This window comes from Pseudomonas sp. FDAARGOS_380, assembly GCF_002591235.1.
Lineage (GTDB): Bacteria > Pseudomonadota > Gammaproteobacteria > Pseudomonadales > Pseudomonadaceae > Aquipseudomonas > Aquipseudomonas salmasensis.
In genome coordinates this window covers 2,057,433-2,282,761 of sequence record NZ_CP023969.1, presented here as the reverse complement: position 1 = coordinate 2,282,761, position 225,329 = coordinate 2,057,433, and the positions used below count along the sequence as shown (strand labels likewise).

Here is a 225,329-nt window from a genome sequence, read left to right as displayed (position 1 = left end):
CGTGGCTGGCGATCAATACGCTGGTGCCCAGGCGGTTGATGTCTTCGAATACCCCCATGATCTCGGCCGCCAGGCGCGGGTCGAGGTTACCGGTGGGTTCGTCGGCCAGCAGCAAAGCCGGGCGATGGACGATGGCGCGGGCGATACCGACGCGCTGTTGCTGGCCGGTGGACAGGTCGCCGGGGAAGAGGTCGGTCTTGTCCGACAAGGCCACGCGTTCCAGGGCCGAATCCACGCGTTTGACGATCTCGGCTTTGGACAGCCCGAGGATCTGCAACGGCAGGGCCACGTTGTTGAACACCGTGCGGTCGAACAGCAGCTGGTGGTTCTGGAATACCACGCCGATCTGGCGGCGCAGGAATGGAATTTGCGCATTGCTGATAGTGGCCAGGTCCTGGCCCGCCAGCAGCAACTTGCCGGTAGTCGGGCGTTCCATGGCCAGCAGCAGGCGCAACAGCGTACTTTTGCCCGCGCCCGAATGGCCGGTGACAAACAAGAATTCGCCGCGACGCACTCGAAAGCTCAGCTCATGCAAGCCCACATGCCCGTTGGCATAGCGTTTACCGACCTGTTCGAATCGAATCATGAACGCTCCCGCTCGGCAAACAGTGCCTGTACAAAGGGTTCGGCTTCAAAGGTGCGCAGGTCGTCGATGCCTTCACCGACGCCGATATAACGAATCGGCAACCCGAACTGTTTGGCCAGGGCGAAAATCACACCGCCCTTGGCCGTGCCGTCGAGCTTAGTCAATGCCAGGCCGGTCAGCTGCACCGTCTGGTTGAATTGCTTGGCCTGGCTGATGGCGTTCTGGCCGGTACCGGCGTCGAGCACCAGCAAGACTTCATGGGGTGCATCGGCGTCGAGCTTGCCGATCACGCGGCGCACCTTCTTCAGCTCTTCCATCAAGTTGTCTTTGGTATGCAGGCGGCCGGCTGTATCGGCGATCAGCACATCAATGTTGCGCGCCTTGGCGGCTTGCACGGCATCGAAGATCACCGACGCAGAGTCGGCACCGGTGTGCTGGGCGATCACCGGGATCTTGTTGCGCTCGCCCCACACCTGCAACTGCTCGACGGCCGCAGCACGGAACGTGTCACCGGCGGCGAGCATGACTTTCTTGCCCTCACCCTGCAGCTTCTTGGCCAGTTTGCCGATGGTGGTGGTCTTGCCAGCGCCGTTTACGCCTACCACGAGGATGACGAACGGCTTTTTCGGCGTGATCACCAGCGGCGCTTCAACCGGTTTGAGCATGGCGGCCAGCTCAGCCTGCAGGGATTTGTACAGCGCATCGGCGTCGGTCAACTGCTTGCGCGCGACCTTCTGCGTCAGGCTCTGGATAATCACGGCGGTGGCTTCGACGCCCACGTCGGCGGTAAGCAGGCGGGTCTCGATGTCTTCCAGCAGTTCGTCATCAATGACTTTCTTGCCCAGGAACAGGCTGGCCATGCCTTCGCCAATACTGGCGCTGGTCTTGCTCAGGCCCTGCTTGAGGCGGGCAAAGAATCCGGTTTTGCTGGTTTCGGTTGCGGCAACGGCGGGTTCTGGCTCGATAACGGCAGGTGCAGCGACAACCGGTGCAGGCACTTCAACGACGGGCGGTACTTCAGCCACAACCTCTACCGGCACCGGCTCGACCACTGCAGGAATCGGCGGCACGACGTGCTCGGCCTGAACATCCTCCACCAATGCCACGGGCTCTTCGGCCACGGGCAGCTCCAGCCAGGGCTTGTGCTCGGGCTCAGGTTCCGGCTCCGGCTCGGCCTCGACGACCGGCTGCAACACCGGCTCAGCCATCGGCAACACCACCGGAACTGGCGTCTCGGCAACCGGTTCGGCTTCTATTACGGGTTCAGGGGTCGGTTCAGCGTGAACCTGTGGCTGTTCGACGACGGTTTCCTGCGGCTTTTTGCGCAGCCATCCGAACAGGCCTTTCTTCTCGCCAGCCGCAGCTGGGGTCTTCTTGTCGTCGTTGGAACCAAACATGGAGACGGCTATCTCAAGGTAGCGACGCGCCACAGGGCGCGTCGGTAAATAAAATTCGATGCGTAACAGACTGTTTTTTAGCCAGCTCGTTCATGCGCAACATTTTGTAAGGCCTAAATCGGGCCTTAACAAGACAGCCACAGTGGCCGTCCCTAGGTCGGATCAGTATCCTAGCACCTCCTCGCCCGCCGACGCTAAGACCAAGCGGGCAGCCCAACAGGTTTAAAAACGAATGAATGCTCTAGCCCGCCGCGCCGCAGGCCTGCTGTTCAGCACAGTTTGTCTGCCTCTCTCAGCTTTGGCTGCCGATCCACAACCCACCCATGAATTCACCCTCGATAACGGCCTTAAAGTGGTCGTGCGCGAAGATCATCGCGCGCCAGTGGTGGTTTCCCAGGTCTGGTACAAGGTTGGCTCAAGCTACGAAACCCCGGGCCAGACCGGTTTGTCCCACGCCCTGGAACACATGATGTTCAAGGGCAGCGCCAAGGTTGGCCCCGGCGAAGCCTCGCTGATCCTGCGCGACCTGGGCGCCGAAGAAAACGCGTTCACCAGCGACGACTACACCGCGTACTACCAGGTATTGGCCCGTGACCGCCTGGGTGTGGCCTTTGAACTGGAAGCCGACCGCATGGCCAGCCTGCGCCTGCCGGCCGACGAGTTCAGCCGTGAAATCGAGGTAATCAAAGAAGAACGCCGCCTGCGCACCGACGATAACCCCATGTCCAAGGCGTTCGAGCGCTTCAAGGCCATGGCGTTCCCGGCCAGCGGCTACCACACGCCGACCATCGGCTGGATGGCCGACCTGGACCGCATGAAGGTCGAGGAACTGCGCCACTGGTACCAATCCTGGTACGTGCCGAACAACGCCACCCTGGTGGTGGTCGGCGACGTGACCCCGGACGAGGTGAAAAACCTTGCCCAACGTTACTTCGGCCCGATCCCCAAGCGTGACGTGCCACCGGCAAAAATCCCGATGGAACTGGCCGAGCCCGGCGAGCGCCTGCTGACCTTGCACGTGCAGACCCAACTGCCGAGCGTGTTCCTGGGCTTCAACGTGCCAGGCCTGGCCACCGCTGAAGACAAACGTTCGGTGCAGGCCCTGCGCCTGATCTCGGCCCTGCTCGACGGCGGCTACAGTGCACGGATCTCCGAGCAGCTGGAGCGCGGTGAGGAGCTGGTGTCCGCCGCTTCCACCAACTACGACGCCTATACCCGTGGCGACAGCCTGTTCACCCTCTCGGCCACGCCGAACCAGCAGAAGAAGAAAACCGTCGCCCAGGCCGAAGCCGGCCTGTGGCGCCTGCTCGATGAGTTGAAGGCCAAGCCACCGACCGCCGAAGAACTGGAGCGCATCCGCGCCCAAGTGATTGCCGGCCTGGTGTACCAGCGTGATTCCATCACCAGCCAGGCCACGGCCATTGGCTCCCTGGAAACGGTCGGCCTGTCCTGGAAACTCATGGACACCGAGCTCGCCGACCTGCAAAGCGTGACCCCGGAAGACATCCAGAAGGCCGCACGCACCTATTTCACCCGCGAACGTCTGAGCGTCGCCCATGTTTTGCCTGAGGAGACCGCTCATGAGTGATCGCAAAAACAGCCGCCTGATCCTGCCAGGCCTGATCGCCGTCACCCTGATGGCGGCCAGCGCCGTTTACTTCTTGCGCCCCAGCGAGTCGGTCGCCAGCCAGGCCCTGGACAAGGCCCAAACGGCCAGCACCCTGCAATCTCTGGCGGAACTGGATGGCAAGGCCCCGACCAACCGCAAGCTCGATGTACAAACCTGGACCACCGCCGAAGGCGCCAAGGTGCTGTTCGTCGAAGCCCACGAATTGCCGATGTTCGACATGCGCCTGCTGTTCGCCGCCGGCAGCAGCCAGGATGGCGACGTGCCAGGCCTGGCGCTGATGACCAACGCCATGCTCAACGAAGGCGTACCGGGCAAGGATGTCAGCCAGATCGCCAGCGGGTTCGAAGGCCTGGGGGCCGACTTTGGCAACGGCGCCTACCGCGACATGGCGCTGGTGACCCTGCGCAGCCTGAGCGACAGCGCCAAGCGCGACGCAGCCCTGTCACTGTTCAACCAGGTGATCGGCCAGCCGACGTTCCCGGCAGACTCCCTGGCACGCATCAAGAACCAGATCCTGGCCGGTTTCGAGTACCAGAAGCAGAACCCCGGCAAACTGGCGAGCATCGAGCTGTTCAAGCGTTTGTACGGCGACCACCCTTACGCGCACCCGAGCGAAGGCACCCCCGAGAGCGTGCCGAAGATTACCCTGGCGCAGTTGCAGGCGTTCCACGCCAAGGCCTATGCGGCGGGTAACGCGGTGATTGCAGTGGTGGGCGACCTGACCCGCGCCGAAGCTGAAGCCATGACGGCCAAGGTGTCCGCCTCGCTGCCCAAGGGCCCGGCCATGGCCAAGATTGCCCAGCCGACCGAGCCAAAAGCTGGCCTGAGCCGGATCGAGTTCCCCTCCAAGCAAACCCACCTGCTGTTTGCGCAGTTAGGCATCGACCGTGCCGACCCGGACTATGCAGCCTTGTCCCTGGGTAACCAGATCCTTGGCGGCGGCGGCTTCGGCACCCGTTTGATGAGCGAAGTGCGAGAGAAACGCGGCCTGACCTACGGCGTGTACTCCGGCTTCTCACCGATGCAGGTGCGCGGCCCGTTCATGATCAACCTGCAGACCCGCGCCGAAATGAGCGGTGGCACCTTGCGCCTGGTGGAGGACGTGCTGGCTGACTACCTCAAGACCGGCCCGACGCAAAAGGAACTGGATGACGCCAAGCGCGAGCTGGCCGGCAGCTTCCCGCTGTCCACCGCCAGCAATGCCGATATCGTCGGGCAGTTGGGCGCCATGGGTTTCTACAACCTGCCGCTGAGCTATCTGGAAGATTTCATGAAACAATCCCAGGCTCTGACCGTCGACCAGGTCAAGGCTGCAATGAACAAACACTTGAGCGCCGACAAGATGGTCATCGTGACCGCCGGCCCGACGATTGCGCAAAAGCCACTACCGCACCCCACTGATAAACCTGCCGAGCAGCCGCTCGGGGTTCCGGAGCATTAATGGCCAGTTCATCTCGCCCGAAAAAACCTGTCCACAACGTGCATAACGGTGTGGGCCAACTGCGCATCATTGGCGGTGAATGGGGCAGCCGCAAGCTGAGCTTCCCCGACGTCGTGGGCCTGCGCCCGACGCCAGACCGCGTGCGTGAAACCCTGTTCAACTGGCTCGCGCCGTACATTGGCGGGGCCAAGGTACTGGACCCGTTCGCCGGCAGCGGCGCGCTGTTCCTGGAGGCGCTGTCCCGTGGCGCGGCCCAGGGCCAGGCGCTGGACGCCAGCAATGTGGCGGTGTCCAGCCTCAAGGAGCACCTGGGCACGCTGCGTTGCACCACCGGCCAGGTGCAGACGGCCGACGCGCTGCGCTACCTGGAAACCCAGGCGGCGACTGAATACGACGTAGTGTTCCTCGACCCACCGTTCAACCAGAACCTGCTGCCGACCGTCTGCACCCTGCTGGAAGAACGCCAGTGGCTGGCACCGGATGCCTGGATCTACACTGAGAGCGAGACTGCGCCCTCCACGCTCGGCCTGCCCAGTGGCTGGCGCCTGCACCGGGAGCAGAAGTCCGGGCGGGTGTATTACGCGTTGTGGCATCGCGCCCTGTAGGAGCGAGCTTGCTCGCGAAGATCGAACAGGCGACACGGGCTGTCTGACAGCGCTGCGTTATCGTTAACGTTTTTCGCGAGCAAGCTCGCGCCTACACGGCAGCGGGTAATTCATGATTCCATCGACAGACCGCTTCAAACCCGCCTTCGGCCTCGGCAACCCCCACTTGCAGACACTGTGGGGGCCGCTGTGGCGTCCGACCACCCACATCGAACGCCAACGCGAGCGCCTGTGGCTGGAGGATGGCGACTTCCTAGATCTTGACTGGCATGGGCCCCATGACGTGCAAGCGCCTTTGGTGCTGGTGCTGCATGGGCTGACCGGCTCGTCCAATTCGCCCTACGTGGCGGGCCTGCAAAAAGTCCTGGCCGCCCAAGGCTGGGCCAGCGCTGCGCTGAACTGGCGTGGTTGCTCGGGCGAACCCAACCTATTGGCTCGCAGCTATCACTCCGGCGCCAGCGAAGACCTGGCAGCCGCGATTACTCATCTGCGCGCCAAGCGGCCGTTGGCGCCCTTGTATGCGGTGGGTTATTCCCTGGGTGGCAATGTGTTGCTCAAGCATTTAGGGGAAACCGGCCAGGCCTCGGGCTTGCAGGGCGCCGCGGCGGTGTCGGTGCCGTTTCGCCTGGATCAATGCGCCGATCGCATCGGCCTGGGGTTCTCGCGGGTGTATCAGAAGCACTTCATGCGCGAGATGCTGGCGTATATCCGCGTCAAGCAGCGCCAATTCCTGCAGGACGGTCGTGAGGATGGGCTCAAAACCCTGGAGGCCCTTGGCTCCCTGGAAAAGATGCGCACGTTCTGGGACTTCGACGGGCGGGTCACCGCGCCGCTGCACGGTTTCATCAGTGCCGAAGACTACTATCGCCGCGCCTCGAGCCGTTATTACCTGGGCGATATCCGCACACCCACGCTGATTATCCAGGCGGCCGACGACCCGTTTGTGTTTGCGCACAGCTTGCCTGATGCCAGTGAGCTATCGGCTTGCACTGAGTTTGAGCTGTTGGCAAAGGGTGGGCATGTGGGGTTTGTGGAGGGTTCGCTGAAGCGCCCTGGTTACTACCTGGAACGCCGGATCCCTGACTGGTTACTGACACAACGCGGTTAAAACTGTGGGAGCGGGCTTGCTCGCGAATGCGGTGTATCAGTCACACTTGTATCGACTGACACCCTGCATTCGCGAGCAAGCCCGCTCCCACATTTTGATTGGGTTTGCAGAGCTAGCCTTAGTCGCCAGTGGCAATTTCCCGGGCTGGGTCAGTAATCCATTCACTCCACGACCCCGCATACAACTTGCCCAACGGGTACCCCGCCAGGCTCAACGCAAACAGGTTATGGCACGCCGTCACCCCAGACCCGCAATACGCCACCAATTCCTGCGCCGGGCGCCCTTGCAACTGCGTGGCGAAGCGCTGCTTGAGCTGCTCGGCCGGCAGGAAGCGGCCGTCGCTGCCCAGGTTTTCACTGAACGCTGCGCACTGCGCGCCAGGGATATGCCCGGCAATCGGGTCGATGGGCTCCACTTCGCCACGAAAGCGCGGCTGGGCGCGGGCATCGATCAAGGTCAGGCCGGGTTGGCCCAGGCGTTTTTGCAGGTGTTCGGCATCCAGCAACAGGCGATGATCCGGCGTACCGGCGAAGGTACCCGGCTCAACCACAGGCGCGTCCAGGCTCAGGGGGAAACCGGCGGCATGCCAGGCCTTGAGGCCACCATCGAGAATAAACACGCCATCACGCTTGCCCAGCCAGGCCAGCAACCACCAGGCACGGGCGGCATAGGCACCGGGGCCGTCGTCATACAACACCACATCGGTGTCGGCACTGATGCCCCAGGCCCGCAGTTGCCTGGTGAGCGTGTCCGCCGCCGGCAAAGGATGACGACCGGTCACGCCCTTGGTCACCGGGCCGCTCAGGTGGCGCTCAAGGTCGGCGTATTGCGCGCCCTCGATATGCCCTTCGGCGTAACTGCACCGGCCGTAGTCCGGGTCTTCCAGGGCAAAGCGGCAATCCAGGATCACCCACCCGGTAGACTGCTGGCGCTCGGCCAATTGCTGGGGGCTGATCAGTTGGGCAAGCGGCATGACTGACTCCTGTGAATACAAAGGGGAAAGGTCTTACTTCACTTCTTCCAGTGCCTGATTCAACGGCACGTAAAACTCTTTGAACAAGGCGTCCACCGCCTCTTTGGCCTGCGGCGTGACAAACCCCGCCTCCAGCACCAGCACCTGATAGACCCCACGCTTGATCGCCTCGGCGCTCAGGTGGGTGGATTTTTCATTGGTGGTGCACAAAAAGCGCACCCACGAGGTGAGGATGATCCAGGCATTGAGGGTCAGGGCTTCGGTTTGCACCGGGTCCATATTGAGGATGCCGGCATCGACAAAGCCCTGGTAGATGGCGCCGCCCTGGATCAGGCAACGCTGGGAAAAACGCCGGTAACCGGTCGCCAGTTCCGGGTCGCTCTCCAGCAGGTGTTCGAGGTCGCGGTGCAGGAAGCGATAACGCCACATGCCGGCCAATACGGCTTGCAGGTAAAAACGCTTGTCTTCCACCAGCATCCCCCGCCCTTGAGGTGGGCGCAGGAAACTGTCTACCAAGGCTTCATATTCGCGGAACAGCACGGCGATGATCGCCTGCTTGTTAGGGAAGTGGTAGTACAGGTTGCCCGGAGAAATTTCCATGTGGGCGGCAATGTGGTTGGTACTGACACTGCGCTCGCCCTGCTGGTTAAAAAGCTCCAGGCTGGTTTGCACAATACGCTCGCTGGTCTTTACTCGTGGTGCCATAGGGGATCAGCTTCTATACACGGGATGGGGCATCTTACGGCCTAACCCGGCCAGGATAAATCTGGATGTTACTGCAATGTTATTTGACAATTTAGAGCAATGACTCTAAAAATCCAGGCAGACCAATAACAATCGGTGCCGCGCCATGTCTGCCAACGTTGCTTACCTGCAAGATTCCCAGGCGCTGGATCAACTCCAGGACCTGTTCGACGCCCAACGCCGCGCCTATGCCGCCAACCCGATGCCGCCGGCCGGGCAGCGCCAGCAATGGCTCAAGGCCCTGCGGGATCTGCTGAGCGACGAACGCCAGGCACTGATCACGGCGATCAGCCAGGACTTCAGCCATCGCAGCGCCGACGAAACCCTGTTCGCCGAATTGATGCCCAGCCTGCATGGCATTCACTACGCCAGCAAACACCTCAAGGGCTGGATGAAACCGTCCCGCCGCGCTGTAGGCATTGCCTTCCAGCCTGCGTCAGCCAAAGTCATTTACCAGCCGCTGGGCGTCGTCGGCGTCATCGTGCCGTGGAACTACCCGCTGTACCTGGCCATCGGCCCGCTGGTGGGGGCGTTGGCGGCCGGTAACCGGGTGATGCTCAAACTCAGCGAGTCCACACCGGCCACCGGTGAACTGCTCAAGGCGTTGCTGGCCAAGATTTTCCCCGAGGACCTGGTGTGCGTGGTGCTGGGCGAAGCTGACGTGGGCATGGCGTTTTCCAAGTTGCGCTTCGATCACCTGCTGTTCACCGGTGCTACCAGCATAGGCAAGCACGTGATGCGTGCGGCAGCCGAAAACCTCACGCCAGTGACCCTGGAGTTGGGCGGCAAATCGCCGGCGATCGTTTCGGCCGATGTGCCGCTCAAGGACGCCGCCGAACGCATCGCCTTCGGCAAAGCCTTGAACGCCGGGCAAACCTGCGTGGCACCGGATTATGTGCTGGTACCGGAAGATCGCGTAGAGGACTTTGTCGAGGCGTATTCCAAGGCCGTGCGTGGGTTTTATCCGACGCTGGCCGACAACCCCGACTACACCGCCATCATTAACGAACGCCAACTGGCCCGGCTCAATGCCTACGCCAAGGACGCCACCGACAAAGGCGCCACCCTGATCCCACTGTACGAGCAAGGCCAGGCGCGGCGAATGGCCCACAGCCTGCTGTTGAATGTCAGCGACGACATGACCGTGATGCAGGACGAAATCTTCGGCCCACTCCTGCCCATCGTGCCGTATCGCGGCCTTGACCAAGCCTTTGCCTACATCAACCAGCGCCCACGCCCACTGGCCTTGTATTACTTCGGCTACAACAAAGGCGAACAAGCGCGGGTGCTCCACGAAACCCATTCCGGTGGTGTGTGCCTGAACGACACCTTGCTGCACGTCGCCCAGGACGATATGCCGTTCGGTGGCATCGGCCCGTCGGGCATGGGCCATTACCACGGTCACGAAGGCTTCCTGACGTTCAGCAAGGCCAAGGGTGTGCTGGTCAAACAGCGCCTGAACGCGGCGAAGTTGATCTACCCGCCCTATGGCAAGTCGATCCAGAAGCTGATCCAGAAGCTGTTTATCCGCTGATAATCGCCACCTTCGGGACAATAAAAACAATGAACCCCAGCCTGACTGATTCACCCGCGCTGTCACGGCGCGGCGTCTTGAAAATCGGCCTGTGTGCCAGCGCCTTCCTCGCCACCGCCGGGCTGGGGGCCAGCCTCAGCGGCTGCTCCAGCAGTACGCCGGCCAGCGGCTTTGCGATGTTGCGCACCAGCGACTTGCCGTTCTTGCGGGCGGTGATCCCGGTGTTGCTGGAAGGCGCGGCCAGCACCGAGCAAGTGTTTGCCGGCATTGAGGACACCCTGAAAAAGCTCGACTACAGCCTGCAGCACTTGTCGCCCGAGATGTTCAAGCTCACCCAGCAATTATTCGACGTGCTGGGCATGGGCATCACTCGCGGCCCGCTGACCGGTATCTGGGGCAGTTGGGAAAACGCCAGCAGCGAGCAGATCCGCAATTTCCTGCACCGCTGGGAAAACAGCTACCTGAACCTTTTGCGCATGGGCCAGGGCTCGCTGCTCAAGCTGGTGATCATGGCCTGGTACTTCCGGCCCGAGTCCTGGGCCCATTGCGGCTACCCCGGCCCGCCGAAGATCTAGCCTGGGCAATCTTCCAAGATTGCATCTTCCTACAAGAATAAGAGTGCACACCTATGCCCGTACCCGATCTGTTCCGCGACGGCCTGGCCCGTGGCTGGAAAACCCACAATGGCGCCACCCTGGATAACGACCTCACCCTGGAAGCGGATGTCGCCATCATCGGCAGCGGCGCCGGGGGCGGTACCAGCGCCGAAATCCTCAGCGCCGCCGGCTACAAAGTGTTGCTGATCGAAGAAGGCCCGCTCAAGACCAGCAGCGACTTCAAGCTGCTGGAAGACGAAGCCTACGCCAGCCTTTACCAGGAAGGCATCGGGCGGATGAGCAAGGACGGCGCTATCACCATCCTGCAGGGCCGGGCCGTGGGCGGTACTACCTTGATCAACTGGACCTCCAGCTTTCGCACCCCTGACGCGACCCTCTCGCATTGGGCCAGCGAATATGCGGTCAAAGGCCACAGCAGCGCCGAAATGGCGCCCTGGTTCGAAAAAATGGAACAGCGCTTGGGCATCGCGCCCTGGGCGCTGCCGCCGAATGCCAATAACGATGTGATCCGCAAAGGCTGCGAAAAGCTCGGCTACAGCTGGCATGTGATCCCGCGCAATGTGCGCGGCTGCTTCAACCTGGGGTATTGCGGCATGGGCTGCCCGGTCAACGCCAAGCAGTCAATGCTGGTGACGACCATCCCGTCCACCCTGGAACAGGGCGGCGAACTGCTTTACCTGGCCCGCGCCGAGCGGCTCATCTACAGCGGCGACACCATCAGCAGCCTTGAATGCGTGGCCATGGACGAACGCTGTGTAGCGCCCACCGGGCGCAAGATCAGCGTGAAAGCCAAGCACTATGTGCTGGCGGGCGGCGGCATCAACAGCCCGGCCCTGCTGATGCGCTCGGACGCCCCCGACCCGCATTCGCGGTTGGGCAAGCGCACCTTCCTGCACCTGGTCAATTTCTCCGCCGGGCTGTTCGACGAGGTGATCAACCCCTTCTACGGTGCGCCGCAATCCATCTACTCCGACCATTTCCAGTGGCAGGACGGCACCACCGGCAAAATGTCCTACAAACTGGAAGCACCGCCCCTGCATCCAGGCCTGGCGAGCACCCTGTTCGGTGGCTACGGCAAGCAGAACGCCTTGGACATGAACCAATTGCCCAACACCCACGCCATGCTCGCTCTGCTACGCGACGGCTTTCACCCCGACAGCCCGGGCGGCACCGTGGAGTTACGCGGTGACGGCACGCCCGTGCTCGACTATCAGGTCTCGCCCTACGCCTGGGACGGCCTGCGCCGGGCCTTCCACAGCATGGCCGAGATTCAGTTCGCGGCGGGCGCCAAATCGGTCAAGCCCTTGCATCACGACGCGCGCTTTGTGAACAACCTGGCCGAAGCGCGCAGCGTGATCGACGGTCTGAACCTGGAACTGCATCGCACCACCCTGGGCAGCGCCCACGTGATGGGCGGTTGTGCCATGGGAGAAGACCCGAAAAATGCCGTGGCCGACAGCCTGGGTCGCCACCATCAGTTGCGTAACCTGTCGATCCACGATGGCTCGCTGTTCCCCACCAGCATTGGCGCCAACCCGCAATTGTCGGTGTACGGATTGACCGCGCAACTGGCGAGCGCATTGGCCGAACGTCTGAAAACGGCATGAAAAAACAGGGTATTCACGGCATCTATCTACATAAGTCGACTTGGCCCACCGGTAATGCTGCGATACCATCCGGTTCCCCAACGGACTCCGCCAGGACGACGCGATGAACCGAGTGTTGTACCCAGGTACCTTCGACCCGATTACCAAAGGCCATGGCGATCTGGTCGAACGCGCCTCTCGCCTGTTCGACCATGTGATCATCGCGGTCGCGGCCAGCCCCAAGAAAAACCCGCTGTTTCCCCTGGAACAACGTGTGGAGCTGGCGCAAGAGGTCACCAAGCACCTGCCGAATGTGGAAGTAGTGGGCTTTTCGACATTGCTGGCGCATTTCGCCAAGGAGCAGAACGCCAATGTGTTCCTGCGTGGCCTGCGCGCGGTGTCGGACTTCGAATACGAATTCCAGCTGGCCAACATGAACCGCCAATTGGCGCCGGACGTGGAAAGCCTGTTCCTCACGCCGTCGGAGCGCTATTCGTTCATTTCCTCGACGTTGGTTCGTGAAATCGCCGCTTTGGGCGGAGATATCACCAAGTTCGTGCACCCAGCCGTGGCCGATGCGCTGACGCTACGCTTCAAGAAGTAAGGTTGCCCGGTCGGTGCCTGCTCGCACTGCGGGCGCCAATGCGGCACAATTGCGCGCATTAGTTTTCAGATGCCTTGGCAGAGTGCCCTGGCAGGAGTTTCCATGTCCCTGATCATCACCGACGATTGCATCAACTGCGACGTCTGCGAACCCGAGTGCCCGAACGCCGCCATTTCCCAGGGCGAAGAGATCTATGTGATCGACCCTAACCTGTGCACCCAGTGCGTCGGTCACTACGACGAACCGCAGTGCCAGCAGGTTTGCCCGGTGGATTGCATTCCGCTGGATGAGGCACACCCTGAGACTGAAGAGCAGTTGATGGAGAAGTACCGCAAGATTACCGGTAAGGCTTAAGCCTCTTTAGCGCCTGTCAGGACCTCTTCGCGAGCAAGCCCGCTCCCACATTGACCGAGTTTCTTCAGGTTAAATGCAGTCAAATGTGGGAGCGGGCTTGCTCGCGAAGGCTGCATCAGCCATCCGCACCATTCAGCTCTGACACTTGGGGCAAAACACACTCGCCCGCTGACCCAGCACCACATTGCGCAGCTCAGTGCCGCAGACCTTGCACGCCTCGCCGCCCCGGCCATACACGAACAGTTCCTGCTGGAAATACCCCGGCTGCCCATCGCCGCCGATAAAGTCCCGCAACGTGGTGCCGCCCCGCTCGATAGCGGCGGCCAGCACCCGCTTGATCTCAATCGCCAGCTTCAAATAACGCCCGCGTGAAATCCCCCCAGCGGCGCGGCGCGGGTCAATCCCCGCGGCAAACAGCGCCTCTGTCGCATAGATATTGCCCACGCCCACCACCACCGCGTTGTCCATGATGAACGGCTTCACCGCCATCGACTTGCCGCGAGACAACTGGAACAAGCGCTCACCATCAAACAAGTCGGTCAACGGCTCCGGCCCCAGCCGCATCAGCAACTCATGGTTGTGCGGGTCGAGGCTCCAGAGCATCGCGCCGAAACGCCGCGGGTCGGTGTAGCGCAGTGCCATACCCGATTCCAGCTCGATATCCACATGTTCATGCTTGGCCGCCGGCATGCCGACTTCCACCAGGCGCAAGTTGCCCGACATGCCCAGGTGGCTGATCAAGGTGCCCACTTCGGCATTGATCAACAGGTACTTGGCCCGGCGCTCCACCAGCACGATGCGCTGCCCCGACAGGCGCACATCCAGGTCTTCCGGAATCGGCCAGCGCAGGCGCCGCTCACGCACCACCACGCGGCTGACGCGCTGGCCTTCCAGGTGTGGGGCGATCCCGCGACGGGTGGTTTCGACTTCTGGTAACTCGGGCATGTGTACCTCTTGAATAACGGGTCAGTGCGCGCCCAGTTCGCGGATCGACAACTTCAAGCTCTCGAAGTCGTAGTCCGACAGGCCCACGTAATCCAGCACCAGGTGGCCAATGGCATTCCACTCATGATCCACCGGCTGGTTGCCCAGTACGCGATAGGACGAACAGATATGCTCGGCCATCTTCAAAATGGCCAGCAGGTTCTTGAGCTGTGGGTTGCGCGACGACTCATCGCTGAAAATCGCCAGCGCGTTGTGGTGATTGGCGATGGCGTCGGTCACATGCTCCGGCAGGCGCCAGGACTTGGCGGTGTAGTAACCGACCACCGCATGGTTGGTGTGAAACGCGTTGTTTTCGGTGTCGACCACGCGGCAATCCGGGCCGGCATTGGCGTAGGCCTCTTCCAGTACCGCCATGTAATTGGGGAAGCGTTTGAGCATCAGCGGCACGCCACAATCATGGAACAGGCCCAAGGCATAGGCTTCGTCCACGGCCTGGGAACCGGTGCGCTTGGCCAGGGTGAGGCAGGTCATGGCCACATCCTGGGCGGTGTCCCAGAAGCGGTTGAGGGTGACGATGGTGTCGTCGCACATCTCGCCCTTGATCGACTGCGCGTTGATCAGATTAATGATCGAACGGCTGCCCAGCAGGTTCACCGCACGCTGGATCGAAGCGATCTTGTTGCTCAGGCCGTAATACGGCGAATTGACAATCTTGAGCAGCGCACCGGACAAGCCCGGGTCCTGGGAGATCAGCCGCGCAATCACTTCCAGGTCCGGGTCGGGCATGTACTGCTCCATCTGCAAATCCACCATGATTTGCGGTTGAGGCGGCACGCTGATGCCTTGCAGGGCCTGTTGGATCTGCTCGGGGGAAAGCTCTTGGGACATAAGTACACACTCTGGGCTAGGCGCGAATTCTACCCCTTATGCAGACGTGGCCGACACCCAAAAACCTCACTGTGAAATCGGATCAAATGTGGGAGCGGGCTTGCTCACGAATACGGTGGACCAGGCAATGAATGTGGCGACTGGCACTCCGCTTTCGCGAGCAAGCCCGCTCCCACATGTCCGGCGGTGCCGCCAAGTAATACACAACACGCTATACTCCCGCTCTTTTTTCCGGAGCGACGTCATGTCCCTGCCAAGCCTGCGTCTCAAAGCCAACGCCGATCGTCGTTTGCGCAACGGCCACCTGTGGGTCTACAGCAACGAAATCGACGTGGCCGCCACCCCACTCCACGGCTTCCAGGCAGGCGACCAGGCTATCCTGGAAGCAGCCGGCGGCAAGACCCTGGGCATCGTGGCCATGAGCCCGAACAACCTGATCTGCGCCCGCCTGCTGTCGCGCGACATCAAGTTGCCGCTGGACAAGTCGCTGCTGGTACACCGTCTCAACGTGGCCCTGTCCCTGCGTGATCGCCTGTTCGACAAGCCGTTCTACCGCCTGGTCTACGGTGACTCCGACCTGTTGCCGGGCCTGGTGGTCGACCGTTTCGGCGACATTCTGGTGGTACAGATCGCTTCGGCGACCATGGAAGCCCATAAAGAAGATGTGATCGCCGCGCTGACCCAAGTGCTCAAGCCCAGCGGCATCCTGTTCAAGAACGACTCCGCCGCGCGTGACGCCGAAGGCCTCAACCGCTACGTCGAAACCGTATTCGGCCTGGTACCGGAGTGGGTGGCGCTGGAAGAAAACGGCGTGAAATTCGAAGCCCCGGTGATCCAGGGCCAGAAAACCGGCTGGTTCTACGACCACCGCATGAACCGCGCCCGCCTGGCCCCGTATGCCAAGGGCAAGCGCGTACTGGACCTGTACAGCTACATCGGCGGCTGGGGCGTGCAAGCGGCGGCCTTTGGCGCCAGTGAAGTGTTCTGCGTCGACGCCTCCGCCTTCGCCCTCGACGGCGTAGAACGCAACGCCGCGCTGAACGGCTTTGCCGAGAAAATGACCTGCATCGAAGGCGACGTGTTCGAAGCGCTCAAAGAATTGAAAGCCAGCGAAGAACGCTTCGACGTGATCGTCGCCGACCCACCGGCCTTCATCAAACGCAAAAAAGACATGAAAAACGGCGAAGGCGCCTACCGCCGCCTCAACGAGCAAGCCATGCGCCTGCTCAGCAAAGACGGCATCCTCGTCAGCGCCTCGTGTTCCATGCACCTGCCGGAAGACGACCTGCAAAACATCCTGCTCACCAGCGCCCGCCACCTGGACCGCAACATCCAGATGCTCGAACGCGGCGGCCAAGGCCCGGACCACCCGGTGCACCCGGCGATTGTCGAGACGCGGTATATCAAGAGCATTACGTGCCGGTTGCTACCCAATAGCTGATTAAAACCAAACCCTCTGTAGGAGCGAGCTTGCTCGCGAAGAACGAATAGCCGCCACGGGCTACCTGATAGCGCTGCGTTATCGTTGACGATCTTCGCGAGCAAGCTCGCTCCTACAATGGACAGTGTCTTATAGCCAGATGGCGTCCCATAGGGGGTATTGGCCAATGTGCTCGACCAAGCCTGCGCGCAAGGGGTTGGCGACGATATAGCGAGCCATTGCCTTCAAGTCTTCTTCACGGCGCAACGCCCGGTCGAAATAGCCTTTTTGCCAAAGCACTCCAAAGGACTGTCTTGCCTTATTGACTGCACGGGCACTTCGCGATTTGGTTCGCTGCATGAGCCTGGGCAAATCGCCGCTGTGCAACTCCACCAGCCAGTGGAAATGGTCGGGCATGACCACCCAGGCGAGTGACGTTGCATCTTTGTCTTCCTGAGCCTTTCTGAATTCGCGGACCAGCAAGCGACCGATAAGCCAGTCTTGAAAAATGTGTTGCCGTTGATGGGTGACAGCCGTTAGCAAGTAGATACGGCCCGATTCTGAATAGCGCCCTTTACGCAGCCGATGCGCATTTTGCTGGTTGGACATTCCTTCGTCCTCTTCTGTGATTGGAAGAGAAACGGTAGGAGCTGCCGCGCCAACCAGCCTTTAAACAATAGTTCTGAATATGTCCCCCCTGTAGGAGCGAGCTTGCTCGCGAAAAACCCACAGACGACACGGGCTACCTGATAGCACATCGTCATCATTGACGATTTTCGCGAGCAAGCTCGCTCCTACAAGAAGTCGGTGTAGAATCGGCCCTATTCATCGCCAGTCATCCCCCGGCGGGTTTATGAGCTCGAGGCCCAAGCAAGCGGCGATCCCGCGACGCGAGTGGCAACTTCCGGACACTACGGCCATTTTTCGGGTGTTCCAGACGTCAATAGAAGCTCACTCCCCTTTAGTACCTGATTAGCCGCCCGGAGTGCTCCAATGCCTGATTACCGCTCGAAAACATCCACCCACGGCCGCAACATGGCCGGCGCGCGCGCGCTGTGGCGTGCCACGGGGATGAAAGATGACGACTTCAAAAAGCCGATCATCGCGATTGCCAACTCGTTCACCCAGTTCGTGCCCGGCCATGTCCACCTCAAGGACCTCGGCCAACTGGTCGCCCGCGAGATCGAACGCGCCGGTGGCGTGGCAAAAGAATTCAACACCATCGCCGTGGACGATGGCATCGCCATGGGCCATGACGGCATGCTGTACTCCCTGCCGAGCCGCGAGATCATCGCCGACTCCGTGGAGTACATGGTCAACGCCCACTGCGCCGACGCCATCGTGTGCATCTCCAACTGCGACAAGATCACCCCTGGCATGTTGATGGCTGCCTTGCGCCTGAACATCCCGGTGATCTTCGTTTCCGGCGGGCCGATGGAAGCCGGCAAGACCAAACTCGCCTCCCACGGCCTCGACCTGGTTGACGCCATGGTGATCGCCGCCGATTCCAGCGCTTCTGACGAGAAGGTCGCGGAATACGAGCGCAGCGCCTGCCCGACCTGCGGTTCGTGCTCCGGTATGTTCACCGCCAACTCGATGAACTGCCTGGTGGAAGCCTTGGGCCTGGCCTTGCCGGGCAACGGTTCCACACTGGCCACTCACAGCGATCGCGAGCAGTTGTTCCTGCAGGCCGGCCGCACCATCGTCGAGCTGTGCAAGCGCTACTACGGCGAGAACGATGAGTCGGTGTTGCCGCGCAATATCGCCAACTTCAAGGCGTTCGAAAACGCCATGACCCTGGACATCGCCATGGGCGGTTCCACCAACACCATCCTGCACCTGCTGGCCGCCGCCCAGGAAGCCGAGATCGATTTCGACCTGCGCGACATCGACCGCCTGTCCCGTCACGTGCCGCAACTGTGCAAGGTCGCACCGAACATCCAGAAGTACCACATGGAAGACGTGCACCGTGCCGGCGGGATCTTCTCGATCCTCGGCTCCCTGGCCCGTGGCGGCCTGCTGCACACCGACCTGCCGACCGTGCACAGCAAGTCCATCGCCGAAGGCATCGCCAAGTGGGACATCACCCAGACTGACGACGAAGCCGTGCACACCTTCTTCAAGGCCGGCCCTGCGGGCATTCCGACCCAGACCGCGTTCAGCCAGTCGACCCGTTGGGACACCCTGGACGACGACCGTGAAAACGGCTGCATCCGCAGTGTCGAGCACGCCTACTCGCAAGAAGGCGGCCTGGCCGTGCTGTACGGCAACATCGCCCTCGACGGCTGCGTGGTCAAAACGGCGGGTGTGGATGAGTCCATCCACGTCTTCGAAGGCCGCGCCAAGATCTACGAAAGCCAGGACAGTTCGGTACGCGGCATCCTCGCGGACGAAGTCAAGGAAGGCGATATCGTGATCATCCGCTACGAAGGCCCCAAAGGTGGCCCAGGTATGCAGGAGATGCTCTACCCCACGTCCTACCTGAAATCCAAAGGCCTGGGCAAAGCCTGCGCCCTGCTGACCGACGGCCGTTTCTCCGGCGGCACCTCGGGCTTGTCCATCGGCCACGCTTCGCCGGAAGCCGCTGCCGGTGGCGCGATTGGCCTGGTGCAGGATGGCGACAAGGTGTTGATCGACATTCCGAACCGCTCGATCAACCTGTTGATCAGCGATGAAGAACTGGCAGCACGCCGGGTTGAGCAGGACAAGAAGGGCTGGAAGCCGGTGGAGAAACGCCCGCGTAAGGTCACTACCGCGTTGAAGGCCTACGCATTGTTGGCCACCAGCGCCGACAAAGGTGCGGTACGCAACAAAGCCATGCTCGACGGCCTGTAAGCCCCGCGCATAAAAAAGCCCCGCCAAGTGCGGGGCTTTTTTTGCCTGGAGAAAATCCCCAAAACAGTGAAGATCAAATGTGGGAGCTGGCTTGCCTGCGATTGCATCACCTCGCAGTACATGAAATACCGAGGTGTCTGCATCGCAGGCAAGCCAGCTCCCACAGTGACTGCACTTCGACTTAAGGCTCTTTACTGGATTTCGTCAGGTTTCACGATCACCCAGTTCTTGTCCGCCGTCACCGGCAACCCTTCCTTGGCTTGCGCCGCCGCGTGCTTGGCGATCATGCCGTTGAGCTGGGTCATGTATTTGTCTTTGCGGTTGATCCACAGGTGGATGCCGCCCTTGGCCACGTCCACATCGTGGAACAGCATGTAGCCGTCGCTGGTGGGCGTGTCACCGCCGACGATCACCGGCTTTTTCCATTCGTCGATGTAGGTGAGGATCGCCGCGTGCTTGCCGGCCATCCAGGTCGCCGGAGTCCACAGGTAGGGGGTCAGCTCCAGGCCGAGGTTGGCGGCTTGGTCATACTTGCCGGCCGCGATCTGCTTGCGGGCGGTGGTCAGCTCGCCGGTCTTGCGGTCCTTGAGCAGGGTGGTCACGCCGATGACGTTTTCGGGTTTGACGTTGTAGCCGTACTTCGGATCGGCGGCGACCATGCGCACCAGCTCCTCGGAAGCGGCCGTCATCACATACACCTCGATGCCGTTTTCCATCAGTTTGTTGTACAGCTCGGCCTGGCCGGTGAAGACTTTGGGCGGCTGCACCTCGGATGTCTTCACCGCGTCGCCTTCAAAATAACTGACCGGCACCGGCTTGCCGGAGGCCATCAGCTCATCCACCTGAACCTTGAGTTCCTTGAGGGTAAAGCCAGAAAACACCTGGGCCACCCACGGGTAGCAGACCATGTCATCGACTTCGCACAGGCGATAGTAATAACTGAACAGGCTCTCTTTATGCTCGGCGGTGTCTTTGAACGGCATCAGTTTGAGCGACGGGTCAAGGCTGTCGCGGGTGATCAGGCCCTTGTTTTCCATAAACGGCAGCAAGGACTCTTCAAGGTCGTAGCGGTAGCTGGTGTTGTCCATGTCGAACACCGCGTAGTTAACCTTGTTGGCGTTGGCGGCGATCATTTCGTTGAGTTGTTTGGCGGCAGGTGCCGGCCAGTGTTTCAACTCGGTGGCGGCAAACGCCTGGCTGGCAAGCCCGAGGCAAAAGGCGGCGGATACCAATAGTTTCGGCGCGAGCTTCATAGGCGTTGTCTCCCTCAAGTGAAAGACATCGACGCTAACAAATCCGTATGACAGTTATCGCCCGAGCACGACCAAGGACGTCGTGATCACGCCAAGGGCATACGCCTGAGCGTCAAACGCTTATTCCAAAAACGACAGTCGCCATTCCATATCGGTATTAAATCAATATATTTCAAGCTGTTAGGCTTCCCGGTTCGCAATCGCAGGCTCACGCGATTGGCTGCCTTCTCAACGGAGCTTCAATGAATCTGCCCCTGATTCTCAATTTATTGGTGTTCGTGGCCCTGTTGCTGGGCCTGGCACAAACCCGCCGTACTAACTGGAGCCTGGCCAAGAAGGTGCTGTTCGCCCTGGTGCTGGGCGTGCTGTTCGGCGCGGCGTTGCACACGATCTATGGCGACGGTAACCCGGTACTCAAAGCCTCCATCGGCTGGTTTGACCTGGTCGGCAACGGCTATGTGCAACTGCTGCAAATGATCGTGATCCCGCTGGTGTTCGCCTCGATCCTCAGTGCCGTGGCGCGCCTGCACAACGCCTCGTCCCTGGGCAAGATCAGCTTCCTGACCATCGGCACGCTGCTGTTCACCACGGCCATCGCGGCGCTGATCGGCATCGGCCTGACCAACCTGTTCGGCCTCACCGCCGAAGGCCTGGTGGCCGGCACCCAGGAAATGGCGCGCCTGCAAGTGATCCAGAGTGATTACGCCGGCAAGGTCGCCGACCTGAATATCCCGCAGTTGCTGCTTTCGTTCGTACCGGCCAACCCGTTCGCCGACCTGGCCCGGGCCAAGCCGACGTCGATCATCAGCGTGGTGATTTTCGCCGCGTTCCTTGGGGTTGCCGCGCTGCAACTGCTCAAGGACGACGTGGAAAAAGGCCAGAAAGTCCTTAACGCCATCGACACCCTGCAAGCCTGGGTGATGCGCCTGGTGCGCCTGGTGATGAAGCTGACCCCTTATGGTGTGCTGGCGCTGATGACCAAAGTGGTCGCCGGCTCCAACCTGCAAGACATCATCAAGCTGGGCAGTTTCGTCGTGGTGTCGTACCTGGCCCTGGGCCTGATGTTCGTGGTGCACGGCCTGCTGCTGTCCCTGGCCGGGATCAACCCGCTGCGCTTCTTCCGCAAGGTGTGGCCGGTGCTGACCTTCGCCTTCACCAGCCGCTCCAGCGCTGCAAGCATCCCGCTGAGCATTGAAGCGCAGACCCGTCGCCTGGGCATCCCGCAATCCATCGCCGGTTTCGCTGCCTCGTTTGGCGCGACCATCGGCCAGAACGGTTGCGCCGGTCTTTACCCTGCGATGTTGGCGGTGATGGTCGCGCCGACCGTGGGCATCAACCCGCTGGACCCGCTGTGGATCGCGACCTTGGTGGCGATTGTGACCTTGAGTTCGGCGGGCGTTGCCGGCGTCGGCGGCGGTGCGACCTTTGCCGCGCTGATCGTGCTGCCGGCCATGGGCTTGCCGGTGTCACTGGTGGCGCTGTTGATTTCCGTGGAGCCGCTGATCGACATGGGCCGCACGGCGTTGAACGTGAATGGTTCGATGACGGCCGGGGCGATTACCAGCCAGATCATGGGGCAGACGGATAAAGCGTTGCTGGATGCCGATGAGCATGCCGAGTTAGCGCAGGCCTAAAGGCTTATAACCTGTAGGAGCGAGCTTGCTCGCGAAGAACCAGAGGGCGCCGCGTTCATTCAGAATGCCCGCGTCATCGTTGATGATCTTCGCGAGCAAGCTCGCTCCTACACTAGTTACGCTCCCACACTTCGAAGGTGTAGGCCGGCTTGTCACCTTCGGCTGGATTCTCTACATTCGACACCAGCTTCCACTGGTTCCTATCAAACTCTGGAAACCACGCATCCCCTTCCGGGCTCAGCGCCACGCGGGTCAGGTACAAGCGATCGGCCTGTTCCAGCCCCTGCGCATACAATTGTGCGCCGCCGATCAGCATCAGTTCGTCCACGCCTTGGGCCTTGGCCCACTCCTCAGCGCGCTCGACTGCCGCTTCAAGTGACGGAAACACTTGCGCACCTTCAAGCCGCAGATCGGTCTGACGGCTGACCACCAGGTTCAAGCGCCCCGGCAGCGGTCGGCCCAGGGAGTCCCAGGTCTTGCGCCCCATGATGATCGGCTTGCCGAGCGTGGTGGCCTTGAAATATTTGAAATCCCCCGGCAAATGCCAGGGCATGCTGTTGTCGACGCCGATCACACGGTTTTCACCGAGGGCTGCGATCAGGCTTAAAGGGAGAGTTTTTTTCATGGCGACGAGAATACCAGAGCGGCGAGCCAGCGGTTATGCTCCAACCTCATCAACACGACAGGACGGCGCGTGACTGCACTGAACCCGCTGCACAGACTTTGGCTGACAGAAACCGTGCGCCTGCGTGAAGAACACGCCGGCCCCCTGGAAGACCTGGAAGCCAACCGCCTGGCCCGCACCGCCGGGGGCGACCTGCCCTCGCGCATCCAGCAGCGTGCGCTGCACCTGGCCGAACGCGATGGTTTGGCCGCCGCGCTCAGCCGCTGGCTGCAAGGCGCACGCCTGGCGCTGGTGTTACTGGCGGTGGTCGCCGTCATCAGCGGCGCCGGTTTGGCGTTCGCCGCGCTGGGCAATGGCCTGGCCCCGGTGAATGTGTTCTGGGCCTTGGGCAGCCTGCTCGGCCTGAACCTGATCTTGCTGATAAGTTGGGCCCTGGGCCTGCTGTTTGCCGGTGAACACAGCGCCAGCCTTGGCCGGCTGTGGTTGTGGCTCAGCGAGAAACTGGCGCGTGACGCCAAGGCCGCGCAACTGGCGCCGGCGTTGTTGCTGTTGCTGCAACGGCAAAAACTCAATCGCTGGGCGGTGGGGGTGCTGGTCAACAGCTTGTGGTTGCTGGCCTTGCTCAGCGCCCTGGTGATCCTGCTGACCCTGCTCGCCACCCGCCGCTACGGGTTTGTGTGGGAAACCACCATTCTCGGCGCCGATACCTTTGTCGCCGTGACCCAGGCCCTCGGCACACTCCCGGCGCTGCTCGGTTTCAATGTGCCCACCGTTGAGATGATCCGCGCCAGCGGCGACTCCGCGCTGAATATCGAAAGCGCCCGCCAAGCCTGGGCCGCCTGGCTGGTGGGCGTGTTGCTGGTCTACGGCCTGCTGCCGCGGTTGATCCTCGCCCTGCTGTGCCTGTGGCGATGGAAACGCGGGCGCGCAGCGTTGCGCCTGGACCTCAACCTGCCCGGTTACGCCCAACTGCGCGAACGCCTGATGCCCAGCAGCGAGCGCCTTGGGGTCAACGATGTGGCGCCCGAGCACCTGCACCAGGTCAGCGGCGGCGTGAGCGAACTGGAGAGCGACGGTGCGTTACTGGTCGCCATCGAACTCGACGACCAACACCCGTGGCCGCCCAAACTGCCCGCCAACGTCAAGAATGCCGGCATCCTCGACAGCCGCGAATCACGCAACAAATTGCTGGAACAACTCAGCCGTTTCCCACCCGCGCGCCTGGCCATTGCCTGTGACCCGCGCCGCTCGCCCGACCGTGGCAGCCTGGCGCTGATCGCCGAGCTGGCACGCAGCGCCAGCGACACCCGCGTATGGCTGCTGCAGGCGCCACCGGGCCAGGCGCTGGACGCCGAGCGCCTGGGCGACTGGCATGCCGCGCTGCAACAACTTGAGGTGTCGTTTGCCGATTGCGCGCCGCTAAGCTGGCTGGAGACCGGTCATGACTAAACCGCTGAAACTCGCTGTGGTCGGCCACACCAACGTGGGCAAAACCTCACTGCTGCGCACCCTCACCCGCGATGTCGGCTTTGGCGAAGTGTCCCATCGCCCCAGCACCACGCGGCATGTGGAAGGTGCACGGTTGTCGGTGGATGGCGAAGCCTTGCTGGAGCTGTACGACACCCCCGGTCTGGAAGACGCCATCGCCCTGCTCGATTACCTGGAACGCCTCGACCGCCCCGGCGAACGCCTGGATGGCCCTGCGCGGCTGGCGCGTTTCCTGGAGGGCAGTGAAGCGCGCCAGCGTTTCGAACAGGAAGCCAAGGTGCTGCGCCAATTGCTCGCCTCGGATGCCGGCCTGTACGTAATCGACGCCCGGGAACCGGTGCTGGCCAAGTACCGCGACGAGCTGCAAGTGCTGGCCAGTTGTGGCAAGCCGTTGTTGCCGGTGCTCAACTTCGTCAGCAGCAGCGACCACCGCGAACCGGACTGGCGCGAAGCCCTGGCACGCCTCGGCCTGCATGCGCTGGTGCGTTTCGACAGCGTGGCACCGCCCGAAGACGGCGAACGCCGCCTGTATGAAAGCCTGGCCCTGCTGCTGGAAAACGCCCGCCCCCAGCTGGAACGCCTGATCCTCGATCAAGAAGCCCAGCGCCAGGCTCGCCAGCAAAGCGCGGCACGGCTGATCGCCGAGTTGCTGATCGACTGTGCCGCCTGCCGTCGCAGTGTGACCACCGAAGATGAGCCCCAGGCCATCAGTGATTTACGCAAGGCCGTGCGCCAGCGCGAGCAAAAGTGCGTCGAAGCCCTGCTCAAACTGTTCGGCTTCCGCCCACAGGACGCCGCCGCCAGCGACTTGCCACTGCTGGACGGGCGCTGGGGCGACGACCTGTTCAACCCTGAAACCCTCAAGCAACTGGGCGTGCGCGTGGGTGGCGGGATCGCCGCCGGTGCAGCGGCCGGTGCGGGCGTGGATCTGCTGGTCGGCGGCCTGACGCTGGGCGCTGCTGCCCTGGCAGGCGCGATTGCCGGCGGTGCGCTGCAAACCGCGCGCAGCTATGGCAGCCGCCTGATGGGCAAGATCAAGGGCCAACGCGAACTCACCGTCGATGACAGCGTGCTGCGCCTGCTCGCCCTGCGCCAACGCCAACTGCTCAAGGCCCTGAACCTGCGCGGGCATGCGGCGATGCACAGCATCAAGGTCGATACGCCCCAGGACAAAACCTGGCGCGAAGGCAAGCTGCCGGACGCCTTGCACAAGGCCCGCGCCTATCCGCAATGGTCGTCCCTCAACCCCCACGCCAAACTGAGCCAGGCCGAGCGTCAGGAGCAGGTCGAGGCATTGTCGGTGCAACTGAATGAACCGGGGCTCGTGCCTTGAGCGCTCAGTAAGCAGCGTCAAATAGGGTTGTCTTTTGCTTACTGATCAATGTGCCTTGATATCCACAACCTTGGCGTCGAAGGGCTCAGGTGTGTGCCAATTGAACTTCAAATAAAGCTCAGCCAATTGCTGGACCAAGTGCTTATCAACTTCATCGATGACGCCATCGCAGTTGATGTCGGCGTGAATGTTCCACTCAAGTTCACCGTTGTTATCAAAATCATAGGCGGCGCTCCAAGACACCTGAGCGTCCGAACTCAGCAGCCCTGGGCCTTTATGCAAGTGCAGGCGCACGGTGTCGGGGGTGCCGTCTTTATAGAAGTCTTCGGAAAATATCTTCATGTAAAGCCGGGTATTGGCGCCGCGATTCACCCAATTGATCTTCAAATAGGCATTGGCAAATTGATCCAACAACGCTCGATCAAGACTGTTTTCCTGACCGTCATTGGTAACGTCTCCTCTGCTGTAATCGACTTTTGCGTCTGAGGTGAAGTCATAGGCCACGGCCTCATTGAGCAACTCGTCCTGATTGCGTGGCGTACTTTGGTAGAACTGAAGCCGCACCGTATTCGCCCGGCCATCTCCCGTTTGATCCTGTGCAACAACCTTTAAATAGCGCATCTGCGTTGCTCCCTTGGCTAAGAAGCAAGCACCTTAGTGCGGCGGCTATCGAGGCTCCAGGCGGCGTATCTGCGATGTGTGTAAGGCCTGTCTACGCGGCCAGTAGTCGGGCGGCCATGGCTTTGAGCAGTTGCAGATCCAACACCGGCACCTGCGTTTGCTTGGCCTGCTCGTCCCAGTGGCGCATACGCAAACTCACGGCGTACAACGGGTCTTGCTCAAAGGCCCTGGCCTCTTCGGCGCTCATCACGCCGCCCTGGTAACCCAGGGTGCGACGGCTGGCTTGGCTCAAGCGGGCGAAATAGTCCGGCTGGCTGAAGGTCAGGTAACGCTTGGCCTGCACGTGGTATTCCACCAATTTGGCCAGGCGTTCGCTGAAGCCTGCGCGGCGCAGGTAATCGGCGCCCAGTCGCTCGTGGCTGACCACGCCATAACCGCCCATGTTCGCGCCGCCCTGGCTGCAAAGGTGGCCGATGTCGTGGAAGAACGCCGCCAGCACCACCTCGTCGTCAAACCCTTCGGCCATGGCCAATTGCGCGGCCTGGGACATGTGCTCGAGCTGCGACACTGGCTCGCCGATGTAGTCAGCCGTGCCATGCTGCTCGTACAAGCCAAACACCTGGGCAATCGCCTGTTCCGGGTTCATCGCGTCGCGCCCCACAACGTGTTGATATTACGCTCTGCCATCGCCGGCCCCACGCTCATCCCTACGCCGGTGTGCATCAAGGCAGCGCTGACGCCGGGTGCCACCTGCACAAACGAAAACGGCCCAGGCCCGCGCGAACCGTAGACGCCCTGCCAGCGCTCGACTACCTGGACCTTGCAACCCAGGGTCTGTTGCGCCAATTCGATCAGCCAGTCATCCACCTGCTCGGCGTTGAAGGGCGACGGATCGCTGTCGTAATGGTGGGAGTCACCGATGATCAACTCACCATGGGGCGTTGGGCTGATCAACAGGTGAATGCCGTGCTCGTGCAGGTACGGCGTTTCACGCAGGATCTGCGCCTGCACCGCGGCCGCTTCCGGCAGGTCGGCAAAGGCGCCGTAGTGCACGCAGCTTAAGCCGGTGAGCAAGGCATGTTGCAGGTTCAGATTGAGCACCGGCCGGGCGCGCAGCATTTGCAGGCGACAGGTTTGCGGGTTGAGCGCGGCGATGGCGTCGGCCAGCAGGGTCTGATAATCGTGGCCGGAGCAGACGATGATCTGCTCGCCGCGAAAGCTGCCCGCCGTGCTGTGCAACTGGCCCGGTTCCACCTCGCGCACCAGGGTGGAGAAATGAAACTCCACGTTCAGCGCCTGGCTCAGGTAATGGATCAGCGCCGGTATGGCTTCGCGGGAATACAGTTGCTGGTCGTCCTTGCCATGCAGCGCGGCGCGGTGATGGCGGAACTGGCCGGCGTACAGGTCGTTCATGGCAGCGCCTTGCAGCAGCTCGACGTTGTAGCCGTGCTCCCGCGCGCGCCCGGCGCAGAAGGCTTCGAGTAGATGTTCTTCGGCTTCGGTACGGGCGAACAGGTAGGCGCCATTGCGTTTGAGCGCAATACCCGCCGCTTGCGCCCACTGGCCCCAGATTTCGCGGCTTTCCCGCGCCAGGTCCAGCATGGGCCCTGGTGGTTGGCCGGTGACCAGGGCCTGGCCGAAGTTGCGCACTGAGGCGCCCAATGGCGTGGCGCTGCGCTCGAACACCTTGACCTTGAGGCCGCGTTTGGCGGCGGCATAGGCGTGGGAGAGGCCGAGGATTCCGGCGCCGACGACTAACAGATCACTACTCATACTGTCCTCTGGTTCCCGCGCTCCGCGTGGGAATTCATCCGGTGACGCTCCGCGTCACGACCTTCAAAAGCGGACGCGGAGCGTCCAGAGCGGCGTTACCACGCGGAGCGTGGGAACGATCGGTTACTGTTTTTCCGACTTGCCGTCATAACGCTTACGCCATTCGGCCAGGATGCTGTCACGGTTCTTGGAAGCCCAGACAAAGTCGTTCTTGATCAACCGCTGCTCATAGTCCGCCGGCAATTCGGTCTGTGGCTTGGCGATTCCCGGTTGGGCGAGCACGGCGAAGTTGTCCTTGTACAGGTCCATCGCCGCGCTGCTGGCGGAGAAGTCAGCGAGTTTTTTCGCCGCGTCGGCATGGGCCGTGCCTTTGATCACAGCGGTGGCTTCAATGTCCCAGCCCAGGCCTTCCTTGGGCAGGATGATGTCCAGCGGCGCGCCCTGGCGCTTGAGCTGAACCGCCGGGTATTCAAAGGAAATACCAATCGGGAACTCACCGGAGGCCGCCAACTTGCACGGCTTGGAGCCGGAGTGAACGTACTGGCCGATGTTCTGGTGCAAGTCGTCCATGTACTGCCAGCCTTGCTTCTCGCCGAAGGTCTGGAGCCAGGCGCTGACATCCAGGAAACCAGTGCCCGATGACGCCGGGTTGGGCATCACGATCTTGCCCTTGTATTCGGGCTTGGTCAGGTCCTGCCAGCTCACCGGTTTGGTGAGGCCCTGCTTCTCGGCTTCGACGGTGTTGAAGCAGATGGTGGCGGCCCACACGTCCATGCCGACCCAGGCCGGAGGGTTGGCGGCGTCGCGGTAGTTTTTGCCGATCTTGTCCAGGTCCTTGGGCGCGTAGTTGTCGAGCATGCCTTGCTGATCGAGGATCGCCAGGCTGGAGGCGGCCAGGCCCCATACCACGTCAGCCTGGGGGCGATCTTTCTCGGCCAGCAGTTTGGCGGTGATGATGCCGGTGGAGTCGCGCACCCACTTGATCTCGACGTCGGGGTTGGCCTGTTCGAAGGCTTTTTTGTAGGTCTTCAATTGCTCGGCTTCAAGGGCCGTGTACACCGTCAACTCGGTCTTGGCGAAGGCATTCAGGCTGAATGCCGTGAGAACTGCAGCGACCAGCGCCAGGGGCTTGAACATGGAGCACCTCCTTCAGGGATGTTTTATTGGCCGGGTGCGCGCTGGCGCCAGGCTTGGGAGCGGCGCAGCGCGCCACGTGAGGCCCACGCCAGCAGCAGCGAGACGCTGGCCGAGGTGAACAGGATCAGGGTCGACATGGCCGCCGCGCCGCCCACATTGCCGGCGTCGTCCATGTTCAGCACGGCGACGGCGGCGAGGATGGTGTCGGGGCTGTAGAGGAAGATCGCGGCGGACACGGTGGTCATCGCCGACACAAACAGGTAGCGCAGGATGTCCAGCAGCGCCGGCAGGCAGATCGGCACCGTGACGCGCAGATAGTGGCGGTACAGCGGCGCCTTGAGGGACAGCGCGGCGGCTTCGAACTCGGCGTCCAGTTGGCGCAACGCGGTGGTCGCGGTCATCTGCGCGGTGGTCAGGTAGTGGGCAATGGTGCACACCACCAGCAACGCCATGCTGCCGTACAACACATGCAGCGGGTTGCCGTTGAGGTTGAAGAAGAACACGTAGCCCAGCCCCAGGACCAGGCCCGGCACGGCCATCGGCACGAAGCTGAGCATGCGCAGTGCCAGGTTGAGGTTCTTCTGGCCCTTGGTCTTTTCCATCAGGTAAGCGCCAGTGAAGATCAGCACGCTGCCGATCAACGCCGTGCACAACGCCATGGTGAGGCTGTTGCGATAGGCCAGCCAGCCGCCGCCGGCGGTGTCTTCGAACTGGTAGTGGTTGAGCGACAGCGACAGGTTGTACGGCCAGAATTTCACCAGCGAGGAGTACACCGCCATGCCGAACACCAGCAGCAACGCCGCGCAGATCAGCAGCACGATGGCCAGGTAGCACCCGTCGCGCAGCCGCGATGGCGCTGGCTGGAACACCTGGGCGCGGCCGCTCATCGCGTCGCCATGCCGACGGCGCAACCAGGCATCTACGCCAAAGCTGAACAGCGCCGGCAGCAGCAACACCATGCCGATCAACGCGCCGCGACCGAACTGTTGCTGGCCCACCACGGCCTTGTAGGCCTCCAGCGCCAGCACCTGATAATCGCCGCCCACCACCACCGGCACCCCAAAGTCGGTGATGGTCAGGGTGAACACCAGGCAAAACGCAGCGAACACCGCCTGGCGCGTGGCCGGCCAGGTAATGCTGCGAAACGCCCGGGCCGGGCTGGCGCCCATGCTCGAAGCGGCGTCGAACAAGCGCGCATCCGCCAGGGACAACGCCGACAGCAAAATCATCAAGGCATGGGGAAAGGTGTAAATCACCTCACCGAGCACAATGCCCCAGAAACCGTAGATATTCTCCGAGAACAAGCCGCGCAGCAGGCCCTGGTTGCCGAACAGATAGACCAGGGCAATGCCCGGCAGCATCGACGGCGCCATCAATGGCAGCAATGACAGGCCGCGCCAGATGGACTTGCCTGGGATCAGCGTGCGTTGCAGGGCATAGGCAAACAAGTAGGCCAGCGGCACGACGATGGCCGCCACGCTGAGGGAAACTTTCAGGCTATTGCCCAGCAACCAGTGGAAGTTGGCGCTGCTCAACAGTTCGCGCGCGGCTACCAGGCCACCGCCCTGCCCGGCTTCGCTGCTGAAGCCGCGCCAGAAAATCGCCAACAGCGGCAACAGCACCGCCACCACCAACAGGCCCAGCCAGAGCCATTTGCCGCCGACCACAAAGAGGCGGTCGCCCCACTCGGCGCGGGACACCTGACGCGGTACCGGCAATGTCATCACCGCCCCCATCTCAGGCAAACACCTGCAGGCTGCGCGGCGGCAACGCCACCCAGATGTCCTGGGCGCCCAGGCGCGGCATGGCTTCCGGCGCCAGTTCCGCCAGCAACGGATGGCCTGGCAACTGCTCCAGCTCAAAGCTCATGCGACAGCGGTTGCCGAGGAAGGTGATCTCGCGAACCTTGGCCGGGAACAGGTTTTCTTCATGCACCGGCGGGTTGACGCAAATGGCTTCCGGGCGGCAGAACAAGCGGCCCGATTGGGCGACACCCGCGTCCTCAGCCAGGCGCATGTTCAACCCGCCCACCTGGGCATGGCTGGCGCTGTTACGGCTGAACGGCAACCAGTTGCCCTGGCCGACAAACTCCGCCACGAACGGCGTGGCCGGGCGGTCGTAGATTTCCTGGGGCGTGGCGTACTGCTCGACCTTGCCGTTGTTCATCACGGCGATACGGTCGGCCATCAACATGGCTTCGTCCTGGTTGTGGGTCACCATCAAGGTGGTGATGCCCAGGCGCCGCTGCAGTTGGCGCAGTTCAGTGCACAGGTGCTCGCGCACCCGGGCATCGAGGGCCGACATCGGCTCATCCAACAGCAATAACGACGGCGCCGGCGCCAGTGCGCGGGCCAGGGCGACGCGCTGTTGCTGGCCGCCGGAGAGTTGGCCGGGGTACTTCTTTTCGCTGCCCACCAGGCCGACCAGTTCGAGCATCTGCGCGACCCGCTTGCGCACTTCATCGCGGCCGCTGCCGGTGAGGCCGTAGCCGATGTTCGCTTCAACGCTGAGGTTGGGAAACAACGCGTAGGACTGGAACAGGATGCCGTAGTCCCGCGCCTGGGGTGGCAGCAGCGACACGTCCCGCTCGCCCAGGTAAAGCTCACCGCTGTCCTGGCGCTCCAGGCCGGCGATGCAGCGCAGCAGTGTGGTCTTGCCACAACCGGAAGGGCCCAGCAGGCACACCAGCTCGCCGGCGGCGACGTCCAGGGAGACGTTGTCCAGCGCGGTGAACGCGCCAAAGCGTTTCTGGATTGCGCGCACTTTCATCGGTGCGCCGGGTTGGGTCAGGGCTGTGTGCATGGTGGCACCTCATCGAACGGATGAAGGCCATGCTAGGGGAGCAATGCGTAGCTGGTGTGGCAGAAAGGCAAAAGGAGGTGATAGTGGTATTGGTGGATTTGTGTAGGACTCATGGTAATGAGTTGCCTGGTCTACCGCCTTCGCGAGCAAGCCCGCTCCCACAGGTTGACCGCATTCTCATGTGGGAACGCGATCAAATGTGGGAGCGGGCTTGCTCGCGAAGAGGCCCTCAAAGCCAGCGAAAAATTCAGAGGGGTGACATTTCCTGAGCCAAGCCAAGGAACGCCGCCGGCAACCGGGCGTTTTTTCTTTCCTTGAGGCAATACAGATACTCCGGAATCTGCGGCGCATTCTCGATGGTCAGCACGCGCAATTGCGGGTCATGGGGCACTTCCTGGCGGGCGATGATGCTGATGCCGATATTGCGCAGTACCGCCTCGCGAATCGACTCACGGCTGCCAATCTCCAGCAACGGCCCGTACCCCACGCCGGCGTTCTTCAACATCTCTTCCGTCAGCCGGCGGGTGGTGGAGCCCGCTTCACGCATCAGCAAGGTATGCCCGATAAGCGCGCTCAACGGTACATGATCAAGCTTGGCCAACGGGTGATTGCGGTGCACCGCCAGCACCAGCGGGTCCGTGCCCAGCACGCGGCGGATCAGCCGGGCATCTTCCAGCAATTGTGATGAGGCCGCGACATCGACGCGGTAATCGTCCAACGCCTCAAGCACCTGCTGGGAGTTGCCGATTTCCACCGACACGTCCACCTGGGGCAGGCGCTCGCGAAAGGCTTTGACCAGATCGAGGATGTAATACGGCGCCGTCGCGGCAATCCTCAACGCGCCCTGGACCTGGCCGTTGTTGCGCAGGAAAAACTCGATATCCGCTTCCTGCTGCAACAGCGCCTTGACCATCGGCAATAGCCGCGCGCCTTCGTCGCTGACGGTGAGACGGCGGCCGCCCCGGTAGAACAATTCGACGCCGTATTGGCTTTCCAGGTTGCGAATCTGGGTGGTCACCGTGGGCTGGCTCAGGCCGAGTTTCTTCGCCGCCTGGGTAATGCTGCCCAGGCGGGCGACCATGAAAAACGCCTTTAACTCAGCACTCAGCACACCACCCTCTCATCCGCTATTTGCGCACCAGGCGCAGGCCATTGAACACCACCAGCAGGCTCACGCCCATGTCGGCGAAGACCGCCATCCACATGGTCGCCATGCCCATGAACGTGACGGCCAGGAAGATCGCCTTGATCACCAGCGCCAGGGCGATGTTCTGCTTGAGGATACTCGACGTTTGCCGCGACAACCGAATGAAAGCCGGAATCTTGCGCAAATCATCGTCCATCAGCGCCACGTCGGCGGTCTCGATGGCGGTGTCGGTGCCCGCTGCGGCCATGGCAAAGCCGATCTCGGCACGGGCCAGGGCCGGGGCGTCGTTGATGCCGTCACCGACCATACCCACCCGATGGCCCTGGCCGTAGAGGGTTTCGATGGCTTGCAGTTTGTCGGTGGGCAACAGGTCGCCCTGAGCCTGGTCGATACCGACCTGGGCCGCAATGGCCTGGGCAGTGTGGGTGTTGTCGCCGGTGAGCATCAGGGTCTTGATGCCCAGGTCGTGCAATTGCTGGATGGCTTCGCGGCTGCTCTCCTTGACCGTGTCGGCCACGGCAAACAGCGCGAGCGGGCCGGACTTGTCCAGCAGCAACACCACGGACTTGCCTTGTTTTTCCAGGGCGAAGAGTTTTTCTTCAAGAGCCTCGGAACACAGGCCGAGGTCTTCCACCAGGCGGTGGTTACCCAGGTGATAGGTCTGGCCGTTGATATCACCCCGCACACCGCGCCCGGCCAGGGCTTCGAAGTTATCCACAGCGTGAGTCGACAGGTTTTTATCCACAGCCGCGTTGGCAATGGCCAGGGACACCGGGTGGTCAGAGCGCGATGCCAAGCTGGCAGCCAGGGCCGGCGCGCTGTCTTCGATATTCGGGAACAGCGGCAGATAGTCGGTTTGCACCGGTTTGCCATGGGTGATGGTGCCGGTTTTGTCGAGGGCCAGGTAATCGAGCTTGTAGCCGCCCTCCAGGTATACGCCGCCCTTGATCAGGATGCCTTTGCGCGCTGCCGCCGCCAGGCCGCTGACAATGGTCACCGGGGTGGAGATCACCAAGGCACAAGGGCAGGCCACTACCAGCAACACGAGGGCGCGGTAGATCCAGTCAAACCACACGCCCGCCATGAACAGCGGCGGAATCACCGCCACACCGAGGGCAAACAGGAAGACGGCCGGGGTGTAGACCTTGGAGAAGCTGTCGACAAACCGCTGGGTCGGTGCGCGTGCGCCTTGAGCCTGCTCCACGGCGTGGATGATTCGCGCCAGGGTCGAATTGTTCGCCGCTGCGGTGACCTTGTACTCCAGGGAACCGGCCTGGTTGATGGTGCCGGCAAAGACTTTATCGCCCACGGTTTTCTCAATCGGCAGGCTTTCCCCGGTGATCGGTGCCTGGTCGATGGTGGACTGGCCGGCCGTGACCTCACCGTCAAGGCCGATGCGCTCGCCGGGCTTTACCCGCACAATCGCGCCAAGATCAATGCTTTTGACCTCTTGTTCCAGCCAGGAACCGTCGGCCTGGCGCACCGTGGCCTGTTCGGGGGTCATCTGCATCAGGCCGCTGATGGCGTTGCGCGCCCGGTCCAGGGATTTGGCCTCGATCAACTCGGCCACGGTGAACAGGAACATCACCATTGCCGCTTCCGGCCACTGGCCAATCAGGATCGCGCCCGTCACCGCGATGCTCATCAAGGCGTTGATATTGAGGTTGAAGTTCTTCAGGGCAATCCAGCCCTTCTTGTAGGTGGTAAGGCCGCCGCTGAGGATCGACACCAATGCCACCAGCGCAATCACCCAGGTGGGTGCCACGCCGGTAAAGTGCAGCACTTCGGCCCCCAGGGCGCCCACGCCCGACACCGCCAACGGCCACCAATGCTTCTTGGCAGGCGGCGCGGCGGCGGGGCTGCCTTCTTCGATAGGGTCGGCCTGCATGCCGATGGACTTGATTGCCTCAATGATCGGCGCAGTGTTCGGCAGGTCATGGGTGACGCCGAGGATGCGGTTGATCAGGTTGAATTCCAGTTGCTGCACGCCGGCGAGCTTGCCCAGTTTGTTCTGGATCAGCGTCTGCTCGGTGGGGCAGTCCATGGCTTCGATGCGGAAGGTGCTCAGGCGCGAGCCGGCGGTGGGCGCCTCGCTCAGGGTCACGATGGCAGGCCCGGCAGCGCCAGAGCAGCAGGAGCCGGAATGGCCGTGGTTATCCACAGGCGTGAGTTTGGCGGGCCCATGGTCATGTTTATGATCATGGCCGTGGTCATGAGCGTGATCGTGATCGTGATCGTGATCGTGATCGTGATCATGCTTGTGGTCGTGCTTGTGCGGGGTATGAATGGAGTGGCTCATCAGGTCGCGTCCGTAAAGGTGCCTGTTGCCAAGTAAAGACCCTGTAGCCACTATAGGGTCAAGCACCCATTTGGAGATTGCTGCGATGAAGATCGGCGAACTGGCCAAACTCACCGATTGCCCGGTGGAAACCATCCGTTATTACGAGAAGGAAAACCTGCTGCCGCCCCCGGCCCGCACCGACGGCAACTATCGCGTGTACACCCAGGCGCACACCGAGCGGCTGACCTTTATCCGCAACTGCCGCAGCCTGGACATGACCCTCGAAGAGATCCGCAGCCTGCTGGGGCTGCGCGACAGCCCCCAGGACCAGTGCGAAAGCGTGAATGCGTTGATCGACGAGCATATCCACCATGTGAAAGCGCGGATCGACGGGTTGTTGGCCTTGCAGGAGCAACTGCTGGACCTGCGCCAACGTTGCGGCGGTGGGAACCAGTGCGGGATCTTGCAGCAGTTGGAAGTCAGCGGCGGGATTGCGGCCAGCGAGGCCGAGCCTTCGCATGTGGGCAGAAGCCACGGCCACTAACTCAAGCGAACACCGAACCCATGTGGGAGCTGGCTTGCCTGCGATAGCGGTGTGCCAGCAACATTGATGTCGCCTGACACTGCGCTATCGTAGGCAAGCCAGCTCCCACAGTTTCTGACCGCAACAGGCTTTAGATAGCCACGTCGGCCTTGATGCTTGGGTCGGCGTCGTAGCCCACGATTTCAAAGTCTTCGAACTTGTAGTCGTAGATCGACGCAGGCTTACGCTTGATCACCAGTTCCGGCAGTTTTTTCGGCGTACGCGCCAACTGGGTCTGGATCTGTTCCATGTGGTTGCTGTAGGCGTGGGTGTCGCCGGTGGTGACGATGATCTCGTGGGGGATCAGGTCGCATTGCTGGGCCAGCATGTGGGTCAGCAACGCCAGCGCGGCGGTGTTGTACGGCAGGCCCAGGAACACGTCGGAGCTGCGGATATACAACTGCATCGACAGATGGCCGTCATGCACGAACGCCTGGTACAGCAAATGGCACGGCGGCAGGGCTTGCTTGCCGTTACGCGCGTTTTCCTGCGGGCTCTGGGTTTCGTCCGGCAGGTACTCGACGTTCCAGCCATGGAACAGGATGCGCCGGCTGTTGGGGTTGGTCTTGAGCGTGTGCACCATGTAGTCGATCTGGTTGATCGTGCCGCCGTCCTTGGTCGGCCAGGCGGTCCACTGCTCGCCGTACACCGGGCCCAGGTCGCCGTCTTCGGTGGCCCATTCGTCCCAGATCTTCACGCCATTTTCGTTGAGCCACTTGATGTTGGTGTTGCCGCTCAACATCCAGATCAGTTCGTTGGCGATGCTTTTGAAGTGCAGCTTCTTGGTGGTCAGCAGCGGGAAGCCGTCGGCCAGGTTATGCCGATACTGACGCGCAAACACAGCCTTGGTGCCGGTGCCCGTGCGGTCGCCCTTGGTCAGGCCATTGGTCACGACGTCCTGCAGCAGTTCGAGATATTGCTTCATGTTTTTACCCGTATCGTTGAAGCCAAGACCTCCTGGTCTTGGCATTCGAATTTAAAGCGCGGCGTTCTTCAGCGGCTGCGGGCGATTGTACGCCCACCACAGCATGCCCAGGCCCGCCAGGATCATCGGCAGGCTAAGCACCTGACCCATGGTCAGCCAGCCCCACGCCAGGTAGCCCAACTGCGCATCCGGCACCCGTACGAATTCGACGATAAAGCGGAAAATCCCGTAGAACAGCGCGAACATGCCCGACACGGCCATGGTTGGGCGTGGCTTGCGCGAGAATATGTAGAGGATAAGGAACAGTGCCACACCTTCCAACGCGAACTGGTACAGCTGCGACGGGTGGCGCGGCAGTTGCGCCGGGTCGCTGAACGGCGGGAACACCATCGCCCACGGCACGTCGGTCGGCTTGCCCCACAGCTCGGCGTTGATAAAGTTACCAATGCGCCCGGCGCCCAGGCCGATCGGCACGAAGGGGGCGACGAAGTCCATCAGCTGGAAGAACGACTTGCCATTGCGCCGGCCAAACCACCAGGCGGCGATCATCACGCCGATAAACCCGCCGTGGAACGCCATGCCGCCCTTCCACACTTCAAAGATCAGGGTCGGGTTGGCGAGATACGCAGACAGGTCGTAGAACAGCACATACCCCAGGCGCCCGCCGACGATCACGCCCATCGACATCCAGAACACCATGTCGGAGAGCTTCTCCTTGGTCCAGGTCGGGTCGAAACGGTTCAGGCGCCGGGAAGCCAGCAGCCAGGCACCGCCGATGCCGATCAGGTACATCAACCCGTACCAATGGATTTTCAGCGGACCGATGGCCAGGGCCACCGGGTCGATCTGCGGGTAAGGCAGCATTGCGACTCCTCGTTAAAACATTTAGTCATGACGCACCGGACCATGCCGATGTGCGATTAAGCCTGCGTTACAGCTGCGAGATCAAATTAAGAAGTTCACATACACACCAAACAGCCCGGCATGTTAACGGATCAGAGGTGCGCGGCCCAACTTCGAGACGATGGAACACCTGCGCGTCTGTGGGTAGAGTGGCAAAAACACAAAAGGGGTCACCCGATGTGCCTGATTGTTTTCGCCTGGCGACCGGGCCATGCCCAGCCGTTGATCGTCGCGGCCAACCGCGATGAGTTCTACGCCCGCCCCAGCCTGCCCTTGGCCCAGTGGGCGGATGCGCCCCGGGTCTACGCCGGTCGCGATCAGGAGGCCGGGGGCACCTGGCTGGGGGTGAACGCGGATGGGCGCTTTGCCGCCTTGACCAACATCCGCGACCCGCACCAGCCACCGGCACGCAAGTCTCGCGGCGAACTGGTTGCGCGGTTTCTCAGTGGTTCGCTGCCAATTGACGATTATTTGGCCGATGTGAATGGACGCTCGATTGAATACGCCGGGTTCAACCTGCTGGTGGGCACGCGGGATGAGCTGTGGCACTACAACGCCAAGGACACCGAACCGACGCGGTTGAAGGCTGGGGTGTATGGGTTATCCAATGCCGGGCTGGATACGCCCTGGCCGAAGTTGCTAAAGGCCAAGGCGGCGTTCCGCGCAGTGCTGGAGAACCCAGAGCCTAAGGCCCTGCTGCGGATTCTGAGCGACCCGCAGATCGCGCCGTTTGCTGAGCTGCCGGACACCGGCGTAGGCCTGGCGACAGAAAGCCTGCTGTCGAGCGTGTTTATCGCCAGCCCCAGTTACGGGACACGGGCGAGCACGGCGTTGATTGTGAATGCCGATGGGACACGAAGGATGCTGGAGCGTAGCTTTGGCCCGCACGGTGGGCGGCTGGGTGAGGTCGAACTGGAAATCTGACGGCGCTTGGGCTGACGTCATCGCAGGCAAGCCAGCTCCCACATTTGGAATGCGGTTCCCTGTGGGAGCTGGCTTGCCTGCGATGAAGGCGCCTCGGTTTAGAGGGTTTTGGCCGAGGCCGGGTTGATCATCCGGGTCAACCCCAGGTTCTTCAACGCCAGTTGCAGCGAGCTGTGGATAACTTGCGGGTTGTCGATGGTCATCAACTCGGCGAGCAAATCCTTGGCCCTGCTCAACTCCACCTGGCGCAGCATCCACTTCACTTTCGGCAAGTTGGTGGCGTTCATCGACAGGCTGTCAAAACCCATCGCCATCAACAGCACCGCCGCCGCCGGGTCGCCGGCCATTTCGCCGCAGATACTCACCGGTTTGCCTTCGGCATGGGCGTCGCGCACCACGTGTTGCAGCGCTTGCAGCACCGCCGGGTGCAGGTAGTCGTAAAGGTCGGCCACCCGTGGGTTGTTACGGTCCACGGCCAGCAGGTACTGGGTCAGGTCGTTGGAGCCTACCGACAGGAAGTCCACCTGCCGCGCCAGTTCCTTGGCCTGGTACACCGCCGCCGGGATTTCGATCATCACGCCAATCGGCGGCATCGGCACATCGGCGCCTTCGTCGCGCACTTCGCCCCAGGCACGGTGGATCAGGTGCAGGGCTTCTTCCAGCTCATGGGTGCCGGAGATCATCGGCAGCAGGATGCGCAGGTTGTTCAAACCCTCGCTGGCCTTGAGCATGGCGCGGGTCTGGACGAGGAAGATTTCGGGATGGTCGAGGGTAACGCGAATACCGCGCCAGCCAAGGAAGGGGTTGTCTTCCTTGATGGGGAAATAGGACAGTGACTTATCGCCGCCAATATCCAGGCTGCGCATCGTCACCGGTAACGGGTGGAAGGCTTGCAGTTGCTCGCGATAAATCGCCAGCTGCTCCTTCTCGCTCGGGAAACGCTGGTTGATCATGAACGGCACTTCGGTGCGGTACAGCCCCACCCCTTCGGCGCCGCGCTGTTGCGCACGGGCTACATCCGCCAGCAGGCCGGTGTTGACCAGCAGCGGTACCCGGTGGCCATCGGGGGTGACACACGGCAGCTCGCGTAGCGAATCCAGGCCCTGGGCCAGTTGCTTCTCTTCTTCCACCACCTCGGCGTATTGCTTGCGCAGCACGTCGCTGGGGTTGGTGAACACTTCGCCGCGATGCCCGTCGACGATCATGTCGATGCCATCGACCTTGGAATACGGCAGGTCCACCAGGCCCATCACCGTCGGGATGCCCATGGCCCGGGCCAGGATCGCCACGTGGGAGTTACCCGAACCCAATACCGATACCAGGCCCACCAGCTTGCCTTCAGGCACTTCGCCAAGCTGGGTGGCGGTCAATTCTTCACTGACCAAGATGGTGTTATCGGGGAAGACCATGTTGGTGCTGCGGTCTTCCTGCAGGTACGCCAACAGGCGGCGACCCAGGTCGCGCACATCCGATGCCCGCTCGCGCAGGTAGGCGTCGTCCATCATTTCGAAACGGTTGACGTGATCGGTGACCACCTGGCGCAACGCGCCCTGGGCCCACTGGCCAGTCTTGATCACGGTCTTGACTTCGTTACCCAGGGACGCGTCGTCGAGCATCATCTGGTACACGTCGAACAGCGCACGCTCTTCGGGGCGCAACTGGGTGGCCAGCTTGGTCGACAGGTTGCGCATGTCGGCGCGCACGCCTTCCAGGGCGGTCTTGAACAGTTTGATCTCGGCGTCGATGTCACTGACGCTCTTGTCCGGCACCACATCGAGGTCGGCGGGCGGCAGCATGACCACCGCGGTACCCACCGCGGCGCCTGGCGAACCCGGTACGCCGACGAACTTGGCTTCCTGGATACCCTTGCCCTGGCGTCCCAGGCCGCGAATCGAGCCGGTCGCTTCGGCGTGGGCGATAACCCCGGCCAGTTGCGCGCTCATGGTCACCAGGAAGGCTTCTTCGCCTTCGTCGAACTGGCGACGCTCTTTTTGCTGGATGACCAACACGCCGACAACGCGGCGGTGGTGAATGATCGGTGCGCCAAGGAACGAGGCGTAGCGCTCTTCACCGGTTTCGGCAAAGTAGCGATAACGCGGGTGATCGGCCGCGTTCTCGAGGTTAAGGGGTTCTTCACGCGTCCCCACCAGGCCCACCAGACCTTCATTGGGCGCCATGCTGACCTTGCCGATGGAGCGCTTGTTCAAGCCCTCCGTGGCCATCAGCACAAAACGGTTGGTCTCGGGGTCCAGCAGGTAAACCGAGCAGACCTGGCTGCCCATGGCTTCCTTGACGCGCAACACAATAATCCCCAACGCCGCCTTGAGATCCTTGGCGGAGTTAACTTCCTGGACGATCTTGCGCAGCGTATTGAGCATGGCTCGGGGTCGAACTCCGTCGTCAGTCGCGCGCTAAAAGGCGCGGGGCAAGCTCTTTGAGAGCGCGACGATAAACCTCGCGCTTGAATGTCACCACCTGGCCCAACGGATACCAATAGCTGACCCAGCGCCAGCCATCGAACTCCGGTTTACCGGTCAAATCCATTCGCACCCGCTGCTCGTTGGAGATCAGGCGCAAAAGAAACCATTTCTGCTTCTGGCCGATGCACAGCGGTTGGCTGTGGGTACGCACCAGGCGTTGCGGCAAACGATAGCGCAACCAGCCACGGGTACAGGCCAGAATTTGTACATCTTCGCGCTCAAGGCCGACTTCTTCGTTCAACTCACGGTACAAGGCGTCTTCAGGGGTTTCGTCGGGGTTGATTCCACCTTGAGGAAACTGCCAGGCATCTTGGTTGATTCGGCGAGCCCATAGCACCTGTCCGGCATCATTCGTCAGAATAATGCCGACATTAGGACGGAAACCATCGGGGTCGATCACGGCAACAACCTCGCAAACGCATGTCGCCGCATTGTTCCACAAAGGTTGTTCCAGCGGCAACGAGGCTTCTTACCTTATGTGCACTCTTGTGAAAAGACCGTATTCTGGACGCCTTTTTACAGACTTTTCAGCGAGTAACTGCAATGCGCCTGGCTTTATTCGACTTGGACAATACCCTTCTGGGCGGTGACAGCGATCACGCCTGGGGCGATTACCTGTGTGAACGCGGTTTTCTCGACCCGGTGGCCTACAAGGCCCGCAACGATGAGTTCTACCAGGACTACCTGGCCGGCACGCTGGATAACGCCGCCTACTTGAACTTCTGCCTGGAAATCCTCGGCCGCACCGAGATGGCCCAGCTGGACGAGTGGCACAACGACTACATGCGCGACTGCATCGAGCCCATCCTGCTCCCCAAGGCCGTCGAGCTGCTGGCCAAGCACCGCGCCGCCGGCGACAAGCTGGTGATCATCACCGCCACCAACCGCTTCGTCACCGCGCCGATTGCCGAACGCCTGGGCGTCGAAACCCTGATCGCCACCGAGTGCGAAATGGTGGACGGCCGCTACACCGGGCGCAGCACCGACGTGCCGTGCTTTCGCGAGGGCAAGGTGACACGTTTGAACCGTTGGTTGGAAGAAACCGGGCATAGCCTGCAAGACAGCTACTTCTACAGCGACTCGATGAATGATTTGCCGTTGCTGGAGCAGGTGACGCACCCGGTGGCAGTGGATCCGGATCCGAATTTGCGCGCTGAGGCTGAAAAGCGTGACTGGCCGGTGATTACACTGCGCGGCTGACCGGCTTCACCTGTAGGAGCGAGCTTGCTCGCGAAAATCGCCAACGATGACGCGGGCATCCTGAATGAACGCGGCGCCCTTGAGTTTTTCGCGAGCAAGCTCGCTCCTACAGGGAATCAAACAGGCTTGGCACCCATAAGCCCTGCAATCGCCACAAACCCCACCAGGCTGACCACCGCCAGCACCAAGGTGAAATTCAGGCTCCCGCCCTCGCCCTTGCGCAGCCGATTGAGCCGTGCCACCAGCCAGAACCACGCCAGTGCCGCCACGGTGTAGAGGATGCTGGAGCCCAAGATCCAGGTTTGCCCCAATGGCCAGCCGAGCAGGTGCACCAGCCACCAGCCGGTGAACGGCATGCTGACCAGGCAAATGCCCATCAGCAGCCATACAAATGCCCAGGGGCGCTGCACGGTCGCGGCCGGGCCGGCGCTGCGTTTACGCCACGCCAATACCGCCAGGCCCAGGCCGCTGAGCAGCAGCAATACGGTGGCGGTGATGTGGATCACCTTGAGGGTGGTCAGCGTTTCCATGGTCTCTATTCCTTGTAGGCCGCTCAGTCAGCGTAGTCGCTCAACCGAGGAACAGCTGGTAAGCCGGGTTTTCGCTTTCATCCCAGTACGGGTAACCGATTTGCGCCAACGCGGCAGGCACCAGGTGGCGCTCGTCCGCCGGTACTTGCAGCCCGGCAACCACACGGCCGTCTGCCGCGCCGTGGTTGCGGTAGTGGAACATCGAGATGTTCCAGCGCCCGCCGAGCTTGTGGAGGAAGTTGAACAACGCCCCCGGCCGCTCCGGGAATTCGAAGCGAAACACCAGCTCGTCGCTGACTTTGGCCGCATGCCCGCCAACCATATGGCGAATGTGCAACTTGGCCAGTTCGTTCTCGGTAAGGTCCAGCACCGGGAAACCCTGGCTGGTCAGGCTGGCCACCAACGCGCTGCGCGGGTCGTTCTCAGGGTGGGTCTGCACGCCGACGAAGATGTGCGCTTCGCTGCCGGAGTGGTAGCGGTAATTGAATTCGGTGATCTGGCGCTTGCCCACCGCTTCGCAGAAGGCCTTGAAGCTGCCCGGCCGCTCGGGGATGGTCACCGCGATGATGGCTTCACGACCCTCACCCAGTTCGGCGCGCTCGGCCACGTGGCGCAAACGGTCGAAGTTGACGTTGGCGCCCGAGTCGATGGCGACAAAGGTCTGGCCGCTGACGCCACGGGTCTCGACGTACTTTTTGATCCCGGCCACGCCCAGCGCGCCGGCCGGCTCGGTGATGGAGCGGGTATCGTCGTAGATGTCCTTGATCGCCGCACAGATTTCATCGGTGCTGACGGTGATCACTTCATCCACGTAGTCTTTGCAAATGTCGAAGGTGTGCTGGCCGATCTGCGCCACCGCCACGCCGTCGGCGAAGATGCCAACGGTGGGCAATACCACGCGCTCGCCCGCCGCCATGGCAGCTTGCAGGCAGTTGGAGTCGTCCGGTTCCACGCCGATGATCTTGATCTCCGGGCGCAGGTATTTCACATACGCCGCAATCCCGGCGATCAGGCCGCCGCCGCCCACCGGTACGAAAATCGCGTCCAGCGGCCCTGGGTGCTGGCGCAGGATTTCCATCGCCACGGTGCCCTGCCCGGCAATGGTGTGCGGATCATCGTAGGGGTGGATGTAGACGTAGCCTTTTTCGTCGACCAGCTTGAGCGAGTAGGCCAGGGCTTCCGGGAAGGAGTCACCGTGCAGCACCACTTTGCCGCCACGGGAGCGCACGCCTTCGACCTTGATCTCTGGGGTGGTCTTGGGCATCACGATGGTGGCTTTCACCCCCAGCACCCTGGCCGCCAGGGCCAGGCCCTGGGCATGGTTGCCGGCCGACGCGGTGACGACACCGCGCGCACGTTCTTCGGCGCTGAGCTGGGTGAGCTTGTTGTAGGCGCCGCGAATCTTGAACGAGAACACCGGCTGCAAGTCTTCGCGCTTGAGCCAAATCTTGTTACCCAGCCGCTCGGAGAGCTGGCGGGCAGTCTGCAAGGGGGTTTCCACGGCGATGTCGTAAACGCGCGAGGTGAGGATTTTTTTGACGTAGTGTTCAAGCATCGGCAGGCATCTACTTCACGGGTTGGGCAGGGCCAAGGAGTCTAACCCAGCGTTTGGCCGGGCGACCACACGAATCCCGAGGTTTTGTTGGGTTATACTCGCCGCCCTCGTTAATTCCCCGCCCGTTCCGGAGCCCGCATGACCCAGGATCAACTCAAACAGGCAGTGGCCCAGGCCGCTGTCGATTTAATCCTTCCTAAACTCGACGACAAGAGCATCGTCGGTGTCGGCACCGGCTCCACCGCCAACTGCTTTATCGACGCACTGGCCCAGCACAAGGGCGCGTTCGACGGCGCCGTGGCCAGTTCCGAAGCCACCGCTGCCCGCCTCAAGGGCCATGGCATCCCGGTGTACGAGCTCAACACCGTAAGCGACCTGGAGTTCTACGTCGACGGCGCCGATGAAAGCGACGAGCACCTGAACCTGATCAAAGGCGGCGGCGCGGCCCTGACCCGCGAGAAGATTGTCGCGGCCGTGGCCAAGACCTTCATCTGCATCGCCGACGCGAGCAAGCTGGTCCCCGTGCTGGGCACGTTCCCACTGCCGGTGGAAGTCATCCCCATGGCCCGCAGCCACGTGGCCCGCGAGCTGGTGAAACTAGGCGGCGACCCGGTGTACCGCGAAGGCGTGTTGACCGACAACGGCAACATCATCCTCGACGTGTTCAATATGCAGATCACCAACCCGGTGGAGCTGGAGACGCAGATCAACGCCATCGTGGGCGTGGTCACCAACGGCCTGTTCGCCGCGCGCCCGGCGGATGTGTTGCTGCTGGGCACCCCGGAAGGCGTGAAAACCCTCAAGGCCTAAGAACAAACCGGGCTAAATGTGGGAGCGGGCTTGCTCGCGAATGCGGTGTGTCAGTCACTATTTTTGTTACTGACACACCGCATTCGCGAGCAAGCCCGCTCCCACATTTGTTAGGCGCTCGGCGCTAGAGCGATGTAACAAAAACGCTACTTTTCGCAGCACTCCTCGCCAAAACCGTGCGCTCTGTCACGGCATCCCCTGCCCCGCCTGGTATCCAATCGGATACAAATTACAGCCACGCGACCCACGCGTTTAACAATGCGCCAATTCGCAGCCGCCCATGGAATGAGGCGCGCATTGTGCAAAGGGTCTGGGCTTGAACGTCCCCCTCACCTCAAGGAAGACCTTGTGATAAAGCCTCTAGCCCTCGCCATCAGCGTTGCCGGTGCCCTGCTGCCCACCCATAGCCAAGCCTATGATTACGGCCAGCACGCCAACACCACCCTGGAAAAACTGATCAACGACTACCCTGGCCGTTATCGCGGCACGGCCAATTTTGCCGGGGCAGCCGACTGGATGCAGAGCCAGATGGGCAACACCTATAGCCTCAGCCGCCAGGACTTCACCTGGAACAACGGCAGCCGGGCTTCGCAAAACGTGGTGGCCTCTGCCGCTGGCACCAAGCCCCAGTACGTGGTGATTGGCGCGCATTTCGATACGTACTTCGGCCGCCCGACCCTGCAAGGCCTGGATGACAACGGTTCCGGCGCCAGCGTGTTGACTGAGGTGGCGAAGAACCTCGGCGGCCTGTCACTGGAAAATGGCCTGCAAATCGTCGGCTTCGGCGCCGAAGAAGAAGGCCTGCGCGGCTCGCGGGCCTTTGTCGACTCACTCAGCGCCAGCCAGCGCGCCAACATGCTCGCGATGATCAACCTCGACAGCCTGATCACCGGCGACATGATGTACGCCCACGCCGGCCAGAACAGCACCGCCAACCCGGCCTTGGCCTCCCTGCGCGAGCACACCTTCCAGATCGCCAAGGAGTTGAACATCCCCTTGTTCAGCAACCCCGGCCTCGACCCGCAGTACCCGAAGGGCACTGGCTGCTGCAGCGATGGTGAGGCGTTCGAACCGCTGAATATCCCGATCCTTTATATAGAGGCCACCAACTGGGAACTGGGCGACCTGGATGGCTACACCCAGACCGACAACCCGAAAATCCCCGGCGGCTCGACCTGGCACGACCCCACCGAAGACAACAAAGCCGTGCTGACCGATGCATTCGGCCAGGCACGCATCGACCAGCGCCTGCGTGACTATTCACGCCTGCTCAGCCGCCTGGTGCTGGAACTGACCAACGCCGACCTGATGGCCTCGACCGCCTCTGGCGGCGCCGTTGCGCGCAATATGCAAGACAACCTGCAGCGCCAGCATCAGGCCCTGGTGCGTCTGCATGATCGCCGCTGGCTGACCCTGCAAGCGGCCAGCCGCGACGTCGGCAGCTTTGATGGCGAGATCGGCGTGAATGGCGAATACAACCCGGACAGCGGCTTTGACAGCGCCCCCAACCCCGAAGCCCGGCGTCTGGGGCTGCATGCCCTCGGCGACTACCAACTGACTTCAAGCCTGAATATCGGCGCCAGCCTCAGCTACCTCAATGGGCGCGACAAACTGGAGCATCGCGGCAAGCTCGACAGCGACACCTGGCAGGCAGCTGTCTATGCGCTGCTCAACGATGGCGGGCCAAGCTGGCTGGCCGGTGACCTGAGCGTGGGCCACACGCGCTTCGATTCCAAGCGCAACCTGGTCATCCAGGCCAATGGCGGGCCGATCCTGCTCAACCAGCAACTGACGGGCGACACCGATGCTCTGGCGCTGGGCGCACGGGTGCTGGGTGGCTATGACTTTGACTTTGGCGCGATCAAGAGCGGGCCGTTCGCCGGCCTGGACTACAGCCATTACCGCATCGACAAGTTCCACGAAAAACAGAACCTGCGCACAGCCCTGGAATACGAAGAGCAGTCTTTCGACTCCCTGGAAGCCAGCCTCGGCTGGCGCGTGCGCGGCGCGGTTGCCCTGCCCTATGGTCTGAACCTGATGCCCTACGGCGACATCGCCTGGGTCAAGGAATTGGCCGATGGCCGCCTGGACGACCTGCAACTCACTGCACGCGCCGATGGCCAGGCCCGCACCGCCAGGCTGGGCTCAGTGGACAAGAGCTTTGCTCGTGCACAACTGGGCAGCCAACTGGCGATCACCCCACAGTTGGGCGTGTTTGCCGAGGTCAATGGTCGCCTGGGGCATGCTGAAGGCAGCCAGACCGGTTATTCGCTGGGCGTGCAATGGATGTTCTGATCAAGGCTTCTTGAACACGTAAAACAGGTTGGGCTCGCTGACCATGTACAGCGTGCCGTCGTCATCCATGGCGATCCCTTCGGCCTGGGGCACACGCTTGCTCAGGCCATGGCGCCCTTTAAGCAACGACAAACTGCTTAGAGGGCGACCATCGATATCCAGCTCCAAGACCAGAAAAGACTCATCCGACAGCGCCAACAGATGGCCGCTGCGCTCGTCGTATTGCAGGCTCGACAGGTCGCGCACAAACAGCCCGGCATCGCGCTTGGGGTTGTTGATTACGTGCACCGAGTAGGTTTTTTCCGGTTTGAAATGGGGAAACCCATGCACCTCGTAGATCAGCATGGGGTCGCGCTCCTTGGCCACGAACAGGCGCTTGCCCACCGAATCGTAGGCCAACCCTTCAAAGCCCTTGTTGCCGCCGACGTGCACGCCCAGGGTCATTTGCTCCGCATCGGCGGCATCGAGGAACGTGGTGTCGTCATCCACATGCACCTTGATCAAGCGCTGCTGGCGCTCATCGCTGATGACGTAGATGTTGTCGCTGATAAATTCAACCGCTTCGGCATCGCCAAAGCCCACCAGGGGAATACGCCGCAGGATCTTGCCCTCCAGCGACAACTCGACCAGTTCGGCGTTTTTATTGGTGACGGTAAACAGACTTTTGCGCACGGGGTCGTAGGTCAGAGCCGAGACATCATCGTCGAGCCCTTCGATCACCCGGCCTTCGAGGGTGACGCGGTAATCCGCCAAGCCAATGGCACGCTCATCAGCCGGCTGGTACCACACCCGCCAGTTGAACCAGGCGCGTTCGAACAGACGGAACTGCTGTGCAACCAGCCCGGCAGCAACCAAGGCGAGCAACAGCAGGATATAAACAGCAGGTTTGGGGCGGGCAAGTCGACGCATCGGGGCGGGCTCAGAGAAAAAACTGGCGAATAGATATCAAGGTCACCTGAATTTAAACTTAAACGCACCGGACTGTCTGGCGAATGCCGTTTATAAAGAAAAGTCTGACGTAATTCGTCAGTTATTTCTGCTTTTCAAAACGATAGAACAGGTTTGGCTCACTGACCATGTACAGATTGCCGCTCTCGTCCATGGTCACGCCTTCGGCACGCGGGATCGTGTCCTTGAGGCCGTTGAAACCGCCGAGCAAGGTCATGAAGCTGACCTGTTCGCCGGTTTCATCCAGCTCCAGCAGCAGGTGGGAATCGGCCGACATGACCAGCAGATGCCCGGTACGTGGGTCGATGGACAAAGCCGAGAGGTTGCGCACATCCAGTTCGGTGCTGGCCAGTTTTTGCTTGTCGCCAGTCAGCGTGTTGCCATCGCTTTTCCAGGTGAACAAGGCCGGCGGGCGCTCTTCGCCCAGCACCAGCTGCTGGTTGCGCTTGTCCCAGGTGACGGCTTCAAAGGCTTTGTTCTGGTCTTTGGACGGGCCCAGGTCATGGCTGGGAAAATCGGCCTTGTTCAGCGCGGTGGTGCTGGCGTCGACCTTGACCACGGTGAGGCTGTGATCGCGCTCATCGACCACGGCCATCAAGCCGTTTTCCATCACCGCCACGCCTTCCGGATTGTTCCAGCCGTTGAGCGGCATTTTGCGCAACACATCGCCTTGCAGGCTCAGCTCGACCAGGAAGGGGTTCTTGCCCATCACCGAAAACAGGGTTTTGGTCTGGGGGTTGTAAGACAGGTCTGATGCCTCGTCCTTCTCCATACCGGGCAGCAACTTGGCGTCGATCACCGCGTGATAGTCCGGTAGCCACACACTTTCGCGGCGCTCAGCCGAAGTCTCGAAACGCTCCAGCACCCACAGCACACCGCGATCGTCCCAGTGCATGGCCCAGGCGATGCCATACAAAATGGCACCAGCCAAAAATACCCAGGAATACCAGCGCATGGACAAGCGAGAGCGAAGCGAGGTTTTCGAAGTGGGCAGAGGCACGACCATTGAGCGCTTTTCCGGAAAGTCAGCTGTAGGGGATAGCACAGGATTCAAGGACCTGCGCGCAAGAGCGGGGAATTATCCGGGTGGCGTGTGAAAAAAATGCAAAAGCAAGGATTCAGGATGTAATGAAGAGCCAATGTGGGAGCGGGCTTGCTCGCGAATGCGGTGGTCCAGTCGTTGATGCATTGACTGACACCGCGCATTCGCGAGCAAGCCCGCTCCCACAGTTTGATCGCAGTTTGTCTGCTACTTAGCGCACGACACTTTCGAAGCGGTTCACACCCGCCAGCTCAAGCACCACTTCATCCCCCACATTCAACGGGCCTACACCCGCCGGGGTGCCGGTCAGGATCACGTCGCCCGCTTGCAGGGAGAAGCAACCCGCCATGTACTGGATCATCGGCACAATCGGGTTGAGCATCTGCGCGCTGTTGCCGTCCTGGCGCACTTGGCCGTTGATGCTCAGGCGAATGCCGATATCGGTCACGTCCGCAAAGGTACTGCTGACCACGAAGGGCGCAATCACCGCCGCGCCATCGAACGACTTGGCGATTTCCCACGGCAAGCCCTTGGCTTTGAGCTCGGCCTGCTTGTCGCGCAGGGTCAGGTCCAGGGCCGGGGCAAATCCGGAGATGGCGTCCAGCACTTCTTCCCGGCTCGGCTTGGCGGACAAAGGCTTGCCGATCAACACGGCGATTTCCGCTTCGTAGTGCACCGAACCGCGTTCGGTCGGTATGGCAAAGCCGCCTTCCAACGGCACCACGCAGCTGCCCGGCTTGATGAACAACAGCGGCTCGGTAGGCACCGGGTTGTCCAGTTCCTTGGCGTGTTCCGCGTAGTTGCGCCCGATGCACACCACTTTGCCCACCGGGAAGTGGATGTTGGTGCCGTCGACATACTTGTGCTGGTAGCTCATGGAACGACTCCTTCAGGTGCGATTAAACAGCGAAGATCTTGCCGGGGTTCATGATCCCGTTAGGGTCGAACACGGCTTTGACGGCTTTCATGTATTCGATTTCAACCGGTGAACGGCTGTAGGTCAGGTAATCGCGCTTGGTCATGCCCACGCCATGCTCGGCGGAGATCGAGCCGTTGTACTTGGCGACGGTCTCGAACACCCACTTGTTCACGGTGGCGCACTTGGCAAAGAACTCGTCTTTGCTCAGGTTTTCCGGCTTGAGGATGTTCAAGTGCAGGTTGCCGTCACCGATATGGCCGAACCAGACGATTTCGAAATCCGGGTAGTGTTCGCCGACGATCGCGTCAATTTCGCTCAGGAAGGCCGGCACTTTCGAAACGGTCACCGAGATATCGTTCTTGTACGGCGTCCAGTGGGAAATGGTTTCGGAGATGTACTCGCGCAGCTTCCACAGGTTGTGCAGTTGGGTTTCGCTCTGGCTCATCACGCCATCCAGCACCCAGCCCTGTTCCACGCAATGCTCGAAGGTTTCCAGGGCGTGGTTGGCGACTTCTTCGGTGGTGGCTTCGAATTCCAGCAGGGCGTAGAACGGGCACTCGGTTTCGAACGGTGCCGGCACGTCGCCACGGCCGAGGACTTTGGCCAGGGCCTTGTCGGAGAAGAACTCGAAGGCGGTCAGGTCCAGCTTGCTCTGGAAGGCATGCAGCACCGGCATGATCGAGTCGAAATCAGTCGTGCCGAGTACCATCGCCGTGAGGTTTTTCGGCGCACGGTCCAGGCGCATGGTGGCCTCGACCACAAAGCCCAAGGTGCCCTCGGCGCCGATAAACAGCTGGCGCATGTCGTAGCCGGTGGCGTTCTTGATCAGGTCGCGGTTCAGCTCCAGCACATCACCTTTGCCGGTGACGACCTTCATGCCGGCCACCCAGTTGCGGGTCATGCCGTAGCGAATTACTTTGATCCCGCCGGCATTGGTGCCGATATTGCCGCCAATCTGGCTGGAACCGGATGAGGCGAAATCCACCGGGTAATACAGGCCGTTTTCTTCTGCGACGTTCTGCAGTTGCTTGGTGACCACACCCGGCTGGCACACGGCGGTGCGGTCGGTGAGGTTCACGTCGAGGATCTGGTTCATATAGTCGAACGACACCACCACTTCGCCATTGGCGGCAACGGCAGCCGCCGACAAGCCCGTGCGCCCACCCGATGGCACCAGCGCCACCTTGTGTTCATTGGCCCAGCGTACGATGGCCTGCACCTGCTCGGTGGTCTTGGGGAACACGATGGCGGTGGGTGCGGGGGCGAAATGCTTGGTCCAATCCTTGCCGTAAGCCTCCAGGGAGTCGGCGTCGGTCAGCACTTTGCCGGGCTCAACCAGGGTCTTTAGCTCATCAATCAGGGCAGGATGGGTCATCGACAGAACTCTCGAACAATTCATGGTCATCCTGAGAACGCTTCACGTCGCAGGAATAGGTGTTTAGCGGGGTGCGTATGCTAGCATACCGCCCCCGCAGGACAGACCCAAAGGGCGTTTCTGCGGTGACGGCTTTCCTGCCGTCCGGGTCAGCTTGCGCTGCTCGACTCCCTGCCAATTTTCTCCGGGATACAGGTTTACGCAGATGAGCAAGACTTCTCTCGATAAGAGCAAGATCAAGTTCCTTCTTCTGGAAGGCGTCCACCCATCGGCTGTCGACGTTCTGAAAGCCGCCGGGTACACCAGCATTGAGTACATCACCAGTTCTCTGCCGGAAGCCCAGCTCAAGGAAAAGATCGCCGACGCGCACTTTATCGGCATTCGCTCCCGCACTCAGCTGACCGAAGAGATCTTCGACCACGCCAAGAAACTCGTGGCTGTCGGCTGTTTCTGCATCGGCACCAACCAGGTCGACCTCAATGCAGCGCGCGAGCGCGGCATCGCGGTGTTCAACGCACCGTACTCCAACACCCGTTCCGTTGCGGAGCTGGTGCTGGCCGAGGCCATCCTGCTGCTGCGCGGTATCCCTGAGAAGAACGCTTCCTGCCACCGTGGCGGCTGGATCAAGAGCGCGGCCAACTCCTTCGAAATCCGCGGCAAGAAGCTGGGTATCGTCGGCTACGGCTCGATCGGCACGCAATTGTCGGTGTTGGCTGAAGGCCTGGGCATGCAGGTGTTCTTCTACGACACCCTGACCAAGCTGCCATTGGGCAACGCCACCCAAGTGGCCAGCCTGACTGAGCTGCTGGGCATGTCCGACATCGTCACCCTGCACGTTCCGGAAACGGCCGAGACTCAGTGGATGATCGGCGAGAAGGAAATCCGCGCGATCAAGAAAGGCGGGATCCTGATCAACGCCGCACGCGGCACCGTGGTCGAGCTGGATGCCCTGGCTGACGCGATCAAGGACAAGCACCTGATCGGCGCTGCCATCGACGTGTTCCCGGTGGAGCCACGCTCCAACGATGACATCTTCGAAAGCCCGCTGCGTGGCCTGGACAACGTGATCCTGACCCCGCACATCGGCGGCTCCACCGCTGAAGCCCAAGCCAACATCGGCCTGGAAGTCTCGGAAAAACTGGTCAAGTACAGCGACAACGGTACCTCGGTATCGTCGGTCAACTTCCCGGAAGTAGCCCTGCCGGCTCACCCGGGCAAGCACCGTCTGCTGCACATCCACCAAAACATCCCTGGCGTGATGATGGAGATCAACAAGGTCTTCGCGGAAAACGGCATCAACATCTCCGGTCAGTTCCTGCAGACCAACGAGAAGGTCGGCTACGTGGTAATCGACGTCGACGCCGAGTACTCGGACCTGGCGCAAGAAAAGCTGCAGCACATCAACGGCACTATTCGTAGCCGCGTGCTGTTCTAAGGCTTCAACCTTGCACCACAAAAAAGGGAGCCCATGGGGCTCCCTTTTTCGTCTGAACAAATCTTACTTCACGTTAACCGTGATGACTTTCGAGGCTACAGTCGGGTTGAACTGCATGTGCAGTTTGTCGCCGGCCACCAGTTGCAAGGTGTGCTTGCCTGGAGTGAGGGTCACTTGAGTCTCGGTCTGAGCCTTGCCGTAATGGATCACAGTGTCGGTGGCCGGAATCGGCAATTTCGCATCCGGCAATTCTTTCTGATCAATCAGAAGGTGGTGATGGCCGGTACCTGGCGTCTGGTCGGTGGCCGGGGCCAGTTTCAGGCCTTCCATGTCGAATTTCACGGTGAAGGTTTTATCAACGGTGTCGCCGTCTTTCGGCGAGACGATAGACACCTTGGCACCTTCAGGTGGGGCGCTGCGCGGGATACCGTCGGCGGCCGTGGCCAACATCGAAGCACCCAGCAACAGGCTGGCCAGGGTTGCACGGGACAAAAGGGCTTTCATTCGCTTCTCCAGTTTTTCGGTGAAATCTGTAGGGTTATGACAACTTCGCGATAAATTGCGGTCCAAGGCACCCGACACCATAGCAAAACGTTGCTGAACGGCGCCTCGCCTGTACGAATTCTTTAGGAGTGACCATGCGCTTTTCGCCTGGCCTATTGCTGTTGCTTGCTCTTCTAAGCCCCTTGGCCCATGCCGAACTGATTGACGACGTCAACGATCGCGGTGAACTGCGCATCGCCCTGGAAGCCAACACCCCGCCGTACAATTTCAAAGAGGGCGACAAACTCGCCGGCTTTGAAGTGGAGCTGGGTGAACTGCTGGCCAAGGAAATGGAGGTGCGCTCCTCGTTTATCACCACCGATAACGCCGACCTGCTATCCGGCGTGGAAACCGGCAAGTACGACGTGGCCATTAACCATATCGCTATGACTGCCGAGCTTGAGGATCGTTTCGATTTCAGTGAGGCTTATCACCAGAAGCCGCAATTGGCGATCCCGTTTCAGAAGGGCAACCCGGCGTTCAAAAGCAGTTTGAATGGGGCGTTGAAGCGGCTGAAGGACGATGGCCGGCTGAAGGCGCTGACAAAGAAGTGGTTCGAGATGCAGTAAATGTGGGAGCTGGCTTGCCTGCGATAGCGATCTGTCAGCTACGCATAAGCTGTTGATACACCGCTATCGCAGCATAGATATCTACACAACTCTGTAGCAGTCGACGGCAACCACGATGCGAAGCGAGCCGCTCTTGATCTTGCTCTTGATCTTAGGCGCCCCGTTAAACCACGCTGGCCGAACGCAGGCTTGAATTCGTGGGTAACCCGGCAGGACGCCGGGTTAGCCGCCCCGCGCCATGGATGGCGCGTGGCGGCGGCCCACGGATTCAAGCCTGCGTTCGGGCACACCGAGCCCAAGCGAGGTGCCGAGTGGTGGGGCAAGAGCGTTTTGCTTACTTTTGCGCTTTTCAAAAGTGAGCCGCTGTCAGAGCGGAACCCTAGGTGGCCGTTACCTAAATAACGGATATGTACCCGGTCCAACTGTGTTGACTGCTAGGCCGCCTTCGCGAGCAAGCCCGCTCCCACAGTTGGATCGTGCGGTGTCAGCTGGATTGGCGTCGCCTGGCAGGCCGTCATCGCAGGCAAGCCAGCTCCCACATTTGATCTATGCAAGTTTCTAAAGCTGCGTGAGAGCCACCGCCGCCTCAGGCAACTGCAGCTCACTGAACACCTGCACACCATGGCGCTTGAGCAGCGCCGCCGTGACGCCTTCGCCACTGACCTTCACCCCACCGAAGGTGCCGTCATAGGTCAACAGGTTGCCGCAAGACGGGCTGTTGGCCTTGAGAATGGCGATGCGGATGTGATGGCGTTGCACCAGCGCCAAGGCTTGGCGGGCGCCGTCGAGGAAGGCGTTGCTAAAGTCTTCGCCCTCGGCGGTCAGCACCTGGGCGCGGCCTTCCCACACGTCGATGCCCTGCCCGCCTGGGATTTCGGCCGGCGGGCGCGGTGTGGGCAAGCCGCCCGCCACTTCCGGGCAGATGGCAACCACGCGGCCTTCAGCTTGCCACGCCGCCAGTTGGTCGAATGGGCCGCTGGCCCCGCCGTCATAGCGTACCTTGTGCCCGAGCAGGCAGCGACTGACCAGAATCTTTTCCATGCTTAAAACGGCTCGTTGCCCCGCCGGCGAAACCAGCCCGTCAGGGACAGGCGTTCGCGCGTAGCGGGCAGGACTTCGTGGGGCACCTCGCCCGACAGGAATACCACCAGGCCCCCCCCGGTGGGCACCACGTCGTATTCGACACCGCCCTTGAGGTACATGCGCAGTTGGCCGCCATGCTCGGGCAGCCAGGCGTCGTTCAAGTAGATCACCGCCGAGACCATGCGCCGGTCGTCGTCGCGAAAACGGTCCACATGCTTGAGGTAAAACGCCCCCGGCGGGTACATCGCAAAGTGGCTTTCGAAATCTTCCAGGCCCAGGAACAGGCTGCGATTCATCGCCAGGCACAGGCCGTCCATCATGCCCATGTAGGTATCGCAGATAGGCGCGTCACCCTCCTCCAGCCACTGGATATGGTCACCGCGAATGCCTTCGCGAATCTCCTGGGCCGGCCCACGCCCTACCGCCGCCGGTGCCAGTTCACCCTGCGCCGCACGTTTACGGCACTCAGCCGCCAGCTCCAGGGTCAGAGCCTGGGGCAGGAAGCCATTTTGCTGCGACCAGCCTTTTTCGGCCAGGTCGTCGACGATGCGTTGCAGCAGCGGGTGATCGAGGGGTATTTGCATGGCGCGCATAGTATCCATACGCCTGGAAATCCGACAGCGCCGTTGAGCGTCCGAATACACTTTAGTCAGGTGACTGATAGGACTTCTCGACAAATCCTACGCCCGACACGGACAATAGTGGCCGACTGACAGGAGTCCTTATGCGTCGTTTGTTTTTTTCTGTGTTGATGTTCTGCGTTTTGCCCGCCTGGGCAGACGGCCATGACCAGTTGTACAAGGTCGCCGGCTGGGCCGAACAACGTGCGCACTTCAATGACGCCCTCAGTGCCGCCCAGCAGCGCTACCGCAATAGCCTGCCGCCAGTGGTGTACCAGGCGCTGGTGGACAACAGCAATAAACGCTTTGCCGCCCAGGCCATGGACCAGCGTGCCGAGGCGCAACTGCGCAAGCACTTGCCCGACCCGAAACCTGCCCTGGCGTTTTTCCAATCGCCCCTGGGCCGCAAGATTGTCGCCGCCGAGTTGTTGGCCACGCGCCGCGACCAACTGGCGAAAAATGCCCAGGGCCTGCCCAAACTCGAAGCCGATGCCACCCGCAGCCTGATCATCGGCCACCTGGCCCAGGCCCTGCCCGCCCGCGAGGCCGGTGCCGAGGTCAGCCTGGCGATTGCGGGCGTAGCGGCCGACAGCTTGAGCCAGATGATCCCCGGCCTGCTCGGCGGCGGTCAGGCGCAAGGCATGTTGAATGGCCAGCGCGAGCGGCTGATGCAGCAGATCGACAAGGATTTGAACAACACCTTGCTGTATGTCTACCGGGATTTGTCCGACCCGGAGCTGGAAGAATTCGCCACCTTTGCCGAGTCGCCGGAGGGCAAGGCGTACTACCAGGCCGCCCTTGCCGCCATTCGCGCAGGGCTTGCGGTCGGCCAAAGCACCTCAAGCCTTGCGCAGTAAACCCTGTGGGAGCTGGCTTGCCTGCGATTGCGATCTGTCAGTTACACCGCTATCGCAGGCAAGCCAGCTCCCACATTTGGATTGCGTTATTTCAGGTGGTGGGTGAGAAAACTGAAGTACTCATCGCGAATCTGCGCAATTTCATTGGCCAAGTGATGCCGACCCCGCTTGAGCATCAACACCTCAGGCTGATCGAACTTACCCCGCAACACCTGCAGATTATGCTGCCAATCCACCGTCATATCTTCCTCACCCTGCACGATCACCGGGCGCCGGGGGCTGCGCGGTGCGGCTTCGATGCGTTTGATCCAGCGCGCCAGCGCCCCCACCCAGGCGGTAGGCAGTTGGCGAGGCTGTAGCGGGTCGGCTTCAAGGAACGGCTTGAACGCCGGGTCGTTGGAGTTATCGCTGAAACGCCGGGCTATGCCTTTGACGAACGGGCGCAGCAGGTAATAGCTGACCTGCGACCAACCCCAGGCACGCGGCCGCACCAATGGCGACAGCAGGAAGGTCTTGCCCTGGGCTGGGCTTTGGGCGCCGTGGTTGAGCAGGTGGTCCACCACAATGGCGCCGCCGGTGCTTTGCCCGAACAGGTGCCAAGGTTGCGGCAATTGCAGCGCCTTGGCCTCGACGAACAACGCCTGCACCACGCTCTGGTACACCGCAAAGTCATCGATGCTGGCGCGTGCGCCGCTGGACAAGCCATGGCCTGGCAGGTCGCAAGCGATCACCACGAAGCCCTGGTCCAGCGCCCACTCCACCACATGGCGATACAGCCCCATGTGATCGTAGAAACCGTGGAACAGGAACATCGTCGCCACCGGCGCCGGCGGCCACCAGACCTGGGCCACCACCTCAAACCCATCCACCTCAAAACGCCCCAGGCGGCTCACCGCCGGCACCTGGCGTGCGGCCAGGTCGAGCCCGTAGAAACGCTGGTAAACCCTCGCCTCGGCTGACAGCGGCTGCGCATCCACCAGGGGGCGCAAGCTTTCGCGCAGATGATCAGGGTCAAAGGTGACGGGCATAAAGGCTTCCAGACTTGCGGTGAAGATGAATATCGAGCTGCGATATTCATCTGTCAGGACAAGCATGGCAAGCTACGCGACCTGCGAGGATACATCCAATGCGACCGCCCTACCGTAATGCCCTGTTCGCCAGCCTGATCCTGGTTATCTGCGCGGGGGTGCTGTGGGCTGCGTATGACTGGTTCCAGGGCCGCTACCTGCGCGCCTTCAGCGAACACACGGCGGTATTTTCCGGCGATGCGCTGCAACTGCCCGCCGCGCTCAGCGGCCCTGGCCCGATTCGTCTGGTGCACTTCTGGGACCCGGCCTGCCCGTGCAATGTGGGTAACCAGCAACACCTGGGCGAATTGATCGAGCAGTACGCGCCCCAGGGGGTGGAGTTCTATGCCCTGCAAAAACCCGGCAGCCACGGCCAGTTGCCCGAGAACCTGCGCCACCTGAAAGTCCTTGATGCCCTGCCCGGCGCGGACCAGATCCCCGCCAGCCCGGCCGTGGGCATTTGGGATCGCACCGGCAAGCTGGCGTATTTCGGCCCCTACAGCGAAGGCCTCACGTGCAACGCCAGCAACAGTTTTATCGAGCCGATCCTCAAGGCCCTTGGAGCCGGACGCGAGGTGAATGCCACTCACACCCTTGCGGTAGGCTGCTATTGTTCGTGGCCTAAGGATCTGTAGTCCGCCCACTCTGGTAAGGAATGTTCATGAAGCGCGTCTTGCAGGTTTTTGCGGTGCTGATTGTGCTGGTCGCCCTGGGCGCCGGTTGGTACGTCTACAGCAAACAACCTACGCGCCAGGGCACGGTGACGCTGGCGCACCTGCAAGGCTCGGTCACGGTGCGCTACGACGACCGTGGTGTACCGCATATCCGTGCCGAAAACGAAGCCGACCTGTACCGCGCCTTGGGCTATGTGCATGCCCAGGACCGCCTGTTCCAGATGGAGATCATGCGGCGCTTGGCCCGTGGTGAACTGGCCGAGGTGCTGGGGCCCAAGCTGCTGGAAACCGATAAGCTGTTTCGCAGCCTGCGCATTCGCGAGCGTGCCTTGAGCTACGTGGAGCACATGGACCCTGACTCAGCCTCGTCCAAAGCCCTGCAAGCCTACCTGGACGGGATCAACCAGTATCAGGACAGCCACGCCAGCCCCATGGAGTTCGATGTGCTGGGCATCGCCAAGCGACCGTTTACCGCCGAAGACAGCATCAGCGTCGCCGGGTACATGGCCTACAGCTTTGCCGCGGCCTTTCGCACCGAGCCGGTGCTGACCTATGTGCGCGACCGGCTGGGCAGCGACTACTTGAAGGTCTTTGATCTGGACTGGCAACCCAAGGGCGCCCTCAACCTGGCGGCCAGCGACTGGCAGACCCTTGGCGCCATCGCCGCCCTGAGCGAACAGGCCCTGTCCGACAACGGCCTGCCGCAGTTCGAAGGCAGCAATGCCTGGGCCGTCAGCGGCAACCATACCAAAAGCGGCAAGCCGTTGCTGGCGGGTGATCCGCATATCCGTTTTTCGGTGCCTTCGGTGTGGTACGAAGCGCAGTTGTCGGCGCCAGGCTTTGAGTTGTACGGCTACCACAACGCGCTGGTACCGGTGGCGTTCCTGGGGCACAACCTGGACTTCGGCTGGAGCCTGACCATGTTCCAGAACGACGACCTCGACCTGGTCGCCGAGAAGGTCAACCCAGACAACCCCAACCAGGTCTGGTACCACGACCAATGGGTGGACATGAGCAGCAGCGAGCAGCAGATCCAGGTCAAGGGCCAGGCGCCGGTGACCCTCACCCTGCGCCGCTCGCCCCACGGCCCGATCATCAACGATGTGCTCGGTGAGAACGCCGGTAGCACGCCGATTGCCATGTGGTGGGCGTTCCTCGACAGCGAAAACCCGATCCTCGATGGCTTCTACCAACTCAACCGTGCCGATACCCTGGCCAAGGCGCGTGCCGCGGCCGCGAAGGTCTCGGCGCCGGGCCTGAACATCGTGTGGGCCAATGCCAAGGGCGATATCGGCTGGTGGGCGGCGGCGCAGTTGCCGATCCGCCCGGCTGGCGTCAACCCGGCGTTCGTCCTCGACGGCAGTACCGCCCAAGCCGACAAGCTGGGTTTCTACCCCTTCAGTGCCAACCCCCAGGAAGAAAACCCGCCGCGCGGCTACGTGGTGTCCGCCAATGCCCAGCCGGCATCGCCCACCGGCATGCCGATCCCCGGCTATTACAATTTGGCTGACCGTGGCCAGCAGTTGAACGCGCAGTTGAGCGACACAAGCGTTAAGTGGGATGTGACCAACAGCCAGGCCCTGCAACTGGGCACCACCACCGCCTATGGCCCGCGCCTGCTGGCGCCGCTGTTGCCGGTGCTGCGCGAGGTGGTCAAGGACCCGGCGCAACTCAAATTGGTGGAACAGCTTGCCAACTGGAAGGGTGACTACCCGCTGGACTCCACCAGTGCCACGCTGTTCAACCAGTTGCTGTTCAACCTCAGCGACGCGACCTTTCACCCCAAACTGGGCGATGCCCTGTTCAAGACTTTGCTCGGCACCCGCGTGATCGACGCCGCCTTGCCACGCCTGGCCGCATCGGCAGACTCACCCTGGTGGAACGGCAACCGCGCCGATACCGTCAAGCTCGCCTGGGACAACAGCCTGGCCCACCTCAAGGCGACGTTCGGCGATGACCCGGCGCAGTGGCAGTGGGGCAAGGCGCACACCTTGACCCACGGCCACCCGCTGGGCCTGCAAAAGCCGCTGGATAAGATCTTCAACGTCGGTCCGTTCCCGGCACCGGGCAGCCACGAAGTGCCAAACAACCAGACCGCCCCGATTGGCTCGGCGCCGTGGCCGGTGACCTACGGCCCGTCGACACGACGCCTGATCGACTTCGCCGACCCGACCCACGCCCTCACCATCAACCCGGTGGGGCAAAGCGGCGTGCCGTTTGATACGCACTATGGCGACCAGGCGCAGAGCTATATCGAGGGAAGGTACGAGCAGGCGCACTTCAGTGATGAGGAAGTGACGGCCAATACCCGCGGCACCTTGAAACTGCTGCCCGCCCGATAAGGACCAACCTATCCGACCCCCTGTCTGTAGGAGCGAGCTTGCTCGCGAAAAACGTCAACGCTAACGCGCGCTTCCTGAATGAACGCGGCGCCTGTGCGTTCTTCGCGAGCAAGCTCGCTCCTACAGGTATTGGGGCTAGCCTGCCCGCATGCGCCCTGGCGCTTGGCCGTAGGTGTCCTTGAATTTCTTGCTGAACGCCGCCTGGGACTGATAACCCACCTGGGCGGCGATATCGATCAGGCTCAGGCGTGACTGACGCAGCAGGTTGAACGCCCTCTCCATGCGCAGTTGGGTGAGCAACACCCAGGGCGATACGCCTGCCACTTTGACGAACGCACGCATAAAGGTGGCGCGGGACATGCTGGCCGCCAACGCCAGGCTGTCGATGGTCCACTCATACCCAGGTTCAGCCAGCATGGCTTGCCAGGCCTTGCTCAAGCGCTTGTCAGCGAGCAAGGCGAAGGTACCCGCCACCGGTGCCTGGTCGCTCAGCCAACTGCGCAGGATCAAGGTGAACAGGGCCGACGACAGCGCATTGATAAACGAACGGGCGCCCACTTGCTGCCCGTCGGCTTCACTGCGCAGCAACGCTATCAACGCCGCCAATTGCCCATCGCCCTGCCACTGGCGGCTGGACACCACCAGATAGTCCGGCAACGCATCAAACAACAGCGACTGGCGGTTGTAGTGAAAGCTGCCACACAGCATATCCACATCCGGCTGTTTGCCGCCCAAACGGTGCACGGTCAGCACCCCACCGTCAATAACGCGAGGCTGCATCGGGCGGATCCGCGCGCCCTGGCTGCGCAGCAAGTGGGTACCGCCACCGGGCATCAGCAGGATATCGCCCTCCTCCAGCGTCACACACTGCCCGCCAGACAACTCGGCGCGGCAGGTGCCGCTGAGCACGATGTGATACGGCGCCACGCCGAGGTTTTCCGGCGCATGGTCCAGCGCCCAGTCCCCTTGGAACTGGCAACGCAAATCCAGGCTGCCGCGCAGGTTGGCCAGCGCGATAAGGGTGTCGATGGCATTCATTTGCGAATATCGGTCAAAAAGATGAGCGGATTGAACAATAGCCCCAGCCCTGAACGGCGCAGACTGGCTTCACACCCAACCTGTTCAGGAGTCACTGCAATGTTCAATAACTGGTCCGACTTGCTGCCTACCGTAAAGAAAGCCTTTGGCTCACTGGGCAAGAGCAACCCGAAGATGGTCAAAGCCTACATGGCGCTGGGGGAAGCTGCCGAGGAAAACAATGTACTCGACGCCAAGACCCGTGAACTGATTTCCATCGCCGTGGCGATCACCACCCGCTGCGACGGTTGCATCGGCGTACATGCCGATGCCGCCATCAAGGCCGGGGCAACCCGCGAAGAAGTGGCGGCCACGCTGGCCACCGCGATCTCGCTGAATGCAGGCGCGGCCTACATCTACTCGCTGCGCGCCCTGGAAGCCTACGACACGCTCAAACCGGCGCCGCAAAGTTAAGCCTGAACTGTTGCGGCGTGACGCCCAGCCGGCGGTTGAACACACTGCGCATGTGCTGGGCGTCGCGAAAGCCGCATTGATAGGCCACGGTTTTAAGCGGTGCGTGGCTGCTTTCAAGCATCACCCGCGCCGCATCCACGCGCGCCCTCTCGACAAATTCCGCCGGCGTAATCCGCGCTTCACGGGCAAACACCCGGGAGAAATTGCGCGCACTCATATTGGCCGCCTTGGCCAGGTCGGCAATGGTCAAGTCTCCCGTCAGGTTGGCCAACACGTACAGCTGCACCAGTGCCACCGCCGAGGTGGTTTCGGCATGGGGAGTGAGGAACGGGCTGAACTGCGATTGCCCGCCCGAGCGCTGGGTGAACACCACCAGGCGCTTGGCCACGCTCAGGGCGACTTCCGGGCCGTGATCCTGGGCCAGCAGGTACAACGACAGGTCAATACCTGCCGTGACCCCGGCGGAGGTGTAGAGCTTACCGTCTTGCACATAGAGACGGTCGGCTTCGACCTGAGCCGATGGGCACAGGCGCGCCAGGCTGGCGGCGTCATTCCAGTGGGTAGTGACGGTCTTGCCGTCCAGCAGGCCCGCACGGGCCAGCATGAAGGCGCCATTGCAGATCGAGCCGAAGCGCTGCGCCTTCGCGGCGGCCGTGCGCAGCCAGGCGTCAAACTCGGGGCCGAAATCTTCGAAGGGTAACTGCGGGCCACCAGCGACCAGCAGCAGGTCGTAGGGTTGCCGAGCTTCGCTGTAGTGCTTGTGCGCCTGCAATGACAAACCGTTGGAGGCCGCCATGGCGCCGTGGCCGAAGCCGAGTACTTCCAGCCGATAGTGATCCTCGGGCGCCAGGAAGCGGTTGGCCTCGCAGAACACATCCATCGGCCCGGTCACGTCCAGCGACTGGACACCGGGAAAGATCAGGATGGCGACGGTTTTGCCCATACTCACAAACACCTCTTCCAACTCAATAAACACAACCCCCTTGTGGGAGCTGGCTTGCCTGCGATGCAGACGCCTCGGTACCTCAGGTACACCGAGGTGATGCTATCGCAGGCAAGCCAGCTCCCACAGGGGATCGCCTATAGGCTTGGCACGATGTGGCATCACATTGGCCGGGATCGCCTCCCTGTGGCGATAGCCGCTCCAGGGTCATGGGACCAGACTGGAATCTTTCCAGAGGAGATCCACCATGAGCACCACCATAGCCGGTATCCAGATTCCTGACAGCGCCCTGGCCAGGGCCACCACCGAATACATCCGTGACGTCGAGTCCGACCTGCTCTACCACCATTCGCGCCGGGTCTTCCTGTTCGGTGCCTTGAGCGGTGAGCGCAAGCGATTGGCCTACAACCCGGAGTTGCTCTACGTTGGCGCGATGTTCCATGACCTGGGCCTGGTGGAAGGCCACCGCAGTGACGACGAGCGTTTCGAAGTGGACGGCGCCAACGCCGCCGCTGCGTTCCTCAAGCCTTATGGGTTGAGCGATGACGATATTGAACAAGTGTGGTTGTCCATCGCCCTGCACACCACGCCGGGCGTGCCGAAACACCTGCGCCCCACGGTGGCATTGGTGACCGCTGGTGTGGAGATGGACGTGCTGGGCATGGACTACGCCGCCTTCAGCAGCGTGCAGCGCGAAGCGGTGGTGCATGCGCATCCACGGGGTGAAGGGTTCAAGGAGTGCATCATCTGCGCATTCGCCGACGGCTTGCGCCATCGCCCGCAGACCACGTTTGGCAACGTGAAGACCGATGTGCTGGTGGACCAGGAACCGGGGTTCAAGCCGATGAATTTTGTGCAGGTGATCCGCACGTCGCCGTGGGCTGCGTAATCAACCTGGAATGCAATCAAATGTGGGAGCGGGCTTGCTCGCGAATGCGGTGGATCAGTCGAGACATCTGGTGACTGAGACTCAGCATTCGCGAGCAAGCCCGCTCCCACATTTTGATCCGGTTTCTTCAGGTAGGCCTGATTAGACCGGGGCTGGCGCCCGGCGCTTGTCCGGCTGTTGCCAGCCATCCGCCGCCGCTTCTTCAATCGCCTGCTGAATGGCCTTCTTGCGATGCTCTTCGGCCCGACGGCTGAAGAACCACACCAGGAAGGTCACCAGCGACACCGCCAACAGAATCAGGCTGGCCACGGCGTTGATCTCGGGTTTAACCCCAAGGCGCACCGCCGAGAACACTTCCATCGGCAAGGTGGTGGAACCGGGGCCCGACACGAAGCTGGCCAGTACCAGGTCGTCCAGCGATAGCGCGAACGACATCATGCCGCCCGCCGCCAGCGACGGCGCGATCATCGGGATGGTGATCAGGAAGAACACCTTCCACGGCCGTGCGCCCAAATCCATCGCCGCTTCTTCGATCGACAGGTCCAGCTCACGCAAGCGCGCCGACACCACCACCGCCACATACGCCGCACAGAAGGTAGTGTGGGCGATCCAGATGGTGACAATGCCACGCTCCTGGGGCCAGCCGATCATCTGCGCCATGGCCACGAACAGCAGCAACAGTGACAGACCAGTGATCACTTCCGGCATCACCAACGGCGCCGTCACCAGGCCGCCGAACAGCGTGCGGCCCTTGAACTGGCTGATACGCGTCAGCACGAAGGCTGCCAGGGTACCCAACGCCACCGCCGCCACCGCCGTGTAGCAGGCGATTTCCAGGGAGCGGGCCACCGAGCCCATCAACTGGGTGTTGTCCAACAGGCCCACGTACCACTTGATCGACCAACCGCCCCACACTGTCACCAGCTTGGATTCGTTGAACGAGTAGATCACCAGGATCAACATCGGCAGGTAGATGAACAACAAGCCTGCGACCAGCATGAAGCTGGAGAAACGAAAGCGCTTCATATCTTGCCCTCCAGCTCTTTGGCTTGGCTGCGGTTGAACAGGATGATCGGCACGATCAGGATCGCCAGCATCACCACCGCCAGGGCAGATGCCACCGGCCAGTCACGGTTGTTGAAGAACTCCTGCCACAACACCTTACCGATCATCAGGGTTTCCGGGCCGCCGAGCAGTTCAGGAATCACGAACTCGCCCACCACCGGGATAAACACCAGCATGCAACCGGCGATGATGCCGTTCTTGGACAGCGGCACGGTGATTTTCCAGAAGCTGTTGAAGGTGCTCGACCCCAGGTCGGAAGCGGCTTCCAGCAGGCTCTGGTCGTGCTTCACCAGGTTGGCGTAGAGCGGCAGGATCATGAACGGCAGGTACGAATAGACCACGCCGATGTACACCGCGATGTTGGTGTTGAGGATCTGCAGCGGCTCGTTGATCAAGCCCATGGACATTAAAAAGCCGTTGAGCAGGCCGTTGTTGCTGAGGATGCCCATCCACGCATACACGCGGATCAGGATCGCGGTCCAGGTCGGCATCATGATCAGCAGCACCAGCACGGTCTGCATTTCTTTGCGCGCGGTGGCGATGGCGTAGGCCATCGGGTAGCCGATCAGCAGGCACAGCAGCGTGCTGAAAAACGCCATCTTCAACGAGCCCAGGTAGGCGGCAATATACAACTCGTCGCCGGCCAGCAAGCTGTAGTTGGCCAGGTTCAGCACCACCTCCAGCTTTTGCTCAACGTAGGTATAGATCTCGGTATAGGGCGGGATCGCCACATCGGCTTCGGCAAAGCTGATTTTCAGCACGATGAAAAACGGCAGTGCGAAAAACAGGAACAGCCAGAGGAAGGGAATCCCGATGACCACCTGCTTGCCATTGGGCACGATGCGATCCAAGCGCCGCTTGAATTTCTTCATGTTCATGAGCGAAGTACCACGCCGCTGTCGTCTTCCCACCACACGTACACCTGGTCACCCCAGGTTGGGCGTTGGCCACGGCGTTCGGCGTTGGCGACGAAGGACTGCACCAGCTTGCCGCTCGGCAGCTCCACGTAGAACACCGAGTGGCCGCCCAGGTAGGCGATGTCGTGGACCTTGCCGCTGGACCAGTTGTGCTCGCAGGTCGGCATCTCGGTGGTCACCAACAGCTTTTCCGGGCGAATGGCATAGGTCACCGACTTGTCTTCCACCGAGGTGGCGATGCCGTAGCCCACGTAGATGTCGCGATCCAGGTCCGGGCACTTGAGCACCGCGTGGCCTTCAGCGTCGTCCACCACTTGGGTGTCGAAGATGTTGACGTTGCCAATGAACTCGCACACCAGGCGGCTGGTGGGGGTTTCGTAGATATCGATGGGGCTGCCGATCTGGGCGATCCAGCCCAGGTGCATGATCGCAATGCGTTCGGCCATGGTCATGGCCTCTTCCTGGTCGTGGGTCACCATCACGCAGGTCACCCCAACGCGCTCGATGATCTCCACCAACTCCAGTTGCATCTGCGAGCGCAGCTTCTTGTCCAGTGCGCCCATCGGCTCATCGAGCAGCAGCAGTTTCGGGCGCTTGGCCAAGGAGCGGGCCAAGGCTACACGCTGGCGCTGGCCGCCGGACAACTGGTGCGGCTTGCGCTTGGCGTACTGGCTCATCTGCACCAGCTTGAGCATCTCGGCCACGCGTGCGTCGACTTCAGCCTTGGGGATCTTGTCCTGTTGCAGGCCGAAGGCGATGTTCTGCGCCACGGTCATGTGCGGGAACAAGGCGTAGGACTGGAACATCATGTTGATCGGCCGCTCGTAGGGCGGCATGTCGGTGATGTCCACGCCGTCGAGGTAGATGCGACCTTCGGTTGGGCGCTCGAAACCTGCAAGCATGCGCAGCAAGGTGGATTTGCCCGAACCCGAACCGCCGAGCAAGGCGAAGATCTCGCCTTTCTTGATTTCCAGGGACACATCGTCCACGGCAATCGTCTCGTCGAACTTCTTCGTGACCCGGTCGATTTTGACCAGCACCTTTTTCGGTGTCTGGTCGCCCTCGAGGGCTTTCTTATAGGCGCCGGAGGCAACTGCCATTTACGAAACTCCCAAAAAAAACTGTGCAGCCGGCCCAATGCGGGCCAGCCTTGGATAGTTTGAGCCTTACTTGCCCGTCTTGACCTTGGTCCAGCTACGGGTCATTAAACGCTGCACTTTCGGGGGTAGCTCAAAGTTGACGAATGTCCGCTCGAGAACCGCCTGCGGTGGGTAAACCGCTGCGTCAGTGCGTATCGATTGCTCCATCAGTTTGTCCGCCCCTGGGTTAGGGTTGGCGTAACCGACTTGATCGCTGACCTGAGCGATCACCTCAGGCTGCAGCAAATAGTTGATGAAGGCGTGGGCTTCCTTGACGTTGCTGGCATCCTTGGGAATCGCCAGCACGTCGAACCACAGGTTGCCGCCTTCTTTTGGAATCGTGTAGGCGATGTTCACGCCTTTGCCCGCCTCTGCTGCGCGAGCCTTGGCCTGGAACACATCGCCGGAGAAACCGGCCGCCACGCAGATGTTGCCGTTGGCCAAGTCCGAGATGTATTTGGAGGAATGGAAGTAGGTCACGTAGGGCCGCACTTTCAGCAATTTTTCCTCGGCTTTCTTGTAGTCGGCCGGGTTGGTGCTGTTGGGGTCCAGGCCCATGTAGTTGAGTACTGCCGGCAGCATTTCATCGGCCGAGTCCATGAACGACACGCCGCAAGTGGCCAGCTTCTTCATGTTTTCCGGTTCGAACAACACAGCCCAGGAGTCGATCTTGTCGACACCCAGCACTTGCTTGACCTTGTCGACGTTGTAGCCAATGCCGTTGGTGCCCCACAGGTACGGCACGGCGTATTGGTTGCCCGGGTCGTTCTTTTCCAGGCGTTTGAGCAGTACCGGGTCGAGGTTGGCGTAGTGGGTCAGCAGTGACTTGTCGAGCTTCTGGAACGCGCCAGCCTTGATCTGCTTGCCCAGGAAATGGTTGGACGGCACCACGACGTCGTAGCCGGTACGCCCGGCGAGCAACTTGCCTTCCAGGGTTTCGTTGGAGTCAAACACGTCATACACGGGCTTGATACCGCTGGCCTTTTCAAAGTTGACCAAGGTGTCGGGGCCGATGTAGTCCGACCAGTTATAAATATGCACCGTCGGTGCGGCCTGCACGCTGGCAGCCAGCGTGATACCTGCACCCACCAGCATGGCTTTGCGAAATAAAGAAATTGGCAAGTGGAGGTCCTCTTAATAGTTGGGGCCTTGAAGTTGTTGCCCGGCAACAAAACCGGCGCGCAACTTACCGTCGATAAACCGATCCGGCAAAACTTTCTGTCATTTATTTTCTGTACGGTTGCCGCTGTTTGTAGGAGCGAGCTTGCTCGCGAAGAACTCACAGGCAACGCGGGCGACCAGAGGCGCTGCGTTATCGTTGACGATTTTCGCGAGCAAGCTCGCTCCTACAGGTTTGTGCGTTATTTACCGGATTTGATTTTGGTCCAGCTACGGGTCATTTCACGCTGAGTTGCCGCCGGCATGTCGGCAATGGCGTAGAGCTTGGATTGCACTTCGGCCGACGGATAAATACCCGGGTCGCTGGTGATGTCTTTATCGACCAGGGCGGTGGCTTTCTCGTTACCGTTCGGGAAACGCACACTGTTGGTGATCGCGGCCATGACGTCTGGCTTGAGCAGGTAGTTCATGAATGCGTAGGCAGCGTCGACGTTTTCGGCATCCTTGGGAATGGCGACCATGTCGAAGAAGCTGCCAGCACCTTCCTTGGGAATGTCATAGGCGATCTTGACCTTGCCACCGGCTTCAGCCGCGCGGGTTTTGGCCTGTTCGATGTCACCCGAGTAGCCCACAGCCACGCAGATGTTGCCGTTGGCCAGGTCGGAGATGTACTTGGACGAGTGGAAGTAGCCGATCGAAGGACGGATTTTCATGAACAGGTCTTCGGCCTGTTTCAGATCAGCCTTCTTTGTAGTGTCGGTCGGCAGGCCCAGGTAATGCAGCGCTACCGGCAGCATTTCGGTTGGCGAATCGAGGAAGCTCACGCCGCAGCTTTTCAGCTTGGCGATGTTTTCCGGCTTCATCAGTACGTCCCACGAGTCGATCTTGTCCACGCCCAGTGCGGCCTTGACCTTCTCCGGGTTGTAGCCGATGCCCATCGAGCCCCACATGTACGGGAAGGCGTGCTTGTTGTCCGGGTCGCTGACCGATACAGCCTTGAGCAGGGATTTGTTCAGGTTGTCGTAGTTGGACAGCTTGGACTTGTCCAGCTCCTGGTAGACACCTGCCTTGATCTGCTTGGCGAGGAAGCTGTTCGACGGCACGACGATGTCGTAGCCGGACTTGCCCGCCAGCAACTTGGCTTCCAGGGTTTCGTTGCTGTCAAAAACGTCGTACACCACTTTGATGCCCGACTCTTTTTCAAAGTTGGCGATGGTGTCCGGTGCAATGTAGTCGGACCAGTTGTAGACGTGCAGCACTTTGCTGTCTGCCTGGGCCGCGCCCGCCATTGCGCCCATCAGGGACAAGGCGAGGAGGGTCTTGCCAGCGTTCTTCAAACCTAATGCCTTCATTTGGTGATGCTCCAATTTTTTCTTTTTTGGGCCACAAGCGTTGTATGTTTTACGGCCCAACCGAAGGGCAACAAAACAGGGCGACAGTCTGGCAAGTTCAGGGGCCGGCTTTCAACCAAAGCCCCTGCATTTTTAACTGCCCAATGCACCGCGCACTGAGCCTAGCACTTAGCCCTGCAAGGCAGCCAAAGTCAGGTCCAGGCAATGGCGGGCCTTGGTTACCAGCTCGTCGATTTCAGCCTTGCTGATGACCAGCGGCGGCGAAATGATCATGGTGTCGCCCACGGCGCGCATGATCAGGCCATTCTCGAAGCAGAAGGTTCGGCAGATCATGCCGGCGCCTTTGCCTTCGTGACGCTTGCGCGTCGCCTTGTCCTGCACCAGCTCGATCGCCCCGAGCATGCCGACGCCGCGTACTTCACCCACCAGCGGATGATCGCCCAGTTCCCTCAGACGTTTCTGCAAATACGGTGCCGTTTCTTCGTGCACACGGTTAACGATTTTTTCATCGCGCAGGATGCGGATGTTTTCCAGGGCCACAGCCGCAGCGACCGGGTGACCGGAGTAGGTAAAGCCGTGGTTGAAATCGCCCCCTTCGTTGAGCACCGCCACCACTTCGTCGCGCACGATCAGGCCGCCCATGGGCACGTAGCCCGAGGTCAGGCCCTTGGCGATGGTCATCATGTGTGGCTTGAGGTCGTAGAAATCGCTACCGAACCACTCACCGGTACGGCCGAAACCGCAGATCACTTCGTCGGCGACAAACAGAATGTCGTACTTGGCGAGGATTTCCTTGATGCGCGGCCAGTACGTGGCAGGCGGCACAATTACGCCACCGGCGCCCTGGATCGGCTCGGCAATAAAGGCGCCGACGTTGTCCACGCCCAGCTCCAGGATTTTCTCTTCCAACTGGTTGGCGGCCCACACACCGAATTCCTCGGGGCTCATGTCGCCGCCTTCGCCAAACCAGTACGGCTGGGCGATGTGGGTAATGCCCGGGATCGGCAAGTCGCCCTGCTCGTGCATATAGGTCATGCCGCCCAGACTGGCGCCGGCGACGGTAGAGCCGTGGTAGCCATTCTTGCGGGCAATGATGGTTTTCTTGTTGGGCTGGCCCTTGATCGCCCAGTAGTGGCGGACCATGCGCAACATGGTGTCGTTGCCTTCGGAGCCAGAGCCGGTGAAGAACACGTGGTTCATGCCGGCCGGCGCGACATCGGAAATGACCTTGGCCAACTCCAATACCGGCGGGTGTGCGGTCTGGAAGAACAGGTTGTAGTACGGCAGTTCTTTCATTTGCTTGGCGGCGGCATCGGCCAGTTCATCGCGACCGTAACCGATCGCCACACACCACAGGCCGGCCATACCGTCGAGGATCTTGTTGCCTTCGCTGTCCCACAGGTAAACGCCGTGGGCTTTGGTGATGATCCTTGGGCCTTTCTCTTTCAATTACTTGAAGTCGCTGAACGGCGCCAGATGGTGATCATTGCTCAAGGCTTGCCATTCACGGGTTTGCGGGTTGTTGCTGGACATACCGATCTCCTAGACTTTTCAGTGAAGGGCGCGCCTGGAGGGCGTGATCCCCGTAAATGACGGCCGTCATTTACGGGGATCACGCCTTCCAAGGGCGCGCCCGGCGCATCAGACGGCGAAGAGCAGGAATTCCCGCTCCCACGAACTGATCACGCGCTTGAAGTTTTCATGCTCGGCCCGCTTGACCGCGACGTAGCCTGTGATGAATTTTTGCCCCAGGTATTTCTCGATGGTCTTGCTGTTTTCCATGCGTTCCAGGGCGTCTTCGATGGTCAACGGCAGACGCAGGTTGCGTCGCTCGTAACCACGGCCCACCACCGGCGCGCTCGGGTTATGGCCTTCGACCATGCCGATGTAGCCGCACAACAGGCTGGCGGCAATCGCCAGGTACGGGTTGGCGTCGGCGCCCGGCAGGCGGTTTTCCACGCGGCGGTTCTGCGGGCCGGCATCCGGGACGCGCAGGCCGACAGTGCGGTTTTCTTCGCCCCATTCCACGTTCACCGGCGCCGAGGTATCGGGCAGGAAGCGGCGGAACGAGTTCACGTTGGGGGCGAATAAAGGCAGCAATTCAGGGATGAATTTCTGCAGGCCGCCAATGTGGTTGAGGAACAGTTGGCTCATGGTCCCGTCTTCATTGGAGAAGACGTTCTTGCCGGTGGCGATGTCGATGATGCTCTGGTGCAGGTGCATCGCGCTGCCGGGCTCGCCGGTCATGGGCTTGGCCATGAAGGTGGCGGCCACGTCGTGCTTGAGCGCGGCTTCGCGCATGGTGCGCTTGAACACCAGGATCTGGTCGGCCAGGGACAGGGCATCGCCGTGACGGAAGTTGATTTCCATCTGCGCAGTGCCGTCCTCGTGGATCAGGGTGTCGAGGTCCAGTTCCTGCAGTTCGCACCAGTCGTAGACGTCTTCGAACAGCGGGTCGAATTCGTTGGCCGCTTCTATAGAGAAGGACTGGCGACCGGTTTCCGGGCGGCCGGAGCGGCCAATCGGCGGTTGCAGCGGGAAGTCCGGGTCTTCGCAGCGCTTGGTCAGGTAGAACTCCATCTCCGGCGCCACGATGGGCTGCCAGCCGCGGTCGGAATAGAGCTTGAGGACTTTCTTGAGCACGTTGCGCGGCGACAGCTCGATCGGGTTGCCTTGCTTGTCGTAGGTGTCGTGGATCACCTGGGCGGTCGGCTCGATGGCCCACGGCACCAGAAATACCGCGTTCTGGTCGGGGCGGCAGATCATGTCGATGTCGGCCGGGTCGAGCAATTCGTAATAGATGTCGTCTTCGACATAGTCGCCGGTCACGGTCTGCAACAGAACGCTTTCGGGCAGGCGCATGCCTTTTTCGGCAATGAACTTGTTGGTCGGCGAGATCTTGCCCCGGGTAATACCGGTGAGGTCGCCAATCATGCATTCGACTTCTGTGATCTTGTGGTCTTTCAACCAATCGGTGAGCTGGTCGAGGTTGTTACTCATAAATGCCTCTGGGCTGGGTTTCCTGGCATCCATTAAAGGCCAGGCGTTGGTTGACGCAGCATCCGCGTCGTTTTTTCATTCAGGGTAGGAGCTTACCTGCCATTTGCCCATGGGTTGCATTCCTCAGGCCAAAGTTGTGCAGAATCACGATCGGCACAGCGGATGAGGGCAGGTCAGTGGCGTAGGAGATGGCAAAAAGGAGATCGGCCGGGCCGTCAAGAATATTGGCCGGTGCCTGGGCATTCACACGGGGCGAACGAGCTGCGGACAAAGCCTGGCTGGAGCAGGCGCAGACGCCGATTGGCGGCAGGTGAAACATGAAGCACCCCGGTATTATTGCTGTTATGGGTTTGAATCGAGCTTAGCCTTGTTCATTTTTTTACACAACACCCCCGTAAAAAATCCTACACGGCCCGCTCAAGCCTGCAGGTCCCAAGCCCCTCAAACCCAAAAAATCGCCCCAAAACCCCGCAAAAAAGGCTTCGTGGCGCTTTTTTAGGGCAAAAAATGCCTCGCTTGACTTCGGCAGGCCGTTCGGGTTGACTGAAACCAGAAAAGATCAATGATTGATATTTTTAACAACAAAGGTGTTGCATCATGTCGGTACCCCCGCGTGCCGTTCAGCTTAACGAAGCGAACGCGTTCCTTAAGGATCATCCTGAGGTTCTGTACGTAGACCTTCTAATTGCGGATATGAATGGTGTGGTGCGCGGTAAGCGCATCGAACGCACCAGCCTCCACAAGGTTTACGAGAAGGGCATTAACCTGCCTGCCTCTTTATTTGCCCTGGATATCAACGGCTCTACGGTGGAAAGCACCGGCCTGGGCCTGGACATCGGTGATGCTGACCGAATCTGTTATCCAATCCCCGACACCCTGTGCAATGAACCCTGGCAAAAGCGCCCTACCGCGCAACTGCTGATGACCATGCACGAACTCGAAGGTGAACCTTTCTTCGCCGATCCGCGCGAAGTGCTCCGCCAAGTTGTTACCAAGTTTGACGACCTCGGTCTGACCATCTGCGCCGCCTTCGAGCTTGAGTTCTACCTGATCGACCAGGAGAACGTGAACGGCCGCCCGCAACCGCCCCGCTCGCCGATCTCCGGCAAACGCCCGCACTCGACACAGGTCTACCTGATCGACGACCTCGACGAATACGTCGATTGCCTCCAGGACATTCTGGAAGGCGCCAAAGAGCAAGGCATCCCGGCGGACGCCATCGTCAAGGAAAGTGCCCCGGCGCAGTTCGAAGTGAACCTGCACCACGTTGCCGACCCGATCAAGGCCTGCGATTACGCGGTACTGCTCAAGCGCCTGATCAAGAACATCGCCTACGACCATGAGATGGACACCACCTTCATGGCCAAGCCTTACCCAGGCCAGGCAGGCAACGGTTTGCACGTACACATCTCCATTCTGGACAAGGACGGCAAGAACATCTTTGCCAGCGAGGATCCCGAGCAGAACGCCGCATTGCGTCACGCGATCGGCGGTGTGCTGGAGACCCTACCCGCCCAAATGGCGTTCCTGTGCCCTAACGTCAACTCCTACCGTCGTTTCGGCGCACAGTTCTACGTGCCGAACTCGCCGTGCTGGGGCCTTGATAACCGCACCGTGGCGATTCGCGTACCTACCGGCTCGTCCGATGCCGTGCGTATCGAACACCGCGTGGCCGGCGCCGATGCCAACCCTTACCTGCTGATGGCCTCGGTATTGGCGGGCGTGCACCACGGCCTGACCAACAAGATCGAGCCGAACGCTCCGGTGGAAGGCAACAGCTACGAGCAGAACGAGCAGAGCTTGCCGAACAACCTGCGCGATGCCCTGCGCGAGTTGGACGACAGCGAGGTGATGGCCAAGTACATCGATCCTAAATACATCGATATCTTCGTCGCCTGTAAGGAAAGTGAGCTGGAGGAGTTTGAACACTCCATCTCCGACCTTGAGTACAACTGGTACCTGCATACCGTGTAAGCGGTTGCTGCAATAAAAAGAACGCCGCTGATTTTGGTCAGTGGCGTTTTTTTATGGGTTTATTTTGGGAAACCGGGTTGGCCTCATCGCAGGCAAGCCAGCTCCCACCTTTGACCGAGTTCCAAGCTTGAAATGCGATCCACTGTGGGAGCTGGCTTGCCTGCGAAGGCGGCTTGGCAGACAACACAACCTTCCTACTCATACAATGCCCGCTGCCTTGTAGGAGACATCCATGACCACCCGCCCCGCCACTGTTCGCAAACCCCGCGCCCGCAGCCAGGCCCGGATCGACGCGATCCTCGACGCCGCCCGCACCTTGCTGGCCGCCGAAGGCGTGGCGAGTTTGTCGATCTACAGCGTGGCCGAACGGGCACAGATTCCGCCGTCGTCGGTGTACCACTTTTTCGCCAGTGTGCCGGCGTTGCTGGAGGCGTTGACCGCTGACATTCACGCGGCCTTTCGCGCTGCCATCCAGGCGCCCATCGAGCATGACTCACTCCAGCATTGGCGCGACCTGTCCTACATCGTCGAACAACGCATGCTTAGCATTTACAGCAATGATGCCGCGGCACGCCAGTTGATCCTGGCCCAGCATGGGTTGATCGAAGTGACCCAGGCTGATCGCCAGCATGATCTGGAATTGGGCGACTTGATGCTGGCGGTGTTCAATCGCCACTTTGAAGTGCCAACGCTACCGAGCGACGTGGATGTGTTTGCCCTGGCGTTGGAGTTGAGCGACCGCGTGTACGCGCGCTCGGTGCATCAGCATGGGCTGATTACGCCGCGCATGGCGGAGGAAGGGATGCGGGTGTTTGATGCGTATGTGGGGCTTTATTTGCCGGCCTACCTGCCCAAGCGCTGAATGCGGTGTTGTCTGGGCCGGCCTCATCGCAGCATAGGTATCTACACAACTGTGTGGGCTGTAGCAGCAGACGGTTACCACGATGCGAAGCGAGCCGCTCTTGATCTGCTTTTGATCTTAGGCGCCCCGTTAAACCACGCTGGCCGAACGCAGGCTTGAATTCGTGGGTAACCCGGCAGGACGCCGGGTTAGCCGCCCCGCGCCATGGATGGCGCGTGGCGGCGGCCCACGGATTCAAGCCTGTGTTCGGGCACACCGAGCCTAAGCGAGGTGCCGAGTGGTGGGGCAAGAGCGTTTTGCTTACTTTTGCGCTTTTCAAAAGTGAGCCGCCGTCAGGGCGGAACCCTAGGTGGCCGTTACCGCAGGAATGGATATGTACACGGTCCAACTATATTGACTGTTAGGCCGTCTTCGCAGGCAAGCCAGCTCCCACATTTTGATATGTGAATACATTCAAATGTGGGAGCTGGCTTGTCGGGTCGCCGCATCGCTGCGATAGCGCTCTCAAGGGCGGTGAAAATCACAACTTGGCAATCGACACCTCAGTGGACTTCACAAAGGCAATCACCTCACTGCCGATCACCAACTCCAACTCCTTGACCGAACGGGTGGTGATCACCGAAGTGACAATGCCGGACGCGGTCTGCACGTCAATTTCCGACAGCACGTCTCCGACCACGATCTCCTTGATGGTGCCTTTGAACTGGTTACGCACGTTGATGGCTTTAATCGTCATGGTGTTTTTCCTGTGTGGGTTATTGAGCCCAACGCAATTGCGTCGGCAGCGGTGAAACAGGTTCGGGTTCCGGTGGGGAACCGGGGAGCGACAGCACGCGGTTGAGCACTTCGGCTTCCAGCGCCGCCAGGCGGTGTGAGCCACGGGCCCGTGGGCGTGGCAGGTCGATGGTCAGGTCCAGGCCGATTTCGCCGTTTTCGATCAGAATCACGCGGTCGGCAATCGCCACGGCTTCGCTGACGTCGTGGGTCACCAGCAACACCGTGAAACCGTGCTTGCGCCACAGGTTTTCGATCAGTTGCTGCATCTCGATGCGGGTCAGGGCATCCAGTGCGCCCAGCGGCTCATCGAGCAGCAAAAGGCGCGGCTGGTGGATCAACGCCCGGGCGAGTGCTACGCGCTGTTTCTGGCCGCCGGACAACGCCGCCGGCCATTCATTGGCGCGCTCGGCCAAGCCGACCGCTTCCAGCGCTTGCAGCGCTTTGGGGCGCCAGTCACCGCTGAGTCCCAGGCCGACGTTGTCGATGATCTTTTTCCAGGGCAGCAAGCGCGCTTCCTGGAACATCAACCGCGTATCTTCAATCGCTTCGTGCAGTGGTGCGGAGCCGGCCAGCAGCTCGCCGCCACTGGCGTTGTCCAGCCCCGCCAACAGACGCAGCAAGGTACTTTTGCCGCAACCACTGCGGCCGACCACGGCCACGAACTGCCCTGCGGGAATATGCAGGTCAATCTCTTTGAGCACTTCGCGGGTACCAAAGGCCTTGCGCAATTTGCGCACCGCCAGCGGAATGCCCTTCAACAAGCGCGGAGGTTGTTGAGCGGTCATGCTGCACCTCCTTTGACTTGGTACGCCGGGTGCCAGCGCAGCCACACACGCTCCAGCCCACGGGCTGCGAGGTCGGCCAGTTTGCCGAGGATGGCGTACATGACGATGGCCAGCACCACCACGTCGGTTTGCAGGAATTCACGGGCATTCATCGCCAGGTAACCGATGCCGGAACTGGCCGAGATGGTTTCCGCCACGATCAGCGTCAACCACATGAAGCCCAGGGCGAAGCGCACCCCCACCAGAATCGACGGCAGCGCGCCCGGCAGGATCACTTGCCAGAACAGGCTGAAACCGGACAAGCCATAGCTGCGCGACATCTCTACCAGTGCCGGGTCGACATTGCGGATGCCGTGGTAGGTGTTCAAGTAGATCGGGAACAAGGTCCCCAGAGCCACCAGGAAAATCTTCGCGGTCTCATCGATGCCGAACCACAGGATCACCAGCGGAATCAGCGCCAAGTGCGGCACGTTGCGGATCATCTGCACGGAGCTGTCGAGCAAGCGTTCGCCCCACTTCGACAGCCCGGTGATAAAGCCCAGGGCCAAGCCGATGCTGCCACCGATCACAAAACCCAGGCCGGCGCGCCAGCCGCTGATGGCCAGGTGCGTCCAGATTTCGCCGCTGACCACCAGGTTAACCCCGGCTTCGATCACTGCACTCGGCGCTGGCAGAATGCGCGTCGACAACCAACCCGCCGACACTGACAACTGCCACACCGCCAGCAATAAGATCGGCAGCACCCAGGGCGCCACGCGATGGCTGATTTTTTCTAAGTCCATAACGGCGCCTCAGCTCTGTGACGCAGCTTTGGGAAGGATGTCGTTGGCGACCATCTCGCCGAACGGGCTGACGTAGCCGGCGCTTTTGGGCAGCTCGGGACGTTCGCTATCCAGGTGCGGGAACAACAGCTCCGCCACCCGATACGACTCTTCCAGGTGTGGATAACCGGAGAAGATAAAGGTATCGATACCCAGGTCCGCGTACTCCTTGACCCGCGCCGCAACCGTTGGGCCATCGCCCACCAGCGCCGTCCCTGCGCCGCCACGTACCAGGCCGACGCCGGCCCACAGGTTGGGGCTGACTTCCAGGTTGTCACGGCTACCGCCGTGCAAGGCTGCCATGCGTTGCTGGCCCACCGAATCGAAGCGCGCCAAGGACGCCTGGGCGCGGGCAATGGTCTCGTTGTCCAGGTGGGAGATCAGTTTGTCGGCGGCTTTCCAGGCTTCGTCATTGGTTTCGCGCACGATCACATGCAAGCGAATACCGAAGCGCACCGTGCGCCCAAGCTTTGCGGCTTTGGCGCGTACTTGCGCGATTTTTTCGGCGACGGCTGCCGGCGGCTCGCCCCAGGTCAGCACCATTTCCACCTGTTCGGCCGCCAGGTCCTGGGCGGCCTCGGAGGAACCGCCGAAATACAGTGGCGGGCGTGGCTGCTGGATCGGTGGGTAGAGCAATTTGGCGCCTTTGACGCTGATGTGTTCGCCGTCGTAGTCCACGGTCTCGCCTTCCAGCACACGGCGCCAGATGCGGGTGAATTCCACCGACGCCTGGTAGCGTTCTTCATGGCTCAAGAACAAACCGTCGCCAGCCAGTTCTTCCGGATCGCCACCGGTGACCAGGTTGAACAGCGCACGACCTCCAGACAGTCGATCCAGGGTCGCGGCCTGGCGCGCGGCCACGGTCGGGGAGATGATCCCGGGGCGCAGGGCAACCAGAAATTTCAAGCGCTGGGTCACGGGGATCAGCGAAGCGGCCACCAACCACGAGTCTTCGCAGGAGCGACCCGTAGGGATCAACACCCCGCCGAAACCCAGGCGGTCAGCGGCCTGGGCCACTTGTTGCAGGTAACCGTGGTCGACAGCGCGGGCGCCTTCGGCGGTGCCAAGGTAATGACCGTCGCCGTGGGTGGGCAGGAACCAGAAAATATTGAGGCTCATGGAGTTGTCTCCTGAATGAAGTCGGATTACGGCGCTTTGGCAACCGCGGCGGGTGGCGTCCAGATCACGTCCTTGATGCTCAAGGGCTTGGGGATCAATTTGAGTTGGTAGAAGCTGTCGGCGATTTTCTGCTGGGCGGCGACCACTGCCGGGGTCAAAAACAGCGCGCCATAGCCCTGGCGTTTCACCGACGTGAGGGTGATATCTGCCGGCAGGCCGAGCAGTGGCGCGACCTGGTCAGTCACTTCCTGGGGGTTGGCCTTGGACCATTCGCCTACCGCACGCACTTCTTCCACCAGCGCCTTGATCACTTGCGGGTGTTGTTCGGCGTAGGGCTTGGTGGCCAGGTAAAACTGATGGTTGTCGGCGATACCGGTGCCGTCTCGCAGGGTGCGCGCTTGCAGTTGCTTCTCGGCGGCGGCCTGGTACGGGTCCCAGATCACCCAGGCGTCCACGCTGCCACGCTCGAACGCGGCACGGGCATCGGCGGGCGGCAGGAACACGGTCTTCACGTCGGTGTAGTTGAGGCCGGCGTCTTCCAGGGCACGCACCAGCAGGTAGTGCACGTTGGAGCCTTTGTTGAGCACGACCTTTTTACCCTTGAGTTCGGCCACCGATGTGATCGGCGAGTCCTTGGGCACCAGGATCGCTTCGCTGGTAGGTGCGGGTGGTTCGTAGGCGACATAGAGCAGATCGGCGCCAGCCGCCTGGGCAAACACCGGTGGGGTTTCGCCGGTAACGCCGAAGTCGATGGAGCCGACGTTCAGGCCCTCGAGCAATTGCGGGCCACCGGGAAACTCGGTCCACTGCACCTGCACACCTTGGGCGGCCAGGCGTTTTTCCAGGGTGCCCTTGGCCTTGAGCAGCACCAAGGTGCCGTACTTCTGATAACCGATCCGCAAGGTCTCGGCGGCGTGGGCTTGAACAATGGCGCCGAAGGACACAGCCGCAGCAAAGAGTGCGACCAGACCACGACGCAAGATGACAGTGCGCATGGCGCTCTCTCCAACTGTGCGATTAGGGTTTTGGCTGCACCTGCTTGGCCGTTGTCGGCTGAGTAAGGTGAGGGTTTCCAGCTTTTCGGGGTGAGGCTCAGATGCTCCAGCGAGCACTCAACAAACGTTCATTCAATACGTCAGGGTCCAGCGGTTTTGGCCGGCGCGCCATGGCGCTGTAGAGCTGCTCCAGGGCTTCGTGCAGACGCTGCTCGAGTACCGGCACCAGTTGCGCCTGCACGCTGCCTTCGCCATAAGCGATCTGGCTGTCTTCGGCAAAAATACCGTGGAGCAATTCCTGGGCCTTGAGGGCCGACAGCACCGGCTTCAGGGCGTAGTCCACCGCCAGCATGTGGGCGATGCTGCCGCCGGTCGCCATCGGCAATACCACCTTATGGGCTAAAGCACGCTCCGGCAGCAGGTCCAATACGGTTTTCAACGCCCCGGAAAACGACGCCTTGTACACCGGCGTGGCGATTACCAAGCCGTCGGCATTGGCGACTTGTTGCAGCAGGTCGATGACCTTGGGGCTGTCGAAGCGCGCGTGCAGCAAGTCTTCAGCCGGGAAGTCCCGTATCTGGTAACTCACCACTTCCACGCCTTGCTGTTGCAGCCACTGACGGGTTTTATCCAGCAAGACCCCAGAGCGGGAACGCTGGCTGGGGCTGCCTCCAAGTGTTACGACCAGCATGCAGGAGATTCCTTGAGCAAGTGTCGGCGGTTCGCTGTACGGCGATGGCGCCAAGATGGGATAGACCTTATCAGCAGATTTATATATCTATAAATCTTATTTATTCATTTGTTTATTCCATAAATACATAAGCGTTTAATCAATCGCCAGGCGAAAAAAAAGGCCGTCGAAACGGCCTGAAAACCCCTGCTGTGTGAGACGGTTTGGAAACATGTGTTGTTGATAAGGCCGCTATCGCGGGCAAGCCCGGCTCCCACAGGGGAATGCGGTCAACTGTGGGAGCCGGGCTTGCCCGCGATGGCGATATCAGCCTTAACGATTGGGTTGTGGGGTAAGGCGCAGGTACGGCTTCACCGCGCGATAGCCCTTGGGAAAGCGTTTTTTGATCTCTTCCTCGTCCTTGAGCGACGGCACGATCACCACTTCGTCCCCATCCTGCCAGTTGGCCGGCGTCGCCACCTTGTGGTTGTCGGTCAGCTGCAGCGAGTCGATCACCCGCAGGATTTCATGGAAGTTACGCCCGGTGCTGGCCGGGTAAGTGATGGTCAGGCGGATCTTCTTGTTCGGGTCGATCACGAACAAGGAGCGCACGGTGAGGGTATCGCTGGCATTCGGGTGGATCAGGTCGTAGAGGTCCGAGACCTTGCGGTCGGCGTCGGCCAGGATCGGGAAGTTGACCACGGTGTTCTGGGTCTCGTTGATGTCGTCGATCCACTTGTGGTGCGAATCCACCGGGTCTACCGACAGGGCGATGGCCTTGACCCCACGCTTGGCGAATTCATCCTTGAGCTTGGCGGTGAAACCCAGTTCGGTAGTGCACACCGGCGTGAAGTCCGCCGGGTGGGAAAACAACACGCCCCAGCTGTCGCCCAGCCATTCATGGAAACGAATCTTGCCGGCGCTGGAATCCTGTTCGAAGTCGGGGGCGATGTCGCCCAGTCTTAGGCTCATGGTATGGCTCCTGGTGAGTGCTTATGGAGCCCACTGTGCATGGATTTCTTGTGATTTAAAAAGAATAAATATCGATTTATCTAGACGATAAAAGAATATTAAAAATCAGTTCATTGGACTTGGGAACGGCCTGAGGCCAACATCGCTTTCAAGGTTCGAGAAGGCCTTGAGACGCTGCAAAAAAGAAGGGTTCAGGAAGGGCTTGCGGGGGTTGAGCCCGACTTGAACAGCAAGACACCTTGCCCGGCATTGCGCCGGGCAAGGTTTTACAGTCTTACAACAGCGGGATCGAGTAGCTGACGATCAAGCGGTTTTCGTCTTGGTTACGCGCGTTGGCGATGTCGCTGCGCCACATAGCGTTTTTCCATGCCACGCCGACGTTCTTCAGCGGACCTTCCGGTACGACGTAGGCAACAGTGATGTCACGTTCCCACTCGGACTGGCCGGTGAACTCGGTACGGTTGCTGGCGACGGTGTCGATATGGTCGCCCTTGAGGTAAACCACACCCGCGGTCAGGCCAGGTACGCCGACTTTGGCGAAGTCGTAGGAGTAGCGAGCTTGCCAGGTACGCTCGCCGGCACGGGCGAACTTCTGGATCTGCATGTCGGTGGTGATGTAAGCCGACGAACCGTCACCCTGGTTCAGCCAAGGGAAGTCGCTGCTGCCGTTGCTGACCTGGTAACCGCCACCGAAGGTGTGACCGGCCACCGAGTACAGGAACAGGCCGCTGTACAGGTTGTTGTCGACTTTGCCACGGCCGGAGTTCACGCCGCTGTAGTTGCCCGTCGAGAAGTAAGCGGACTGGTTGCCGTTGTTACCATCGTCGGAGCTGTTGAAGTAACGCAGGTCAGACTTCAGCACGCCAGGACCGATAGCCCAGTTGTGGGTCAGGCCCAGGAAGTGTTGCTTGTAGAAATCTTCCAGGTTGCCGTAGTAGTACTGGGCGGTCAGATCCTTGGTGATCTTGTAGTCGCCACCGGCGTAGTAGAACTTGTTGCTCGAACGCCAGTTCACGCCACGGCTGTTGGCGCCGGAGATGGACAGGCTTTCGTTGTTGCTGGAGTTACGGCCCTTGGCTTTTTCGATCTGGCCGGCAACCAGGGTCAGGTCCTTGATGTCGCTGGAGGTGATCTGGCCACCCTGGAAGGTCTGCGGCAGCATACGACCATCGTTGGTGACGATGACCGGCAGCTTAGGCTGCAAGGTACCCAGCTTCAGTTCGGTCTGGGAAATCTTGGCCTTGGCGGTCAGGCCCAGGCTCGAGTAGTTATCAACGGCTTCGCCATTGGACTTGCTCGGGAAGATGGTGCCGCCGTAGGAGCTGGCAGTCGCGCCGTTGGTACCGCCACCCGAATCCAGGCGAACGCCCAGCAGGCCGATTGCGTCAAGACCGAAGCCAACGGTGCCTTGGGTGTAACCGGAGATGAAACGCAGATCGAAGCCTTGGCCCCACTCTTCGTTCTTGTTCGCACCAGCGCCTTCGCGGTTATCGGTGTTGATGTAGAAGTTGCGCAGGCCCAGTGTGGCCTTGCTGTCTTCGATGAAACCGGCAGCGCCTGCTTGCTGGGCGATTGCGCCCAACGCTACAGCCACAGCCAAGGTGGACTTCTTCATGTACCGCTCCTCTCATTTCTAATTTTTGTATTTCTTTGGTCTCGGGTCTGACGCCCTCGATCCACAGATGCGCGATTAGCGCCAGATAGTGACTACCAAGTCAATCGTAACCTTGTGTGTCTACTACCTTCGTCTAATCGCAGTTGATTTGGTCCCTGCAGGGTAATGAGTTTTTCATACACCCAAAAAGAATTATTTCATTCTTTTTCATACGATCCAGGAATAAGTCTTTCCGTGAAGCTGGCCGGTCAGGATAGACGCGCCGCTCCATAAGCTAATTCCTAAAGGGTATTTACTGGTGCTTTTTTAGATCGATTAGTGTGGCCGTACGGTTGCATACGTCACTCACGATCAAAAAGGCGACGCCATCATGGCCAAACGCACATCCTCCCGTCAATTTGTTACAGTTTTTGTATCGCTATTACTTTCTTTTGGTGTCAACGCCGCCGACCTGACGGTGGGCTACCAGACCGGCATCGATCCCAGCAAGGTTCCCCAGGCCGACGGCCTCTACGAAAAAGCCATTGGCGAAAAAATCGCCTGGCGCCGCTTCAACAGCGGGCCAGAGGTGGTCACGGCCATCGCTTCGGGTGATGTACAAATCGGTAATCTCGGCTCCAGCCCGCTTGCGGCGGCGGCGTCGCGCAACCTGCCGATTGTGGCGTTTATCGTATCGGCACAGATCAACGCTTCTGAAGCCCTGGTGGTGCGCAACGGCAGTGGCATCGACAGCCCCCAAGACCTGATCGGCAAAACCATCGCCACCCCGTTCGTCTCAACCTCCCATTACAGCCTGCTCGGCGCGCTGAAACACTGGGGGCTGGACACCAAACAAGTCAAAGTGGTGAACCTGCAACCGGCCGAAATCGCCGCCGCCTGGAAACGTGGCGATATTGATGGGGCTTTCGTGTGGTCGCCGGCTTTGGGCGAAATCCGCAAGACCGGCAAAACCCTCACAGATGCGGCGCAAGTGGGCCAATGGGGCGCACCCACATTTGAGGTGTGGGTGGCGCGCAAGGATTTTGCGCAAAAACATCCTGACGTCGTGGCCAAATTTGCCAAGGTCACCCTGGATGCCTTTGCCGACTATGCCGCCCACAAAGACAGCTGGACGGTGGATTCCGAGCCAGTGCAGAAAATCGCCAAATTGACAGGTTCAAATGCCGACGACATTCCGGAGCTGTTGGCGGGCACAACGTTTCCGGATGCGCAGGCACAGCAAACCGCTGCGTTGCTCAAGGGCGGCACGGCGAAGGCGATTGGGGAGACGGCGAAGTTCTTGAAGGAACAGGGGAAGGTGGAGACGGTGCTGCCGGATTATTCGGCCTATGTGACCGATAAATTCGTCACAGAATAAAAGCGCGGTCCAGTGTGGGAGCGGGCTTGCTCGCGAAGGCGGTGGTTCAGTCATTGATGTATTGACTGACACTGCGCTTTCGCGAGCAAGCCCGCTCCCACATTTTGATCTGCAGCATTCTTAAGGGCCGGGGTTACAGAGCCTTTTCGAAGATCTTGGAGTTGCGCTGATAGTTGTACAGCGACGCCCGCGCCGACGGCAGGCGATCCACGCTGCTCGGCACAAAGCCGCGTTCGCGGAACCAGTGTGCCGTACGGGTGGTGAGTACAAAGAGGGTTTTCAAGCCCTGCGCGCGTGCCCGGGTCTGGATACGCTCAAGCAACACATCGCCGCGCGCGCCGTGGCGGTATTCCGGGTTCACTGCCAGGCACGCCAGCTCGCCCGCATCCGAATCCGCGATCTGATACAGCGCTGCGCACGCGATGATCATGCCTTCGCGCTCGACCACGCTGAACTGCTCGATCTCACGCTCCAGCACTTCCCGCGAGCGGCGCACCAGAATGCCCTGCTCTTCCAGCGGGCTGATCAGATCCAGCAAACCGCCGACGTCTTCAATCGCCGCTTCGCGCACCAGTTCGAATTGTTCCTGGGCCACCAGCGTACCGCCACCATCGCGGGTGAACAGTTCGGTAAGCAAGGCGCCATCTTCGGCGTAGCTGACGATGTGGCTGCGCCCTACTCCACCCCGGCAGGCTTCGGCAGCAGCATCGAGCAGTTCGGCTTGATAGTTGCTGCCCAAGCGTTGCAAGTGCGCAGGCACTTGTTGTGGGCGCAATTCACGCACCAGGCGGCCGTTCTCATCGATCAGACCAGGATCGGCGCCGAACAACAGCAACTTGTCGGCACCCAGGTCGATGGCGGCGCGGGTGGCGACGTCTTCGCAGGCCAGGTTGAAGATCTCGCCGGTAGGCGAATACCCCAGGGGCGACAGCAGCACGATGGAGCGTTCGTCCAACAGGCGGTTGATGCCCTTGCGGTCGACCCGGCGCACTTCGCCGGTGTGGTGGTAGTCCACGCCTTCAAGCACGCCGATTGGCCGTGCGGTAACCAGGTTGCCGCTGGCCACACGCAGGCGCGAGCCCTGCATCGGCGAGGACGCCATGTCCATGGACAAGCGCGCCTCGATGGCGATGCGCAGATGGCCCACCGCGTCGATCACACACTCCAGCGTCGCGGCATCGGTGATGCGCAAGCCTTCGTGGTAAGCCGGGGTAAGGCCGCGTGCTTCAAGGCGGGTTTCGATTTGCGGGCGCGAGCCGTGCACGAGCACCAAGCGCACACCCAGGCTGTGGAGCAGCACCAGGTCGTGGACGATATTGCCGAAGTTGGGGTGGTCCACACCATCGCCGGGCAGCATGACCACAAAGGTGCAGTCGCGGTGGGCGTTGATGTAGGGCGAAGCGTGACGAAGCCAGTTGACGTATTCGGGCATAACACCTGGGCCTGTAATAAAAAGCAGCCAAATAAAGGATCAATCGTGAAAGCGCACAGCGGCTGATGGTTATCGTCGGAACAGGCTTGGCGACACGCTCACTCTCCTTATGTACGAATGGGCAGGGGTAAATTTATGCAGGTTTCAGGCAGTAGTGTTCGATCAGTTCCCGCAATAGACGCACTGTAGGCGTCAAGCGTGACATTTCAAGGTATTCGCCCGGCTGGTGGGCGCAGGCAATGTCGCCAGGCCCGAGCACCAGGGTTTCGCAACCGAGGCGCTGAAGATAAGGCGCTTCGGTGCCGAACGCTACTGCTTCGGCACGATGACCGGTCAAACGTTCCGCCACCCGCACCAGCTCGGCGTCTTCGGGCTGCTCAAAGGGTGGCACTGCGGGGAACAACGGCGCGTAGTCGATCTTGACCTTATGCCGCTCGGCCACGGGTTCGAGCTTCTGGCGGATGGCTGCGCGCAGCACCTCGGGGTCCATGCCCGGCAGGGGGCGCAGGTCGAACTCCAGGGAGCACTGGCCACAGATGCGGTTGGGGTTGTCGCCGCCGTGAATGCAGCCGAAGTTCATGGTCGGTTGCGGCACGCTGAATTGTGCGTTGCGGTACTCGCGCTGCCACGCCAGGCGCAGGCCCCGCAGTTCGCCGATGGCGTCATGCATGGCTTCCAGGGCGCTGTGGCCCAGGCTTGGGTCCGACGAGTGGCCGCTGCGCCCGAGGATGTCGATGCGCTCCATCATCACGCCTTTGTGCAGGCGGATTGGCTTGAGCCCGGTCGGCTCGCCGATCACTGCCGCACGACCCAGCGGGCGCCCCGCCTCGGCCAGCGCACGGGCACCGGACATGGAGCTTTCCTCGTCACAGGTGGCGAGGATCAACAGCGGTTGCTTGAAGGGTTGGTCGAGCAGCGGCAACACCGCTTCGATGACCAAGGCGAAGAAACCCTTCATGTCACAACTGCCCAGCCCTACCCAGCGGCCATCGACTTCCGTCAGCTTGAGCGGGTCGGTTTTCCACAACGCCGCGTCATACGGCACGGTATCGCTATGCCCCGCCAGTACCAGGCCACCAGGGCCGCTGCCGAAGCTGGCCAACAGGTTGAACTTACCGGGGCTGACGTGTTGGATATCGATGGCAAAGCCCAGGTCGCCCAGCCAAGCGGCGAGCAGGTCGATCACCGGGCGGTTGCTCTGGTCGAGAGACGCCTGGGTGCAACTCACCGACGGCGCGGCGATCAAGGCGGCGAACTGCTCTTTCATGGACGGTAACGGCATGCGCGGTCTCCCAACTTCCCGGATGAACCTCACTATAGAGGCATCTGCGCAACACAATAAACCGTTGCGGCGCGTTGCCGGGCTCAGTCCTGTACACTGCACGACCTTGGCAGCCACACTTTTCCCCGGCTGCGCTCCCGATCCTGGATTTTCCGGCCATGCAGAAAGAAACCGAAATCAAGCTACGCGTCAGCCGCGAAACACTCGCCGCGCTGCGTGAGCACCCGTTACTGAAAAAACGCAACAAAAGTGGCTGGGAACGCCGTGAGTTGATGAACCAGTACTTCGACACCCCCGAGCGCGACCTGGCCCAGGCCAAGGTTGCCCTGCGCCTGCGCAAGGACGGTGACGACATCATCCAGACCCTCAAGACCCGTGGCCAAAGCGTCGCCGGCTTGTCGGAACGCAACGAATACAACTGGGACCTGCCCAAAGCCAAGCTCGATGTGAAGAAACTCGATGGCGAGTGCTGGCCCGAGCAACTGGCCGAGCTGGACAAAAAGACCCTCAAGCCGATCTTCACCACCGACTTCGTGCGTGAACGCGCCGAAATCGCCTGGGGCCGCGGCAAGGCCAAGGTGGTGATCGAAGCCGCCCTGGACCTGGGCCACGTGGTGGTCGGCAAGCAGAAAGAAGAAATCTGCGAGCTGGAACTGGAACTGCGCGAAGGCGAACCGGCAGCCCTGCTGGAGTTGGCCGCCGAGCTGGCCGCGACCCTGGCCCTGATGCCGTGCGACATCAGCAAGGCCGAACGCGGCTACCGCCTGTATGACGCCAGCAGCTACTCCCTGAGCCTGCCGGCGCCACAGATCCACGCCGAAATGCCATTGGACGATGCCTTCGCCGCGATCTTGTGGCACCTGCTGGGCAGCAGCCAGCGCCTCGCCGAGCAGTACCGCTTCAACGGCCACTGGCGCCTGCTGCAAGACTGGGTCGAGAACCTCGGTGAATTGCGCGCCCTGATCGGCAGCCTCGGCCAGGCCGCGCCGCGCCAATCCACCAGCGAACTGCGCAGCACCCTGGATGCGTTGCTGGAAGACTGGCGCCCGCTGGTCCAGGCCGGTGACGACGATGAAGACATTCGCAAAGCCGCGCCGGAACAGTTCATCGAAGAGCTGCAAGACGTGCGCTGGGGCCTGTTCTCACTCAACCTCTCGCGCTGGTTGCTGGCCCGCACCTGGACAGCCGAACGTAACGTGCGTGGCAACCGCCAGGGCGCTGCGCAAATCACCAACTGGCTGCCACGCCTGTTGGCCGACGACGCCGTCGCCCTGCAACTGCAGCGCTACCAGCAGCAGCCGGAAGATCTTGCCGAGCAACTGCCGCGCATCGAACGCATCCAGGCCTGGCTGCACCATGCGCGCCACGTGGTGGACATTCCGGAGCTGGACCGCTTGTACGGCGAGCTGAACAAGCTGGCGCACCTGGCCAACCAGCCGATTACCGATGAATCCCTGGATGCGCGTATGCATCAGGCGATTGCGGTGTATCAGAATCGTGCCTGGAAGACCCTGCTGCGCCTGTAAGTCCCTCTACCTGTAGGAGCGAGCTTGCTCGCGAAAAACCCGAGAACGATGTGGGGAGCCAGGCTTCCCGCGTTATCGTTAACGATCTTCGCGAGCAAGCTCGCTCCTACAAGCGCAATACTGGCAGGCTGGTGGTGGACTTGATCTCCGACAGCGCCACAATCGAGTTGACCTCCTGAATCCCCGGCACCATCGACAACTTCTCGAAGAAAAACCGCTCATACGCCTCGATATCCGAGGTGACGATACGCAGCAGAAAATCCACCGCCCCCATCAGCACATAACACTCCAACACTTCCGGAAACCCGCGAATCGCCTCGGTAAACTCGGTGAAATTGGAGCGACCGTGAGCGTTGAGTTTGACCTCGGCGAAAATCTGCGTGTTGAGCCCGATTTTCTTGCGGTCCAGCAGGGTGACCTGGCCGCGGATCACGCCCTCTTCCTTGAGCCGCTGAATGCGCCGCCAGCACGGCGACTGCGACAGGCCGACCTGCTCGGCAATCTGTGCGCTGGAGAGCGAGGCATCCTCTTGCAGCAAGGCCAGGATGCGGCGGTCGTAGGCGTCCAACTCAGTGTGCATAAACGTACCTGTTAATAGGCTGATCTTGAATTGATTGAGTCGATTTATCGCCAAACAGGCTCATCTTAGATAAGAAATCTCCCGAGGCGAATGTAAAAATTCCTCCAGTCGAATTTGGAGAGTCAGCATGCACGCCGTCGAAACCGCCTACCCTGCCACCCGCGTCGATGCGTGGGCGGCCAATAGCAGCCACTGCCAGGCGCACTATCACATCGTCGCCGAGGCCGAACCGGACGTGCTGTGCCGGGTGCTCAACTACTTCGCGCTGCAATTGCTCACGCCCACCCAGGTCAGCGTGAACCGGGAAGCCGACCTGCTGAGCATCGATATCGTGATGACCGGCCTGAGCTGGCACCGCGCCCAGGTGATCGGTGAAAAGATTCGAAACCTGATCAGCGTCTGCACCCTGGAGCTGTGGTCGGCTGATTCCGAGCGGCCCCAAGCGCTGGCGGCGATGGCGCAGTAAAAACCTGCAATACACGCGCACGCCAGATCTTCAGCGGTTGGCTAGCCTGGGATTACACCCCAAGCCGCCCAGGAAACCCTGCATGTCCGTCGCCGCTCACGATCACCCCTTGGAACTGCAGCAATTGTTGCCGGCGTTGGTCGAGCAAGGGCTGATCACGGCGCAGGTGGCGCAAAAGGTTGCGCCAGCGTCCGGCAGCCAGCATCCCCTGGAATGCATCGCAGCCCAGGGCCCTTGCCTGGAGACCTTGACCCAATGGCTGGCCCGCCAGGTCGGCCAGCCTTACCTGCGCATCGACCCGTTGAAGATCGACGTGGCGGCCGTGGTGCCCTTGATGTCCCACGCCTTCGCCCAGCGCCACGGCATTCTTGCAGTCGCCGTGGATGCCCGCAGCGTAACGGTCGCCAGTGCCCAACCCCATATCACCGCCTGGGAAGCCGGGCTGTCCCAGGTGCTTAAACGCACGATCAAGCGCGTGGTTGCCAACCCCCAGGATATCCAACGCTGTATCAACGAGTTTTACCGCTTGGCCAAGTCCGTCAGCGGTGCGGATCAAAAGATGACGGCGCCTGGCAATGTCGACTTGCTCAGCCTCGGCGCCAGTGACAAGGAGCCCGATGCCAACGACGCGCATATCGTCAACATCGTCGACTGGCTGCTGCAATACGCCTTTGGCCAACGGGCCAGCGATATCCATATTGAGCCCGGCCGCGACCAGGGCCGGGTGCGCTTTCGCATTGATGGGCTGCTGCATGACGTCTATCAATTTCCCCCGCAGGTCACCATGGCCGTGGTCAGCCGCCTCAAAAGCCTGGGGCGCATGAACGTGGCCGAGAAACGCAAACCCCAGGATGGCCGCGTCAAGACCCGAAACCCTGCGGGTATCGAGGTGGAATTACGGCTTTCGACCCTGCCCACGGCATTCGGCGAAAAGCTGGTGATGCGAATTTTTGACCCGCAGGTGCTGCTCAAGGATTTTGACCAGTTGGGTTTGTCCAACGCCGACCAGCAACGCTGGCACGCCATGACGCGACGCACCCACGGCATCATCCTCGTCACCGGCCCAACCGGCTCAGGCAAGACCAGCACCCTCTACACCACCCTCAGGCAACTGGCGACCCGCGAGGTCAACCTGTGCACGGTGGAAGACCCGATTGAAATGGTCGAGCCGGCCTTCAACCAGATGCAGGTCCAGCACAACATCGACCTCACCTTCGCCAGCGGCATCCGCGCCCTGCTGCGCCAGGACCCGGACATCATCATGATCGGCGAAATCCGCGACCAGGAAACCGCAGAGATGGCTATCCAGGCCGCGCTGACCGGGCATCTGGTGCTCTCGACCCTGCACACCAACGATGCGCCCAGCGCCATCAGCCGCCTAGAGGAGCTGGGCATTGCTCACTATTTGATCAAAGCCACGCTCATAGGCGTGATGGCGCAGCGCCTGGTGCGGGTTCTGTGCAGCCACTGCAAGCGCCCCGTGGGCCAGGAGGACGCTGGCGGCTTTGATGCTGTCGGCTGTGCGCAATGCCGTGACAGCGGTTATCAAGGCCGGGCTGGGCTGTATGAAATCATGCTCATGGACCCAGCCCTTCAGGCGCTGGTCACACCCGGTGCGGACGTACAAGCCCTGCGCCGTGGTGCACTGGCGCAGGGCATGAGCAGCCTGCGCATGGCCGGCATCGAGAAAGTGAAGGCCGGGCTGACCACGATGACGGAGGTATTACGGGTCACGCCAGGGGATTCAGAAACAAATCCTTTGTTTGCGGGGCCATGAAACCGTCTTTATCCGTGACCAGACCGTTACAATCGGCCTAATGTCGTTCACTGACACCTTCAGATAGGGAATCGCTATGCAGATCGGAACCGTACTGCTTCTTTTCGTGGGCTTGGCCATCGCCATCCTGTTCATGGGCTTCAAAGTGGTGCCCCAGGGCTACCAATGGACCGTCGAGCGTTTCGGCCGCTACACCAACACCTTGAAACCCGGCCTGAATATCATCATCCCGGTGATGGACCGAATCGGTCGCAAGATCAACGTGATGGAAAGCGTGCTGGATATCCCGCCTCAAGAAGTCATCACTGCCGACAATGCCACCGTGCAGATCGATGCCGTGTGCTTCTTCCAGGTGGTCAACACCGCCCAGGCCGCCTATGAGGTCAACAACCTCGAACATGCTATCCGCAACCTGCTGCAGACCAATATCCGTACCGTACTCGGCTCCATGGAGCTGGACGCCATGCTGAGCCAGCGTGATGGCATCAACGAGAAACTCCTGCGCACCGTGGATGAAGCCACCGCGCCATGGGGCATCAAGATCACCCGTATCGAGATCAAGGACATCAGCCCGCCCGCCGACCTGATGGCCGCCATGTCCGGCCAGATGAAAGCCGAGCGAATCAAGCGTGCACAGATCCTCGAAGCAGAGGGCCTGCGGGCGTCGGCGATCCTGACAGCGGAAGGCAAGAAGCAGGCGCAGATCCTCGAGGCCGAAGGTAGTCGTCAGGCCGCGTTCCTGGAATCCGAGGCACGTGAGCGTCAGGCCGAAGCCGAAGCGCGGGCAACACAAGTGGTGTCCGAAGCCATTGCGTCGGGCAACGTGCAGGCGGTGAACTACTTCGTCGCGCAAAAATACATCGACGCTCTGGGCAAGCTTGCGTCGGCCAACAACAGCAAGGTCATCCTGATGCCCCTGGAAGCCAGCCAGGTGATTGGCGCCGTGGGCAGTATCGGCGAAATCGTCAAGGCAACCTTCGGCAACCAGAAAGGCTGAGGCCAACACCATGTGGGACTTTTTGCTGCATTTGTCGTTCTGGGACTGGTTGGCACTGGGCACCGTGCTGTTGATTCTCGAGGTGTTCGGTGCCGGAGGCTACCTGCTCTGGATGGGCATCGCCGCCGCTGCCGTGGGCGTGATCAAGTTCGTGTTCCCACCGCTTGGGCTGGAATGGCAACTGCTGCTGTTTGCGATGTTGTCGATACTGACCGCCGTGTACTGGTGGAAACGCCAGCGCAGCAGTGCCAAGGCCAGTGATCAACCGGGGTTGAACGAGCGCGGTTCAGAGCTGGTGGGGCGCATTTTCGTGGTGCATCAAGCCATTGTGGATGGTCGCGGCAAGGTCAAAGTCGGCGATGGGGTGTGGATGGTCACCGGTGCCGACGCCCCCGTGGGCGCTCAAGTCCGCGTGGTTGGGCAGGATGGGGTGATTTTAAAGGTTGAAACTGTTTAGTCAGTGATGGAACTGGATCGGGTTAACTACAATCAAAACGTACAGATAACCCACCGGAGTCACCCATCATGCGTCTCAAATATGCTGTCGCAACCCTCGCTGTGCTTTCCCTACCTGTCGGCTCAGCCATGGCCGATAGCTTCTGGCGTAATGTCATCTCGTCGGGCGCCACCACTGGCTCGACTTACCTGACGTTCAAGGACCACAAGCTGGTGGTCGCGGCCCAGGACGACGCAGGCAGCTTCGTCGCCAGCGACGGCGGCATTCGCGGCCCGTACCTGGAAGCGGCGATGCAGAAGGTCCGCGCCGACAACCCTGGCCTCCAAGCCACGGACATGGAACTGGCTAACGCCATTCTGGCGAAGAATGCTGTCACCGAGTAATAACTGCCCTCATAAAAAATGCCGCTTTTTCAAGCGGCATTTTTTTGCCTGCGGCATGACGAATCGTTCATGGATGACAGGCTATATTCAGTCTCAGCGTGCAACCATGCCCCACTGACACGTGTATTTTTCATCGCCTACCTGAAACGGATGCCTTCTTCGTCATGAGCCAACAGCCTTTCCTGCCGTTTTCCAAACCGACCATTGATGAAACCACCATCGCGGCGGTCGGCGATGTTCTGCGTTCCGGCTGGATCACCAGCGGGCCAAAGGTGCAGGCTTTCGAAGCACAGTTGTCGGAGTATTTTGGCGGCCGTCCGGTGCGCACCTTCAACTCGGGCACCTGCACCATGGAGATCGCCTTGCGCATCGCCGGGATCGGGCCTGGGGATGAAGTCATCACCACGCCAATTTCCTGGGTTGCCACGGCCAACGTGATTCTCGAAGTCGGCGCCACTCCGGTTTTTGCCGACATCGACCCGGTGACACGCAATATCGACCTGGCCCAGGTGGAAGCTGCCATTACCCCGCGCACCAAGGCGATCATCCCGGTCTACCTGGCCGGCTTGCCCCTGGATATGCCGATGCTCTACGCGCTGGCCAACAAGTACAACCTGCGCATTGTCGAAGATGCTGCCCAGGCCCTGGGTTCCAGCTGGGATGGGGAGCGTATCGGCGCAACCGGCGACTTCGTGTCCTTCAGCTTCCAGGCGAACAAGAACATCACGTCGTCCGAAGGCGGCTGCCTGGTGTTGAACAACGCCGAGGAGGCCCGTCTGGCCGAGAAGTACCGCCTGCAAGGCGTCACCCGCAGCGGCTTCGATGGCCTGGATGTGGATGTGCTGGGGGGCAAGTTCAACATGACCGACATTGCCGCCGCCATCGGCCTGGGGCAATTCGCACACATCGAGAAGATCACCACCCATCGTCAGAACCTGGCACGTCACTACTTCAAATGCTTGGGCAGCGATTTCGAAGCCCAATACGGCGCGCAACTGCCGCCGGCCGACTTCGAAAACAGCAACTGGCACCTGTTCCAACTGGTGTTGCCAGAGCGCCAGGATGGCCTGCCGGCCCGTGCAACGTTCATGGAGCAGATGCAGGCCCACGGGGTGGGTATCGGCTACCACTACCCGCCGATCCACCTGCTGAGCCTGTATCGGGCACAGGGTTTCAAGGAAGGCATGTTCCCGGTGGCGGAGCGTGTTGGGCGTTTGATCGTGTCGTTGCCGATGTTCACGGCGATGACAGAGGCGGATGTGGAGCGGGCTGTTGCGGCGGTTAAAGCCGTACTGAACACTCAAGGTTGATGCAGTACAGTGTGGGAGCGGGCTTGCTCGCGAATGCGCAGTGTCAGTCAATACATCAATGACTGAACCACCGCATTCGCGAGCAAGCCCGCTCCCACATTAGCCCGCGCCTGTATTGGGGCAGGCGTTTATTCGCCGATGGCGGCTTTGTAGCCCGCGGCATCCAGCAACTTGTCCAAGTCGGCCTTGTCGCTTGGCTTGAGCTTGAAGATCCAGGCGCCGTACGGGTCCGAGTTCAGCAGCTCAGGGCTGCCACTCAGCTCTTCGTTGACAGCAATCACTTCGCCGGCAACCGGCGAGTAGATATCCGAGGCTGCTTTCACCGACTCAACCACACCCGCCTGGCCTTGCGCTTCAAAATTGGCACCCACTTCCGCCAACTCAACAAACACCACATCACCCAAAGCTTCCTGTGCATGGTCGGAGATCCCGACGGTCACGGTGCCGTCAGCTTCCAGACGGGCCCATTCGTGACTTTCGGCAAAACGCAGGTCGGCAGGGATATTGCTCATAGTCTGTGTCCTCAAGATGAAATGTCAGCGGCCTTCGGCCTGCCGGAATTGGTTAGATCAAGGTTTTGCCATGGCGCACGAAGGTCGGCTTGACCACTCGAACCGGATACCACTTGCCGCGGATTTCCACTTCGGCCCGGTCGGCAGTCGCCGTCGGCACACGCGCCAGCGCAATGGATTTGCTTAGCGTAGGCGAGAAACTACCACTGGTGATCTCTCCTTCGCCAACATTGGCGATACGAACCACCTGATGAGCACGCAGCACACCCCGTTCTTCGAGGACGAGCCCCACCAGTTTGAACTGCACGCCGGCTGCTTTTTCTGCTTCCAGCGCGGCGCGGCCAATGAAGTTACGCTCGACAGGTTCCCAGGCGATGCTCCAAGCCATGTTGGCCGCCAGGGGTGAGACGTCCTGGTGAATATCCTGGCCATACAGGTTCATGCCGGCCTCCAGGCGCAAGGTGTCGCGCGCACCGAGGCCGATGGGGGAAATGCCAGCGCCTACCAGGTCGTTGAAAAAGCCCGGAGCCTGATCGGCCGGCAGCACGATTTCGAGGCCGTCTTCGCCGGTATAGCCGGTGCGGGCGATATACCAGTCGCCGTCGGCCCGGCCTTCGAACGGTTTGAGCTGATGGATCAGGACGCCACGGGACTGGGTCACCAGTTCGGCGATTTTCTGCCGGGCGTGGGGGCCTTGGATGGCGAGCATGGCCAACTCGGAGCGCTCATGCAGGTGCACTGAGTAGCCGCCCAGTTGCGCCTGCATCCAGGCCATGTCCTGATCGCGCGTGGCAGCGTTGACCACCAAGCGGTAACCGGTTTCGGTGCGGTAGACGATCATGTCATCCACCACCCCGCCCTGCTCGTTGAGCATGGCGCTGTACAACGCTCGGCCACAGCCGTGCAGTCGGTCGACATCATTGGCCAGCAGGTACTGGAGCCATTCCTTGGCCTGGAGGCCGGTGACATCGATCACGGTCATATGAGATACATCGAAGACCCCGCAGTCGCGTCGCACCTGATGGTGTTCTTCAACTTGCGAGCCGTAATGCAAAGGCATATCCCAACCGCCAAAATCGACCATTTTCGCGCCGAGGGCGAGATGCAGGTCATACAGAGGCGTACGCTGTCCCATGGGTTTCTCCTTCCGGGCTTGGCGAAGGCGCGCAGAGCTGCCACTTGCGCCGAACACCTTGTATTACAAGGCCCGCAGCCACATACAGCAGGTCGATCCGAAAGACGGAGCGCACCGAATGCCGCGCATTGTAGCCTCAAGCCGTAGGACTGGCACCTAACCGATTTGCCGAGCCGAGCGGCGGATCAGCCCGATGACCGGCAACAAGCCGACCAGCACAAGGGTCAGCGCCGGCAAAGACGCCCGCGCCCATTCGCCTTCACTGGTCATTTCAAAGATCCGCACCGCCAGGGTGTCCCAGCCAAACGGGCGCATCAGCAAGGTGGCCGGCATTTCCTTGAGCACATCCACGAACACCAGCAGCGCTGCGCTCAACGCGCCCGGCAGCAATAACGGCAGATACACTTTGCAAAACAGTCGTGGGCCGCTCACCCCAAGGCTGCGTGCCGCTTCGGGCAATGACGGACGGATGCGCGCCAGGCTGTTTTCCAGCGGCCCGTAGGCCACCGCCAGGAACCGCACCAGATACGCCAGCACCAGTGCCGACAGGCTGCCCAACAGCAAAGGCTTGCCCGCCCCGCCCAACCAGCCGGAGACCGGCACCACCAGCTCGCGGTCCAGGTAACTGAACGCCAGCATGATCGACACCGCCAGCACCGAGCCCGGCAAGGCATAGCCGACATTGGCCAGGCTGATACCGGAGCGAATCGCGCGGGTCGGCGCCAGACGATTTGCAAAGGCCAGTATCAGCGCCACGCTGACCGTGATCAGCGCTGCGATCCCGCCCAGGTAGAGGGTATGCACGATCAGCCCGGTGTAACGCTCATCCAGGTCGAAGCGGCCACGCTGCCAGAACCACGCCACCAGTTGCAGCATCGGAATCACGAATGCACAGGCGAAAACCAGACTGCACCAGGCGCTGGCCGCCACGGCCTTGAACCCGCGCAAGTGGTACAACGCCTTGCCCCGCGGGCGCTCATTGCTCGGTCGGCTGGCCCCGCGCGCGCGCCGTTCGCCATACAGCACCAGCATCACCACCAGCAGCAGCAGGCTGGCCAGTTGCGCGGCGCTGGACAGGCTGAAAAAGCCGTACCAGGTTTTATAGATAGCGGTGGTGAAGGTGTCGAAGTTGAACACCGAGACCGCGCCAAAATCCGCCAGCGTCTCCATCAACGCCAGGGCCACACCGGCACCAATCGCTGGCCGCGCCATTGGTAATGCCACGCGCCAGAACGCTTGCCATGGCGATTGCCCCAGTACCCGCGCCGCTTCCATCAAGCCTTTGCCCTGGGCCAGGAATGCGCTGCGCGCCAGCAGGTAGACATAGGGATAGAACACCAGCACCAATACGATGACCACGCCGCTGGTGGAGCGCACCCGTGGCAAACGCAGCCCGGTGCCGAACCACTCGCGCAGCAGCGTTTGCACCGGCCCGGCAAAATCCAGCAGGCCCACGAACACGAAGGCCAGCACATAGGCAGGGATTGCAAAGGGCAACATCAGTGCCCAATCGAGCCAGCGCCGCCCGGGGAATTCGCACAGGCTGGTCAGCCAGGCCAGGCTGACGCCCAGCAGCGTCACACCCAGGCCGACACCGAGCACCAGGGTCAAGGTGTTGCCCAGCAAGCGGGGCATCTGGGTGTCCCAGAGGTGCGACCAGATTTGTGGGTCGATGCTTTGCCAGGACAGCAGCAGCACGCTCAGCGGCAACAGCACCAGGGCGGCGACGCTGAAGACCGGCAGGTACCAGCGACGTTGGGCGGGGTGGGCCAAGAGCAAACTCTCTGTAAACAGGCTATCTGAAGGCAGACAAAAAACAGTGTGGGAGGGGAAGACCCTGATGCCTGTAGGAGCGAGCTTGCTCGCGAAAAACGTCAACGATACCGCGTGCTTCCTGAATAAACGCGGTGTCTGTGAGTTTTTCGCGAGCAAGCTCGCTCCTACAGGTATTAGGGCTTGCCCCTACAAATTGTACTCAGTTCCAGCCAGCGCGATCCATCAGGCGAATCGCTTCGGCCTGGCGCTTGCCTGCCACTTCCACCGGCAAGGTATCGGCCACGAACTTGCCCCAGGTCGCCACTTCCGCCGATGGCGGTACCGCCGGGTTGGCTGGGAATTCCTGGTTGACGTCGGCGAAGATCTGCTGTGCCTCAGGCGTGGTCATCCACTCCACCAGCGCCTTGGCCGCTTCCGGGTGCGGTGCGTGCTGGGTCAGGCCGATGCCGGAGAGGTTCACATGCACACCGCGATCGCCCTGGTTCGGCCAGAACAACTTCACGGCCAGGTCTGGCTTCTGCTTGTGCAGGCGACCGTAGTAATAGGTGTTGACGATACCCACGTCGCACTGCCCGGCGTTGATGGCCTCCAGCACGGCGATGTCATCGGAGAACACGTCGGTGGAGAGGTTATTCACCCAACCCTTGATGATTTCTTCAGTCTTGGCCGCGCCATGGGTTTCGATCAAGGTGGCAGTCAGCGACTGGTTGTAGACTTTTTTCGCCGTGCGCAGGCACAGGCGGCCTTCCCACTGCTTGTCGGCCAGAGCTTCGTAGGTGGTCAGATCGCCCGGTTTTACCCGGTCGGTGGAATAGGCGATCGTCCGCGCACGCAGGCTCAAACCGGTCCAGGCGTGGGCCGATGAGCGATATTGCAGAGGAATGTTCTTGTCGATCACAGGAGAGGTGAACGGTTGCAGGATGCCCATCTGCTCGGCCTGCCAGAGGTTGCCGGCGTCAACGGTCAGCAGCAGGTCGGCAGTGGCGTTCTCGCCCTCGGCCTTGATGCGCTGCATCAACGGGGCTTCCTTGTCGGTGATGAACTTGACCTGCACGCCGGTCTTTTTGGTGTAGGCGTCGAATACGGGCTTGATCAGCTCGTCGATACGCGAGGAGTAGACCACGACTTCGTCGGCCGCCTGCACGGTGGTGCTGCCGATCAGGGTGAGTGCCAGGGCAGTCAGGAGGCGCTTGGGTGCCAACATGGGTGCGGTCTCTCATTTGCAAATGGAGGGCAAATGATAAGGACTCACATTTGGTAACGCTTGGTGGAGGCGTTACCAGATGTTGCACAGCCATGTTGCAGGCGCTTTTATTCGCCTTTTGTGGGAGCGGGCTTGCTCGCGAAAGCGGAGTGTCAGTTATAGAAATATCAACTGACCCACTGCATTCGCGAGCAAGCCCGCTCCCACACAAGCCCGAACGGATGTACTTAGGTTCAGGGTTTGGCGAGTTCGGGGAGATCGCCCGTCAATCCCAGCGCCTGGCGCACGAACACTGCCTTGGCTTCGGGCATCTGGTCGACGATTTTCAAACCCGCGTTGCGCAACCAGCGCAGCGGCAGTTGATCGGCCTGGAACAAGCGCTCAAAACCTTCCATTGCCGCCATCAGCGCCAGGTTGTGGGGCATACGACGTCGCTCGTAACGGCTCAGCACTTTCACATCGGCCAGGCGCTCGCCGCGCTCGGTCGCTGCCAGCAGCACTTCGGCCAGCACGGCCGCATCGAGGAAGCCCAGGTTTACACCCTGCCCCGCCAACGGGTGGATGACGTGGGCGGCGTCACCGATCAACGCCAAGCCTTCGGCCACATAGCGTTTGGCATGGCGCTGGCGCAACGGTACGCACACACGCGGGTCGGCACTGACCACGGTGCCCAGGCGCCCTTCGAAGGCACGTTCCAGTTCGCGGCAGAAGCGTTCATCATCCAGCGCCATCAGGCGCTCGGACTCAGCGGGCGTGGTCGACCAGACAATCGAGCACCAGTCTTCCTGCCCATCGCGTACCAGCGGCAGGAACGCCAGCGGGCCGGTGTCGGTGAAGCGTTGCCACGCGGTGCGCTGGTGCGGCAGGCTGCTGCGCACGCTGGTGACGATGGCGTTATGCAGGTAATCCCATTCGCGGGTAGGTGTACCGGTCAGGCGGCGTACGGCGGAGTTGGCACCGTCGGCGGCCACCACCAGCGGTGCACGCAGCTTGCGGCCGTCGGCCAGGGTCAGCAACCAGTCATCGCCAGAGCGGCGCATCTGTTCCAGCCGTGCGTTGGCGAGCAGGCCGAGGTCGCAGTCATGCAGGCGATCGAGCAAGGCATCCTGCACCACGCGGTTTTCGACGATATGCCCAAGCACCTCGGCATGCACACTGGCCGCCGAAAAGTGGATCTGCCCGGTGCCGCTGCCGTCCCATACCTGCATTTCGCCGTAGGGGCTGGCACGACGCGAGACGATGCCGTCCCACACGCCCAGGCGCTCAAGAATGCGCTGGCTGGCCGCCGACAACGCGCTCACCCGCGGTTCAAACGCCGCAGCCGGCTCAAACGGCTTGACGCTCAATGGGCTGCCGTCGAGCAGCAGCACCTGCAAGCCACTGCCCTGCAACGCCAGCGCCAGGGCGCTTCCGACCATTCCGGCCCCGACAATCAGCACATCTGCGCGCATGTCCATATTCAAGCCTTGTCTCGTGTGCGGCACAGGCCGCAAGTAAAGGTGTGGTCCGCTTCAAACATCGGAACGCGTACCCAGGCCCATGGCCTGACGGGCGAACCAGCGTTTGGCCGGGGGCAACAGGTCGAGGCCGAGCAAGCCCATATTGCGGCCCAGCGCCACCAATGGCTGAGCACTGCCGAACAGGCGCGTGACCTGGTCGGAGAAGCCTACGGTGAGTTGCTGGTCCAGGCGCTGACGCTCGCGATAGCCTTGCAACGTCGCCAAGTCACCCGGCACCGCCGGCCCGGCCAACAGGGCTTCGGCCAAGGCATTGGCATCGCGCAGGGACAGGTTGAACCCCTGCCCGGCAATCGGGTGCAGGCTGTGGGCGGCATTGCCGAGGACCGCCAGGTGCGAGCGCACTTGTTCCTCGGCTTCCACCAGGGTCAACGGGTACAGGTGACGCGCGCCCACTTGCTTGAGGGTGCCCAGGCGATACCCGAACACGCCCTGCAATTCGCTCAGGAAGCTACGCTCGTCGAGGCTGGCCAGGCGCTGGGCGTCCATGCCGATGCGGGTCCAGACCAGCGCGCAACGGTTGTCCGGCAGCGGCAGCAAGGCCATGGGGCCTTCATCGGTAAAGCGCTCGAACGCCTCGCCATTGTGGGCTTCGCTCGGGGTGATGTTGGCGATCAGCGCGCTCTGGTTGTAGGGCCGGGTTTTCACGCCAATGCCCAATTGCTCACGCAAGCCGGAGCGGCCGCCATCGGCCAGTACCGCCAGGTCGCATTCCAGCACGGTTTCATAATTGAGGGTCAGGCGATAGCCATCGGGCAGCGGCTCCATGCGCGTGACTTCTGCCGGGCAGCGCCAGCTCACCACCTCCTTGTCCAAGCCTTGCCACAGGCATTGGCCGAGCCAGGCGTTTTCCACCACATAACCCAGGGCAGGCACGCCCTCCTCCATCGCGGACAAGCGCGCGGTGGAGAAACGCCCACGGTCTGACACGTGGATCTGCTTGATCGGCTCGGCGCGCCGGGAAATGGCTTGCCACAGGCCCAGCCGCTGGTAAATCTGGCGCGCGCCAAACGACAGCGCAGAAGAGCGCGCATCGTAGCTCGGCTGGTAGCTGTCGCCCGGTGCAAAGGGTTCGATCAGCACGATCTTCCAGCCCCGCGCCTTGGCCCCCGCTTGCAATGCCAGGGCCAGGCTGGCGCCCACCAGGCCGCCGCCGATAATCGCCAGGTGAGCCCGGCTCATCGGGCAGCCGCCATCAACGCTTCGATCTCGGCAACGGTCTTGGGCACCCCGCCGGTCAGGATTTCACAGCCTTGCTTGGTCACTACCACGTCGTCCTCGATGCGCACGCCAATGCCGCGCCATTTCTTTGCCACGTTCTGGTTGTCCGGGGAAATATAGATGCCCGGCTCCACGGTCAAGGTCATGCCCACTTCCAGCACGCGCCATTCACCGCCCACTTTGTACTCGCCCACATCATGCACATCCATACCCAGCCAGTGGCCGGCACGGTGCATGTAGAAGGCGCGGTAGGCTTCGCTGGCGATCAACTCGTCAACGTCACCTTGCAACAACCCCAGCTTCACCAGGCCGGCGGTGATGACCTGCACGGTCGCCTCGTGGGCCTGGTTCCAATGTTTGTTCGGCGCGATCTGCTTGAAGGCGGCTTCCTGGGAGGCCAGCACAATCTCGTAGATCGCCTTCTGCTCGGGCGAAAACTTGCCATTGACCGGCCAGGTACGGGTGATGTCGCTGGCGTAGCAGTCGATCTCGCACCCGGCGTCGATCAGCACCAGGTCGCCGTCCTTGAGCACCGCGTCATTCTGCTGGTAATGCAGGATGCAGCTGTTGCGCCCGGCGGCGACGATGGAGCCATAGGCCGGCATCTTCGCGCCGCCTTTGCGAAACTCGTAATCCAGCTCGGCTTCCAGGCTGAACTCATGCAAACCGGCACGGCTGGCCTGCATCGCCCGCACATGGGCCGCACAGGAAATTCGCGCCGCCTCGCGCATCACTCTCACTTCTGCCGCCGATTTATACAGGCGCATATCGTGAAGCAAATGATCCAGGGCAACGAATTCGTTCGGCGGCTGGGCGCCCAGGTGCGCTTTGGAGCGGATCACGTTGATCCACTCCATCACATGCCGGTCGAACTCGGCATTGCTGCCCATGGCCGAGTACACGCGGTCGCGACCTTCGATCAGGCCGGGCAGGATGTCGTCAATATCGGTAATGGGGAATGCGTCGTCCGCGCCAAAGTCGCGGATCGCGCCCTCGGTGCCGGCACGCAGGCCGTCCCACAACTCGCGCTCGGCATTGCGCTCGCGGCAGAACAGCACGTACTCGCCGTGCTGGCGACCGGGCATCAGCACGATCACCGCTTCGGGCTCGGGGAAACCGCTCAGGTACTGGAAATCGCTGTCCTGGCGGTAAACATGCTCGACATCGCGGTTGCGGATGGCCACGGCGGCGGCCGGCAGGATCGCGATGCTGTTGGGTTCCATCTGCGCCATGAGCGCCTTGCGGCGCCGGGTGTATTCCGCTTTGGGGATATGGATCATGGGCAGATGGGCTTCCTTTCTCAGTGCAGCGACGGCTTGGGCGCGGCGGGCTCAGCGGACTTGCGAGTCTCGGTGAACAGCAGCAGCGGCGCGACACGCAGGTATTCCATGACTTCCATGTAGTCGCCTTCGCCGTCTTCGGATTCTTCCAGGGCATCTTGCACCTGGGAGATGGCCGCCAGGTCCTGCAGCACTTCCTTGGCGTCGGTGCTCAGCTCCAGGCCGCCGGCATTCACGCCGAAACCATGGAGGAAACCCTGGCACCATTGGCCCAGTGCGGCGGCGCGGTCAGCCAGCGGGGCGTCGTCGGTAGGCAGCAGCAGGACCACGGTGACGTCATCACCGGTCAGCTCGCCCTTGACCATTTCTTGCAGGCCGATCAATGCGTTGCGCACATTGTCGGTGGGTTCGGTTTCCAGCAGCTCGGCCACATCGGCCAACCAGGTGTCGGCATCAAAGCCGACACCGGTGCAACTGCGGCCCAACAGCACGCCGTGCAGTTCAGCAGGCGAGCATGGATGGCCGCTGGCGCTCAGCAGTTTGGAAAAAGCATCGTACGGGGAGTTCTGAATGGGCATGGTGAGCTAGGCGCCAGACGGCGCAATGTCTAGAATGGAGCGCTGTATCCTAGCACCGGCAGACGCACCAAGACTATCGAGGGCGTCAGATCGTTTATCCTGCAGTTGCCATTCATCAGACAAATCCAGTGGAACCCAATGGAAGACACCGACCTGCAAGCGCTGATGGCCAGACTCGAACTGCTAATTGATCGGGTCGAGCAACTTAAGAGTCAAAACGGACTCCTATTAGCTCAGGAAAAGACCTGGCGCGAGGAACGCGCTCACCTCATTGAAAAAAACGAAATCGCCCGGCGTAAGGTCGAATCGATGATTTCGCGCCTGAAGGCCCTGGAGCAAGACTCATGAGTTCAAGCAATAGCGTTACCGTGCAGATCCTCGACAAAGAATATTCGATCATCTGCCCCCAGGAAGAACGCAGCAACCTGGTGAGCGCTGCCCGCTACCTGGATGGCAAGATGCGCGAAATCCGCAGCAGCGGCAAAGTGATCGGCGCCGACCGCATCGCCGTGATGGCCGCGCTGAATATCACCCACGACCTGCTGCATAAGCAGGAGCGCCCTGACGTACAGGCCAGCGGCTCGACGCGCGAGCAGGTGCGTGACCTGCTCGATCGCGTGGATCTGGTGCTTTCCACCGATTCAGAAACACCCAAGGGCTGATTGCCGAGCAGGTTTAAGGTATACTCGCCCCACTCCCTGGCGTGTTTGCCAGTCGGCGATGTCCCTGAGCCGATTCGCACTACCCTGGAAGTTGCACGTTGGGCTGGTGTGCATGTCCGCTAGACGGAAAGCCTTAAAGCCTACTGCTTCTTCCACCTTGAACTTTCGGGTTCAAGGGCTAAGTCGACAGCGGCTCTGTCGGGGAGCCTGAATTCCCAAACTCAATGCCAGTCCCCGGACTGGCATTGTTTTATGAGCCGGAAAACCATGACCGAACCTGCGCCGCTATCTCGTCCGCACCTTCGACGCATGTTGCGCAAGGCCCGCCGCGCCCTCACGCCCAGTGAGCAGCGCCAGGCCGCTCACGGTCTGTACCGGCAACTGGCACAGCACCCGCTGTTTCGCCGGGCCAAACATATCTCTTTATATCTGCCCACGGACGGTGAAATCGATCCGCGCCTGCTGCTGCGTGCAGCCCAGCGCCGCGGCAAGGCCACTTACCTGCCGGTGCTCAGCGCCTGGCCGCGCACCAAGATGGTGTTCCAGCGCGTACGCCCTGGGGATAAGTTGTTGCCCAACCGTTTTCGCATCCTTGAACCACGGGTCAATGCCCATCGCCAACGCCACGTCTGGGCGCTGGACCTGGTGTTGTTGCCGTTGGTGGGGTTCGATGATGGAGGTGGGCGCCTGGGCATGGGCGGCGGGTTTTACGACCGCAGCCTGGCCTATCTTGCCCGCCGCCAGAGCTGGCGCAAGCCAACACTGCTCGGGCTGGCCCATGAATGCCAGAAAGTCGAACGCCTGGCGCAGGCAAGCTGGGATGTGCCGTTGGCGGGGACGGTGACCGATAAGCAGTGGTATGTCGCACAAACGCCGCTGGAAACAGCGGCGCCTTAGTGAATGCTTGAGTTAACGCTTGAACGGTTGTGGCTGCTGCTGAGCCAGTTCAACCGGTGCATCGGTCTTGTTCGACCACAGGCTTTGGGCATAACCGGTGGTCACGACGCCCAGACCAAACAAAATAACCAAAATCCATAGTAAATCCGGCTTACGTTGCATCGATTGCCCCCCTTTCAGGCACCTCGTACACGATGACAACAACGTTCCAAAGTAGTCCGTTGCAGCTGCGTCAAGCTTAAAAGCGCGCATTCTGCGGTAACGTGAACCAACACGCAAACCTTGACGCCAACCGACTGTCGGTTTGTCATGCAATTGCCCGACAACTTGCCCAATGCCTTTTTCAGGAGCCCAAAAATGGCCTACTGGCTGATGAAATCCGAGCCCGACGAACTCTCCATCAACGGCCTGGAAAAGCTCGGCGAAGCGCGCTGGGACGGGGTTCGCAACTATCAGGCACGCAACTTTTTACGCGCCATGGCCGTGGGCGACGAGTTTTTCTTTTACCACTCCAGTTGCCCGGAGCCTGGGATTGCCGGCATCGGCAAAATCATCCGGGCTGCCTATCCGGACCCCACTGCGCTGGAACCAGAAAGCCACTATTTCGACGCCAAGGCCACGCCGGAGAAAAACCCATGGAGTGCGATCGATGTCGCCCATGTGCAGACCTTCCCCAAGGTGCTGGGCCTGGGCTATCTAAAGCAGCAAACTGCACTGGCTGAAATGCCGCTGGTGCAAAAGGGCAGCCGGCTTTCGGTCATGGCGGTCACACCGGAGCAGTGGGCCGCGGTCCTACATTTGCTTTAACTGACCTGGCTTCTTGTAGGCGCGAGCTTGCTCGCGAAAAACTCACAGGCGCCGCTTTTATTCAGGCAGCACGCGTTATCGTTGACGTTTTTCGCGAGCAAGCTCGCTCCTACTGGATGATCAGGTTGTTGAACAGCAGGTCTTCCACCACCGGCTTGCCGGTTTCATCGTTCATCACCTGCTGCGTTTGCTTCAACGCCTCTTGGCGCAGCTTTTCCTTGCCTTCCACACTGCTCATGGTCTCGTTGGTCTGCTGGGTAAACAGCGCCACCAGTTGGTTACGAATCAAGGGGTCGTTGGCCTTGACCAGCTTCGCCGCTTCTTCTCCGGTCACGCGCAGGGCAATGTCGGCCTTGTAGACCTTGAGCTTGGCGGTGCCATCCAGGCCGTAATTGCCCACGAACGGCGGGCTCAGGCTGATATAGCTGACCTTTGGCGCCTCGCCCTCTTTGGCTTCTTCGGCCTGGGCTGCCATCGGCAAGGTCAGGGCCAGCATCAACAGGATCCACGCTTTCACAGTTCATTCCTCGAATTCGGTTGCCGGGTAGCATAACGCTAGCAAGGCTGAGCACAAGCTTATGGGGGCTTATCAGGCGTGGGCATGCTCGTTGACCCACGGGCGTACCCTCCTACACTTATCGGCCACGACGCCAAAAGGAATAGTCCGATGAAAGCTGTGCTGTGCAAAGCCTTCGGCCCCGCCGAAACCCTGGTGCTGGAAGAGATCGCCAGCCCGGCGATCAAGAAGAATGAAATCCTGTTGGACGTGCATGCGGCCGGGGTGAATTTCCCGGACACGCTGATCATCGAAGGCAAATACCAGTTCAAGCCGCCCTTTCCATTCTCACCCGGTGGCGAAGCGGCAGGCGTGGTCAGCGAGGTAGGTGAGAAAGTCAGCCACTTGAAAGTCGGTGACCGCGTGATGGCGTTGACAGGCTGGGGCAGCTTTGCCGAGCAGGTCGCGGTGCCCGGCTATAACGTGCTGCCAATCCCGCCGAGCATGGACTTCAATACCGCCGCCGCTTTCAGCATGACCTACGGCACGTCCATGCACGCACTGAAACAACGCGCCCACCTGCAACCCGGCGAGACCTTACTGGTACTTGGCGCGTCCGGCGGCGTGGGCCTGGCTGCCGTAGAGATTGGCAAGGCCATGGGCGCCCGGGTGATTGCCGCCGCCAGCAGCGCCGACAAACTCGCAGTCGCCAAGGCCGCCGGTGCCGATGAGCTGATCAACTACAGCGAAGCCAGCCTCAAGGATGAGGTCAAGCGCCTGACCGATGGCAACGGCGCTGATGTGATTTACGACCCGGTGGGTGGCGACCTGTTTGACCAGGCCATCCGTTCGATTGCCTGGAACGGTCGGCTGTTGGTGGTAGGTTTTGCCAGTGGGCGTATTCCTGAACTGCCGGTGAACCTGGCGTTGCTCAAGGGCGCAGCGGTGGTCGGGGTGTTCTGGGGCTCGTTTGCCCAGCGCCAGCCACAGGACAATGCGGCGAATTTCCAGCAATTGTTCACCTGGTATGGCGAGGGCAAGCTCAAGCCATTGGTGTCGCAGGTGTATCCGCTGGAGCAGGCTGCGCAGGCGATCAATGATCTGGGGCAGCGCAAGGCGGTGGGTAAAATAGTTGTCCAAACCCGATAACACACCTGAAATGCAATCCATGTGGGAGCTGGCTTGCCTGCGATAGCGGTGGGTCAGCTGCTACAGATGAACCTGAAAGATCGCCATCGCAGGCAAGCCAGCTCCCACAGTGGTTACTCAGTGGTCTTAGGACCTAATCACGCCCACAACTTATCTATTAGCGACATGTTCGTAAAAGAACATGCAATTGCTCGCGTTTCCTGTGTTTGCGGATAAGAGGCGATGCTATTTTCGGTAACGAAACTGTAACATTCGCATCCGCAGTCAAAACAAGAAATTTGGAGCTCTTGAATGTTTGCTTTCTTTCGTCCTGCCGCACACCAGGCGCCCCTGCCTGAAGAAAAAATAGACAGTACCTACCGACGACTGCGCTGGCAGATCTTCGCGGGTATTTTCTTCGGTTACGCCGGCTACTACCTGCTGCGTAAAAACTTCTCCCTGGCCATGCCCTACCTGATCGACGAGGGTTACACCCGTGGCGAACTGGGCCTGGCGATGTCGGCGATTGCGATTGCCTACGGCTTGTCCAAATTCCTGATGGGCCTGGTGTCCGACCGCTCCAACCCACGCTATTTCCTGCCCTTTGGCCTGCTGGTTTCGGCGGGGGTGATGTTCATTTTCGGTTTCGCACCTTGGGCAACGTCCAGCGTGACCATGATGTTCATTTTGCTGTTCATCAACGGCTGGGCCCAGGGCATGGGCTGGCCGCCAAGTGGGCGGACCATGGTGCACTGGTGGTCGCAGAAAGAACGCGGCGGCGTGGTGTCCGTGTGGAACGTGGCGCATAACGTCGGCGGTGGCTTGATCGGCCCGCTGTTCCTGCTGGGCATGGCGTGGTTCAACGACTGGCATGCAGCGTTCTACGTGCCGGCCACCGTGGCCCTGGCAGTGGCGGCGTTTGCCTTCATCACCATGCGCGACACCCCGCAATCGGTGGGCCTGCCGCCTATCGAGAAATACAAGAACGACTACCCAGAAGGCTACGACGCCAGCCACGAAGACGAATTCAGTGCCAAGGAAATTTTCGTCAAATACGTGCTGCGTAACAAAATGCTCTGGTACATCGCCTTTGCCAACGTGTTTGTCTATCTGCTGCGCTACGGCGTACTGGACTGGGCGCCGACCTACTTGAAAGAAGCCAAGCACTTCACCGTCGATAAGTCGTCCTGGGCGTACTTCTTCTACGAGTGGGCAGGTATTCCGGGCACGCTGCTATGCGGCTGGATGTCGGACAAGATCTTCCGTGGCAACCGCGGCCTGACCGGCATCGTGTTCATGGCGTTGGTGACCGTGGCGACCCTGGTTTACTGGCTCAACCCGCCGGGCAACCCGATGATCGACATGATTGCGCTGTTCTCCATCGGCTTCCTGATCTACGGCCCGGTGATGCTGATCGGCCTGCAGGCGCTGGAGCTGGCACCGAAGAAAGCCGCCGGCACCGCAGCAGGCTTCACCGGCTTGTTCGGTTACCTCGGTGGTTCGGTAGCCGCAAGTGCCGCCATGGGCTACACGGTTGACCACTTCGGCTGGGACGGCGGTTTTGTACTGCTGATCAGCGCCTGTGTACTGGCGATCGCATTCCTGATCCCTACGCTGTGGCACACCAACAGTGTCAGCTCGGCGCGCTAACCGCCCGGACAATCCTTGGCACAACGCTTGAGCCGCGCCTCCAGGTTTTTATCTGGCATGGCGTGGCTACGCAGGGCGTTCACGGTCTGCTCGACATAATCGCGAGTGGTGCCGTAACGCCCGCAAGCGCTTTGCAGTACATGGTTAAGCACGATATCGGGCAAGTTGCCGGCATAGCTGGGCAAATGCCGCTCCAACACAAACCCCAACGCCTGCACGGTACTGCCATCTTCCAATCGGCAGCTGAGCCAGTGCGGCCGGTAAGAGGGGTAAGGCATCTCGCGCTGCCACAGGGCATACAGCGAGGCCTCCAACTGGTCTTCCGGCAAACGGTAGGCAAACCCGCTGCAGGAACCACCGCGATCCAGCCCGAACACCAACCCCGGCAACTCCGGCGTACCCCGATGCTCATGGGACCACAGGTACAAGCCCCGGTGATAACCGTGGACCCGCGCCCGTACGCGTTCGGTGGATGAACATTCAGGGCGCCAGATCAGCGAACCATAAGCAAATAGCCACACCGGCCCACCCTTATGCCGAGCCATGGTGGCTTGCATCGAGCTCATTAACTGTTCGTGGGTGAGTTGCGGCCCAAGATCGAGTCGCGGAGGGTAAGCCAATTGCAGAAGATCGGTTTCAATGACGGTCATGGCGAAATGCGGTGCGCCCCCTGTGTGTTACCAGTTGTAAGCGACTTTACCGTAATAAAACGCAGCGCTGTAACCGTACGGCGAAAAAGTCCCACTGGGCATAATCAACGCCCACCACTCGTCAGGATCTGCACGGTTAATCCCGCTACTGTCAGCCCCGGTTCAGCCTGGGCGGGCGCCAAGCCGTCAAAATAGCGCGCACACAACGACCCACTTAGCCGTTCATCACATCGACTATCGAGGTCGCCCCATGAAAAAATTTCGATTGCCTGGGCTGTTGTTCCTGGCCCAAGCCACCACCGCCCTGGCGAGCGAAACCCCACCCGCCAACGACGACAAAGGCTTCTGGTACGCCCAGACCAGCGTCTACACCCGGCACTTCGCGCCAGACCCAGAGCACAACAACAATCAGGACTTGATCGGCCTGGAACGCAACGAGGCATCGGGCCTGCTGTACGGTGGGGTGACTTTTCGCAACTCGTTCCGCCAGCGCTCGTACTACGCCTATGTGGGCAAGCGCTATGACATGGCCGACTATCCGGTGTATGCAAAATTGACCGGCGGGCTGCTCCAGGGCTATCGCGGCGAGTACCGCGACAAGATCCCGTTGAACCGATTCGGCGTGGCGCCGGTGATCATTCCATCGGTGGGCACGCATTACGGGCCGGTGGCGGCTGAGTTGGTATTGCTCGGGTTCAACGCGGCAATGGTGACAACTGGAGTGCGCTTCTGACACAGCACAGTCCCCGGTGGGAGCTGGCTTGCCTGCGATAGCGGTGTGCCAGTCATCAAATGAGGCGCTGACCCACCGCTATCGCAGCATAGGTATCTACACAACTTTGTGGGCTTTAACAGCAGACGGTAACCACGATGCGAAGCGAGTCGCTCTTGATCTTGCTCTTGATCTGCTTGTGATCTCAGGCGCCCCGTCAAACCACGCTGGCCGGAATTCGACAGGGATTTGGGGGGTAAACCGGCAGGGATGTCGGTTTAGCCGCCCCGCGCCATGGATGGCGCGTGGCGGCGGCCCCCCAAATTACTGGCGGATTACGGGCACACCGAGCCCAGGCGAGGTGCCGAGTGGTGGGGCAAGAGCCCTTTGGTTACTTTGGGGCTTTTCCAAAGTGACCCGCCGTCAGGCGGAACCCTAAGCGGCCGTTACCGCAGCAATGGATACATACACAATCCAACCGTGTTGACTGCCAGGCCGCCTTCGCGAGCAAGCCCGCTCCCACAGTTTGCTCGCAGGACGTCAGGTAGATAGGCGTCAGCTGTGGGGCCGTCATCGCAGGCAAGCCAGCTCCCACATTAGGGCCTTGGGGCGTAGGCGAAGACGTCGGCGCGCATCCGGTGCGCATCCATGCCGGCGTTGACCAGTGCGTCCAGGGTGCCGTAGATCATCGCCGGCGAACCGCTGGCGTAGACGTGCACGCTATTGAGGTCGGCAATGTCTTCGCACACCGCTTCATGCAGCAAACCACAGCGCCCTTCCCAACCACACAGGTCGCTGACCACTTTGTGCAGGAACAGGTTGGGTAAATGCAGCCATTGGTCCCAATGCTCGATTTCGTAAAAATCTTCCGGCAGGCGCACGCCCCAGTACAGATGCACCGGGTGCTTGAAGCCTGAAGCGCGGCAATGCTCGATCAGGCTGTGCATCTGCGCCATGCCGGTGCCGGCTGCCATCAATACCAGTGGCCCATCCGGCAATTCGGCCAGGTGAGTGTCACCAAACGGCAGCTCAACGCGGGCCATCTGGTTGCGCTGCAACTGCTCGATGAGGCTGCGCGCACTGGCTTCCCGTGCCAGCACATGCAACTCCAACTCCCGTCCGGCATGGGGCGCCGAGGCCAGGGAGAACGCAGATTTCTCGCCGCTGTCCCGCTCGATCATCAGGTATTGCCCGGCGTGGTAACGCACCGCCTTGCCTGCCGGGGCGCGCAGGCGCACACGCCACACATCGCCACCCACTTGCACACACTCGATCAATTGGCACGACAATTGGCGCAACGGCAACTCTCCCGGCGCCAGAACGCCATCCCACAACACCACGCAGTCCTCCAGCGGCTCAGCGATACAGGTGTAGAACTCACCATGATCGCGCTCCTCCCCGGCCTGCCTTACGCGGCCCTCAACCAACAACGCCGCGCAGACATGGCACACGCCATTACGGCAGGCTTGGGGGCACTCATAGCCCAGGCGGCGTGCGCCCTCGAGGATTCGCTCGCCAGGGGCCAGTTCCAGCACAGCACCGGAAGGTTGCAGGGTTACACGCATCAATCTATTCCCAATTCTTTCCAGATCGCATCGACCCGCGCCGTGACGGCTTCATCCTTGACGATCACCCGGCCCCACTCACGTGTGGTTTCGCCCGGCCATTTGTGCGTGGCATCCAGGCCCATCTTTGAGCCAAGGCCCGATACCGGCGACGCGAAGTCGAGGTAGTCGATGGGCGTGTTGTCGATCATCACCGTGTCGCGCTTGGGGTCCATGCGCGTGGTGATGGCCCAGATCACGTCGTTCCAGTCCCGGGCATTGATGTCGTCGTCGGTGACAATAACGAACTTGGTGTACATGAACTGTCGCAAAAACGACCACACACCGAGCATTACCCGCTTGGCATGCCCCGGATACGACTTCTTCATGGTCACGATGGCCATGCGGTACGAACAGCCCTCGGGCGGCAGGTAGAAGTCGGTGATCTCCGGGAATTGCTTTTGCAGGATCGGCACGAACACTTCGTTGAGCGCCACGCCGAGGATGGCCGGCTCATCGGGCGGACGGCCTGTGTAGGTACTGTGGTAGATCGGCTTGACCCGATGGGTGATGCGCTCGACGGTGAACACCGGGAAGCTGTCGACTTCGTTGTAGTAACCGGTGTGGTCGCCGTACGGGCCTTCATCGGCCATTTCACCTGGGTGAATCACGCCTTCAAGAATGATTTCGGCGGTGGCCGGCACTTGCAGGTCATTACCGCGGCACTTCACCAGCTCCGTGCGATTGCCGCGCAACAAGCCGGCGAAGGCGTACTCGGAGAGGCTGTCGGGCACGGGTGTCACTGCGCCGAGGATGGTCGCCGGGTCAGCCCCCAGGGCCACGGAAACCGGGAACGGCTGGCCGGGATGCTTCTCGCACCACTCACGGAAGTCGAGGGCGCCGCCACGGTGGCTCAGCCAGCGCATGATCACTTTATTACGGCCAATGACTTGCTGACGGTAGATACCGAGGTTCTGGCGGTCCTTGTTCGGGCCTTTGGTGACGGTCAGGCCCCAGGTGATCAGCGGGCCGACGTCGCCGGGCCAGCAGGTTTGCACCGGGAGCATGGCCAGGTCGACATCATCGCCTTCAATGACCACTTCCTGGCACACCGCGTCCTTGACCACCTTGGGGGCCATGGCGATGATCTTGCGGAAGATCGGCAGCTTGGACCAAGCGTCCTTCAAGCCCTTGGGCGGCTCGGGCTCCTTGAGAAAGGCCAGCAGCTTACCGATCTCGCGCAGCTCGCTGACAGACTCGGCGCCCATGCCAAAGGCCACGCGCTCGGGAGTGCCGAACAGGTTGCCCAGCACCGGGATATCAAAGCCGGTCGGGTTTTCGAACAACAGCGCCGGGCCCTTGTTGCGCAAGGTACGGTCGCAAATCTCAGTCATTTCCAGCACCGGAGAAATCGGCATCTGGATACGTTTCAACTCTCCGCGCTGCTCAAGTTGCTGCACGAAATCCCGAAGATCCTTGAATTTCATTAACCATGCCACCCGTAAAATAGGCGTACATCCTACCTGCTCTGAGGGCGGCTGGCAGCTTAATTGGCCGTCAAACCGCGTGATTGCAAAGAACTGAACAACGGCTCCAGGAAGGCTTCGATGTGTCGCGCGCCGACGTCTGAAAGGTGATTATCGTCGGTATACAGTGCGCGGCCATTGAGTTCGACGCGGCACAACCCATCGGCGCCGCACAGTAATGGCGCAGGGTCCAGCACCGCGACACCGCTGTCGGCCGCTGCCAACTCATCAAACAATTGCGTGATAAACGCCTGGCGCTTCACATGCTCGGCCACGGCGAGCCCTTCACCGTCCACGGGGCGGTTCATCATGGCCAGGCGGCTGAGACGGTAAGGCACGATGATTTCCTGCAGCGGCACTTCCTTGACCAGCCAGACCTTGTGCCCAGCAGCGCGCAAGCCCTGGATGCGCTCGCGCAGGCCTTGAGCAAAGCGTTGTTCGGCGACGGCACGCACATACTGGCCGGTGCCAGGGTCTTTGAGCGCATGCTCCTTATCACCGGACATTTGCCCATACACATACAGGCTCCAGCGGGCGGCCAATACCACATCGCTGAATGTCTGCTCGGCCATGGCCTTCTCGACGCGACGGTTGAAATGCGCGCAGCGGGCAATATTTTCCAGGCCATCGAGGGGAATACAGCCGGCAAAGCTGGCTTCGACCAGGCTGATATCGTGGCGATCAGCGCCGTCTTTGAGTGCCGGTATCAGCGCGGTGGCGTGGCTGTCACCCCATACCAACGCTGAAACCGATTGGCCTTTGGGGCCGAAATGGCAGAACAAGCGTTCATCGGGGGTATCTTTGTCGGCCATGCACGCCAACAGGTCCGGGCTCCACTTCTTGGCTTGGGCAAAACGCAACGCCTGTTCGGACAAGCGCGAAGGCACGCCGTCGAATTCACGGATCGCCAGGCCAGTGAAACCCAGCCCCAGAATGCCGACCATCGCCGAAGCCAGAATCGCCTTACGCGAGGCCAGCAAACGTTTTTCCCGGAACGGTGTCTCCACGAACCGCCAGGACAGGTAGCCCAGCACCAGCGAAAGCAGCATCAGCCCCGCCAGTTCCAGCGCGCTCAAGCCATCCACGGCGGCATAGTTGGCGTACACGAATACCGGCCAGTGCCACAGGTACCAGGAATAAGAGATCAGCCCGATGCCCACCATGATCCGCGTGCCCAACAGGCGAGCGACCCAGGTCGGTTGCTGGCCGTTGGCCCAGATCAACCCGACCACCCCCAGCACAGGCAACAACGCGGTCGCACCTGGGAACGGGGTTTTCGCGTCGTAACCTAATACGGCGATGAGGATCAACGCCAGGGAAGCCAGGCTGACGCCTTGAGCCAAGGCCGGCGAGGCGCGCCATTCACGCTTGGGCTGCACCGCCAGCATCGCACCCGCCAGTAGCTCCCAGGCCCGCAGGTGCAACAGGAAGAAGGCTTTCTGCGGCTCATGCTGAACCGCCCAGACGCTCATGCCAAACGACACCAGCAGCACCGCGAACAATGCCAGGCGCCAGTGCTTCAAACGGCTGGAAAGCAAAGCCAGCAGCAACGGGAAGAAAATATAGAACTGCTCTTCTACTGCGAGCGACCAGGTATGCAGCAATGGCTTGATGTCGGATGAGGCATCGAAGTAGCCGTGCTGGCGTGAAAACAACAGGTTCGAGGTAAAGGTCACCTGATAGTGCGCAGACCGCCCCAACTCTTCATAGTCCTTGGGCGCCAACAGAAACCAACCCACTGCCAGTGTCGCCGCAATCATCACAAACAGTGCCGGCAAGATACGCCGGGCGCGGCGAGCCCAGAAGTCGATGAAGCTGAAGCGTCCGGCTTGACGCTCTCGCCAAATAATTGACGTGATTAGAAAGCCGGAAATGACGAAAAACACATCAACGCCAACAAAACCGCCAGTAATGCCTGGAACGCCAAAGTGAAACAACACGACTGCAAGGACAGCGATGGCACGCAGGCCGTCGATGTCTCTGCGGTAAGCAAGAGTGGTCATATGAATGTGGTCAGTCTGTGACGAAAGGAATGAGCGTAGTCACGCGTCAATTTTTGTTACTTAACTGATACTTATGCCATAAAAACCACACAAACTCGACGCAAAAAAAATGGCGCCCCCTGGGGGGCGCCATTTTTTTGGACCAGAAACGCAGTATTTACTTACGTTTCATCGACAAGAAGAACTCGTCGTTGGTCTTGGTGGTTTTTAGCTTGTCGATCAGGAACTCGATGGCAGCGACTTCGTCCATCGGGTGCAGCAGCTTGCGCAGGATCCACATACGCTGCAGTTCGTCGTCTGCGGTCAGCAACTCTTCGCGGCGGGTGCCGGAACGGTTGATGTTGATCGCAGGGAACACACGCTTTTCAGCGATGCGACGATCCAAAGGCAGTTCCATGTTGCCGGTACCCTTGAACTCTTCGTAGATCACTTCGTCCATCTTCGAGCCGGTTTCAACCAGCGCGGTGGCGATAATGGTCAGCGAGCCGCCTTCTTCGATGTTGCGCGCAGCGCCGAAGAAACGCTTCGGTTTCTCCAGGGCGTGAGCATCGACACCACCGGTCAGCACCTTGCCGGAGCTTGGGATCACGGTGTTGTAGGCACGGGCCAGACGGGTGATGGAGTCGAGCAGGATCACCACGTCTTTCTTGTGCTCGACCAGGCGCTTGGCCTTTTCGATCACCATTTCGGCAACCTGCACGTGACGGGTTGGCGGCTCATCGAACGTCGAGGCAACCACTTCGCCGCGCACGGTGCGCTGCATTTCGGTCACTTCTTCCGGACGCTCATCGATCAACAGCACGATCAGATGAACTTCAGGGTTGTTACGTGCAATGTTCGCGGCGATGTTCTGCAGCATGATGGTCTTGCCGGCTTTCGGCGGTGCGACGATCAGGCCACGCTGGCCTTTGCCGATTGGAGCGCAGAGGTCGATCACACGGCCGGTCAAGTCTTCGGTGGAGCCGTTACCGGCTTCCATCTTCATGCGCACGGTCGGGAACAGCGGAGTCAGGTTCTCGAAGAGAATCTTGTTTTTCGCGTTCTCGGGGCGATCGAAGTTGATCGTGTCGACCTTGAGCAGGGCGAAGTAACGCTCACCTTCCTTCGGAGGACGGATCTTGCCAACGATGGTGTCACCGGTGCGCAAGTTGAAGCGACGGATCTGGCTCGGCGAGACGTAGATATCGTCTGGGCCGGCGAGATAGGACGCGTCTGCAGAGCGGAGGAAGCCGAAGCCGTCCTGGAGAATCTCCAGCACGCCATCACCGGAGATTTCCTCGCCGCTTTTCGCGTGCTTCTTGAGCAGGGAGAAAATCACGTCCTGCTTGCGCGAACGGGCCATATTTTCTATGCCCATTTCTTCGGCCAGTTGGAGCAGGTCGGTAATCGGCTTTTGCTTGAGTTCAGTCAGATTCATATAGGAATGACGTAATCATTTATGGAGGGGGGGAAATTAAGCTTTTGGCTTAATGAGGCCGCGCCGCAGAGAAGGCGACAGGATCGCGTACTAATCGAAAAGGAATGCGTCGGCGACGGCTTGCAGGGGGCAGTGGAGAAACCACTGCGGGGCCGAATGTACCACCTGGATTTCGGAGCGTCTAGCCCTGTTTTACGAAAAAGCCCCGCAAATTGCGGGGCTTTTTTGACGACGCTTAGATGTTCGCGTCGAGGAAAGCTTGCAGCTGGGACTTCGACAGCGCGCCCACTTTGGTCGCTTCGACATTGCCGTTCTTGAACAGCATCAGAGTCGGGATACCACGCACGCCATGCTTGGCCGGAGTTTCCTGGTTCTCGTCGATGTTCAGCTTGGCAACGGTCAGTTTGCCTTCGTAGGTGGTCGCAATGTCGTCCAGGACCGGAGCGATCATTTTGCAAGGGCCGCACCATTCAGCCCAGTAGTCAACCAGCACCGGGCCGTCAGCCTTGAGGACTTCGGCTTCAAAGGACGCGTCGGTGACGTGCTTGATAAGATCGCTGCTCATGGATGTCTCCGGATTGTAAGCAAAAAAAACGTTGCCCATCATAGCCGCCCTTCCCCTGTTCAGGAAGCCGCGTCTGATTGAGTCTTGCTATGAACTTGAATGAGTGTGGGTATGACCCCGTCACGGCGTAGCGGGCGTCACGAACGCAATGCCCGTGCGCAACGCTGCATTACGTATATGTTCCTGCATGGTTTTCTGCGCCGCCGTACTGCTGCGGCGGGCCAGGGCGCGCAGGATTCTGCGATGTTCCTGCCACGTTTCCATGGCCCGCTCCGGCCGGATGAACGGTAGCTTCTGACTTTCCAGAAACACCTCGGCACTGGCGCTGAGGATGCTCAGCATGGCCTGGTTACCGCTGGCCAGCAGAATGCGCTGGTGAAACTCGAAGTCCAGGCGGGCAGCCGCTTCGAAATCGCCCGCCTTGAGCACTTTACGCATGGCTTGAACATTGTCTTGCAGGCTGTCCAGTGCATCGAGGGTTAGTGTCACCGCTGCCAAGCCCGCCGCAAACCCCTCCAAGGCGTAGCGCAACTGGAAGATATCCGGCGGCGTGGCCTGCGCCGCAAAGGGCCAGGCGAACCCCGGCGCCTCTTGCACGTCCTGTACGAACACGCCCTTGCCCGGCTGCACGCTGACCACGCCCAAGGCGCTGAGGGACGACAGCGCCTCGCGCAACGACGCCCGGCTCACCCCCAATTGCAGCGCCAACTCGCGCTGGGACGGCAACGCGTCGCCCGGCCCGAAGCCTTGCTCCTTGATCAGTTTGCGGATGGCCTGCAAGGCCGCTTCCGGTACGGCTTGGGCAATGGAATTCATAAAAAGCTCTGGGTTCCAGATAGCGGTGTGACCCGTTGTAAAACTATTCATGGCCGGCTGCAAGCCACGCCCCAAAGGGGCTCGCCGCTTTTTGCCAACGCTCGAAAAGGGTGCGCAAAACCTGACCACTGTTCAGACCAGTAAGACCTGTGCACCTCAACAACCATCAGCCTTGCAGACGATCCGAACGGTGCTGGCATGGGCTGTGCACTGGGCAAACTCAGAAAATTCCTTCGCCATTTTCGGAGAGTTGCCATGACCAAGCGCTACAGCGCCCTGCTCACTGCCCTGTTTGCCAGCCTGATGCTGAGCCAGGCACCCGCCCAGGCGAACGGTCTGGATGACATCGTCGCCCGCGGCACCCTGAAGGTTGCCGTGCCCCAGGACTTCCCACCGTTTGGTTCGGTGGGCCCGGACATGCAACCCCGTGGCCTGGACATCGACACCGCCAAACTGCTGGCCGACCAACTCAAGGTCAAGCTGGAACTGACCCCGGTGAACAGCACCAACCGCATCCCGTTCCTCACCACTGGCAAGGTCGACCTGGTGATTTCCAGCCTGGGCAAGAACCCCGAGCGCGCAAAGGTTATCGACTTTTCCAACGCCTACGCACCGTTCTACCTTGCCGTGTTTGGGCCGCCTGACGCCGCCATCGCCAGCCTCGACGACCTCAAGGGCAAGACCATCAGCGTAACCCGTGGCGCCATCGAGGATATCGAGCTGACCGCGGTGGCCCCCAAGGAAGCCACGATCAAGCGCTTTGAAGACAACAACTCCACCATCGCCGCCTACCTGGCCGGCCAGGTGGACCTGATCGCCAGCGGCAACGTGGTCATGGTGGCCATCAGCGAACGCAACCCCAAACGCGTACCGGCACTGAAGGTGAAACTCAAGGACTCGCCGGTGTACGTGGGCGTGAACAAGAACGAGCCGGCGCTGCTGGAAAAGGTCAACCAGATCCTGGTGGCAGCCAAGGCTGACGGCAGCCTGGAAAAAAACGCAATGCAGTGGCTCAAAGAACCGCTGCCTGCCGACCTCTGACGCGGAGCTCAACGATGGCCTATCAATTCGACTTTGTGCCAGTGCTGGCCAATACCGACCTGCTCCTGCGCGGCGCGCTGTTCACCCTTGAGCTGACGGCCATTGGCGCCATCCTCGGCGTGGCCGTGGGCACTGTCGGCGCGGTGGTACGGGCTTGGAAGATCCAGCCGTTTGCGTGGTTCTTTGGGGTGTATGTCGAGTTGATCCGCAACACGCCGTTCCTGGTGCAACTGTTTTTTATCTTCTTCGGCCTACCGTCCCTGGGGTTGAAAATCACCGAGTGGCAAGCCGCCGTGCTGGCGATGGTCATCAACCTGGGGGCCTACTCCACCGAGATCATTCGTGCCGGTATCCAGGCCATCCCACGCGGGCAACTGGAGGCGGCCGCGGCGCTGGCAATGACGCGCTTCGAGGCGTTCCGCCATGTGGTGCTGCTACCGGCCCTGGGCAAGGTGTGGCCGGCCCTGAGCAGCCAGATCATCATCGTGATGCTGGGTTCGGCGGTGTGTTCGCAGATCGCCACTGAAGAGCTGAGCTTTGCCGCCAACTTTATCCAGTCGCGTAATTTCCGCGCCTTTGAAACCTATGCCCTGACCACCCTGGTGTACCTGTGCATGGCGCTGATGATTCGCCAATTGCTCAACTGGATCGGACGACGGTTTGTCATGAGGAACAGCCGATGAGTGATTTTTCGTTCTGGGACATCGTGCGCAACCTGCTTACCGGCTTGCAATGGACGCTGCTGCTGTCATTGGTGGCGTTTGTGGGCGGCGGCCTGATCGGCTTACTGGTGATGACCCTGCGCATCAGCCACAAAGCGTTCCCACGCAATATGGCCCGCACCTATATCGAACTGTTCCAGGGTACACCGCTGCTGATGCAGCTGTTCCTGGTGTTTTTCGGCGTTGCCCTGCTTGGCGTGGATATATCGCCCTGGCTGGCCGCGGCGATTGCCTTGACTCTGTTTACCAGCGCCTACCTGGCTGAAATATGGCGCGGCTGCGTTGACTCTATCGCCCACGGCCAATGGGAAGCCTCGGCCAGCCTGGCCCTCAACCCGCTTGAACAACTGCGCTATGTGATCTTGCCTCAGGCGTTGCGTATTGCTGTCGCGCCGACGGTGGGCTTTTCGGTGCAGGTGGTCAAAGGCACCGCCGTGACCTCGATCATCGGCTTCACCGAACTGACCAAGACGGGCGGCATGCTCGCCAACGCCACCTTTGAGCCCTTCATGGTCTATGGCCTGGTGGCCCTCGGTTACTTTTTGCTCTGTTATCCCTTGTCCCTCAGTGCGCGCTACCTGGAAAGGAGACTGCATGCCTCTGCTTAGAATTTCTGCCCTGCATAAGTATTACGGCGATCACCACGTACTCAAGGGCATCGACCTGACGGTGGACGAAGGCCAGGTTGTGGCGATCATCGGCCGCAGCGGCTCGGGCAAGTCCACCTTGCTGCGCACCCTCAATGGCCTGGAGTCGATCAACGACGGCGTCATCGAAGTCGATGGCGAATACCTCGACGCCGCCCGCGCCGACCTGCGCAGCCTGCGGCAGAAGGTCGGCATGGTGTTCCAGCAATTCAACCTGTTCCCGCACCTGACCGTGGGCGAGAACGTGATGCTGGCGCCGCAAGTGGTGCAGAAAGTGCCCAAGGCCAAGGCTGCCGAACTGGCCCGGCAGATGCTGGACCGGGTCGGGCTGGGCGAGAAGTTCGACGCCTTTCCCGATCGCCTGTCCGGCGGCCAGCAACAGCGCGTCGCCATTGCCCGCGCCCTGGCCATGTCGCCCAAGGTGTTGCTGTGCGATGAGATCACCTCGGCCCTGGACCCCGAACTGGTCAATGAAGTGCTGAGCGTGGTGCGCCAACTGGCCCAGGACGGCATGACCCTGATCATGGTGACTCACGAAATGCGTTTTGCCCGTGAGGTCGGCGACAAGCTGGTGTTCATGCACCAGGGTAAGGTGCATGAAACCGGTGACCCGAAGGTGTTGTTCGCCAACCCGCAAACAGTTGAGCTCGCCAACTTCATTGGCTCGGTGGAACAGCCTGGCTGATCAGTTCGAAACTGCCCTGCCCTTCAAGGCGGGCCTCCCCGCGCACCATCAGCGCATCGAAGGGCAGTTCGGTGTCGATATCGACCTGAGCGGTGAGTCGCCGCCCTGCCACCGGCGCACCTGCGGCGCGCGCAATCAAGGCCTGGCCGGGTAACAACTGGCCTTTGGCCGACTCATCAGGTGCTTGAGCAGACACCCAGCCGACAGCTCGCCCGTCGACCTGGGCATGCTTGAGACGCAAGCGAAAATGCCCCTCACGACCAAACCGAAACCCTTGCCCATCGGCAGGCGCTGCGACAAAACGCAGGGCCATTACCGCCGGCTCAACGCAGAGCACAGTCAGGTTGAACGTGCGAGTGGCCAGTACCACAGCGGCGTTTTCGACCACTGCATCCCGGCGTATTGCGCCATAGTCGATGCGCGACTGGCTCAGCGATAGCCGACAGTTTTCAGCTTGCGCATCGAGCGTTGCCAGCAGCATGCATGAGAGCGCCAAGGGCAGGCTGGTACGCTTAACCACCCTGGCATACCGCCGATGCAGCTTCATAGAATTTGTCATTGTCGGGCTTGGCCTCGGGGTCGATGTGCAACAGGCAAGTGGAAGAGTCGGGCAATGAAACCCTCAGGTTTTGCGACTCGGAGACGTCGTTGAGAAAAATCATGCCCTCGCCCACCACGCTGGTGACAAAGCGATTGCCCTTGCCGAACACCGAGGCGCCCTGAGGCAATGGCCGGCCGTGCTGATCGTTGGCAGTCACCAGCATCCGGCGCACTTTCACCACGTCAAAATCCACGTGATTGAATGAGCCTCGGCCCGCCGCAATGACCTGGGTGCCGTTTTTCAGGTCTACCTGCTTGGGCAAGGAAGGGGTCTGCACCTCGACGCGGCTGTTGGTGTAGGCCGGCAAGCCGGCGATCACCGCCTGGCCGCTGAAGTCGGTCCATACCGGGCCTTGTGGCGTCTCGACTTTCGCCGAGCCGATATCGCCGACCGAGACGATGCCGAACGTGTCCTGCACGCTGTACGGCGAAAAGGTCAGCCCGCCGTCGTGAGCCACCACGCCCCCCTGCAACTGGCCTGTGTAGCTGCTACCCAACGGGTCGCGGCTGACGCCCAGGCCCACTCGTGCATAGCGTGGCAACACGTCCACTTGCCCACGCAACGATTGCTCCCGGGCCCGCATGTCACGCTCTACCGCCACTTCGTAGTTCACATACTCGTTGACCCGTTCGCTCAGTGCAGTGCCGGCGGTAAATTGCTCCCCACGGCGGCTGGTGTAGCTGCTCACACGGCGATCGCCGCCCAGGGGCACACTGACCTGCAACCGCAGGGACACGTTGTTATCTACCGCACGATCACGCCGGCTGCCGGCATCGTTGGCGTCACGGCGAGCCCGTGAACCGCCCACTTGGGAATCAGCGATCAGTGCCACGTCGGCCCGGCCAAACGACTTGTTCCATGAGGCAAACACATGCTCGCTGGTTTGCCCGCCAAATTGCGCGCTGCGGGTGTAATTCAAAGAAAATACGCCCAGCGTGGGTTCGGCCCAGCTCACGCCTGCGGTGTACTGGTTTTTGAAGTGCGAATTGAGATCATCGGCCCTGAGCGACTGGCCCACCTCCGTGACCTCGCGATAACCACGCGTCTGGGTGGTGGCGCTGAGGTTGACGTCGATATTGGCCCCGACCGGGCTGCTCAGCGACAGGCTGCTGCGTGAGCCGGACACGGCCTTGTGGCTGTCCCGGGACAGGTTGTGACGTGCGTTGACAGAAACCCGTTGGAAAAACACGCTGCTCAGGGCCCCCCCTGCCGCCCAATAGTCATCGGTATTCAACAAGCCAAAACCCGCGGACGAATGACTCCCCAGCCCCCAGGTGCCACTGCCCATGGCGATTACCGGTGATGGCCCTTCTTCACCTGCCGTTCTGCGTAGCTCGCCCACCGATAAATAATACCCAGGTGCCGCCGGGGCAGCCCCCGCGAACGACGCCGCCGGTACCACGAAACTGCGCTTGGCGCCCCGCACATCAATCACGCTGACCTCAAGGTCGCTGGTGGCGTTGAGCAGGGGCAAGCCCGTCAGCCGGAACGGTCCTTCAGGTACCAACGTACTGTGGACCAACACACCGGACTGGCGTATCTCGACGCGAGATTGGCTTTGGGCCAACCCCTCGACCACTGCGATATTGCCGCCTGCGGGTGTCCTGGACTGCCCATCGGGGGAAAACTGCACGCCAGACAGTTGGATCCCGCCAAACAGCGGGTTATTACTGGAGAGCTGGCCTGCCTGGAACGTCGAACGCAACGCGGCGATATCCCGCTGGGCATAAGCATGCAAGTGTTCGGTACGGGTCTGGCCGTTGTCCGACACATAGAACTGGCGGCTGCGGACAATCCAATCGTCGAGGTTGAAACCCGCTTCAGTGTGGGCCGACACGAACCGACTGGGTCCGCTGCGCGAATGGCTGTCGTAACCCAGCACGTCATAGTTGAACAACGCTGCCGCGCCGCCCTGGGAAAAATCCCCACTATCCCACTCGGGTTCGCGCAAGGCCTGGGTCGGCACCACCAGCACCACTTCATCGGTACCGGGACGCAGGCGCACCATCGTGGCGGGAAATGCGCCGAGAAAATCATGACAGGCCTGGTCTGGCCTGGCGCCTGGCTGCAGGATTGCGCCGGGTTTCACCAGCCCGGCCTTCTCCAATAACCCAGGGGTGAAACATAACTCCCCCTGTGGACCAAACCGAGCATCCACCCGCCCAAGCGGGTTGCCATTGACCCGCAACCCCACCACCTGGACACCTTCGCGAAAGCGCGCCGCACTGCGAAAGTAATCGGCAACCTTGGGGTCTATGCCGTGGGTGGTGAGGGCCGCCAGGTCAAACCCTTCACCGAGTTCCAGTGCGGTCGCGATACCAGGCAAACTCCAGAGCGCCGCGAAGCCGATGGACAACTTGGACCGACCGGGCCAGGCAGTACCAGCGATGCCCCGCCTCGAAGGGATCATGAACCGATCAACCCTCATCGGTGATGACCGGCGCTCGGTAGTTATCTACCGAAAACCCGTAGACCGTGGCGGGCTGGATCTCTACGTGAGCCACATTGCCCAACGGACCTTCGCCCTTCGCCACCAATGCCTCACCTGGCAAAATGTAAGTGCGCGGCAATGTCGCCAGTGTGCCTTGTGGCAGCAGTTGCACATCCGGCGCCAGACGCACTACATAGGCGCTGTCGTTGTGGACGCTGAGCCGGTCCCCGACGCGCTTCCACGTCAACAGCTCCCAGGGCGTGTGGTGACGCGGCAGGCCTTGGGGGTGCAGGATCAGCGGTAAATTCTGCCGCAGGGTGATGCCGATGGTCGCACCACCGGCAACACGCGCCTGGGGTATGCCCTCAAACGACACGCGCTTGAGCCGCTGGGTCTTGAGCGGCTGTTTCAGGGTGCTGATAAAACGCACCAGTTGGGTGTCGCCTGCCTCCACACGGGTAACCGGCGGTGTGACAATCAGTAGCGGCTCCAGGTCTTCAGGCACATTCTCAACAACGGAATGCAGCAGCGCCGGCCCCGCATCGGTGTTCTTGATACTAAGAGTAGCTTCGCCGTCCTCTTCATAAAGCACCACCACTGTCGTTTCCGGCAACATACCGTCGGCGGCAGCAACAGTACTGAAAAACAGATGCCACAACAGCGCACAACTTATTAAAAACCCACGCACTCAGTATTCCCCTCACTTATGCCGTTGACGATTGGTAATCACGCGCCCATAGAAAAACAGCCAATAAGAAAGGGTCAGTTTCTTGATCGGCTGTTTTCGGTTATTTAGATGTAGCTCAATACAAGCGTGGCGCGCCCATCAATGGAAATGTCGCGGCTTAAATCCAGATCCTGAGCCTTATTGATCACCGCTTTCACCGCAAGCGTGCCGGTCAATTGGCTGATAGCGGCAGGGGTAATCGCCGCTCCATTACGCCAGGAGTACTGGCTGGGCGACTGGGCCACCTTGCCATCGCTGTTGTACCAGGCCCCAAGGCCGGTGCGCATGATCGGAAACAGCGTCGTGCCGGACGACCTGAGGTCCCTGAGAGTGACCGAATAGCCACCGGTACGCCGGGCGCCCACCATACCCAAACCATAGTTCTGTGCTTCGGTGAAGCCCGCGCCGAGGATGCCCGTCACCTTGCTGCCCGCTTGCAAATCGGTAAACGTGAGCCCGAACCTGGCAGGCGTGGTGCCGCAATTGATCACCAGCGAAGTGGTCCTCTCTTCGCGCGGGTTGAACGCTGTCTGGGACAATTCGCCGGAGCGAATCGTGCCGTAGTCGATGATGCCACTGCCCGCCAGGCTGAGGTTACAGGCAGCCGGTGTAATCGTGCCCCTGACGACCAACTGCGCACTGGTGGTTGCCTGGGCACTGAGGGTCGCAGCCAGGCACGCCATACCGACGGTTAATCCAATAATCTTTTTCATATTCGTCCTGTCATTTGGAATTAACAGGCGTTCTTTATTTTGGTTCTGGCGACTCCATCGCCCAACACCTTATTTTCCGTAATACAAAACTATAAATAAATAACACCCAGGCAAAATTGCCGACTGACAGTCTGGTGCCTGGGTGCTTGGTAAAAAAATCAGACAACACGGTATTTACTGTGGCCTCTATTAAGTCTGGAAGCGACTTTATTCCACCAGCAAAGTAGTCCTCTACCTGCAACCGAATCATCTATTACCCCAATTACTTGTAGGCAGTGTCGTACGTAACTTACGACGACATATAGTTAAAACGTCTTACAGTATCGGATTACCTATTCGCTTAAAGTGCGCGAAGCCGCCCTACACTTCCCGGATATTTCCCCGCGGGCAACATCGGGCCAATTACCGAAGCACAACGCGTTGGCGTCAGCGGTCGATCGTGGCACGATGGCAAGGTTATCGACCGAGATCCCCAAACCATGCCGCAATCCCAAGCCAAGAATCTGTCCTTGATCGCCGCCATCGACCTGGGCTCCAACAGCTTTCATATGGTCGTGGCCAAGGCCCAGAACGGCGAGATCCGCATCCTTGAGCGGCTCGGCGAGAAAGTGCAACTGGCCGCCGGGATCGACGACGAGCGCAAGCTCAATGAAGAATCCATGCAGCGCGGGCTCGATTGCCTCAAGCGTTTCGCCCAGTTGATCAACGGCATGCCGCCTGGCGCGGTACGGATCGTTGGCACCAACGCCTTGCGCGAAGCGCGCAACCGCAACGAGTTCATCCATCGCGCCGAGGAAATCCTCGGGCATCCGGTGGAAGTCATCTCGGGCCGTGAAGAGGCGCGCCTGATCTACCTCGGCGTGTCCCACACCCTGGCCGATACGCCCGGCAAACGCCTGGTGGCCGACATCGGCGGCGGTAGCACCGAGTTCATCATCGGCCAGCGTTTCGAACCACTGCTGCGTGAAAGCCTGCAGATGGGGTGCGTGAGCTTCACCCAGCGTTATTTCAAGGATGGCAAGATCACCCCGGCGCGCTATGCCCAGGCCTACACCGCAGCGCGCCTGGAAATCATGAGCATCGAACATGCCCTGCACCGCCTGACCTGGGATGAAGCCATCGGCTCGTCCGGCACCATCCGTGCCATTGGCCTGGCCTTGAAAGCCGGTGGCCATGGCACCGGTGAGGTGAACGCCGAAGGCCTGGCGTGGCTCAAGCGCAAGCTGTTCAAGCTGGGGGATGCAGAGAAAATCGACTTCGACGGCATCAAGCCCGACCGTCGCGCCATTTTCCCTGCGGGCCTGGCGATTCTCGAAGCGATCTTCGACGCTCTCGAACTGCAACGCATGGACCACTGTGACGGCGCCCTGCGCGAAGGTGTGCTCTACGACCTGCTAGGCCGTCATCACCATGAAGACGTGCGCGAGCGCACCCTCAGCTCGCTGATGGAGCGTTACCACGTCGACCTGGAACAAGCCGCCCGTGTGGAGCGCAAAGCCTTGCACGCCTTTGACCAGGTGGCCGAGGACTGGGACCTGGAAGACGGCGTCTGGCGCGAGCTATTGGGCTGGGCAGCCAAGGTGCACGAAGTGGGCCTGGACATCGCCCACTACCATTACCACAAGCACGGCGCCTACCTGATCGAACACTCGGACCTGGCCGGCTTCTCGCGGGAAGACCAGCAGATGCTTGCGCTGTTGGTGCGCGGCCATCGTCGCAATATTCCCAAGGACAAGTTTGCCGAATTCGGTAAAGACGGCATCAAGCTGATCCGTCTGTGTGCGCTATTGCGCTTTGCAATCCTGTTCCACCACATCCGTGGTACCCAGGAAATGCCGCAGGTCAAACTGCACGCCGATGGCGACAGCCTGGAAGTGATGTTCCCCAAAGGCTGGCTGGATGAAAACCAGCTGACCCAGGCGGACTTCGCCCAGGAAGCGGAATGGCTGACGCGGGTGGGGTTCAGCCTGAACCTGCGCTAAAGCACACTGCAAAACAAATGTGGGAGCGGGCTTGCTCGCGAAGGCGGTGGGTCAGTCAATGCATCTGGTGACTGATCCACCGCCTTCGCGAGCAAGCCCGCTCCCACATGGGATTGAGTATACCTGGGCTAGTTCACCGCCAGAATCGGGCTACCCAACTTCTCCAACAACGTCGCCTGCGCGCTGCGCGGGTTCTGGTTGCCGGTCGGGGTATTACGCACGTAGCGCCCATCCGACTGCAGGCTCCAGCTGTGGGTGTTGTCGGTCAGGTAGCTTTCCAGCTCCTTCTTGACCCGCATGATCAACTTCTTGCCTTCCACCGGGAAGCAGGTCTCCACACGCTTGTCGAGGTTGCGCTCCATCCAGTCGGCACTGGAGAGGAACATCTGCTCTTCGCCACCGTTGAGGAAGTAGAACACGCGGGTGTGCTCCAAGAAGCGGCCAATGATCGAGCGCACGTGGATGTTATGCGACACGCCCACAATGCCGGGGCGCAGGCAGCACATGCCACGCACCACCAGGTCGATGCGCACACCGGACTGGCTGGCCTTGTACAACGCGCGGATGATCTTCGGATCGGTCAGCGAGTTGAACTTGGCGATGATGTGCGCAGGCTTGCCATCAAGGGCGAACTGAGTCTCGCGGGCAATCATGTCGAGCATGCCCTTCTTGAGCGTGAACGGCGCGTGCAGCAGCTTCTTCATGCGCAAGGTCTTGCCCATGCCGATCAACTGGCTGAACAACTTGCCGACGTCTTCGCACAGCGCGTCGTCGGACGTCAGCAAGCTGTAGTCGGTGTAGAGCTTGGCGTTGCCGGCGTGATAGTTGCCGGTACCCAAGTGCGCGTAGCGCACGATCTCACCCGCCTCACGGCGCAGGATCAGCATCATCTTGGCGTGGGTTTTGAAGCCGACCACCCCGTAGATCACCACCGCACCGGCCGCTTGCAGGCGGCTGGCCAGTTGCAGGTTGGACTCTTCGTCGAAACGCGCACGCAGCTCGATCACCGCGGTGACTTCCTTGCCGTTACGCGCCGCATCCACCAGCGCATCGACGATTTCCGAGTTGGCGCCGCTGCGGTACAGGGTCTGGCGCACGGCCAGCACATGCGGGTCTTTGGCGGCCTGGCGCAACAGGTCGACCACCGGGGTGAACGACTCGAAGGGGTGCAGCAGCAGGATGTCCTGCTTGCTCACCACGCTGAAGATGTTCTCGCTGTTTTGCAACAGTTTCGGGATCTGCGGGGTGAACGGCTTGTATTGCAGCTCCGGGTGGCTGTCCAAGCCGGTGATGCTGAACAGGCGCGTCAGGTTCACGGGGCCGTTGACCTGGTACAGCTCGGATTCGGCCAGGTTGAACTGCTTGAGCAGGTAGTCCGACAGGTGTTTGGGGCAAGTGTCCGCCACTTCCAGACGCACCGCGTCGCCGTAGCGCCGCGAGAACAGCTCGCCGCGCAGGGCACGGGCCAAGTCTTCGACGTCTTCGGAGTCCAGCGCCAGGTCGGCGTTACGGGTCAGGCGGAACTGGTAGCAGCCCTTGACCTTCATGCCCTGGAACAGGTCATCGGCGTGCGCGTGGATCATCGACGACAGGAATACATAGTTGTCGCCCGCGCCACCCACCTCTTCCGGTACCTTGATGATGCGTGGCAACAGACGCGGCGCCGGGATGATCGCCAGGCCCGAATCGCGGCCAAAGGCGTCGATACCTTCGAGCTCGACGATAAAGTTGAGGCTCTTGTTCACCAGCAAGGGGAACGGGTGCGTCGGGTCGAGGCCGATAGGCGTGATGATCGGCGAAATCTCGTCCCGGAAGTAACGGCGTACCCAAGTCTTGATCTTGGCGGTCCAGTGACGACGACGAATGAAGCGGACCTGGTGCTTTTCCAGCTCCGGCAGCAGGATGTCGTTGAGGATCGCGTACTGGCGGTCCACATGGCCGTGCACCAGTTCACTGATGCGCGCCAGGGCCTGGTGCGGTTGCAGGCCGTCGGCACCGGCTTGTTCACGGGCGAAGGTAATCTGCTTCTTGAGGCCGGCAACACGGATCTCGAAGAACTCGTCCAGGTTGCTGGAGAAGATCAGCAGGAATTTCAGCCGCTCCAGCAAAGGGTAGGACTCATCCAGCGCCTGCTCGAGCACGCGGATGTTGAATTGCAGTTGTGACAACTCGCGGTGGATGTACAGGCTACTGTCATCCAGGTTGGTGACCACAGGCACTGGCGCCGGCGCAGGTGCTTCGGCTACCACCGCAGGCGGTGCGGGCTCCAGCTCCGGCGGGGTCTGGGCGACTTGTTCAACCACCGGGTGAGCGTCTTTTACGGCAACTTCTGAGAGTCCTTCGGTATTCATCGAGTGTTCCTGTGAGGGCTATTGTTGCTCTCTAAGCAATTGGGCGGCGCGGGCGGCGAAGTAGGTCAGAATGCCATCAGCGCCGGCACGTTTAAAGGCAGTCAGGGATTCGAGGATCACCCCTTCACTCAACCAACCATTCTGGATTGCCGCCATGTGCATGGCGTATTCACCGCTGACCTGATAGACAAAGGTCGGCACTTTGAATTCCTCTTTGACCCGGTAAAGAATGTCCAGGTAGGGCATCCCCGGCTTGACCATCACCATATCGGCGCCTTCGGCCAGGTCGGCTGCCACTTCGTGCAGGGCCTCTTGGCTGTTGGCCGGGTCCATCTGATACGAAGCCTTGTTGGCCTTGCCCAGGTTCAGCGCCGAGCCTACCGCATCGCGGAATGGGCCGTAGTAGGCGCTGGCGTATTTGGCCGAGTAGGCCATGATCCGGACATTGACGTGGCCAGCCAGCTCAAGGGCTTCGCGAATCGCCTGGATGCGTCCATCCATCATGTCAGACGGTGCCACCACCTGGGCGCCTGCCGCGGCGTGGGACAACGCCTGCTTGACCAGTGCGTCGACGGTGATGTCGTTCTGAACATAACCGTCTTCGTCAAGAATGCCATCCTGGCCGTGTGTGGTGAACGGGTCCAGCGCCACGTCGGTGATCACCCCCAGTTCCGGGAAGCGCTCGCGCAGGGCACGGGTGGCACGCTGGGCAATCCCCTCGGGGTTCCAGGCTTCGGCGGCGTCCAGGGACTTGAGTTCGGCCGGAGTCACTGGAAACAGCGCCAACGCCGGAATGCCCAACTCGACCCAATTCGCCGCTTCTTCAAGCAACAAATCAATGGTCAGACGCTCCACACCCGGCATCGACGCCACCGCTTCCCGACGATTTTCACCGTCGAGCACGAAAACCGGCAGGATCAGATCATTCGTGGTCAGTACATTTTCACGTACCAGGCGACGAGAAAAATCATCACGACGGTTGCGACGCAGACGGGTGGCGGGGAACAGGCGATTGGCAGGGGTAAAGCTCACGACAGACTCCTGAGCCCGTGTTTACGGGCGAGCGTTGCAGTTATAAGCGGCCATTATGACGAATGAATGACAGTTGTGCTTATCGACGCGACCTGTAGTCCCATTCGTCATTTGCGTAGGAATTGTTCACTTCGTGACACATCTCGATACTTTCATGAATCTTCGTGAAGGCGTAGGCTGCGCGTTCATTTCGCCAGCACCCTAGACCATGCTTCAACAATTTCTGCATGACTTCGGCTACTTTGCCCTCTTTCTCGGCACGTTCTTCGAAGGCGAGACCATCCTTGTACTCGCAGGCTTCCTGGCGTTCCGTGGCTACATGGATATCAACCTGGTGGTGGTCGTTGCCTTTTTTGGCAGCTACGCCGGCGACCAGCTCTGGTACTACATGGGGCGCAAGCACGGCCGCAAGTTGCTGGCGCGCAAGCCGCGCTGGCAATTGATGGGCGACAAGGCGCTGGAACATATCCGCAAGCATCCGGATATCTGGGTATTGAGTTTCCGCTTCGTCTACGGCTTGCGCACGGTGATGCCCGTGGCGATTGGCTTGTCTGGCTATCCACCGTTGCGCTATCTGGTCCTCAACGGTATTGGCGCGGCGATCTGGGCCGCGGCACTGGGGGCGGCGGCCTACCACTTCGGCGCGGTGCTGGAAGGCATGCTCGGCAGCGTCAAGAAATACGAACTGTGGGTGCTGGGCGCCTTGCTGGTGCTGGGCTTTGGCCTGTGGCTGCGCCGTCGCTTCAAGAATGCCCGCATCGCCCGCCAAGCCTGTGCCGAGGCCAAGGCTCGGCTGGCCAACGAGCCAGCCCCGGTCGAAACCCCTAAGACGCCAACCGAGTAAGCCGGCTTCTGCAACAGTAGAGGCCGATGATACTGAGCAGGCTGTAGCTCGCCAGGCCCAGCCAGCCCAGGTTGCTGGCAGGCCACAACCCCACCAGCGGCGCCAGCCATACCAACGGCACATTCAGCGCCAGGCGCGCCAGCTCGGCCTTCAGTGCCCATGAGCGATTCTCCAGAGCCACGCCCAGAGTAAACAGCCCCAGCGCCATCGTGCCCCAGCCGAGGACCAGCGCCGAGGTGGGCAAGCCCTCACCGAAATTCATCAGATAGCTGCCAAACCCCACATAAGCCGCAAACTGCAAGGCGATGTAGACCTGTTGCCGCACGTCCAGCGGCACCTCGAATTTGCGGAACTGGCTCAGGTCCGGCTTGGCCATCGGGTACTGGGCCTTGACGTCCGCCGGCCGCCAGCCAGTGCGCATGAACCAGATGCGTAGCTTGTCCCACCAACGCTCAGTACGCCGGGCGTCACTCCAGAGCTGCGCATAAAACTGAAGGTTAGCCCACAGCGGGTTCCAGCTGGCCAGGGGTGTGGTCACGCCAAAAATCACCGGCTCGTTATCGTCTTCCTCCTGGAAGGTGCCGAACAGCCGGTCCCAAATAATGAACACCCCGCCGTAGTTGCGATCCATGTAGAGAGCGTTCTGTGCATGGTGGGCCCGATGATTGGACGGCGTGACGAAAAACCATTCGACCCAGCCGAGCTTGGGAACATGACGTGTATGGACCCAGAATTGATACAGCAGGTTGAGCGACGCCACGCTGATAAACACCACCAGAGGCACGCCGGCCACCGCCAGCGGCAGGTAGAAGATCCAACTCAGCAGGAAACCAGTGCTGGTCTGGCGCAAGGCAGTGCTGAGGTTGTAGTCCTCGCTCTGGTGATGCACCGAATGAGCGGCCCACAGGATGTTGCGTTCATGGCCCATGCGGTGCAGCCAGTAGTAGCAGAAGTCATAGAACACGAAGGCGAATACCCAGGTCCAGGCACTCTGGGCCGGCAAGTCGAAAAGCGCCAAGTGCTTGAGGGCGAACGCGTAGGTAAGCAGGCCCACGCCCTTGGTGAGCAAGCCGGTGGTGGTGGACAGCACACCGGTGCTGAGGCTGTTGATGGCATCCGCCACTCGGTAGTTGCGCACGCCACGCCAACGGTCGGCCAACAACTCCACCACAATCAGGGCAATAAAAAACGGTACTGCGTAAGGCACAAAGTCCATGGGCTAGTCCGGTCTATTTTTGTTACATCAAGATTAGGTGCAGCGACGTGAGATCCCATTGGCAACAGGTTACAAATTAGTAGACATTTAACGCCATGAATCAGGAGAAATGCCCATGAGCAAAAAGATTGCAGTGATCCTTTCCGGCTGTGGCGTGTACGACGGCGCAGAGATCCATGAAAGCGTGATCACCCTGCTGCGCCTGGACCAGCGCGGCGCTCAAGTGGAATGCTTTGCACCCGACGTTGCGCAGTTGCACGTGATCAACCACCTCACGGGCGAAGAAATGCCCGAGTCGCGCAACGTGCTGGTGGAATCCGCGCGTATCGCCCGCGGCGCCGTGAAGGATATTGGCCAAGCCAACGCCACCGACTTTGATGCGCTGATCGTGCCGGGCGGTTTTGGCGCGGCCAAGAACCTGTCTAACTTTGCCGTGGAAGGCGCCGGCTGCAGCATCAACCCGCAGGTGCTGGCGCTGGCTGAAGCCTTTGCCGAAGCGGGCAAGCCAGTGGGGTTGATCTGCATCTCGCCGGCCCTGGCCGCCAAGATCTACGGCCCTGGCGTGACCTGCACCATCGGCAACGACGCCGACACTGCCGCAGCCCTGGACAAGATGGGCGCCACCCACATCGAATGCACGGTAGAGGACATCGTCGAGGACCCGGCGCGCAAGCTGGTAAGTACGCCGGCCTATATGCTGGGCAAGAACATCAGCGAGGTAGCGTCAGGCATCAACAAGCTGGTGGATCGGGTATTGGAATTGACCCACGAGAACGACTGACGCCCTCTTTCTGTAGGAGCGAGCTTGCTCGCGAAGAACCTGAGAGCGCCGCGTTCATCCAGAGTGCCCGCGTTATCGTTGACGTTTTTCGCGAGCAAGCTCGCTCCTACAGAGGCTTCATCAAGCGGGTGAGGATTCGGTCCAGTGCATTGGCAAACGCCTGCTTGTCCTTTTCGCCGTGGGGCGGTGGGCCGCCGCCCATCTGGCCTTGCTCGCGCAGGTCGGTGAACAGGTTACGCACCGCCAACCGCTCGCTCATGTTCGCCGGGCTGAATTCCTTGCCACGCGGATCAAGGGCCGTCACGCCCTTCTTCACCAGGCGGTCGGCCAAGGGCACGTCGCTGCAAATCACCAGTTCGCCGGGCACGGCGTGCTCCACCAGGTAATCATCGGCGGCATCCGGCCCGCTGGGCACCACAATCAACTTCACACAGGCAAAGCTCGGTTTGATCTGGCTTTGTCCTGCCACCAGCACCACCTCAAACTGGCGCTTGAGGGCGAACTTCACCACTTGGTCCTTGGCCGCCCGAGGGCAGGCGTCGGCGTCGATCCACACGCGCATGCTACGCCGCCACCCGGCGCTTTTCGGTCAGGCGGCTACGGCCATACAGCACCACAATCGCCAGGATCGCCACGGCCTGCGCCCCCAGCGAATACGCATCGGCGTGAATGCCCAGCCAGTCGAAGTCAAAGAACGCCACTGGCCGCGTGCCAAAGATGCCCGCTTCCTGCAAGGCCTTCACACCGTGCCCGGCGAACACCACCGACAGCGCACACAGCAACGCGGCGTTGATGCCGAAGAACAGCGCCAGGGGCAGCTTCGCCGAACCGCGCAGGATCACCCAGGCCAGGCCCACCAGCAGCACCAGCGCCGTGGCACCACCGGCCAGCACCGCGTTGTGCCCGGCAGGTCCGGCCTGCAGCCACAGGGTTTCGTAGAACAGAATCACTTCGAACAGTTCGCGATACACCGAGAAGAACGCCAGCACGGCAAAACCGAAACGCCCACCGCCGCCCACCAGGCTGCTCTTGATGTAGTCCTGCCAGGCCGCCGCGTGACGCCGGTCGTGCATCCACACGCCGAGCCACAGCACCATTACACTGGCGAACAACGCCGTGCAGCCTTCGAGCAATTCTCGCTGGGCACCGCTGACGTCGATGACATAGGCCGCCAAGGCCCAGGTGGCCAAGCCTGCCAACAGCGCCAGGCCCCAGCCGACGTTGACGCTGCGCACCGCCGATTGCTGGCCGGTGTTACGCAGGAAGGCGAGGATCGCTGCCAGCACCAGAATCGCTTCCAGGCCTTCACGCAGCAGGATCAGCAGGCCGGAGATATAGCTCAACGACCAGCTCAGGCCATCGCCGCCCAGCAAGCCAGCCGATTCAGTGAGTTTGCCCTTGGCCACATCCAGGCGCTGCTGCACCTGCTCGATAGGCAAGCCGTCCTGCAACGATTGCCGATAGGCCATCAGCGCCTTCTCGGTGTCTTTGCGCACATTGGCATCGACGTTATCCAGGGAGCTTTCCACCAGCTCGAAGCCTTCCAGGTAGGCCGCGACGGACAGATCGTAAGCCTGCTCGTGGTCGCCGTTGCGGAAGGCCGCGAGGCTCTTGTCCAGGGTGGCGGCGGTGTAGTCGAGCAACTGCGCGGGGCCACGCTGAACCTGCGGCGGCTGCGCACGCTGGGCGCGGAATGTTGCCGCAGCGCCAGGGCCGTCAGCGGCGAGCACTTCATTGGGGGTCTGGCGGGCCAGGTCGGCAAGGTTGAATGTCTGCTCGCCTTTGGCGGCGGCCGGGTCGGCGGTGAAGCCAGCGATGTAGGTTGCCAGGTCCCAGCGCTGGCGGTCGTCCAATTGGTCAGCGAACGACGGCATGTCGGTGCCTTCGACGCCCAGGCCAAGGGTGTTGTAGATCGCGTAGAGGCTCAGGCGATCCAGGCGCGTGGCATCGCGCAGGTTAGCGGGTGGTGGGGTCATGCCCATGCCTGCGGGGCCATCGCCGGCACCTGCTGTGCCGTGGCACACGGAACAATGCTGGGCATAGAGCGGCGCGCCGCGGGTCGGGTCCGGCGTGATGGCCGGGGCCTGGCTGACTTCATACGCCACGGCCAGCTTGGCGCCCAATTGACGAGCCTGGCGGGCAACGCTTGCACCGTCCTGATGGGCAGTGACCGCGGCCAGCAGCTCATCGACGCCCTTTATCAGCTCGGCACGCTCGGGCTTGTCTGGCAAATCAGCCACCAGCCCCTGCAATACCCCGAGAAACTCCACCTGTTCACGGTATTCCGAGTCATCCACCACCTTGCCCGCCTCCACCGTGGGCGGGTAGTCGGCGCCAATGTAGTCCAGCAAATGCAGGGCTTGTGGTGCGCCCTCGGCGGTCGCGGCCATCAGATTGAAGCTGCACGACAGCAACGCCGGCAGCATCAGCCAGGCGAGAAAGCGGAAAGGGGCGGTCATGAATGAATCTCAAGTGGAAATACGAAGTAACACTATTGTTGAGCTTTAATGGATTCGACTCAAGGTGTTATTTCATATCACTACAAAACGAGTGTGGGAGCGGGCTTGCTCGCGAATGCGGTGCTTCAGTCACTATTTCCTTTGACTGACACACCGCATTCGCGAGCAAGCCCGCTCCCACACTTTTGTTCCAGTCGCTTGGTCAGGTCGTGGCGCGATGCAGGCTGGCGAGGAAACCCGCAGCGCCGACAAACAACCCAGCAAAGGTACGGTTTACGCGCTTCTGTTGTTTAGGTGTACGCAACAGGCGCAAGACTTTCGAGGCCAAACCTGTGTAGCCCGCCATCACGATCATATCGACGCTGATCATGGTTGCACCGAGGATCAGGTACTGGATCAACAACGGCGCCTGCGGGTTCACGAACTGCGGCAGCACCGCCAGCATGAACACCAGCGCCTTGGGGTTGCTGGCGTTGACCAGAAAACCACGGAACATCATCGCCATCGGCTTGCCGATGGGGCGCACGGCGGCGTCATCGGTCATGTCCATGGGCAGAGCCCGCCATTGTTTGATGGCCAGGTACACGAGGTAGGCCACGCCGAACCATTTGATCGCATAGAACGCGGTAGATGATGCCGCCAGAATGGCCCCCAAACCGCCGGCCACCACGGCAATCTGCATCGCCAGGCCCAGTTGCAGGCCAATGGCGTTCCAGTAGCCACGCACAAAACCGTACTGCAGGCCGCTGGACATCGAGGCGATGGCGCCGGCGCCAGGAGAAAGGGAGATGATCCAACTGGCGAGGAAAAAGGCCAGCCATGTATCGAGAGCCATTGCACACCTCGTAAGGGAGTTAGCGGTTGTGCCTTAAGCTAACTCCAGCGACCAAAGGCTGGCTATAGATTTCTGTAGGAGCGAGCTTGCTCGCGAAGAACGTCAACGATAACGCGGGCAAACTGGATGAACGCGGCGCTCTCAGGTTCTTCGCGAGCAAGCTCGCTCCTACAGGATGTTGGTGCCAGAGCCGGGCCAACGGCGCACCGAGCGCTGGAAGAACAGACTATTGGGCACCTGCACCATCGCGCTGTTGGTCCCGGCTTCCTCGACTTCGATCAGCGTGGTGTAGAGCAAGTTGATCGCCACGACCCGGCCCTTCACGCCCGGCTTGTCGACGGTGTCCACCAACTCGACGATATCACCCAGGCGAAACGGCCCGACGGTAAAGATCAGGATCGCGCACAGCAGGTTGGACAGCACCGACCACATGGCGAAGAACGCCACAGCCGCCACCGCGACAAACCCCGACAGGGCCGTCCACAACACCGTGGCAGACACACCCAGGCGGCCCAACACAAAGATCAACGCACTGCCCATGATCAGCCAGCGCAAGCCGCCGCGCAGGGGCATCAGCAATTGCGGCGGGAATGGGTAGCGCTCCCCCAGGCGTGTCAGGCCTTTGGCGACAAAGCGCTGGGCCAGGTAGCCGGCCAGCAGGATCAGCAGGATTTGCACGCCAATCCAGATGGGCTCGATCCATTGCACCGGTACTGGCAATTGCAACGCTTCCATCAGGACAGCGCCTCCAGCTCCGCTTGCAGGGTTTCGAGCAATTCGAGGGCCTCCATCCAGGTTTCCTCCAATTGCCCCTCGCGCACCTTGAGCTTGGCCTGTTCGGCCAGCAGGTCACGCAGCTCGTCCTTGCGCGCCGCCTCGTACACGGCGCTGTCGCCCAGGCTGGCTTCGATCTTGGCCAGGCGCTCATGCACCTTGCCCAGTTCGGCTTCCAGCTTGTCGGCCTCACGCTTGTGCGGCGCCAACTGCTGGCGCAGCGCGGCGGCGGCCTGGCGCTGGGCTTTCTTGTCGGTCTTGTCCGGGTTGACCGGCGTGTTGCTGGCCGGCGCATTGCGCAGGCGGTATTCGGTCAGCCAGCGCGCGTAGTCGTCCAGGTCGCCGTCGAACTCTTCGACCTTGCCGTCGGCCACCAGCAGGAAGTTGTCGGTGGTGCTCTTGAGCAGGTGACGGTCGTGAGACACGACCAATACCGCACCGCTGAATTCCTGCAGGGCCATGGTCAGCGCCAGGCGCATTTCCAGGTCCAGGTGGTTGGTCGGTTCGTCGAGCAGCAACAGGTTCGGGCGATCCCACGCGATCAGAGCCAGGGCGAGTCGGGCTTTTTCGCCACCGGAGAAGTTCAGCACAGGCTCGTCGATGCGCGCGCCACGGAAGTCGAAACCGCCGAGGAAGTCGCGCAGGGTCTGCTCGCGCTCGGTCGGCGCCAGGCGTTGCAGGTGCAACAGCGGGCTGGCCTTGGCGTCCAGCGAGTCCAGTTGGTGCTGGGCGAAGTAACCCACCACCGTGTTCTCGCCACGAGTGAGGCGACCGGCCAGCGGCTCAAGCTCACCCGAGAGGTTCTTGATCAGTGTCGACTTGCCTGCGCCGTTCGGGCCGAGCAAACCGATGCGGGCGCCCGGCGCGAGCTGCAGCTTGACCTTCTCCAGGATGGTTTTGTCGCCGTAGCCCAGGCGAGCATCCGAGAGGTCCAACAGCGGGCTGGAGATCTTCACCGACTCACGGAAGACAAAGTCGAACGGCGAATCGACGTGGGCCGCCGACAGCTCTTCCATGCGTTCCAGGGCCTTGATGCGGCTCTGCGCCTGGCGCGCCTTGGTGGCCTGGGCCTTGAACCTGGCGATGTAGCTTTCCATGTGCGCACGTTGCGCCTGTTGCTTTTCAAAGGCCTGTTGCTGCTGGGCCAGGCGTTCGGCGCGGGCGCGTTCGAACGCGGTATAGCCGCCACGGTACAGGGTGATTTTCTTCTGTTCGACATGGGCGATGTTATCGACCACGGCGTCGAGGAAATCCCGGTCGTGGGAAATCAGCAGCAAGGTGCCCTGGTAACTCTTGAGGAAGTCTTCCAGCCACAGGATCGCATCGAGGTCCAAGTGGTTGGTCGGTTCGTCGAGCAGCAGCAGGTCCGAAGGGCACATCAGCGCTTGGGCCAGGTTCAGGCGCATGCGCCAGCCACCGGAGAAGTCGGCGACCGGGCGGTCCATCTGTTCGTTGGTAAACCCAAGGCCAGCGAGCATCTTGCGAGCGCGGGCGTCGGCGGTGTAGCCGTCGGCGCTGTCCAGCTCCGAGTGCAGGCGCGCCTGGGCGGCACCGTCCTGGGCTTTTTCGGCTTCGGCGAGGTCGTGTTGCACCTGGCGCAGGCGCAGGTCGCCATCGAGCACGTAGTCGATGGCGATGCGGTCCAGGGTGTCGATCTCCTGGCGCATATGGGCGATGCGCCAGTCGGCCGGCAGCAGGCAGTCCCCGGAGTCCGGGGTCAGCTCACCCAGCAACAAGGCGAACAACGTGGATTTGCCGGCGCCGTTGGCACCGATCAGGCCGGCTTTGTGACCGGCGTGCAGGGTCAGCTCGGCGTCTTCAAGAAGACGTTGCGGGCCACGCTGTAATGTTAGGCTTTGAAGTCGGATCATAATGGCGGCGGAGTCTACCAGCTTCGTTGGCCGCTGGCTTGGGTGTGAATATGTGCGCTGACCTGTGGAGCTTTGCCCTTTCGACCTATGCCCGCCCGGGCGTGGAGGCCGCGTGCCTGCGCTTGCAGGAGCAAGGGGCAGACGTGTGCCTGTTGTTGTGTGGTGCTTGGCTGGAGCAACGAGGTGTGGCGTACAAGCCCGAACGCATTCAGGCACTGCAACAGATCGCTCATCCGTGGCGGGTGCAGGTTGTCGAACCGTTACGACAAATGCGCGTGCAATGGCGGGACTTGGCTCAGCAGGATGCGCAATTGGCATCGCTACGCGAGCAGGTCAAGACACTGGAGCTGGAGGCCGAAAGAACGCTGCTGGCGCGCTTGGAAGCGCTGGCGCAGGCATGGCCGATCAACGAGGTGCTGGGTCAGCGAGAATGGCTTGAAGGCCTGGCGACCGAAGCCGCCAACCTTGACCACGACGCGCTGCTGCAATTGCGCGTCATGGCCGCCAACACTTAGGAAGCGCTGGTTGGGGTGGTGCTTGGCGCTACCGGTGCAGGAGTGCTGCTGGCCGATGCTGTTGGAGCGGTGGCTGCTGCCGGGGTGGCAGTGGGGGCTGCTGGAGTGGCTGGCTTGGCGGGCGCTGGCTTGGCAGCTGGCTTCGCGGCCGGTTTTGCGGCAGCAGGTTTAGCGGCTGGCTTTGCGGCTGGTTTGGCAGCAGCAGGTTTAGCGGCTGGCTTCGCGGCTGGTTTGGCAGCAGCAGGTTTAGCGGCTGGCTTCGCGGCTGGTTTGGCAGCAGCAGGTTTAGCGGCTGGCTTCGCGGCTGGTTTGGCAGCAGCAGTTTTTGCGGCTGGCTTGGCAGCTGGTTTGGCGGCAGCAGGTTTAGCGGCTGGCTTCGCGGCTGGTTTGGCAGCAGCGGTTTTTGCGACTGGCTTGGCAGCTGGTTTGGCAGCAGCAGTTTTAGCAGCTGGCTTCGCGGCTGGTTTGGCAGCAGCAGTTTTAGCAACTGGCTTCGCGGCTGGCTTGGCAGCAGCAGTTTTGGCAGCTGGCTTCGCGGCTGGTTTGGCAGCAGCAGTTTTAGCAACTGGCTTGGCAGCTGGTTTGGCAGCAGCAGTTCTAGCAGCTGGCTTCGCGGCTGGTTTGGCAGCAGCAGTTCTAGCAGCTGGCTTCGCGGCTGGCTTGGCAGCAGCAGTTTTAGCAGCTGGCTTCGCGGCTGGTTTGGCAGCAGCAGTTTTAGCGACTGGCTTGGCAGCTGGTTTGGCAGCAGCCGTTTTAGCAGTTGGCTTGGCGGCTACTTTTGCAGGCGTACGAGCACCCAGTGCTTTAGCTACTGCTTCCTTCACACGGCCAACGCCCTGGGCCAGTTTCAGGCTTTCTTGAGCGTCTTTTTTGAGTTGGGAAATGTAGCTGCGAGTTTCGGCTTGGCGATCCTTGAGAGCATCCAGCAGCTCTTCAAGTTCTTTGACCGCGCCTTTGGCTTTGGCTTGGGCCTTGGACTTGCCGGCAGTGGCAGCGTCTTGCAGTTTGGTACGGGACTTGTGCAGTTTTTCTTGCGCTTTACCGCGTTGCTTTTCCAGTTTGGCGAGCAGTTTTTCTGCATCAGCCAAGGCTTGGGAGCACGCGCTTTCCAGATGTTCGAGCAGGCTGCCCGAAAGTTGTTGGAGCAAGTGCAACGGGGTATTTACAGGCTTCTGTTTGGCCGACATGGTTTACCTCCTGGCTGACGTGGGTGCGGCTCATACTAGCCCTCTGCTCTTACCGCCGCTAGGGCATGTTGACAGTATCCTTTGCGTTGCGTTGCACCGTGCGAAAATTCTTATCGATATAACGGAAAACCGCGCCACTTTTTACGCCCTCGCACTGGCATAATCCGTCGCACTTTCGCCGGGAGAATGCCCATGTCGCGTTACCTTTTTCTAGTGTTCGGCTTGGCGATCTGCGTGGCCGATGCAAGCGAGCAGCCCTCGTCAAACACCACCGCCGTAGCCCCGCACGACCTTGCCTATAGCCTGGGCGCAAGCCTTGGCGAACGGTTGCGCCAGGAAGTCCCCGACCTGCAGATACAGGCCCTGCTCGACGGACTCAAACAAGCCTACCAAGGCAAACCCCTGGCGCTGGATAACGCGCGCATTGAACAGATCCTCGCCCAACATGAAGCGCAGAATGCCGCCGACGCCCACCTGCCGCAAAGCGAGAAAGCACTGGCCGCCGAACAGCAATTTCTCTCTCGGGAAAAAGCCGCCGCCGGCGTTCGTCAGTTAGCCGACGGCATCCTGCTCACCGAGCTGGCAAAGGGCACTGGCAACAAGCCGTCGGCCAGCGATGAAGTGCAGGTGAAATACGTGGGCCGACTGCCTGACGGGACTGTCTTCGACAAAAGTACGCAGCCGCAATGGTTTCGCCTGGACAGTGTGATCAGCGGCTGGAGCAGTGCATTGCAACAGATGCCGGTGGGGGCGAAATGGCGCCTGGTGATTCCTTCGGCCCAGGCCTATGGCGCAGACGGCGCAGGTGAGTTGATCCCACCCTATACGCCGCTGGTGTTCGAAATCGAACTGCTCGGCACTCGCCACTGACCCATAAAAAACGGTGCGACATGCGCACCGTTTTTTTATCTCGCCATCAGGTTCAGGCCTGGGTGGCGGGTTCTTCTTTGTGAGCGTTGTGCAGCACTTCGATCAAGCAATCTTCCAGCTCGAAACGCTCATGCAACAGCGCGCCCAATTCTTTGAATTTTTCCGCAACACATTTCCCGGCATCACACAGGTCGGTGAACGCCAGCAGCTTTTCAGTAATCACATCGATGCGCGGATAAATCGTCTCTGCCAACTCCAGACCACGCTGATCATCGAAGGCTTCGGCCTCCTTGGTCAGTTGCTCATAGACGCCGAAATGTCCGGCAGACACGTAGTCCACCAGCACACCGCAGAAATCTTGCAATGTCTCGCGATTCTCGGCCAACGCTTCGGGCTTGGCGCCGAGAGCATCAAAGGCCCGAACCAGTTCGTGACGTGCCTTCAACCAGCTGTCGATCAGCTTGTGCACCCCACCCCAGCGTTCCTGAGCATTCTGACAACTTTCCAACATGATGATCTCTCTTCCCTATTGGGGCGCCGCAGCTCTGTACCTGCGCAACACTTCAAGGATGAAGCAGCAGACGGACAAGGCCGCGTCTGACAAGCGGTTTGGATAACGCGTGCGGGCCAGATTATGCCCGCATGACTATGGCTTCAAGGTACGCAGGAGAGAATGTTCATACAAGTGTTTAATCCGCTCCTACAACCTGAGTCTCGTTTTCAAGGCATTGCGAGGCGCAAATGCCTGCCGAACAACAACCGTGACACCTGCATGAGCCCCAGGATCAGCATCGCCACGAAGAACAACAGGCTCCACTCAGGCAGGCTCAAGTCAAACAGCGTCCAGTTGATTTCGACACAATCGACCGTGCCATTGAACACCGAGCGCATTGCCTGCCAGACAGACAGGTTTTCAAGCATGTGCTGCAGGCTGGGCCAGCAATCCCCCACCTGACTTGCCGGCCTGTTCTGCAACAGCACTTGCCGGCCTGCGGTGATGGCGCCCAGCAACGCACAGCCCATACTCGCCAGCCCGTACAGGCAAAGGCCGGAACGCCCAGGCTTGTGAAGCACGGCAATCAGGTTGATCAATGCAAAAGACGCGAGGAACAGGCGCTGTACCTGGCATAGAAAACAAGGTCGTAGCAGCGCGCCGTATTGAAGGTAGAAAGACGCGCCCAACGTCAGCGCACCCGCCATGAACGCCAGGAAAAACAAAGAGCGTAAAGGGGCCAAAGACATTGTTTATCCGCACTGCAAGAGATAGGTCGCTACGGTAGAGGAAAGGCCCGACCCCTTTCAATACGCCCTAGAGCAGACATTTCCTCGAAAACATAAGGACATCCCGCCACGAGCCCGAGGAAATTCAGTTACAACAAGTAGGAATTAGCAACAAGGCCAGTTAAACCGAGTGTTTGCAGGGTTTGAAGGATCCGGGGGCGGATCGGTCCGAGCCAATCCACTCACCCTTTCCTACTTCAAACTCGCGCAGGCACCGGCAGCGGCGAGGACAGCAGACGATTGTCGAGCAAGCCCAAGCCCTCCTGAAACAGCTGGTTGCTGCGCTCGGTGTCGCCCAATTGGGCCAGCAGGCGAGCCAGTTCGGCGCAGGCTTCGGGATTGCGCTGTACTTGCAGGCTGCTTTCCAGATAATCGCGCGCCTTGCCCCACAGACTGTTTTGCAGGCACAGACGGCCCAGCGTCAGCAACAGGCTGGCATCGCCTGGATGGTCCTTGAGCCAACCTTCGGCAAACTTCAATTGGCGCGCAGGATCACTGCCGCGCAGCAGGCCATACAACCGAATCAGGTGACTGTCATAACCGCGCTTGAGCGCACCACGCAGCACTTCTTCGGCCTTGGCATCGGCGCCCAATCGACGCAGTTGATCGGCATACGCCAACACCAATTGTGGCTGCTGGCGCTGGGCAGCGGTCAGTTGCTCCCATGCGCGCTCCAGGGACTGTAACCCCGCCTCGCCTTGCTCTTCACGCTGGGCAGCCAGGCTCAGGTTCTCGCCCCAGGCGCGACGTTCCAGCTCAGCCAGCTCATTGGCAGGCAAGACTTTGTCCTTGCGCAGCTCAGGCAACAGGCGAATCACTGAAGACCAATCGCCACGCTGCTGATGCAGGCGTTGCAGCTGACGCAGCACTTGCGCGTTATGCGGATGACGCTCATGCATCGCCTGAAGAGTGACCAGGGCACCTTCCGTATCGCCACGATCCATCTGCAATTGCGCATGGCTTAGTGCAATGGCCAGTTCGGCCTGGGGCTGGCGCTCCAGCGCGCGCTCCAGCAAACCGTCGGATTCCTCATAACGGCCCTGTTCATTGGCCGCACGGGCGGCACCGATGTAATACAGCAGGGGTTGACGCTCTGCTTCGGCGGCGCGGTGCAGGTGGCGTTCGGCGCTGGCCCAGCGGCCCTCGGCGAGGTCCATCTGGCCTTGCTCGATAGCAATCTGCACACGACGGCTGCGGTTGCGTCGTGACCAAGGGTTGACCACGCCACCGGATGTGGTGACCAGGCTCCACAACACACGGATCAGGTAAATCGCCAGGCCAATGGCGAACAGCGCCACCAATGTCGCCCACAGGCTTGATTCGTAATGCAGCAAGTGAGGATAGGTAATCAACACGTAGCCGGTGTGCTTCGAAATGCCCACGCCCAGGGCCAGGGCGACCGCAATGGCGAGCACCAGGATCACATAGAAACGCTTCATCAGCTCTACTCCTGGGTCGCCGGTTTGCCAGCCGAGGCCTTGGCTTCGTCGGCAGACTGATGACGACGTTCGAGGTACGCCTGCACAGCGGCCAGGCTCGCGGCCAAGTCAGGCGTGACCACCGACACGGCCTTGGGCTCGAGCTCAGCGATACGCGCCAGCATCGCCTTGCTCTGCGGGTTGTCCTGGTTGAAGTTGTCCTGCAACACGCTGCGCGCTTCTCCCAGCGAGCGGCTGTACACCGCCGCCTCGCCGTTAAGCGCAGCCCACTGGGCTTGCTCCAGCGCCAGGCTCAAGGCCAGCCGCACTTGGTTCAGACCTTGGCCTGCCAACAATGGGCGGATGTTGTCATCCGGGTTGAAGTCGATGCGGAAGTAACGGGAAATCTGCTCCCACCATTGGCTCAACTGGTTCTGCGTATCGCTGGTGGGGCGCCCCTGGGAGGCAGGCTCGGTGAGCTGATACTCCGGGGCAATCGCTGCAAGCTGCACCACTTGGTCACGCAAGGCGGCCAGTTGCAGGTACAGGCCGGTACGGTCCGGTTGCTCGGTGCTGCGCAGCGCGGCCAGGCTCTTGGCCAGTTGCTCGCGTGCGGCGAAAGACCCTGGGTCGCTCTGCTCGCGAAGAATCTCGTCGGCACCCTGGACCAGCGACTGGGCGCTGTTGATATCTTGCAAGGCGGACAAACGCAAGCTGGCCAGACGGATCAGATGCTCGGCTTCGGCCAGGCGCCAATCCTTGCGGCTGGCACCCAGCACGGTTTCCAGACGCTGGTTGAGGCGCTGCTGATCACCCTGCAACTGCGTGACCAGGCGGCGGCGTTCTTCCAGCTCATCCGCACCCGGCAACTGCGCCAGGCGGGCGGCCAACTGTTGCTGGCCTTGCTTGAGGCTCTGGGACTGGTCATCCAGGGTCTGCACCTGGCCTAGCTGGTGCTGGCTGCTGGCTTGCAGGGCACGGACCTGCCAGATCCCCCAACCGCCGGCGGCTACGCCCGCAGCGCCCAGCAGCAAGGCGACGATGGCCAGGCCATTGCCACGGCGTGGCGCGCTGACCGGTGTCTCGACCGGCGCATCAAGCGCGGGCTGAGCTTCATCTTTAGGCAAGGCTGTTTCGCTCACGTATCCGTCCTTTGTGTATCAGAGAGTGGGAACGGGATAGCTCCCTAACGCCACTAACAAAGCCGCGGCACTCGCGCCGCGACAATCCACAACTTTTTCTGCACCCGCGGCCCGCGCCATTTCATATACACGCGGGCTGGGCACGAACAACGGCAGCTGTGCCACCTCTGGCCAATCGGAGCCGGCCAACGCGTGCAAGTGTAAAAAACCCTGCCCACTGCTGACCACCAGGCCGTTCAAGCGTTCCAACTGGATGCGTTGCATCAGCGCGCCCTCCTCATACACCGGAAGAAAACGCCGATACAATTCCAGGTAGTCGACACTAGCACCTTGCTCGCGTAAACGCTCTGCCAGCAACTCGCGCCCGCCCTCGCCACGCAGGATCAACACCCGGGCGCCCGGCAGTGCAATAGCCTCGCGCAAGGCAGGCAGTTCAAGCAAGGCCTCGCTGTCATCGCCCGTGGCGGGATAGTGAACGTGGAGGCCATGATCGGCCAGTATCTGGGCCGTGGCCGCGCCGACACTGAACCAGGGCATGGGCGGCACACTGCCCCCCAACTGCTGCAACGCCAGGCGCGCGGCCGGCTTGCTCACCACGATGACGGCGCAATAGCGCGGCAGCGCGCCAAATATCGCGTGTTGCTCAGCGGTCTCCGGCAACGCTTCGGTCTCCAGCAAAGGCAGGCAACTGCTGTGAATACCGCGCTGGGCCAATACTGCCGCCAGCGCCGTCGACTCCTCGGCAGGCCGCGTCAGCAGCACTCGCCAGTCGGTCACTGCGGACCGGCCTCGCCATAGACTTTCTGCAAAATGGCACCCGCGCCTTTTTCCAGCAGTTCCTCGGCAACCTGAATCCCCAAGGCCGTGGCATCACGTTGCGGCCCACGCACCTCGGCGGTCAGCAGGTTACCGCCGTCCGGATCACCAACCAGGCCACGCAGCCACAGGTTCTCGCCTTCGAGTACGGCATAGCAGGCGATGGGCACTTGGCAGCCACCGTTGAGGTGTTTGTTCAAGGCACGCTCGGCGGTGACACGCACTTCGGTCTCTGCGTGATCGAGAGGTTTTAGCAGTGCGTGAATTTCGCTGTCGGCGGTGCGGCATTCGATGCCGACTGCGCCCTGCCCGCCAGCGGGCAGGCTGTCTTCGACGCTGATGGCCGAGGTGATGCGGTCTTCAAAGCCCAGGCGGATCAGGCCGGCAGCGGCGAGGATAATCGCGTCATATTCGCCGGCGTCCAGCTTGGCCAGGCGCGTGTTGACGTTGCCGCGCAGAAAGCGGATCTGCAGGTCGGGACGCCGCGTCAGCAACTGGGCCTGGCGACGCAGGCTGGAGGTGCCGACGATACTGCCCAGCGGCAATTCGTCCAGGGACGCGAAGGTGTTGGAAACAAAGGCGTCGCGCGGGTCTTCGCGCTCGCAGATGCAAAAAAGGCCCAGGCCTTCAGGGAAGTCCATGGGCACATCTTTCATCGAATGCACGGCGATATCGGCTTCGTTGTCCAGCAGCGCGGTTTCCAGCTCCTTGACGAACAGGCCCTTGCCGCCGATTTTCGACAGCGGCGAGTCCAGCAGCTTGTCGCCGCGACTGACCATGGGCACCAGGGTTACCTTGAGGCCGGGATGGGCCTGCTCAAGGCGTGCTTTGACGTATTCGGCCTGCCACAAGGCCAGGGCGCTTTTACGGGTGGCGATGCGGATTTCGCGAGAGGACATGGATCAATCCGTACTGAATAGATACGACGGATAATAACAGCTCAGGCAAATACGCTTTGATTTGAATCAGCAAGTGCGGGGCCTCCCTGGCCACGTCGCACCGGGATAAGGAACGCAGACCGCGCCGCAGCCCTCGGGCTAAAGCTGCTGCATCATCTTGCGCACGCCAGCGACATGGCGTCGGCTGACGATCAAGGCATCGCCATTGAGCCCCTTCAGGAATAGCTGAAAGTGCCCCAGGGGCGTGCGCTGCAGGCGCTCGATGCGTTCACGGGCGACCAGCGCGTTGCGATGAATACGCACGAAACGTTCGCCAAACTCGTCTTCAAGGGCCTTGAGCGGTTCATCGAGCAACACTTCACCGGTCTCGTGGCGCAAGGTCACGTATTTGTGATCGGCAATAAAGTAGACCACTTGCCCGAGTGGGATCAGCTCGATGCCCTTGCGGGTACGCGCGCTGATATGGCTGCGTGGCCCGTTACCACTTTGCGCAGCCGGCTGCGTCAAGGCAGCCAGCTGGGCACGGCTGGGGCGCTCGGCTTTTTTCAGGGCCTTGAGCAAGGCTTCGGCCGTGGCCGGCTTGATGAGAAAACTGACACCGCTGTCTTCCAGCGTCTGTGCAGAAAACTCTTCCTGCGCCGCACACAACACCACGGCGGGCGGCGATTCGCGTTCACTCAAGCGGGCGGCAACCTGCAGGCCGTCGAAGCCCGGCATGCGGATATCGAGCAGCACTACATCCGGCTTGTGGCTGTCGATCAGCGTCAACGCCTCTTCGCCGCTGGTGGCACTCGGTTCAAGGACTGTATAACCCTCGAGTTCACTGACCAGACGGCTCAGTCGCTCGCGGGCTTGGGGTTCGTCATCAACGATCAGGACATTCATATTGCGCTGGATTCCTGCGTGAGTCTCGCACAAGGATAGCGTAGACAGGTGCGGTGACTGACGTCACAGCGATCCACGCTAAGACTAGCGCGAGCGGCAAAAAGTGCCCTGAGAATGGCACCCAAATTTACCCGGACCTGTTCAATAGCGCCCAAGACCCGCTGCCTCCGGGCATCGTCGTAGGGTTCACTGATAAACAATCCGAATACCCCCCTGTTTAATGGATAGTCTGGTTATGACCGCATCACCCGACTTTGGTGCATTCACACACTATCAGTCCAACTGTAGACGCTCACTGAGGCGACATTGCTCAATCGTCAAATATCGTTTCAATAAGTACCTGCCTCCAGTCTCGTCCTGGATGCGGTCGGCGGCAAGGCACTTAGCCATCTCTTACACAAATAAAATTGCCGACCACCCGCAGCACCGCCTCCACGGGCAACCCTGTTATGATCGCCGGCACACCTTCATGCCTCTTTTAAGCAGATCACGAGCGAATCCATGAGCACCGACAAGACCAACCAGTCCTGGGGCGGCCGCTTCAGTGAACCCGTCGACGCCTTCGTCGCGCGCTTCACCGCCTCCGTCACCTTCGATCAACGCCTGTACCGCCACGACATCATGGGCTCCATCGCCCACGCCACGATGCTGGCCAAGGTCGGCGTGCTGACCGATGCCGAGCGTGACAGCATCATCGACGGCCTGACCACCATCCGCGGTGAGATCGAGGCAGGGACGTTCGACTGGCGCGTCGACCTCGAAGACGTGCACATGAACATCGAGGCACGCCTGACCGATCGCATCGGCGTGACCGGCAAAAAATTGCACACTGGCCGTAGCCGTAACGATCAGGTCGCCACCGATATCCGCCTGTGGCTGCGCGATGAGATCGACCTGATCCTGGGCGAAATCACCCGCCTGCAAAAAGGCTTGCTGGAGCAGGCCGAGCGTGAATCGGACACCATCATGCCCGGCTTCACCCACCTGCAGACCGCACAGCCTGTGACCTTCGGCCACCACCTGCTGGCCTGGTTCGAAATGCTCAGCCGCGACTACGAGCGCCTGGTCGATTGCCGCAAGCGTGCCAACCGCATGCCGCTGGGCAGCGCGGCACTGGCCGGCACCACCTACCCGATCGACCGTGAGTACACCGCGCAACTGCTGGGCTTTGACGCCGTGGGCGGCAACTCGTTGGACGGCGTGTCGGACCGGGACTTCGCCATCGAATTCTGCGCCGCCGCCAGCATCGCGATGATGCACCTGTCGCGCTTCTCCGAAGAGCTGGTGCTCTGGACCAGCGCGCAATTCCAGTTCATCGACCTACCGGACCGCTTCTGCACCGGCAGCTCGATCATGCCGCAAAAGAAAAACCCCGACGTGCCAGAGCTGGTGCGTGGCAAGAGTGGCCGTGTATTCGGCGCACTGATGGGCCTGCTGACCCTGATGAAAGGCCAGCCACTGGCCTACAACAAGGACAACCAGGAAGACAAAGAACCGCTGTTCGACGCCGCCGACACCCTGCGCGATTCGCTGCGTGCCTTTGCCGACATGATCCCGGCGATCAAGCCCAAGCACGCGATCATGCGTGAAGCGGCCCTGCGTGGGTTCTCCACCGCGACCGACCTGGCGGATTACCTGGTGCGCCGTGGCCTGCCGTTCCGTGACTGCCACGAAATCGTTGGCCACGCCGTGAAGTACGGTGTGGACACCGGCAAAGACCTGGCGGAAATGAGCCTGGAAGAACTGCGCCAGTTCAGCGACCAGATCGAGCAGGATGTATTTGCCGTGCTGACCCTGGAAGGCTCGGTGAATGCCCGTAACCATGTGGGCGGCACTGCGCCAGCACAGGTCAAGGCAGCGGTCGTGCGCGGCCAGCAATTGCTCGCCAGCCGCTAAAAGCATCGCAGGCAAGCCAGCTCCCACATTTGATTGGGTTCACACATCAAAATGTGGGAGCGGGCTTGCCCGCGATGGTGCCCTTACAGCTGCCAAAGATTTATTTTTTGGCTGCAATCATCGCCATGAACGCCGGCAGCGCCGCCTGCCTGTCCGCCTCTACCTTCTGCGCATTGGGCATCTCATTCAGGCGCGCCAACAACGCCTTCGCCTTCGGCAACTGCGCCAGCAGGTCCAGCCCAAACAGCTTCTCGCCCACACCGCAGGCCAGGTTCAGGCTGTACATGAAATACAGGTCCGCGAGGGTTAAGCTCTCACCTGCCACATAAGGCGCAAACTGACCGTGCCGGCCTAACGTACCCATCCCAAGCAGCAGCTCGGCCCTGGATTTTTCCTTGATCGCCTCCGGCACCGTCATGCCGAAAAAGGCCTCGGCATAACACGCCCGCGCAGGCAGTTCGATGTACAGCTCGATCTCACGGCACAGCGCCAGCACCTGAGCCCGCGCAAACGGGTCGGCGGGCAACAGTGCAGGGCCTTCCTGGGTCTGTTCGAGGTATTCGAGGATGACGCTGGTTTCGTTGATGAACCCCTGCTTCACACCCAGCACCGGCACTTTGCCGCGGGGGCTGACCGCCAAGGCTTCGGGGGTTTGCCCGGCGTAAAAAGGCACTTCTTCGAAGGGCAGTCCTTTCTCCAACAGCGCCAGCTTGACCATGTTGTAGTAGTTGCTGACCGAAAATCCGTAAAGCTTGAGCATCGCAAAGCCTCCAGGCCGGGTGTGGGGTTGGCTGCAAGAGTTATAGATCCTCGAGGGCACCCTGACCAGCAGCATCATCCCCCTGAATGGGGGTAGACTGGCGCCCTTTCCTTGAGGAGCCTGCCATGAGCGAGCCGACCGATATCGACCACGACGAAGAAGAAGAATTTACCGAAAACACGCTGATCGAAGCCATCGAGAACCAGATCGAGAGCGATAACCCGCCAGCGGCCAAGGCTACGTTCAATAAACTGACCCTGGTGGGTTACGAGCGCGACGATATCCTCAATCTGATGGCTCACGTGCTGGCCTTCGAGATCGACGCCATGCTGGACGAAGACCGCGCCTTCAATACCGAGTGGTATGAAACGGCACTGCGGGCACTGCCCGAGCTGCCGCCGGAAAAGGAATAACCCCGGCAGGCAGCAACACGCTGGACAGTTCGGCAAAGTGCGTTCACCTTATGGCCTGCTAGCCTCTAATAAATTTTAGAAAGTCTGGAGTCCTTATGTCGTATACCCCTGAGTTGGTTGCCGAACTGGAAATCCTTGTACTCTTCCCCTTGGACAGCACCAAGGAAGGCTTGAAAGTCCATCAGACTGCCGCCCCTACTGCCGTCGCCGCTGCCAAGCGCCTCCATGCCAAAGGGCTGATCGACCAACCGGACGGGGGCTATCTGACGAGCCTTGGCCGGGACGCTGCCGAGCAAGCCCAAACTCTGCTGACCATCCTGACTACAGCCAATACCAAAGAAGCCGCCTGATACCTGATACCGCCCATGGAGTCCGCCGCCTGCGGATTCCGCGGGCATTGCTGCGCGGCATACAAAATTCTGACGCCAAAAAGCCACTTCCCTCTAAAACTCCTACGCTACTGTCTGTAAACTCCTGCATGGCCGCCCGCGTCGGGCCCTGCGAGCCAACGAGTTCGACATGACCCGCACCCATGAAATCCGCCCCGATCTGGACGAAGGCATCGACCGCAAGGTGCTGACCCAACTGCGCGCGCGTTTCATGAGCCTCAATCAAGGCCGCATGGCCCGGGCCGTCGAAGGGCTGACGCCACGCCAGCAAAGCGTGCTGGCTTTGTTGCCGCTGTTTTTCCACGTCAATCACCCGCTGCTGCCAGGCTACGTCTCCAGCAGCACGCCGGCCGGGTTGTCGAATTTTGAACCGGACGCCCAGGCCCTGGCCGATGCCCAGCGCCTGACCCGCTCGTTTTCCTATAAACCGCGCCACGGCAATCCGCCTACGCCGATCCACGGTTTGTTCCTGATGGGCAGCCTGGGCACGCTGGCCCAGGCCGATCAAAGCGATATGGACGTGTGGGTGTGCCACGCCCCCGACCTGAACGAGACCGAACTGGCCGAGCTGCGCAAAAAGTGCCAACTGCTGGAAACCTGGGCCTCGGGCATGGGCGCCGAGGCGCATTTCTTCTTGATCGACCCGACGCGCTTTGTGTTGGGTGATCGCGATACGCAACTGAGTTCCGACGACTGCGGCACCACCCAGCACTACCTGCTGTTGGATGAGTTCTATCGCACCGCGATCTGGCTGGCCGGGCGCACGCCCATCTGGTGGCTGGTGCCGGTCTACGAAGAAAACCGCTACGCCGAGTTTACTCACGCCTTGCTTTCCAAGCGCTTCATCCGTGCCGATGAAACCCTCGACCTCGGCCATCTGGCTCATATTCCTCCGGGGGAGTTTATTGGCGCCGGGCTGTGGCAACTGTTCAAGGGCATCGAGTCGCCCTACAAATCGGTGCTCAAGCTGCTGCTGACCGAGGTCTACGCCAGCGAACACCCGAAGGTGCAGTGCCTGAGCCTGCGCTTCAAACAGGCAGTGTTCAGCCATCAGGTGGACCTGGATGAGCTGGACCCGTACATCATGGTTTACCGCCGCATCGAGGAATACCTCAAGGCCCGCAACGAGCTGGAGCGCCTGGAACTGGTGCGCCGCAGCCTGTACCTGAAGGTCAACCGCAAGCTCAGCGCCGGCCAGCGCACCGCCGGTTGGCAACGGCAGTTGCTGGAACGCCTGGCGCATGAATGGGGTTGGGACCCGCGCCAACTGGCGCTGCTGGACAGCCGCAGCCAATGGAAGGTGCGCCAGGTCGCCTCCGAGCGCCGCGCCCTGGTCAATGAGTTGAACTACAGCTACCGCTTCCTCACCCAGTTCACCCGCAGCGAACAGTCCGCCAGCCCGATCAATAAACGCGACCTCAATGTACTGGGCCGCCGCTTGTACGCGGCGTTCGAGCGCAAGGCCGGCAAGGTCGAGTTCATCAACCCCGGCATCGCCCCCGACCTGGCCGAAGACACCTTGACCCTGGTGCAGTCGCCCAACCGCAAGGAGCCGGGCCAGCACCATTGGGGCCTGTACAACGGCAACCTTACCGCTCTGGAATGGGAACACTTCGCGCCGATCAAACGCAGCCGCGACCTGCTGGAAATGCTCACCTGGTGCCATCGCAACGGCGTGATCGACAGCAGCACCCGCCTGGCGCTGCACCCCGGCACCAGCGACATGACCGAGTTTGAGCTGTTCAACCTGTTGGGCAGCCTGCAACAGACCATCGCCCTGCCCCTGGCCAGTGTCGATGAGAGCCGCTTGCTGCGCCCGGCAGTGCCAGAAGAAGTGCTGCTGCTGATCAACGTTGGGGTTGACCCGCTCAAGCATCATCGCGACCTGAATATCCTGATGACCACCGAGCGCACCGACTCCCTGAGCTATGCCGGCGTGCGCGACAACCTGGTGCTGACCCTGGACCAGGTCACGCTCAACAGCTGGAACGAAGTGATGGTCAGCCGCTATGACGGCCCGCACGCCCTGCTCGACTGCCTGCGCGACTACCTCAACCAACTGCCATCGAACCATCTGCCACGCCTGCGGGTGCGCTGCTTCTGCCACAACCGGGCGCAGTTCATTGCCCAGCGGGTGGAAGAGGTATTCGACACCGCGCAGCATCTGCTGCTCGGCCAGGGCAATCATCGCTACCTGCTCCAGGTGCAGCAGCATTATCACGTCATGGAACTGGTGCCGGGCCAAGCCACCCATGTGTCGCTGCCGACCCAGGACGCGCTGATCGCTTACCTCAACGAGGAGTTGGCCAGCTACAGCCCGTGGCACCTGGACGCCATGGCCCTGGAAGACCACGACCTGGCGCTGCTGCTGCCCATGGGCCAGGCCGAGTGTGTGCAGGTGTTCTACCGGGTCAATGAAGGCTTCGCCGACGTGTACGTGCTCGACGAATTCAACGCGCTCTGGCAACAGCGCTTGCCGTTTCATGATGAGCAAAGCCTACTAGCGCCGCTCCAGCGTTTTTTGCAATCGATCCTGTACCGCCGCGAAGCGCTATCGTCCCTGGACGCTCAGCAACCCGCGGGCGAAGTACAGATCCTGTACTACCAACTGTTGCCATCGGGCAACGGCCGTGCGCGAGGCGTGGAGCCACGGCCGGCCCCGCAAGACCCTGCCAACAAAGCGTTTTATGACGTGCAGGCGATTATCGGCAAAGGCGCGCCGGGCCAGGTAGGGATCACCCTGTACTGCAATCAGCGGGAGTTTTCCGAACTGGAATTTGGCGACCAGCTGTTTACGGTGGTCGCCCGGGAGATCGTCGGGCAACGTCGGGAAACCGAGCGTTACCGCTGCTATATCACTGACCTGGATCTGTCGGGGCTGCTCGGTGATGTGCAAAGCCCAAGCAATCTGTACCTGCGTTATAAAGCCGAACTGGAACAGTCACTCAATGCGGCCTTGAATCAGGTTTAGAGCGGGAAGGCGCCGCCATCTTTGGGCTGGCCTTCGACGCTGAGCAATTCCAGCTTCAGGGTCTTGCCGCCAGGCGCCGGCCAGTCGATGTGCTGGCCCACTTGCAGGCCAAGCAATGCGCTGCCTACCGGCGCCATGATCGAAATCTTGCCTTCGTCGGCGTTCGCGTGCTTGGGGTAGACCAACGTCAGGTGATAGTCCTTGCCGCTGCCTTGCTCACGGCAATGCACGCTGGAGTTCATGGTCACGACACCCGCAGGCACTTCATCGTGACCAACCACGTCTTCGGCGCGGTCGAGTTCGGCTTGCAACGCTTCGGCGCCGGGAGACTCGTCGCCCAAGCGGTCGATCAGTTGCTCCAGACGCTGCACGTCAAGACGGGTAAGAATGATGGACGGTGCGGTGGTCATGATTCAGGCAGACTCCTTTTTTCTGCACACAAAAGCAAAACCCCGCCAGGAAAAGGCGGGGTTCTCACGGACCTCGATGAATGGAGGTGTATCCGGACACTACCACAGCGACACAAATAAACAAGACGCCGTCAGGTGCTCGTCTTGCGCTGCTCGGCCTCGGCGCAGATCACCCGGCGCCGCGCATCGTCGGCAGAGCGCCATTCCCGGATGTCTTCCACATGGCGGAAGCAGCCCAGGCAGACTTTCTGCTCGTCCAGGCGACACAAACTGATACAAGGTGACGGCACCGCCGGGCTGACATTGCTGAACAGCGGCTTGGGCGGGCGTACGGTTGCAGGCTCACTCACCATCAGATCTCGTCGAAATCCAGTTCGTCGCCGGTGTATTCCTGGACTAGGCGGGCGAGCATCTCACCCAGCAACTCTTCACTCTTGTCGCACTGCCATTTGCCGCTTTCTTCGTCGTAATCGAAGTGAACGCCACCGGAGCGTGCAGCCAGCCACAGCTGACGCAGCGGCTCCTGGCGGCTGAAGATCAGTTGCTGGCCGCTCTCGAACTTGACGGTCAGCACACCGGCCGAGTTTTCCAGGTCCACGTCCAGGCCGCTGTCGTCGAAAATATCTTCCAGCCCCTGCTGGGTGGCATCCACCAGGTCGTGAAAACGGGCTTCGGTCAAACTCATTGTGGCAACCTCAAAAGTGTCTGGTTTTGCTCAAGCGCCGCACGATACGGGCGAGCTTCGCCGATTGCAAAGGATACTGATTTGATCACGGATGACGGTACGAAATATCCCCAGGCATCGTAGCCTGCTTCCCTACTGTCTCGGCAAACCCCCGCCGGACGGGTGTTGCGGCGCATAGGCAAGCTGGCGGGTGGTCGGTATACTCGGGCGCAATTAATGCATATTCAAGGATTTCGCCATGAAGCGCCTGATCTCTTCCCTTGCTGCGCTCGTCGCGGTCGCTTGCCTCGTTAGTGCCTGTGGCCAGAAAGGCCCGTTGTACCTGCCGGATGACAGCAAAGATCCAAACGAACAGGCGCAATCGTCGCAAAAGCCGTCAAAAGCCCATAAGCACGACACCTACTAAACCAAGGGAAACTTATGGACGCTTTTAACTACCGGGACGGCGAGCTGTTCGCGGAAGGCGTGGCCTTGTCCGCGATTGCCCAGCGCTTCGGCACCCCGACCTATGTGTACTCGCGTGCGCATATCGAAGCCCAATACCGCTCGTTCACCGACGCCCTCGACGGCGTGCCGCACCTGGTGTGCTACGCAGTCAAGGCCAACTCCAACCTGGGTGTACTCAATGTCCTGGCGCGTCTTGGCGCTGGTTTTGACATCGTGTCCCGTGGCGAGCTGGAACGCGTACTGGCCGCCGGCGGCCAGGCGGACAAAATCGTCTTCTCCGGCGTCGGCAAGAGCCGCGAAGACATGCGTCGCGCCCTGGAAGTCGGCGTGCATTGCTTCAACGTCGAATCCACCGACGAGCTGGAGCGCCTGCAAGTGGTCGCCGCCGAGATGGGCGTGCGTGCGCCGATCTCCCTGCGCGTCAATCCGGACGTCGACGCCGGCACCCACCCGTACATTTCCACCGGTCTCAAAGAGAACAAGTTCGGCATTGCCATCGCCGACGCCGAAGACGTGTACATCCGCGCCGCCCAACTGCCGAACCTGGAAGTGCTGGGTGTCGACTGCCATATCGGTTCGCAACTGACTACATTGCCACCGTTCCTGGATGCCCTCGACCGCCTGCTGGGGTTGATCGACCGCCTGGGCGAGTGCGGCATCTACCTGCACCACATCGACCTCGGTGGTGGCGTGGGTGTGCGTTATCGCGATGAAGAGCCGCCGCTGATTGCCGACTATATCCAGGCCGTGCGCGAGCGCATCGAAGGCCGCGACCTCACGCTGATGTTCGAGCCGGGCCGCTACATCGTCGCCAACGCTGGCGTGCTGCTGACCCAGGTCGAGTACCTCAAGCACACCGAACACAAGGATTTCGCCATCGTCGATGCGGCGATGAACGACCTGATCCGCCCGGCGCTGTACCAGGCCTGGATGGATGTCACCGCCGTGACGCCGCGCGCAAGCAAAGCCCGCGCCTATGACATCGTCGGGCCGATCTGCGAGACCGGCGACTTCCTGGCCAAGGATCGTGAGTTGGCGCTTGAGGAAGGTGATCTGCTGGCCGTGCATTCGGCCGGTGCCTACGGGTTTGTCATGAGTTCCAACTACAACACCCGTGGGCGTACCGCCGAGGTGCTGGTGGACGGTGATCAAGCATTTGAAGTGCGTCGCCGCGAGACGGTAGCCGAGTTGTATGCTGGCGAAAGCCTGCTGCCGGAGTAAGCCATGCTGCTGCGTTTTACCAAGATGCACGGGCTGGGTAATGATTTCATGGTCCTCGACCTGGTCAGCCAGCACGCGCACATCCTGCCCAAGCACGCCAAACAGTGGGGCGATCGCCACACCGGGATCGGGTTCGACCAGTTGCTGCTGGTCGAGGCGCCGAGCAACCCGGAGGTGGATTTTCGCTACCGGATCTTCAACTCCGACGGTTCCGAAGTGGAACAGTGCGGCAACGGCGCGCGCTGCTTTGCGCGCTTTGTGCTCGACAAACGCCTGACTGCCAAACGCCAGATTCGCGTCGAAACCAAAGGTGGCGTGATCGAACTGGACATCCGCAACGATGGCCAGATCAGCGTCAACATGGGCGCGCCGCGCCTGGTGCCGGCGGATATTCCGTTCCAGGCCACCGAGCAGGCCCTCAGTTACTCGTTGGACGTAGATGGCAAAACCGCGGAGATCGCCGCCGTGTCCATGGGCAACCCCCATGCGGTGCTGCGGGTCAACGACATCAATAACGCCCCCGTGCACGAACTGGGGCCGAAGATCGAACATCACCCGCGCTTTCCGGCACGGGCCAATGTGGGCTTTTTGCAGGTAATCGACCGTAACCGTGCGCAATTGCGCGTATGGGAACGCGGCGTCGGCGAAACCCAGGCTTGCGGCACCGGTGCTTGCGCCGCTGCCGTGGCCGCGATCAGCCAGGGGTGGATGGATTCGCCGCTGCTGATCGACCTGCCCGGTGGACGTTTGTCCATCGAATGGGCAGGCCCTGGCCACCCGGTGATGATGACCGGGCCGGCCACGCGTGTATACGAAGGACAAGTCCGTCTATGAGTGAGCCAAGCTAATGACCGATAAGCCTCAAGTACCCGCACACGCAACCCCGAGTGAAAGCCTGGAGGCCGCTGCTGTCGCGGCGTACCTTGAGGCTAACCCGGACTTCTTCGTCGAGCACGAAGAACTGCTGCCGGCCCTGCGCATCCCTCACCAGCGCGGCGATACCGTATCGCTGGTGGAGCGGCAGATGAAGATCCTGCGCGAGCGCAATATTGAAATGCGCCACCGGCTCTCTCATCTGATGGACGTGGCACGCGACAACGACCGTTTGTTCGACAAGACGCGCCGCCTGATTCTGACCCTGATGGATGCCACCAGCCTGGAAGAAACGGTGATCGCCGTGGAGGACAGCCTGCGTGAGGATTTCCAGGTGCCCTTCGTCAGCCTGATCCTGTTCAGCGACAACCCGATGCCGGTGGGTCGCTGGGTCACAGGTGGCGAGGCGCAGACGGCCATCGGCGGGCTGCTGTCCGAAGGCAAGACTATCAGCGGCACTTTGCGCGAGCATGAGCTGGACTTCCTGTTTGGCGCCGAACAGCGCAAGCAGATCGGCTCTACGGCCGTCATCGCCCTCAGCCATCAAGGCTTGCACGGGGTACTGGCCATCGCCAGCCGCGACCCGGCGCACTACAAAAGCTCGGTGGGCACGCTGTTCCTGACCTATATCGCCGAAGTGCTGGGCCGCGTCCTGCCACGTCACACCACCACCCTGCGCGCGGTGCGCTGATCATGGAGCGGCAACTGGACGCTTACTGCGCTCACCTGCGCAATGAGCGCCAGGTGTCGCCCCATACGCTGGAAGCTTATCGGCGGGACTTGAACAAGGTCCTGGCCTATTGCGAAAAACAGCACGTCAGCAGTTGGAAAGCCCTGGATATCCAGGCCCTGCGCAGCCTGATCGCCCGGTTGCACCAACAAGGCCAGTCCTCACGCAGCCTGTCTCGCCTGCTGTCGGCGGTGCGCGGCCTCTATCACTACCTCAATCGCGAAGGCCTGTGCGACCACGACCCGGCCAATGGCCTGTCGCCGCCCAAAGGCGAACGGCGCCTGCCCAAAACCCTGGACACCGACCGCGCCCTGCAACTGCTCGACGGTGCCGTCGAGGATGACTTCCTGGCCCATCGCGACCAGGCCATCCTTGAGCTGTTCTATTCCTCGGGCCTGCGCCTGTCGGAGCTCACAGGCCTGAACCTCGATCAACTGGACCTCGCCGATGGCTTGGTGCAAGTGCTCGGCAAAGGCAGCAAGACCCGCGTACTGCCCGTGGGCAGGAAAGCCCGTGAAGCCTTGCAGCTATGGCTGCCGCTACGCCTGCTGACCAACCCGGCAGACGATGCTGTGTTTGTCAGCCAGCAAGGCCGGCGCCTGGGGCCACGGGCGATCCAACTGCGGGTCAAGGCCGCTGGCGAGCGCGAGCTGGGGCAGAATCTGCACCCGCACATGTTGCGTCATTCCTTTGCCAGCCACCTGCTCGAATCCTCCCAGGACCTGCGCGCCGTGCAGGAATTGCTCGGGCACTCGGATATCAAGACCACGCAAATCTACACCCACCTCGACTTCCAGCACCTGGCAACGGTGTACGACAGCGCCCATCCACGGGCCAAACGCATCAAGGGCGGCGACTCATGAGTATCAAGCTGATCACCTTCGACCTGGACGACACCCTCTGGGACAACGTACCCGTCATCATCAGCGCCGAAGCGTCGATGCGCGAATGGCTGGCGACCCACGCGTCCAAGGTCGGCGACCTGCCCCTTGAGCATTTTGCCAGCCTGCGCCATCAGGTGTTGCAGCGTCATCCCGAACTCAAGCACCGCATCAGCCTGCTGCGCCATCGCGTGTTGATGCATGCGTTCGAGGAGGCCGGTTATCCCCAGCCTGAGGCCACAGAGATGGCGGATGTCTGCTTCGAAGCGTTCATCCACGCACGTCACCAACTCACCGTGTTCCCGGAAGCCGAGCCGATGCTCAAGGCGCTGCGCCAGCACTTCCTGCTGGGCGTGATCACCAATGGCAATGCCGATGTGCAGCGCGTGGGCCTGGCGGACTACTTTCACTTTGCCCTGCGCGCTGAAGATATCGGCATCGCCAAGCCGGATGCACGGCTGTTTCAGGAGGCGCTGCAACGTGGCGGTGTGGACGCCAGCGCGGCTGTGCATGTGGGCGATCATCCTGGGGATGATATTGCCGGCGCGCAGCAGGCGGGGCTACGGGCGGTGTGGTTCAACCCTACGGGCAAGGCCTGGGAGGGTGACAAGCGCCCGGATGCACAGATTCGCAGCCTGACGGAGTTGCCGGAGTTGCTGCATAGCTGGCAGTAACACCATAGATCAAAAAATGTGGGAGCGGGCTTGCTCGCGAATGCGCAGTGTCAGTTGATACCTTCATCACTGACCCACCGCATTCGCGAGCAAGCCCGCTCCCACATTTGATTTGTGGTGACCTGAGAGATTTAATTCCAGGCATGAAAAAGCCCGCAGCGACGGCGGGCTTTTTCTTACAAGCAGGAGGCAGACCTCAGATAGGTCGGCTGCCGTACTTGTTATCCGGCTTCTTCGGTGGATCAGCCACCACGTTGGCCTCGACTTCCTGCACTTTTCCGCCTTTAGCGAGGAACTCTTCCATCGCACGGGCCAGGGCATCGCGCTCTTTGTTCTTGGCCTCAACACTCGGCAACTCGTCTACCGAAACAGCCGCCTTGGCTTTGCCTTTGGCTTTGGGAGCCGCGTCATCGCCAACACTGTCATCGGCATCTTCCGCAACGTCGTCAGCCGCTACTGCTTCAAGACCGTCTTCGGTGTCGTCTTCATCACCTACTTCGAGGTCGTCTTGTTCCAGATCATCGTCGCTCATGTTCTACCTCATGACTTGCGAAAAGCAGATTAGTTATAGCCCAGCTTCACCCTCTGTCGAGGCCGCTGGAAAAAAATCAACATCCACAGGATTCCCTATGGCTTATGCCCCTTCACCGTGCAAGGTGGCGAGGACTTTACGAGCACCGCCATGATCACGGTGCTCGCCCAGATAAACACCTTGCCAGGTCCCTATCGCCAAGCGGCCGGCCTTGACCGGCAAACTCAACTGGCAGCCCAGCAGACTGGCCTTGAAGTGCGCCGGCAGATCATCCGGACCTTCGTCGTTATGTTCAAACCCTGCGCGACCTTGTGGCACCAGCAGGTTGAAAAAACGCTCGAAGTCACGGCGAACCGCCGGGTCGGCGTTCTCGTTGATGGTCAACGAGGCCGAGGTGTGCTGCAGCCACAGATGCAACAGGCCCACACGGCACGCCTTCAATTCAGGCAAGCCGGCAAGCAACTCGTCCGTTACCAAGTGAAAGCCCCGGGGCTTGGCCCGCAGGGTAATCAGGGTCTGTTGCCACATACAGTTCTCCGCCCATCGGCGCGCATTCTAGCGCGCTCTGAGAAAAAACAAAGGGCCGAATACGCCTTCATGCCTGTAAGACATTTGCACCCTTAAAAGTACTGTGTGGATCCCATCACAAACTCGATAAAAAACCCATGCACCTTTAGCCACAGACAAACGCCAGGCAAAAAAATGCCCGGCAAGCCGGGCATGTTTTTTCACGTAGTTACAAGTTGTAGCCGCGCTCGTTGTGCTGCGCCAGGTCGAGGCCTACCGCCTCTTCTTCTTCGGTGACACGCAGGCCCATGACCATGTCGAGCACCTTGAGGATGACGTAGGTCACGATCGCCGTGTAGATCACGGTGAAGCCCACGCCTTTGCACTGGATCCAGACTTGAGCTGCGATGTCGGTCACGGTGCCGAAGCCGCCCAGTGCCGGGGCTGCGAACACACCGGTGAGGATCGCACCGACGATACCGCCGATACCGTGCACGCCGAAAGCGTCCAGGGAGTCGTCATAACCCAGCTTGCGCTTGAGACTGGTCGCGCAGAAGAAGCACACCACACCAGCGACCAGGCCAATCACCAGGGCGCCCATCGGGCCCACGGTGCCCGCTGCCGGCGTCACGGCGACGAGGCCGGCGACCACGCCCGAGGCGATGCCCAGTGCGCTTGGCTTGCCGTGGGTGATCCATTCGGCAAACATCCAGCCCAGGGCCGCAGCGGCGGTGGCGATCTGAGTCACCAGCATCGCCATGCCCGCGGTGCCGTTGGCCGCCGCAGCGGAACCGGCGTTGAAGCCGAACCAGCCGATCCACAGCATGGCCGCACCCACCAGGGTATAGCCCAGATTATGCGGGGCCATCGGAGTGGTCGGGAAGCCTTTACGCTTGCCGAGCACGATGCACGCCACCAGGCCAGCCACACCCGCGTTGATGTGCACGACGGTGCCGCCCGCGAAGTCCAGCACGCCCCAGTCCCACATCAGGCCGCCGTTGCCGCTCCAGACCATGTGCGCGATCGGCGCATAGACCAGGGTGAACCAGATAGCCATGAAGATCAGCATCGCGGAGAACTTCATACGCTCAGCGAAAGCACCGACGATCAGCGCCGGGGTAATGATGGCGAAGGTCATCTGGAAGGTGATGAACACGGCTTCCGGAAACAGCGCCGCCGGCCCGGTGATGCTGGCCGGGGTGACACCCGCCAGGAACGCCTTACCCATGCCGCCGAAGAAGGAATTGAAGTTGACCACGCCTTGTTCCATACCGGTGGTATCGAACGCGATGCTGTAGCCGTAGACGACCCACAGGATGCTGATCAGGCCAGTGATGGCAAAGCACTGCATCATCACCGACAGAATGTTTTTGGAGCGGACCATGCCGCCGTAGAACAGCGCCAGGCCAGGGATGGTCATGAACAGCACCAGCGCGGTGGCAGTGAGCATCCAAGCGGTGTCGCCGGAATTGAGGACTGGAGCAGCCACTTCGTCTGCCGCCATGGCCAGGCTTGGCATTACGATGGACAGCAGGGCTCCGAGCCCTGCGAATTTACGCAGAGTCATATTGTTTTCTCCTGGGGCGTTGGGGTTTGGCGGCTTAGATTGCGTCGGTATCGGTTTCGCCGGTACGGATGCGAATAGCCTGTTCCAGATTGACCACGAAGATCTTGCCGTCACCGATCTTGCCGGTGTTGGCCGCCTTGGTTATCGCCTCGATAACCCGGTCAAGATCCTTGTCGTCAATGGCGACGTCGATCTTCACCTTCGGCAGGAAATCGACCACGTATTCCGCGCCGCGATACAGCTCGGTATGACCCTTCTGCCGACCGAAGCCCTTGACCTCAGTAACGGTAATGCCCTGCACGCCGATCTCGGACAGTGACTCGCGAACATCGTCCAACTTGAACGGCTTGATGATGGCAGTGACTAGCTTCATGAAAACTCTCTCCCGAATTTGGTGGACTTGCCCCAGGAAAACAAACCCGTCTCAAGTCTAAGCGCAGTGCCTGGCTTTGTAACGCATCGTCGCCTCGGCATTTGCCGTCGCGACACCAGCGAACCACTGGTGACGAGCCCTGTACCCCGGATCCGTCGGCGCACTGCATTCGTCACAGCGACTGCATCAGTGCATGGGTCATGATCGTCTAAGCAGAAACCTTGCCAGCTCCGTAAAAACCACTGAAATCAATCCATTGCCCGCTTGTGCCCACCTACGGGGCGCCTGCGTGGCCGCAATGCGCATCAAAACAGTGCGCGGCCGCCCGCCCCAATGCGCGAAAACCGTGCGCAACGGGGCGTGAAAATGACTATAGACGCTGCGTGATACACTGCCGGCCAACTGTTTTCCGGAATATGTCCAATGCTCGCGCCCAAAGACTTCCTCGACGCCCTGAGCGGCCACGCCTCTCGCCTGTTCAGCGGCGACACCCCGCTGCCCCGCAATGAAATCGAAAGCCAGTTCAAGGCTTTGCTACAGAGTGGTTTCAGCAAGCTCGACCTGGTCAGCCGGGAAGAGTTTGACAGCCAGATGGTGGTGCTGGCCCGCACACGTGCGCGACTGGAGAGCCTGGAGGCGAAGGTGGCTGAACTTGAAGCACGGTTGACGCCACCCTCTGCTGAATAAACACGGTGAGCGTGGGAGCTGACTTGCCTGCGATGGCCATAGGTATCTACACAACTTTGGTGTGACGCTGGACCTGTGGCGAGGGAGCTTGCTCCCGTGACGACCGGATAGCCGACGCTGTTCTAACTGACGCACCGCGATCCAAATGTGGGAGCTGGCTTGCCTGCGATAGCGGCCTGACAGTCAACACAGCTGGATTGTGTACATATCCATTCCTGCGGTAACGGCCACTTAGGGTTCCGCCCTGACGGCGGCTCACTTTTGAAAAGCGCAAAAGTAAGCAAAACGCTCTTGCCCCACCACTCGGCACCTCGCCTAGGCTCGGTGTGCCCGTAATCCGCCAGAGATTTGGGGGGCCGCCGCCACGCGCCATCCATGGCGCGGGGCGGCTAAACCGGCATCCCTGCCGGTTTACCCCCCAAATCCCTGTCGAATTCCGGCCAGCGTGGTTTGACGGGGCGCCTAAGATCAAAAGCAGATCAAGAGCGACTCGCTTCGCATCGTGGTTACCGTTTGCTGCGACAGCCTACAAAGTTGTGTAGATACCTATGCCGCGATGGCGGTGCATCAGCGGATGATTCTTTGCTGACACACCGCCATCGCAGGCAAGCCCGCTCCCACATTTTTTTGCATTGCTGCCCCGGATACGTTCTGTAAAACCTCCCCCGCCCCGCTCCATCCCACCTCGTCTACCCTTGAAAAAAACCGCAGGAAGCGGCCCTCCCATTCAAGGAACGAGCATGTCCCTCGCCATCGTCCACAGCCGCGCCCAGGTCGGTGTAGAAGCCCCCGCCGTCACCGTCGAAGTGCATATGGCCAACGGCCTGCCGTCTCTCACCTTGGTGGGTTTGCCCGAAACCGCAGTGAAGGAAAGCAAAGACCGCGTGCGCAGTGCCATCCTCAACTCGGCGCTGCAATACCCGGCCCGCCGCATCACGCTCAACCTCGCGCCCGCCGACCTGCCCAAGGACGGCGGGCGTTTTGATCTGGCGATTGCCCTGGGCATCCTGGCGGCCAGTGTGCAGGTGCCGGCCTTGATGCTCGATGACGTGGAATGCCTTGGGGAATTGGCGCTGTCCGGCGAGGTGCGCGCGGTGAAGGGCGTGTTGCCGGCCGCGCTGGCGGCGCGCAAGGCCGGGCGCACCGTGATAGTGCCGCGTGCCAATGCCGAGGAGGCGTGCCTGGCTTCGGGATTGAAGGTGATTGCGGTGGATCACTTGCTTCAAGTGGTGGCGCACTTGAATGGGCATGTGCCGATGGAGCCCTACAGGTCCGACGGTTTGCTGTACTTGAACAAGCCTTACCCGGACCTGAGTGAAGTACAGGGCCAACTCGCGGCCAAGCGCGCATTGCTGATCGCGGCGGCGGGCGCGCATAACCTGCTGTTCAGCGGGCCACCGGGTACCGGCAAGACCTTATTGGCCAGCCGGCTACCGGGTTTGCTGCCGCCGTTGAGCGAGCAGGAAGCACTGGAAGTGGCCGCTATCCAATCCGTGGTCAGCCTGGCACCGCTGAGCCATTGGCCCAACCGCCCGTTCCGTCAGCCACACCACTCGGCATCCGGGCCGGCACTGGTGGGTGGCGGCTCGAAGCCACAACCGGGGGAAATCACCCTGGCCCATCACGGGGTGTTGTTCCTGGATGAGCTGCCAGAGTTCGATCGCAAGGTGCTGGAGGTGCTGCGTGAGCCATTGGAGTCGGGGCACATCGTGATCTCCCGCGCCCGTGACCGTGTGAGCTTCCCGGCACGCTTTCAACTGGTCGCGGCGATGAACCCCTGCCCTTGCGGCTACATGGGCGAGCCCAGCGGGCGTTGCCGGTGTACACCGGAGCAGATCCAGCGTTATCGCAACAAGCTATCCGGCCCTTTGCTGGACCGGATTGATTTGCACCTGACCGTCGCGCGGGAAGCCACTGCCCTGAGCCCCACTCAACAGGCGGGCGATACCACGGCCGATGCCTCGGTGCGGGTAGCGCAAGCACGCGAGCGCCAACAGCAACGCCAGGGGTGTGCCAATGCTTTTCTGGACCTGCCGGGGCTGCGCCAGCACTGCAAGCTGCCAAAGGTCGACGAGGGTTGGCTGGAGACCGCCTGCGAGCGGTTGACACTGTCACTGCGGGCGGCCCATCGGCTGCTGAAGGTGGCGCGCACCTTGGCGGACCTGGACCAGATGGACGCCATCACCCGTGACCATCTGAAGGAGGCCCTGCAATACCGCCCCACATCCGTGACTTGAGCCTTACGCAATATCAATGTGGGAGCGGGCTTGCTCGCGAATGCGGTAAATCAGTAGCAGATGGGTGATCTGACACTCCGCATTCGCGAGCAAGCCCGCACACAATTTGTTTGGCGGTGCGTCAGCGAAACCGATCCACCTCATGGCGCAAGCCTGCCGCCAAGGTCTCCAGTTCCTTGGCGGTAACCGCCAGGTTCGACACCACTTCACGCTGCTCGCTGTTGGCCAGCGCAATGCTCTGCAGGTTGCTGCTGAGCAAGGTCGCGGTGCTGCTCTGCTCCTGGGTGGCGGTGGTGATCGCTGCGAACTGCTGGCCGGCCGAGCGGCTTTGCTCGTCGATACGCGCCAGGGCCGAGGCCACGTCGGCGTTGCGCGACAGGCCTTCCTGCATCAGCGCATTACCATGCTCCATGGTGCTGATGGCGTTGCCGGTTTCCTGCTGGATGCTCTGGATCATGCCGGAAATTTCATCGGTGGCCTGGCGGGTGCGCGAAGCCAGGTTGCGCACCTCATCGGCGACCACGGCGAAACCACGGCCTTGCTCGCCGGCGCGGGCAGCTTCGATGGCGGCGTTGAGCGCCAGCAGGTTGGTCTGTTCAGCGATGGCGGTAATCACGCCGACAATCCCGCCGATTTCCTGGGAACGCTGGCCCAGGGTGTTGATCACGGCAGCGGTGCTGTTCAGCGCGGTGGCGATATGTTCCAGGGACGATGAGGCCTCTTGCATCGAGGTGCGGCCAATACGGGTTTGCTGGGCATTCTCTTGAGCCAGGCGCTCGGTATTACCCATGTTGTCGGCGATATTCAGCGAAGTAGCACTGAACTCTTCCACTGCGCCAGCCATGCTGGTGATCTCGCCGGACTGTTGCTCCATGCCTTCGTAGGCACCACCAGACAAGCCCGAAAGCGCCTGGGCGCGGCTGTTGACCTGTTCGGCGGCGGTACGGATATGCGACACCATGGTCGACAGCGCTTCACCCATCTGGTTGAAACTGCGCGCCAACTGGCCGATTTCGTCATGGCTGGATACATTGAGCCGCGCACTCAAATCGCCCGCACCCAGGGCCTGAGCCTGGCGTACCAGCTCGCTCAATGGCGCCAGCTTGCTGCGCAACAGCCACACCGTGGCGCCCACTGCCAGCAACATCGCCAGCACACTGCCGATCACCAGGCGGATGCCGACCTCCCAGGTCACGGCGCGAATCTCAGCCTTGGGCATGCTCGCTACCACCGCCCAAGGGCCGCCTTCGAACGGCACCGAGACGCTATAGAAATCTTCGTTCTTGTCACTCCAGAAACGGCCTGCCCCCGGCTTTTTCGCCAGGTCGAGCATCACGGCAATCGCCTGATCCGGCGCTTGCACGCCAGCCGGCGGCACCAGCCAGTGCTTTTGCTCATCGAGCAGCGCGAGGGAGCCGGTCTGGCCAATGCGGAAGCGCTTGAGGTTTTCAAACTGGGCGTTCTGGGCATCGGTGTAATCGAAACCGATGAACAGCACGGCGATGACCTGGCCACTGCTGTCACGCACGGGGCTGTATTGGGTCATATAGGAGCGGTCGAACAACACGGCACGGCCGATGTAGGTCTGGCCGCTCACAACGCGCTGGTAGGCCGCGCCCTGACGGTCAAGCACGGTGCCAATGGCGCGATTGCCATCCTGCTTGGCCAGGGAGGTGCTGACGCGGATAAAGTCGTCGCCGCTGCGCACGAACACCGTGGCCACGCCACCGGACATCTGCTTGAACTCATCCACTTCTTCGAAGTTGTTGTTCAGCACCTCGTTGCCCAGGTAGAGGCTCGGCGTCTGCACGCCGGCCACGGCCACGGGTTGGTCCGCACGCACACTCAAGCCTGCGCCGAAGCGCTTTTCAAACAGCCCGCTCAAACGCTGGGTGCTTTCGCGCAGGGTGCTGTGGAAGGTGTTGAGTTGGTCGGCGAGCAAACGCGCCTCGCTGGCCAGGTGCTCCTCGCGGGTGGCGAGGTTGGCGGAGTCGAGGGTACGCAAGGCAAAGACCGTACTGCCGCTGATGACGACAGCGAGAATCACGGCGAGTGCGAGGCCTAACTGGGAGGCAATCCGGGCACGGGGTTGAGACATGACAGCTCCTGGCCGAGGCCAGGATCATCCTGATCTCATAGCGCTGCTCGGCAAATTATCTAGTGGGAAACGTTGATGCACGATGGTTCCAACCCCCTTCTTCGGCGGCATTTGGCAATACTTGAGCGAATCACAGGGGTATCCCGCAAACGATTGCACTAACAACTCGCCGCCACTCAATCGAGGCGTTCGACCCGAGGCAATTCCATCGCCTTGACTTCACCCTGAAGAAATTCCGCCAGCCGTCGCAAGCGCTCACCACCGGGACGGGTTTTCGGCCACACCAGGTAGTAGCTTTCCCCACTGGCGACCGCCGTGGGCCATGGCAGGCTCAGGCGTCCCTGTGCCACGTCTTCGGCCACCATCAGCAAATCACCCATGGAGACGCCATAGCCTCGGGCGGCGGCGATCATGCCCAGCTCAAGCGTGTCGAACACCTGCCCACCCTTGAGTGAAACCTGAGACGAGAGCCCCATGCGCTGCAACCAGTAACGCCAGTCGCGACGGTCCGGGGTCGGGTGCAGCAACTCGGCGGTTGCCAACCGAGTCACGTCCCAGGGACCGTCGTCCAACAGATTGGGCGCTCCCACCGGGATCAGCATTTCCGCAAACAGATAACTGGCCTCCCAGTCCACCGGAAAGTGCCCGTTGCTGAGCAACACCGCGCAGTCGAACGGTTCTTGGTTGAAGTCCACTTCATCGATGCTCATCCACGCACTGGTGAGCTGCACCTCATTGCCTGGCTGCAAGGCGCGGAAGCGACTCAGCCGCGCCAGCAGCCAGCGCATGGTCAAGGTGGACGGCGCCTTCATACGCAGGATGTCATCTTCGGCATTCAAGGTATGGCAAGCACGCTCCAGGGCAGCGAAGCCTTCCCGTACGCCAGGCAGTAACAAACGCGCCGCTTCCGTGAGCTGCAACGTGCGACCGCTGCGCTGGAACAACCGGCAGGCAAAATAATCTTCGAGCGTGCGGATATGCCGGCTGATCGCACTTTGGGTAATCGACAATTCTTCAGCCGCACGGGTAAACGAGTGGTGGCGGGAGGCGGCTTCAAATGCCCGCAAGGCGTAAAGAGGAGGAAGACGACGGGACATGCTGAAAGCTCCGACTGCGCAATCTGGAAACCCTACCAGAATCGCTCAAGTATGAGTTTTAATCATGCCAACGATCGCTTTTATCCTTTTGTGCAATGGGCTGAATGCGCCGAGAATCAACCCTTCCCCACTGTCCTGACTATTCGAGTGTGATGATCATGCAACATCCGGCACGTACCGAACTCTGGGCCATTCTGCGGCTATCGGGGCCGTTGATTGCCTCACAGTTGGCGCACATGCTGATGGTGCTGACCGACACCTTGATGATGGCGCGCTTGAGCCCCGAGGCCCTGGCCGGCGGAGGCCTGGGCGCGGCGAGCTATTCGTTCGTGGCGATCTTCTGCATCGGCGTGATTGCAGCCGTGGGCACCCTCGTCGCCATTCGCCATGGCGCCGGCGATATCGACGGCGCCACTCGCCTGACCCAGGCCGGGCTGTGGCTGGCGTGGTTGATGGCCCTGGCGGCGGCGCTGCTGCTATGGAACTTGAAGCCGGTGCTGTTGATGTTCGGCCAGACCGAAACCAACGTGCAGGCAGCCGGGCAATTCCTGACGATCCTGCCCTTTGCCCTGCCCGGCTACCTGAGCTTCATGGCCCTGCGCGGCTTTACCAGCGCCATCGGCAAGGCCACCCCGGTGATGGTGATCAGCCTGTGCGGCACCGTGGTCAACTACCTGCTCAACCATGCGCTGATCGAAGGCATGTTCGGCCTGCCGAAACTGGGCCTGATGGGCATCGGCCTGGTGACCGCCATCGTCGCCAATGGCATGGCGCTGGCATTGATGTGGTACATCCGCAGCAACCGCGCCTACGCCGCTTACCCGCTGGGCACCGGCCTGCTGCGCCTGAATACCCACTACCTGCGCGAACTGTGGCGCCTGGGCCTGCCGATTGGCGGCACCTATGCGGTAGAAGTCGGGTTGTTTGCCTTTGCGGCATTGTGCATGGGCACCATGGGCAGCACGCAGTTGGCGGCGCATCAGATCGCCCTGCAGATTGTCTCGGTGGCCTTCATGGTGCCGGCGGGGATGTCCTACGCGGTGACCATGCGCATCGGTCAGCACTACGGCGCCGGGCAGTTGCTGCAAGCACGCTTGGCCGGACGGGTCGGCATAGGGTTCGGCGCCATGGTGATGTTGGGGTTTGCCGCGGTGCTGTGGCTGTTTTCCGACCCGCTGATCGGACTGTTCCTCGACCATGACGACCCGGCATTCCATGACGTCATCGTGCTGGCAGTGAGCCTACTGGCCGTCGCTGCCTGGTTCGAATTGTTCGACGGCGTGCAGACCATCGCCATGGGTTGTATCCGTGGCTTGAAGGACGCCAAGACCACCTTCCTGGTGGGGCTGGGTTGCTATTGGCTGATTGGTGCACCGTCGGCCTGGTTGATGGCGTTCACCCTGGGCTGGGGGCCAACCGGCGTCTGGTGGGGCCTGGCACTGGGCCTGGCGTGTGCAGCGGTGAGCCTGACCTGGGCGTTTGAGGCGAAGATGAAACGGATGATTCGGCAGGAGCCGGATGCTCCTGTTGGATTCCAAGCGGCACTGGCTGACTAGCGAATGCACGCGGTCCATGTGGAGGCTGGCTTGCCTGCGATAGCGGTAGTGAATCCAACACCGCCATCGCAGCATAGGATCTACACAACTTTGTGGGTTGTAACAGCAGACGGTAACCACGATGCGAAGCGAGTCGCTCTTGATCTGCTTTTGATCTTAGGCGCCCCGTTAAACCACGCTGGCCGAACGCAGGCTTGAATTCGTGGGTAACCCGGCAGGACGCCGGGTTAGCCGCCCCGCGCCATGGATGGCGCGTGGCGGCGGCCCACGAATTCAAGCCTGTGTTCGGGCACACCGAGCCTAAGCGAGGTGCCGAGTGGTGGGGCAAGAGCGTTTTGCTTACTTTTGCGCTTTTTCAAAAGTGAGCCGCCGTCAGGGCGGAACCCTAAGTGGCCGTTACCGCAGGAATGGATATGTATTCGGTATAGCTGTGTCGCCTATCAGGCCGCCTTCGCGCTCCCACAGTTTGATTGTGGGGTGTCAGGTAGATAGGCGTCGGCTGGCAGGCCGCTATCGCAGGCAAGCCAGCTCCCACATTTGGACCACTTTAAAGGCTTAACCCAACAGCGCCTGCTGGCTTTGCCCGAACAGCAGGTATTCCACCAGTTCTGGCAAGGGCAACGGCTTGCTGATCAGGTAACCCTGGACCTGGTCGCACCCAAACAAGCGCAAAAGCTCAAGCTGCTCGGGGGTTTCCACGCCTTCGGCCACCACTTCCAGGTTGAGGTTGTGGGCCAGGTTGATCATGGCGTGCACCAGCTTGCGGTTTTCTTCGCGCTCTTCCATGCCGCCGACAAAACTCTTGTCGATCTTCAACAAGGCAATCGGCAGGCTGTTGAGGTGCACAAACGACGAGAAACCGGTGCCGAAGTCATCCAGGGAAAACCGCACACCCAGCCTTCCAAGGGCATCCATGGTCTGTTTGACCAGGTCGCTGCGGCGCATCACGGCGGTTTCGGTCAGTTCGAACTCCAGCCATTGCGCTTCCACGCCGCGCTCGGCAATCAGGCGGCTGAGGGTGGACAGCAACTGGCTGTCCTGAAACTGGCGAAACGACAGGTTGACCGCCATGTGCAGCGGCGGTAGGCCGCGTTCACGCAGGTCTTGCATGTCGCGCAGGGCGCGGGAGATCACCCAGTAACCCAATGGCACGATCAGGCCACTCTGTTCGGCCAGCGGCACGAATTCGCTGGGCGGCAACAGGCCCCGCTCGCCGTGGCGCCAGCGCACCAGGGCTTCGAGGCCAACGATATGGCCGTCGTCCAGGTCCAGGCGCGGCTGGTAATGCAGCTCCAACTCATCGCGGCGCAAGGCCCGGCGCAGCTCGCTTTCCAAGTCGGCCAGGCTGCGGGCGTTGCGGTTGATGCGTTCATTGAAGATATGAAAGGTGCAGCCCTGGGTGCTTTTGGCCTGCTGCATGGCGATATGGGCGTGCCACATCAACGGGTCGGCGCCCGCACGGGCTCGGGCATGGGCCATGCCCAGGCTGCAACCGATCAACAGGCTTTCGCCATCTACCCAATAGGGTTCGGCCATCACTTCAGTGATGCGCTCGGCCATCCATTCGGCGCGCTGGGGCGCCCGGCGGGTATCAATCAGCAAGGCAAACTCATCGCTGCCCAGGCGCGCCAGTTGGTCCCCGGCTTCGAGCTGGCTCTTGAGCCGCGACACCACTTGCAGGATCAACCGGTCGCCCGCCTGATGGCCGAGGGCATCGTTGGCGTGACGAAAATTGTCCAGGTCCAGGTGACCGAGGGCCAGGCCGCGGCCGTCGTTTTCTGCCAAGCGCGCGGCCAGCAAGGTCTGGAAGCCCTGGCGGTTGGCGATACCGGTGAGCGGGTCCTGCTCGGCCAGGCGCTGCAAGGTGTTCTCCAGCACGCCGCGCTCGCGCACATGGCGCAGGCAGCGGCGCAATGTGTCGGCGTCCAATGCCTCCAGCACCAACCAATCGCTGACACCCAGCGGCGACACCAGTGGCTCCTGCTCCAGCAGTAATACACACGGCAGGCTGCACCGGCCGGGGCCGGGCTGCAGGCTGGGCGTGGTCAATAACACAGCACCCTGGTCGTCATCGAACAGGCGGCTCACCGAGTCCCAGTTGGGCGCACTGATCAGCACAGCCCCTTCGCCCATCGGCGCCAGGCACTCGCGCAACAACGCTGCCCACTCGGGCTCATCGGCCAGCAGCAGCAAACGCAAGGGTTCGACAGGCGTAGACACGCTAACTCCCTAGACTCTGCAAAATTTCATTAGCGGTGCCATTATGACGTGCGGCCTGACAATGACAAAGGATGACAAATGATAGTTGTTATCAAATGCGCAGACTGTAAATAATCGTCTCGGATATTCCTCCACATCCTGCGGCAAAGTAGCAAAACCGGCAAATTTAGATCGAGTGGTACGTCACACCGTCGTTCTATGGCAGCAGAATCTTTCCAGCCTGTTAAAATGCCCGCCCTTTTGAACAACGACCCCTAAAATTCCGTATGTCCCGACTCAATCCCCGGCAGCAAGAAGCCGTGAACTACGTCGGCGGCCCTCTATTGGTGCTCGCCGGTGCAGGCTCCGGCAAGACCAGCGTGATCACCCGCAAGATCGCGCACTTGATCCAGAACTGCGGCATCCGCGCCCAGTACATCGTCGCCATGACCTTTACCAACAAGGCGGCGCGAGAAATGAAAGAGCGCGTCGGCACCCTGCTCAAGGGTGGCGAAGGCCGTGGCCTCACCGTGTGTACCTTCCACAACCTGGGCCTGAATATAATCCGCAAGGAGCATGTGCGGCTGGGCTACAAGCCGGGCTTCTCGATCTTCGACGAGACCGACGTCAAGGCCTTGATGACCGACATCATGCAGAAGGAATACGCGGGCGACGACGGCGTCGACGAGATCAAGAACATGATCGGCGCCTGGAAAAACGACCTGATCCTGCCCGCCGAAGCCCTGGAAGCCGCGCGCAACCCCAAGGAACAGACCGCCGCCATCGTCTACACCCACTACCAGCGCACGCTCAAGGCGTTCAACGCGGTGGACTTCGACGACCTGATCCTGCTGCCGGTCAAGCTGTTCCAGGAACACAAGGACATCCTGGAAAAGTGGCAAAACAAGGTACGCTACCTGCTGGTGGACGAATACCAGGACACCAACGCCAGCCAATACCTGCTGGTGAAGTTGCTGATCGGCACGCGCAACCAGTTCACCGTGGTGGGCGACGACGACCAGTCGATCTACGCCTGGCGCGGCGCCCGCCCGGAAAACCTGATGCTGCTCAAGGAAGACTACCCCTCCTTGAAAGTGGTGATGCTGGAGCAGAATTACCGCTCCACCAGCCGTATCCTGCGCTGCGCCAACGTGCTGATCTCCAACAACCCCCACGAGTTTGAAAAACAACTGTGGAGCGAGATGGGCCATGGCGACGAGATCCGTGTGATCCGCTGCCGCAACGAAGACGCCGAAGCCGAGCGCGTGGCCGTGGAAATCCTCAGCCTGCACTTGCGCACCGACCGGCCCTACAGCGACTTTGCGATCCTGTATCGCGGCAACTACCAGGCCAAGCTGATCGAGCTGAAACTGCAGCACCACCAGGTGCCGTATCGCCTGTCGGGCGGCAACAGCTTTTTCGGACGCCAGGAAGTCAAAGACCTGATGGCCTACTTCCGGCTGATCGTGAACCCGGACGACGACAACGCCTTCCTGCGCGTGATCAACGTGCCACGCCGGGAAATCGGCTCGACGACCCTGGAAAAGCTCGGCAACTACGCCACCGAACGCAAGATCTCGATGTACGCCGCCACCGACGAAATCGGCCTGGGCGAACACCTGGACACGCGCTTCACCGATCGCCTGTCACGCTTCAAGCGCTTCATGGATAAGGTGCGCGAGCAGTGCGCCGGCGAAGACCCGATCAGCGCCCTGCGCAGCATGGTCATGGACATCGACTATGAAAACTGGCTGCGCACCAACAGCTCCAGCGACAAGGCCGCGGATTACCGCATGGGCAACGTCTGGTTCCTGATCGAAGCGCTGAAGAACACCCTGGAAAAAGACGAAGACGGCGAAATGACCGTCGAGGACGCCATCGGCAAGCTGGTGTTGCGCGACATGCTCGAGCGTCAGCAAGAAGAGGAAGACGGCGCCGAAGGCGTGCAGATGATGACCTTGCATGCGTCCAAGGGCCTGGAATTTCCCTACGTGTTCATCATGGGCATGGAAGAGGAAATCCTCCCGCACCGCTCCAGCATCGAAGCCGACACCATCGAGGAAGAACGCCGCCTGGCCTACGTGGGCATTACCCGCGCACGTCAGACCCTGGCCTTCACCTTTGCCGCCAAGCGCAAGCAATACGGTGAAATCATCGATTGTGCCCCCAGCCGGTTTCTGGATGAACTGCCGCCGGACGACCTGGCCTGGGAAGGCAATGACGACACCCCCACCGAGGTGAAGGCCGTTCGCGGCAACACCGCCTTGGCGGATATACGCGCGATGCTAAAGCGCTAGAATCGACTACTTTTTAATCTACTTTCGGCGCACAACGCGCCATTAGAGGAAGCTTTCCGTGGAAGCACTGCACAAGAAAATTCGCGAAGAAGGCATCGTGCTTTCCGATCAGGTCCTCAAGGTTGACGCCTTTTTGAACCACCAGATCGACCCGGCGCTGATGAAACTGATCGGCGACGAGTTCGCCGCACTGTTCAAGGATTCGGGCATCACCAAGATCGTCACCATCGAAGCCTCGGGCATTGCCCCGGCCATCATGACCGGGCTGAACCTGGGCGTGCCGGTGATCTTCGCCCGCAAGCAGCAATCCTTGACCCTCACGGAAAACCTGCTGTCGGCCACGGTGTATTCCTTCACCAAGAAAACCGAAAGCACCGTGGCGATCTCCCCGCGCCACCTGACCAGCAGCGACCGCGTGCTGGTGATCGATGACTTTTTGGCCAACGGCAAGGCATCCCAGGCGCTGATCTCGATCATCAAGCAGGCTGGCGCGACCGTAGCCGGCCTGGGCATTGTGATCGAGAAGTCGTTCCAGGGTGGGCGTGCGGAACTGGATGCTCAGGGTTATCGGGTTGAGTCGCTGGCGCGGGTGAAGTCGCTGGCCGGTGGTGTCGTGACCTTTATCGAGTAATCACTAACTAAATGTGGGAGCTGGCTTGCCTGCGATAGCGGTGTATCAGGCGACAGAGGTGTCGACTGAAAGACCCTCATCGCAGGCAAGCCAGCTCCCACATTGGGTTTTGCGTTGGCCTATCAGTGGGCGGTGGCCTGCAGGCCGGCAAGCAGCAAGCGTTGATACAGGTCCTCCTTGATGCCCTCCGGCTTATCCAGGTGCATGCGCTGCAAATGCTTGGGAAATGCCTCCGGCTCCGGCGCGTCGAGTGCCGCCTTGCCCAACTCCAGAATCTCCGTGAGCTTGAATTTGCTCTTGAGCCAGTTCAGCGCCCGCAACAAATCCCGTTCCTCATCCGTGAAGTCGCTGCCCAAGGGGTATTCCGGGAACAGGCGACGATGCCTGGCCTGAATCGCCTGAAGCCGCTCTGGCGTGTTGTCGGCAAAACGCGGATCCAGCTGGAAATCCTTGGGCAATTTGCCGGCCTTTTGCGCCTGTTCAATCAAGTCGTGCTGGAACCTGGAATCAGTGATGTTCAGCAGCGCTTCGATCACCTTGGCATCCGTCTGACCGCGCAAGTCGGCAATGCCGTATTCGGTAATGACAATATCCCGCAGGTGCCGGGGAATGGTGCAGTGGCCGTACTCCCAGACGATATTGGAACTGACCTCCCCCGCCGACTCGCGCCAGCTGCGCAAAATCAGGATTGAGCGAGCGCCTTCCAGCGCATGCCCCTGGGCCACGAAATTGTATTGCCCGCCCACGCCACTGAGCACGCGACCGTCTTCCAACTGATCGGCCACGCCAGCGCCGAGCAAGGTGACCATGATCGCGCTGTTGATAAACCGCGCATCCAGGCGCTGCAGGCGCTTGAGTTCTTCCTGCCCGTACAGCTCGTTGATGTAGCTGATGCGGGTCATGTTGAATGCCTGGCGCTTGGCGTGGGGCATTTCCTGCAAGCGCTGGTAAAAGCTGCGTGGCCCCAGGAAGAAACCACCATGGATCGCCACGCCGTCGGGTTGCGCGGCGTCGTCCAGGGTGCCCGCGTTGGCCTGCGTCTGGGTCGCCACATCCGGGTAGACCTTGCGCCGCACAATCCCGGCATCGGCCAATACCAGCAGGCCGTTGACGAACATCTCGCTGCAACCGTAAAGGCCACGGGCAAACGGCTCGACACCGCCTTCGCGGCTGATCAACGGCGCCCACTGGTACACATCCAAGTCGGTGAGCAACAGGCGATAGGCTTCGTTGTCGGCCTGGCGCGCCAGCAAGGCAGCCGTCAGCGCATCGCCCATGGAACCGATACCGATCTGCAACGTACCGCCATCACGCACCAGGGTGCTGGCATGCAGGCCGATAAAATGGTCCTGAAAGCCCACCGGCATGTTCGGGGTGGAAAACAACGTGGTGCTGTCCTTTTCATCCAGCAGGTAGTCGAACTCATCCATGCCAAGTTCGGCATCGCCGGGCATGTAGGGCAAATCGCTATGGACCTGGCCAACGACCAGGATGGTCTCCCCGGCCGCGCGGCGCTTGGCGATCATGGGCATCAGGTCGAGGGTGATATCCGGGTTGCAGCTCAGGCTCAGACGGTCGGGATGCTCGCTGCTACTGGCAACCAACTGCGCCACCAGGTTCAGGCCGGCGGCGTTGATGTCGCGGGCGGCATGGCTGTAGTTGCTGCTGACATAATCCTGCTGCGCCGCGGCGCTGTGGAGCAGGCTGCCCGGCTGCATGAAGAATTGCTGCACACGGATATTCTTCGGCAGGCTGCCCTTGTGCAGGTCGGCGAGAAAGTCCAGTTCGGGGTAGTCGCCAAACACCCGTTCGATAAAGGGTTCGAGAAAGCGTTTCTGCAAGCCATCCCCCATCGTCGGGCGACCCAGGCTCAACGCGGTGTAGATAGTCAGCGCCCGCTCCGGCAACTTGGCGATGCGCCGGTACAGCGCGTTGACGAACAAATTGGGCTTGCCCAGCCCCAGCGGCATGCCCATGTGGATATGCGCCGGCAACCGCGCCAGTACGTCGTCAACTGCTTGCTCGATTGAACACAACTGCACCATCCGACTGCTCCCGAACATTCCATGAATTGGAGTTGGACCGAGCTTGCCGGGTCTTTGCTGCAATGAACAGCCTCAATACCTAAATTACGGGCACAAAAAAGCCGCTCGTAAGCGGCATTTTTGGCGAAGATCGGCCGATTAGAGCCCGGACATCTTCTTGATCGCACCCTTGAGGTCGTCGTCCGAGCAGTCAGCGCAGGTGCCTTTGGGCGGCATGGCGTTGATACCGGTGATGGCCTTGGCCAGGATGCCATCGAGGCCACCTTGATGGTCGGCGCGTTCTTTCCATGCGGCGGTGTCGCCAATTTTCGGCGCACCCAAAAGGCCGCTGCCGTGGCAAGCGTTACAGTGCTTGGCGATGATATCGTCCGGCGTTTTCGCACCGCCGCTGCCGCCCGCAGTCGCGACGACTTCCATGCCCTTGCATTCCTGGCCCTGGACGCAAACCTGGCCCACAGGCTCCAGGCGCTTGGCAATGTCATCATTGGTCGCAGCTTGAGCGCTGACAGCCCATAGGGCCAGTACGGTTGCTGGTGCAGCCAGCATTTTCATAATTAGGTTCACGCGTTCACCCTCAATGGTGGCTATTCACGCCTGCGGCCACGGTTTCGCAGGCGGCGAAAGTATAACGGTTAGCCCGCCCGGCCGAAACAACCCTATTAAATAAAGGGAGATTCGGCCTCACGGTGTACAGCTGCGGGAACCTCTGCAACGCTGGCAGGGCGCCTCTATTCTTAAAAGTTCGCGGGTGTGGCTGCGCTGATTAGTCGCGCTGGCACGTCGAACGGATTGCGAAAACGATGGGGCCTGGTACTTTCAAAGTAGTAGCTATCGCCCGCCTCGAGCACAAAAGTTTCAAGGCCGACCACCAACTCCAGGCGACCTTCCACCAGAATCCCGGTTTCCTCGCCTTCATGGGTGAGCATTTCTTCGCCCGTGTCGGCACCTGGCGGGTAGATCTCGGTGAGAAACGCGATGGCCCGGCTCGGGCGCGCCCGGCCCACCAGTTTCATGGTGACGGCACCGTCAGAGATGTCGATCAGCTCATTGGCTTTATAGACGATCTGCGTCGGTATTTCCTGGAGGACTTCCTCGGAGAAGAACTCGACCATGGACATGGGGATACCGCCCAGCACCTTGCGCAGGGAGCTGATCGAGGGGCTGACGCTGTTTTTCTCGATCATCGAAATGGTGCTGTTGGTGACACCCGCACGCTTGGCGAGCTCACGCTGGGAAAGACCTTTGAGTTTACGGATGGATTGCAGTCGTTCGCCGACGTCCAATGCAGGAGCCTCCTAGGATTCAGGCTTTGTTGTAATTGAGCGTTATCATGGCGACAGCGTTCAGTATTTACAACACTTGGGCCTAAATCCCGGCCTGCTCGGTTCGTTGCCGGCGGCTAAGCGCCGCAATAGAGCCTTGGCACTCGGCGCAGGTTGCAAAAAATCTGATAGGGGATGGTCTCGGCGGCGACGGCAACGTCACTGGCGAGGATGTGCTTGCCCCACAGTTCCACAGTGGAACCAAGGCCCGCTTGGGGCAAGTCGGTGAGGTCGACACACAGCATGTCCATGGACACGCGCCCCAGCAACCGGCTACGCTGGCCAGCCACCAGCACCGGTGTGCCGGTGGGCGCATGGCGCGGGTAACCGTCGGCATAGCCCATGGCAACCACACCGACGCGCATCGGCTTGGGCGTAACGAACCTGGCGCCGTAGCCCACCGGCTCACCGGCTGGCAATTCGCGCACGCAGATCACTTTGGACTCCAGCGTCATCACCGGCTGCAAGCGTGCAGCAAGGGCCTGGTCTTCGCCAAAGGGCGTTGCGCCGTACAGCATGATACCGGGGCGCACCCAGTCGCTGGACACGCTTGGCCAGCCCAATACAGACGGCGAGTTACGCAGGCTGACCTCAGCGGCCAGCCCTTGGCGCGCCGCCTCGAAGACCGTTACTTGTTCGTTGCTGCTGACGCAATCGAGCTCATCGGCGCGGGCAAAATGGCTCATCAACACAATTTTCGCCACTTTGCCGCTGGCCAGCAGGCGCTGATAGGCCTCCTGGTAATCCTTGGGGTGCAGGCCCACACGGTGCATGCCCGAGTCCAGCTTCAGCCACACTGTGAGCGGTTTGCTCAGGCGCGCCTGTTCGATGGCCTCCAACTGCCACAACGAATGCACCACGCACCAAAAATCCTGCTCGATGATCAGCGGCAACTCGTCAGCTTCGAAAAAACCTTCCAGCAACAACACCGGCGCACGAATGCCGGCGGCGCGCAGTTCCAGCGCTTCCTCGATGCACGCCACGGCAAACCCGTCAGCTTCGGCTTCCAGCGCCTGGGCCACGGGCACCGCACCATGGCCGTAGGCATCGGCCTTGATCACGGCAAGGGCCTTGGCCCCGGTGACTTCTCGGGCCAATTGGTAGTTATGGCGCAGGGCTTGGAGGTCGATCAGGGCACGGGCTGGACGCATGGCGGCAGGCTTCTAGGCAGCAAAGTAAAAAAAACCGGTGCCGACCAACAACCTCGGCACCGGGAGAGGGATCGTTGTTAAGGCAGCGCAGCCACGACAGACAGCTCTACCAGAATCTCGGGTTCGCACAGCTTGGCTTGCACGGTAGCGCGGGCCGGGGCGACGCCTTTGGGCAGCCATTTGTCCCATACCGCGTTCATCAGGGCGAAGTCGGCGTCGATATCCTTCAAATAGATCGTCACCGACAGCAACTTGGTCTTGTCAGTACCGGCAAGGTCCAGCAAACGCTCGATATTGGCCAGGGTTTCACGGGTCTGTTGTTCAATCCCGGCGCTCATATCGTCGCCGACTTGCCCTGCCAGGTACACGGTACCGCTGTGGACAACGATCTGGCTCATGCGCTCATTGGTGAGCTGGCGCTGGATTGACATGTTGTGCGGACTCCTGGTGGTTGCCATAACGGGAAATATCGAGGCCTGCGGCGCTGATCTGCGGCGTTTTTTTCGCCATCAGGTCGGCCAGCAAGCGACCGGAACCACAGGCCATGGTCCAACCGAGGGTACCGTGGCCTGTGTTCAGGAACAGGTTCTTGAACGGCGTGGCACCCACAATCGGTGTGCCGTCTGGGGTGGTCGGGCGCAGGCCGGTCCAGAAACTGGCTTGGGCCAGATCGCCGCCCTGAGGATAAAGGTCGTTGACGATCATCTCCAGGGTTTCGCGTCGCCGCGGGTTCAGCGACAGGTCAAAACCGGCTATTTCAGCCATGCCACCGACGCGAATGCGGTTGTCGAAACGGGTGATCGCGACTTTGTAGGTCTCATCGAGAATGGTCGAGGTCGGCGCCATTGCCGGGTTGGTGATCGGCACAGTCAGCGAATAACCCTTGAGCGGGTACACCGGTGCCTTGATCCCGAGTGGCTTGAGCAGCTTGGGCGAGTAACTGCCGAGGGCCAGGACATAGCGATCGGCGGTTTCCAGCTTGCCGTCGATCAGCACACCGTTGATGCGGTCGCCTGCGTAGTCCAGGCGCTGGATGTCTTGTTCGAAGCGAAATTCCACGCCCAACTGTTTGCACATGTCGACCAGACGGGTGGTGAACATCTGGCAATCGCCCGTCTGGTCGTTGGGCAGGCGCAGGGCACCAGCGAGGATATCGGTGACGCTGGCCAGGGCCGGTTCAACCCGGGCAATGCCGGCGCGGTCGAGCAATTCGAACGGCACGCCGGACTCTTTCAGCACGGCGATGTCCTTGGCGGCGCCGTCGAGCTGGGCCTGAGTGCGGAACAATTGGGTGGTCCCGAGGCTGCGGCCTTCGTAGGCAATGCCGGTCTCGGCGCGCAGCTCGTCGAGGCAGTCGCGGCTGTACTCGGACAGGCGCACCATGCGCTCCTTGTTCACCGCATAGCGGCTGGCCGTGCAGTTGCGCAGCATCTGCGCCATCCACAAGTATTGATCGATATCGGCGGTGGCCTTGATCGCCAGCGGCGCGTGGCGCTGAAGCAGCCATTTGATGGCCTTGAGCGGCACACCCGGCGCGGCCCATGGCGAGGCGTAGCCAGGGGACACCTGGCCGGCGTTGGCGAAACTGGTTTCCATGGCAGCGGCAGGCTGACGATCAACCACCACAACGTCGAAGCCGGCCCGCGCCAAATAGTAGGCACTGGTCACCCCAATGACGCCGCTACCCAAGACCAGAACGCGCATTTTTATATCCTCATCGCGGGCTTGGCCGCTGACGTGTGTTATTCGAGCAATGATGGGCGCAGTGTAAAAAACAATCGGCAGTGCATTTCACTATATAAATGCCTATATTTGGCGACAATTCTTGGCAAAAACCCTTTTGACAGAGGCGTATCCCCTATGCGTACCAACACCCAGACCAAGCGGGAGCTGGACAAGATCGACCGCAATATCCTGCGCATCCTGCAAACCGACGGGCGCATCTCGTTCACGGAGCTGGGGGAAAAGGTCGGGCTGTCCACCACGCCCTGTACCGAACGCGTGCGGCGCCTGGAGCGCGAAGGGATCATCATGGGCTACAACGCACGGCTCAATCCCCAGCATTTGAAGGGAAGTTTGCTGGTATTTGTCGAGATCAGCCTGGATTACAAGTCGGGTGACACCTTTGAAGAATTTCGTCGCGCGGTGCTGAAACTACCCCATGTGCTGGAGTGCCACCTGGTGTCGGGGGATTTCGACTACCTGGTGAAAGCGCGCATTTCCGAGATGGCGTCGTACCGCAAATTGCTGGGCGATATCCTGCTCAAACTCCCCCATGTGCGCGAATCCAAGAGCTATATCGTGATGGAAGAGGTGAAAGAGAGCCTGAACCTACCGATCCCTGACTGACCCACTGACACAACACGGTCAAATGTGGGAGCTGGCTTGCCTGCGATAGCGTCGGTTCAGAGGCATAGGTGCTAGCTGACCCACCGCTATCGCAGGCAAGCCAGCTCCCACAGTTTTAACCGAGTACATCCGCTAGACCAGCACCTGCCGGGTGCTCGCCATGTACTCATGAATCTGCTTCTCCACCCGCGGATGAATCAACTCCACCGGCCGGCGGCCATTGGGGCACGGCAAGGTCTTGGTGGTGCCGAACAGGCGACAGATCAGTGGCCGCTCGTCGTACACCGTGCAACCCTTGGGCCCCAGGTGCACGCAGTTCAGCTCGTCCATCGCCGCCTCTTGCTCGGCGGCGGTCTTGCGCGGCAGGCGCGACATTTCCTCGGGCGAGGTGGTCACCGGCCCACAGCAGTCGTGGCAACCCGGGACGCACTCGAACGAAGGAATCTGGCGACGCAGCGCGCTGATTTTCTGACTGTTGCAACTCATCGAAACCCATACCGAACGGCGAATAGACGTGGATTCTGACGCAAAACGCCCCGCGCAGACAGCGTCGTGCGACCACTGTATCCTGCGTCAAATTTTCCAGACAGGGAGGTTCCCATGACCGCCAGCGCCCGGCACACCGCTTCCTACTACGCTGCCAGCAGCGTGCCGCAACCGGATTACCCGACGCTGACGGGTGAGGTGAACGCCGATGTCTGTGTGATCGGCGGGGGGTTCTCCGGGCTCAACACCGCCCTGGAATTGGCCGAGCGCGGCTTTCGCGTGGTGTTGCTGGAGGCGCGCAAGATCGGCTGGGGCGCCAGCGGGCGCAATGGCGGCCAGTTGATTCGCGGTGTCGGCCACGGGCTGGATCAGTTCACCCAGGTGATCGGCAGCGACGGTGTGCGCCAGATGAAGCTGATGGGCCTGGAAGCCGTGGAGATCGTGCGCGAACGTGTAGAGCGCTTCCAGATCCCCTGTGACCTGACCTGGGGCTACTGCGACCTGGCCAACAAACCCCGCGACCTGAAAGGCTTGGCCGAAGATGCCGAAGAGCTTCGCAGCCTGGGTTACCGCCACGAAGTGCGCCTGTTGCAAGCCAGCGAGATGGGCACGGTCATCGGCTCCGATCGCTATGTAGGCGGCATGATCGACATGGGTTCCGGCCACCTGCACCCGCTGAACCTGGCACTGGGTGAGGCTGCCGTCGCCCAGCAGTTGGGCGTGGCGCTGTACGAGCAATCCCAAGTGACCCGCATCGACTATGGGCCTGAGGTCAAGGTGCATACCGCCCAAGGCACTGTGCGCGCCAAGACCCTGGTACTGGCCTGCAACGCTTACCTGAACGGTCTCAACCCGCAACTGAGCGGCAAGGTGCTGCCCGCCGGCAGCTACATCATTGCCACCGAGCCCTTGAGCCAAGCGCAGGCCACCAGCCTGTTGCCGCAGAACATGGCGGTGTGTGACCAGCGCGTGACGGTGGATTACTTCCGCCTGTCCGCCGACCGTCGCCTGTTGTTCGGCGGCGCCTGCCACTACTCCGGTCGAGACCCCAAGGATATCGGCGCCTACATGCGGCCGAAGATGCTGCAGGTATTCCCCCAATTGGCTGACGTGAAAATCGACTTCCAATGGGGCGGCATGATCGGCATCGGCGCCAACCGCCTGCCGCAGATTGGCCGCCTGCCCGATCAACCCAACGTGTATTACGCCCAGGCCTATGCCGGCCATGGCCTCAACGCCACGCACCTGGCGGGCAAGCTGTTGGCCGAGGCCATCAGCGGCCAGCAACAGGGGCGCTTCGATCTGTTCGCCCAAGTGCCACACATCACTTTCCCCGGTGGCAAACACCTGCGTTCGCCGCTGCTGGCCCTGGGAATGCTCTGGCACCGCCTCAAAGAACTGCTCTGATCAATCGCGCCAGAAGGGTTTCAAGCCCTCACGGCGCGCCTGTTCGGCGGTCAGCCCGATGTCGCGTAACTGCTCGCGGCTCAGGTCCAGCAGGGCCTTGCGCGTATGACGACGGCGCCAGAACAGACTCCAGCGGCCAGGCGCCGGGGCAGTGATCACCTGCTCCTGCCCCGCTTCCAGTTCCTGACTGCGTAACGCCAGCCGTACATCGCTCATGCCGCTCATTTGACTGCCCCTCATTGGCCTGTTGCCTTGAGTGACCAGCATGCGCGGGCGGCCAGAACCATGACAGATTCAGCCAACTTTTATTAAACCCATACAGATACTCCCTCTGCGTGGCTGAATCCTGTATTTTGCCTCTATCTGTACTGGTCCCTCGGGAGTGAGCAGCATGACCCTTTACGTCAACCTCGCCGAATTGCTCGGCACCCGCATCGAACAGGGCTTCTATCGGCCGGGCGATCGGCTGCCTTCAGTGCGGGCCTTGAGTGTGGAACATGGGGTGAGCCTGAGCACCGTGCAGCAAGCGTATCGGTTGCTCGAAGACAACGGCCTGGCGACGCCCAAGCCCAAGTCGGGCTATTTTGTGCCGGTGGGCCGTGAACTGCCGGCGCTGCCCGAGATAGGTCGCCCGGCCCAACGGCCAGTGGAAATTTCCCAGTGGGACCTGGTGCTGGAACTGATTCGTGCGGTGCCGCGCAAAGACGTCATACAGATGGGCCGCGGCATGCCAGATGTACTGTCGCCCACCTTGAAGCCGCTGCTGCGTAGCCTCGCCCGTGTCAGCCGCCGCCAAGACCTGCCGGGGCTGTATTACGACAACATCCTCGGCTGTATGGAACTGCGTGAGCAAATCGCCCGGCTGTCATTGGACTCCGGCTGCCAACTGAGCGCCGAAGACATCGTGATCACCACCGGTTGCCACGAAGCCCTCTCCGCCAGCATTCACGCGATTTGTGAGCCCGGCGATATCGTCGCGGTGGATTCCCCCAGCTTCCACGGCGCCATGCAGACCCTCAAGGGCCTGGGCATGAAAGCCCTGGAAATCCCCACCGACCCGCTCACCGGCATCAGCCTGGAGGCCCTGGAACTGGCGCTGGAACAGTGGCCGATCAAAGTCATCCAGCTCACCCCAAACTGCAACAACCCCTTGGGATACATCATGCCTGAAGCGCGCAAACGCGCCTTGCTGACCCTGGCACAGCGCTTTGACGTGGCGATTATCGAAGACGATGTGTATGGCGAACTGGCCTACAGCTACCCACGCCCGCGCACCATTAAATCCTTCGATGAAGACGGCCGTGTGCTGCTGTGCAGCTCCTTCTCCAAAACCCTGGCGCCCGGCCTGCGCATTGGTTGGGTCGCACCGGGACGCTACCTGGAACGGGTGCTGCACATGAAATACATCAGCACCGGTTCTACGGCCACGCAGCCGCAGATTGCGATTGCCGAATTCCTCAAAGGCGGGCATTTCGAGCCGCATTTACGCAGGATGCGCGCCCAATACCAGCGTAATCGCGACTTGATGCTTGATTGGGTCAGCCGTTATTTCCCCGCTGGCACGCGCGCCAGCCGGCCCCAGGGCAGCTTCATGCTGTGGATCGAACTGCCTGAAGGGTTCGACACCTTGAAGCTCAACCGCGTGCTGGTGGAACAAGGCGTACAGGTGGCGGTAGGCAGTATTTTTTCTGCCTCCGGCAAATACCGTAATTGCTTGCGCATGAACTACGCTGCCAAGCCAACGGCGCAGATTGAAGAGGCCGTGCGCAAGGTGGGGGCAGCCGCTGGCAAGATGCTGGAAGAGACGGCGGACTGACCTTTCCCACGCAATTGCCGTCATATGCCACAACCGCCCTGACCTGGAAGCAGTTTCCTTGATGATTCGACGGCTTTTACCGTTTTGCCTGCTGGGCATCCTGGCCCTGGGCGGCTGCGCCACGGTCGACACCCCGCGCATCCCCAGCGATGCCCTGCCCGCGCAGGACTCCTCGTTCGGTCGCTCGATCCAGGCCCAGGCCGCCCCCTACCAAGGGCGCTCGGGCTTTCGCTTGCTGCCCAACAGCAGTGAGGCCTTCATGGCCCGCGCCGAGTTGATCCGCAACGCCCAGACCAGCCTCGACTTGCAGTACTACATCGTGCACGACGGCATCAGCACACGCATGCTCGTGGACGAACTGCTCAAAGCCGCCGACCGCGGGGTGCGCGTGCGCATTCTGTTGGACGACACCACCAGCGATGGCCTCGACCAGATCATCGCCACCCTTGCCGCCCACCCCAAGGTGCAGATACGCCTGTTCAACCCGCTGCACCTAGGGCGCAGCACCGGCGTTACACGCGCCATGGGCCGGGTATTCAACCTGTCACTGCAACACCGGCGCATGCATAACAAACTGTGGCTGGCCGATAACAGCGTGGCCATCGTGGGCGGGCGCAACCTGGGCGACGAGTATTTCGACGCCGAACCGAACCTGAATTTCACCGACATCGACATGCTCAGCGTGGGGCCGGTGGCCGAGCAATTGGGTCACAGCTTCGACCAGTACTGGAACAGCGCCCTGAGCAAGCCGATCGATGACTTTGTCTCGAACAAACCCTCCAAGGTCGACCTCGCCGTCGCCCGCGGGCGCCTTGAGGCCTCCCTCGCCCAATCCCGTCAGCAGAACCACGCGCTGTATAACCGCCTGCGCACGTACCAGACCCAACCCCGCATGGACATCTGGCGCCGCGAGTTGATCTGGGCCTGGAACCAGGCGCTGTGGGACGCACCGAGCAAGGTACTGGCCAAGGCCGACCCCGACCCGCGACTGCTGCTGACCACTCAGCTGGCGCCAGAGCTCGCGGGGGTCAGCCATGAGCTGATCATGATTTCGGCTTACTTCGTGCCGGGCCAACCTGGGCTGGTCTACCTCACAGGGCGCGCCGATGCGGGTGTTTCGGTGCGCCTGCTGACCAACGCCCTCGAAGCCACCGACGTGCCGGCCGTGCATGGTGGTTACGCACCGTATCGCAAGGCGTTGCTGGAGCACGGAGTGAAGCTCTATGAACTGCGCAGGCAACCCGGCGACCCCAGCGCAAGCAGCGGCCCGCGCCTGTTTCGGCATGGCAGCTGGCGCGGCTCGGACTCCAGCCTGCACAGCAAGGCGATGATTTTTGATCGAGAAAAGTCGTTTATCGGCTCGTTCAATTTCGACCCGCGCTCAGTGCTGTGGAATACCGAAGTCGGCGTACTGGTGGACAGCCCCGAGCTGGCCGAGCACGTACGCAACTTGGCTCTGGAAGGTATGGCGCCAGCGTTGAGCTATGAGGCCAAACTGCAGGACGGCCAGTTGGTGTGGGTGACAGAAGACAACGGCCAGATGCACACCCTGACCCGCGAACCGGGCAGTTGGTGGCGGCGGTTCAATGCCTGGTTCGCCACCAGTATTGGCCTGGAACGCATGCTCTAAAAAACCCTGTAGGAGCGAGCTTGCTCGCGAAAAACGTCAACGATAACGCAGCGCATCTGGTTTAACGCGGCGTCCTCCGGTTTTTCGCGAGCAAGCTCGCTCCTACAATGGGTTGCATTTCAAGGTCAGGCCGGCTGTGTAGCGCCGAATGCCCCTTGGCGCAGCAATAGCACCACCAACCCTAACGCCCCCGCCGCCATCAGCAGCGGCAGCGCATGCCCACTGATCCACTGGCTGCCCGCTCCCGCCACCAGCGGCCCGATCAGGCAGCCAATGCCCCACAGCTGCGCCACATGAGCGTTGGCACGCACCAACGCATCGTCGCGGTAGCGCTCGCCAATCAAAATCAGCGACAAGGTAAACAACCCACCGGCACTCGCGCCGAACAGTACCCACACCGGCCAGATCAGCAACGTGTGCATCAATAACGGCACCGCCAGGCTCGACGCCAGCAACAGCAGCGCACAGGCCAGGAACAAGGTCCGGCGCGGCAGGTAGTCGGCCAGCGCGCCAATGGGCAATTGCAGCAACGCATCACCCACCACCACCGTGCTGACCATCGCCAAGGCGATCTCGGCGGTAAAGCCCTGTTGCAAGCAGTACACCGGCAACAGCGTCAGGATCATCGCTTCGAAAGCAGCAAACAACGCCACGGCCCAGGCAATCGCTGGCAGGCCCAGGCAAAAGCGCCACAGGTCGCCAAACGTCACGCTGAACGAATCCGCTGTCGGCGCCCCGGTACGCCCTAGCAACAGCAGCGGCGCCACCACCAAAAGGCCCGCGCCGACCCAGAAGCCGTAGTCATGGTCGGTGCCAATCAGGCCCAGCAGCAACGGCCCCGAGAGCTGGCTCAAGGCGTAGCTGCAGCCATACAGCGCCACCAGACGGCCACGCCACTGTTCGACCACCAGTTGGTTGATCCAGCTTTCGCCAAGGATGAATACGATGGTCAGGATCACCCCGATCATCAGCCTGAGCACCAGCCACACCGGGTAGCTGGGCAGGATCGCCAGTAAGCCGATGGACACCGCACCGGCCCACAGGCACAGGCGCATCAGGTTGGCAGTGCCGAGCCAGGACGCCATGCGGCTGGAGACCTTGGCCCCCAGCAACACGCCGAACGCCGGCATCGCCGCCATCACGCCAATGGCGAAACTACCATAACCCCAGCCTTCAAGACGCAGGGATACCAACGGCATGCTGACACCCAGGGCCAAGCCAACGCTGAGTACCGAGGCCAGCACGGCGAAATAAGTCGCCCAACGCATTGCCACGCTCCTGTGGATAATTCTGGTTTGCAAAACGAACTGTAGGAGCGAGCTTGCTCGCGAAAAACGTTAACGATGACGCGTTCATGCTGGATAAACGCGGCGCCTTCAGGTTCTTCGCGAGCAAGCTCGCTCCTACAGGGGATCAGCGGTGTTGCTTAGAGCTTGATCCAGGTCGCTTTCAGTTCGGTGTACTTGTCGAACGCATGCAGCGACTTGTCGCGGCCATTACCCGACTGCTTGAAACCACCGAACGGTGCGGTCATGTCACCGCCGTCGTACTGGTTAACCCACACGCTACCGGCACGCAGAGCCTTGGCCGTCAGGTGCGCCTTGGAGATATCCGCCGTCCACACCGCTGCGGCCAGGCCGTATTGGGTGTCGTTGGCAATGGCGATGGCTTCTTCGGCGCTGTCGAAAGTAATCACCGACAGGACTGGGCCAAAGATCTCTTCCTGGGCGATCTTCATGGCATTGGTCACGCCGTCGAAAATCGTCGGCTCGACGTAGGTGCCGCCGGACTCTTCCAGGGTGCGCTTGCCACCTGCGACCAGCTTGGCGCCATCGGCATGGCCGGCTTCAATGTACGACAGCACGGTGTTCATTTGCTGCGTATCCACCAAGGCCCCCACAGTGGTGGCTGGGTCCAGCGGGTTGCCGGGCTTCCAGCCCTTGAGGGCCTCGATCACCAGCGGCAGGAAGGTGTCCTTGATCGAACGCTCGACCAGCAGACGCGAGCCGGCGGTGCAGACTTCGCCCTGGTTGAAGGCAATGGCGCTGGCGGCGGATTCGGCGGCCGCTTGCAGGTTCGGCGCATCGGCAAACACGATGTTCGGGCTCTTGCCACCGGCTTCCAGCCAAACACGCTTCATGTTCGACTCGCCGGAGCGGATCAACAGTTGCTTGGCGATCTTGGTGGAGCCTGTGAACACCAGGGTGTCGACGTCCATATGCACCGCCAGGGCGTTACCCACGGTGTGGCCATAGCCAGGCAGCACGTTGAACACGCCTTTTGGAATACCGGCCTCTACGGCCAGCGCGGCAATGCGGATGGCAGTCAGCGGGGATTTTTCGGACGGCTTCAGGATGACAGAGTTACCGGTGGACAGCGCCGGGCCGAGTTTCCAGCAGGCCATCATCAGCGGGAAGTTCCACGGCACGATGGCGCCCACGACGCCGACGGGCTCGCGGGTCACCAGGCCCAATTGATCGTGAGGCGTGGCGGCGACTTCGTCGTAGATCTTGTCGATCGCCTCGCCGCTCCAGCTCAGGGCTTGCGCCGCGCCGGGGACGTCGATGTTCAGGGAATCGCTGATGGGCTTGCCCATGTCCAGGGTTTCGAGCAGCGCCAGCTCTTCGGCGTTAGCCTTGAGCAGCGCGGCGAAACGGATCATGACGGACTTGCGCTTGGCCGGCGCCAGGCGCGACCACACGCCGGAATTGAAAGTGGCACGCGCATTTTCTACGGCGCGCTGGGCGTCGCTGGCATCACAGCTGGCGACAGTGGCCAGCAAGCGCCCATCCACCGGGCTGATGCATTCGAAGGTATCGCCGGAAACGGCGGCGGTGTATTCGCCATTGATATAGGCGCGGCCTTCGATCTTCAGAGCCTTGGCGCGTTGTTCCCAGTCGGCACGGGTCAGGGTGGTCATGCGAGTGTCCTCCTCTTATTGAATACAAGGGCCTGGGAGGTTTATCCCGGCGCCATCACGAATGCTTGCCCGACCAGCCTGCGGTTCGGCTCAAGGCAGCTGCCACCCTAAACCAGCGGCTGGGGATGTTTCAATATATTTGACATAACGGTGGCAAACGCCCTTGCGATGTTCATTTTAATAAACATAGACTTTGGGCTCTCCAACCGCAGGCCAGACGGGAAATGCACATGAGCATCCAGGACATCGTCGATTTCAGCCAAGCCAACACCGCCCCCGAACGTTACCGCCCTGCCGCCGAGAAAATCCTCAAGGGCGATCCCGAGCAGACACTCTACAACCACTACAACAGCCCATGCGGCCAGATGAACGCTGGCGTCTGGGAAGGTGAAGTGGGCCAGTGGAAGGTCAACTACACCGAGCATGAGTACTGCGAGATCGTGCAAGGCGTGTCGGTGTTGCGCGATGCAGAGGGGAATGCCAAGACCCTGCGGGCCGGCGACCGCTTTGTGATCCCTGCCGGTTTCAGCGGTACCTGGGAAGTGCTGGAAGCGTGCCGCAAGATCTATGTGGTGTTTGAAGAGAAAGCCTGATCATTGATTGATCGACAGCGGGACGCTGAGCGTCCGCGAGGGCATTCCCACGCAGAGCGTGGGAACGATCAGCAGAGCGTGGGAACGATCAGGCAAAAAAAAGCCCGCATCGTGAGATACGGGCTTTTTTTCACAAGGAAGAAAATCAATTACTTGATTTTGCCTTCTTTGTAGATCACGTGCTTGCGAACGCGCGGGTCGAACATTTTCTTTTCGAGCTTGTCCGGGGTAGTACGCTTGTTCTTGTCGGTAGTGTAGAAGTGACCAGTACCGGCGCTAGAGATCATTCGAATCAATTCACGCATGATAGAGCTCCTTAGATCTTGCCAGCGGCACGGATTTCGGCCAGCACGACAGTGATGCCACGCTTGTCGATAATACGCATGCCTTTAGCAGATACACGCAGGCGAACAAAACGTTTCTCTTCTTCAACCCAGAAGCGGTGATGCTGCAGGTTCGGCAGGAAACGACGACGGGTTTTGTTATTTGCGTGGGAAATGTTATTCCCAGTCACCGGACCCTTACCGGTAACTTGACAGACTCTCGACATGCCTCAGCCCTCTAAAACCACATGCCCAACCCGGCATGGGTTGGCCGCTTAATCTCTCAGTCATTTGGCGCCAGGCGCCGCGTTTCTTTAGGGTCTTACCGGCTACACCTACAGTGAAGGAACCGGGCCCCTAGAAAAGAGCGCTGCTTTATACCAGAAAGACCCCAGTGCAACAACAACCTGTGTACTTTTAGCAACGTAAATCTCGGCCAGACGTGCCTGAACCGCTGCCAGGAGGGGCCCCTGTAACAGCCGACCGCTCGTCGCACAGAATGATTTACCACGCCTGCGGTCACAGGGAAGTGCACGGCGCAACACGCGCAGGCGCCATCAAAACAGCATTTTGGCCAAAAGCACAGGCAAAAATGGGCTAGTCATTTATCAATCAGACCTCTACGGTAGGCTTTTTCCAGACTGCACTCGCAGATGGGCCTTCGATCTGCACAGGAAACCGAATATGCGCCTCGCTGCCCTACCCCTATTGCTTGCCCCTCTCTTTATTGCGCCAGTGGCCGTTGCGGCCACCAATTTGAGCGTTTGCACCGAGGCCAGCCCCGAAGGGTTCGATGTGGTGCAGTACAATTCGCTGACCACCACCAACGCCTCGGCCGACGTGCTGATGAACCGCCTGGTGGAATTCGACGCGGCCAGTGGCAAGTTGGTACCCAGCCTTGCAGACAGCTGGGAAGTATCGCCCGATGGGCTCACGTACACCTTCAAGCTGCACCCCGATGTGAAATTCCATCGCACCAGCTATTTCAGCCCAAGCCGCACCTTGACCGCCGAAGACGTACGCTTCAGCTTCGAGCGCATGCTCGACCCGGCCAACCCGTGGCACAAGATCGCCCAGAGCGGCTTTCCTCACGCCCAATCCCTGCAATTGCCCACACTGGTCAAGAAAATCGACGCCCTTGACCCGCTGACCGTGCGCTTTACCCTCGACCACGCCGACTCCACCTTCCTGCCGGCGCTGAGCATGGGCTTTGCCTCGATCTACCCGGCCGAATATGCCGACAAATTGCTCAAGGCCGGCACACCCGAGAAGTTCAACAGCCAGCCCATCGGTACCGGCCCGTTTGTGTTCGTGCGTTTCCAGAAAGACGCCGTGGTGCGTTACAAGGCCAACCCGGACTACTTCGCCGGCAAACCGGCGGTGGATAACCTGATTTTCGCCATCACCCCGGACGCCAACGTACGCCTGCAGAAGCTGCACCGCGATGAATGCCAGATCGCCCTGTCACCCAAGCCCCTGGATGTGAGCGAGGCCGAAAAAGACCCGGCGCTGAAGGTGGAAAAAACCGCCGCCTTCATGACCGCATTCGTCGCCATCAACAGCCAGCACCCGCCGCTGGACAAGCCCGAAGTACGCCAGGCAATCAACCTGGCCTTTGATAAGGGCAGCTACCTCAAGGCCGTGTTCGAAGGCACCGCCGAAGCGGCCAATGGTGTCTACCCGCCGAACACTTGGAGCTATGCCAAAGAGTTGCCAGGCTACCCGCAGGACCTCGCCAAAGCCAAGGCGCTGCTGGGCCGCGCCGGGCTCAAGGACGGCTTCAAAACCACGATATGGACCCGCCCTACCGGCAGCCTGCTCAACCCCAACCCGAACCTCGGCGCCCAACTGTTGCAGGCCGACCTGGCCAAGGTTGGCATCCAGGCCGAGATTCGCGTGATCGAATGGGGCGAGTTGATCCGCCGCGCCAAGGCCGGCGAGCACGACTTGCTGTTCATGGGCTGGGCCGGCGACAACGGCGACCCGGATAACTTCCTGACGCCACAGTTCTCCTGCGCCGCTGTAAAGTCCGGCACCAACTTCGCCCGCTATTGCGACGCCACCCTGGATAAGTTGATCAGTGCCGGCAAAACCACCAGCGAGCAAGGTGTGCGCAGCAAGCTGTATCAACAGGCCCAGGCGCAGATTCAGCAGCAGGCACTGTGGCTGCCACTGGCGCACCCGACGGCATTTGCCTTGACCCGCAAGAACATCGATGGGTACCAGGTAAGCCCGTTCGGCCGCCAGGACTACTCGAAGGTCAGCCTCAAGCCCTAAGCCCCCCACCTGTAGGAGCGAGCTTGCTCGCGAAAATCGCCAACGATGACGCGGCAAGCCTGAAGCCCCGCGGGGTCCTCAGGTTTTTCGCGAGCAAGCTCGCGCCTACAGACAGAGGCGGGGTTATTACAGCCAACCGTATTCAGCCATCGACAACGGATCACCATCGCCCACGATGATGTGGTCCAGCACCCGCACATCCACCACATCCAGCGCCTTTTGCAGCAACTTGGTCAATTTTCGATCAGCCGCGCTGGGCTCCGCACTCCCCGACGGGTGGTTGTGGCACAGGATCAACGCCGCCGCGTTGTACGCCAAGGCGCGCTTGACCACTTGCCGCGGATAGACAATCGCAGCGTCGATGGTGCCCTGGGACATAACCTCGAACCCCAGCACCCGATGCCTGGAATCCAGGAACAGGCAGCCGAAGATCTCATGGGGCTCATGGCGCAGCAGCGCCTTGAGGTACTCGCGCACGGCCAACGGGCTCTCCAGCACCGAGTCAGCTCGCAAGCGCTCGGCCAGGTGGCGTCGGGACATTTCCAGCACCGCCTGCAGTTGAGCGAACTTCGCCGGGCCCAGCCCCAGATGCTGGCTGAACAGCGTCTGGCTGGCCTCCAGTAACGGGCGCAGGCCACCGAATTGCGCCAACAGATGGCGCGCCAAGTCGACCGCACTTCGGCCGGCAACTCCCGTACGCAGGAAGATCGCCAACAGCTCGGCATCGGACAGGCTCGCCGCGCCACCGTCCAATAACTTCTCCCGCGGACGCTCCGCCACGGGCCAATCACGAATACTCATCCCACCTCCCTGTATCTGCTCCGCTGTTGCCCGGCGGGCGCTGTGTTATCGTAGGGCCCTCTTTTTTGCCGGCGATTTCACCTGGGGAGGGGTCATCGCAGGCGTCACTGAACTGGCATCACTGAACTGGAAAGGCAAACCAATGCAGCGTCTGTATCGGAAACGCATCGTTCTCGGCGTCGGCGGCGGCATTGCCGCCTACAAGAGCGCAGAGTTGGTTCGCAGGCTCCTGGACCAGGGCGCCGAAGTGCGCGTGGTCATGACCCGTGGTGGTAGCGAGTTCATCACCCCGCTGACCATGCAGGCCCTGTCCGGCCACCCGGTTCACCTCGACCTGCTGGACCCGGCCGCAGAAGCCGCCATGGGCCATATCGAACTGGCCAAATGGGCCGACCTGGTGCTGATCGCCCCGGCGACAGCCGACCTGATCGCCCGCCTGGCCCAGGGCATTGCCGATGACCTGCTCACCACCCTGGTATTGGCCACCGACGCCACCGTCGCTATCGCACCGGCCATGAACCAGGCCATGTGGCGCGACCCGGCCACCCAAGCCAATACCCAACTCCTGCAAACCCGCGGCCTCAAGGTGTTCGGCCCGGCGTCCGGCAGCCAGGCCTGCGGCGACGTCGGCCTGGGCCGCATGCTCGAAGCCACCGACCTGGCGCAATGCGCCGCCGAGTGCTTCCAGCACCTGGCCCTGACCGGCAAGCACGTGCTGATCACCGCCGGCCCAACCCAGGAAAACATCGACCCGGTGCGCTACATCACCAACCATAGCTCAGGAAAAATGGGCTTTGCGTTGGCTGAAGCCGCGGTCGAGGCAGGCGCACGGGTCACGTTGATCACAGGCCCGGTGCATTTGCCGACCCCTGATCGTGTCACGCGGATCGACGTAGTCAGCGCCCGGGACATGTTGGCAGCCTGCGAAGCTGCTATTCCCTGCGACCTGTTTATCGCCTCGGCAGCGGTTGCGGATTACCGCCCGGAGGTCGTGGCCCCACAGAAGCTCAAGAAAGACCCTACGAGCGGCGACGGCCTGCTCCTGCAAATGGTGCGTAACCCGGACATCCTGGCCACCATCGCTACCCGTCCGGACCGCCCGTTCAGCGTCGGCTTCGCTGCCGAGACCGAGCACCTGCTGGACTACGCCGCACGCAAACTGAAAGACAAAAACCTCGACCTGATCGTTGCCAATGATGTCGCCAACCCGAGCATCGGCTTCAACAGCGAGGAAAATGCGTGCAGCGTGATCGACCGCGAACTGCACGCCACCCTTTTCGCCCAGACCAGCAAGGGCAAGATTGCCCGCCAACTGATCTCTTTTATCGCCCAACGGCTGAACCAGGTTTAATCTCCATGCACGCTTTGCAAGCCAAGATCCTCGACCCACGCCTCGGCAACGAATTCCCCCTGCCGGCCTACGCCACACCGGGCTCCGCCGGCCTGGACCTGCGCGCCATGCTCAAAGAGGACACCGTCCTTGAGCCGGGCCAGACCATCCTGATTCCTACTGGCCTGTCGATCTATGTCGGCGATCCAGGCTTGGCGGCGCTGATCCTGCCGCGCTCCGGCCTGGGTCACAAACATGGCATCGTGCTCGGCAACCTGGTCGGCCTGATCGATTCGGACTACCAGGGCGAGTTGATGGTGTCGTGCTGGAACCGTGGCCAGACGGCTTTCAACATCGCCATCGGCGAGCGCATCGCCCAACTGGTGCTGGTGCCGGTGGTGCAGGCACATTTTGAATTGGTGCAGGAATTTGACGAAACCCAACGCGGCGCAGGCGGTTTTGGGCATTCCGGCAGTCACTGACTAAGCTGAACGTGGCCGGACGCCATCGTCCGACCACGCGCCACCGCCCGGCTTTTCAGGATGAAGAATGCGCGGAAATAATCATCGAGATTTCTCTAATGAAATCAAAGGACTACGTAAAAATAATGCTAGCGTCAAAGCGCCGATGGCATTTTTACACCACGAACTCTCTGCCGAAAACGCCGTCATACCCTTCAGTTTGAGCCTGCCGGCCAGCCACATCAGGCCCGCCTTGCCCCCTTTCAGATGGAGTTTCCCCCGCGATGAGTACCGCAGCCCGCGTAGCCCCGACCTTTCCCGACAGCATTTTTCGCGCCTATGACATCCGTGGCGTGGTCCCCAAGACCTTGACCGCCGAAACCGCCTACTGGATCGGCCGCGCCATCGGCTCCCAGAGCCTGGCCCAGGGCGAACCCAACGTTTCGGTAGGCCGTGACGGCCGCTTGTCCGGCCCGGAGCTGGTCGAGCAACTGATCCAGGGCCTGGCTGACAGCGGCTGCCACGTCAGCGACGTCGGCCTGGTACCAACCCCCGCGCTGTACTACGCCGCCAACGTACTGGCGGGCAAATCCGGGGTCATGCTCACCGGCAGCCACAACCCGTCGGACTACAACGGCTTCAAGATCGTCATCGCTGGCGACACCCTGGCCAATGAACAGATCCAGGCCCTGCACACCCGCCTGAAGACCAACGACCTGACGAGTGGCACCGGCAGCATCACTAAGGTCGATATCCTCCCGCGCTACTCCGATGAAATCACCCGTGACGTCAAGCTCGCGCGCCGCCTGAAAGTCGTGGTGGACTGCGGCAACGGCGCAGCCGGCGTAATTGCCCCGCAACTGCTCGAAGCCCTGAACTGCGAAGTGATCCCACTGTTCTGCGAAGTGGACGGCAACTTCCCCAATCATCACCCAGACCCAGGCAAGCCGGAAAACCTGGTGGACTTGATCGCCAAGGTCAAGGAAGTAGGCGCCGACGTCGGCCTGGCCTTCGATGGCGACGGCGACCGTGTGGGCGTGGTGACCGAAACCGGCGAGATCGTGTTCCCGGACCGCCTGCTGATGCTGTTTGCCCGTGACGTAGTGGCGCGCAACCCCAACGCCGAGATCATCTTCGACGTGAAATGCACGCGTCGCCTCACGCCATTGATCAAGGAATACGGCGGTCGCCCGCTAATGTGGAAGACCGGTCACTCGTTGATCAAAAAGAAAATGAAGGAAACCGGCGCGCTGTTGGCCGGTGAAATGAGCGGCCACGTCTTCTTCAAGGAGCGCTGGTTCGGGTTTGACGACGGTATTTACAGCGCCGCTCGTCTGCTGGAGATCCTCAGCAAGGAGAAATCCACGGCCGAAGAGCTGTTTCAGACCTTCCCGAATGATATTTCTACGCCTGAGATCAATATCCATGTGACCGAGGAGAGCAAATTCAGCATCATTGACGCATTGCACGATGCGCAATGGGGTGAAGGCGCCAACCTGACCACCATTGATGGTGTGCGAGTCGATTACGCCAAAGGCTGGGGCCTGGTTCGCGCGTCCAACACCACACCGGTGCTGGTCCTGCGTTTCGAGGCGGATACCGAAGCGGAGTTGCAGCGCATCAAGGACGTGTTCCACGCCCAGTTGAAACGTGTTGCCCCTGATCTCCAATTACCGTTCTGATTTTTGCCCGGAGCCCTGAATGACCCTCGAACGCGAAGCCGCTGCCAACACCGCCAAGGTCCTGTCCGAAGCGTTGCCTTATATTCGACGCTACGTCGGCAAGACGCTGGTGATCAAGTACGGCGGCAATGCCATGGAAAGCGATGAGCTGAAAACCGGCTTTGCCCGCGACATCGTGCTGATGAAGGCCGTGGGGATCAACCCGGTGGTCGTCCACGGCGGCGGCCCGCAAATCGGCGACCTGCTCAAGCGTTTGTCGATCGAGAGTCACTTCATCGATGGCATGCGTGTCACTGACGCGCAAACCATGGACGTGGTGGAAATGGTCCTCGGTGGCCAGGTCAACAAAGACATCGTCAACCTGATCAACCGCCACGGTGGCAGCGCCATCGGCCTGACCGGCAAGGATGCGGAGCTGATCCGTGCGAAAAAGCTCACCGTTACCCGCAAGACGCCCGAGATGACCCAACCGGAAATCATCGATATCGGCCAGGTGGGTGAAGTGGTGGGGGTGAACACCGACCTGCTCAACCTGCTGGTCAAGGGTGACTTCATCCCGGTGATCGCGCCGATTGGCGTGGGCGCCAATGGCGAGTCGTACAACATCAACGCCGACCTGGTGGCGGGCAAAGTGGCGGAAGCGTTGAAGGCTGAAAAGCTGATGCTGCTGACCAACATCGCCGGCCTGATGGACAAGGAAGGCAAAGTACTGACCGGCTTGACCACCCAACAGGTGGATGACCTGATCGCCGACGGCACCATCTACGGCGGCATGCTGCCCAAGATCCGCTGCGCGCTGGAAGCAGTGCAAGGCGGCGTCGGCAGCTCGCTGATCATCGATGGCCGCGTGCCGAATGCGGTACTGCTGGAAATCTTCACGGATACCGGTATGGGCACGCTGATCAGTAACCGCAAGCGGCCTTAATCGCTGCAAACAAAAAAGCCCCGCTCAATTGAATTGAGCGGGGCTTTTTTTGTAGGAGCGAGCTTGCTCGCGAAAAACGTCAACGATAACGCGTGCTTCCTGAATGAACGCGGCGCCTGGGAGTTTTTCGCGAGCAAGCTCGCTCCTACAGGGAGAGCGGCGTCAGACGCCGAACTGCTCGCGGTATGCACGCACAGCCGGCAAATGCTGCTTGAGCTGCGGGTCATCTTCCAGGAACTGCAACACCTGGTTCAACGACACGATGCTCACCACCGGAATGCCGAAATCGCGCTCCACTTCCTGGATCGCCGACAACTCACCGTTGCCGCGCTCCTGGCGGTTCAAGGCGATCAGCACACCGGCAGCCTTGGCGCCGTCCTGGGAAGCGATGATTTGCATCACTTCACGGATAGCAGTGCCCGCGGTGATCACGTCATCGATGATCAGCACATCGCCGGTCAATGGCGCGCCGACCAGGCTGCCGCCTTCACCATGGGCCTTGGCTTCCTTACGGTTGAAACACCACGGCAGGTCCTGACCGTGATGCTCCGCCAGGGCAACCGCCGTCGCCGCAGCCAGGGGAATACCTTTGTAGGCCGGGCCAAAGAGTACGTCGAAGGAAATACCGCTCTCAACGATGGCTGCCGCATAGAAACGGCCCAGCTGAGCCAGGGCCGAACCTGAGTTGAACAGGCCTGCATTGAAGAAGTACGGGCTGGTGCGCCCGGACTTGAGGGTGAACTCACCGAAGCGTAAAACGCCGCGATCGATGGCAAAACGAATGAAATCGCGCTGATACGCCTGCATGAAAAAAGCCTCAGATACCACGGATTTAGCTAATTGGGTGGACGGCGTGTATCATACACGCACGCGATTTTTGGGGCCATTTATGCGGATCATCAGTGTGAACGTTAATGGTATTCAGGCTGCAGTCGAGCGTGGTTTGCTCAGTTGGCTGCAAGCACAGAATGCCGACGTCATCTGCCTGCAGGACACCCGTGCCTCCGCCTTTGAACTGGACGACCCAGCCTTCCAACTGGATGGCTACTTCCTTTATGCCTGCGATGCCGAAGTGCCCACCCAAGGTGGCGTGGCTTTGTACTCGCGGTTGCAACCCAAGGCGGTCATCAGCGGCCTCGGCTTCGAGACAGCCGACCGCTACGGGCGTTACCTGCAAGCCGATTTCGACAAGGTCAGCATCGCGACCTTGCTGCTTCCTTCGGGGCAGAACGGCGATGAAGACTTGAACCAGAAATTCAAGCTAATGGACGATTTCGCCCGTTACTTGGATAAACAGCGACGCAAACGTCGCGAGTACATTTATTGTGGCTCGCTGTACGTGGCGCAACAGAAGCTGGATATCAAGAACTGGCGCGACAGTCAGCAATCCCCAGGCTTCCTGGCGCCGGAACGCGCCTGGATGGACGAGATTGTCGGCAACATGGGCTATGTCGATGCCCTGCGCGAAGTCAGCCGCGAAGGCGACCAGTACAGCTGGTGGCCGGATAACGAACAGGCCGAGATGCTCAACCTGGGCTGGCGTTTCGACTACCAACTGCTGACCCCGGGCCTGCGCCGGTTCGTACGCAGCGCACGCCTGCCGCGCCAGCCGCGCTTCTCGCAGCACGCGCCGCTGATCGTGGACTACGACTGGACATTGACCATCTGAGGTCATTCTCCAGGCACAAAAAAACCGACAGTGATGTCGGTTTTTTTGTGGCCGCTCGGTTACTTGACCAGGCGCCAGGTCCACGGATAGCGATAGGCAATGCCTTTGTTGGCCTTGATACCGGCGATGATCGTCAGAATCAACGCACCAATCACCAGCACGGTCATCAGCAAGAAGCCGACCACCACAAAGCCCAACAACAGGCACACCAGCCAGGCGATCGCCACGGTGATCTGGAAATTCAGCGCCTCCTTGCCCTGGTCATCGACGAGCGGGTCCATGTCTTTCTTGAACTGCCACAGGATCAACGGCCCCAGCAGGCTGCCGAAGGGAAATACCAACCCCAGGAATGCCGCGAAATGACACAACATTGCCCACTGGCGTACTTCCTTGGACGGTGCCGGAACTGGCAACTGGCTGTCATTCATGGTGCTTCTCCTTGGGGCCGGCTCAGTCAGCCAGCGCGGCGTTCTGCAATTCAAAGATTTCGGTCATGCCCTTCTGGGCCAAGGCCAGCATGGCGTTCAGCTCAGCCGGCTGGAATGGCGCGCCTTCGGCAGTGCCCTGCACTTCGATGAAACCACCGGTGCTGGTCATGACCACATTGAGATCGGTCTCGGCAGCCGAGTCTTCCAGGTAGTCCAGGTCCAGCACAGGCTCGCCCTGGTACATGCCAACCGACACAGCGGCGATCATCTGCTTAAGCGGGTCACCCGCTTTCAGGCCGCCGCGCTTCTTGATCACCTTCAAAGCGTCAACCAAGGCCACCATGGCGCCGGTGATGGACGCCGTGCGGGTGCCGCCATCTGCCTGGATCACGTCGCAATCGACGTAGAGGGTGACGTCACCTAGCTTGGACATATCCAAAGCGGCACGCAGGGAACGACCGATCAGGCGCTGGATTTCCAGGGTTCGCCCGCCTTGCTTGCCACGGCTGGCTTCACGCTGGTTACGCTCGCCAGTGGCGCGCGGCAGCATGCCGTATTCAGCGGTCAACCAACCCTGGCCCTGGCCCTTGAGGAAGCGCGGCACGCCGTTTTCGACGCTGACAGTGCAGATGACCTTGGTATCGCCAAACTCGACCAGTACAGATCCCTCGGCGTGTTTGGTGTAGTTGCGGGTGATGCGGATCGAGCGGAGCTGATCGGCAGCGCGACCACTTGGACGTTTCATAGGGGATACCTGTACTGAGGACGAAAAACTGCCGAGCATTATAGAGCCGCGAACCGGTTCGGGGCACTTCTAAAAAATCCGGTTACCAATGCCCGGGTTTGGGCGACCCCCTCCCACTGCGCTACAATCCTGCGCCTCCAGACGGTAGGAGCGAGCTTGCTCGCGAAAAACGTCAACGATTACGGGGCCTTCCTGATTCAACGCGGTGCCCTTGCGTTCTTCGCCAGCCAGCTCGCTCCTACAGGTCGGCCTGGTCAATTTCTATTTATCCAACGCGAGGTACCTCCATGGTGCACAGCATGACCGCCTTCGCCCGTGTCGAAAAAGCCGGGGCCCAAGGCACCCTCAGCTGGGAACTGCGCTCGGTCAACAGCCGTTACCTGGAGCCGCACCTGCGCCTGCCAGAGTCGTTCCGCGACCTCGAAGGAGCGGTGCGTGAAGCGCTGCGCCAGGGCATTTCCCGTGGCAAGCTGGAATGCACCTTGCGCTTTACCGAAGAAACCACCGGCAAGCCGCTGCAGGTCGACCGCGACCGCGCCGCCCAACTGGTGGCCGCGGCCGAAACCATCGCTGGGCTGATCAAGCAGCCGGCCGCATTAAACCCTTTGGAAGTATTGGCCTGGCCCGGCGTGCTGGTGGCCGACGCGGCCGACCCACAGGCCTTGAATGCCGAAGCCCTCGCCCTGTTCAACCAGGGTCTGAAGGAACTCAAGGCCGGCCGTGAGCGCGAAGGCGCCGAACTGGCGCGCCTGATCAACGAGCGGCTGACGTCGATCGAAGCCGACGTGGTGACCCTGCGCGAACTGGTACCGCAGATGCTCGCCACCCAGCGCCAGAAGGTCCTCGACCGCTTCACCGACATGAAGGCCGACCTCGACCCGACGCGCCTGGAACAGGAAATGGTCCTGCTCGCGCAGAAGAGCGACGTGGCCGAAGAACTCGACCGCCTGAGCACCCATATCCTTGAAGTGCGCCGCGTACTCAAGTCGGGCGGTGCCGCCGGTCGGCGCCTGGACTTCCTGATGCAGGAACTCAACCGCGAAGCCAATACACTGGGCTCCAAGGCGTTCGACCCGCGCAGCACCACGGCGGCGGTCAACCTCAAAGTGTTGATCGAGCAAATGCGCGAACAAGTACAGAACATTGAGTAAGGCACCCTCCATGACCCACAGCACCGGCACCCTTTACATCATTTCCGCCCCTTCGGGCGCGGGCAAAAGCAGCCTGGTCAAGGCTTTGACCGACGCCGACGAGCAGATCCGCATTTCGGTCTCCCACACCACCCGCGCCATGCGTCCGGGCGAAGTGGACGGTGTGCACTATCACTTCGTCGAGCGTACCGAGTTCGTCAAGATGATCGAGCACGGTGACTTCCTGGAGCGCGCCGAAGTGTTCGGCAACCTCTATGGCACCTCGCAAAGCCACCTGCAACAGACCCTGGACGAAGGCCACGACCTGATCCTGGAAATCGACTGGCAGGGCGCCGAGCAAGTGCGCCAGCTGATGCCCAAGGCACGCTCCATCTTCATCCTGCCGCCCTCGCTCCAAGCCCTGCACCAACGCCTGACCAACCGCGGCCAGGACAGCGACGAGATCATCGAGGGGCGCATGCGTGAGGCCGTCAGTGAAATGAGCCACTACGTCGACTACGACTACCTGATCATCAATGACGACTTTGCCCACGCACTGGACGATTTGAAGGCGATTTTCCGCGCCAACCAACTGCAGCAAAAGCGCCAACAGCAACGTTTCGGCAAATTACTCGCCGAATTGCTCGGCTGATTGGCTCTTCCCAAAACAGCTGCAAGGGCCTTACATTGGCACTTGTAGCGGTTTTGCGAAGGCCTGCGAAAAATCAGCGCTTCCCTAAACGCTGGTGATTTTTTAAACTGCTCAGTCCGCTCGCCCAACCGGGCAGCGCGCATCTTGCATTCGCTCCGAGGAATACCATGGCCCGCGTAACCGTTGAAGACTGCCTAGAACACGTGGATAACCGCTTTGAGCTGGTCATGCTCTCTACCAAGCGTGCCCGTCAACTGGCCACTGGCGGCAAAGAGCCCCTGGTCCAGTGGGAAAACGACAAGCCTACCGTTGTAGCCCTGCGTGAAATCGCTGAAGGCCTGATGAGCTACGAGTTCATCGCCAACGCCGAAATCGTTGAAGACGAACCGCTGTTTGCAGCGTTCGAAGGCGAGTCCAACGAGGACGTCTAAGCCTATGCCTGGTCGACGTAGCACGGCGCGGGGTCACAGCCATCGGCAGGAGTTCACACTTTGCCGAGCATAGACGCCCTCGCCGATCGCTTATCGGCCTACCTCGGCGCCGACCAGGTCAACCTGGTTCGCCGAGCGTATTTCTACGCCGAACAAGCCCACGACGGCCAGCGCCGACGTAGCGGCGAGGCGTATGTCACCCATCCTCTTGCGGTGGCCAATATTCTTGCCGACATGCACATGGACCATCAGAGCCTGATGGCCGCGATGCTGCATGACGTGATCGAAGACACCGGCATTGCCAAGGAAGCGCTCAGTGCGCAATTTGGCGAAACCGTGGCCGAACTGGTCGATGGGGTCAGCAAGCTGACCCAGATGAACTTCGAGACCAAGGCCGAAGCCCAGGCGGAAAACTTCCAGAAGATGGCCATGGCCATGGCCCGAGACATTCGGGTGATCCTGGTCAAGCTGGCCGACCGGCTGCACAACATGCGCACGCTGGAAGTGCTGTCCGGCGAAAAACGCCGACGCATCGCCAAGGAGACCCTGGAAATCTATGCGCCCATCGCCAACCGGCTGGGCATGCACGCCATTCGTATCGAATTCGAAGACCTTGGCTTTAAAGCCATGCACCCCATGCGCTCGGCACGCATCTACCAGGCGGTCAAGCGCGCACGGGGCAACCGCAAGGAAATCGTCAACAAGATCGAAGAGTCCCTGAGCCATTGCCTGGCGATCGACGAGATCGAGGGCGAGGTCAGCGGCCGGCAGAAGCACATCTACGGCATCTACAAGAAGATGCGCGGCAAGCGTCGGGCCTTCAACGAGATCATGGACGTGTATGCGTTCCGGATCATCGTCGACAAGGTCGATACCTGTTACCGCGTGCTGGGCGCTGTACACAATTTGTACAAACCCCTGCCGGGCCGCTTCAAGGACTACATCGCAATTCCCAAGGCCAACGGCTACCAGTCCCTGCATACCACGCTGTTTGGCATGCACGGGGTGCCGATCGAGATCCAGATCCGCACCCGTGAAATGGAAGAGATGGCCAACAACGGCATCGCCGCCCATTGGCTGTACAAGTCCAGCGGCGACGAGCAGCCCAAAGGCACCCATGCCCGTGCGCGCCAATGGGTCAAGGGCGTGCTGGAAATGCAGCAACGTGCCGGCAACTCCCTGGAATTTATCGAAAGCGTGAAGATCGACCTGTTCCCGGACGAGGTCTACGTGTTCACGCCCAAAGGCCGGATCATGGAGCTGCCCAAAGGCTCCACGGCGGTCGACTTTGCCTACGCGGTGCACACCGATGTCGGTAACAGCTGCATCGCCTGTCGCATCAACCGGCGCCTGGCCCCGCTGTCCGAACCGCTGCAAAGCGGCTCCACGGTGGAGATCGTCAGTGCACCGGGCGCTCGCCCGAACCCGGCCTGGCTCAACTTCGTAGTCACCGGCAAGGCGCGTACGCATATTCGCCACGCACTGAAATTGCAGCGCCGCTCCGAGTCCATCAGCCTGGGCGAACGCCTGCTGAACAAGGTACTCAACGGCTTCGACAGCGCCCTGGACAAGATCCCGCAAGAGCGCGTGCAAGCGATGCTCCACGAGTACCGCCAGGAAACCATCGAAGACCTGCTGGAAGATATCGGCCTGGGCAACCGCATGGCCTACGTGGTCGCCCGACGCCTGCTGGGCGAAGGCGAACAGCTGCCGAGCCCTGAAGGCCCGCTGGCGATTCGCGGCACCGAGGGCTTGGTGCTCAGCTACGCCAAATGTTGCACGCCGATCCCGGGCGACCCGATTGTCGGCCACTTGTCCGCAGGCAAGGGCATGGTGGTGCACTTGGACAACTGCCGCAACATCACCGAAATCCGCCACAACCCGGAAAAATGCATCCAGCTCTCGTGGGCCAAGGATGTCACCGGCGAATTCAACGTCGAGCTGCGGGTGGAGCTGGAACACCAGCGCGGCCTGATCGCCCTGTTGGCCAGCAGCGTCAACGCCGCCGACGGCAATATCGAAAAAATCAGCATGGACGAACGCGATGGTCGCATCAGCGTGGTCCAACTGGTGGTCAGCGTGCACGACCGCGTGCACCTGGCCCGCGTGATCAAAAAGTTGCGCGCCTTGACCGGTGTGATCCGCATCACCCGCATGCGTGCATAACCGATCCATTACAAGGAGTCATTCATGACCAAGACAGTTATCACCAGCGATAAAGCTCCAGCTGCCATCGGCACTTATTCCCAGGCGATCAAGGCGGGCAACACCGTCTACATGTCCGGCCAGATCCCACTGGACCCAAAGACCATGGAACTGGTTGAAGGCTTCGAAGCCCAGACCGTACAGGTCTTTGAAAACCTCAAGTCCGTGGCTGAAGCTGCCGGTGGTTCGTTCAAGGACATCGTCAAGCTGAACATCTTCCTCACCGACCTCAGCCACTTCGCCAAGGTCAACGAGATTATGGGCAAGTACTTCGAACAACCTTACCCAGCCCGCGCCGCCATCGGCGTTGCCGCCCTGCCAAAGGGCGCACAGGTTGAGATGGACGCCATTCTGGTCATCGAGTAAAACACCCGGCGCAGCCCCAACAGGCTGCGCCGACTTCGTTTCAGAAGGATTTCGTAATGCGCAAAGCGCTTGTAGCCTCCTCGTTGCTCGCCCTGTTGCTCGGCGGCTGTGCCAGCAACCCCGCCGACCTGGATGTGAGCGGCACCTGGATCAACCAGGCCGCCATCGACGCGGCAGCCAAGGGCGGCCCTTTGCGTGAAGCCCTGCAGTCCTATGGCCCCAACCTTGAGTGGGAGGTCAACACCAAGGCCTTGCAGGCGCGCTACTACAACGGTTTTGAAGTGGCGGAAGGCAAGTTGTCGGGTGAAAAACCCGGCGCGTGGAACGTGGACTTCTATGGCAGCTCTGCCACCGAACTCAAGCGCAAAGGCAAGCAACTGCTGCAAGTGGCCAACGACAATGAGCCCGAGCAGCTGTTTGCCCGCGCCAAAGACCCGGCTCCAGAAGGCGCGCCACTGGGCGCCAACTTCGAACGCGCACTGTACGCGGCCTACATGGGCGGCGACTGGAAGATCAGCGACGGCACCGGCAGCGGCGCCACGGTGCAGTTCCAGGCTGACGGCAAAGTCGCCGGCCTGCCGGGGGTTGATCGTTATTCACTCTGCCTGGCAGGCGACTGCGCCTCCATGAGCGGCGGCTATGACAGCATCTGGCTGCAACTGAATGGCCAGGGCAACCCTTGGATTTTCGCGCGCAAGGGTGAGCAACTGGAGATCTTCCAGGCGATCAATACTGCGCAGGCCGATGAAGTGCCTTCGTTTACGCCAGGCCCTCGCCAGTGGCTGCTTGAAAAGTAATAAAAGCCTCACCTGAATCAAAATGTGGAAGCTGGCTTGCCTGCGAGAATCGTAGGTCTCCACACAACTCGATCAACGGTAACCACGATGCGAAGCGAGTCGCTCTTGATCTTGATCTGCTTTTGATCTCAGGCGCCCCGTTAAACCACGCTGGCCGGAATTCGACAGGGATTTGGGGGGTAAACCGGCAGGGATGCCGGTTTAGCCGCCCCGCGCCATGGATGGCGCGTGGCGGCGGCCCCCCAAATCACTGGCGGATTACGGGCACACCGAGCCTAGGCGAGGTGCCGAGTGGTGGGGCGAGGACCTTTTGGTTACTTTTGGGTCCTTCCAAAAGTGACCCGCTGTCAGAGCGGAACCCTAGGTGGCCGTTACCTAAATAACGGATATGTACCCGGTTCAACTGTGTTGACTGTGAGGCCGTCTTCGCAGGCAAGCCAGCTCCCACATTTGGATGGTGGTGTGTCAGCCAGATCAGCGTCGACTGTCAGGCCGTCACGGGAGCAAGCTCCCTCGCCACAGGTCCAGCGTCGGCTCTAAGTTGTGTAGATACCTATGCTGCGATGACGGTATTACACCCAACAAAGATGTGGTGGATATACCGCCATCGCAGGCAAGCCAGCTCCCACAGTTTTGACCGCGTTTCAGCCTTTCAAGATCGCCGCATAGCCTTCCCGGTAGGTCGGGTATGTCGGCACCCAGCCCAACGCCTTGATACGCGCATTACTGCATTGTTTGCTGCCAGCACGGCGCACACTGGCGTCCTCGGCCCACTCGGTCACACCCAGATACTCGCGCAGCCAGGCCACTACTTCGGCCAATGGCGCAGGCGCATCGTCAACGCCGATGTAGACCTTGTCCAGCGAGCCGCCCTTTTCCACATGCCGCAGCAAAAAGGCGAGCAGGCCCGCGGCGTCATCGGCGTGGATACGGTTGCCATACAACGGCGGATCAACCGCTACGCGGTAGCCTTGACGCACCTGGGTCAGCAGCCATTCACGGCCAGGCCCGTAGATGCCGGTCAAACGCACGATGGTGGCTGGAATACCGCTATTGAGCGCCACTTGCTCAGCTTCCAGCATCACCTGCCCCGAATAGCCCTTCGCTTGCGTCTCGGACGTTTCGTCGACCCACTCGCCGTTTTGCTGCCCATACACACTGCTGCTGGAAACAAACAGCAAATGCTTGGGCGTCTGGCCGTAGTCGTCCAGCCACTCCAACACATGCAGCAACCCTTGCACGTAGGCGGCGCGATAGCCGGCTTCGTCGTGGTCAGTGGCAGCGGCGCAGTACACCAGATAATCCACCCCGCCGATGGGCCAGGTGTCAGGGCAATCCTTTTTGAACAGGTCGCCGGCGATGCCGATCACCCCGTCGGGCAGGCGCGAAATATCACGGCGCAGGCCGTGGACCTCCCATTCCGAGGCCAGCAATTGGCTAGCCAGCCGACTACCCACATCGCCGCAACCGGCAATCACAACAGAAGGCGCAGACATTACAAAACTCCATTCTTAAAGGCGCAGATTAGCCGCCAGACATGACCGACGGCCAGAAAAAGCACAAATAAAGTTACTGTATTACTTCTGTTAACAAGAATTACTTGCAATAATGACCGCCCATTTGTCCTCGACCCTTTGGGTCTGGAAGGACGATCACCCATTTTTTCTCTCAGGTCCGGCCAGCATGACACGTCATACCACCCCCGCTTCGCCAACCAAGCTTCACAGTCCCTCCCGCGCCTGGCGTGCGATTGCTGCGATGCTGTTCAGCGTACTGCTGGCACCGACCGCCGCATTCGCTGACGCCACCGCCCCCGCCGCTCCAGCAGCCGCCGAGCAAAATGCCGCGACCCCGGCAGCGCCTGCCGTCGCGCCAGTGGCTACCGACCCGGCCCAGGCCGCCGGTGCTGCCGCACCTGCCGACGAAACCGGCGTGGTACTGGAAGAAGACAACACCCTGGGCATGGCCCACGACTTGTCGCCATGGGGCATGTACCAGAATGCTGACGTAGTGGTGAAAGCCGTGATGATCGGCCTGGCCATCGCCTCGATCATCACCTGGACCATCTGGATTGCCAAAGGCTTCGAGCTGTTGGGCGCCAAGCGTCGTCTGCGTGCTGAAATCGTCCACCTGAAAAAAGCCACCACCCTCAAGGAAGCGAGCGAAACCGCGACCAAGAAGGGCACCCTGGCCAACCTGCTGGTGCACGACGCGCTGGAAGAAATGCGCCTGTCGGCCAACACCCGCGAAAAAGAAGGCATCAAGGAGCGTGTCAGCTTCCGCCTGGAGCGCCTGGTTGCTGCCTGCGGCCGTAACATGAGCAGCGGCACCGGCGTACTCGCCACCATCGGTTCCACCGCGCCCTTCGTCGGCCTGTTCGGTACCGTGTGGGGCATCATGAACAGCTTCATCGGCATCGCCAAAACCCAGACCACCAACCTCGCCGTCGTTGCCCCCGGCATCGCCGAAGCACTGCTGGCGACCGCCCTGGGCCTGGTTGCCGCGATTCCTGCGGTGGTCATCTACAACGTCTTCGCCCGTTCGATTGCCGGCTACAAGGCCCAGGTGTCGGATGCATCGGCTGAAGTCCTGTTGCTGGTCAGCCGTGACCTCGATCACCTGCCTACCGAGCGCAGCTCGCAACCGCACATGGTGAAAGTGGGGTAATCGGCCATGGGCCTGCATTTGAATCAAGGCGACGACGAACTCGTCGAGAACCACGAAATCAACGTCACGCCGTTTATCGACGTGATGCTGGTGCTGCTGATCATCTTCATGGTGGCGGCACCGCTGGCGACCGTGGACATCAAAGTGGACCTGCCCGCGTCCAGCGCCAAGCCGGCGCCGCGGCCAGAGAAACCGATCTTCCTCAGCGTCAAGGCGGACCAACGCCTGTTCCTGGGCGAAGAAGAAGTCAAGGCTGAGACCCTGGGGCCGGTGCTGGACGCCAAGACCCAAGGCAAGAAAGACACGACGATCTTCTTCCAAGCCGACAAAGGCGTGGACTACGGCGACCTGATGAGCGTGATGGATGCCCTGCGGGCAGCCGGCTATCTCAAGGTCGGCCTGGTCGGACTTGAGACGGCAGCCAAGAAATGATCACGACGCGCCACAAACTGACGCGTTATGGCACCAGCCTCGCCGTCGTGCTGGGCGTGCATGCCGTCGCGATCATCATCGCGCTCCAATGGTCCGCGCCGCAGGCGATCCAGCTGCCACCCGCCGCCATGGTCATCGACCTGGCGCCGCTGCCAGCGCCACCGCCGCCTCCAGCCCCGCCCAAGGTCGTCGCGCCGCCGCCGCCACCGGTCGAAGAGCTGCCCCTGCCGAAGCTGGCCGAGGCGCCCAAGCCAACGATCCAGGTGCCCAAGCCGGTCAAGCCCAAGCCTAAGCCACAACCGCCAAAGCCGGTGGAGAAGAAGCCCGAGCCGCCCAAGGAGAAACCTTCCGAGGAGCCACCGAGCGAAACGCCGCCGAGCAACGCACCTGCGCAGAAGTCCGCACAGCCTACGCCGGGCCCATCGGCACAGCAGCTGGCCGCCCAGGCTTCCTGGCAAAGCACGTTGCTGGCGCATCTGCAGAAGTACAAGAAGTACCCGCCTGGCGCCCAACGCAGTGGCAAGGAAGGTATGAACCGCTTGCGCTTCGTGGTCGATGGCGAAGGCAATGTACTGTCCTACGAACTGGAAGGCCGCTCCGGCAACGCCGACCTGGACCGCGCAACCCTTGAGATGATCCGCAAGGCTCAGCCGCTGCCCAAGCCGCCCGCCGACCTGTTGAAAAACGGCAGCGTCGAACTGGTCGCGCCATTCGTTTACAACATCGACAAGCGTCGCCGCTGACAGAGCACTGTGGGAGGGACCTGCGCCCTCCCACATGCGCTTTATGACCTCAGCAAAATTCCGACATTCCCCACTCAATCCCCAGCAAAGTTCTGATAACGTGCGTCTATCGATTGCAGCCGGTATGCTTGGCCCGCAACCTCATGGACGCCCGCTATGACTCTTACAGAATTACGCTACATCGTGACCCTCGCCCAAGAACAGCACTTCGGCCATGCCGCCGAACGTTGCCACGTCAGCCAGCCGACGCTGTCGGTGGGTGTGAAAAAGCTTGAAGACGAACTCGGTGTGCTGATTTTCGAGCGCAGCAAGAGCGCCGTGCGCCTCACCCCGGTGGGCGAAGGCATCGTTGCCCAGGCCCAGAAGGTCTTGGAACAAGCGCAAAGCATTCGCGAACTGGCCCAGGCCGGCAAGAACCAGCTGACCGCACCGCTCAAAGTCGGCGCCATCTACACAGTCGGCCCCTACCTGTTCCCGCACCTGATTCCGCAACTGCACCGTGTTGCGCCACAGATGCCGCTGTATATCGAAGAAAACTTCACCCACGTGCTGCGCGACAAACTGCGCAACGGCGAGCTGGACGCGATCATCATCGCCCTGCCCTTCAACGAGGCGGACGTGCTGACATTGCCGCTTTACGACGAGCCGTTCTACGTGCTGATGCCGGCCTCCCATCCGTGGACCAAGAAGGACACCATCGACGCCGGCCTGCTCAACGACAAGAGCCTGCTGCTGCTCGGTGAAGGCCACTGCTTCCGCGACCAGGTGCTGGAAGCCTGCCCGACCCTAACCAAGGGCAACGACGGCGCCAAGCACACCACGGTGGAATCCAGTTCCCTGGAAACCATTCGCCATATGGTCGCTTCCGGCCTGGGTATTTCGATCCTGCCGCTGTCGGCTGTGGACAGCCATCACTACGCCCAAGGCGTGATCGAAGTACGCCCACTCACGCCGCCGGTGCCGTTCCGTACCGTGGCGATTGCCTGGCGCGCCAGCTTCCCGCGCCCCAAAGCGATTGAGATCCTCGCGGACTCGATCCGCCTGTGTTCGGTGGCCAAGCCGCCCGTTGCGAGCTAAGCCACGGTATGACTGAGTTATCGCAGGTGTCGGTGACGGCACTCAAGGGTGTCGGTGAGGCCATGGCCGAGAAACTGGCCAAGGTCGGCCTGGAGAACCTTCAGGACGTGCTGTTCCACCTGCCCCTGCGCTACCAGGACCGCACTCGCGTGGTGCCCATCGGCCATTTGCGCCCTGGGCAGGACGCGGTGATCGAAGGCACCGTCAGTGGCGCCGACGTGGTGATGGGCAAGCGCCGCAGCCTGGTGGTGCGCCTGCAGGACGGCACTGGCGGTTTGAGCCTGCGCTTCTACCACTTCAGCAACGCGCAGAAGGAAGGCCTCAAGCGTGGCACCCGCGTGCGCTGCTACGGCGAGGCACGCCCAGGCGCCTCGGGCCTGGAAATCTACCACCCGGAATACCGCGCCATTACCGGCGATGAACCGCCACCGGTGGACACCACGCTCACGCCGATCTACCCGCTGACCGAGGGCCTGACCCAGCAACGTCTGCGCCAGTTGTGCATGCAGACCCTGACCATGCTCGGCCCGCAAAGCCTGCCCGATTGGCTGCCCCTGGAGCTGGCCCGCGACTATCAATTGGCGCCCCTGGCCGATGCGATACGGTATTTGCATCACCCGCCCGCCGATGCCGATGTGGACGAACTCGCCCTCGGCCATCATTGGGCCCAGCATCGCCTGGCCTTTGAAGAACTGCTCACGCACCAGCTGTCCCAGCAACGCCTGCGCGAAAGCATGCGTTCCCTGCGCGCCCCGGCAATGCCCAAGGCCACGCGGCTGCCTGCGCAATACCTGGCCAACCTCGGCTTTGCACCGACCGGCGCGCAACAGCGCGTGGGCAATGAAATCGCCTACGACCTCAGCCAGCAAGAACCGATGCTGCGACTGATCCAGGGTGACGTAGGCGCCGGCAAAACCGTGGTCGCCGCCCTCGCCGCCTTGCAAGCCCTGGAAGCTGGCTACCAGGTGGCGCTGATGGCACCGACGGAAATTCTCGCCGAACAACACTTCATCACCTTCAAGCGCTGGCTCGAACCCCTGGGCCTGGAAGTAGCGTGGCTGGCTGGCAAGCTCAAAGGCAAGAACCGCGTGGCCGCCCTGGAGCAGATCGCTGCCGGCGCACCGATGGTGGTGGGCACCCATGCACTGTTCCAGGACGAAGTGCAGTTCAAGAACCTCGCGCTGGTGATCATCGACGAACAGCACCGCTTTGGCGTGCAACAGCGCCTGGCCCTGCGCCAGAAAGGCGTGGGCGGGCGCATGAACCCGCACCAGTTGATCATGACCGCCACGCCGATCCCACGCACCCTGGCCATGAGCGCCTACGCCGACCTCGACACCTCGATCCTCGACGAACTGCCGCCGGGGCGAACGCCGGTCAACACCGTGCTGGTCACCGACACGCGGCGCGTCGAAGTGATCGAGCGCGTGCGCGGTGCCTGCGCCGAAGGCCGCCAGGCGTACTGGGTGTGCACCCTGATCGAAGAGTCCGAAGAACTGACCTGCCAGGCCGCCGAAACCACTTATGAGGACCTCACCAGTGCCTTGGGTGAGCTCAAGGTCGGGTTGATCCATGGCCGTATGAAACCGGCGGAAAAAGCCGCAGTGATGGCCGAGTTCAAGGCCGGTAACCTGCAATTGCTGGTGGCCACCACTGTGATCGAAGTGGGCGTGGACGTTCCCAACGCCAGCCTGATGATCATCGAAAACCCCGAGCGCCTGGGCCTGGCACAACTGCACCAGTTACGTGGCCGGGTTGGCCGGGGCAGCGCCGCCAGCCACTGCGTGCTGCTCTATCACCCGCCGCTGTCGCAGATCGGTCGCCAGCGACTGGGCATCATGCGCGAAACCAACGATGGTTTTGTCATCGCCGAAAAAGACCTCGAACTGCGCGGCCCCGGTGAAATGCTCGGTACGCGCCAGACCGGACTGCTGCAATTCAAGGTTGCCGACTTGATGCGCGATGCCGACCTGCTGCCCGCGGTCCGCGACGCCGCTCAGGCCCTGCTTGAACGCTGGCCCGACCACGTCAGCCCGTTGCTCAACCGCTGGCTGCGCCACGGCCAGCAATACGGCCAAGTCTGATCCCCTCCTGTAGGAGCGAGCTTGCTCGCGAAGAGCGCCAACGATAACGCGGACATTCTGGGGGATCGCTCCGTCAGGAAGCTCTTCGCGAGCAAGCTCGCTCCTACAGGGGATCGGCGCGCAGCCAACCTCGTCACAAAGAACACTTATCCGACCAACACCTGTATCAAGCTGGTTATACTCCAATGAATGTAAGAAATTGGATCAGGCCATGTCAGAAGTTGCCCTCGCCACAGCCCCACTGACCGCCCCGCCGGTCATTCGGGCGCTGCTCGCAAAGCTCGCCATCCCCTACACGGAAGTCATCGAACAGCCTGGCCTGAACCCTGCCCGAAAGGTCCAGGCGGTGTTGCTTGAGGATGCGGTTGGCGCGCTCATGGTGCTGTTCCCCCAAAGCCAGTTGCTGGACCTCAACCGCCTCGCCGAACTCACCGGTCGCCGCCTCACGGCCGTGGCCCCCGAGCGTGTCGAGCGGATGTTGGGCAAGCATGACTTGAGCCTGCTGCCAGGCTTGCCGCCACTGACCAGTTCGCCATGCCTGTACGAAGGCCGCTTGCTCAATGAGCCGAGCCTGCTGGTGCATTCGGGCGAAGCCGGGCTGTTGCTGGAAATCCCCACCGACGCCTTCAAGAGCCTGCTCACCAAGGCCAGCGCCGCGCAGTTTGGCGAACCCTTGAGCAACATCCGCCCGAACCTCGACCGCCCCAATGATGACCGCGAGGAAATCACCCAAGCGATGCAAGCGTTCACTGCGCGCCGTATCCAGCAACGCCTGGAAGCGACCATCGAAATTCCGCCGCTGGCCGACACCGCGCAGAAGATCATCAAGCTGCGTGTCGACCCCAACGCCACCATCGACGACATCACTGGCGTGGTGGAAACCGACCCAGCCCTTGCCGCCCAGGTCGTAAGTTGGGCCGCGTCGCCCTACTACGCCTCGCCGGGCAAGATCCGCTCAGTCGAAGACGCCATTGTGCGCGTGTTGGGCTTTGATCTTGTGATCAACCTGGCGCTGGGCCTGGCCCTGGGCAAAACCCTGAGCCTGCCCAAGGACCGCCCGCACCTGTCCACGCCGTACTGGCACCAGTCGATCTACACCGCCGCCGTCATCGAGGGCCTGACCCGCGCCATGCCCCGTACCCAGCGTCCGGAAGCCGGCCTGACCTACCTGGCAGGTTTGCTGCACAACTTCGGCTACCTGCTGCTGGCCCACGTGTTTCCGCCGCACTTCTCGCTGATCTGCCGGCACCTGGAGGTCAACCCGCACCTGTGCCACAGCTACGTCGAGCAACACTTGCTGGGCATCAGCCGCGAACAGATCGGCGCCTGGTTGATGCGTTACTGGGACATGCCGGACGAACTGTGCACCGCCCTGCGCTTCCAGCACGACCCCACGTATGACGGGCAATACGCCGAATACCCGAACCTGGTGTGCCTGGCGGTGCGCCTGTTGCGCAGCCGGGGGATCGGCTCCGGGCCGGATGAATCCATTCCGGATGCACTGCTGGAGCGCCTGGGCCTGAGCCGCGAGAAGGCGGAGGATGTGGTGGGTAAAGTGCTGGATGCCGAAGTACTGTTGCGCGAATTGGCTTCGCAGTTCAGTCAGGGATAGACCTGCTGCCTGTTACACCGCTATCGCAGTCAAGCCAGCTCCCACAGTTGACCGTATTTCAAAGTTGGAACGCGGTCACTGTGGGAGCTGGCTTGCCTGCGATGAATCCAACGCGGTGCATCTGAACGCTCTACGTCTTTGACGCTCGTTCCCACGCGGGGCGAACCAGTTGGGAACAGAACGCAGATCAGTCGTGGTTCTTATCAATCAATGTAAACACCAACGCTTTTACCTGAAAAGTGGAGGTGTACTTGCAAACCAGCTTGGTATTCGGATGTGTGCTTGGATCAAGATGATAGGCATCCCACCCTCCAGTCATACCCCCGGGCTGTGGCATTTTTACAGGAACACCTGATTCTACAGGGACGCCGAAATGCGACCGAATGTCGGATTTCGTCATCGTAGAAGCGAGAGGTTTGGGCAGCTCGCCCTTATATTCCAATGTCGACGGAGTGCTTTTAATCAGAGTGATGAACAGCGCTTCCAATCGCTTGGTTTCTGCCCAAAAACTCAGGGAAAGTCCCCATGCAGGTTCTAAGTGCAGGCGATCCCGCCCGTCATAAAGTTCTTGTAATGGCTGGTTCGGTATCAGCCCTTCGGTAATCAAATCTTCGTAGCGTTTGCCCAGATTTCTGATCCAGCCATTAATAGTTTGCGCACTCATCAATACCACCCCTGTTCTTTACTGAGCCTATGCAGTTGCTCCCGAGCCACTTCGACGTCTGCTTCGGTGAAGCCTTCCTCCAGAAGTCCGCGTTTAATCGCATTGAAGTTGCTGTCCACCGCGGCCCTCAGGTCGGAGGCATCCTGCATCTGCTTTGCTTTGGTACTACGCCCGCCGTAGGTCTCACTATATTTTTGGTGGACTCGGGCAGGAATAGCGATGCTTGGGGCTCGCCGAAGGTAATCCCTTATTTCCCGTGGATCCATTTCTCCGTCAAGTTTTAGCAGAACAGCTTCAAGCACTTTACGAGCCGGAAGATGATCGATGTCATAGCCGTCTTTGATGCTGCGACTGCTCAAGTCGTCATATGGCCCAACTTCCAGTGGGTGAACCATTGGCTTGGCAAACACCAAATACAACGGCGGCATACCCGAGTCAGCAGGAAACGAAATGATCGTATCCTGCCAGGTAACTTCGTTAGCTTCCCGGCCAGGGTAGTGGCTGATTGCCGAGTCTTGCCCCACTGCAATCGGATGAACGAACAAATTATCCAGACGTTCCTGTGCACCCGGATACGGACTCGGCGCGTTGACCACCGGCCCATGGTTCGGCGTCCATGTGATGCTGATGCCATCCAGCACCGCCACCATCGCGCTTTTGTCCACATTCCACCGGGCTTGTGCAACCGGCACACGGTCAGCGCCACTGCCAGGTTGGGTATGTAGGCCATAAACACGCAGTTCACAGGACTCATCCTGGCGAAACTGGAAACGCACTCGCGTGCTGGCCAAACGTATCCCCTCCAACTGCTCCGGGGTGTACAGCGTTGAATCACCGATATCCCGTGGCCAGAATGCCAGCAGCACGAGGTTGAGGGCGGAACTGGCGCCGGCCAAGCCTCGTACAGCCCAGGCACCGAGGTCGCTGCCGAGTGTGCCGGCTACCCTGCCGACGGCGCCCGTGCTACCGGTTGAAGCCATGAGGGCGGTGGTGCCGAAGTTTTTGGCGTTTTCCGGGGCGGTGCCCGCAGCTGTAGAACCGGCCGGTACCGAAACGCAGGACTTGGCAAAAACGCAGGCATCAGCGGCACGATTCGACGCAACGGGCGCGGCATAATTCGCAGGGGGCGAGGCGGATGCAGTCGGCCTCATTACAATCGGGGTGACACGTTGAGGTTGGGGACCAAACTCCTGAGATTTGGAACTCTGATTGGCAATCAACTCCGGCGGCGGATCGCATTTGCAGATGCACAGATCACCCTCCAGTGCCGCTTGTTTGCCGTTCCACTCTTCGTGCAAATGAGGGCCGGTAAGCGCGATGAAGCCTTCAGTGCCGCAAGCCGGACAAGCGACCCGGTCACCCTCCCTCGAGATCATTTCGCCGTTGAAACTGGTGCCCTCACAACCGCTGGTTACCTTGCCACCCACCGTGGTGGTTGAACCTGTGGTGATGTTGTAGCGCCTCACATTGGGTTCTCCATGCAGTCGATGAGGTTGGCGTTGGTCGGTCCAACTGGCTGCTGAACTTGAAAATCAATGCTCTTCATGTTTGGTCCTTTTTTAGCGCGCAAGGATGCTCAAACGCGGTCGTTGCGTTGTTATGCAAAAGGAAGGGCGCCGAAATGGCGCAAGGAAGATATTGCTGACGAGCGCAAAGCCAAACAACTGTCCGTTCGGCTAGGTAGTGGGAAAAACAGAAACGTCTTACAAGGCTTTGAGGTTGTCCCTAGGACACTCGACCTCTAGTCTTCGTACACCGCTGCACACGCAGCGGTTGGGCGTCGCGGCCCGGTTTAATCAGACGCAAAGTGCCATTTCCGCTTTCAGATGACGCCTTTTTATCGTCTACTGTGCGGCGTTATGGTGGCTGTGCGCGGGATACCTTCGGGTATGCCGGTTTCCTGATTCCGGTCCGCGAACCTGCGTACAGCTACCACCCGATCGCGTCGCGGCGATCTGTGGCAGCTCCACTTAAATCAGGAAGTTCACGATGATCCAACCTACCCCCCATCCCCCCATCCGCTTGTTCACTGTAGCCGCAGGCATCAGTACCGAAGACCTGTTGGTCAACCTCAGCGAAACACTGGCCTCGGCCAATGCGCTGAGTTGCGATCTGGCCTTTGACCTTGAAGGACCAAAACGAGAGGAGCTGCTGGGCGTTGCGCAGTTAATCGAACTGGCACAGTTGCTAGCTGATCGGGTACTCAATGTCTCGGGGCAAGTAACCCGGTGAGATGACGGCAATACCCCGAGAACCTGGTATGTCTGGCGGTGCGCCTGTTGCGCAGCCAGGGGTAAACCCGCCGCCTGTTACACCGCTATCGCAGGCAAGCCAGCTCCCACAATTGACCGTATTTCCAAGTTGGAACGCGGTCACTGTGGGAGCTGGCTTGCCTGCGATGAATCCAACGCGGTGTCCCTGAACATCCCCCCTCAATGTAGGAGCGAGCTTGCTCGCGAAAAACCTGAGAACACCGCGGGGCGGCAGGCAACCCGCGTCATCGTTACTTCTTTTTCTTCGGCTTCAGATACTTGGTCAGCCCCTGGAACCAGATTACCAGTGCCGGGTTGCCCTTGATCTGGATCGACTTGTCCTGAATCCCCGTCATAAACGCCAGTTGCTTGTTCTTCGCCTGCATCGTGGCGAAGCCGTAGGCGGCATCCTTGAAGGCAATCGCGAAGGCCGGCGCCGGGTGGACACCTGAGCGGCTGGTGATGCGCTGGTCTTTGACGATGAAGTGACGGGCAACCTTGCCGTCGAGGGTCTGCAGCTGGAAGGCCAGGTCTTTGTCACCCAGTTGCTGCTGGAAGGCGGGGTTGGTGCGGCTGGCTTTGCCCATCATCAGGCCCAGCACCCACAGGAGAAGACGAAATTTCATGCACACGGCCTCGGTGTATTTATTGGAGTGGCCGCAGCAGTGTAACGATTTGCAAAAAGAACGCCACCGATCTCGCGCTTTAGGCGCAGATCGGTTGGCGTTTAACGCTTATAGCAACAAGTACTTAAACGTTAGGGCACGGCACTGGCGCCCAGTCGGCCAGGTTTGGATTGCGGCAAGTTGCTTCGATCTGGGTTTTGCCCGCAGTGGCCACCTGCTTGCTTTCAGCTTGCTTGGCCTGCACGGTCTGGATGCTGCGCTCGGTGGTTACCGCTTCTTTTGGCACTGTTGGCAGCACCAGCTTCTTGGCTGGCTTGACGGCTTTCTTGCCCTTGGCCGGAGCGACCACTGGCGTGGTATCGGCGGTGGCCACGGTCACCACATCGCTGCGCTGTACGCCGACCTGTTGCAGGTCTTTCTCGTACGCTTGGGTGTAGTTGTTCAGGTCTTCGCTGGCTTTGCCGTTGACCGTCACGATCAGGTCATTGGATTCCTTCAAGCCTGCAACGATTTCCGCCAGGCGCTTGCGGCCTTCGGTGTCGTTGACGGTCTTGGCCTTGCGATCAGCCACCAGCTTGGTGAATGCGCTCTGGTAGCACTGCTGCGAGGCCTTGGCATAGGCGGTGCTGCGGTCGATGTCCGAGGCGCTTTTGTTGAAGTCGGTGGAGTAGGACGCGATGCGCTGGTTGTCATCGGTGATCTGCTTCTGACGCTCGGTGTAGTAACCCGCCGCGCCGCCAGCCAGGGCGCCGCCTGCGGCACCGATTGCGGCATTGCGGCCACGGCTGTCCTTGTCGCCGGTCAGCGCGCCCAGCAGGGCACCACCGGCCGCGCCGATCGCGGCACCGGTGACGACCGACTTGGTCATGTCCGAATCGGTGGCGCGCAGGTGCTGCACCGGCTCGTAGCAGTTGGGGTAGTACTCGACCTTGGTGCTCGACGCTACCTTGGATGCAGGCGACGTAGCGCAACCAGTCAACACGGTGCTGAAACCAGCTGCGATCAGCAGCAGGTGACGCTTGGAAACCGCCTTACGGGAAAAAAGCATAGATGTGATCTCTGTTAAGTTTGACTTGCCCAGCACGGCCCACCGCCGCCTGAGTCCCTTCCAAGCTCGCTAGACAGCCAATGATCAAGACCGCTGACCGCTCGCTGCGAGCAATTCCTTCAAGATCGTTGCCGGGTCGGCCCGCTGTTGCTTGCGGTAGTTGCCGACATGGCGAACGAACAGTGTCGCGCGCGTCACCAGGCTCTTGCCGAGCACTGGCTTGCGATCCAACTCTTCCTTGATCCGTTGAAACTGCGCCTGGATCACCGCATCGGTGTAGCGCGTGCCGGTGGCCAGGTTGTCGATGTAAATCGCCACCGCGCCGTCCAACGCGCTGCGTCCATTGGTGATGGCCATATCGAACAGCTGCGTGCTGGCCTCGTCCTTGCTGTCCACCGCCTGCTGGCGACTCTTCTGCAGGTTGGCCAGGCGGATGTTGTAGTTGCTGATGGTCTCGGCCACCAACGCCGCCGACTGGATCAGGTTGCCCGCCGCCTCTTCACGTTGTTGAGCGATCAGCGACACGTTGCGCTTGAGCTCTTCGTTGACCAGGCCCAGCTCGGCTTGCAGCTTGGGATCGACACTGGCGGCAATGATGCTGTCCAGGCGCTTGGTCGGGTCCTGGGCGTCGTCGATGGCGTCGGTCAGGGAGGCCAGACGGCCTTCTTTCTGCCACTGGGCGAACAGTTCCTTGTAACGCGAGCGCGGCGCCGACAACGCGCCAATCGCCACGCGAAAACCGGTGGTCTCGTTGCTTTGCTCGGTGCCATCAGCGGCAAACAAGGGGTATTCGCGGCGCATGCCGGTGAACAGCGTGCCCTCGCCTTCCAGGTAGTTGCCGCCCTTGACCACAAAACCGCCGTAGGTGCCCTGGCGGCGGCCGGCGTGGACCAACTGGAAGGATTCCTGGACCATTTCCGCAGCGTTGCCGATCACGTCGAACATGCCGATGGGGTTAGGCAATTTGGTGCCGATGGGCATCAACCGCGCCGCCTGGCCGGTGCCGCCGGCCACCTGGTTGAACACGGCGTAATCAGCCAGCGGGCCATCACTTTCACTGCCTTCGGCGCGGCGTGGATACAGCCGGCCTTCGAGGTCCTGGCGGCTCACCGCCTGGCCGCCGCGTGCGGCGTACTCCCACTCCACTTCGGTGGGCAGGCGCACAAAGCCCAGGCCGCCGTCTTCGGCGGACGCACCGCGCCCGCTCACCGGCAGCAGCTCGCGGTGGTATTTCATCAGCCAGGCGCTGTACACCGCCGAGAAACGCTCGGCCTCAAAGCGCGACAGTTTCACCTTGGGCAAACGCCCGGCCATGCCAGTGGGCACGTCACACGCCGGCGCCGGTTCACCGCTGGCCAGGGATTGCGCCTGGGCCATCACCTGGGCGTATTGGCGGGCGGTCACTTCGTATTTGCCGATGAAATACAGCATGGGCTTGAGCGGGGTCTTGGCGTCGGTCTTCGGCATCTGCGGCGCGATGACCTTGCTCCAGTCCTTGGGCAAGTCCTTGAGGGTGAACTGGCCGTTGATGAAGTCGCGGCGGTAGCCGGAAATAAACGACTGCTGATAACCCGCCTCGCCTTCGGCAAAGGGGTAGCCCAGGTTGATTTCACGGTCATCCAGGGTGCCCTGGGCCAGGATGTAGGCGTAGCGGAACACCATGTTGCCTTCGCAGGGCAGCGGCAGGCTCACGTCGTCCGGCAACGGCTTGGGGTTGTCGAGCTTGTCACTTGCCTCATCGGCCCAGGCCAGCGAGGCCAGGCTCAGCGCCACGCAGGCGCCCAGTAATTTATACATCTCTGATTCCTTCAGAAGCCTGGATACGTGCCACCCGCCAACCACCACAGGCGGCCGCCACGGCACTGACGCCGAGCACCGCCACCAGGGCCAGGCCGTAATGGCGCGCCAACAGGTGGCTGGCGTACTCGCCCGGCACCTGCACAAAAAGCTTGTTCAACGCGGCCTCAGCCAGGCCATACAGCCCAACGCTGAGCACAGCGGCAAAACCCGCGCTGTACAGCGCTTGCAGCAGCACAAACAGCAACAACGCGGCGGTGGAAAACCCCAGCAGGCGCAACACCGAGAGTTCCCGATGCTTGCGCGCCACCGCCGCCAGGGT

Annotated in this window: 212 protein-coding genes, 1 other RNA gene and 2 pseudogenes (2 of these 215 cut by a window edge); 92 read left to right on the top strand and 123 right to left on the bottom strand. The window is 61.0% G+C overall.

The window, feature by feature from the left end:
- Positions 1 to 586, bottom strand: partial view of a cell division ATP-binding protein FtsE gene (gene ftsE / locus CRN80_RS10705; protein WP_003195112.1) — the 5' portion only. It extends 86 nt beyond the left edge of the window; only the first 586 of its 672 coding nucleotides appear in the window; the start codon lies at positions 584 to 586; the stop codon falls past the left edge of the window.
- The gene (ftsY, locus tag CRN80_RS10700) at positions 583 to 1,983 is read right to left on the bottom strand and encodes a signal recognition particle-docking protein FtsY (RefSeq protein ID WP_098950120.1); all 1,401 of its coding nucleotides are present in this window, start codon (positions 1,981 to 1,983) and stop codon (positions 583 to 585) included. Before ftsY ends, ftsE begins: the two co-directional genes overlap by 4 nt.
- Before the next feature lie 232 nt (positions 1,984 to 2,215).
- On the opposite strand from ftsY, the gene CRN80_RS10695 reads away from it, so the two are divergent.
- The 4 genes from CRN80_RS10695 to CRN80_RS10680 all read left to right on the top strand — a co-directional run bounded on the left by CRN80_RS10695 (position 2,216) and on the right by CRN80_RS10680 (position 6,767).
- A complete protein-coding gene (locus tag CRN80_RS10695; RefSeq protein ID WP_003195117.1) occupies positions 2,216 to 3,571 on the top strand; it encodes a pitrilysin family protein in 1,356 nt (451 codons plus the stop codon).
- Positions 3,564 to 5,054, top strand: coding sequence for a pitrilysin family protein (locus CRN80_RS10690; protein WP_098950119.1), 1,491 nt, complete (start codon positions 3,564 to 3,566; stop codon positions 5,052 to 5,054). Before CRN80_RS10695 ends, CRN80_RS10690 begins: the two co-directional genes overlap by 8 nt.
- A complete protein-coding gene (gene rsmD, locus CRN80_RS10685; RefSeq protein WP_032894696.1) occupies positions 5,054 to 5,659 on the top strand; it encodes a 16S rRNA (guanine(966)-N(2))-methyltransferase RsmD in 606 nt (201 codons plus the stop codon). The genes CRN80_RS10690 and rsmD overlap by 1 nt, the downstream gene beginning before the upstream one ends.
- A gap of 112 nt (positions 5,660 to 5,771) precedes the next feature.
- A complete protein-coding gene (locus tag CRN80_RS10680; protein WP_098950118.1) occupies positions 5,772 to 6,767 on the top strand; it encodes a hydrolase in 996 nt (331 codons plus the stop codon).
- 118 nt (positions 6,768 to 6,885) lie between these two features.
- Here the strand turns inward: CRN80_RS10680 and CRN80_RS10675 are convergent, their stop codons facing one another.
- Positions 6,886 to 7,740 (bottom strand): sulfurtransferase, encoded by an 855-nt coding sequence (locus tag CRN80_RS10675; RefSeq protein ID WP_098950117.1) that lies wholly within the window; start codon positions 7,738 to 7,740, stop codon positions 6,886 to 6,888.
- A gap of 33 nt (positions 7,741 to 7,773) precedes the next feature.
- Complete coding sequence (locus CRN80_RS10670; protein ID WP_032894689.1) at positions 7,774 to 8,445, bottom strand: TetR/AcrR family transcriptional regulator; 672 nt, start codon at positions 8,443 to 8,445, stop codon at positions 7,774 to 7,776.
- A gap of 145 nt (positions 8,446 to 8,590) precedes the next feature.
- On the opposite strand from CRN80_RS10670, the gene CRN80_RS10665 reads away from it, so the two are divergent.
- The 5 genes from CRN80_RS10665 to CRN80_RS10645 all read left to right on the top strand — a co-directional run bounded on the left by CRN80_RS10665 (position 8,591) and on the right by CRN80_RS10645 (position 13,179).
- Positions 8,591 to 10,018: a coniferyl aldehyde dehydrogenase gene (locus CRN80_RS10665; protein WP_098950116.1), complete on the top strand. Its 1,428-nt coding sequence runs from the start codon at positions 8,591 to 8,593 to the stop codon at positions 10,016 to 10,018.
- A gap of 29 nt (positions 10,019 to 10,047) precedes the next feature.
- Positions 10,048 to 10,593 (top strand): hypothetical protein, encoded by a 546-nt coding sequence (locus tag CRN80_RS10660; RefSeq protein ID WP_032894686.1) that lies wholly within the window; start codon positions 10,048 to 10,050, stop codon positions 10,591 to 10,593.
- 53 nt (positions 10,594 to 10,646) lie between these two features.
- Complete coding sequence (locus CRN80_RS10655; RefSeq protein WP_098950115.1) at positions 10,647 to 12,242, top strand: GMC family oxidoreductase; 1,596 nt, start codon at positions 10,647 to 10,649, stop codon at positions 12,240 to 12,242.
- A 103-nt stretch (positions 12,243 to 12,345) separates the two neighbouring features.
- Positions 12,346 to 12,825: a pantetheine-phosphate adenylyltransferase gene (gene coaD, locus CRN80_RS10650; RefSeq protein ID WP_003195136.1), complete on the top strand. Its 480-nt coding sequence runs from the start codon at positions 12,346 to 12,348 to the stop codon at positions 12,823 to 12,825.
- A 102-nt stretch (positions 12,826 to 12,927) separates the two neighbouring features.
- Entirely contained in the window at positions 12,928 to 13,179 is a 252-nt protein-coding gene (locus CRN80_RS10645) for a YfhL family 4Fe-4S dicluster ferredoxin (protein WP_003195146.1), read from the top strand.
- Positions 13,180 to 13,311: 132 nt separating this feature from the next.
- On the opposite strand, the gene mutM is transcribed toward CRN80_RS10645, so the two are convergent.
- Complete coding sequence (gene mutM, locus CRN80_RS10640) at positions 13,312 to 14,124, bottom strand: bifunctional DNA-formamidopyrimidine glycosylase/DNA-(apurinic or apyrimidinic site) lyase (RefSeq protein WP_044269621.1); 813 nt, start codon at positions 14,122 to 14,124, stop codon at positions 13,312 to 13,314.
- A gap of 21 nt (positions 14,125 to 14,145) precedes the next feature.
- Positions 14,146 to 14,958, bottom strand: a complete 813-nt coding sequence (locus tag CRN80_RS10635; protein WP_169918568.1) for an HDOD domain-containing protein — start codon at positions 14,956 to 14,958, stop codon at positions 14,146 to 14,148.
- A gap of 298 nt (positions 14,959 to 15,256) precedes the next feature.
- Between CRN80_RS10635 and CRN80_RS10630 the strand changes: the two genes are divergently transcribed.
- Positions 15,257 to 16,453, top strand: coding sequence for a class I SAM-dependent rRNA methyltransferase (locus CRN80_RS10630; protein ID WP_005792302.1), 1,197 nt, complete (start codon positions 15,257 to 15,259; stop codon positions 16,451 to 16,453).
- Between the two features lie 129 nt (positions 16,454 to 16,582).
- Here the strand turns inward: CRN80_RS10630 and CRN80_RS10625 are convergent, their stop codons facing one another.
- The gene (locus CRN80_RS10625; protein WP_032894676.1) at positions 16,583 to 17,041 is read right to left on the bottom strand and encodes a transposase; all 459 of its coding nucleotides are present in this window, start codon (positions 17,039 to 17,041) and stop codon (positions 16,583 to 16,585) included.
- A 384-nt stretch (positions 17,042 to 17,425) separates the two neighbouring features.
- On the opposite strand from CRN80_RS10625, the gene ilvD reads away from it, so the two are divergent.
- Positions 17,426 to 19,267 (top strand): dihydroxy-acid dehydratase, encoded by a 1,842-nt coding sequence (gene ilvD, locus CRN80_RS10620; protein ID WP_003195159.1) that lies wholly within the window; start codon positions 17,426 to 17,428, stop codon positions 19,265 to 19,267.
- A 191-nt stretch (positions 19,268 to 19,458) separates the two neighbouring features.
- Here the strand turns inward: ilvD and CRN80_RS10615 are convergent, their stop codons facing one another.
- On the bottom strand, positions 19,459 to 20,520 hold the full coding sequence (locus CRN80_RS10615; RefSeq protein ID WP_098950114.1) for a phosphorylcholine phosphatase: 1,062 nt from the start codon (positions 20,518 to 20,520) through the stop codon (positions 19,459 to 19,461).
- A gap of 242 nt (positions 20,521 to 20,762) precedes the next feature.
- Here CRN80_RS10615 and CRN80_RS10610 point away from each other — a divergent pair, with 242 nt between their 5' ends.
- On the top strand, positions 20,763 to 22,154 hold the full coding sequence (locus CRN80_RS10610; RefSeq protein ID WP_054917031.1) for an L-cystine transporter: 1,392 nt from the start codon (positions 20,763 to 20,765) through the stop codon (positions 22,152 to 22,154).
- A 112-nt stretch (positions 22,155 to 22,266) separates the two neighbouring features.
- On the opposite strand, the gene CRN80_RS10605 is transcribed toward CRN80_RS10610, so the two are convergent.
- Entirely contained in the window at positions 22,267 to 22,779 is a 513-nt protein-coding gene (locus tag CRN80_RS10605) for a dihydrofolate reductase (protein WP_098950113.1), read from the bottom strand.
- Positions 22,780 to 22,848: 69 nt separating this feature from the next.
- Here CRN80_RS10605 and CRN80_RS10600 point away from each other — a divergent pair, with 69 nt between their 5' ends.
- Complete coding sequence (locus tag CRN80_RS10600) at positions 22,849 to 24,228, top strand: DUF2868 domain-containing protein (protein WP_098950112.1); 1,380 nt, start codon at positions 22,849 to 22,851, stop codon at positions 24,226 to 24,228.
- Positions 24,221 to 25,600 (top strand): DUF3482 domain-containing protein, encoded by a 1,380-nt coding sequence (locus CRN80_RS10595; RefSeq protein WP_098950111.1) that lies wholly within the window; start codon positions 24,221 to 24,223, stop codon positions 25,598 to 25,600. Before CRN80_RS10600 ends, CRN80_RS10595 begins: the two co-directional genes overlap by 8 nt.
- Positions 25,601 to 25,645: 45 nt before the next feature.
- Here the strand turns inward: CRN80_RS10595 and CRN80_RS10590 are convergent, their stop codons facing one another.
- From CRN80_RS10590 to CRN80_RS10555, 8 genes are all read right to left on the bottom strand, one after another.
- Positions 25,646 to 26,221, bottom strand: coding sequence for a hypothetical protein (locus tag CRN80_RS10590; protein WP_032894668.1), 576 nt, complete (start codon positions 26,219 to 26,221; stop codon positions 25,646 to 25,648).
- Between the two features lie 91 nt (positions 26,222 to 26,312).
- A complete protein-coding gene (locus CRN80_RS10585) occupies positions 26,313 to 26,867 on the bottom strand; it encodes a phosphonate degradation HD-domain oxygenase (RefSeq protein ID WP_098950110.1) in 555 nt (184 codons plus the stop codon).
- Positions 26,864 to 27,994, bottom strand: coding sequence for a TIGR03364 family FAD-dependent oxidoreductase (locus tag CRN80_RS10580; protein ID WP_098950109.1), 1,131 nt, complete (start codon positions 27,992 to 27,994; stop codon positions 26,864 to 26,866). The genes CRN80_RS10585 and CRN80_RS10580 overlap by 4 nt, the downstream gene beginning before the upstream one ends.
- Positions 27,995 to 28,117: 123 nt before the next feature.
- Complete coding sequence (locus CRN80_RS10575; RefSeq protein WP_098950108.1) at positions 28,118 to 29,131, bottom strand: putative 2-aminoethylphosphonate ABC transporter substrate-binding protein; 1,014 nt, start codon at positions 29,129 to 29,131, stop codon at positions 28,118 to 28,120.
- Positions 29,132 to 29,154: 23 nt separating this feature from the next.
- The gene (locus CRN80_RS10570; RefSeq protein ID WP_014720359.1) at positions 29,155 to 30,867 is read right to left on the bottom strand and encodes a putative 2-aminoethylphosphonate ABC transporter permease subunit; all 1,713 of its coding nucleotides are present in this window, start codon (positions 30,865 to 30,867) and stop codon (positions 29,155 to 29,157) included.
- 1 nt (position 30,868) lies between these two features.
- Entirely contained in the window at positions 30,869 to 31,933 is a 1,065-nt protein-coding gene (locus tag CRN80_RS10565; RefSeq protein ID WP_003195180.1) for a putative 2-aminoethylphosphonate ABC transporter ATP-binding protein, read from the bottom strand.
- Between the two features lie 247 nt (positions 31,934 to 32,180).
- Positions 32,181 to 33,044 carry a LysR family transcriptional regulator gene (locus CRN80_RS10560; protein ID WP_098950107.1) on the bottom strand — a complete coding sequence of 288 codons (864 nt, stop codon included), beginning with the start codon at positions 33,042 to 33,044 and terminating at the stop codon, positions 32,181 to 32,183.
- A gap of 16 nt (positions 33,045 to 33,060) precedes the next feature.
- Positions 33,061 to 35,379 (bottom strand): heavy metal translocating P-type ATPase, encoded by a 2,319-nt coding sequence (locus CRN80_RS10555; RefSeq protein ID WP_098950106.1) that lies wholly within the window; start codon positions 35,377 to 35,379, stop codon positions 33,061 to 33,063.
- 85 nt (positions 35,380 to 35,464) lie between these two features.
- Between CRN80_RS10555 and cadR the strand changes: the two genes are divergently transcribed.
- Positions 35,465 to 35,905 carry a Cd(II)/Pb(II)-responsive transcriptional regulator gene (gene cadR / locus CRN80_RS10550; protein ID WP_003195185.1) on the top strand — a complete coding sequence of 147 codons (441 nt, stop codon included), beginning with the start codon at positions 35,465 to 35,467 and terminating at the stop codon, positions 35,903 to 35,905.
- A gap of 130 nt (positions 35,906 to 36,035) precedes the next feature.
- On the opposite strand, the gene CRN80_RS10545 is transcribed toward cadR, so the two are convergent.
- Both CRN80_RS10545 and lgt read right to left on the bottom strand, forming a co-directional pair.
- A complete protein-coding gene (locus tag CRN80_RS10545) occupies positions 36,036 to 36,869 on the bottom strand; it encodes a thymidylate synthase (protein ID WP_014720362.1) in 834 nt (277 codons plus the stop codon).
- 51 nt (positions 36,870 to 36,920) lie between these two features.
- Positions 36,921 to 37,733 (bottom strand): prolipoprotein diacylglyceryl transferase, encoded by an 813-nt coding sequence (gene lgt / locus CRN80_RS10540; RefSeq protein ID WP_003195189.1) that lies wholly within the window; start codon positions 37,731 to 37,733, stop codon positions 36,921 to 36,923.
- Between the two features lie 216 nt (positions 37,734 to 37,949).
- Between lgt and CRN80_RS10535 the strand changes: the two genes are divergently transcribed.
- Positions 37,950 to 38,696 (top strand): NRDE family protein, encoded by a 747-nt coding sequence (locus tag CRN80_RS10535; protein ID WP_098950105.1) that lies wholly within the window; start codon positions 37,950 to 37,952, stop codon positions 38,694 to 38,696.
- 98 nt (positions 38,697 to 38,794) lie between these two features.
- On the opposite strand, the gene ptsP is transcribed toward CRN80_RS10535, so the two are convergent.
- Together ptsP and CRN80_RS10525 are read right to left on the bottom strand one after the other, a co-directional pair.
- Entirely contained in the window at positions 38,795 to 41,074 is a 2,280-nt protein-coding gene (gene ptsP / locus CRN80_RS10530; RefSeq protein WP_003195193.1) for a phosphoenolpyruvate--protein phosphotransferase, read from the bottom strand.
- Positions 41,075 to 41,096: 22 nt separating this feature from the next.
- Positions 41,097 to 41,576 (bottom strand): RNA pyrophosphohydrolase, encoded by a 480-nt coding sequence (locus tag CRN80_RS10525; RefSeq protein ID WP_003176750.1) that lies wholly within the window; start codon positions 41,574 to 41,576, stop codon positions 41,097 to 41,099.
- A 143-nt stretch (positions 41,577 to 41,719) separates the two neighbouring features.
- On the opposite strand from CRN80_RS10525, the gene CRN80_RS10520 reads away from it, so the two are divergent.
- A complete protein-coding gene (locus tag CRN80_RS10520) occupies positions 41,720 to 42,376 on the top strand; it encodes an HAD family phosphatase (protein ID WP_098950104.1) in 657 nt (218 codons plus the stop codon).
- 116 nt (positions 42,377 to 42,492) lie between these two features.
- On the opposite strand, the gene CRN80_RS10515 is transcribed toward CRN80_RS10520, so the two are convergent.
- Positions 42,493 to 42,906 carry a DUF2269 family protein gene (locus tag CRN80_RS10515; protein WP_014720366.1) on the bottom strand — a complete coding sequence of 138 codons (414 nt, stop codon included), beginning with the start codon at positions 42,904 to 42,906 and terminating at the stop codon, positions 42,493 to 42,495.
- A gap of 40 nt (positions 42,907 to 42,946) precedes the next feature.
- Positions 42,947 to 44,461 (bottom strand): threonine ammonia-lyase, biosynthetic, encoded by a 1,515-nt coding sequence (gene ilvA / locus CRN80_RS10510; RefSeq protein ID WP_098950103.1) that lies wholly within the window; start codon positions 44,459 to 44,461, stop codon positions 42,947 to 42,949.
- Positions 44,462 to 44,599: 138 nt separating this feature from the next.
- Between ilvA and rpiA the strand changes: the two genes are divergently transcribed.
- On the top strand, positions 44,600 to 45,271 hold the full coding sequence (rpiA, locus tag CRN80_RS10505) for a ribose-5-phosphate isomerase RpiA (protein ID WP_003195201.1): 672 nt from the start codon (positions 44,600 to 44,602) through the stop codon (positions 45,269 to 45,271).
- Positions 45,272 to 45,619: 348 nt separating this feature from the next.
- The gene (locus CRN80_RS10500) at positions 45,620 to 47,566 is read left to right on the top strand and encodes an autotransporter domain-containing protein (RefSeq protein ID WP_098950102.1); all 1,947 of its coding nucleotides are present in this window, start codon (positions 45,620 to 45,622) and stop codon (positions 47,564 to 47,566) included.
- Here CRN80_RS10500 and CRN80_RS10495 read toward each other — a convergent pair whose 3' ends face one another.
- From CRN80_RS10495 to CRN80_RS10480, 4 genes are all read right to left on the bottom strand, one after another.
- Positions 47,567 to 48,475 (bottom strand): SdiA-regulated domain-containing protein, encoded by a 909-nt coding sequence (locus CRN80_RS10495; RefSeq protein WP_098950101.1) that lies wholly within the window; start codon positions 48,473 to 48,475, stop codon positions 47,567 to 47,569.
- Between the two features lie 121 nt (positions 48,476 to 48,596).
- A complete protein-coding gene (locus CRN80_RS10490) occupies positions 48,597 to 49,520 on the bottom strand; it encodes an SdiA-regulated domain-containing protein (protein WP_098950100.1) in 924 nt (307 codons plus the stop codon).
- A gap of 247 nt (positions 49,521 to 49,767) precedes the next feature.
- Positions 49,768 to 50,433, bottom strand: a complete 666-nt coding sequence (locus CRN80_RS10485) for a fumarylacetoacetate hydrolase family protein (RefSeq protein ID WP_032894647.1) — start codon at positions 50,431 to 50,433, stop codon at positions 49,768 to 49,770.
- A gap of 22 nt (positions 50,434 to 50,455) precedes the next feature.
- Positions 50,456 to 51,850 carry an FAD-binding oxidoreductase gene (locus CRN80_RS10480; protein ID WP_003195210.1) on the bottom strand — a complete coding sequence of 465 codons (1,395 nt, stop codon included), beginning with the start codon at positions 51,848 to 51,850 and terminating at the stop codon, positions 50,456 to 50,458.
- A 205-nt stretch (positions 51,851 to 52,055) separates the two neighbouring features.
- Between CRN80_RS10480 and serA the strand changes: the two genes are divergently transcribed.
- Positions 52,056 to 53,285, top strand: a complete 1,230-nt coding sequence (gene serA, locus CRN80_RS10470; protein ID WP_003195214.1) for a phosphoglycerate dehydrogenase — start codon at positions 52,056 to 52,058, stop codon at positions 53,283 to 53,285.
- 63 nt (positions 53,286 to 53,348) lie between these two features.
- On the opposite strand, the gene CRN80_RS10465 is transcribed toward serA, so the two are convergent.
- A complete protein-coding gene (locus tag CRN80_RS10465; RefSeq protein ID WP_098950099.1) occupies positions 53,349 to 53,789 on the bottom strand; it encodes a DUF4399 domain-containing protein in 441 nt (146 codons plus the stop codon).
- Between the two features lie 134 nt (positions 53,790 to 53,923).
- Between CRN80_RS10465 and CRN80_RS10460 the strand changes: the two genes are divergently transcribed.
- A complete protein-coding gene (locus tag CRN80_RS10460; RefSeq protein ID WP_098950098.1) occupies positions 53,924 to 54,397 on the top strand; it encodes a transporter substrate-binding domain-containing protein in 474 nt (157 codons plus the stop codon).
- A gap of 558 nt (positions 54,398 to 54,955) precedes the next feature.
- Here the strand turns inward: CRN80_RS10460 and CRN80_RS10450 are convergent.
- On the bottom strand, positions 54,956 to 55,438 hold the full coding sequence (locus tag CRN80_RS10450) for a DUF523 domain-containing protein (protein WP_098950097.1): 483 nt from the start codon (positions 55,436 to 55,438) through the stop codon (positions 54,956 to 54,958).
- Positions 55,439 to 55,440: 2 nt separating this feature from the next.
- Positions 55,441 to 56,073, bottom strand: coding sequence for a 2OG-Fe(II) oxygenase (locus tag CRN80_RS10445; protein WP_098950096.1), 633 nt, complete (start codon positions 56,071 to 56,073; stop codon positions 55,441 to 55,443).
- 131 nt (positions 56,074 to 56,204) lie between these two features.
- Here CRN80_RS10445 and CRN80_RS10440 point away from each other — a divergent pair, with 131 nt between their 5' ends.
- A complete protein-coding gene (locus tag CRN80_RS10440) occupies positions 56,205 to 56,957 on the top strand; it encodes a DUF2059 domain-containing protein (protein ID WP_032894643.1) in 753 nt (250 codons plus the stop codon).
- 86 nt (positions 56,958 to 57,043) lie between these two features.
- Here CRN80_RS10440 and CRN80_RS10435 read toward each other — a convergent pair whose 3' ends face one another.
- Positions 57,044 to 57,985, bottom strand: coding sequence for an alpha/beta hydrolase (locus CRN80_RS10435; protein ID WP_098950095.1), 942 nt, complete (start codon positions 57,983 to 57,985; stop codon positions 57,044 to 57,046).
- A 98-nt stretch (positions 57,986 to 58,083) separates the two neighbouring features.
- Here CRN80_RS10435 and CRN80_RS10430 point away from each other — a divergent pair, with 98 nt between their 5' ends.
- Entirely contained in the window at positions 58,084 to 58,659 is a 576-nt protein-coding gene (locus CRN80_RS10430) for a DUF6436 domain-containing protein (RefSeq protein WP_032894642.1), read from the top strand.
- A gap of 26 nt (positions 58,660 to 58,685) precedes the next feature.
- The gene (locus CRN80_RS10425) at positions 58,686 to 61,040 is read left to right on the top strand and encodes a penicillin acylase family protein (RefSeq protein ID WP_098950094.1); all 2,355 of its coding nucleotides are present in this window, start codon (positions 58,686 to 58,688) and stop codon (positions 61,038 to 61,040) included.
- Between the two features lie 135 nt (positions 61,041 to 61,175).
- On the opposite strand, the gene CRN80_RS10420 is transcribed toward CRN80_RS10425, so the two are convergent.
- Positions 61,176 to 62,078: an AraC family transcriptional regulator gene (locus tag CRN80_RS10420; RefSeq protein WP_098950093.1), complete on the bottom strand. Its 903-nt coding sequence runs from the start codon at positions 62,076 to 62,078 to the stop codon at positions 61,176 to 61,178.
- Positions 62,079 to 62,177: 99 nt separating this feature from the next.
- Between CRN80_RS10420 and CRN80_RS10415 the strand changes: the two genes are divergently transcribed.
- Positions 62,178 to 62,531 carry a carboxymuconolactone decarboxylase family protein gene (locus tag CRN80_RS10415; RefSeq protein WP_034128991.1) on the top strand — a complete coding sequence of 118 codons (354 nt, stop codon included), beginning with the start codon at positions 62,178 to 62,180 and terminating at the stop codon, positions 62,529 to 62,531.
- Here CRN80_RS10415 and CRN80_RS10410 read toward each other — a convergent pair.
- Positions 62,509 to 63,474 carry a GlxA family transcriptional regulator gene (locus CRN80_RS10410; RefSeq protein WP_032897709.1) on the bottom strand — a complete coding sequence of 322 codons (966 nt, stop codon included), beginning with the start codon at positions 63,472 to 63,474 and terminating at the stop codon, positions 62,509 to 62,511. The two genes, CRN80_RS10415 and CRN80_RS10410, sit on opposite strands and share 23 nt — an antisense overlap.
- A 247-nt stretch (positions 63,475 to 63,721) precedes the next feature.
- On the opposite strand from CRN80_RS10410, the gene CRN80_RS10400 reads away from it, so the two are divergent.
- Positions 63,722 to 64,363 (top strand): HD domain-containing protein, encoded by a 642-nt coding sequence (locus CRN80_RS10400; RefSeq protein WP_098950092.1) that lies wholly within the window; start codon positions 63,722 to 63,724, stop codon positions 64,361 to 64,363.
- 141 nt (positions 64,364 to 64,504) lie between these two features.
- Here CRN80_RS10400 and CRN80_RS10395 read toward each other — a convergent pair whose 3' ends face one another.
- From CRN80_RS10395 to CRN80_RS10360, 8 genes and pseudogenes are all read right to left on the bottom strand, one after another.
- The gene (locus CRN80_RS10395) at positions 64,505 to 65,389 is read right to left on the bottom strand and encodes an ABC transporter permease subunit (protein WP_003195236.1); all 885 of its coding nucleotides are present in this window, start codon (positions 65,387 to 65,389) and stop codon (positions 64,505 to 64,507) included.
- Positions 65,386 to 66,306 carry an ABC transporter permease subunit gene (locus tag CRN80_RS10390; protein WP_003195238.1) on the bottom strand — a complete coding sequence of 307 codons (921 nt, stop codon included), beginning with the start codon at positions 66,304 to 66,306 and terminating at the stop codon, positions 65,386 to 65,388. Before CRN80_RS10390 ends, CRN80_RS10395 begins: the two co-directional genes overlap by 4 nt.
- Entirely contained in the window at positions 66,303 to 67,445 is a 1,143-nt protein-coding gene (locus tag CRN80_RS10385; RefSeq protein WP_003195240.1) for an ABC transporter ATP-binding protein, read from the bottom strand. The genes CRN80_RS10390 and CRN80_RS10385 overlap by 4 nt, the downstream gene beginning before the upstream one ends.
- Positions 67,446 to 67,511: 66 nt before the next feature.
- The gene (locus tag CRN80_RS10380; protein ID WP_098950091.1) at positions 67,512 to 68,606 is read right to left on the bottom strand and encodes a polyamine ABC transporter substrate-binding protein; all 1,095 of its coding nucleotides are present in this window, start codon (positions 68,604 to 68,606) and stop codon (positions 67,512 to 67,514) included.
- A gap of 239 nt (positions 68,607 to 68,845) precedes the next feature.
- The gene (locus CRN80_RS10375; protein WP_032897707.1) at positions 68,846 to 69,940 is read right to left on the bottom strand and encodes a polyamine ABC transporter substrate-binding protein; all 1,095 of its coding nucleotides are present in this window, start codon (positions 69,938 to 69,940) and stop codon (positions 68,846 to 68,848) included.
- Positions 69,941 to 70,123: 183 nt separating this feature from the next.
- Positions 70,124 to 71,488 (bottom strand): annotated as a pseudogene (locus tag CRN80_RS10370) (aspartate aminotransferase family protein).
- A gap of 108 nt (positions 71,489 to 71,596) precedes the next feature.
- Positions 71,597 to 72,955: a glutamine synthetase family protein gene (locus CRN80_RS10365; protein WP_003195249.1), complete on the bottom strand. Its 1,359-nt coding sequence runs from the start codon at positions 72,953 to 72,955 to the stop codon at positions 71,597 to 71,599.
- 79 nt (positions 72,956 to 73,034) lie between these two features.
- On the bottom strand, positions 73,035 to 73,274 hold the full coding sequence (locus CRN80_RS10360; protein ID WP_080765515.1) for a hypothetical protein: 240 nt from the start codon (positions 73,272 to 73,274) through the stop codon (positions 73,035 to 73,037).
- Positions 73,275 to 73,552: 278 nt separating this feature from the next.
- On the opposite strand from CRN80_RS10360, the gene CRN80_RS10355 reads away from it, so the two are divergent.
- Positions 73,553 to 74,929 carry a glutamine synthetase family protein gene (locus tag CRN80_RS10355; protein ID WP_003195252.1) on the top strand — a complete coding sequence of 459 codons (1,377 nt, stop codon included), beginning with the start codon at positions 73,553 to 73,555 and terminating at the stop codon, positions 74,927 to 74,929.
- Between the two features lie 232 nt (positions 74,930 to 75,161).
- Positions 75,162 to 75,791, top strand: a complete 630-nt coding sequence (locus CRN80_RS10350; RefSeq protein ID WP_098950090.1) for a TetR/AcrR family transcriptional regulator — start codon at positions 75,162 to 75,164, stop codon at positions 75,789 to 75,791.
- A 520-nt stretch (positions 75,792 to 76,311) separates the two neighbouring features.
- On the opposite strand, the gene CRN80_RS10335 is transcribed toward CRN80_RS10350, so the two are convergent.
- The 8 genes from CRN80_RS10335 to CRN80_RS10300 all read right to left on the bottom strand — a co-directional run bounded on the left by CRN80_RS10335 (position 76,312) and on the right by CRN80_RS10300 (position 83,545).
- A complete protein-coding gene (locus tag CRN80_RS10335) occupies positions 76,312 to 76,527 on the bottom strand; it encodes a molybdopterin-binding protein (RefSeq protein ID WP_003176783.1) in 216 nt (71 codons plus the stop codon).
- Between the two features lie 19 nt (positions 76,528 to 76,546).
- Positions 76,547 to 77,353: an aliphatic sulfonates ABC transporter ATP-binding protein gene (gene ssuB / locus CRN80_RS10330; protein ID WP_032894631.1), complete on the bottom strand. Its 807-nt coding sequence runs from the start codon at positions 77,351 to 77,353 to the stop codon at positions 76,547 to 76,549.
- Entirely contained in the window at positions 77,350 to 78,135 is a 786-nt protein-coding gene (ssuC, locus tag CRN80_RS10325; protein ID WP_003195258.1) for an aliphatic sulfonate ABC transporter permease SsuC, read from the bottom strand. Before ssuC ends, ssuB begins: the two co-directional genes overlap by 4 nt.
- A 9-nt stretch (positions 78,136 to 78,144) precedes the next feature.
- On the bottom strand, positions 78,145 to 79,293 hold the full coding sequence (gene ssuD / locus CRN80_RS10320; protein WP_098950088.1) for an FMNH2-dependent alkanesulfonate monooxygenase: 1,149 nt from the start codon (positions 79,291 to 79,293) through the stop codon (positions 78,145 to 78,147).
- A 26-nt stretch (positions 79,294 to 79,319) separates the two neighbouring features.
- Complete coding sequence (locus tag CRN80_RS10315; protein ID WP_098950087.1) at positions 79,320 to 80,288, bottom strand: sulfonate ABC transporter substrate-binding protein; 969 nt, start codon at positions 80,286 to 80,288, stop codon at positions 79,320 to 79,322.
- Between the two features lie 97 nt (positions 80,289 to 80,385).
- Positions 80,386 to 80,979: an NADPH-dependent FMN reductase gene (gene ssuE, locus CRN80_RS10310; protein ID WP_020301824.1), complete on the bottom strand. Its 594-nt coding sequence runs from the start codon at positions 80,977 to 80,979 to the stop codon at positions 80,386 to 80,388.
- 312 nt (positions 80,980 to 81,291) lie between these two features.
- On the bottom strand, positions 81,292 to 81,930 hold the full coding sequence (locus CRN80_RS10305; protein ID WP_098950086.1) for a peroxiredoxin: 639 nt from the start codon (positions 81,928 to 81,930) through the stop codon (positions 81,292 to 81,294).
- A 274-nt stretch (positions 81,931 to 82,204) separates the two neighbouring features.
- Entirely contained in the window at positions 82,205 to 83,545 is a 1,341-nt protein-coding gene (locus CRN80_RS10300) for an OprD family porin (RefSeq protein WP_032894627.1), read from the bottom strand.
- A gap of 370 nt (positions 83,546 to 83,915) precedes the next feature.
- Between CRN80_RS10300 and tauA the strand changes: the two genes are divergently transcribed.
- On the top strand, positions 83,916 to 84,902 hold the full coding sequence (gene tauA / locus CRN80_RS10295; RefSeq protein ID WP_098950085.1) for a taurine ABC transporter substrate-binding protein: 987 nt from the start codon (positions 83,916 to 83,918) through the stop codon (positions 84,900 to 84,902).
- A gap of 133 nt (positions 84,903 to 85,035) precedes the next feature.
- Here the strand turns inward: tauA and argA are convergent, their stop codons facing one another.
- Together argA and argE are read right to left on the bottom strand one after the other, a co-directional pair.
- Positions 85,036 to 86,334, bottom strand: a complete 1,299-nt coding sequence (gene argA, locus CRN80_RS10290) for an amino-acid N-acetyltransferase (protein WP_003195273.1) — start codon at positions 86,332 to 86,334, stop codon at positions 85,036 to 85,038.
- Between the two features lie 133 nt (positions 86,335 to 86,467).
- Positions 86,468 to 87,616 (bottom strand): acetylornithine deacetylase, encoded by a 1,149-nt coding sequence (gene argE / locus CRN80_RS10285; RefSeq protein ID WP_032894625.1) that lies wholly within the window; start codon positions 87,614 to 87,616, stop codon positions 86,468 to 86,470.
- Positions 87,617 to 87,774: 158 nt separating this feature from the next.
- On the opposite strand from argE, the gene CRN80_RS10280 reads away from it, so the two are divergent.
- Entirely contained in the window at positions 87,775 to 89,142 is a 1,368-nt protein-coding gene (locus CRN80_RS10280) for an inorganic triphosphatase (RefSeq protein ID WP_096144045.1), read from the top strand.
- A gap of 106 nt (positions 89,143 to 89,248) precedes the next feature.
- On the opposite strand, the gene CRN80_RS10275 is transcribed toward CRN80_RS10280, so the two are convergent.
- The gene (locus CRN80_RS10275) at positions 89,249 to 89,722 is read right to left on the bottom strand and encodes an Lrp/AsnC family transcriptional regulator (protein ID WP_032894624.1); all 474 of its coding nucleotides are present in this window, start codon (positions 89,720 to 89,722) and stop codon (positions 89,249 to 89,251) included.
- A gap of 127 nt (positions 89,723 to 89,849) precedes the next feature.
- Here CRN80_RS10275 and CRN80_RS10270 point away from each other — a divergent pair, with 127 nt between their 5' ends.
- The 6 genes from CRN80_RS10270 to CRN80_RS10245 all read left to right on the top strand — a co-directional run bounded on the left by CRN80_RS10270 (position 89,850) and on the right by CRN80_RS10245 (position 95,112).
- Positions 89,850 to 90,188, top strand: a complete 339-nt coding sequence (locus CRN80_RS10270) for a hypothetical protein (RefSeq protein WP_032894623.1) — start codon at positions 89,850 to 89,852, stop codon at positions 90,186 to 90,188.
- Between the two features lie 82 nt (positions 90,189 to 90,270).
- Complete coding sequence (locus CRN80_RS10265) at positions 90,271 to 91,965, top strand: GspE/PulE family protein (RefSeq protein WP_098950084.1); 1,695 nt, start codon at positions 90,271 to 90,273, stop codon at positions 91,963 to 91,965.
- A gap of 76 nt (positions 91,966 to 92,041) precedes the next feature.
- Positions 92,042 to 92,962: an SPFH domain-containing protein gene (locus CRN80_RS10260; RefSeq protein WP_098950083.1), complete on the top strand. Its 921-nt coding sequence runs from the start codon at positions 92,042 to 92,044 to the stop codon at positions 92,960 to 92,962.
- 10 nt (positions 92,963 to 92,972) lie between these two features.
- Entirely contained in the window at positions 92,973 to 93,419 is a 447-nt protein-coding gene (locus CRN80_RS10255) for an NfeD family protein (RefSeq protein WP_098950082.1), read from the top strand.
- Positions 93,420 to 93,487: 68 nt separating this feature from the next.
- Positions 93,488 to 93,802, top strand: a complete 315-nt coding sequence (locus tag CRN80_RS10250) for a DUF2388 domain-containing protein (protein ID WP_003176799.1) — start codon at positions 93,488 to 93,490, stop codon at positions 93,800 to 93,802.
- A 164-nt stretch (positions 93,803 to 93,966) separates the two neighbouring features.
- Positions 93,967 to 95,112, top strand: a complete 1,146-nt coding sequence (locus CRN80_RS10245) for a DegT/DnrJ/EryC1/StrS aminotransferase family protein (protein WP_098950081.1) — start codon at positions 93,967 to 93,969, stop codon at positions 95,110 to 95,112.
- A gap of 128 nt (positions 95,113 to 95,240) precedes the next feature.
- On the opposite strand, the gene gcvH is transcribed toward CRN80_RS10245, so the two are convergent.
- The 8 genes from gcvH to CRN80_RS10205 all read right to left on the bottom strand — a co-directional run bounded on the left by gcvH (position 95,241) and on the right by CRN80_RS10205 (position 104,335).
- On the bottom strand, positions 95,241 to 95,624 hold the full coding sequence (gene gcvH, locus CRN80_RS10240) for a glycine cleavage system protein GcvH (RefSeq protein WP_032894619.1): 384 nt from the start codon (positions 95,622 to 95,624) through the stop codon (positions 95,241 to 95,243).
- 52 nt (positions 95,625 to 95,676) lie between these two features.
- Positions 95,677 to 96,759 (bottom strand): glycine cleavage system aminomethyltransferase GcvT, encoded by a 1,083-nt coding sequence (gene gcvT / locus CRN80_RS10235; RefSeq protein ID WP_032894618.1) that lies wholly within the window; start codon positions 96,757 to 96,759, stop codon positions 95,677 to 95,679.
- Positions 96,760 to 96,915: 156 nt separating this feature from the next.
- On the bottom strand, positions 96,916 to 98,532 hold the full coding sequence (locus tag CRN80_RS10230; RefSeq protein ID WP_098950080.1) for an iron ABC transporter permease: 1,617 nt from the start codon (positions 98,530 to 98,532) through the stop codon (positions 96,916 to 96,918).
- A 202-nt stretch (positions 98,533 to 98,734) separates the two neighbouring features.
- Complete coding sequence (locus tag CRN80_RS10225) at positions 98,735 to 99,739, bottom strand: extracellular solute-binding protein (RefSeq protein ID WP_047712039.1); 1,005 nt, start codon at positions 99,737 to 99,739, stop codon at positions 98,735 to 98,737.
- Positions 99,740 to 99,972: 233 nt separating this feature from the next.
- Positions 99,973 to 101,190, bottom strand: a complete 1,218-nt coding sequence (locus CRN80_RS10220; RefSeq protein ID WP_169918547.1) for a 2-octaprenyl-3-methyl-6-methoxy-1,4-benzoquinol hydroxylase — start codon at positions 101,188 to 101,190, stop codon at positions 99,973 to 99,975.
- Positions 101,191 to 101,250: 60 nt separating this feature from the next.
- Entirely contained in the window at positions 101,251 to 102,438 is a 1,188-nt protein-coding gene (gene ubiH / locus CRN80_RS10215; RefSeq protein ID WP_098950078.1) for a 2-octaprenyl-6-methoxyphenyl hydroxylase, read from the bottom strand.
- Entirely contained in the window at positions 102,435 to 103,757 is a 1,323-nt protein-coding gene (pepP, locus tag CRN80_RS10210) for a Xaa-Pro aminopeptidase (RefSeq protein ID WP_098950077.1), read from the bottom strand. The genes ubiH and pepP overlap by 4 nt, the downstream gene beginning before the upstream one ends.
- Before the next feature lie 20 nt (positions 103,758 to 103,777).
- Positions 103,778 to 104,335, bottom strand: coding sequence for a YecA family protein (locus tag CRN80_RS10205; RefSeq protein ID WP_098950076.1), 558 nt, complete (start codon positions 104,333 to 104,335; stop codon positions 103,778 to 103,780).
- 138 nt (positions 104,336 to 104,473) lie between these two features.
- On the opposite strand from CRN80_RS10205, the gene CRN80_RS10200 reads away from it, so the two are divergent.
- From CRN80_RS10200 to CRN80_RS10185, 4 genes are all read left to right on the top strand, one after another.
- Positions 104,474 to 104,683 carry a TIGR02449 family protein gene (locus CRN80_RS10200; RefSeq protein WP_003177365.1) on the top strand — a complete coding sequence of 70 codons (210 nt, stop codon included), beginning with the start codon at positions 104,474 to 104,476 and terminating at the stop codon, positions 104,681 to 104,683.
- Entirely contained in the window at positions 104,680 to 104,997 is a 318-nt protein-coding gene (locus CRN80_RS10195; protein ID WP_098950075.1) for a cell division protein ZapA, read from the top strand. The genes CRN80_RS10200 and CRN80_RS10195 overlap by 4 nt, the downstream gene beginning before the upstream one ends.
- A gap of 30 nt (positions 104,998 to 105,027) precedes the next feature.
- Positions 105,028 to 105,206: non-coding RNA, 6S RNA (gene ssrS, locus CRN80_RS10190), on the top strand.
- Between the two features lie 58 nt (positions 105,207 to 105,264).
- Entirely contained in the window at positions 105,265 to 105,894 is a 630-nt protein-coding gene (locus CRN80_RS10185; RefSeq protein WP_098950074.1) for a 5-formyltetrahydrofolate cyclo-ligase, read from the top strand.
- 12 nt (positions 105,895 to 105,906) lie between these two features.
- On the opposite strand, the gene CRN80_RS31195 is transcribed toward CRN80_RS10185, so the two are convergent.
- Positions 105,907 to 106,056: a hypothetical protein gene (locus CRN80_RS31195; RefSeq protein ID WP_010207387.1), complete on the bottom strand. Its 150-nt coding sequence runs from the start codon at positions 106,054 to 106,056 to the stop codon at positions 105,907 to 105,909.
- 195 nt (positions 106,057 to 106,251) lie between these two features.
- Between CRN80_RS31195 and CRN80_RS10175 the strand changes: the two genes are divergently transcribed.
- A complete protein-coding gene (locus CRN80_RS10175; protein WP_032894608.1) occupies positions 106,252 to 106,701 on the top strand; it encodes an EVE domain-containing protein in 450 nt (149 codons plus the stop codon).
- Positions 106,702 to 106,810: 109 nt separating this feature from the next.
- Here CRN80_RS10175 and CRN80_RS10170 read toward each other — a convergent pair whose 3' ends face one another.
- Complete coding sequence (locus CRN80_RS10170) at positions 106,811 to 107,218, bottom strand: flagellar basal body-associated protein FliL (protein WP_003195317.1); 408 nt, start codon at positions 107,216 to 107,218, stop codon at positions 106,811 to 106,813.
- Positions 107,219 to 107,368: 150 nt separating this feature from the next.
- Between CRN80_RS10170 and CRN80_RS10165 the strand changes: the two genes are divergently transcribed.
- On the top strand, positions 107,369 to 108,346 hold the full coding sequence (locus tag CRN80_RS10165) for an NADPH:quinone oxidoreductase family protein (RefSeq protein WP_032894606.1): 978 nt from the start codon (positions 107,369 to 107,371) through the stop codon (positions 108,344 to 108,346).
- Positions 108,347 to 108,637: 291 nt separating this feature from the next.
- Positions 108,638 to 109,975, top strand: coding sequence for a glycerol-3-phosphate transporter (glpT, locus tag CRN80_RS10160; protein WP_032894604.1), 1,338 nt, complete (start codon positions 108,638 to 108,640; stop codon positions 109,973 to 109,975).
- Here the strand turns inward: glpT and CRN80_RS10155 are convergent.
- Positions 109,972 to 110,625, bottom strand: a complete 654-nt coding sequence (locus CRN80_RS10155) for a gamma-glutamylcyclotransferase (protein ID WP_098950073.1) — start codon at positions 110,623 to 110,625, stop codon at positions 109,972 to 109,974. The genes glpT and CRN80_RS10155 overlap by 4 nt on opposite strands.
- 250 nt (positions 110,626 to 110,875) lie before the next feature.
- On the opposite strand from CRN80_RS10155, the gene CRN80_RS10150 reads away from it, so the two are divergent.
- Positions 110,876 to 111,358, top strand: a complete 483-nt coding sequence (locus tag CRN80_RS10150; protein WP_032894600.1) for a hypothetical protein — start codon at positions 110,876 to 110,878, stop codon at positions 111,356 to 111,358.
- Positions 111,359 to 111,933: 575 nt separating this feature from the next.
- Here the strand turns inward: CRN80_RS10150 and CRN80_RS10140 are convergent.
- From CRN80_RS10140 to CRN80_RS10115, 6 genes are all read right to left on the bottom strand, one after another.
- The gene (locus CRN80_RS10140) at positions 111,934 to 112,902 is read right to left on the bottom strand and encodes a CDP-6-deoxy-delta-3,4-glucoseen reductase (RefSeq protein WP_098950072.1); all 969 of its coding nucleotides are present in this window, start codon (positions 112,900 to 112,902) and stop codon (positions 111,934 to 111,936) included.
- On the bottom strand, positions 112,902 to 114,368 hold the full coding sequence (ubiD, locus tag CRN80_RS10135) for a 4-hydroxy-3-polyprenylbenzoate decarboxylase (protein ID WP_098950071.1): 1,467 nt from the start codon (positions 114,366 to 114,368) through the stop codon (positions 112,902 to 112,904). Before ubiD ends, CRN80_RS10140 begins: the two co-directional genes overlap by 1 nt.
- 59 nt (positions 114,369 to 114,427) lie before the next feature.
- Positions 114,428 to 116,410, bottom strand: coding sequence for an acyltransferase family protein (locus CRN80_RS10130; protein WP_098950070.1), 1,983 nt, complete (start codon positions 116,408 to 116,410; stop codon positions 114,428 to 114,430).
- A 157-nt stretch (positions 116,411 to 116,567) separates the two neighbouring features.
- Entirely contained in the window at positions 116,568 to 117,827 is a 1,260-nt protein-coding gene (gene rho, locus CRN80_RS10125) for a transcription termination factor Rho (RefSeq protein ID WP_003176825.1), read from the bottom strand.
- A gap of 235 nt (positions 117,828 to 118,062) precedes the next feature.
- A complete protein-coding gene (gene trxA / locus CRN80_RS10120) occupies positions 118,063 to 118,392 on the bottom strand; it encodes a thioredoxin TrxA (RefSeq protein ID WP_098950069.1) in 330 nt (109 codons plus the stop codon).
- 120 nt (positions 118,393 to 118,512) lie between these two features.
- Positions 118,513 to 119,208, bottom strand: coding sequence for a FadR/GntR family transcriptional regulator (locus tag CRN80_RS10115; RefSeq protein ID WP_032894594.1), 696 nt, complete (start codon positions 119,206 to 119,208; stop codon positions 118,513 to 118,515).
- Between the two features lie 255 nt (positions 119,209 to 119,463).
- Here CRN80_RS10115 and CRN80_RS10110 point away from each other — a divergent pair, with 255 nt between their 5' ends.
- From CRN80_RS10110 to CRN80_RS10095, 4 genes are read left to right on the top strand one after another with little or no spacing between them, the layout of a single operon-like run.
- Positions 119,464 to 120,249: a transporter substrate-binding domain-containing protein gene (locus CRN80_RS10110; protein ID WP_034129021.1), complete on the top strand. Its 786-nt coding sequence runs from the start codon at positions 119,464 to 119,466 to the stop codon at positions 120,247 to 120,249.
- Between the two features lie 14 nt (positions 120,250 to 120,263).
- Positions 120,264 to 120,932 (top strand): amino acid ABC transporter permease, encoded by a 669-nt coding sequence (locus tag CRN80_RS10105; protein WP_003176829.1) that lies wholly within the window; start codon positions 120,264 to 120,266, stop codon positions 120,930 to 120,932.
- Entirely contained in the window at positions 120,929 to 121,579 is a 651-nt protein-coding gene (locus CRN80_RS10100) for an amino acid ABC transporter permease (protein ID WP_098950068.1), read from the top strand. Before CRN80_RS10105 ends, CRN80_RS10100 begins: the two co-directional genes overlap by 4 nt.
- Positions 121,566 to 122,303: an amino acid ABC transporter ATP-binding protein gene (locus CRN80_RS10095; RefSeq protein ID WP_034134034.1), complete on the top strand. Its 738-nt coding sequence runs from the start codon at positions 121,566 to 121,568 to the stop codon at positions 122,301 to 122,303. Before CRN80_RS10100 ends, CRN80_RS10095 begins: the two co-directional genes overlap by 14 nt.
- Here the strand turns inward: CRN80_RS10095 and CRN80_RS10090 are convergent.
- From CRN80_RS10090 to CRN80_RS10075, 4 genes are all read right to left on the bottom strand, one after another.
- Positions 122,275 to 122,784 (bottom strand): hypothetical protein, encoded by a 510-nt coding sequence (locus CRN80_RS10090; RefSeq protein WP_098952595.1) that lies wholly within the window; start codon positions 122,782 to 122,784, stop codon positions 122,275 to 122,277. The two genes, CRN80_RS10095 and CRN80_RS10090, sit on opposite strands and share 29 nt — an antisense overlap.
- Before the next feature lie 31 nt (positions 122,785 to 122,815).
- Positions 122,816 to 125,314, bottom strand: a complete 2,499-nt coding sequence (locus tag CRN80_RS10085) for a fimbria/pilus outer membrane usher protein (RefSeq protein ID WP_256588819.1) — start codon at positions 125,312 to 125,314, stop codon at positions 122,816 to 122,818.
- A 7-nt stretch (positions 125,315 to 125,321) separates the two neighbouring features.
- A complete protein-coding gene (locus CRN80_RS10080; RefSeq protein WP_256588879.1) occupies positions 125,322 to 125,951 on the bottom strand; it encodes a fimbria/pilus chaperone family protein in 630 nt (209 codons plus the stop codon).
- 176 nt (positions 125,952 to 126,127) lie between these two features.
- Entirely contained in the window at positions 126,128 to 126,775 is a 648-nt protein-coding gene (locus CRN80_RS10075; RefSeq protein ID WP_032894588.1) for a DUF1120 domain-containing protein, read from the bottom strand.
- A gap of 479 nt (positions 126,776 to 127,254) precedes the next feature.
- Here CRN80_RS10075 and ppx point away from each other — a divergent pair, with 479 nt between their 5' ends.
- A complete protein-coding gene (gene ppx, locus CRN80_RS10070; RefSeq protein ID WP_003195352.1) occupies positions 127,255 to 128,757 on the top strand; it encodes an exopolyphosphatase in 1,503 nt (500 codons plus the stop codon).
- 128 nt (positions 128,758 to 128,885) lie between these two features.
- On the opposite strand, the gene ppk1 is transcribed toward ppx, so the two are convergent.
- Both ppk1 and hemB read right to left on the bottom strand, forming a co-directional pair.
- Complete coding sequence (ppk1, locus tag CRN80_RS10065; RefSeq protein WP_032894587.1) at positions 128,886 to 131,108, bottom strand: polyphosphate kinase 1; 2,223 nt, start codon at positions 131,106 to 131,108, stop codon at positions 128,886 to 128,888.
- A gap of 18 nt (positions 131,109 to 131,126) precedes the next feature.
- On the bottom strand, positions 131,127 to 132,140 hold the full coding sequence (hemB, locus tag CRN80_RS10060; protein ID WP_032894586.1) for a porphobilinogen synthase: 1,014 nt from the start codon (positions 132,138 to 132,140) through the stop codon (positions 131,127 to 131,129).
- A gap of 208 nt (positions 132,141 to 132,348) precedes the next feature.
- Between hemB and CRN80_RS10055 the strand changes: the two genes are divergently transcribed.
- Positions 132,349 to 132,984: a DedA family protein gene (locus CRN80_RS10055; RefSeq protein ID WP_032894585.1), complete on the top strand. Its 636-nt coding sequence runs from the start codon at positions 132,349 to 132,351 to the stop codon at positions 132,982 to 132,984.
- Here CRN80_RS10055 and CRN80_RS10050 read toward each other — a convergent pair.
- Complete coding sequence (locus CRN80_RS10050; RefSeq protein WP_098950067.1) at positions 132,965 to 134,200, bottom strand: sterol desaturase family protein; 1,236 nt, start codon at positions 134,198 to 134,200, stop codon at positions 132,965 to 132,967. The two genes, CRN80_RS10055 and CRN80_RS10050, sit on opposite strands and share 20 nt — an antisense overlap.
- A gap of 115 nt (positions 134,201 to 134,315) precedes the next feature.
- On the opposite strand from CRN80_RS10050, the gene elbB reads away from it, so the two are divergent.
- Complete coding sequence (gene elbB / locus CRN80_RS10045; RefSeq protein WP_032894583.1) at positions 134,316 to 134,981, top strand: isoprenoid biosynthesis glyoxalase ElbB; 666 nt, start codon at positions 134,316 to 134,318, stop codon at positions 134,979 to 134,981.
- 106 nt (positions 134,982 to 135,087) lie between these two features.
- Here the strand turns inward: elbB and CRN80_RS10040 are convergent, their stop codons facing one another.
- From CRN80_RS10040 to abc-f, 5 genes are all read right to left on the bottom strand, one after another.
- Complete coding sequence (locus CRN80_RS10040) at positions 135,088 to 135,543, bottom strand: YaiI/YqxD family protein (protein ID WP_032894581.1); 456 nt, start codon at positions 135,541 to 135,543, stop codon at positions 135,088 to 135,090.
- Position 135,544: 1 nt separating this feature from the next.
- The gene (locus CRN80_RS10035) at positions 135,545 to 137,440 is read right to left on the bottom strand and encodes an FTR1 family protein (protein WP_098950066.1); all 1,896 of its coding nucleotides are present in this window, start codon (positions 137,438 to 137,440) and stop codon (positions 135,545 to 135,547) included.
- Positions 137,441 to 137,642: 202 nt separating this feature from the next.
- Positions 137,643 to 138,275 (bottom strand): LysE family transporter, encoded by a 633-nt coding sequence (locus CRN80_RS10030; RefSeq protein WP_046070042.1) that lies wholly within the window; start codon positions 138,273 to 138,275, stop codon positions 137,643 to 137,645.
- Positions 138,276 to 138,443: 168 nt separating this feature from the next.
- Complete coding sequence (locus tag CRN80_RS10020; RefSeq protein WP_003195372.1) at positions 138,444 to 139,010, bottom strand: mechanosensitive ion channel family protein; 567 nt, start codon at positions 139,008 to 139,010, stop codon at positions 138,444 to 138,446.
- Positions 139,010 to 140,920, bottom strand: coding sequence for a ribosomal protection-like ABC-F family protein (abc-f, locus tag CRN80_RS10015; RefSeq protein ID WP_098950065.1), 1,911 nt, complete (start codon positions 140,918 to 140,920; stop codon positions 139,010 to 139,012). The genes CRN80_RS10020 and abc-f overlap by 1 nt, the downstream gene beginning before the upstream one ends.
- Positions 140,921 to 140,970: 50 nt before the next feature.
- On the opposite strand from abc-f, the gene CRN80_RS10010 reads away from it, so the two are divergent.
- Positions 140,971 to 141,435 (top strand): TIGR02444 family protein, encoded by a 465-nt coding sequence (locus CRN80_RS10010; protein WP_169918541.1) that lies wholly within the window; start codon positions 140,971 to 140,973, stop codon positions 141,433 to 141,435.
- Here CRN80_RS10010 and CRN80_RS10005 read toward each other — a convergent pair.
- The gene (locus tag CRN80_RS10005; RefSeq protein WP_098950063.1) at positions 141,432 to 142,622 is read right to left on the bottom strand and encodes an AlgP family protein; all 1,191 of its coding nucleotides are present in this window, start codon (positions 142,620 to 142,622) and stop codon (positions 141,432 to 141,434) included. The genes CRN80_RS10010 and CRN80_RS10005 overlap by 4 nt on opposite strands.
- Before the next feature lie 192 nt (positions 142,623 to 142,814).
- On the opposite strand from CRN80_RS10005, the gene CRN80_RS10000 reads away from it, so the two are divergent.
- Positions 142,815 to 143,492, top strand: a complete 678-nt coding sequence (locus CRN80_RS10000; RefSeq protein ID WP_032894576.1) for an FKBP-type peptidyl-prolyl cis-trans isomerase — start codon at positions 142,815 to 142,817, stop codon at positions 143,490 to 143,492.
- A gap of 52 nt (positions 143,493 to 143,544) precedes the next feature.
- Here the strand turns inward: CRN80_RS10000 and CRN80_RS09995 are convergent, their stop codons facing one another.
- The 7 genes from CRN80_RS09995 to CRN80_RS09965 all read right to left on the bottom strand — a co-directional run bounded on the left by CRN80_RS09995 (position 143,545) and on the right by CRN80_RS09965 (position 149,933).
- A complete protein-coding gene (locus CRN80_RS09995) occupies positions 143,545 to 144,003 on the bottom strand; it encodes an Rsd/AlgQ family anti-sigma factor (protein WP_032894575.1) in 459 nt (152 codons plus the stop codon).
- Between the two features lie 209 nt (positions 144,004 to 144,212).
- Positions 144,213 to 144,734 (bottom strand): disulfide bond formation protein B, encoded by a 522-nt coding sequence (locus CRN80_RS09990; RefSeq protein WP_098950062.1) that lies wholly within the window; start codon positions 144,732 to 144,734, stop codon positions 144,213 to 144,215.
- Between the two features lie 236 nt (positions 144,735 to 144,970).
- The gene (locus CRN80_RS09985) at positions 144,971 to 146,212 is read right to left on the bottom strand and encodes a heme biosynthesis protein HemY (RefSeq protein ID WP_032894573.1); all 1,242 of its coding nucleotides are present in this window, start codon (positions 146,210 to 146,212) and stop codon (positions 144,971 to 144,973) included.
- A gap of 5 nt (positions 146,213 to 146,217) precedes the next feature.
- Complete coding sequence (locus CRN80_RS09980; RefSeq protein ID WP_032894572.1) at positions 146,218 to 147,333, bottom strand: uroporphyrinogen-III C-methyltransferase; 1,116 nt, start codon at positions 147,331 to 147,333, stop codon at positions 146,218 to 146,220.
- Positions 147,334 to 147,351: 18 nt separating this feature from the next.
- Entirely contained in the window at positions 147,352 to 148,110 is a 759-nt protein-coding gene (locus CRN80_RS09975; RefSeq protein ID WP_098950061.1) for a uroporphyrinogen-III synthase, read from the bottom strand.
- Positions 148,107 to 149,048 carry a hydroxymethylbilane synthase gene (hemC, locus tag CRN80_RS09970; protein ID WP_098950060.1) on the bottom strand — a complete coding sequence of 314 codons (942 nt, stop codon included), beginning with the start codon at positions 149,046 to 149,048 and terminating at the stop codon, positions 148,107 to 148,109. The genes CRN80_RS09975 and hemC overlap by 4 nt, the downstream gene beginning before the upstream one ends.
- Before the next feature lie 138 nt (positions 149,049 to 149,186).
- Positions 149,187 to 149,933 (bottom strand): LytTR family DNA-binding domain-containing protein, encoded by a 747-nt coding sequence (locus tag CRN80_RS09965; RefSeq protein ID WP_098950059.1) that lies wholly within the window; start codon positions 149,931 to 149,933, stop codon positions 149,187 to 149,189.
- Positions 149,934 to 150,434: 501 nt separating this feature from the next.
- Between CRN80_RS09965 and argH the strand changes: the two genes are divergently transcribed.
- Positions 150,435 to 151,829, top strand: coding sequence for an argininosuccinate lyase (gene argH, locus CRN80_RS09960; protein WP_020302866.1), 1,395 nt, complete (start codon positions 150,435 to 150,437; stop codon positions 151,827 to 151,829).
- Between the two features lie 100 nt (positions 151,830 to 151,929).
- Here argH and CRN80_RS09955 read toward each other — a convergent pair whose 3' ends face one another.
- Positions 151,930 to 152,589, bottom strand: a complete 660-nt coding sequence (locus CRN80_RS09955; RefSeq protein ID WP_098950058.1) for a glutathione S-transferase family protein — start codon at positions 152,587 to 152,589, stop codon at positions 151,930 to 151,932.
- A 125-nt stretch (positions 152,590 to 152,714) separates the two neighbouring features.
- Here CRN80_RS09955 and CRN80_RS09950 point away from each other — a divergent pair, with 125 nt between their 5' ends.
- The 3 genes from CRN80_RS09950 (at position 152,715) to CRN80_RS09940 (ending at position 156,362) form a co-directional block, all read left to right on the top strand.
- Positions 152,715 to 153,002, top strand: coding sequence for a hypothetical protein (locus CRN80_RS09950; protein ID WP_098950057.1), 288 nt, complete (start codon positions 152,715 to 152,717; stop codon positions 153,000 to 153,002).
- A 95-nt stretch (positions 153,003 to 153,097) separates the two neighbouring features.
- Positions 153,098 to 153,352, top strand: coding sequence for a TIGR02647 family protein (locus CRN80_RS09945; protein WP_056790998.1), 255 nt, complete (start codon positions 153,098 to 153,100; stop codon positions 153,350 to 153,352).
- 169 nt (positions 153,353 to 153,521) lie between these two features.
- A complete protein-coding gene (locus CRN80_RS09940) occupies positions 153,522 to 156,362 on the top strand; it encodes a class I adenylate cyclase (RefSeq protein ID WP_098950056.1) in 2,841 nt (946 codons plus the stop codon).
- On the opposite strand, the gene rnk is transcribed toward CRN80_RS09940, so the two are convergent.
- The 3 genes from rnk to cyaY form a co-directional block, all read right to left on the bottom strand.
- On the bottom strand, positions 156,359 to 156,772 hold the full coding sequence (gene rnk / locus CRN80_RS09935; RefSeq protein ID WP_032894565.1) for a nucleoside diphosphate kinase regulator: 414 nt from the start codon (positions 156,770 to 156,772) through the stop codon (positions 156,359 to 156,361). The genes CRN80_RS09940 and rnk overlap by 4 nt on opposite strands.
- Before the next feature lie 131 nt (positions 156,773 to 156,903).
- Positions 156,904 to 157,125 (bottom strand): DUF1289 domain-containing protein, encoded by a 222-nt coding sequence (locus CRN80_RS09930; protein WP_178110588.1) that lies wholly within the window; start codon positions 157,123 to 157,125, stop codon positions 156,904 to 156,906.
- A complete protein-coding gene (gene cyaY / locus CRN80_RS09925) occupies positions 157,125 to 157,457 on the bottom strand; it encodes an iron donor protein CyaY (RefSeq protein ID WP_032894564.1) in 333 nt (110 codons plus the stop codon). Before cyaY ends, CRN80_RS09930 begins: the two co-directional genes overlap by 1 nt.
- Before the next feature lie 238 nt (positions 157,458 to 157,695).
- Between cyaY and CRN80_RS09920 the strand changes: the two genes are divergently transcribed.
- The 6 genes from CRN80_RS09920 to CRN80_RS09895 are packed head-to-tail and all read left to right on the top strand — an operon-like array spanning position 157,696 to position 162,283.
- Positions 157,696 to 157,863: a lipoprotein gene (locus CRN80_RS09920; protein ID WP_003195417.1), complete on the top strand. Its 168-nt coding sequence runs from the start codon at positions 157,696 to 157,698 to the stop codon at positions 157,861 to 157,863.
- A 14-nt stretch (positions 157,864 to 157,877) separates the two neighbouring features.
- Positions 157,878 to 159,125: a diaminopimelate decarboxylase gene (lysA, locus tag CRN80_RS09915; RefSeq protein WP_032894563.1), complete on the top strand. Its 1,248-nt coding sequence runs from the start codon at positions 157,878 to 157,880 to the stop codon at positions 159,123 to 159,125.
- A gap of 3 nt (positions 159,126 to 159,128) precedes the next feature.
- A complete protein-coding gene (dapF, locus tag CRN80_RS09910; RefSeq protein WP_032894562.1) occupies positions 159,129 to 159,959 on the top strand; it encodes a diaminopimelate epimerase in 831 nt (276 codons plus the stop codon).
- A 13-nt stretch (positions 159,960 to 159,972) separates the two neighbouring features.
- Positions 159,973 to 160,689 carry a DUF484 family protein gene (locus tag CRN80_RS09905; protein WP_098950055.1) on the top strand — a complete coding sequence of 239 codons (717 nt, stop codon included), beginning with the start codon at positions 159,973 to 159,975 and terminating at the stop codon, positions 160,687 to 160,689.
- A 2-nt stretch (positions 160,690 to 160,691) separates the two neighbouring features.
- Positions 160,692 to 161,591, top strand: coding sequence for a tyrosine recombinase XerC (xerC, locus tag CRN80_RS09900; protein ID WP_056790979.1), 900 nt, complete (start codon positions 160,692 to 160,694; stop codon positions 161,589 to 161,591).
- Positions 161,588 to 162,283 carry an HAD family hydrolase gene (locus CRN80_RS09895; RefSeq protein WP_098950054.1) on the top strand — a complete coding sequence of 232 codons (696 nt, stop codon included), beginning with the start codon at positions 161,588 to 161,590 and terminating at the stop codon, positions 162,281 to 162,283. The genes xerC and CRN80_RS09895 overlap by 4 nt, the downstream gene beginning before the upstream one ends.
- A 196-nt stretch (positions 162,284 to 162,479) precedes the next feature.
- Here the strand turns inward: CRN80_RS09895 and sutA are convergent, their stop codons facing one another.
- The 4 genes from sutA to glnK all read right to left on the bottom strand — a co-directional run bounded on the left by sutA (position 162,480) and on the right by glnK (position 165,262).
- Positions 162,480 to 162,815: a transcriptional regulator SutA gene (sutA, locus tag CRN80_RS09890; protein WP_003195427.1), complete on the bottom strand. Its 336-nt coding sequence runs from the start codon at positions 162,813 to 162,815 to the stop codon at positions 162,480 to 162,482.
- A 102-nt stretch (positions 162,816 to 162,917) separates the two neighbouring features.
- Complete coding sequence (locus CRN80_RS09885) at positions 162,918 to 163,343, bottom strand: secondary thiamine-phosphate synthase enzyme YjbQ (RefSeq protein ID WP_032894557.1); 426 nt, start codon at positions 163,341 to 163,343, stop codon at positions 162,918 to 162,920.
- Positions 163,344 to 163,551: 208 nt separating this feature from the next.
- A complete protein-coding gene (locus CRN80_RS09880; protein WP_020302863.1) occupies positions 163,552 to 164,889 on the bottom strand; it encodes an ammonium transporter in 1,338 nt (445 codons plus the stop codon).
- A 34-nt stretch (positions 164,890 to 164,923) separates the two neighbouring features.
- Positions 164,924 to 165,262: a P-II family nitrogen regulator gene (gene glnK / locus CRN80_RS09875; protein ID WP_002555808.1), complete on the bottom strand. Its 339-nt coding sequence runs from the start codon at positions 165,260 to 165,262 to the stop codon at positions 164,924 to 164,926.
- A 423-nt stretch (positions 165,263 to 165,685) separates the two neighbouring features.
- On the opposite strand from glnK, the gene CRN80_RS09870 reads away from it, so the two are divergent.
- Both CRN80_RS09870 and CRN80_RS09855 read left to right on the top strand, forming a co-directional pair.
- The gene (locus CRN80_RS09870; protein WP_003195432.1) at positions 165,686 to 165,949 is read left to right on the top strand and encodes an accessory factor UbiK family protein; all 264 of its coding nucleotides are present in this window, start codon (positions 165,686 to 165,688) and stop codon (positions 165,947 to 165,949) included.
- Between the two features lie 740 nt (positions 165,950 to 166,689).
- Positions 166,690 to 168,186 (top strand): YifB family Mg chelatase-like AAA ATPase, encoded by a 1,497-nt coding sequence (locus CRN80_RS09855; RefSeq protein WP_098950052.1) that lies wholly within the window; start codon positions 166,690 to 166,692, stop codon positions 168,184 to 168,186.
- Positions 168,187 to 168,307: 121 nt separating this feature from the next.
- On the opposite strand, the gene CRN80_RS09850 is transcribed toward CRN80_RS09855, so the two are convergent.
- Positions 168,308 to 170,284 carry a methyl-accepting chemotaxis protein gene (locus tag CRN80_RS09850; protein ID WP_032894554.1) on the bottom strand — a complete coding sequence of 659 codons (1,977 nt, stop codon included), beginning with the start codon at positions 170,282 to 170,284 and terminating at the stop codon, positions 168,308 to 168,310.
- Between the two features lie 176 nt (positions 170,285 to 170,460).
- Complete coding sequence (locus CRN80_RS09845) at positions 170,461 to 171,381, bottom strand: LysR substrate-binding domain-containing protein (protein WP_098950051.1); 921 nt, start codon at positions 171,379 to 171,381, stop codon at positions 170,461 to 170,463.
- A gap of 152 nt (positions 171,382 to 171,533) precedes the next feature.
- On the opposite strand from CRN80_RS09845, the gene CRN80_RS09840 reads away from it, so the two are divergent.
- A complete protein-coding gene (locus tag CRN80_RS09840; RefSeq protein ID WP_098950050.1) occupies positions 171,534 to 172,937 on the top strand; it encodes a NorM family multidrug efflux MATE transporter in 1,404 nt (467 codons plus the stop codon).
- Positions 172,938 to 173,492: 555 nt separating this feature from the next.
- Here the strand turns inward: CRN80_RS09840 and CRN80_RS09830 are convergent.
- On the bottom strand, positions 173,493 to 175,157 hold the full coding sequence (locus tag CRN80_RS09830) for a bifunctional diguanylate cyclase/phosphodiesterase (RefSeq protein WP_032894551.1): 1,665 nt from the start codon (positions 175,155 to 175,157) through the stop codon (positions 173,493 to 173,495).
- Positions 175,158 to 175,423: 266 nt separating this feature from the next.
- On the opposite strand from CRN80_RS09830, the gene rep reads away from it, so the two are divergent.
- Positions 175,424 to 177,433 carry a DNA helicase Rep gene (gene rep / locus CRN80_RS09825; protein WP_003195444.1) on the top strand — a complete coding sequence of 670 codons (2,010 nt, stop codon included), beginning with the start codon at positions 175,424 to 175,426 and terminating at the stop codon, positions 177,431 to 177,433.
- A gap of 58 nt (positions 177,434 to 177,491) precedes the next feature.
- Positions 177,492 to 178,064, top strand: coding sequence for a xanthine phosphoribosyltransferase (locus tag CRN80_RS09820; protein ID WP_003195447.1), 573 nt, complete (start codon positions 177,492 to 177,494; stop codon positions 178,062 to 178,064).
- A gap of 122 nt (positions 178,065 to 178,186) precedes the next feature.
- Here the strand turns inward: CRN80_RS09820 and CRN80_RS09815 are convergent, their stop codons facing one another.
- The 6 genes from CRN80_RS09815 to dadA all read right to left on the bottom strand — a co-directional run bounded on the left by CRN80_RS09815 (position 178,187) and on the right by dadA (position 184,286).
- A complete protein-coding gene (locus CRN80_RS09815) occupies positions 178,187 to 180,109 on the bottom strand; it encodes an acetyl-CoA hydrolase/transferase C-terminal domain-containing protein (RefSeq protein ID WP_098950049.1) in 1,923 nt (640 codons plus the stop codon).
- Positions 180,110 to 180,247: 138 nt separating this feature from the next.
- Positions 180,248 to 180,661 carry a cytochrome c5 family protein gene (locus tag CRN80_RS09810; protein WP_032894549.1) on the bottom strand — a complete coding sequence of 138 codons (414 nt, stop codon included), beginning with the start codon at positions 180,659 to 180,661 and terminating at the stop codon, positions 180,248 to 180,250.
- 182 nt (positions 180,662 to 180,843) lie between these two features.
- On the bottom strand, positions 180,844 to 181,392 hold the full coding sequence (locus CRN80_RS09805) for a cupin domain-containing protein (protein WP_032894548.1): 549 nt from the start codon (positions 181,390 to 181,392) through the stop codon (positions 180,844 to 180,846).
- 116 nt (positions 181,393 to 181,508) lie between these two features.
- Positions 181,509 to 182,582, bottom strand: a complete 1,074-nt coding sequence (gene alr, locus CRN80_RS09800; RefSeq protein ID WP_098950048.1) for an alanine racemase — start codon at positions 182,580 to 182,582, stop codon at positions 181,509 to 181,511.
- A gap of 77 nt (positions 182,583 to 182,659) precedes the next feature.
- Positions 182,660 to 183,013: a RidA family protein gene (locus CRN80_RS09795; protein WP_032894546.1), complete on the bottom strand. Its 354-nt coding sequence runs from the start codon at positions 183,011 to 183,013 to the stop codon at positions 182,660 to 182,662.
- On the bottom strand, positions 182,985 to 184,286 hold the full coding sequence (gene dadA, locus CRN80_RS09790) for a D-amino acid dehydrogenase (protein ID WP_003195458.1): 1,302 nt from the start codon (positions 184,284 to 184,286) through the stop codon (positions 182,985 to 182,987). Before dadA ends, CRN80_RS09795 begins: the two co-directional genes overlap by 29 nt.
- Positions 184,287 to 184,442: 156 nt before the next feature.
- On the opposite strand from dadA, the gene CRN80_RS09785 reads away from it, so the two are divergent.
- Positions 184,443 to 184,931, top strand: a complete 489-nt coding sequence (locus tag CRN80_RS09785; protein WP_003176896.1) for an Lrp/AsnC ligand binding domain-containing protein — start codon at positions 184,443 to 184,445, stop codon at positions 184,929 to 184,931.
- 132 nt (positions 184,932 to 185,063) lie between these two features.
- Here CRN80_RS09785 and CRN80_RS09780 read toward each other — a convergent pair whose 3' ends face one another.
- Positions 185,064 to 185,417, bottom strand: coding sequence for a YkgJ family cysteine cluster protein (locus CRN80_RS09780; RefSeq protein ID WP_003195461.1), 354 nt, complete (start codon positions 185,415 to 185,417; stop codon positions 185,064 to 185,066).
- A 114-nt stretch (positions 185,418 to 185,531) separates the two neighbouring features.
- Here CRN80_RS09780 and CRN80_RS09775 point away from each other — a divergent pair, with 114 nt between their 5' ends.
- A complete protein-coding gene (locus tag CRN80_RS09775; protein ID WP_098950047.1) occupies positions 185,532 to 186,824 on the top strand; it encodes an FAD-binding oxidoreductase in 1,293 nt (430 codons plus the stop codon).
- Here CRN80_RS09775 and CRN80_RS09770 read toward each other — a convergent pair whose 3' ends face one another.
- On the bottom strand, positions 186,825 to 187,049 hold the full coding sequence (locus CRN80_RS09770; RefSeq protein ID WP_032894543.1) for a DUF1127 domain-containing protein: 225 nt from the start codon (positions 187,047 to 187,049) through the stop codon (positions 186,825 to 186,827). It lies immediately after the preceding gene.
- A gap of 166 nt (positions 187,050 to 187,215) precedes the next feature.
- Here CRN80_RS09770 and CRN80_RS09765 point away from each other — a divergent pair, with 166 nt between their 5' ends.
- Positions 187,216 to 188,640, top strand: a complete 1,425-nt coding sequence (locus CRN80_RS09765; RefSeq protein ID WP_098950046.1) for a PLP-dependent aminotransferase family protein — start codon at positions 187,216 to 187,218, stop codon at positions 188,638 to 188,640.
- 61 nt (positions 188,641 to 188,701) lie between these two features.
- On the top strand, positions 188,702 to 190,270 hold the full coding sequence (locus CRN80_RS09760; protein WP_098950045.1) for a phospholipase D family protein: 1,569 nt from the start codon (positions 188,702 to 188,704) through the stop codon (positions 190,268 to 190,270).
- A 125-nt stretch (positions 190,271 to 190,395) separates the two neighbouring features.
- Here the strand turns inward: CRN80_RS09760 and CRN80_RS09755 are convergent, their stop codons facing one another.
- Positions 190,396 to 191,538: an MFS transporter gene (locus CRN80_RS09755; RefSeq protein ID WP_019819806.1), complete on the bottom strand. Its 1,143-nt coding sequence runs from the start codon at positions 191,536 to 191,538 to the stop codon at positions 190,396 to 190,398.
- A gap of 158 nt (positions 191,539 to 191,696) precedes the next feature.
- Positions 191,697 to 193,190, bottom strand: a complete 1,494-nt coding sequence (locus CRN80_RS09750; protein ID WP_003195472.1) for an aldehyde dehydrogenase — start codon at positions 193,188 to 193,190, stop codon at positions 191,697 to 191,699.
- Positions 193,191 to 193,420: 230 nt separating this feature from the next.
- Here CRN80_RS09750 and CRN80_RS09745 point away from each other — a divergent pair, with 230 nt between their 5' ends.
- The gene (locus CRN80_RS09745; protein WP_014720478.1) at positions 193,421 to 193,783 is read left to right on the top strand and encodes a cupin domain-containing protein; all 363 of its coding nucleotides are present in this window, start codon (positions 193,421 to 193,423) and stop codon (positions 193,781 to 193,783) included.
- 149 nt (positions 193,784 to 193,932) lie between these two features.
- Here the strand turns inward: CRN80_RS09745 and rpmG are convergent, their stop codons facing one another.
- Positions 193,933 to 194,088, bottom strand: a complete 156-nt coding sequence (gene rpmG / locus CRN80_RS09740; RefSeq protein WP_003176906.1) for a 50S ribosomal protein L33 — start codon at positions 194,086 to 194,088, stop codon at positions 193,933 to 193,935.
- 11 nt (positions 194,089 to 194,099) lie between these two features.
- Positions 194,100 to 194,333: a 50S ribosomal protein L28 gene (gene rpmB / locus CRN80_RS09735; protein ID WP_003176907.1), complete on the bottom strand. Its 234-nt coding sequence runs from the start codon at positions 194,331 to 194,333 to the stop codon at positions 194,100 to 194,102.
- Between the two features lie 457 nt (positions 194,334 to 194,790).
- On the opposite strand from rpmB, the gene CRN80_RS09730 reads away from it, so the two are divergent.
- Positions 194,791 to 196,383, top strand: coding sequence for an ABC transporter substrate-binding protein (locus tag CRN80_RS09730; protein WP_098950044.1), 1,593 nt, complete (start codon positions 194,791 to 194,793; stop codon positions 196,381 to 196,383).
- A gap of 126 nt (positions 196,384 to 196,509) precedes the next feature.
- Here the strand turns inward: CRN80_RS09730 and radC are convergent, their stop codons facing one another.
- A complete protein-coding gene (gene radC, locus CRN80_RS09720; protein ID WP_032894537.1) occupies positions 196,510 to 197,184 on the bottom strand; it encodes a DNA repair protein RadC in 675 nt (224 codons plus the stop codon).
- 142 nt (positions 197,185 to 197,326) lie between these two features.
- On the opposite strand from radC, the gene coaBC reads away from it, so the two are divergent.
- From coaBC to argB, 4 genes and pseudogenes are all read left to right on the top strand, one after another.
- On the top strand, positions 197,327 to 198,535 hold the full coding sequence (gene coaBC / locus CRN80_RS09715) for a bifunctional phosphopantothenoylcysteine decarboxylase/phosphopantothenate--cysteine ligase CoaBC (protein WP_003195481.1): 1,209 nt from the start codon (positions 197,327 to 197,329) through the stop codon (positions 198,533 to 198,535).
- A 5-nt stretch (positions 198,536 to 198,540) separates the two neighbouring features.
- A complete protein-coding gene (dut, locus tag CRN80_RS09710; RefSeq protein WP_003195482.1) occupies positions 198,541 to 198,996 on the top strand; it encodes a dUTP diphosphatase in 456 nt (151 codons plus the stop codon).
- A 254-nt stretch (positions 198,997 to 199,250) separates the two neighbouring features.
- Positions 199,251 to 200,657, top strand: a pseudogene (locus CRN80_RS09700) (phosphomannomutase/phosphoglucomutase); the annotation flags it as partial.
- 19 nt (positions 200,658 to 200,676) lie between these two features.
- Complete coding sequence (gene argB, locus CRN80_RS09695) at positions 200,677 to 201,582, top strand: acetylglutamate kinase (protein ID WP_032894535.1); 906 nt, start codon at positions 200,677 to 200,679, stop codon at positions 201,580 to 201,582.
- Between the two features lie 162 nt (positions 201,583 to 201,744).
- Here argB and pyrE read toward each other — a convergent pair whose 3' ends face one another.
- Complete coding sequence (pyrE, locus tag CRN80_RS09690) at positions 201,745 to 202,389, bottom strand: orotate phosphoribosyltransferase (protein WP_003195489.1); 645 nt, start codon at positions 202,387 to 202,389, stop codon at positions 201,745 to 201,747.
- Positions 202,390 to 202,471: 82 nt separating this feature from the next.
- On the opposite strand from pyrE, the gene CRN80_RS09685 reads away from it, so the two are divergent.
- The gene (locus CRN80_RS09685) at positions 202,472 to 203,251 is read left to right on the top strand and encodes an exodeoxyribonuclease III (RefSeq protein WP_003195493.1); all 780 of its coding nucleotides are present in this window, start codon (positions 202,472 to 202,474) and stop codon (positions 203,249 to 203,251) included.
- A 59-nt stretch (positions 203,252 to 203,310) separates the two neighbouring features.
- Here CRN80_RS09685 and CRN80_RS09680 read toward each other — a convergent pair whose 3' ends face one another.
- Positions 203,311 to 203,679, bottom strand: coding sequence for a DUF4870 domain-containing protein (locus tag CRN80_RS09680; RefSeq protein ID WP_032894534.1), 369 nt, complete (start codon positions 203,677 to 203,679; stop codon positions 203,311 to 203,313).
- A 22-nt stretch (positions 203,680 to 203,701) separates the two neighbouring features.
- Positions 203,702 to 204,424, bottom strand: a complete 723-nt coding sequence (gene rph / locus CRN80_RS09675) for a ribonuclease PH (protein ID WP_003195497.1) — start codon at positions 204,422 to 204,424, stop codon at positions 203,702 to 203,704.
- A gap of 287 nt (positions 204,425 to 204,711) precedes the next feature.
- Between rph and CRN80_RS09670 the strand changes: the two genes are divergently transcribed.
- The 6 genes from CRN80_RS09670 to CRN80_RS09645 all read left to right on the top strand — a co-directional run bounded on the left by CRN80_RS09670 (position 204,712) and on the right by CRN80_RS09645 (position 210,005).
- A complete protein-coding gene (locus CRN80_RS09670) occupies positions 204,712 to 205,575 on the top strand; it encodes a YicC/YloC family endoribonuclease (protein WP_003195504.1) in 864 nt (287 codons plus the stop codon).
- A 10-nt stretch (positions 205,576 to 205,585) separates the two neighbouring features.
- Positions 205,586 to 206,206, top strand: a complete 621-nt coding sequence (gmk, locus tag CRN80_RS09665) for a guanylate kinase (RefSeq protein WP_003195506.1) — start codon at positions 205,586 to 205,588, stop codon at positions 206,204 to 206,206.
- Positions 206,207 to 206,373: 167 nt separating this feature from the next.
- Complete coding sequence (rpoZ, locus tag CRN80_RS09660; RefSeq protein WP_003195508.1) at positions 206,374 to 206,637, top strand: DNA-directed RNA polymerase subunit omega; 264 nt, start codon at positions 206,374 to 206,376, stop codon at positions 206,635 to 206,637.
- A gap of 60 nt (positions 206,638 to 206,697) precedes the next feature.
- A complete protein-coding gene (spoT, locus tag CRN80_RS09655) occupies positions 206,698 to 208,803 on the top strand; it encodes a bifunctional GTP diphosphokinase/guanosine-3',5'-bis pyrophosphate 3'-pyrophosphohydrolase (protein ID WP_003195510.1) in 2,106 nt (701 codons plus the stop codon).
- Positions 208,804 to 208,827: 24 nt separating this feature from the next.
- Positions 208,828 to 209,208 carry a RidA family protein gene (locus CRN80_RS09650; RefSeq protein ID WP_003176922.1) on the top strand — a complete coding sequence of 127 codons (381 nt, stop codon included), beginning with the start codon at positions 208,828 to 208,830 and terminating at the stop codon, positions 209,206 to 209,208.
- Positions 209,209 to 209,264: 56 nt separating this feature from the next.
- Positions 209,265 to 210,005, top strand: a complete 741-nt coding sequence (locus CRN80_RS09645) for a hypothetical protein (protein ID WP_003195513.1) — start codon at positions 209,265 to 209,267, stop codon at positions 210,003 to 210,005.
- 644 nt (positions 210,006 to 210,649) lie between these two features.
- On the opposite strand, the gene CRN80_RS09635 is transcribed toward CRN80_RS09645, so the two are convergent.
- Positions 210,650 to 211,501 (bottom strand): SDR family oxidoreductase, encoded by an 852-nt coding sequence (locus CRN80_RS09635; RefSeq protein ID WP_098950042.1) that lies wholly within the window; start codon positions 211,499 to 211,501, stop codon positions 210,650 to 210,652.
- A gap of 187 nt (positions 211,502 to 211,688) precedes the next feature.
- Here CRN80_RS09635 and exbB point away from each other — a divergent pair, with 187 nt between their 5' ends.
- The 6 genes from exbB (at position 211,689) to CRN80_RS09605 (ending at position 218,620) form a co-directional block, all read left to right on the top strand.
- The gene (exbB, locus tag CRN80_RS09630) at positions 211,689 to 212,672 is read left to right on the top strand and encodes a tonB-system energizer ExbB (RefSeq protein WP_032894531.1); all 984 of its coding nucleotides are present in this window, start codon (positions 211,689 to 211,691) and stop codon (positions 212,670 to 212,672) included.
- A gap of 6 nt (positions 212,673 to 212,678) precedes the next feature.
- Positions 212,679 to 213,104, top strand: a complete 426-nt coding sequence (exbD, locus tag CRN80_RS09625) for a TonB system transport protein ExbD (protein ID WP_003195519.1) — start codon at positions 212,679 to 212,681, stop codon at positions 213,102 to 213,104.
- Positions 213,101 to 213,847 (top strand): energy transducer TonB, encoded by a 747-nt coding sequence (locus tag CRN80_RS09620; RefSeq protein ID WP_003195521.1) that lies wholly within the window; start codon positions 213,101 to 213,103, stop codon positions 213,845 to 213,847. The genes exbD and CRN80_RS09620 overlap by 4 nt, the downstream gene beginning before the upstream one ends.
- 156 nt (positions 213,848 to 214,003) lie before the next feature.
- Positions 214,004 to 214,924 carry a hydrogen peroxide-inducible genes activator gene (locus tag CRN80_RS09615; protein WP_003195523.1) on the top strand — a complete coding sequence of 307 codons (921 nt, stop codon included), beginning with the start codon at positions 214,004 to 214,006 and terminating at the stop codon, positions 214,922 to 214,924.
- Positions 214,925 to 214,932: 8 nt separating this feature from the next.
- Positions 214,933 to 217,008 (top strand): ATP-dependent DNA helicase RecG, encoded by a 2,076-nt coding sequence (gene recG / locus CRN80_RS09610; protein WP_003195525.1) that lies wholly within the window; start codon positions 214,933 to 214,935, stop codon positions 217,006 to 217,008.
- 211 nt (positions 217,009 to 217,219) lie between these two features.
- Positions 217,220 to 218,620 (top strand): aminoacyl-tRNA deacylase and HDOD domain-containing protein, encoded by a 1,401-nt coding sequence (locus CRN80_RS09605; protein WP_094774741.1) that lies wholly within the window; start codon positions 217,220 to 217,222, stop codon positions 218,618 to 218,620.
- A 187-nt stretch (positions 218,621 to 218,807) separates the two neighbouring features.
- On the opposite strand, the gene CRN80_RS09600 is transcribed toward CRN80_RS09605, so the two are convergent.
- Positions 218,808 to 219,284, bottom strand: a complete 477-nt coding sequence (locus CRN80_RS09600; protein WP_034134061.1) for a DUF6392 family protein — start codon at positions 219,282 to 219,284, stop codon at positions 218,808 to 218,810.
- A complete protein-coding gene (locus CRN80_RS09595) occupies positions 219,284 to 220,750 on the bottom strand; it encodes an S-type pyocin domain-containing protein (RefSeq protein ID WP_098950041.1) in 1,467 nt (488 codons plus the stop codon). The genes CRN80_RS09600 and CRN80_RS09595 overlap by 1 nt, the downstream gene beginning before the upstream one ends.
- Positions 220,751 to 221,273: 523 nt before the next feature.
- Between CRN80_RS09595 and CRN80_RS09590 the strand changes: the two genes are divergently transcribed.
- Entirely contained in the window at positions 221,274 to 221,516 is a 243-nt protein-coding gene (locus tag CRN80_RS09590) for a DUF6124 family protein (protein WP_057710580.1), read from the top strand.
- 271 nt (positions 221,517 to 221,787) lie between these two features.
- On the opposite strand, the gene CRN80_RS09585 is transcribed toward CRN80_RS09590, so the two are convergent.
- The 4 genes from CRN80_RS09585 to CRN80_RS09570 all read right to left on the bottom strand — a co-directional run.
- On the bottom strand, positions 221,788 to 222,162 hold the full coding sequence (locus CRN80_RS09585; RefSeq protein WP_003195530.1) for a hypothetical protein: 375 nt from the start codon (positions 222,160 to 222,162) through the stop codon (positions 221,788 to 221,790).
- Between the two features lie 124 nt (positions 222,163 to 222,286).
- A complete protein-coding gene (gene tagQ, locus CRN80_RS09580) occupies positions 222,287 to 223,210 on the bottom strand; it encodes a type VI secretion system-associated lipoprotein TagQ (protein WP_098950040.1) in 924 nt (307 codons plus the stop codon).
- Between the two features lie 84 nt (positions 223,211 to 223,294).
- A complete protein-coding gene (locus CRN80_RS09575) occupies positions 223,295 to 225,007 on the bottom strand; it encodes an SUMF1/EgtB/PvdO family nonheme iron enzyme (protein ID WP_098950039.1) in 1,713 nt (570 codons plus the stop codon).
- Positions 225,000 to 225,329 carry the 3' end of an FtsX-like permease family protein gene (locus CRN80_RS09570; protein ID WP_032894526.1) on the bottom strand. The gene runs 855 nt beyond the window's last position, so only the last 330 of its 1,185 coding nucleotides appear in the window; the start codon falls outside the window, past its right edge; the stop codon is at positions 225,000 to 225,002. Before CRN80_RS09570 ends, CRN80_RS09575 begins: the two co-directional genes overlap by 8 nt.

What these genes read in the sequence shown, in the direction of transcription:
- CRN80_RS09905 (WP_098950055.1), top strand. Translation starts at nt 159,973, where the DNA reads ATGACCGATAAGCCTCAAGTACCCGCACACGCAACCCCGAGTGAAAGC.
- ssuB (WP_032894631.1), bottom strand. Translation starts at nt 77,353, where the DNA reads ATGACCGCTCAACAACCTCCGCGCTTGTTGAAGGGCATTCCGCTGGCG.
- CRN80_RS10520 (WP_098950104.1), top strand. Translation starts at nt 41,720, where the DNA reads ATGCGCCTGGCTTTATTCGACTTGGACAATACCCTTCTGGGCGGTGAC.
- coaBC (WP_003195481.1), top strand. Translation starts at nt 197,327, where the DNA reads ATGCAGCGTCTGTATCGGAAACGCATCGTTCTCGGCGTCGGCGGCGGC.
- CRN80_RS10360 (WP_080765515.1), bottom strand. Translation starts at nt 73,274, where the DNA reads ATGTTTCACCTGCCGCCAATCGGCGTCTGCGCCTGCTCCAGCCAGGCT.
- CRN80_RS09605 (WP_094774741.1), top strand. Translation starts at nt 217,220, where the DNA reads ATGTCAGAAGTTGCCCTCGCCACAGCCCCACTGACCGCCCCGCCGGTC.
- pepP (WP_098950077.1), bottom strand. Translation starts at nt 103,757, where the DNA reads ATGATCCATATCCCCAAAGCGGAATACACCCGGCGCCGCAAGGCGCTC.
- CRN80_RS09845 (WP_098950051.1), bottom strand. Translation starts at nt 171,381, where the DNA reads ATGTCCCGTCGTCTTCCTCCTCTTTACGCCTTGCGGGCATTTGAAGCC.
- alr (WP_098950048.1), bottom strand. Translation starts at nt 182,582, where the DNA reads ATGCGTCCAGCCCGTGCCCTGATCGACCTCCAAGCCCTGCGCCATAAC.
- CRN80_RS09575 (WP_098950039.1), bottom strand. Translation starts at nt 225,007, where the DNA reads ATGTATAAATTACTGGGCGCCTGCGTGGCGCTGAGCCTGGCCTCGCTG.
- CRN80_RS10205 (WP_098950076.1), bottom strand. Translation starts at nt 104,335, where the DNA reads ATGCCCATTCAGAACTCCCCGTACGATGCTTTTTCCAAACTGCTGAGC.
- CRN80_RS10090 (WP_098952595.1), bottom strand. Translation starts at nt 122,784, where the DNA reads ATGCTGCTGGCAACGCTCGATGCGCAAGCTGAAAACTGTCGGCTATCG.
- CRN80_RS10250 (WP_003176799.1), top strand. Translation starts at nt 93,488, where the DNA reads ATGCGTCTCAAATATGCTGTCGCAACCCTCGCTGTGCTTTCCCTACCT.
- argE (WP_032894625.1), bottom strand. Translation starts at nt 87,616, where the DNA reads ATGCCGTTACCGTCCATGAAAGAGCAGTTCGCCGCCTTGATCGCCGCG.
- exbD (WP_003195519.1), top strand. Translation starts at nt 212,679, where the DNA reads ATGGGCCTGCATTTGAATCAAGGCGACGACGAACTCGTCGAGAACCAC.
- CRN80_RS09855 (WP_098950052.1), top strand. Translation starts at nt 166,690, where the DNA reads ATGTCCCTCGCCATCGTCCACAGCCGCGCCCAGGTCGGTGTAGAAGCC.
- cadR (WP_003195185.1), top strand. Translation starts at nt 35,465, where the DNA reads ATGAAGATCGGCGAACTGGCCAAACTCACCGATTGCCCGGTGGAAACC.
- CRN80_RS10480 (WP_003195210.1), bottom strand. Translation starts at nt 51,850, where the DNA reads ATGACCCATCCTGCCCTGATTGATGAGCTAAAGACCCTGGTTGAGCCC.
- CRN80_RS10280 (WP_096144045.1), top strand. Translation starts at nt 87,775, where the DNA reads ATGCAGAAAGAAACCGAAATCAAGCTACGCGTCAGCCGCGAAACACTC.
- CRN80_RS09585 (WP_003195530.1), bottom strand. Translation starts at nt 222,162, where the DNA reads ATGAAATTTCGTCTTCTCCTGTGGGTGCTGGGCCTGATGATGGGCAAA.
- CRN80_RS10245 (WP_098950081.1), top strand. Translation starts at nt 93,967, where the DNA reads ATGAGCCAACAGCCTTTCCTGCCGTTTTCCAAACCGACCATTGATGAA.
- CRN80_RS09885 (WP_032894557.1), bottom strand. Translation starts at nt 163,343, where the DNA reads ATGTGGCAACAGACCCTGATTACCCTGCGGGCCAAGCCCCGGGGCTTT.
- CRN80_RS10110 (WP_034129021.1), top strand. Translation starts at nt 119,464, where the DNA reads ATGACCAAGCGCTACAGCGCCCTGCTCACTGCCCTGTTTGCCAGCCTG.
- argH (WP_020302866.1), top strand. Translation starts at nt 150,435, where the DNA reads ATGAGCACCGACAAGACCAACCAGTCCTGGGGCGGCCGCTTCAGTGAA.
- CRN80_RS09995 (WP_032894575.1), bottom strand. Translation starts at nt 144,003, where the DNA reads ATGTTGGAAAGTTGTCAGAATGCTCAGGAACGCTGGGGTGGGGTGCAC.
- CRN80_RS10255 (WP_098950082.1), top strand. Translation starts at nt 92,973, where the DNA reads ATGTGGGACTTTTTGCTGCATTTGTCGTTCTGGGACTGGTTGGCACTG.
- CRN80_RS10515 (WP_014720366.1), bottom strand. Translation starts at nt 42,906, where the DNA reads ATGGAAACGCTGACCACCCTCAAGGTGATCCACATCACCGCCACCGTA.
- coaD (WP_003195136.1), top strand. Translation starts at nt 12,346, where the DNA reads ATGAACCGAGTGTTGTACCCAGGTACCTTCGACCCGATTACCAAAGGC.
- CRN80_RS10595 (WP_098950111.1), top strand. Translation starts at nt 24,221, where the DNA reads ATGACTAAACCGCTGAAACTCGCTGTGGTCGGCCACACCAACGTGGGC.
- CRN80_RS09810 (WP_032894549.1), bottom strand. Translation starts at nt 180,661, where the DNA reads ATGAAAATGCTGGCTGCACCAGCAACCGTACTGGCCCTATGGGCTGTC.
- CRN80_RS10150 (WP_032894600.1), top strand. Translation starts at nt 110,876, where the DNA reads ATGAAAAAATTTCGATTGCCTGGGCTGTTGTTCCTGGCCCAAGCCACC.
- dut (WP_003195482.1), top strand. Translation starts at nt 198,541, where the DNA reads ATGCACGCTTTGCAAGCCAAGATCCTCGACCCACGCCTCGGCAACGAA.
- CRN80_RS10020 (WP_003195372.1), bottom strand. Translation starts at nt 139,010, where the DNA reads ATGGAAGCGTTGCAATTGCCAGTACCGGTGCAATGGATCGAGCCCATC.
- radC (WP_032894537.1), bottom strand. Translation starts at nt 197,184, where the DNA reads ATGAGTATTCGTGATTGGCCCGTGGCGGAGCGTCCGCGGGAGAAGTTA.
- CRN80_RS10675 (WP_098950117.1), bottom strand. Translation starts at nt 7,740, where the DNA reads ATGCCGCTTGCCCAACTGATCAGCCCCCAGCAATTGGCCGAGCGCCAG.
- CRN80_RS10495 (WP_098950101.1), bottom strand. Translation starts at nt 48,475, where the DNA reads ATGCGTCGACTTGCCCGCCCCAAACCTGCTGTTTATATCCTGCTGTTG.
- gcvT (WP_032894618.1), bottom strand. Translation starts at nt 96,759, where the DNA reads ATGGGACAGCGTACGCCTCTGTATGACCTGCATCTCGCCCTCGGCGCG.
- CRN80_RS10315 (WP_098950087.1), bottom strand. Translation starts at nt 80,288, where the DNA reads ATGCGCACTGTCATCTTGCGTCGTGGTCTGGTCGCACTCTTTGCTGCG.
- CRN80_RS09895 (WP_098950054.1), top strand. Translation starts at nt 161,588, where the DNA reads ATGAGTATCAAGCTGATCACCTTCGACCTGGACGACACCCTCTGGGAC.
- CRN80_RS10365 (WP_003195249.1), bottom strand. Translation starts at nt 72,955, where the DNA reads ATGAGTAACAACCTCGACCAGCTCACCGATTGGTTGAAAGACCACAAG.
- CRN80_RS10435 (WP_098950095.1), bottom strand. Translation starts at nt 57,985, where the DNA reads ATGCCCGTCACCTTTGACCCTGATCATCTGCGCGAAAGCTTGCGCCCC.
- ssuD (WP_098950088.1), bottom strand. Translation starts at nt 79,293, where the DNA reads ATGAGCCTCAATATTTTCTGGTTCCTGCCCACCCACGGCGACGGTCAT.
- gmk (WP_003195506.1), top strand. Translation starts at nt 205,586, where the DNA reads ATGACCCACAGCACCGGCACCCTTTACATCATTTCCGCCCCTTCGGGC.
- abc-f (WP_098950065.1), bottom strand. Translation starts at nt 140,920, where the DNA reads ATGATCCGACTTCAAAGCCTAACATTACAGCGTGGCCCGCAACGTCTT.
- CRN80_RS10430 (WP_032894642.1), top strand. Translation starts at nt 58,084, where the DNA reads ATGCGACCGCCCTACCGTAATGCCCTGTTCGCCAGCCTGATCCTGGTT.
- CRN80_RS10010 (WP_169918541.1), top strand. Translation starts at nt 140,971, where the DNA reads ATGTGCGCTGACCTGTGGAGCTTTGCCCTTTCGACCTATGCCCGCCCG.
- CRN80_RS10185 (WP_098950074.1), top strand. Translation starts at nt 105,265, where the DNA reads ATGACCGAACCTGCGCCGCTATCTCGTCCGCACCTTCGACGCATGTTG.
- CRN80_RS09590 (WP_057710580.1), top strand. Translation starts at nt 221,274, where the DNA reads ATGATCCAACCTACCCCCCATCCCCCCATCCGCTTGTTCACTGTAGCC.
- CRN80_RS10610 (WP_054917031.1), top strand. Translation starts at nt 20,763, where the DNA reads ATGAATCTGCCCCTGATTCTCAATTTATTGGTGTTCGTGGCCCTGTTG.
- CRN80_RS10115 (WP_032894594.1), bottom strand. Translation starts at nt 119,208, where the DNA reads ATGAATTCCATTGCCCAAGCCGTACCGGAAGCGGCCTTGCAGGCCATC.
- CRN80_RS09755 (WP_019819806.1), bottom strand. Translation starts at nt 191,538, where the DNA reads ATGCGTTGGGCGACTTATTTCGCCGTGCTGGCCTCGGTACTCAGCGTT.
- CRN80_RS10085 (WP_256588819.1), bottom strand. Translation starts at nt 125,314, where the DNA reads ATGATCCCTTCGAGGCGGGGCATCGCTGGTACTGCCTGGCCCGGTCGG.
- CRN80_RS10535 (WP_098950105.1), top strand. Translation starts at nt 37,950, where the DNA reads ATGTGCCTGATTGTTTTCGCCTGGCGACCGGGCCATGCCCAGCCGTTG.
- ppk1 (WP_032894587.1), bottom strand. Translation starts at nt 131,108, where the DNA reads ATGAATACCGAAGGACTCTCAGAAGTTGCCGTAAAAGACGCTCACCCG.
- sutA (WP_003195427.1), bottom strand. Translation starts at nt 162,815, where the DNA reads ATGAGCGACGATGATCTGGAACAAGACGACCTCGAAGTAGGTGATGAA.
- CRN80_RS09815 (WP_098950049.1), bottom strand. Translation starts at nt 180,109, where the DNA reads ATGGTGCAGTTGTGTTCAATCGAGCAAGCAGTTGACGACGTACTGGCG.
- CRN80_RS09680 (WP_032894534.1), bottom strand. Translation starts at nt 203,679, where the DNA reads ATGAATGACAGCCAGTTGCCAGTTCCGGCACCGTCCAAGGAAGTACGC.
- CRN80_RS10095 (WP_034134034.1), top strand. Translation starts at nt 121,566, where the DNA reads ATGCCTCTGCTTAGAATTTCTGCCCTGCATAAGTATTACGGCGATCAC.
- CRN80_RS10440 (WP_032894643.1), top strand. Translation starts at nt 56,205, where the DNA reads ATGCGTCGTTTGTTTTTTTCTGTGTTGATGTTCTGCGTTTTGCCCGCC.
- CRN80_RS10590 (WP_032894668.1), bottom strand. Translation starts at nt 26,221, where the DNA reads ATGCGCTATTTAAAGGTTGTTGCACAGGATCAAACGGGAGATGGCCGG.
- ubiD (WP_098950071.1), bottom strand. Translation starts at nt 114,368, where the DNA reads ATGAAATTCAAGGATCTTCGGGATTTCGTGCAGCAACTTGAGCAGCGC.
- CRN80_RS10645 (WP_003195146.1), top strand. Translation starts at nt 12,928, where the DNA reads ATGTCCCTGATCATCACCGACGATTGCATCAACTGCGACGTCTGCGAA.
- CRN80_RS10005 (WP_098950063.1), bottom strand. Translation starts at nt 142,622, where the DNA reads ATGTCGGCCAAACAGAAGCCTGTAAATACCCCGTTGCACTTGCTCCAA.
- CRN80_RS09650 (WP_003176922.1), top strand. Translation starts at nt 208,828, where the DNA reads ATGACCAAGACAGTTATCACCAGCGATAAAGCTCCAGCTGCCATCGGC.
- CRN80_RS10220 (WP_169918547.1), bottom strand. Translation starts at nt 101,190, where the DNA reads ATGCGCGCAGATGTGCTGATTGTCGGGGCCGGAATGGTCGGAAGCGCC.
- CRN80_RS09685 (WP_003195493.1), top strand. Translation starts at nt 202,472, where the DNA reads ATGCGGATCATCAGTGTGAACGTTAATGGTATTCAGGCTGCAGTCGAG.
- CRN80_RS10335 (WP_003176783.1), bottom strand. Translation starts at nt 76,527, where the DNA reads ATGACGATTAAAGCCATCAACGTGCGTAACCAGTTCAAAGGCACCATC.
- CRN80_RS09635 (WP_098950042.1), bottom strand. Translation starts at nt 211,501, where the DNA reads ATGTCTGCGCCTTCTGTTGTGATTGCCGGTTGCGGCGATGTGGGTAGT.
- CRN80_RS09615 (WP_003195523.1), top strand. Translation starts at nt 214,004, where the DNA reads ATGACTCTTACAGAATTACGCTACATCGTGACCCTCGCCCAAGAACAG.
- CRN80_RS10275 (WP_032894624.1), bottom strand. Translation starts at nt 89,722, where the DNA reads ATGCACACTGAGTTGGACGCCTACGACCGCCGCATCCTGGCCTTGCTG.
- CRN80_RS10575 (WP_098950108.1), bottom strand. Translation starts at nt 29,131, where the DNA reads ATGTTCAAGCCCCTGGCGCTGGTCGCTGCAGTTCTCACGGCATTCAGC.
- CRN80_RS10460 (WP_098950098.1), top strand. Translation starts at nt 53,924, where the DNA reads ATGCGCTTTTCGCCTGGCCTATTGCTGTTGCTTGCTCTTCTAAGCCCC.
- CRN80_RS09945 (WP_056790998.1), top strand. Translation starts at nt 153,098, where the DNA reads ATGTCGTATACCCCTGAGTTGGTTGCCGAACTGGAAATCCTTGTACTC.
- CRN80_RS10410 (WP_032897709.1), bottom strand. Translation starts at nt 63,474, where the DNA reads ATGGGCAAAACCGTCGCCATCCTGATCTTTCCCGGTGTCCAGTCGCTG.
- CRN80_RS09600 (WP_034134061.1), bottom strand. Translation starts at nt 219,284, where the DNA reads ATGAGTGCGCAAACTATTAATGGCTGGATCAGAAATCTGGGCAAACGC.
- hemC (WP_098950060.1), bottom strand. Translation starts at nt 149,048, where the DNA reads ATGTCCTCTCGCGAAATCCGCATCGCCACCCGTAAAAGCGCCCTGGCC.
- CRN80_RS09965 (WP_098950059.1), bottom strand. Translation starts at nt 149,933, where the DNA reads ATGAATGTCCTGATCGTTGATGACGAACCCCAAGCCCGCGAGCGACTG.
- CRN80_RS10300 (WP_032894627.1), bottom strand. Translation starts at nt 83,545, where the DNA reads ATGAAGAAGTCCACCTTGGCTGTGGCTGTAGCGTTGGGCGCAATCGCC.
- CRN80_RS10665 (WP_098950116.1), top strand. Translation starts at nt 8,591, where the DNA reads ATGTCTGCCAACGTTGCTTACCTGCAAGATTCCCAGGCGCTGGATCAA.
- rpoZ (WP_003195508.1), top strand. Translation starts at nt 206,374, where the DNA reads ATGGCCCGCGTAACCGTTGAAGACTGCCTAGAACACGTGGATAACCGC.
- serA (WP_003195214.1), top strand. Translation starts at nt 52,056, where the DNA reads ATGAGCAAGACTTCTCTCGATAAGAGCAAGATCAAGTTCCTTCTTCTG.
- CRN80_RS10565 (WP_003195180.1), bottom strand. Translation starts at nt 31,933, where the DNA reads ATGCACACAGCCCTGACCCAACCCGGCGCACCGATGAAAGTGCGCGCA.
- dapF (WP_032894562.1), top strand. Translation starts at nt 159,129, where the DNA reads ATGCTGCTGCGTTTTACCAAGATGCACGGGCTGGGTAATGATTTCATG.
- CRN80_RS10080 (WP_256588879.1), bottom strand. Translation starts at nt 125,951, where the DNA reads ATGTTGCCGGAAACGACAGTGGTGGTGCTTTATGAAGAGGACGGCGAA.
- CRN80_RS10585 (WP_098950110.1), bottom strand. Translation starts at nt 26,867, where the DNA reads ATGAACCCGGAACAGGCGATTGCCCAGGTGTTTGGCTTGTACGAGCAG.
- CRN80_RS10260 (WP_098950083.1), top strand. Translation starts at nt 92,042, where the DNA reads ATGCAGATCGGAACCGTACTGCTTCTTTTCGTGGGCTTGGCCATCGCC.
- CRN80_RS10100 (WP_098950068.1), top strand. Translation starts at nt 120,929, where the DNA reads ATGAGTGATTTTTCGTTCTGGGACATCGTGCGCAACCTGCTTACCGGC.
- lysA (WP_032894563.1), top strand. Translation starts at nt 157,878, where the DNA reads ATGGACGCTTTTAACTACCGGGACGGCGAGCTGTTCGCGGAAGGCGTG.
- CRN80_RS10055 (WP_032894585.1), top strand. Translation starts at nt 132,349, where the DNA reads ATGCTTCAACAATTTCTGCATGACTTCGGCTACTTTGCCCTCTTTCTC.
- CRN80_RS10355 (WP_003195252.1), top strand. Translation starts at nt 73,553, where the DNA reads ATGTCGGTACCCCCGCGTGCCGTTCAGCTTAACGAAGCGAACGCGTTC.
- CRN80_RS10390 (WP_003195238.1), bottom strand. Translation starts at nt 66,306, where the DNA reads ATGAACATGAAGAAATTCAAGCGGCGCTTGGATCGCATCGTGCCCAAT.
- CRN80_RS09950 (WP_098950057.1), top strand. Translation starts at nt 152,715, where the DNA reads ATGAGCGAGCCGACCGATATCGACCACGACGAAGAAGAAGAATTTACC.
- xerC (WP_056790979.1), top strand. Translation starts at nt 160,692, where the DNA reads ATGGAGCGGCAACTGGACGCTTACTGCGCTCACCTGCGCAATGAGCGC.
- argB (WP_032894535.1), top strand. Translation starts at nt 200,677, where the DNA reads ATGACCCTCGAACGCGAAGCCGCTGCCAACACCGCCAAGGTCCTGTCC.
- CRN80_RS10175 (WP_032894608.1), top strand. Translation starts at nt 106,252, where the DNA reads ATGGCCTACTGGCTGATGAAATCCGAGCCCGACGAACTCTCCATCAAC.
- CRN80_RS10490 (WP_098950100.1), bottom strand. Translation starts at nt 49,520, where the DNA reads ATGGTCGTGCCTCTGCCCACTTCGAAAACCTCGCTTCGCTCTCGCTTG.
- rpmG (WP_003176906.1), bottom strand. Translation starts at nt 194,088, where the DNA reads ATGCGTGAATTGATTCGAATGATCTCTAGCGCCGGTACTGGTCACTTC.
- CRN80_RS09620 (WP_003195521.1), top strand. Translation starts at nt 213,101, where the DNA reads ATGATCACGACGCGCCACAAACTGACGCGTTATGGCACCAGCCTCGCC.
- rpiA (WP_003195201.1), top strand. Translation starts at nt 44,600, where the DNA reads ATGACCCAGGATCAACTCAAACAGGCAGTGGCCCAGGCCGCTGTCGAT.
- CRN80_RS09750 (WP_003195472.1), bottom strand. Translation starts at nt 193,190, where the DNA reads ATGACCACCCTGACCCGTGCCGACTGGGAACAACGCGCCAAGGCTCTG.
- CRN80_RS10350 (WP_098950090.1), top strand. Translation starts at nt 75,162, where the DNA reads ATGACCACCCGCCCCGCCACTGTTCGCAAACCCCGCGCCCGCAGCCAG.
- CRN80_RS10035 (WP_098950066.1), bottom strand. Translation starts at nt 137,440, where the DNA reads ATGACCGCCCCTTTCCGCTTTCTCGCCTGGCTGATGCTGCCGGCGTTG.
- CRN80_RS10680 (WP_098950118.1), top strand. Translation starts at nt 5,772, where the DNA reads ATGATTCCATCGACAGACCGCTTCAAACCCGCCTTCGGCCTCGGCAAC.
- CRN80_RS10195 (WP_098950075.1), top strand. Translation starts at nt 104,680, where the DNA reads ATGAGTTCAAGCAATAGCGTTACCGTGCAGATCCTCGACAAAGAATAT.
- CRN80_RS10305 (WP_098950086.1), bottom strand. Translation starts at nt 81,930, where the DNA reads ATGAGCCTAAGACTGGGCGACATCGCCCCCGACTTCGAACAGGATTCC.
- CRN80_RS09765 (WP_098950046.1), top strand. Translation starts at nt 187,216, where the DNA reads ATGACCCTTTACGTCAACCTCGCCGAATTGCTCGGCACCCGCATCGAA.
- CRN80_RS09955 (WP_098950058.1), bottom strand. Translation starts at nt 152,589, where the DNA reads ATGCTCAAGCTTTACGGATTTTCGGTCAGCAACTACTACAACATGGTC.
- CRN80_RS10075 (WP_032894588.1), bottom strand. Translation starts at nt 126,775, where the DNA reads ATGAAAAAGATTATTGGATTAACCGTCGGTATGGCGTGCCTGGCTGCG.
- CRN80_RS09870 (WP_003195432.1), top strand. Translation starts at nt 165,686, where the DNA reads ATGCTCGCGCCCAAAGACTTCCTCGACGCCCTGAGCGGCCACGCCTCT.
- CRN80_RS10000 (WP_032894576.1), top strand. Translation starts at nt 142,815, where the DNA reads ATGTCGCGTTACCTTTTTCTAGTGTTCGGCTTGGCGATCTGCGTGGCC.
- glpT (WP_032894604.1), top strand. Translation starts at nt 108,638, where the DNA reads ATGTTTGCTTTCTTTCGTCCTGCCGCACACCAGGCGCCCCTGCCTGAA.
- CRN80_RS10580 (WP_098950109.1), bottom strand. Translation starts at nt 27,994, where the DNA reads ATGAGTAGTGATCTGTTAGTCGTCGGCGCCGGAATCCTCGGCCTCTCC.
- ssuC (WP_003195258.1), bottom strand. Translation starts at nt 78,135, where the DNA reads ATGGACTTAGAAAAAATCAGCCATCGCGTGGCGCCCTGGGTGCTGCCG.
- CRN80_RS10400 (WP_098950092.1), top strand. Translation starts at nt 63,722, where the DNA reads ATGAGCACCACCATAGCCGGTATCCAGATTCCTGACAGCGCCCTGGCC.
- CRN80_RS10690 (WP_098950119.1), top strand. Translation starts at nt 3,564, where the DNA reads ATGAGTGATCGCAAAAACAGCCGCCTGATCCTGCCAGGCCTGATCGCC.
- ppx (WP_003195352.1), top strand. Translation starts at nt 127,255, where the DNA reads ATGCCGCAATCCCAAGCCAAGAATCTGTCCTTGATCGCCGCCATCGAC.
- tagQ (WP_098950040.1), bottom strand. Translation starts at nt 223,210, where the DNA reads ATGCTTTTTTCCCGTAAGGCGGTTTCCAAGCGTCACCTGCTGCTGATC.
- CRN80_RS09840 (WP_098950050.1), top strand. Translation starts at nt 171,534, where the DNA reads ATGATCATGCAACATCCGGCACGTACCGAACTCTGGGCCATTCTGCGG.
- CRN80_RS10670 (WP_032894689.1), bottom strand. Translation starts at nt 8,445, where the DNA reads ATGGCACCACGAGTAAAGACCAGCGAGCGTATTGTGCAAACCAGCCTG.
- CRN80_RS09920 (WP_003195417.1), top strand. Translation starts at nt 157,696, where the DNA reads ATGAAGCGCCTGATCTCTTCCCTTGCTGCGCTCGTCGCGGTCGCTTGC.
- CRN80_RS10445 (WP_098950096.1), bottom strand. Translation starts at nt 56,073, where the DNA reads ATGCGCGCCATGCAAATACCCCTCGATCACCCGCTGCTGCAACGCATC.
- CRN80_RS10200 (WP_003177365.1), top strand. Translation starts at nt 104,474, where the DNA reads ATGGAAGACACCGACCTGCAAGCGCTGATGGCCAGACTCGAACTGCTA.
- CRN80_RS10605 (WP_098950113.1), bottom strand. Translation starts at nt 22,779, where the DNA reads ATGAAAAAAACTCTCCCTTTAAGCCTGATCGCAGCCCTCGGTGAAAAC.
- CRN80_RS09880 (WP_020302863.1), bottom strand. Translation starts at nt 164,889, where the DNA reads ATGACTCTGCGTAAATTCGCAGGGCTCGGAGCCCTGCTGTCCATCGTA.
- CRN80_RS09730 (WP_098950044.1), top strand. Translation starts at nt 194,791, where the DNA reads ATGCGCCTCGCTGCCCTACCCCTATTGCTTGCCCCTCTCTTTATTGCG.
- CRN80_RS09785 (WP_003176896.1), top strand. Translation starts at nt 184,443, where the DNA reads ATGCGTACCAACACCCAGACCAAGCGGGAGCTGGACAAGATCGACCGC.
- CRN80_RS09770 (WP_032894543.1), bottom strand. Translation starts at nt 187,049, where the DNA reads ATGAGCGGCATGAGCGATGTACGGCTGGCGTTACGCAGTCAGGAACTG.
- CRN80_RS10570 (WP_014720359.1), bottom strand. Translation starts at nt 30,867, where the DNA reads ATGGGGGCGGTGATGACATTGCCGGTACCGCGTCAGGTGTCCCGCGCC.
- CRN80_RS09760 (WP_098950045.1), top strand. Translation starts at nt 188,702, where the DNA reads ATGATTCGACGGCTTTTACCGTTTTGCCTGCTGGGCATCCTGGCCCTG.
- CRN80_RS10625 (WP_032894676.1), bottom strand. Translation starts at nt 17,041, where the DNA reads ATGTCCAACCAGCAAAATGCGCATCGGCTGCGTAAAGGGCGCTATTCA.
- CRN80_RS09745 (WP_014720478.1), top strand. Translation starts at nt 193,421, where the DNA reads ATGAGCATCCAGGACATCGTCGATTTCAGCCAAGCCAACACCGCCCCC.
- ssuE (WP_020301824.1), bottom strand. Translation starts at nt 80,979, where the DNA reads ATGCTGGTCGTAACACTTGGAGGCAGCCCCAGCCAGCGTTCCCGCTCT.
- CRN80_RS09850 (WP_032894554.1), bottom strand. Translation starts at nt 170,284, where the DNA reads ATGTCTCAACCCCGTGCCCGGATTGCCTCCCAGTTAGGCCTCGCACTC.
- CRN80_RS10695 (WP_003195117.1), top strand. Translation starts at nt 2,216, where the DNA reads ATGAATGCTCTAGCCCGCCGCGCCGCAGGCCTGCTGTTCAGCACAGTT.
- CRN80_RS10425 (WP_098950094.1), top strand. Translation starts at nt 58,686, where the DNA reads ATGAAGCGCGTCTTGCAGGTTTTTGCGGTGCTGATTGTGCTGGTCGCC.
- CRN80_RS10415 (WP_034128991.1), top strand. Translation starts at nt 62,178, where the DNA reads ATGTTCAATAACTGGTCCGACTTGCTGCCTACCGTAAAGAAAGCCTTT.
- trxA (WP_098950069.1), bottom strand. Translation starts at nt 118,392, where the DNA reads ATGAGCAGCGATCTTATCAAGCACGTCACCGACGCGTCCTTTGAAGCC.
- rho (WP_003176825.1), bottom strand. Translation starts at nt 117,827, where the DNA reads ATGAATCTGACTGAACTCAAGCAAAAGCCGATTACCGACCTGCTCCAA.
- CRN80_RS09940 (WP_098950056.1), top strand. Translation starts at nt 153,522, where the DNA reads ATGACCCGCACCCATGAAATCCGCCCCGATCTGGACGAAGGCATCGAC.
- pyrE (WP_003195489.1), bottom strand. Translation starts at nt 202,389, where the DNA reads ATGCAGGCGTATCAGCGCGATTTCATTCGTTTTGCCATCGATCGCGGC.
- ilvA (WP_098950103.1), bottom strand. Translation starts at nt 44,461, where the DNA reads ATGCTTGAACACTACGTCAAAAAAATCCTCACCTCGCGCGTTTACGAC.
- CRN80_RS10485 (WP_032894647.1), bottom strand. Translation starts at nt 50,433, where the DNA reads ATGAGCTACCAGCACAAGTATGTCGACGGCACCAACATCCACTTCCCG.
- CRN80_RS10545 (WP_014720362.1), bottom strand. Translation starts at nt 36,869, where the DNA reads ATGAAGCAATATCTCGAACTGCTGCAGGACGTCGTGACCAATGGCCTG.
- CRN80_RS10660 (WP_032894686.1), top strand. Translation starts at nt 10,048, where the DNA reads ATGAACCCCAGCCTGACTGATTCACCCGCGCTGTCACGGCGCGGCGTC.
- CRN80_RS09985 (WP_032894573.1), bottom strand. Translation starts at nt 146,212, where the DNA reads ATGAAGCGTTTCTATGTGATCCTGGTGCTCGCCATTGCGGTCGCCCTG.
- CRN80_RS10265 (WP_098950084.1), top strand. Translation starts at nt 90,271, where the DNA reads ATGTCCGTCGCCGCTCACGATCACCCCTTGGAACTGCAGCAATTGTTG.
- rph (WP_003195497.1), bottom strand. Translation starts at nt 204,424, where the DNA reads ATGAAACGTCCAAGTGGTCGCGCTGCCGATCAGCTCCGCTCGATCCGC.
- exbB (WP_032894531.1), top strand. Translation starts at nt 211,689, where the DNA reads ATGACACGTCATACCACCCCCGCTTCGCCAACCAAGCTTCACAGTCCC.
- CRN80_RS31195 (WP_010207387.1), bottom strand. Translation starts at nt 106,056, where the DNA reads ATGCAACGTAAGCCGGATTTACTATGGATTTTGGTTATTTTGTTTGGT.
- recG (WP_003195525.1), top strand. Translation starts at nt 214,933, where the DNA reads ATGACTGAGTTATCGCAGGTGTCGGTGACGGCACTCAAGGGTGTCGGT.
- CRN80_RS10385 (WP_003195240.1), bottom strand. Translation starts at nt 67,445, where the DNA reads ATGGCAGTTGCCTCCGGCGCCTATAAGAAAGCCCTCGAGGGCGACCAG.
- CRN80_RS09990 (WP_098950062.1), bottom strand. Translation starts at nt 144,734, where the DNA reads ATGTCTTTGGCCCCTTTACGCTCTTTGTTTTTCCTGGCGTTCATGGCG.
- CRN80_RS10615 (WP_098950114.1), bottom strand. Translation starts at nt 20,520, where the DNA reads ATGAAGCTCGCGCCGAAACTATTGGTATCCGCCGCCTTTTGCCTCGGG.
- tauA (WP_098950085.1), top strand. Translation starts at nt 83,916, where the DNA reads ATGGCCAAACGCACATCCTCCCGTCAATTTGTTACAGTTTTTGTATCG.
- ilvD (WP_003195159.1), top strand. Translation starts at nt 17,426, where the DNA reads ATGCCTGATTACCGCTCGAAAACATCCACCCACGGCCGCAACATGGCC.
- CRN80_RS09645 (WP_003195513.1), top strand. Translation starts at nt 209,265, where the DNA reads ATGCGCAAAGCGCTTGTAGCCTCCTCGTTGCTCGCCCTGTTGCTCGGC.
- dadA (WP_003195458.1), bottom strand. Translation starts at nt 184,286, where the DNA reads ATGCGCGTTCTGGTCTTGGGTAGCGGCGTCATTGGGGTGACCAGTGCC.
- CRN80_RS10105 (WP_003176829.1), top strand. Translation starts at nt 120,264, where the DNA reads ATGGCCTATCAATTCGACTTTGTGCCAGTGCTGGCCAATACCGACCTG.
- rep (WP_003195444.1), top strand. Translation starts at nt 175,424, where the DNA reads ATGTCCCGACTCAATCCCCGGCAGCAAGAAGCCGTGAACTACGTCGGC.
- CRN80_RS10270 (WP_032894623.1), top strand. Translation starts at nt 89,850, where the DNA reads ATGCACGCCGTCGAAACCGCCTACCCTGCCACCCGCGTCGATGCGTGG.
- CRN80_RS10420 (WP_098950093.1), bottom strand. Translation starts at nt 62,078, where the DNA reads ATGAATGCCATCGACACCCTTATCGCGCTGGCCAACCTGCGCGGCAGC.
- CRN80_RS10165 (WP_032894606.1), top strand. Translation starts at nt 107,369, where the DNA reads ATGAAAGCTGTGCTGTGCAAAGCCTTCGGCCCCGCCGAAACCCTGGTG.
- lgt (WP_003195189.1), bottom strand. Translation starts at nt 37,733, where the DNA reads ATGCTGCCTTACCCGCAGATCGACCCGGTGGCCCTGGCCATCGGTCCG.
- CRN80_RS10140 (WP_098950072.1), bottom strand. Translation starts at nt 112,902, where the DNA reads ATGCGTGTAACCCTGCAACCTTCCGGTGCTGTGCTGGAACTGGCCCCT.
- CRN80_RS10040 (WP_032894581.1), bottom strand. Translation starts at nt 135,543, where the DNA reads ATGCGCGTGTGGATCGACGCCGACGCCTGCCCTCGGGCGGCCAAGGAC.
- cyaY (WP_032894564.1), bottom strand. Translation starts at nt 157,457, where the DNA reads ATGAGTTTGACCGAAGCCCGTTTTCACGACCTGGTGGATGCCACCCAG.
- mutM (WP_044269621.1), bottom strand. Translation starts at nt 14,124, where the DNA reads ATGCCCGAGTTACCAGAAGTCGAAACCACCCGTCGCGGGATCGCCCCA.
- ubiH (WP_098950078.1), bottom strand. Translation starts at nt 102,438, where the DNA reads ATGAGCCGGGCTCACCTGGCGATTATCGGCGGCGGCCTGGTGGGCGCC.
- rpmB (WP_003176907.1), bottom strand. Translation starts at nt 194,333, where the DNA reads ATGTCGAGAGTCTGTCAAGTTACCGGTAAGGGTCCGGTGACTGGGAAT.
- rsmD (WP_032894696.1), top strand. Translation starts at nt 5,054, where the DNA reads ATGGCCAGTTCATCTCGCCCGAAAAAACCTGTCCACAACGTGCATAAC.
- rnk (WP_032894565.1), bottom strand. Translation starts at nt 156,772, where the DNA reads ATGACCACCGCACCGTCCATCATTCTTACCCGTCTTGACGTGCAGCGT.
- CRN80_RS09670 (WP_003195504.1), top strand. Translation starts at nt 204,712, where the DNA reads ATGGTGCACAGCATGACCGCCTTCGCCCGTGTCGAAAAAGCCGGGGCC.
- CRN80_RS10395 (WP_003195236.1), bottom strand. Translation starts at nt 65,389, where the DNA reads ATGAAGCGCTTTCGTTTCTCCAGCTTCATGCTGGTCGCAGGCTTGTTG.
- ptsP (WP_003195193.1), bottom strand. Translation starts at nt 41,074, where the DNA reads ATGCTCAATACGCTGCGCAAGATCGTCCAGGAAGTTAACTCCGCCAAG.
- CRN80_RS09795 (WP_032894546.1), bottom strand. Translation starts at nt 183,013, where the DNA reads ATGTCAATCCAGCGCCAGCTCACCAATGAGCGCATGAGCCAGATCGTT.
- glnK (WP_002555808.1), bottom strand. Translation starts at nt 165,262, where the DNA reads ATGAAGCTAGTCACTGCCATCATCAAGCCGTTCAAGTTGGACGATGTT.
- CRN80_RS09775 (WP_098950047.1), top strand. Translation starts at nt 185,532, where the DNA reads ATGACCGCCAGCGCCCGGCACACCGCTTCCTACTACGCTGCCAGCAGC.
- CRN80_RS10450 (WP_098950097.1), bottom strand. Translation starts at nt 55,438, where the DNA reads ATGGAAAAGATTCTGGTCAGTCGCTGCCTGCTCGGGCACAAGGTACGC.
- CRN80_RS10630 (WP_005792302.1), top strand. Translation starts at nt 15,257, where the DNA reads ATGTCCCTGCCAAGCCTGCGTCTCAAAGCCAACGCCGATCGTCGTTTG.
- ftsY (WP_098950120.1), bottom strand. Translation starts at nt 1,983, where the DNA reads ATGTTTGGTTCCAACGACGACAAGAAGACCCCAGCTGCGGCTGGCGAG.
- CRN80_RS10225 (WP_047712039.1), bottom strand. Translation starts at nt 99,739, where the DNA reads ATGTTGGCACCCAAGCGCCTCCTGACTGCCCTGGCACTCACCCTGATC.
- gcvH (WP_032894619.1), bottom strand. Translation starts at nt 95,624, where the DNA reads ATGAGCAATATCCCTGCCGACCTGCGTTTTGCCGAAAGTCACGAATGG.
- CRN80_RS10050 (WP_098950067.1), bottom strand. Translation starts at nt 134,200, where the DNA reads ATGGACTTTGTGCCTTACGCAGTACCGTTTTTTATTGCCCTGATTGTG.
- CRN80_RS10030 (WP_046070042.1), bottom strand. Translation starts at nt 138,275, where the DNA reads ATGGCTCTCGATACATGGCTGGCCTTTTTCCTCGCCAGTTGGATCATC.
- CRN80_RS09930 (WP_178110588.1), bottom strand. Translation starts at nt 157,125, where the DNA reads ATGGTGAGTGAGCCTGCAACCGTACGCCCGCCCAAGCCGCTGTTCAGC.
- CRN80_RS10555 (WP_098950106.1), bottom strand. Translation starts at nt 35,379, where the DNA reads ATGAGCCACTCCATTCATACCCCGCACAAGCACGACCACAAGCATGAT.
- CRN80_RS10155 (WP_098950073.1), bottom strand. Translation starts at nt 110,625, where the DNA reads ATGACCGTCATTGAAACCGATCTTCTGCAATTGGCTTACCCTCCGCGA.
- elbB (WP_032894583.1), top strand. Translation starts at nt 134,316, where the DNA reads ATGAGCAAAAAGATTGCAGTGATCCTTTCCGGCTGTGGCGTGTACGAC.
- CRN80_RS10130 (WP_098950070.1), bottom strand. Translation starts at nt 116,410, where the DNA reads ATGACCACTCTTGCTTACCGCAGAGACATCGACGGCCTGCGTGCCATC.
- CRN80_RS10465 (WP_098950099.1), bottom strand. Translation starts at nt 53,789, where the DNA reads ATGAAAGCCCTTTTGTCCCGTGCAACCCTGGCCAGCCTGTTGCTGGGT.
- CRN80_RS09780 (WP_003195461.1), bottom strand. Translation starts at nt 185,417, where the DNA reads ATGAGTTGCAACAGTCAGAAAATCAGCGCGCTGCGTCGCCAGATTCCT.
- CRN80_RS10655 (WP_098950115.1), top strand. Translation starts at nt 10,647, where the DNA reads ATGCCCGTACCCGATCTGTTCCGCGACGGCCTGGCCCGTGGCTGGAAA.
- argA (WP_003195273.1), bottom strand. Translation starts at nt 86,334, where the DNA reads ATGCCCGAATACGTCAACTGGCTTCGTCACGCTTCGCCCTACATCAAC.